Raw genomic sequence first — 230,034 nt, 5'->3', positions numbered from 1 at the left:
TCACCATGGCCATGATTGGCAAGGTCCTGCGGATGCACCACCGCGAGAAGAAGTCGGTGCGCGAGATCGTGAGGGCGACGAGCCTGTCGCGCAACACGGTGAGGAAGTACCTGCGAACGCCGGTGGCGCAGCCACCGAAGTACCGTCGCCGCCCGGCGGCGACGAAGCTGGCGCCGTTCATCGAAACGATCAAGATGGCGCTGCTGGCCGATGCGCGCCGCCCAAGGAAGGAACGGCGAACTGCCAAGGCACTGCTTCAGCAGATCGCCGCGGCGGGCTACGAAGGCGGCTACACGCAACTGACGGACTTCATTCGTACATGGCGCGCCAGCCAGGGCGGCGTTGCAATCGGCAAGGCATTCGTGCCGTTGACCTTCGAGCTGGGCGAGGCGTTCCAGTTCGACTGGAGCGACGAGTCGCTGGTCATCGGGGGCCTGTACCGCAAGCTGCAGGTGTCGCACATGAAGCTGTGCGCGAGCCGCGCGTTCTGGCTGGTGGCGTACCCGAGCCAGGGCCACGAGATGCTGTTCGATGCGCACACGCGCTCCTTCGCGGCGCTCGGCGGTGTGGCGCGTCGCGGCATCTACGACAACATGAAGACCGCCGTGGACAAGGTGCACAAGGGCAAGGGCCGCACCGTCAACGCGCGCTTCGCGGTGATGTGCGCGCATTACCTGTACGACCCGGACTTCTGCAACGTCGCTTCGGGCTGGGAGAAGGGTGTGGTGGAGAAGAACGTCCAGGACAGCCGCCGGCGCATCTGGATCGACGCGCGTGAGCGGCGCTTCGCCAGCTTCGACGAGCTCAACGCCTGGCTGGGGGAACGCTGCCGGGCGCTGTGGGAAGAAGTCCGGCATCCCGAGCACAAGCAGTTCAGCGTTGCCGAAATGCTCGAGCACGAGCGGGTGCAGTTGATGCCGATGCCGGCCGCGTTCGATGGCTACGTCGAGGAGGTGGCCCGGGTGAGCAGCACCTGCTTGGTGTCGGTAGCGCGCAACCGCTACTCGGTGCCATGCGAGTTGGCCGGGCAGATGGTCAGCACGCACCTGTACCCGACGCGCGTGACGGTGGTCGCTGGCGACGGTGTCGTGGCCGAGCATGAGCGTCTGACGGACAAGAGCAAGACGCGCTACGACTGGCAGCACTATGTGCCGCTGGTGCAGAGGAAGCCAGGCGCGTTGCGCAATGGCGCACCGTTCACCGATCTGCCCGAATCATTGCAGCGGTTGCGTCGTGCACTCTTGCGCGAGAGCGGAGGCGACCGGCTGATGGCCCGGGTGCTGGCCTTGGTGCCGACGGCCGGACTGGAGGCGGTGCTGGTGGCCGTAGAGCTGGCGCTGGACGGTGCACCGCCCTCCGGGCGTGTGAGCGTCGAACACGTCATCAACGTACTCGCGCGTTTGAACTCGGCGCCGCGGCCAGAGAACGTCGAGACGTCGCTGCAGGTGCTGACGCCGCCGATCGCCGACACGGCTCGCTACGACCGGCTGCGCGACTTGAACAAGATAAGGGAGGCCGGTCATGCGTGACGTCATCGCCGAACTCAAGACGCTGCGCCTGCACGGCATGGCGGGAACCTGGGCCGATCTGATGGAGCAGGACAACACCGAGCTGGAGCGTTCGCGCTGGCTGGTCGAGCAGATGCTGCGTGCCGAGACGACCGAGCGCGCCACGCGCTCGGTGACCCACCAGATGAACGCGGCGAAGTTCCCTGTGCACCGGGACCTTGCAGGATTCGACTTCGAGGTCTCGGCGGTCGACCGCAAGCTCGTGCTGCAACTGGCCGAAATGGCCTTCACCGACGAGGCGCACAACGTCGTGTTGGTGGGTGGCCCCGGCACGGGCAAGAGCCATCTGGCGACCGCCATCGGCGTGGCGGGCATCACGCAGCATGGCAAGCGTGTGCGCTTCTACTCGACCGTCGACTTGGTGAACGCACTCGAGCAGGAGAAGGCCCAGGGCAAAGCGGGGCGCATTGCGGCGAGCCTGCTGCGCCTGGACGCGGTGGTGCTCGACGAGATGGGATACCTGCCCTTCAGCCAGGCCGGCGGGGCATTGCTGTTCCACCTGCTCTCAAAGCTGTACGAGCACACCAGCGTCGTGGTGACGACCAACCTGGACTTCGCTGAATGGAGCAGTGTGTTCGTGGATCCAAAGATGACGACAGCATTGCTGGACCGGCTCACGCACCACTGCCACATCGTGGAGACGGGCAATGACAGTTACCGGATCACGCACGCCACTGCCAACTCGAAGAAGCGCATCAAAGCTCGTGAGCAGGAGCGAAAGGCGTCGGCTGGAAACGCCGGTTGAGCAACACCGCAGAAGGGGACAAGGCGCTGCGGGCTTCGCCCTTCGCGCCTTCTTCGTGCAAGCGATCAGTCATCAGAAAGGAAACCGGGAAAGGACGAAGACGGTAGAGTTATGCACAGCCGGCATCCACGATGCCGGCTTCCATCCCCGGGTCAAAGTTCAAACGGCAGGGTGGGTCAAAGTTGAACCGGCGCCGACAGTCGACAACAACCATTGCGAGAACCAGATCCGTCCGTGGGCTCTGGGCAGAAAAGCATGGCTGTTCGCCGGCAGCGAACTTGCTGGCCAACGTGCTGCGGTCGTGATGAGTTTGGTGCAGTCGGCCAAGTTGCATGGCCACGATCCGTGGGCCTACCTGAAGGACGTGCTCACGCGGCTGCCGACCCATCTGAACAGCCGCATCGACGAGCTGCTTCCGCATCTCTGGCAGCAGCCCGCAGGCTGATCAGCACATCGCTTAACGGGCTTCGCTAATTGCCGTCAAGGTGGGATGGCTGGCCGCTTACGAGTATCGCACTGTGTTGCAGCCTGAATTTTTTGCGCACTTGCGCTTGCCGACTGACCTGTCGTCGACTACGGCGCAGTCGTCGGCGGGCCCGATCATGGACATCGCGGTGGCGTCTGCTGCGGCAGCTGGGGAGGCACACCGGTTGATGGCAGAGATGCTGGACAACGCGATCGATGCCGAGATCTCGCTGAGTGACGGCTACTGAAGCAGGCGCCGCACGGCACGCAACGGTGCCGTGACTTTCTATGAAATTGAATGCTCCAGTGCGGTGGCACGCGCCGTTGCTTCGGCGCCGCATACCTGCGCTGTGTTGAGCTCAGCTTCGAGCTCCGTGACGCGGTCTTGAGCGGATGCCCTTCCCAAGGCGCGGTGTTTTGCGGCGAGCAAATGCAATTGCAGCGGCAACGAATGAATCACAGCGTCGGAGCAATCGCGACGAAGCGCCTCTTCAAATCGCGCCAAACGAAGGGGATCAACAGCGGCGTCATTGAACACGGAGTGACACCATGCATCAACGAACTGCCGCCCTAATTCGTTCGGGCTAACGAGCAGCATCTTCTCTAAGACAAACGCGAACTCGTCTGCCGTTTGATCAGCGAAATAACACACATGCCGAGTCCAGCAGATGCGGTTGGAGGCTCGCGTCTTGCTCCGAGCCGATTTCGATATAGGAGTACTTTCCCACTGTGCGACCAACGAGTTGCTGAACTCGAAGCAACGCGATCTTGTCGTTGTCGGATAGCGCCGTGCGGATCGTGATGACCTTGTTGTCCAAGTTTTACAAGAATGCCGGTTCGCTTGTTGGCGTCATTCGTTTGATCCTATCGCAGCAAACAGCCACTTTGAGTGTTGAGAATTGATCAAGATAAGGATGGATTGTCGCGCTGCAGAAAAAGCCCCCTTGAGGAGCCTCATCTCTTCAGAATTCGACCATGCTCCAGATAGATCACTTGATTGCACTCCTTGGCAATTAGCTCCGCAGAGTGGGACGCAAGCACCAAAATGCCAGACTTGGCGACCATGCTGCGCATGCGCTCCTCGGCCTTGAGGCTGAACTCCGCATCGCCAACAGACAGCCATTCGTCCATCAGCAAAATGTCGGCATGCATGCTCGTGCAGATGGCGAACGCCAAGCGCATCATCATGCCGGTCGAATAGGTGCGAACCGGCATGTGGACGTATTCGCCCAAGCCGCTGAATTCGCACACTTCGGCGGTGATGCCGTCGATCTCCCTCCGGTTCATGCCCATGGTCAAGCCGCGGAGCATGATGTTTTCAATTCCGGTGGCATCGCGCTCTATACCCATTGACGGATCGATGAGGCTGGCAACGGTGCCGCGGCGTTCGTAGTTGCCAGACGTCGGATCGTAGACACCCGCAAGCAGCCGAAGCAGTGTCGACTTGCCTGCTCCGTTGTGGCCCAGAATTCCTAGCCGATCACCGGCCCTCAGCTCGAGATTAATCTCCGACAGCGCCTGCACGACGGTCACGCCGGTGTCGCGGCCCACGCGCCCTCCCGTCACAGAGGCCGCCAATGTTTTCTTGAACGATGTCGCGCTGGCACCGTAGATAGGGAAGCCGAGGCTGACGCTTTTTAGGGATATGTAGGCCATTGAACAGCTTGCAATCAGAGCCAGAAGGTAACGCGGCGCCGATAGCGCTTAAACAAAATGGACGCCAACACTATGTTCACGCACGTCCAGGCCAACATGCCCAGCCAACTGTGCTGATGGGCCACGCCGCCCATCAAAGGTGTGCGGAGCAAATCCAGCATCTGGGCCAATGGGTTCCAAAGCATGTAGCGTGCGCGGTCAGGCAAGCTCTCTGGCAACCAAAAAACGGGCGTCAAAAACATCAGCATTTGCATCACGCTGGTGACGATTTGTGCAATGTCGCGAAACCGAGTGCAGAGAATTCCCAAGGCGATGCCAACGCAGTGAGCATTGATAAGAAGCAACGCAAATGCGGGCACTACCAGAAGCGCCTGCCAAGACAAGGTCACACCCGCCCAAATTGCAACCGGAACATAAATGATGATGTGGTGAGCAAACTGGATCAGGCTGCGCGCAATAGTCCGCCATACAAACAGGCTGATCGGAAAGTAACCCTGCTTGAGGTAGTTGGCTGCGTTATTGAAGGCTTCGTTTGAATCTGCCACCGTGACCGAAAAGAGGGTCCAGAAAATGATGCCGAGCGCAAGGTGGGGAAAAAACTTCGACAGTTCTGTGCCGAAGAGTGTTGAATACAAGGGCCCCATGCCGCCGATCATGGCCGCCATGCTCAGTGTGAGCCACAACGGCCCCAGTGCCGAACGGCGATAGCGCAGCACGATGTCAAACCACGCCAGCGTCCACCAGATGTCGATGCGTCGAGTCCCCTCCCACCAATCCTTCCACGCGCTTTGCTGTAGGTTGGATTGAATTGGTTTTGACATGCGGAGGATGAGCTGGAAGCAGACTCCGGATTTTAGCCGGCACTCCCATGTCACCAAGCTCTGTGAGCCAATGGATAATCCAGCGGCCTCGCAGTAACGGCCGCGCTGCTGCGGCGTTGCATAACTCCAGTATGTTGGTTTCCCCCGCCCCCGCTCATCTAACCCATCCAAAATACCGTCCCGACATCGACGGTCTGCGTGCCGTCGCGGTGCTGTCCGTCGTGGGCTACCACGCGTTTCCCAAGTGGATCCGCGGTGGCTTCATCGGCGTCGACATCTTCTTCGTGATCTCGGGCTTCCTGATCTCCACGATCATTCTGGGCAGCCTCGCGGGCAAGGGCTTCAGCTACCGCGAGTTCTATGCGCGGCGCATCCGGCGCATCTTCCCGGCGTTGCTGCCGGTGATGGCGCTGACCTTTGCCTTCGGCTGGTACGTGTTGCTGGCGGACGAGTTCAGTCAGCTCGGCAAGCACGTCACCGCCAGCGCGGGCTTCGTGTCCAACCTGGTCTTGTGGGGCGAGGCGGGCTATTTCGACACCGCCGCCGAAGCGAAGCCGTTGCTGCACCTGTGGTCGCTCGCGGTCGAAGAGCAGTTCTACATTGTCTGGCCGCTGCTGCTGGGGCTGGCGTGGCGCTTCAAGGGCGCGCGCGGGCTCATGCTGTGGATGGGCGTGGCGACCGCCTTGTCGTTCTTGTTGAATGTGGCGGGCGTGCATCGGCATGCAGACGCGACCTTCTATTCGCCGCTCTCGCGCCTCTGGGAACTGGCGGCGGGCGGGCTGCTGGCGCACACCGCCATGCGGCGCACCGCAGAAGCCCGGCCGGTGCGTGGCGCGCAGCTGCGCAGCATTGGGGGCGTGGCGCTCATCGGGCTGGGGCTGGCCACCATCCAGCAGAGCAAGGCCTTCCCGGGCTGGTGGGCGATCCTGCCGGTGGTGGGCGCCTACCTGTGTATTTCCGCCGGCATGGGCGCATGGCTCAACCGCGTGGTGCTGGGGTCGCGGCCGTTCGTGTGGGTCGGCCTCATCAGTTACCCGCTGTACCTGTGGCACTGGCCGTTGCTGGCGTTTGCGCGCATCGTCGAGGGCGGCACGCCGCCACTCGCCGTGCGCATCGGTGCCGTGGCGGCGTCGTTTGCCTTGGCCTGGTTGACCTATCGTTTTATCGAGCGGCCGATCCGCCAGAGCGAGGGGCACGGCGCGGTGAAGGTGCTGGCAGTGAGCATGGTGGTGCTGGCGGTCGTGGGCGCCGTCGCGTTCTTCAAGCTTCTGCCGCCGCGCAACAGCGATCCGACCCTGCAGGCCATCGTGTCGGCCGGAAGCGATTGGGATTACCCTGGCGACATGCGCTCGATCGTGAGGGAGGGGCAGGACATCTACCGGCTCGGCCAGGGCAAGGAGCGCGTCCTGCTGCTCGGCGACAGCCATGTCGAGCAATACGCGCCGCGCGCGATGGCGCTTGCACGCACCGAGCCCGACCGGCTGAACGACCTCTTCTTCGCGACGCGGGGCGCCTGCCCGCCGATTCCCAATCTCGTGGAAGAACGCGACCCCGGTTGCGCGGAGCGCGTCGACATCATGCTGCGCTTTGCCCAAAGCCCGGAAATCGACACGGTGGTGCTCGGTGGCTGCTGGGCCTGCTATTTCGACGTGGGCCCGCAACCGCCACCACCGGATGCACCGCCGGTGGCCGACCACTACTATCTGCGCGAAGGCGGCGTGCGGCACATGCTGCGCGGTGGCGACGGCGTGGAGCGCGCCTACCAGGCGCTGGCCACGACGATCCGTTCGCTCAAGGCTGCGGGCAAGAAGGTTTACCTGATCCTCAATGTGCCGGTGGGTCCGGGCTTCGAGCCCAAGACGATGATCACCGGCAGCCGCCTGAAGACCATTTCTGCGACGCGTGCTGGCCCGACTGCCCCCCTGACGGCATCGCAGCAAGCGATTCATGACCGTCTGCAGCGCATCGCCCTGGACAACGGCGCCGTGGTGATCGACCCGATGGCGATGCTGTGCCAGCCTGCAGGGCAATGCACCCGAAGCGATGCGCAGGACGTGCCGATCTACAAGGACGCGTCGCATTTGCGTGCGACCTATGTCAGCCGCTTTGCCAGTTTCCTCGATGCCGCCATCGCGCAGCCCAAACCATGAAACGCCTTTCCCAGTTGTTTCGACTCGCAGGCAAGGCGTTGCGGCTCGGCCCCCAGTTGATGGGCCGTTTGCCGCAGGCATGGCGTGTGTACCGCAAGGCGGGCCGCAAGGGCGTGATGTGGGAACTGCGGCGCCGCGCGCGGCCGGGCAACGACTATCCCGCATGGGTGGCGGCAAATGACACCTTGAGCCCGACCCAGCGCAGCCGCCTCGTCGAGCGTGTCTCAACGATGGCTTCGACACCGCTCATCTCGGTCGTGATGCCGGCCTACAACCCCGACCCGGTGTGGCTGCGTGCGGCGATCGAATCGGTGCGTTCGCAGCTCTATCCGCACTGGGAGCTGTGCATCGCCGACGATGCTTCGCCGTCGCAGGCGGTGCGCGACATGCTGCGTCAGTACAGCGAAACCGATCCACGCATCAAGGTCGTCTTCCGGCCGAAGAACGGGCACATCTCTGCCGCGTCCAACAGCGCACTCGAAGTCGCGAGCGGCGCGTGGATCGCGCTGATGGACCACGACGATCTCCTGGCAGAACACGCGTTGTTGTGCATCGCCGACTGCATCGCCGCGCATCCCGACGTGCAGCTCATCTATTCCGACGAGGACAAGATCGACGAGCAGGGACGCCGGTCCGATCCGTACTTCAAGCCCGACTGGAACATCGATCTCTTCCGGTCGCAGAACATGTTCAGCCACCTCGGCGTGCTGTCGACCGCGCTGGTGCGCGCCGTCGGTGGTTTTCGCCTCGGCATGGAAGGTTCGCAAGACTGGGACCTGGTGCTGCGCTGCGTCGAGCGCATCCGGCCCGAGCAGGTGCAGCATGTGCCGCGCGTGCTCTACCACTGGCGTATTCATGCCGAAAGCACCGCGCGGTCCATGAACGCGAAGCCCTACGCGGCGGTGGCAGGCGAGCGGGCCCTGAATGAACACTACGGTCGGCTGGACGTGGCGGCACGCGCCGAATACGTCGGCTTCGGCTACCGCACGCATTACGAACTCCCTGCGCCGCCGCCGCTGGTGTCGATCATCATCCCGACGCGCAACGCGCTGAAGCTCATGCGGCAGTGCGTCGAGTCAATCGTGGCCAAGACGACCTATCCGAACTACGAAATCATCATCGTGGACAACGCGTCTGACGACGCTGCGGCGCTGGCGTATTTCGAAACGCTGGCCAAGCGACCCGATGTTCGCGTGATGCGCGATGCGCGCGACTTCAACTACTCCGCGCTCAACAACGCAGCCGTGGAAGCGGCCACCGGCGAGCTGATCGCGCTGGTCAACAACGACATCGAGGTCATGACGCCCGAGTGGCTGTCCGAAATGGTGGCGCTCGCCTGCCAGCCCGGCGTGGGCGCCGTCGGCGCGCGGCTGTGGTACCCCGACATGACGGTCCAGCATGCGGGGGTGCTGTTGGGTGTCGGTGGCCTTGCGGTGCATGCCAACAAGGGGCTGCCGAGGGGATTGAACGGCTATGCGGGCCGGGCTGCATTGGTGCAGTCGTTCTCTGCCGTCACGGCTGCCTGCCTGGTCATTCGCAAATCGATCTACCAGGAAGTCGGCGGCCTCGACGAAGTCCACCTCAAGGTCGCGTTCAACGACGTCGACCTGTGCCTGCGGGTGCGCGAAGCGGGTTACCGCAATGTGTGGACTCCCTATGCCGAACTGATCCACCATGAATCCGCGACGCGGGGTGACGACGTTGCGCCTGAAAAACGCGCCCGGTTCGAGCGGGAGACGGCGTATATGCATTCGCGATGGGCCGACCTGCTGCAGCGCGATCCTTCGTACAACCCGAACCTGACGGCGACCAGCGAAGACTTCAGCTACGCGTGTCCGCCGCGCGTCGAAGCGCTGTGAGCGTGCTAGACGTCTCCGTCGCCCTCTGCACGCGCAACGGCGCCCGCTACCTCGCCGCCCAGGTCGCCAGCGTGTGCGACCAGCAACCGGTACCGCGCGAAATCGTGCTGTCCGACGACGGCTCGACCGACAACGGCATGGCCATCGTCCGCGAGGCGCTGGCAAAGCGGGGTGCCGATGCGCCGACCTTGACCGTGCTGCAGAACGCACCACCGCTCGGCGTGACCCGCAACTTCGAGCAGGCGGCGACCGCGTGCCGAAGCGCGCTGATCGCCCTTTGCGACCAGGACGATGTGTGGCACGCAGGCCGGCTCGCCCGCATGGTGGCGCAGTTCGAGGCGCGTCCAGACCTGTTGCTGCTGCACTCCGATGCGCTCCTGGTCGATGGCGACCTGAAGCCGCTCGGATCGACCCTCTTCACCGCGCTTGAAATCAAGCCGGAAGAATTGGCGGCCATTGCGAACGGACGGGCCTTCGAGGCCCTGCAACGCCGCAACCTGGTGACCGGCGCCACCACCGTTTTCAGGCGATCCCTGCTGGCCGCGGCGCTGCCGTTCCCGCCCGAATGGGTCCACGACGAATGGCTGGCCGCGATCGCCAGCGCAACGGGGCGAATGGACGTGCTGCCCGAGCCGCTCATCGACTACCGCCAGCACGCCGCCAACCAGATCGGCGCGCGACGTCCGACGTTTAAGCAAAAGCTCGCGAAGGCATTGGCGCCCCGCGGCACCAAGCACGTGGAGCGATTGCGAAGGGCGGAGGTGCTGTTGCAGCGTCTGCAAGCGCTGGGCGCCGAGGTACCGGCGAAATATGTCGACGCACAACGCGCCAAGGTCGCGCACCAGCGCTTCCGGACCGAGCTGCCGCCCTCGCGCGCCGTGCGCTGGCTGCCCGTGTTGATCGCCGCCGCCCGAGGCCGCTATGCGCGCTTCGACCGCGGCTGGCAATCCGTGATGCAGGACCTGCTCGAGCGCGGCTAACTTTGCGTCGGCAGCTTGCGGTAGCGCCAGAACGTGGCCGACGCCCAGACCCGCAGGAGGCTCGAGAGATGCCAGTAGAGATGCCGCTTGCTGCGGTGGCTGGCGCGTCGCGCGTCGTGCAGCGCCAACAGGTCTTCCGCGACCTGCAGGTTCCAGCCCGCCAGCCTCAGGCGGGCACAGATATCGAAATCTTCCCCGTACATGAAAAAGCGCTCGTCGAACCCCTCGATGCCGCCATACGCCTTGCTGCGAAACAGCATGAAGAGCCCCGGAATCCAGGCCGGCACCGCCGGGCGCACATAGTCGTGGCGTTTGCGGGAGACGATCTCCAGCGGCGTGATGACCGCGCGATGCTGCTCGGGCGCCGCCTTGCCTGGCTCCAGGATGCGGGGCGTCAGCAGGCCGCTTCGGGCGGCGGCTTGGTCGCGCAACGGGCCGAGCACGTCGTTGTCGAAACGGATGTCGGGGTTCAACACCAGGAACCATGGCGTCTTGCAATGCCGGAACGCGCCGTTGTGGTTGGCACCGAAGCCCTTCGCCTCGCTGTTCACGATGCGCTCGACCGGAAATCGCCAGATGTCGCCGGCCAGTGCGTCCGCCTCCGGGATGTTGATCGTCAGCACGACTTTCTCCACGACCGCATGGCTGTATCGGTCGAGCTGTTCGAGCAACGGACGCACGAGCGCCAGCTGGCCGTGGCTCACGATGGAGACGGTGATCGGCTTGGGCTCGAAACTGGAATCGGAGGGGGGCATCGGCATGGTCTAATTTCTCGCGGGAATTCTAGGGTTCCCGCTACACACCCATGATTGCCCTGATCGTCATCAGTTTTCTCGTTTCCGCCTTCTCGGTGCAAATTTTCATGCGCCGGGCGCGGCGGCATGCGCGCCGCTACGGCGCCGACATGCCCCAGCGTTTTCACAAGGGCCACGTGCCGCGCCTCGGTGGTGCGGGCATCCTGCTCGGCATGGGCGTCGGCTGGCTGGCCGCCGGCGTGACCGGCACGGACCCGTTCAACGTCGCGTGGCCGATCAAGCTGTCGGCGCTGACGTTGCTGGCGATCGCGCCGGCCGTCCTCGCGGGCATTGCGGAGGACGTGACGCAAAGCGTGTCGGTGCGCTACCGGCTGGGCCTCACCGTGGGCTCGGCACTGCTGCTGTGCTGGTTGCTCGGGCTCGGCGTGTTCCGCACCGGCTTCCCGATCATCGATGGCGGGTTGCTCGCGATGCCCTATGCCGCGGTGCTGTTCGCGGTGCTCGGCATCGGCGGCCTGCCTCACGCGTTCAACATCATCGACGGCTACAACGGGCTGGCCGGAACGGTGGCGGTGCTGGTGTGCCTGGCCATCTCGCACGTCGCGCTGCAGGTCGGCGACCGCCAGCTCGCCGCGATGATGCTGTGCGTGGTGGGCGCCACGCTCGGCTTCCTGATCTGGAACTACCCGCGCGGCAAGATCTTCGCGGGCGACGGCGGGGCCTACGTTTGGGGCATGGTGATCGCCGTGGCCTGCGTGACGCTGGTGCAACGGCACCCGATCGTCTCGCCGTGGTTCCCGATGCTGCTGCTCATCTACCCGGTCTGGGAAACGCTGTTTTCGATCTACCGCAAGGTGGCGCGCGGGCAGTCGCCGGGCACGGCCGATGCGCTGCACTTTCACCAGCTGATCTTCCGGCGCATCGTGCGCGTGGCCTTCGCCGACGATGAAGCCCGGCAACTGCTCGCACGCAACAACCGCACCTCGCCGTATCTCTGGATCTTTGCCGCGCTGTCGGTGGTGCCGGCCGTTCTTTTCTGGAACAACACCCTCGTGCTGATGCTGTTCTGTCTTCTGTTCGTCACGACCTACGTGGTCGCCTACTTGATGATCGTGCGCTTCAAGGTGCCGCGCTGGCTGCGCCCTTGATGCCGGCGACACCCAAACGACCCTTTTCATTTTTCAGGAGCGCGACACCGCCATGACCGATCCCGTCCTCAACATCCCGCCGCGCGACAAGGCCGAGATCCTGGCCCAGGCGCTGCCGTACATCCGCAAGTTCCACGGCAAGACCATCGTCATCAAGTACGGCGGCAACGCCATGACCGACCCCGCGCTGCAGGCCGATTTCGCCGAAGACGTGGTGCTCTTGAAGCTCGTCGGCATGAACCCGGTGGTGGTGCACGGCGGCGGCCCGCAGATCGAAGCCGCGCTCAACCGGCTCGGCAAGAAGGGCGAGTTCGTCCAGGGCATGCGCGTGACCGACGAAGAGACGATGGAAGTCGTCGAATGGGTGCTGGCCGGACAGGTTCAGCAAGACATCGTCGGCCTCATCAACCAGGCCGGCGGCAAGGCCGTGGGCCTGACCGGGCGCGATGGCGGGCTGATCCGCGCGCAGAAGCTCAAGCTGGCCGACCGCACCGATCCCACCTTGCACCACGACGTGGGGCAGGTCGGCGACATTGTCGCCATCGACCCCAGCGTGGTGAAGGCGCTGCAGGACGACGCGTTCATCCCGGTCATCAGCCCGATCGGCTTCGGCGAGGACAACGAGAGCTACAACATCAACGCCGACGTGGTCGCCGGCAAGCTCGCCACGGTGCTCAAGGCCGAGAAGCTCATGCTGCTCACCAACACGCCGGGCGTGCTCGACAAGGCCGGGAACCTGCTCACCAATCTCAGTGCGCGCGAGATCGACGAACTCTTCGCCGACGGCACGATCTCCGGCGGCATGCTGCCGAAGATCGAGGGTGCGCTCGATGCGGCCAAGAGCGGGGTGAACGCGGTCCACATCATCGACGGCCGCGTGCCGCACGCGATGCTGCTCGAGATCCTCACCGACCAGGCGTACGGCACGATGATCCGCGCGCGCTGAACGCGTGCAAGGGAGGCCGCGGGCGCGGCCAGTTGGCTTGCGCTCACTGCGCTGTGCGAGAATCACATTTGTTTACATCTTTGCTCGCGCGCCCTCATGCCAAACGAAGAGACAGCTGCTGCCGGACCTGACCTCCAAAGCGACGCCACGCCTGCGCCCGTGCGCAAGCGCCCGAAGCCGGGCGAGCGCCGCGTCCAGATCCTGCAGGCGCTGGCCGCCATGCTCGAGCAGCCCGGCGCCGAGCGCGTGACCACGGCGGCGCTGGCCGCGCGGCTCGATGTGAGCGAGGCCGCGCTCTATCGGCACTTCGCCAGCAAGGCGCAGATGTTCGAAGGGCTGATCGACTTCATCGAACAGAGCATCTTTTCGCTGGTCAACCAAATCACCGAACGCGACGCGCCCGGCAAAGAACAGGCGGCCCGCGTCATTGCGATGCTGGTCCAGTTCGCGGAAAAAAACCCCGGCATGACGCGCGTCATGGTCGGCGATGCACTCGTCTACGAAAACGAGCGCCTGCAGCAACGCATGAACCAGTTCTTCGACAAGATCGAAGCCAGCCTGCGGCAAGCGCTGCGTGGCGCTGCCACGGTCGAAGGGTCGGCCACGCCCACGGTGGACGCGCAGGTGCGGGCATCGGCGCTCACGGCCTTTGCGGTCGGGCGCCTCCAGCGCTTTGCGCGCTCGGGCTTCCGGCGCCTGCCTTCAGAGCATCTGGACGCCAGCGTCGCCTTGATGCTTTGACGCGATTCGTGGCGTTCAGGCCGCGACGCTGACGCCGACCTTGCCGCCGGCGGCCACGATCTCTCCCCAGGTCGCGTCGTCCAGCCAGATGCCGTCGCGCTCGCGTGCGACGCGCGCGGCGCGTTCCGGCTCGCCGGCGATCTGCACATGGTCGAAACCGGCGCCCGGTGGGCTCTGTCGCAGCCAGTCGACGAAAGCGGTCGCTTCCGCCGCGAAGCTGGCTTCGGTGCCGAGCTTCGCGGGATCGATGAGGATGGTCAGCATGCCGTTCAACACGCTGCGTGCGGTGTCGGCGGGCCGGTGCCAGGTGCCGCCGCCGCTCAGCGCCCCGCCGAGCAGCTCGCACGCCATCGCCATGCCGTAGCCCTTGTGCTCGCCGAAGGTCATCAGCGCGCCGAACAAGCCATTGGCTTGCGGCACGACCACCACGCCGGGGTCGTTGGTGGGTGCACCTGTCTCGTCGATCAGGTAGCCGTCGGGCACCTGCTCGCCCTTGTTGTGTGCGACCCGCATCTTTCCTTGCGCGACGCGACTGGTCGCGAAGTCGAGCAGGAACGGTTCGGCGCCGGCCAGCGGGACGCCGATGCAGCACGGGTTGGTGCCGAAGCGCCCGTCGCCGCCGCCCCATGGCGCGACCACGGGCCGCGACAGCACGTTCACGAAGTGCATCGAGACCAGGCCTTCGGCCGTCGCCATCTCGGCGAAGTGCCCGATGCGGCCGAGGTGGTGCGCGTTCGACAAGGTCATGATGCAGCTCCCATGCTGTCGGGCGCGCGCGATGCCCAGGTCCATCGCCTCGACGCCGACGATCTGCCCGTAGCCCCGCTGGCCGTCGAGCGCGAGCATCGTGCCAATGTCGACGTTCGCCTTGACCGATGCATTCGGCGTGAGCCCGCCCTCGGCCACCGCATCGACATAGCGCGGCAGCATGCCGACCCCGTGCGAGTCGTGGCCGCTCAGGTTGGCCAGCACGAGGTTCTCAGCGACCTGGTTGGCCTCGGCCGACGAACTGCCGGCGGCCTCGAGGATAGCAGCACATTGCGAGCGCAGCAGCGCCGCCTGAAGAGTTCTGGACATGGAAAAAAGCTCCTGATTTACATCACCGCGCCGACTTGCCATGGCACGAATTCGTTCTGGCCATAGCCATGCTTCTCGCTCTTCGACTGCTCACCGGAAGCCGTCGCCAGCACCAGCTCGAAGATGCGCTGGCCCATCTCCTGGATCGACGCGGTGCCGTCCACGATCTCGCCGCAGTTGATGTCCATGTCCTCTTCCTGCCGCTGCCACAACGCCGAATTGGTCGCGAGCTTGAGCGAAGGCGAGGGCGCGCAGCCGTAAGCCGAGCCGCGTCCCGTGGTGAAGCAGATCACGTTGGCGCCACCCGCCACCTGGCCGGTCGCGCTCACCGGGTCGTAGCCCGGCGTGTCCATGTAGACGAAGCCGTGCGCCGTCACCGGCTCTGCGTATTCGTACACCGCTTCGAGGTTGCTGGTGCCGCCCTTGGCGACCGCGCCCAGCGACTTCTCGAGGATGGTGGTCAGTCCGCCCGCCTTGTTGCCGGGCGAGGGATTGTTGTTCATCTCGCCCTGGTTGATCTCGGTGTAGCGCTCCCACCATTCGATGCGTTTCACCAGCTTCTCGCCCACTTCGCGCTTCACGGCGCGGCGCGTCAGCAGGTGCTCGGCGCCGTACACCTCGGGTGTTTCGCTGAGGATGGCGGTGCCGCCATGGGCGACCAGCAGATCGACCGCCGCACCGAGCGCCGGGTTCGCGCTGATGCCCGAATAGCCGTCCGAGCCGCCGCATTGCAGTCCGATCGTGATGTGCGCCGCGCTGCAGGGCTCGCGCGTCACCGCGTTGGCACGCGGCAGCATCTCGTTGATCAGCGCGATACCCTTCTCCACCGTCTTGCGCGTGCCGCCGGTGTCCTGGATGTTGAAGGTGCGGAAGTTCTCGCCTTCGGCCAGGTGCCCGGTCGCGAGCCAGGCGTTGATCTGGTTGGCCTCGCAGCCCAGCCCGACCACCAGCACGCCGGCGAAGTTGGGGTGCGTCGCGTAGCCGGTGAGCGTGCGTTCGAGGATCTGCATGCCCATGCCCTGCGTGTCCATGCCGCAGCCGGTGCCGTGCGTCAACGCGACGATGCCGTCGACGTTCGGAAAATCCGCGAGCGCGCCCGGGTTCGTCTTGCGCGAAAAGTGATCGGCGATGGCCCGTGCGGCCGTGGCCGAGCAGTTCACGCTGGTCAGCACGCCGATGTAGTTGCGCGTGGCCACGCGACCGTCGGCGCGCCGGATGCCCATGAAGGTCGCCTCGCGTTTCGCGGGCGCCGGCTTCACGTCGGCGCCGTGGGCGTAGTCGCGCTCGAAGTGGCCCTTGTCGGGCCCCATGTCGAGGTTTTGCGTGTGCACGTGCTCGCCCGGTGCAATGGGGCGGCTCGCGAAGCCGATGATCTGGTTGTAGCGGCGCACCGGCTCGCCCGTTGCGATGGCGCGCATCGCAACCTTGTGGCCGGCCGGGATCAGACCGCGCACCGCCACGCCTTCGACGCTGACGCCGCCCACGAGCTGTGCGCGCGCGATCACCACATCGTCGGCTGGATGAAGACGGATAAAAGGATTCATCGTGGTTCTTGTTGGAGGGATTAGAAGAACATGCGCGGCAGCCACAAAACCAGCGATGGCATGTAGGTGATCACCACCAGCGCGACCAGCAAGGGCACCAGCCACGGCAGGATCGCCATCGTCGTGCGCTCGAAGCTCAGGCCGGCGACGCGCGCGAGCACGAACAGCACCATGCCCATCGGCGGATGCAACAGCCCGATCATCAGGTTGAGGACCATCACCAGACCGAAATGGATCGGATCGACGCCGAGTTGCGTGGCGATGGGCAGCAGGATCGGCACCAGGATCGTGATGGCCGCCGTCGGCTCGAGGAAGCAGCCGACGAACAGCATCAACAGGTTGGCCAGCAGCAGGAACACCCAGGCCTCCTTGGTGAAGCCCAGTACCCAGGCCGCGATGTCGGTGGTGACCCCGGTGGCTGTCAGCATCCAGCCGAAGATCGAAGCGGCCGCCACGATGAACAGCACGGTCGAGGTGGTTTCGATGGTGTCGAGGCAGACCTTGACGAACATCTTCCAGGACAGCGTTTTGTACCAGGCGAAACCGAGGATCAGCGCCCACACGCAGGCCGCGATGGCGCCCTCGGTGGGGGTGAACAGACCGGTGGTCATGCCGCCGATGAGCAGCACCGGCGTCATGATCGGCAGCAGTGCCTCGAACTTGAAGAGCTTGTCGAGCACGAACAACGAAGCCAGCCCTGCGAACACCGTGAGCTGCGGCGGCGTGCCGAGCTTGGCGACCAGCAACCAGATCAGCAGCGGCCATCCGACGACCACCGCCAGTTCGCTCAGTGCCTTGAAGAGGCGCGTGCTGGAGAACTTGGTATCGGCGCCCCATTTGTTCTTGTGCGCGAAGTAGGCGACCGTGATCATCATCAGGATGGCCAGCATCACGCCCGGCAGGATGCCCGCCAGGAACAGCGCGCCGACCGACACGTTGGCCATCATTCCGTAGATCACGAACGGCAGGCTCGGCGGAATGATCGGGCCGAGCGTGGCCGACGCCGCTGTCACGCCCACGGCGAACTCGGTCGAGTAGCCGTGCTCTTTCATGGCCTTGATCTCGATCGTGCCGAGACCGGCGGCGTCGGCGATGGCGGTGCCGCTCATGCCCGCGAAGATCACCGAGCCGAGCACGTTCACATGGCCGAGCCCGCCCTTCATCCAGCCCACCAGCGCCAGTGCGAAGTTGTAGATCCGCGTGGTGATGCCGGCGTTGTTCATCAGGTTGCCGGCCAGGATGAAGAAGGGAACGGCCAGCAGCGGAAAGCTGTCGATGCCGCTGACCATCCGGTGAATCACCACGAACGGCGGCAGCGTGCTGTCGGACAGCAGGATGTAGGCCAGCGACGCGCCGGCCATCGCGATCGCGACCGGCACGCCACCCGACATGAAAAGCAGAAAGAAGATTTTCAACATGGAGTGGTCTCAGTGGTCCGACATCGCGGACTCGGGGCGTTCGAGCACGCTGTAGCCGCGCCGCCAGTGGATACGCGCCACCTGCATCGACCGGAAGGCCATCGCGGCAAAGCCAAAGAGGCAAACGCCGTACACGATGTTCATGGGCGCATCGACGATCGTCATGCGCGTGTTGTCGCCGATCTTGCGCATCATCTGCACCGTCATCACGCACGCTCCGACGAAGAATCCGATGCGCACCACGTCGACAGCACGCGACAGCCAGCGACCGACCGTCACTGGCATGTGACGGTAGAAAAAGTCGACCTGGATCTGGTTGTTTTTCGCGACGCCGATCGTGGCGCCGACGAACACCACCCCGATCAGCATGTAGCGCGCCACTTCTTCTGTCCACGAGGCCGAGTCGTTCATCACATAGCGCGTGACGAACTGGTAGAAAACGGTGAGCGCCAACAGCCAGAAAAGCGCGAGCGCGATCCATCCCTCGGCGATGGTGTCCGACAGATCGACCACTTCGTCTTGGGCGTGAAAGTGCCCGTCGTCATCGATGATTTTTTGGTGTTCAGTCACAGCCGAGGCATCACTTGATCGCGAGGATGCGGTCGTAGTCCTGCTGGCGGTAACCGTGATCCGTCGGCTTGGTGTTCTTGAGCACTGCTTCGCGGAATGCGTTCTTGTCGACCACGATCACGTTGTTGCCACGCTTCTTGAACTCCTCGGCGAGGCGCACTTCGGAGGCGATGATGTCGCGGCCGGTCTTCTCGGCGGCTTCCTGCATCACGTCGGTGAACATCTTCTTGTCTTCGGCGCTGAGCTTGGCCCAGAGCTGGCCCGATACCACCGTGAGCAGCGAGTCGACGATGTGGCCGGTGAGCGAGATGTTCTTCTGTACCTCGAAGAACTTCTTGGCTTCGATCGTCGGAAGCGGATTCTCCTGCGCATCGACCGTATTGTTCTGCAGCGCCAGGTACACCTCGGCGAAAGCGATCGGCGTGGCGTTGGCGCCCAGCGCCTTCGGGAAGGCAAGGTAGGCCGGCGCGTCGGGCACGCGGATCTTCAGGCCCTTCATGTCTTCGGGCTTGGTCACCGGGCGCGCTGCGCTCGAGGTGACGTGGCGCGCGCCGTAGTAGGTGAGGGCGGTGATGTGGTTGCCGGTCTTGTCGTCGTAGCCTTTGGCAAGTTCGTTGAACACGTCGCTCTTCGCGTACTTCAGCTGGTGTTCGGCGTCGCGAAAGATGAACGGGAAGTAAGTGATGGCGAGCGGCTGGTAGCTGCGCCCCGCGAAGCTCGCGCCGGTGAGCACCATGTCGACGGTGCCGAGCGTCAGGCCCTGGTTGATGTCGGCTTCCTTGCCGAGGCTCGACGCCGGGAACACCTGGATGTCGTACTTGCCGTTGCTGCGCTTCTTGATCTCTTCGGCCGCCCACACGGAGTACTTGTGGAACGGTTCCGACGTCTCGTAGACGTGCGCCCACTTGAGTTTCGTCTGTGCGTTGGCGATCCCGAAAGTGCCCACTGTGCCGGCGGCAATGGCGCAGACGGCAAGGGTCTTGAGGGCGAGTCGTTTCGTGGTCTTCATCGGTTTGTCTCCGTGGGTGGTTTGAATGGAAGTCGCTGGCGTGTCAGGTCGCTTTGGCGCGGCGCCAGCTCGCGCTGAATCTCTGGTGTGATTTGTCCATGTGCTCGTGCATGGCGACACGCGCGGCGTCCGGGTCGCGCGCCACGATGGCGCTGCGGATCGCGATGTGCTCGGCGATCGCGCGGCGCCACGACACCACGGTCTCGAAGTAGCCGCCCAGCCGGGTGAAGAGCGGGCCGTTGCGCGAGTCCCAGAAGCTTTCGACGGTTTCGACGAGCACGGCGTTGCCGCTCGCTTCGACGATGGCCAGGTGGAACGCGCGGTCGCCCTCGAGCGGCATCACGTTGCGATCGGCCAGCGCCTGCATGGTGTCGATGGCCTGCTGCATCGCGTCGAAATCGCGTCGCTTGCCGTGCGCCGCGGCGAGCGCTGCGGTCTCGCCCTCGACCACGCGGCGTGCGCGGATCAGTTCGAGCGGGCCCCACTCGGTGACGTCGATCGCGGTCGCGTTGCGGGCGCCGCGTTCGAGCACGTAAACGCCCGATCCCGTGCGCACCTCGACCCAGCCTTCGACTTCGAGCGCGATCAGCGCCTCGCGCACCGAGGGCCGGCTCACGCCCAACTGCTTGGCCAGGTCGCGCTCTGCCGGCAGGCGCGCGCCGGTCTCGAACTCGCCCTGCTGGATGAGGGCGCGCAACTGGTCGGCAATCTGGCGGTAGAGGCGCCTGGGCGCGATGGACTGGAGGGGCACGGTGAAAAGGTGGCGCTAGGGGTTGTCCAGAATTGGACAAGTGGTCAGGCCAATTCAGAATACGATTCGCGCCGCGGCACAGCCATCGGGCGAAACCCCAATCAACAGGAGACAGCATGAGACTCAAGGGCAAAACCGTGCTCGTGACGGCGGCCGGACAGGGCATCGGGCATGCCAGCGTGCTTGCCATGGCGGCCGAAGGCGCGCAGGTCTGGGCGACCGATGTGAACGAAAAATTGCTCGCGCGTTTTGACGGCGTGGCCAACGTGCAGACCGCAAAACTCGACGTGCTCGACAAGTCGGCGATCACCGCGCTGTTCGCCAGGCTGCCGACGCTCGATGTGCTCTTCAACTGCGCGGGCGTGGTGCACAACGGCAGCGCGCTCGACGCCACCGACGCCGACCTCGACTTCGCTTTCAACCTCAACGTTCGTGCGCAGTTCTGGACGGTGCAGGCCGTGCTGCCCGGCATGCTGGCCGCAGGCCGCGGCAGCATCATCAACATGGCAAGCGTGTGTTCGAGCATGAAGGGCCTGCCCAACCGCTGCGTGTACGGCACCACCAAGGCGGCGGTGCTCGGTCTCACCAAGAGCGTGGCGGCCGACTACGTCACCCAAGGCATTCGCTGCAATGCGGTGTGCCCCGGAACCGTCGACACGCCGTCGCTCGGCGAGCGCATCAACGCCAACGAAGATCCTGATGCCGCCCGCAAGGCCTTCATCGCGCGCCAGCCGATGGGCCGGCTCGCAGGCGCCGAAGAAATCGCGCCCGTGGTGGTGTTCCTGGCGAGCGACGAGTCGGTCTTCGCGACCGGTCAGGCGTTCACGGTCGACGGCGGGATCATGATATGAACCAGCTCGACTTCAAGGGTCGCCACGCGGTCGTCACGGGCGGCGCCACCGGCCTCGGCTATGGCATCGCCCAGCGTTTGATTGCATCGGGCGGCACGGTGACCGTGTGGGACCGCGACGAGGCCGCGGCGCGCAAGGCGGCAGAGGCGTTGGCCCACGGTACCTCGGCCGTCATGGTCGATGTGTCGGACCACGCATCGGTCACGAACGCCGTCGCCGAAACGCTCACGCTCGCGGGAAAGATCGACGCGCTGGTCAATAGCGCCGGCATCACAGGCCCCAACACGAAGGTGTGGGACTACCCGGTTGACGCCTGGCGACAGGTGATGGACGTCAACCTTACCGGCGTCTTCATCTGCTGCCGTGAAGTGGCGGCACAGATGCGCACGCAGGGCTACGGTCGCATCGTCAACATCGCGTCGGTCGCCGGCAAGGACGGTAACCCGAACGCCAGCGCTTACAGCGCGAGCAAGGCCGGCGTGATCGCGCTGACCAAGTCGCTCGGCAAGGAACTGGCCGACACCAACGTGCGTGTGAACTGCGTGACCCCCGCGGCGGTGAAGACCGCGATCTTCGACCAGATGACGCCGGAACACATCGCCTTCATGCTCTCGAAAATCCCGATGGCGCGGTTCGGCACCGTCGAAGAAGTCGCCGCGATGGTCGGCTGGCTTTGCACCGAAGATTGCTCGTTCTCCACCGGCGCCACGTTCGACCTCTCGGGCGGCCGCTCCACTTATTGATCTCACTGAAAGGCAAACCATGAAACTAGTGCGTTACGGCAACCCCGGCAAAGAAAAGCCGGGCCTCATCGACGCCGACGGCCAACTGCGCGACCTGAGCGCGGTGGTCAAGGACATCGGACCCGAGCAACTCGGCGACGCCGCGCTGGCGAAGCTCGCCAAGCTCAAGACGGACAAGCTGCCGCTCGTCAAGGGCAAGCCGCGCTACGGCTGCCCGGTGAGCCAGACCAGCAAGTTCATCGCCATCGGCCTGAACTACGCAGATCACGCGGCCGAGTCGAACATGCCGATCCCGAAAGAGCCCGTGGTGTTCACCAAAGCGGTGAGCTGCATCCAGGGTCCGAACGATCCGGTCATGCTGCCCAAGAACTCGGTCAAGAGCGACTGGGAAGTCGAACTTGGCATCGTGATCGGCACCCGCGCACGCTACGTCTCACAAAAAGACGCGCTGAGCTTTGTGGCTGGCTACGTCGTCATCAACGACGTGAGCGAGCGCGCGTGGCAGCTCGAGCACGGCCTCACCTGGGACAAGGGCAAGGGCTTCGACACCTTCGGCCCGATCGGCCCGTGGCTCGTGACCCGAGACGAAGTGCCGAATCCGCAGAAGCTCGCGATGTGGCTCGACCTGAACGGCCAGCGGGTGCAGACCGGCAACACGAAGACGATGATCTTCAACGTGGCCAAGCTGGTGAGCTATTGCAGCCAGCTCAACACGCTGATGCCCGGCGACATCATCACCACGGGCACGCCACCGGGCGTCGGCATGGGCATGAAGCCGTCGGCGGTGTTTCTGAAGAAGGGCGACGTCATGACCCTGGGCATCGAGGGCCTCGGAGCGCAGCGACAGGAGGTGGTCGGCTTCAAGGCCTGAGTGCGGTTTGTCGGACGGATTCGCTCCATTGTTTCCGTTTCGCGAACACCGTGGTTCCATTGAGTGCGGGTTTCTACTTAGTTTTGGGCGCAAACTTCGTCTCACGGTCTGACCAACGGACCGCGTCGAACAACCCAAAACTCAAAGGTCCTCCAAATGAACAACGCAACCAAGATCCTCACCGCCGCCACCCTCGCCCTCGCTGCCATGGGTGCTGCCCAAGCTGAAACCTATCACGGCGTGTTGACCGTCAATTCGGTCCAGAGCCGCGCCGAAGTGCACGCCCAGGGCGTCGTCGCCGCCCACGGCGTCAACACCTTCGCCACTGCTTACGGCCAAGGCGTCACCACGGTGGCATCGTCGACCGATCGTTCGATCGTTCGCTCGCAGGCGGTTGCCGCTGCCCACAGCGCGAACCCGTACGCCACCGGGTACGGCCAGGGGGTGACGCAAGTCCGCAGCAGCAACGTCGATCGTGCGGCGGTGCGTGCCGAAGCCCGCGCTAACGCAACGTCGAGTGTCTCGATGTAAATCAGTTCGCGCCGGCTGTCCGGTGTCGAACGAAACGCCGCCTTCGGGCGGCTTTTTCGTGGGCGACGCGGATCAGCGCGGGCGTACGCGCAGCACGCGCCCGTTCGGCGCGTCGGTCAGCAGGTAGAGCGCGCCGTCCGGCCCGCTGCGCACATCGCGCATGCGCTCGTTCAACTCGGTGAACAGGATTTCCTGCGATCCGGGCACACCTTCTTTCATGGGCACGCGGCGCACGCTTTTCTCTTTCAAGGCTGCGACGAAAAGACTGCCTCGCCAAGCCGGAAACAGGGCGCCGTCGTAGTGCGCCATGCCGGCCGGCGCAATGGACGGGGTCCATTCGACCAGCGGTGGCGTGATGCCCGGATAAGTGCGCCAGGGCGTGATGCGCGCGCCGGTGTAGTCGACGCCGCCGGTTGTGATCGGCCACCCGTAGTTGGCGCCCGGCACGACGCGGTTGAGTTCATCGCCGCCCTTCGAACCGTGTTCGTGTGCGTACAGCACCCGCTGCCCCGGCAGGCTGACCATGCCCTGCGGGTTGCGGTGGCCGAGGCTGTAGATCTCGGGCAGGGCGCCGGCCCGACCGACGAACGGGTTGTCGGCCGGCACGCTCCCATCGCGACCGATGCGCACGGTCTTGCCCAGATGGGTGTTCAGCTTTTGCGCATCGATGCGCTCCAGGTTGCCATCGCCGATGCCGATCACCAGCGTGCCATCGTCGAGCAATGCCATGCGCGCGCCGAAATGCTGGTCGTGCGTCTTGGCCGGGCGCGAGCTGAAGATCACTCGCACGTCCTGCAGCGCGCCACGCTCGAAGCGGGCGCGCACCACGCGCAGGTGGTTGGCCGCAGAGTCGCCGTGTGCGAACGACAGATAGACGAGCCGGTTGTCAGCAAAACCAGGGTCGATCAACACATCGAACAACCCCGATTGCCCGCTGGCATACACCGGTGGCACCCCGGTCACCGGCGTCGTGCGCAACTGCATTCGCCCGCCCGCGTCGCGCTCGATCACGCGGAGACGGCCGGCACGTTCGGTGACCAGCAGGCTGCCGTCGGGCAGCGTCGCCAGCGACCACGGGTGTGCCAGCCCCTGGGCGATGGTGTCGATGCGGTAAGCCACCGATGCATCGGCCTGTGCCGAGGCCGGCAGCGCGAGCGCACACAGCGCACAGGCGAGTCCCGCGAAGATCAGTGAGCGCCGTCGCGGCGAATGGGCCTGCATTTGGTATGTTCCACAGTGTTGCGCTCCCTAGTATCGAAGAGGCCTTCGCGAATGACCCTGCTGCACCCGAAAACCCGTTCATGGCGTGCGGTCGCGCTGGCGTTCGCCGCCAGCGCGCTGATCGCGATCGCCTGGGGCTCGCTCGTGCAAACGCAGTTCAACCTGAACGCACTGGTCGCGCTCGGCGTGGAGATGCCGCTCCGACTGAGGCTTCTCACCTCGGCGCAGGATCTGGCGGGATTCGGCCCGGTCTACGCCGGCATCCTGCTGGCTGGCTGGATACCGGCCTTTCTCGTCGCAGCCTGGCTGGCGTACAAGGCGCCGAGGCTGCGCGTCGTGCTCTTCGCGCTGGCGGCCGGCGCCGCGTTGGTGTTGGCGGTTCGCGTCACCGATGCCGTCGCGCCGATGCCGGTGCTCATCGACGCCACGCGAGGTCTCGGCGGTCTGTTGACGATGGCTGCGGGCAGCGCACTGGGCGGCGCGCTGTTCGCGCGCTGGACCCGAAAGTAACCTGCCGGCCCGCAGGTTTTTTTGACGACTTCCGGAATCGCCTGCAAAATAGAACGACCGTTCGTTTTATTTTGCACGCCATGTCCGCCAACCCCGTTCCCGCCAAAAACACCCGCGCGGCCCCCAAAGGGCAGCAGACCAAGGCCGTGATCATCGATGCGGCGCTGAATCTGGCGGCGCAGATCGGACTCGAAGGTTTGTCGATCGGCGCCATCGCCGAAGTCACGCAGATGAGCAAGTCGGGCGTGTTCGCGCATTTCGGCTCGCGGGAAGAACTGCAGATTTCCGTGGTGCGTGAATACCACCTGCGCTTCGAGCAGGAAGTCTTCTATCCGGCCCTGAAGGCCGCGCGTGGATTGCCACGGCTGCGCGCCATGTTCGCCAACTGGATGAAGCGCACCTCGGCCGAAATCGATTCCGGCTGCATCTACATCAGCGGCGCGGTCGAGTTCGACGACCGGCCCGGGCCGGTGCGCGACGCGCTCGCCGACTCAGTCAACATCTGGCTGGCCGCCATGCACCGCGCGGTGCAGCAGGCCCAGACCGAAGGCCATTTGCACGCCGACGCCGACGCCAAGCAGATCTCGTTCGAGATCCACGCACTGATCCTCGCGCTGCACTACGAAGCGCGCTTTCTCCGGGTGCCTGCATCGCTCGAACGGGCCAATCGCGGCTTCGACAACATCCTCGAGCGCTCGGCCATCGCCGGCGCGCCGGGTGCTTCGGTGCGGCGCCTCGCGCCGGTGCGCTGAGCCGCCTTCGCTTCCCTTCCCCCTTCTTTTTCTTCTTTCGACATCCTTCAGGAGCTTCTGGAATGCCTTCCTACACCCCGCCGTTGCGCGACATGCAATTCGTCCTGCACGAAGTCCTTCACGTGGCCGACGAACTCAAGGCGCTGCCCAAACACGCCGACACCGACGCGGACACCATCAACGCGGTGATCGAAGAGGCCGGCAAGTTCGCGGCCAACGTGACCTTCCCGCTCAACATCAGCGGCGACGAAGAAGGCTGCGTGCTCGACAAGTCGACGCACGAAGTGACCACGCCGAAGGGTTTCAAGGACGCGTACGCACAGTTCGTCGAAGGCGGCTGGCCGGCGCTGTCGTGCGACCCGGCCTTCGGCGGCCAGGGCCTGCCGTTCGTGGTGAACCAGTGCCTCTACGAGATGCTCAACAGCGCCAACCAGGCGTGGACGATGTACCCGGGCCTCTCGCACGGCGCCTACGAAGCGCTGGTCGCGCACGGCACCGACGAGCAGAAGAAGACCTACCTGCCGAAGCTCACGAGCGGCGAGTGGACCGGCACGATGTGCCTGACCGAGCCGCACTGCGGCACCGACCTGGGCATGCTGCGCACCAAGGCCGAGCCCACCACAGACGGCAACTACAAGCTCACCGGCAACAAGATCTTCATCTCCGCCGGCGAGCACGACATGACCACCAACATCATTCACCTGGTGTTGGCGCGCCTGCCCGATGCGCCGAAGGGCAGCAAGGGGATCAGCCTGTTCGCGGTGCCCAAGTACATCGTGAAGGCCGACGGTTCGCTCGGCGAACGCAACCCGATCTACTGCGGCGGCCTGGAACACAAGATGGGCATCCACGGCAACGCGACCGCCCAGATCGTGCTCGACGGCGCCGTCGGCTCGCTGGTCGGCCAGCCGCACAAGGGTTTGGCCGCGATGTTCGTGATGATGAACGCGGCGCGCCTGGGCGTCGGCAACCAGTCGCTCGGCCTGACCGAAGTGGCCTACCAGAACGCGTTGATCTACGCGAAGGACCGCATCCAGATGCGTTCGCTCACCGGCCCGAAGGCCAAGGACAAGGACGCCGATCCGATCATCGTGCACCCCGACGTGCGCAAGATGCTGCTCACGGCCAAGGCCTATGCCGAAGGCGGCCGCGCACTGCAGATCTGGTGCACGTTGCTGCTCGACAAGGAACACAACCACCCCGACGAGAAGGTGCGCAAGGACTCGGGCGAACTGGTCGCACTGCTCACGCCGATCGTCAAGGCCTTCATCACCGACAACGGCCACATCGCGACCCACGCCTGCATGCAGGTGTTCGGCGGCCATGGCTTCATCAGGGAATGGGGCATGGAGCAGTTCACGCGCGACAACCGCATCAACATGATCTACGAAGGCACCAACACGATCCAGTCGCTGGACCTGCTGGGCCGCAAGGTGCTGGGCAACAACGGCGCGTCGCTCAAGAAGTTCGGCAAGCTCGTCGGCGCGCTGGTGGCCGAAGAAGGCGTGAACGAGAAGATGAGCGAGTTCATCACGCCGATCGCGGTGCTGGGCGACCAGCTCACCAAGTTCACGACCGAGATCGGCTTCAAGGGCTTCCAGAATCCAGACGAAGTCGGCGCGGCTGCGGTGGACTATCTGCGCGTTGCAGGCCACTTCGTGTTCGGCTATTTGTTCGCACGCATGGCGCAGGTCGCGCTGCGCGAAATCGCCGCCGGCAACACCGATCCGTTCTACCTCGCCAAGCTGCAAACCGCCCGCTTCTACTTCGCCAAGCTGTTCCCCGAGACCGCGACGCTGATGCGCACCGCGCGCGCAGGCAGCAAGGTGCTGATGGACACCAACGAGGCGCTGGCGTGATGAAGGCCGCACTCGCAACCGCGCTGCTGTTGGCGAGCACGACCGCGGCAATGGCGCAGATGTCGCCCGTGGGCCTCTGGCGCAGCGTCGACGACAAGACCGGGGAGGTGAAGGCCGAAATCCGCATCGAGGAAGTCGGCAACGCATTCGCCGGCCGTATCGAGAAGACGCTCAAGAAAGACACCAAGGCCGACGCTGTGTGCGACGAGTGCACCGACGACCGCAAGGGGAAGCCGATCCTCGGCCTCGAGATCATTCGCGGCAACAAGATCCTCGACCCCGAGAACGGCAAGGAATACCGCGCCAGCTTCACGCCGATCGCCGACGGCAAGAAGCTGGAAGTGCGCGGCTACCTCGGGCCGTTCTGGCGCACGCAGGTGTGGAATCGCGCCCAATAAACAGTGGAAGAACCCATGTCCCGATTCAATGTGAAGAAAGTCGCCGTGCTCGGCGCAGGCGTGATGGGCGCGCAGATCGCGGCGCACCTCGTCAACGTGCGCGTACCGGTGGTGCTGTTCGACCTGGCCGCCAAGGACGGGCCGAAGAACGGCATCGTGCTGCGCGCCATCGACAACCTCAAGAAGCAGAAACCCGCGCCGCTCGGTGACGTGGCCGATGCGGCGCTGATCGAAGTCGCCAACTACGAAGACGACCTGGCCCGACTCGGTGAATGCGACCTCGTGATCGAGGCGATCGCCGAGCGCATGGACTGGAAGCTCGATCTCTACCGGAAGATCGCGCCGCATGTGGCGAAGCACGCGATCCTGGCGTCGAACACCTCGGGCCTGTCGATCACGAAGCTCAGCGAAGCACTGCCCGAAGCCATCAAGCCGCGCTTCTGCGGCATTCATTTCTTCAACCCGCCGCGCTACATGAAGCTGGTCGAGCTGATCAACACGCCGACCACGCAGCCGGTCGTGCTCGACCAGCTCGAAGCCTTCGTCACCAGCACGCTCGGCAAGGGCGTGGTGCGCGCGCACGACACGCCCAACTTCATCGCCAACCGCGTCGGCATCGCCGGCATGCTGGCCACGCTCAAGGAAGTCGAGAAGTTTGGCTTGACGCCGGACATCGTCGACGACCTCACGGGCAGGAAACTGGGCCGCGCCAGCTCGGGCACCTTCCGCACCGCCGACGTGGTGGGGCTCGACACCCTGGCGCATGTCGTCAAGACGCTGCAGGACAACCTGGACGCAGAGAGCGATCCGTTCTACGCCAACTTCAACACGCCGCCGGTGCTTGCCAAGTTGCTCGAACTCGGCCACCTCGGCCAGAAGACCAAGGCCGGCTTCTTCAAGAAGGTGGGGCGCGACATCCTGCGCTTCGACCTCGACAAGGGCGACTACGTGCCCTCGGGCGAGAAGGCCGACGAGGTCTATGGCCGCATGCTCAAGAAGCCCGCGGGGCAGCGCCTGAAGCTGCTGCGCGAGAGCGAAGGCGCACAGGGCCAGTTCCTCTGGGCCATCCTGCGCGACAGCTTCCATTACGCCGCGGTGCATCTGGCGACCATCGCCGAGAGCGCGCGCGACGTCGACTTCGCGATGCGCTGGGGCTTCGGCATGACGCAGGGCCCGTTCGAGCTCTGGCAAGAAGCCGGCTGGACACAGGTCGCGACCTGGATCCAGGAAGACATCGACGCGGGCAAGGCATTGAGCACCGTGCCGTTGCCGAAGTGGGTGTTCGACGGCGCCGTGGCCCAGGCTGGCGGCGTGCACACGCCCGACGGTTCGTGGAGCGCATCGCAAGGCCTCTTCGTGCCGCAACGCAAGTTGCCCGTGCACGAGCGCCAGTTGTTTCCCGAAAGCGTGCGCGGTGCCGACGCGCTCGACGCGACGCAGGCCGGCACGACGATCAGCGACGAAGGCGACGTGCGCGTCTGGACGCTCGACGGCGAAACGCTCATCGCCAGCCTTCATTCGAAGATGAACGCGATCAGCCCCGACGTGGCGGAGGCGCTGGGCGCCGCGGTCGAGCTGGCCGAGGCCGACTTCAAGGGCCTCGTCATCTGGTCGCCCGACGACAAGTTCTCGGTCGGTGCCGACCTTCAGGCGATGCTGCCGGCCTTCGTGGTCGCGGGCATCGGCGCGGTGGAAGGCGCCGAAGAAGAGTTGCAGAACGTCATGCTCAAGTTGCGCTACGCGAGCGTGCCGGTGGTCTCCGCCGTCAAGGGCCTGGCGCTCGGTGGTGGTTGCGAAATGGCCGTGTATTCGGCCCGGCGCGTCGCGGCGATGGAAAGCTACATCGGCCTCGTCGAAGTCGGCGTCGGTCTGGTGCCTGGCGCAGGGGGCTTGACCTACATCGCGCGCCGTGCCGCCGAAAACGCCGCCGCCTCGACCGGCAGCGACCTGCTGCCCTTCCTCACCGAAGGCTTCACCGCCGCCGCGATGGCGAAGGTCGGCACCGGCGCGCTCGATTCGAAGAAGCTCGGTTACCTGCTCGATGGCGACGTCATCGTCGCCAACAAGGACGAGGTGTTGTACGTCGCGTTGCAGCAGGCGAAGGCCATGGCCGACGCCGGCTATCGCCCCCCGCTTCGCCGCAGCTTCCGCGTGGCTGGCCGCAGCGGTGCGGCGACCATCAAGGGGCAGCTGGTCAACATGCGCGACGGCGGCTTCATCAGCGCGCACGACTTCCACATTGCCGGCCTCATCGCCGACGTGGTGACGGGCGGCGACATCGATGCCGGCGCGATGGTCACCGAGGAATACCTCATGGCGCTGGAGCGCAAGGCGTTCTGCTCGCTCATCGTGAACCCGATGACGCAGGAGCGAATCATGGGGATGCTGTCAACCGGCCAGCCCGTGCGGAACTGAAGGAAACATCATGAGCAAACAAGTCCAGGACGCCTACATCGTCTCCGCCACGCGCACGCCGATCGGCAAGTCGCATCGCGGGTTCTTTCGCAACTACCGGCCGGACGATCTGCTCGCGACCACGCTGCGCGCTGCACTAGCGGCAGTACCAAACCTCGATCCGAAGGCCATCGAAGACATCATCTGCGGCTGCGCGATTCCCGAATCGCAGCAGGGCCTCAACGTCGCGCGCATCGGCGCGGTGCTCGCGGGGTTGCCCAACAGCATCGGCGGCATCACGGTCAACCGCTTTTGCGCCTCGGGCCTGTCGGCGGTGCAGATGGCGGCCGACCGCATCCGCGTGGGCGAGGCGGACGTGATGATCGCCGCCGGTGTCGAGAGCATGAGCATGGTGCCGATGATGGGCAACGCGCCGTCGCTGTCGCCCTCCATCTTCGAGCGCGAAGGGGATGTGGGCATCGCCTACGGCATGGGCCTCACGGCCGAGAAGGTCGCGCAGCAATGGAAGGTGAGCCGCGAAGCGCAGGACGCGTTCGCGCTCGCGTCGCACCAGAAGGCGCTGGCCGCGCAACAGGCCGGCGAGTTCGCCGACGAGATCACACCGATCGAAGTGACCGATCGCACGCCGAACCTCGAGACCGGCGAATCGATCGCGAAGACGCGCGTCGTGAGCCTCGACGAAGGCGCACGGCCCGACACCAGCCTCGAAGGTCTCGCCCGGCTGCGCACCGTGTTCGCGGCGCGCGGCACCGTCACCGCGGGCAACAGCTCGCAGACCTCGGACGGCGCGGGTGCGTTGATCCTCGCGAGCGAGAAAGCCTGCAAGCAATACGACCTGACGCCGCTCGCGCGCTTCGTCAGTTTTGCCAGCAAGGGCGTGCCGCCGCACATCATGGGCATCGGGCCGATCGAGGCGATTCCGGCCGCGTTGCGCTATGCCGGCCTGAAGCACGAGGACATCGACTGGTTCGAACTGAACGAGGCGTTCGCCGCGCAGTCGCTGGCCGTCATCCACACGCTCGGCCTTGACCCGTCGAAGGTGAATCCGATGGGCGGCGCGATCGCGCTCGGCCATCCGCTCGGCGCGACCGGCGCTATCCGTTCCGCGACAGTGGTTCATGCCCTGCGGCGCAAGAATCTCAAGTACGGCATGGTGACCATGTGCGTCGGCATGGGGCAGGGCGCAGCGGGCATTTTCGAACGGGTTTGAGTCCGCCCTCGGTCACTCGACGCCACGCATCGAACAACAAGGAGACCAGAGTGACAGAGCATCCCTTCGACCAGGCGATCGCGCTCGCGCAGAGCGACATCCGTGCCGGCCAGTTCACCGGCGCGACCAGTCCGCATTACTGGAACATGGTCGGGCCCTTCGGCGGCACCACGGCCGCGGTCGTGCTGCAGTCGGTGCTCGACCATCCGGACCTGCTGGGCCTGCCGATCGCGCTCACCGTCAACTACGCGGCCGCCCTCGTGGCGGGCCCGTTCGAGGTGCTGGCCATCCCGGTGCGCACCAACCGGTCGACGCAACACTGGACGATCCAGATCACGCAGCCCGACGACGGCGGCGCGCCGCAGGTGAACACCACCGCGACCGTCGTCACGGCGGCGCGCCGCGAGACCTGGGGCACCAACGACTTGCCGATGCCGTCGGTGCCCAGGCCGGGCGAGGTCGCGCGCTTCAGCAGCGGACCGGCCGGGGTCGCCTGGATGGGCCAGTACGAGATGCGGCCGGTCAGCGGCGTGATTCCGGGCACATGGGACGGCAGCGGCGACCGGAGCGAGTCGATCGTGTGGTTGCGCGACGCGGTGCCGCGCGCACTCGACTTCGCGTCGCTCGCCTGCCTGAGCGACATGTTCTATCCGCGCATCTGGTTGCGTCGCGCCAAGCATGTGCCCGCGGGCACGGTGTCGATCACGACGTACTTTCATGCCGGCGTGGCGGAACTCGAATCGGTCGGCACTGGTTATCTCCTCGGACGCGCGGTCGGGCAACAGTTCCACAACGGCTTCTTCGACCAGAGCGCGCAGCTCTGGAGCGAAGCTGGCGCGCTGCTCGCGACTTCGAACCAGATCGTCTACTTCAAGGAATGAGCGCCATGCAAAAGACCGCCCTCATTGTCGGTGCCGGTGATGCCACCGGTGGTGCCATCGCACGCCGTTTCGCCCGCGAAGGCTATATCGCCTGCGTCACGCGCCGCAGCCTCGACAAGCTGCAGCCGCTGGTCGCACAGATCGAGGCCGACGGCGGCACGGCCTGCGCTTTCGCCTGCGACGCACGCAAGGAAGAAGAAGTCGTCGCGCTGGTCGAGGAGATCGAAACGACCATCGGGCCGATCGAGGTGATGGTGTTCAACATCGGCGCGAACGTGCCCGAGAGCATCCTCAACGAGACGGCGCGCAAGTACTTCAAGGTGTGGGAGATGGCCTGCTTTTCGGGCTTTCTCAATGGCCGCGAAGTGGCCAAGCGCATGGTGGCGCGCGAAGCACGGAAGGGCACGCACAAGGGCACGATCATCTTCACCGGCGCGACCGCATCGCTGCGCGGTGCCGCGAATTTCGGTGCGTTTTCCGGCGCCAAGATGGCGCTGCGCGCGCTCGCACAGGCGATGGCCCGCGAGCTCGGGCCGCAGGGCATTCACGTCGCGCACGTCGTGGTCGACGGCGCGATCGACACCGAATTCATCCGCAGCAATTTCCCGGAGCGTTACGCGATGAAAGCCGAAGACGGCATCCTGAACCCCGACCACATCGCCGACACTTACTGGATGCTGCACACCCAGCCGCGCGATGCCTGGACCCACGAGCTCGACATCCGCCCCTGGTCCGAAAAATTCTGACGGAGACACACGCATGAGCCAAACCATCGAGTTCTATTTCGACTTCGGCAGCCCCGCCGCCTACCTGGCCGCGACGCAGCTGCCGCACATCGCCGCCGACACCGGCGCCACGCTGGTCTGGAAGCCGATGCTGCTCGGCGGCGTGTTTCAGGCCACGGGCAACCACTCCCCGGCCGAGATCAAGCCGAAGGGGCCGTACATGAACACGGATCTCAAGCGTTTCGCCAGGCGCTATGCGGTGCCCTTCGAACACAACCCGAACTTTCCGGTCAACACGCTGTTGCTGATGCGCGGCGCCACCGGCGTGCAGATGCAGATGCCCGAGCGCTTCGCCGACTACGCCAAGGCGGTGTTCGACGCCATGTGGGTCGATGCGAAAAACATGAACGATGCGGCCACCGTCGGCAGCGTGCTGCAGGCTGCGGGTTTCGATGCTTCTGCCCTCGTCGCGCTGGCCAATGCGCAGGCCACCAAGGACCAGCTCAAGGCGACGACCACCGAAGCCGTCGAACGCGGTGTGTTCGGCGCGCCGACCATGTTCGTCGGCGACGAGATGTTCTGGGGCCAGGACCGTCTCGATTTCGTGCGCGAGGCCCTCGCGGCCTGACTTCTCAAATTTTTTTCCAAGGAATGCCATGAGCGACATCCTCGTCCACACCGAAGCCGGTGTGATGACCCTGACCTTCAACCGTGTCGCGCGCAAGAACTCGATCACCGGGGCGATGTACGACGCGCTCACCGAAGCGCTCGAACAGGCCGCGGGCGATGCCGCCGTGCGCACCGTGCTGATCCAGGGCGATCCGACCATCTTCAGCGCCGGCAACGACATCGGCGACTTCATGGCCGCCGCCGCGGCACCCGCGGCGCCGAGCGAAAGCGAATCGCCCGCCATCCGTTTCCTGCGCGTGATCGCGGCATTTCCGAAGCCAGTCGTCGCGAGTGTGTGCGGCCCGGCCGTCGGCATCGGCACCACGCTGCTGTTCCATTGCGACCTGGTCTATGCCGGCGACAACGCGGCGTTCTCGATGCCCTTCGTCAACCTCGGGCTGGTGCCCGAAGCGGCGTCCAGCATGCTGGCGCCAGCCATGTTCGGCTACCACCGCGCCGCCGAAGCCTTGCTGCTCGGTGAGCCCTTCATGGCAGAAGCCGCGCTCGAAGTCGGCCTGGTCAACCGCGTGGTGCCGCCGATGGAATGCAACGGCATCGCGCAGACGCAGGCGCGCAAGCTCGCCGCGAAACCGCTGTCGGCGCTGATCGAAACCAAACGCCTGATGAAGCTGTCGCACCAGCCGGCCGTGCTGGAGCGCATCGGCGTCGAGAGCGTGAGCTTCGGCAACGCGATGCGCTCGCCGGCCGCCAAGGAAGCCTTCACCGCCTTCATGGAAAAGCGCAAGCCGGACTTCACGACGCACTGACACGGCGGCGCAAGAAGCAAGGATCGCCCGTGACGAAGAAGTCGGGCTTTCAGCCATGAGGTGAGGGCGAACCGCATCACAATGCGGGCGGCAATAAAAATGGCAGGGAGGCCGCATGAAGCAAAAAGCGATCAGGGGAATGGCGCGCGCCGGCATGGTGGCCGGCGTCGTCCTGGGTTCATCCATCGTGTGGGCCGCCGACGAGCCACCGCTCGTTCCGCCGGGCGAAGCTGTCACGCGTGTGCGCTTCGAGCGTGGAAGCTACAAGCCCGGCTACGAAACCTTGCGCGTGGTGCGCCGGGAAAACACGGCAGGCAATGTCGCCGGACAGGTCGCGTTGAGCGTGGGCCTGTCGCTGTTGACCGGCAACGTTTCTTTCGGCGGCCAAGGCTTTTCCAAGGACCAGTTGGCGGGCACGCCGCTCGACGCGTTGCAAGGCGATCCGGTGGCGATCAATCCTGCGATGACCGATCTGGCCGATGCGTTGAGCCCAATCGCCACCACCATCTACCGGCGCCGCGCAGCTGAAGCGCTCGCAACAGCGCGACAAGATGGATCCACGCCGGAAGAGATCGAAGAAGCCGGACACGTCCAGAAAGAAGCCGACGCGCCCTTGCATCCGGGCGCGTGGCATCTGGTCTATGAAAATCTGGCGGGCACCGACGAACTCTACCGCCTGAAGTTCGGCGCCGAACTGGGCCGCCCCGGTTTCATGCGCCCGCCGGCTACCTGTTTCTACGAGTCCGCGCCGGTTGCTTGGACAAGCTGGCAGGCCGATCACTGGCAATTGCTGAGAGATGAGCGAGCGAAGGCCGTGGCGGGTTGCGCAGAGGCGTTGGGCAAGACACCGGAGAAGTTTTGGTGACGGCGCGGTTGCTTGAGATTTCCGCTGTCGGCCAAAAGCAGCCATCGAGACGCCCGATGAAAGGGCGTTTAAAGGCACGAATTGACTAACACACACTATTGCCCCAACTGCGACGCAGAGGTTTCATCGGGGGCCAAGTCGTGCCCAACGTGTTTCGCCGACTTCGGCTCTAACAGCACTTGGAAACCGGGCTCGTCCAGATTGAGACGCGCTTCACCAAGGGGACCCATCTTCTCCGGCGAACCTAAGATAGTTCATGCTGCTCAGTCGATTGCGATTTTTGCCATCCTGGGACCGGTGGGGGGTCTTTTTTTGGTGGCCCTATCCAAATTTCCTGGTGACCTTGCTTTCGCCTTTCACCCTTTCGCAGTCATTGGAGCGTTTGCTATTGGCGGCGGTCCGGCATTAATCGCTGGCTTCCTGTACTGCGTTGCGGCGCTTGGCTTGGTCGTTCTGTTCCCTCAGTTGAAAATTCGCATTCTCGCCGGTGCTGTCATCGGCGTCTTCGCTGGGTATGCGGGTGTTTGGGCATACTTCCACTTGGCGCTTCAAGCCGGTCCAAGCCGTGTGGCACGCATAGACGAAGTGGCAAATCTCTCGTCGTGCGTAGGCCTACTGTGCGGGGCTGTTTCGGCTTGGCTCGTTCCGGTCGGAAGGTTGGGCGCTGGCAGTTTTCCTGCAGATGCATAGCAGGATAGAAGTTGACGACTACCGCGCTGAGTACTGCAGCGTCCGCGAACGGCAGCTTTCGAGCGAAGCGGACTTCTGCTTCGGGCCCAAAGCAGTCGCAGCAAAACCCCGCGCAAAAGTGCCCACGCCCTGCAACTTCCACGGCCTCCCAACGCGCGCCGGCACGTGCTCCGCGTATTTTTGCTCGCCGCCGCCCAGGTGCTAGCTCGGCGTCATGTTCTATTGCGATGCGCACCGTATTCGTCCGGCCGTAGTCGGGATGGCGCAGCACCTTCTGTGTGCGGCTATCTCGTGCTGTTTCCCGGTCCGTTCGATCGCCGCAGGCCTCGCGAGATGCGCGTGTCCAAGGAAGTGTCAAGAGCAACGGCATGGCCGTGCTCGGGCCGCCGATGGCCAGTTTTGCGATTGACGGACGGGCATTGTGTGGATTTTGGAAACACTGCTTGTTCGCCTTGTCCGTTCATCGACATCACGCCGCGCCCTAAAGTGCATCGATCCTCCAATCAAGAAAGCAATCGATGACCCAACGCGATGTCGTTTTTCCGCCTGGGCGCCAGGCCCTCTACGAGCGCAACCGGTATTCGCCGGCGGTTCGCTCGAACGGTTTTCTCTTCGTGTCGGGGCAGGTCGGCAGCCGGCCCGACGGCTCGCCTGAGCCCGATCTGCGGGCGCAGGTGCGGCTGGCGTTCGACAACCTCAACGCGATCCTCTCGGCGGCGGGGTGCACCTTCGGCGACGTGGTGGACGTCACCGTTTTCGTGGTCGATCCCGAGCAAAATTTCGAGACGATCTGGCAGGTGGTGCCCGACTACTGGGGCGACGCGCCGCACCCGACGCTGACCGGTGTCGGCGTGACCTGGCTCTACGGTTTCAAGTTCGAGATCAAGGTGATCGCCAAACTGCCCGAAGTCGGCTCGGCCGGTTAAATCGGCTGCCGCCATCGGGCGCGATCAACGCTCAGTCGCGCACGATCTCGCGCGGCCGGCCCTGCTCGTCGATGGCGACATAGGTGAACGTCGCCTGTGTCACCTTGATGTACTCGCCCTGCGCGCGAAAGCGTTCGGCGAACACCTCGACCGTCACCGTGACCGAGGTGCGCCCGATCTTCACCAGCTTCGAATAGAACGACAGGATGTCGCCGAGCCGCACCGGCTGCTTGAAGATGAATTCGTTGACCGCGACCGTCGCCTGCCGGCCCTTGGCGTAGCGCGCCGGAATCACCGAGCCGGCCAGATCGCACTGCGCCATGACCCAGCCACCGAAGATGTCGCCGTTGGCGTTGCAGTCGGCCGGCATCGGGATCACCTTGAGCACCAGCTCCATGTCGGCGGGCAAACTCTTGAGGGTGGCGGCGGCGAGGGCGGCCGTGCTGCTTGAAGGCGCACTGGAAGAATCGGACATGGGCACAATCTGAGTCAATAACTACAACCACGATTGTCCACCCATGCGCCGCAGCGGCGAAACGCTCCCCTCTCCCTCCGTCACCCCCTCCGGCACCCCCGAGCGCAGCGACCGCTCCGACTGGGCCACGCTGCGCCGCCTTTTTCCGTACCTCTGGGAATACAAGTGGCGCGTGATGGCGGCGCTGGTCTTCATGGTCGGCGCCAAGGTCGCCAACGTCGGCGTGCCGGTGCTCCTGAAGAACCTCGTCGACACGATGACGCCCAAGCCCGACGTGGCGCAGGCGCTGCTCATCGTGCCGATCTCGCTGCTGCTCGCCTATGGCCTGTTGCGCTTTTCGACGGCGCTCTTCGGCGAACTGCGTGAGCTGGTCTTCGCCAAGGCGACGGAAGGTGCGGCGCGCAGCATTTCGCTCGAAGTGTTCCGGCACCTGCATGCGCTGAGCCTGCGCTTTCACCTCGAACGCCAGACCGGCGGCATGACGCGCGACATCGAGCGCGGCACACGCGGCGTGCATTCGCTGATCTCGATGTCGCTCTACAGCATCGTGCCGACGATCATCGAGCTCACGCTGGTGCTGACCATCCTGGGCGTCAAGTTCGATTCGCTCTTCGTGTGGATCACCGGCGTCGCGCTGGTCATCTACATCGGCTTCACCGTGACGGTGACCGAGTGGCGCACGCAGTTCCGCAAGACCATGAACGAACTCGATTCGGTGGCACAGAGCCGCGCGGTCGATTCGCTGCTGAACTACGAAACGGTCAAGTATTTCAACAACGAGGAGTTCGAGGCGAAGCGCTACGACGCGAGCCTCGATCGCTACCGCAAGGCCGCCATCAAGAGCCAGCGCACGCTGAGCCTGCTCAACACCGGGCAGCAGATGCTGATCGCGGTGAGCCTGGTGCTGATGCTGTGGCGCGCGACGGCCGGTGTGGTCGAAGGGCGCATGACGCTCGGCGACCTGGTGATGGTCAACGCCTTCATGATCCAGCTCTACATTCCGCTCAATTTCCTGGGGGTGATTTACCGCGAGATCAAGCAGAGCCTCACCGACCTCGACAAGATGTTCGTGCTGATGGAGAAGGACCGCGAAGTGCGCGACGCACCGGAGGCGCGGCCGCTCGCCGGCACCGACGCCACGATCCGCTTCGAGGACGTGAGCTTCGCCTACGAGCCCGCACGGCCGATCCTCAAGCATGTGAGTTTCGAGATCCCGGCCGGCAAGACGGTCGCGGTGGTCGGGCCGTCGGGCTCGGGCAAGTCGACGCTGGCGCGCCTGCTCTACCGGTTCTACGACGTGCAACAGGGCAGGATCACGATCGGCGGCGAGGACATCCGCGAAGTGACGCAGGCCAGCGTGCGCCAGGCCATCGGCATCGTGCCGCAGGACACGGTGCTCTTCAACGACACGGTGCAATACAACATCGCCTACGGCCGGCCCGACGCCACGCGCGAAGAGGTCGAAGCGGCCGCGAAAGCCGCGCGCATCCACGATTTCATCGCGGCCACGCCCAAAGGCTACGAGACGCCGGTCGGCGAGCGCGGACTGAAGCTCTCGGGCGGCGAAAAGCAACGCGTCGCCATCGCGCGCACCCTGCTCAAGAACCCGCCGATCGTGATCTTCGACGAGGCCACTTCGGCGCTCGATTCGGCCAACGAGCGCGCGATCCAGGGCGAGCTGAAGAGTGCTGCGCAGAACAAGACCACGCTGGTCATCGCGCACCGGCTGTCGACCGTGGTCGATGCGCACGAGATCCTGGTGCTGGAAGCCGGTGTGATCGTCGAGCGCGGCACGCACGCCGAACTGCTCGCCGCGCATGGTCGTTACGCGCAGATGTGGACATTGCAGAAGGTCGAGGCGGCGCCGGTCGTCCTCTAGCAAAATTCCCGGGCCCGACCCGGGCTCATTCGAGGATCGACGACGCATGCCCGAGAAGATTTCCCTGCTGGTGCTCAACACGCTCTCGCGTGAACACCTGGACGTGCTGGCCGAGCGCTACACGCTCACCTATGCACCGACCGCCGCCCAACGCGAGGCGGCCATCACGGCGCACGGCGCCACGTTCCGCGCCGTGCTGACCATCGGCGTGCTCGGCCTCACCGCCGCTGAAATGGACGCGATGCCCGCGCTGGAGCTCGTCTGCTGCATGGGCGCCGGCTACGAAATGGTCGACCTCGAAGCCGCACGCGCGCGCGGCATCGCGCTGGCGAACGGACAGGGCACCAACGACGATTGCGTGGCCGACCACGCATTCGGCCTGGTGATCGCATCGGTGCGCGGCTTCCGCACGCTCGACCGCCTGTGCCGCGAAGGTGTGTGGCGGCTCGAGATTCCGCAGCCGCCCAACGTGTCGGGCAAGCGGCTTGGCATCCTCGGTCTCGGCACCATCGGCCAGAAGATCGCCAAGCGCGCCTCGGGCTTCGACATGGCGGTCGGCTATCACAACCGCAGCGCGAAGGACGGTGTGCCGCATCGCTATTTCGACAGCGTGAAGGCACTCGCCGAGTGGTGCGACATCCTGGTCTGCGCTGCACCGGGCGGCGCGGCGACGAAGCACATCGTCAATGCCGAAGTGCTCGACGCGCTCGGCCCGCAGGGCTTTCTCGTGAACATCGGGCGTGGCAGCGTGGTCGACACCGACGCGCTGGCCGCCGCGCTGCGCAGCGGCGGCATCGCCGGGGCGGGGCTCGACGTGTACGAGAGCGAGCCCAAGCGGCCCGAGCAGCTCATCGACATCGACAACCTCGTCATCACGCCGCATCTTGCGGGCTGGTCGCCGGAGGCCACGGCCGCTTCGTTCGCACGCTTTCTAGACAACGCAGAAGGCCACTTCGCAGGCCGCGGCGTCGTCACGCCGATCTGAGCGCGGCTGCCATTTCGTATCGGTCGGCTCATGTTCAACGAACATAATGCCGACCCATGGAAACCAAGTGGCTCGAAGATTTTGTCAGCCTCGCTGAAACCCGCAGCTTCAGTCGCTCCGCCCAACTCCGGCATGTGACCCAGCCCGCCTTCTCGCGCCGCATCCAGGCGCTCGAAGGTTGGGCGGGCACCGATCTGGTCGACCGCACTTCTTACCCGACGCGTCTCACGCCGGCGGGCCAAACGCTCTACACGCAGGCGATCGAAATGCTGCAGGGCCTTCAGAGCACGCGCGCCATGCTGCGCGGGCACTCGGCGGCAGCCCACGACGTGATCGAGTTCGCGGTGCCGCACACGCTCGCCTTCACGTTCTTCCCGGCCTGGGTCACGAGCCTGCGTGCGGAGTTTGGCCCGCTCAAGAGCCGTCTGATTGCGCTCAACGTGCACGACGCCGTGCTGCGGCTGGTCGAAGGCAGTTGCGATCTGCTCATCGCCTACCAGCATCCTTCGCAACCGCTGCAGCTCGATGCCAACCGCTACGAGATGGTGAGCCTGGGCGAAGAAGTCGTGGCGCCGTGGGTCAGGCCCGATGCCGATGGTGCGCCGCGCTGGCGGCTGCCGGGCAGGCCGGGCCAGCCGCTGCCGTATCTCGGCTACGCGCCGGGTGCTTATCTCGGGCGGATGGTCGACCAGTTGCTCAAGACCTCCAAGACCGCTATTCACCTCGACCGCGTGTACGAAACCGACATGGCCGAAGGCTTGAAGGCCATGGCCCTCGAAGGACACGGCGTCGCGTTCTTGCCGCACAGCGCGGTGCGCAAGGAAGTGAAGGCGCGCAAGCTGGTGAGCGCGTTGCCGCCGGAGATCGATTCGCTCGAAGTGACGATGGAAATCCGCGTCTACCGCGAACTGCCGCCGCCCGCGCCAGCCGGCAAGCCCGCGCGCGCCAAGGCCAGCGAGGCCGCGTCGGCCGAGCCGAAAACGGCGGCCGATGCGCTCTGGGCCTACCTGGTCGCGCAACAGCAGGGCGGGTGATTCATATTGCAGTGCAGCAACTATGACCGTCGCGCATGCCGATGGCCGCATACGGCATTGGTGCCCGGCGAACGCTCGCACTACAGTCGCCGGCGATCATCGCGCGCTGCGGGCACAAAGACTGCTTAGCATCCAGTGATCAACGAATCGTTACGGGTCTGCACCAGGGTGAGGCTTTCACATCGCCAGCAGGTTCGGCAATAGTGCACAGTGCACCGGGTTGGCCCGGGTATTTCCACAACGGTGAATGCCTAGAATTTCGTTGTCTCTCTCTCAGTTATTTTCAGGAGTTTTGAGTATGAAAAAGCAAGTTATCGCGTTGGCGATCGCCATGTTGGCCGTCGGTGTTGCCTCTGCCGAACCGTATGACACGTTGGCCAAAATCAAGTCGTCCGGCGAGGTGACCATGGGCGTGCGCGACTCTTCCGGCGCACTGGCCTACACGATCGGCGACGGCAAGTACGTCGGCTTCCACACCGAAATGGCACGCCGCATCCTGGGCGACATCCAGAAGCAGCTCGGCCTGCCCGCGCTGAAGATCAAGGAACAACTCGTCACGTCGCAAAACCGCGTGCCGCTGGTGCAGAACCACACCGTCGATCTCGAGTGCGGTTCCACCACCAACAACGCGACCCGCCAGAAGGACGTGGCGTTCGCCAGCACCACCTTCGTCGAAGAAGTGCGCATCGCGGTCAAGGCCAATTCGGGTATCGCGTCGATCAAGGACCTGAACAACAAGAACGTCGTGACCACCACCGGCACGACCTCGGTTCAGACCCTGCGCAAGAACGAGCGCGCCACGGGCGTCGACTTCAAGGAAATCATGGGCAAGGACCACGCCGACAGCTTCCTGCTGCTCGAGTCGGGCCGCGCCGATGCGTTCGTGATGGACGGCCAGATCCTGGCCGGCAACATCGCCAAGTCGAAGAACCCGGCCGACTTCAAGATCGTCGGCGAAGCGCTGTCGGTCGAGCCGATCGCCTGCATGCTGCCGAAGGAAGATCCGGCTTTCAAGAAGGCAGTCGACGCCAGCATCGCACGCCAGATCAAGGACGGCTCGCTCGCCAAGCTGTACGACACCTGGTTCATGCAAGCCATTCCGCCGACCAACACCAAGCTGAACCTGGCGGCATCGGAAGCCACCAAGGCTGCCTGGGCATCGCCGAACGACAAGCCAATGGAAGACTACGCGAAGAAGTAATCGCGTGACCGAATGAACACAACGCCCGCCGCTTTCGGCGGGCGTTTGTTTTAAGAAAAACCGTTCCGAAAAAAACCGAGGAGTTCAGATGGGAAACTGGGATTGGCAGGTCTTTCTTGAAGACCCGGGTGGCAAGATCCCGACCTACTGGCAATGGCTGGTATCGGCGTGGGGCTGGACGCTGGCCGTCTCGCTGTCGGCGCTGGTCGTGGCCCTCGTGCTGGGCTCCGTGATCGGCGTGATCCGCACGCTCCCCGACAACCCGTGGCTGGTCCGGCTCGGCAATGCCTGGGTCGAACTGTTCCGCAACGTGCCGTTGCTGGTGCAAATTTTCCTCTGGTATCACGTGATACCGAAGATGTTCCCCGTCATGGCGTCGCTGCCGCCGTTCATCCTGGTGGTGTTCGCGCTCGGCTTCTTCACCTCGTCGCGCATCGCCGAGCAGTTGCGCTCCGGCATCCAGGCGCTGCCCAAGGGCCAGCGTTATGCGGGCATGGCGATGGGCTTCACCACGCCGCAGTACTACCGCTACGTGATCCTGCCGATGGCCTATCGCATCATCATTCCGCCGCTCACCAGCGAGTCGATGAACATCTTCAAGAATTCGTCGGTCGCCTTCGCGGTCTCGATTCCCGAAATGATCCAGTTCGCCATGCAGGCGGGCGAAGAAACCTCGCGCGTGACGGAAATGTATGCCGCCGTCACGGTGCTCTACATCATCTCGGCCATGGTCATCAACCGCATCATGGCGTGGGTCGAAAAGCGCGTCCGCGTGCCAGGCTTCGTCGTGGCCGGCGGAACGGGAGGACATTGACATGATGGGTCTCGATTTTTCCTTCTTCAACTGGGCACTGGTCACCGACTGGCTGCTCAAGGGCTTCTACTTCAGCGTCACGCTGACGATCATCGCCACGCTGGGCGGCATTTTCTTCGGCACGATCCTCGCGCTCATGCGTCTGTCGGGCAAGAAATGGCTCGACGTGCCGGCCGCGATCTACGTCAACGGCATGCGCAGCATTCCGCTGGTGATGGTGATCTTGTGGTTCTTCCTGCTGGTGCCCATCATGATCGGCCGTCCGATCGGCGCGGAGTATTCGGCGGTGATCACCTTCGTCGCGTTCGAAGCCGCTTATTTCAGCGAGATCATGCGGGCCGGCATTCAGTCGATCCCCCGCGGCCAGGTGCATGCGGGCCAGGCGGTCGGGATGACCTACGGCCAGAACATGAAGCTGGTGATCCTGCCGCAGGCGTTCCGCAACATGCTGCCGGTGCTGCTCACGCAGACCATCATCCTGTTTCAGGACACCTCGCTGGTCTATGCCATCGGCGCCTACGACCTGTTCAAGGGCTTCGACTCCGCCGGCAAGAACTTCGGGCGTCCCGAAGAGGCCTACCTGCTGGCCGCCGTCGTTTACTTCGTCCTGTGCTATTCGCTCTCCTGGCTGGTGAAGCGGCTGCACAAGAAGATCGCCATCATTCGCTGACCGGAGAGAAAAAATGTCCGAAAACATGATCCAAATCAAGAACGTTTCCAAGTGGTATGGCCCGGTTCAGGTGCTGAACGAATGCTCCGTCAACATCGCCAAGGGCGATGTGGTGGTGGTGTGCGGCCCGTCGGGTTCCGGCAAGTCCACGCTCATCAAGACCGTGAACGCGCTCGAGCCCTTCCAGAAGGGCGAGATCACCGTCAACGGCATCCCGCTGCACGACCCCAAGACCAATCTGCCCAAGCTGCGCTCGCGCGTGGGCATGGTGTTCCAGCATTTCGAGCTGTTCCCGCACCTGTCGGTGACCGAGAACCTCACGATCGCGCAGATCAAGGTGCTCGGCCGCAGTGCCGAAGAGGCCAAGACGCGTGGCCTCAAGATGCTCGACCGCGTGGGCCTGATGCTGCACAAGGACAAGTTCCCGGGCCAGCTCTCGGGCGGCCAGCAGCAGCGCGTGGCGATCGCCCGTGCGCTCAGCATGGACCCGATCGTGATGCTATTCGACGAACCCACTTCGGCGCTCGACCCAGAAATGGTCGGCGAAGTGCTCGACGTGATGGTGAGCCTGGCCAAGGAAGGCATGACCATGATGGTCGTCACGCACGAGATGGGCTTCGCCCGCAAGGTCGCGAGCCGCGTGATCTTCATCGACGTCGGCGGCAAGATCCTCGAAGACTGCTCGAAGGACGAGTTCTTCAACCATCCGGAGAACCGCCAGCCGCGCACCAAGGATTTCCTCAACAAGATCCTCCAGCACTGAACCGCTGGCGCACATGAAAAAGCCCCGCTGTGCGGGGCTTTTTCGCAGGCGAAGCGCGGGCGGTTACTGCTTGCGTGCCGCCACGGCTTTCTCGGCCTTGGTCACCAGGTCGGCGCCCACGGTCGATTTCCACTTGGTGTAGACGGGGCGCGTGATCTTGACGAACTCTTCGCGCTCGGCGGGCGTGAGTTGCGTGACGGTGACGCCCATGCCTTCGATCTCCTTCAACACCGGCTTGCCGGCTTCGACCAGGCCCTTGCGGGCGATGGCGATTTCCTGCTTGCCGGCGTCGAGGGCGGCCTGCTTCACGACCGCCTGGTCGGCCGGCGTCCACGAGGCCCAGATCTCCTTGTTGACCACGAAGATCAGCGGGTCGGCCACGTAACCCCAGGTCGTCACGAACTTCTGGCCGACGTTCTGCATCTTCAGCACGGTGAACAGGAAGAGCGGATTCTCCTGGCCGTCGACCGCGCCGCTGGCGAGCGCCGGCTGCGCATCGGCCCAGCTCATTTGCGTCGGGTTGGCGCCCATCGCGCTGAACATGTCGGCAAAGATCGGCGAGCCGACCACGCGCAGCTTCATGCCCTTCAGGTCGGCCGGGGTGCGGATCGAACGCTTCGAGTTGGTCAGTTCACGGTAGCCGTTCTCGCCCCAGGCGAGCGGCACCACGCCGGCTTTTTCGAGCGTGGCGAACATGTCCTTGCCGACCTCGCCTTGTGTCAGCGCATCGATGGCCGCGTAGTCGGGCATCAGGAAGGGCATCGAGAAGAGGTTGAGCTGCTTGACCTGCGGCGACCAGTTGATGGTTGATCCCACGGCCATGTCGATCACGCCCTGGCGCAGCGCGCTGAACTCGCGCGTCTGGTCGCCCTGGATCAGCGACACGCCGGGGTACAGCTTGATGTTGATGCGGCCCTGGGTGCGTTCCTTCACGAGGTCGGCCCAGATCTTCCCGGCCTGGCCCCACGGCGTCGGCGGGCCGAGCACCAGCGACATCTTGTATTCGGGCTTGTAGGCCATCTGCGCCGTGGCGGCGACCGAAAAGGTACCCAGCGCCGTGGCGATGGCGGCCACGCTCAGTGAAGCGAGAAGGGTGCGACGGAATTTCATGGTTTGTCTCCTGGAAAAAAAGCTCAGTAGCCGAGTTTGTGGGGAAGCCAGAGGGCCAGCTGGGGCCAGATGATCACCGCGACCATCACGAGGAACATGGAGAACAGCAGCCAGCCGACCCAGCGCACGGTTTCTTCCATGCGCACGTTGGCGATGCGGCACGACACCATCAGGTTGACGGCCAGCGGCGGCGTGAACTGGCCGAGCGCCACCTTCAGTGTGAGGATCACGCCGAACCACACCGGGTCCCATTTGTAGAACTGGACGATCGGCCAGAGCAGCGGCACGAAGATCAGGAAGATCGAGACGCCGTCGAGGAACATGCCGACGGTGATCAGCAGCACGATCAGCAGCGCCAGCACGCCGTATTCACCCAGGCCGGAATTCACGATGGCGTTCGCCACCGGATCGATCACGCCGAGCGTCGAGAGCGAATAGGCAAAGATGCCGGCGAGCGACACCACGATCAGGATCACGGCAGACAGCTCGCCCGATTCGCGCAGGATCACGAACAGATCGCGCACCTTGATCGTCCGGTGCACCACCATGCCGACGAAGAGGCCGTAGAACACCGCCACCACCGCTGCTTCGGTCGGGGTGAACCAGCCCAGCCGCATGCCGCCGAGGATCAGCACCGGTGCGGCAAGACCCCAACTCGCTTCCATCAGGCTGCGCCAGAACGGCGGGCGCGGCATCGTCGATTCGAGTTGACCCATGTTGTGCTGGCGCGAGATCAGCACGGCTGGAACGATGAGCGCCAGGCCGGCCAGGATGCCCGGGATCATGCCGGCGGCGAACAGCGCCGGCACCGACGCCTGTGGCACGAGCACCGAGTACACGATGAACGCCACCGACGGCGGGATCAGGATGTCCGTTGCAGCCGCCGCACCCACCACGGTGGCCGCGAAAGCCGGCGGATAGCCGGCGCGCGACATGGCCAGGATCATCACGCCGCCGACGGCCGCAGCCGTGGCGGGCCCGGAGCCGGAAATGCCGCCCATGAACATGGCCACGCCGATGGTCACCAGCGGCAGCATGCCGGGGCCGCGCCCGACGATCGCGATCGCGAAGTTCACGAGCCGCAATGCGACGCCGGAGCGGTCGAAGATCGAGCCGACCAGCACGAACATCGGGATGGCCAGCAACGGGTATTTGCCGAGGCCGGCGTAGAAGTTCTGCGGCACGGCCAGGAGACCGAACCATTGCGCGTCGCTGTTGGCCAGCGCGATGCACACGGCGCCCGCGAGCCCGAGTGCGGCGCCGATCGGCACGCCGAGCAGCATCAGCGCGAGGAAGGCAATGAAGAGGAGGGTGGCGATCATGCGGCGCCCTTGTCGCGGCCCCGGCGGATGAACAGGCCCACCGCGCGCAGCGCGATCGCGGTCGACACGATCGGCAGCCAGACCGAATACCACCACTGCGGGACGCCGATGCCCGGCGAGGTTTCCTCGAAGCGGTAGTCGTCCCACACCACGCGCACGCTGAGCGCTGCCATCAGGAAGAAGAGCAGCGCCACCAAGGCCGCGCCGAGCTGTGCAAGCCGGCGACGCCGCGCGATCGAGCCCTCGCCCGAGAAATACTCGATCCGGATGTGCCGGTCGCGGGCGACCGCGCCGCAGCCGCCGACCATCGCCAGCAGGATCATCAGAAAGACCGAAAACTCCTCCGTCCAGGCGAAAGACGAATCGGTGAGATAGCGCACCAGCACGTTGGCGAACGTGATGCAGGCCAGCAGGCCCATGATGAGGACGGTGCCCCAGTCTTCGATGGCCAGCGGCACCTTGACGGGCTCGTCGGTGGCCGGGAGGTCGGTGCTCAGGGGGCTCGTGGCATCCAGCAAGGGGCCGGATTCAGGTGGGGAAGACATGCGGGGAGGGTGGCTGTTATTGGAGTGTTTTCGGTCCGCGGCGCAGTTGCGGCGGGCCGGCGGCTCCGAATCGTAACGGCCGTGACTTTTCTTTCCATCCGGACTTTCCCCGCGACGTTGGGCATCCCTTCTTGCCCGCCGACCCCGCGCGATCAGGTGGGCAGGGCGCCCTAACCCGGATCAGGGCGCGATGCGTTCCGCCAGCGCGACCAGCGAACGGTCGGACCCGGCCGGCCCGAGCAGCGAAAGACCGAGCGGCGCGCCGTCGCGTTGCGCGAGCGGCATCGACAGCTGCGGGAAGCCGCTGAGCCCGGCGACGCAGAGCATGCGGATCGCCTTGTCGCGGTAGTCCTCGAGGCTGCTCTCTTCGGCCACGCGCTGCGGTGCGACGTCGGGCATCGTGGGCATCAGCAGCACGCCGTCGGGGCCGAGCAGCGCGGCGAGCTGATCGCGAAACGCCGCGCGAAAAATGCGCGCGCCGTTCACTTGGTCGTCGGTCACGTCGCGCGACCACGCAAAACGCTCCGCCACGCCGGGGCCGAGCGGCGGTGCGTAGCGCTCGATCAGCGGCCCGTCGGTGAGCCAGGCTTCGCGGCCCTGCACGTAGCGAAAGTTCCAGTACATCGCGTCCCAGTCGCCCAGCGCGATGTGCTTGACGCTGCGGGCCTGGCCGAGCGCGGCCTGTACGGTGTCGGCGGCGGGGCCGAGCGCCTGGACGACCGGCGCAGCCAGCATGGCCCACAGGTCTTCCGGCCACAGCAGGCGCACGTCGGCGGGCAGCGGCGCGGGGTCGGCGCCGAGCAGCACGTCGGCCACCCGCGCGAACGTGCCGATGTCGCGCGCGAACCAGCCGCAGGTGTCGAGGCTCGGCGCGAGGTCGAGCACGCCTTCGAGGCCGATGCGTCCATGCGTCGGCCGCAGGCCGTACAGGTTGCAGTGGTTGGCCGGCGCGCGCACCGAGCCGCCGGTGTCGCTGCCGAGCGCGAAGTCGCACAGGCCCGACGACACGGCCGATGCCGAGCCCGACGAACTGCCGCCCGCGATGCGGTCCTTGGCGGCGCCGTTGATCGGCGCGCCGAAGTGTGCGTTGTTGCCGTTCATCGAGAAGGCGAGCTCGTCGGTGACGGTCTTGCCGACGAAGCGCGCGCCGGCGTCGAGCAGTCGCTGCACCGCGGGCGCAGTGCGCGTCTTGATGCCCGACATCGCGAGCAGGAAGGGGCTGCCGCCACCGGTCGGGTAGCCGGCGACGTCGTACAGGTCCTTCACGCCGAAGCTGAGGCCGGCCAGCGGGCCGGTCGAGGCGCACGGCACCGGCGTATCGGGGTAGGGAACGAAAGCGTGGGCGGAGTCTTGCAGGGGCATGGTGCGACAACGTTATCAGGCAGCGATCTACGGCGCCATGCGCAATGACGAGGCTGCACGCTGCAGCCCTGGCCTGCCTTGCCGATGCGCACGCGAGGCGCGATGGGAGAATCGCGGCATGACGCGTTCCGCAGACACCCTCACCCTTCTCCGCCCCGACGACTGGCACCTGCATGTACGCGACGGTGCCGCGCTCGAAGCCGTCGTGCCGCATTCGGCGCGCCAGTTCGGCCGGGCGCTGATCATGCCGAACCTGCGTCCGCCCGTGACCACCGCGCAGCAGGCGCTCGACTACCGCGACCGCATCCTGGCCGCCGTGCCCGCCGGCGTGGCCTTCGAGCCCGTGATGTCGCTCTACCTCACCGACAAGCTGCCGCCCGAAGAGATCGCGCTCGCAGCCCAAGCCGGCGTGAAAGCGCTCAAGCTTTATCCGGCCGGCGCCACCACCCACAGCGACGCCGGCGTGACCGACATCCGCCACACCTACAAGACGCTCGAGGCCATGCAAAAGCACGGCCTGCTGCTGCTGATCCACGGCGAGGTGACCGACCCCGCCATCGACCTGTTCGATCGCGAGGCTGTCTTCGTCGAGCGCGTGATGATTCCGCTGCGTCGCGACTTCCCCGAGCTCAAGATCGTGTTCGAGCACCTCACCACGAAAGAGGGCGCCGAGTACGTGCGCGAGGCTGGCCGGTTCACCGCCGCCACCATCACCGCGCACCACCTGCTGTACAACCGCAACGCGCTCTTCACCGGCGGCATCCGGCCGCACTACTACTGCCTGCCGGTGCTCAAGCGCGAGACCCATCGACTGGCGCTGGTCGACGCCGCCACCAGCGGCAGCGACCGCTTCTTCCTCGGCACCGACAGCGCACCGCACGCCGCGCACCTGAAGGAGCACGCTTTCGGCTGCGCGGGTTGCTACACCGCGCTCACCGCGATCGAGCTCTACGCGCAGGCCTTCGACAACGCCGATGCGCTCGACAAGCTCGAAGGCTTCGCCAGCCTGCACGGCCCCGACTTCTACGGCCTGCCGCGCCACACCGACACCCTCACGCTCAAGCGCGAACCGTGGACGGTGCCCGAAACCGTGCCCTACGGCGACGCCACGCTCAAGCCGCTGTGCGGCGGCGAAACGCTCAACTGGAAACTCGCATGACCCCCACCCTCCGCGTGATGCTCCTCATCGACGCCGATAACGTCTCCTCCGATGTCATCGAGCAGGCCGTGCAGCGCACGCTGACCGAACACGGCGCGGTGCACGTGCGCCGCGCCTATTGCAATGCCGAGACGGCGGTCAAGCAGCAGGCGCTCTTCAAGCGGCTGTCGGTGCGGCCGATGGTCAACATCTCGGCCGGCAAGAACAGCACCGACATCGCGCTCGCGGTCGACGCGGTCGACCTGGTGATCGCCGAGCGGCCCGATGTCGTGGTGCTGGTGTCGTCCGACTCCGACTTCGCGCCGCTCGTGATCCGCCTGCGCGAAAAGGGCTGTCGCGTCTGCGGCATCGGCCAGCAGGGCAAGACCGGCGAAGAAACCGTCGGCGTGTACGACGAGTTCACCGACCTCGCCCACCACGGCGTTCGCGGCGGCGTGACCCCCGCGGCGGCCAGCGCACCCGCCACCGCGGCGGCCCGCAAGACCCGCGCGCGGCCCGCCGCCAAGACCGCTGCTGCCAAGACCGCGCCTGCCGCGAAAAAGACCTCGCGTTCCGCGGCCGCGAAAAAGACCTCGCGTTCCGCGGCCGCGAAAAAGACGGCGCCGAAGCCCAAGCCGCCGTCGGAAGCCGCGGAGTTCATCCTGCAGGCGGTGCCCGCACTGCGCAGCGGCAAGGAGGTCGCGCTCAACGACGCGGCACAGGCGCTGCGTGCGGCCGGCCTGCTCGGCAAGCACGGCAGCTCGCTCAAGCTCTTCGACAAGCTCACCGCCGAGTTCGCCGTGCTGCAGCACCCCGATCGCATCCGGTGGACGGGCGCGCCTGCGGCGTGAGCCCCGCGGCGCCCATCGACTGGGCGCCGCCCTGGATGGCGCCGATCCGTGGGCGCGGCGAGACCGTTTGCGCCGCCGCGCAATGCGCATCCGTCGCGGCCGCTCTGGAAGCGGCGCGCACGCCGAAGGGGCCGCACTTCATTTCGCAAAACGGGTTGCCGGCCGGCACCGCCTACGAAGCGCACATCTTCGACACCGGCACCGTCCCCACACGCGACAACCTGCACGACTTCTTCAACGGGCTCGTGTGGCTGCATTTCCCGCTGAGTAAACGCCGGCTCAACGAACTGCAGGCGGCCGACATCGCGCGCCACGGCGTCGGCCAGCAACGCGGGCCGCTGCGTGATGCGCTCACGCTGTTCGACGAGAACGGCGCCGTGCTCGACGCGCCGCCCGCGCTGTGGGAGGCGCTTGTCGCCCGCGACTGGCACCGGCTTTTTGTGACCGAACGCGCACGCTGGCAAGAGGCGCGCCTGCTGCTCTTCGGCCATGCACTGCTCGAAAAGTTGACCGCGCCACGCAAAGGCCTGACGGCGCATGTGCTCTTCGCACCCGGCGCGTGCCAGTCGATTTACCCTGTCGACGAATGCATCGCCGCGGCGCTCTCGGCGGCGCACCTCGCCACCAAGCCTTTCGTGCCGCTGCCGGTGCTCGGCGTGCCGGGCTGGTGGCCCGACAACACGAGCCCTTCTTTCTATGATGACGCCGACGTTTTTCGACCGCGGCGTCAGCTTGCTTGAAGCGGGGCGCCCGGCCCCCAAATGAACGACAGCCTTCCCACGGAGAAATCAACTTGAAACGCATTCTTCTGTTCGTCCTGACCAACGTCATGGTGGTCGCGGTGCTCGGCATCGTCGCCAGCCTGCTCGGCGTCAACCGGTTCCTGACGGCCAACGGCCTCAACCTCCCGATGCTGCTCGGCTTCGCGCTGGTCATCGGCTTCGGCGGCGCGATCATCTCGCTGCTCATCAGCAAGCCGATGGCCAAATGGACCGCCGGCCTGCGCATGATCGACAACCCGCAAACGCCCGACGAAGCGTGGATCGTCTCGACCGTGCGCGGCTTCGCCGACAAGGCCGGCATCGGCATGCCCGAGGTCGCGATCTTCGAAGGCGAGCCCAACGCGTTCGCCACCGGCGCGTTCAAGAACTCGTCGCTGGTCGCGGTCTCGACCGGCCTCCTGCAGGGGATGACGCGCGAAGAAGTCGAGGCCGTGATCGGCCACGAGGTCGCGCACATCGCCAACGGCGACATGGTCACGATGGCGTTGATCCAGGGCGTGATGAACACCTTCGTGGTGTTCCTGTCGCGCGTGATCGGCTATGCGATCGATTCGTTCCTGCGCCGTGGCGACGACCGCAGTTCGGGCCCGGGCATCGGCTACTACGTCAGCACGATCGTGCTCGACATCGTGCTCGGCTTCGCTGCCGCGATCGTGGTGGCCTGGTTCTCGCGCCAGCGCGAATTCCGGGCCGACGCCGGCGCCGCTGCGCTGATGGGCCGCAAGCAACCCATGATGAATGCACTGGCGCGCCTGGGCGGATTGCCGGCCGGCGAGCTGCCGAAAGCGGTCGAGGCGATGGGCATCACCGGCACGATGGGCAAGCTGTTCGCCACGCACCCACCGATCGAAGAGCGCATCGCTGCGCTGCAAAACGGGCACGCCTGACGGTTCGCCGCCTCAGAAAAAAGCCCCGCAGTGCGTGGCTTTTTTCATGGGCGCTTTCGGCCGCAGGGTCAGGTCGCGGCGCGGGCGCGCGCCAGGGTGCCGGCCACTTCCTTCGGATCCATGCCGTACATGTCGGCGAATTCGGCTTCGCTCTTGCCGCTGGCTTCGAAAGCGCGCAGCAGGGCTTCGCGCTTCGCCGCCTGGCGACCGAGTTCGGCGAGCGCTTCGTCGAGCAGGGCGTTGTTCGCCTCGTCCTGCGAGCGCACGCGCAGGTCGTAGTCTTCACGGCTGAGGCCGGAGGCTTCGATGGCTGCGACCAGGCGCGTGATCACCTGCGGGCGCAGATCGTCGGTGGAGCGGCCTTGGCGGCGCTTGAACACTTCGAGGATCGCGTGGTGCACATGCTCGGGCGCCACGGGTTCGATCGGCTCGCCCTGCAGGTCGCTGCGCGGATGGCCGGCCGCCACGGCTTCGAGGTAGCGCGTGGAGCGCGCATGCAGGCCGAGCGCGACCTTCAGGTCTTCCTTCTTGAAGAGGTCGCCGTGCTGCGCCATCAGGTCCTGGAACACGCCGAGCTTGAGCGGCAGGAAACGCGGGCCGAACATCTTCGGGTACAGGCCGAACAGCTGTTCGAGCACGGGGTGCACCTTGCGCGCCGCGCGGGGGGCGTTGCCCTGCGGCTTCTGGCCGCGCGGCTTGTGGCGCGCGCGTTTGTCTTCGGCGACGGGCGCCGCAGTGGCAGCAGGAGTGAGGGTTTCAGTGTCGGTCATCGATTCGGATTCGGTCATGTCGTCGGGCGGTGCCGGCGCTCAGCGCGGGCGGAACATTTTGAAGAGATTGTCGGGGGTGATTGCAAAGTAGTCGGCGGGGCCGCCGCCGCGCAGGATCGGCTCGGCCGCAGCGGTGTCGTACACGCCGTCTTTGAGCAGATGGCGCGCGATGTGCACGCCGACCACTTCGCCGAGGATGAGCCAGGTCGGCACGGCCACGCCGTCGACGCCTTCGAGCTGCAGCAACTGCGTGAGCTTGCACTCGAACGACACCGGGCTTTCGGCCACGCGCGGCACCGCGATCTTGCGCGACGCAACCGGCGTGAGCCCGGCGAGCGCGAACTCGTCGATCTCGGGTCCGACGGCCGCGCACGACGCGTTCATGCGTTCGGCCAGCGGCCGCGTCGCGAGGTTCCAGCCGAATTCGCCGGTCTCGCGGATGTTGTGCAGGCTGTCTTTCGCGCCGATGCTGGCAAAGCCGATGATCGGCGGCGTGTAGTTGAAGGCGTTGAAGAAGCTGTAGGGCGCGAGGTTCAATACGCCGGCCGCGCTCTTCGACGAGATCCAGCCGATCGGCCGCGGGCCCACCATCGCGTTGAACGGATCGTGCGGCAGGCCGTGGCCGAGCGCGGGTTCGTAGTAGTGGAAGTCGTCTGCCATGGCGTTCTTTCGAAATGCGTTCAGCGGCCGGCCGCCGAGGTGGCGCTGGTGCCGACGGCGCGGCCGATCAGTAGGCGGAAGGGCAGCAGCATCAGCACGCCCACGGCGAGCTTCACGCCGAGATCGCCCAGCGCCCATGTGAGCCACGGGCCGTCCGTGCCGCCGAAAGCGATGCCCCAGAACACGAAGCTGTCGAGCACCGCTGCCACCACGGTGGCCACCAGCGGCGCGCGCCACCAGGTGCCGCGCCGCAGCCGGTCGAAGACCGAGATGTCGAGCCACTGCGATGCGATGAAGGCGAGCCCGGAGGCGATCGCGATGCGCGCCGGCGCGAGCAGCAGCGAGACCGCGACCGCCACCGCGAAGCCGATCCAAGCGACCCGCCGCGCGGGTCCGGGGCCGAAGCGGCGGTTGACCAGGTCGCTCACCAGGAACGCGACCGGGTAGCTGAAGGCGCCCCAGGTGAGCCAGTCGTTGAGCGAGAACTGCACGAGCACGTTCGACGCGATCACCACCGCGGCCATCGCCAGCGTGGCGAGCGCGAACTGGGCACGCGTGGGGCGTGGGAGGTTCGTCATGCGGTGCCGACCTCTTGCGTGACCGCCCGCGCCACGGCTTCGGCCACCTTGATGCCGTCCACGCCCGCCGACAGGATGCCGCCGGCGTAGCTCGCGCCTTCACCGGCCGGATAGAGGCCGCGCACGTTGAGGCTCTGGAAGTCGTCGCCGCGCGTGATGCGGATCGGCGACGAGGTGCGCGTTTCGACGCCGGTCAGCACCGCGTCGTGCAGGTCGAAGCCCTTGATCTTGCGGCCGAAGGCCGGGAAGGCTTCGCGCATCGCCTCGATCGCGTAGGCGGGCAGGGCCTGGTGCAGGTCGGTCGGGGTCACGCCGGGCTTGTACGAAGGCACCACGCTGCCGAGCGCGGTCGATGGCTTGCCGGCCACGAAGTCACCGACCAACTGACCCGGTGCGCAGTAGTCGCCGCCGCCGAGCACGAAAGCGTTGGATTCGAGATCGCGTTGCAACGCGATGCCGGCCAGCGCATCGCCTGTGGCGCCGGCTTCCCATCCCGGGAAGTCCTTCGGGTCGATGCCCACCACGATGCCGGCGTTGGCATTGCGCTCGTTGCGCGAGTACTGGCTCATGCCGTTGGTCACGACGCGGCCCGGCTCGCTCGTGGCCGCGACCACGGTGCCGCCCGGGCACATGCAGAAGCTGTAGACCGAGCGCCCGTTGCTCGCGTGGTGCACCAGCTTGTAGTCGGCCGCGCCGAGCAGCGGATGCCCGGCATGCCGGCCCCAGCGCGCACGGTCGATGAGGCCCTGCGGATGCTCGACCCGAAAGCCGATGGAAAAGGGCTTGGCCTCGATGTGCACGCCGCGTGCATGCAGCATGCCGAAGGTGTCGCGCGAACTGTGGCCGAGCGCCATCACCACGTGGTCGGCGCGCAGCTCGCGCGTGGTGCCGGTCTGCTGGTCGAGCACGGTGAGGCCGCGCAGGTGCCGGCCGTCGGGGCCGTCCTCGATGTGCACGTCGGTCACGCGCTGCTCAAAGCGCACCTCGCCGCCGAGCGCAATGATCTCGGCGCGCATCGTCTCGACCACCTTCACGAGCTTGAAGGTGCCGATGTGCGGATGCGCGACGTAGAGGATCTCGGGCGGCGCACCGGCCTTGACGAACTCTTCCATCACCTTGCGGCCGAGAAAGCGCGGGTCCTTGATCTGGCTCCAGAGCTTGCCGTCCGAGAAGGTGCCGGCGCCGCCTTCGCCGAACTGCACGTTCGACTCCGGGTTCAGCGTGTTCTTGCGCCACAGGCCCCAGGTGTCGCGTGTGCGCTGGCGCACCGTCTTGCCGCGCTCCAGCACGATCGGCTTGAAGCCCATCTGCGCGAGCAGCAGTGCGCAGAAGATGCCGCAGGGGCCGAAGCCGACGACGACCGGACGCAAGGGCATGTCAGCCGGCGCGTGGACCGGTGCGTGCCACGCCATGTCGGGCGTGCGCTGGATGTGCGGGTGGCCGGCGTGCTGCGCGAGCAGGGCCGCTTCACGGGCTGGATCGGCCAGCGTGACGTCGGCGATATAGACGGTGAGCAGGTCGGCCTTGCGCGCATCGAAGCTGCGCTTGAAGACGGTGTGCGTCGCGATGTCGCCCGGCGCCACGCCGAGCGTGGTGGCGATCAGCGCGGCGAGCGCCTCGGGTGGATGGTCGAGGGGGAGTTTGAGTTCGGAAAGGCGGATCATGGCGGCGGCCCGTGGTGATCGGGCAGGTGGCGGTGACGGCCCGCGATGATACCGGCCGCGATCCGCCGGCGCCAGATCAGGCCGGAAGGCCCGGCAGGAACCCTTCGACCGACAGGTAACGCTCCCCGGTGTCGTAGTTGAAGCCCAGCACCACCGCGTCGGGTGCGAGCTCGGGCAACTTCTGCGCGATGGCCGCAAGCGTGGCGCCCGACGAGATGCCGACCAGCATCCCTTCTTCGGCAGCACAGCGCCGCGCCATTTCGCGCGCAGGCTCGGCATCGACCTGGATCACGCCGTCGACGAGCGTCATGTCCATGATCTTCGGCACGAAGCCCGCGCCGATGCCCTGGATCGGATGCGGTGCCGGACTGCCGCCCGACAGCACCGGCGAGGCCACGGGCTCGACCGCGAACACCTTCAGCTTCGGCCACTTCGCCTTCAGCACCTTCGCAACGCCGGTGATGTGGCCGCCGGTGCCCACGCCCGTGATGATCGCGTCGAGGCCGTCGGGAAAATCGGCCGCGATTTCTTCAGCGGTGGTGCGCACATGGACCGCGACGTTCGCCGGGTTGTTGAACTGTTGCGGCATCCACGAATTCGGCGTGCCGGCGACCAGCTCTTCGGCGCGTGCGATGGCGGCCTTCATGCCGCCGGCGCGCGGCGTGAGGTCGAAGCTGGCGCCGTAGGCCAGCATCAGCCGCCGGCGCTCGACCGACATCGAATCGGGCATCACCAGGATGAGCTTGTAGCCCTTGACCGCCGCCACCATCGCCAGGCCGATGCCGGTGTTGCCGGAGGTCGGCTCGATGATCGTGCCGCCGGGTTTCAGCGCGCCCGATTGCTCGGCGTCTTCGACCATCGCGAGCGCGATGCGGTCCTTGATCGAGCCGCCCGGATTGCTGCGTTCGGACTTGATCCACACCTGCTGCGTCGCAGGGCCGAAGAGGCGCTGGAGGCGGATGTGCGGCGTGTTGCCGATGGTAGCGAGGATGTTCTGGGCCTTCATGGACGGGTCTCCTGTGCAGTGCGTGGACGAGCGGACAGCACGCATTGTGGGACCGGTCCGCAAAGCCGTCAGCGCGGGGCGGTCACCGCAGGCAACAGACGTCCTTGCAGCAGCAGGGCCACGGTCTTGAATGCCAGCACGCCGATGATGACGTTGGCTGCTGCGAACAAGGCCGGCGCCAGCCATTCGACGGGCCCTGTGGCGCCGCTTGCCAGGAGGCGCAGTGCCAGCGTAGGCAACGCGGCCACGCCGAAGCTGAAGGCCCAGTACGACGGCACAAAAGGCTGCCTGGCGATCCAGGGCAGCAGGCGCAGGAGCAGCAGCGCCTGGTACAGCCCGTACCCCAGAAGGATCTGCGCGAAGAGGTCGGGCTTGCCGCCATTGACGGCCAGATAGGTCACGCCGCCCACCACCGCGGGTGCGAGCTGGATGCCCAGCACCGGCCGCAAGGCTTCGGGCAAAGGCCCCTGCAGCGCGGCGCGGCTGAGGATCAGCGACTCGATGGCCAGCCACGAGAACAGGCCCGCCCCGAAGAACAACATGCCGAGGCTGGGCCATCCGAAAGCGGCTGCGGCCGCGCCGGCCACGAAGTTTTGCGCCACGGCAGGCAGGTAAATGGCGGGCGTGATGAGTTCGGGCTTGCCGCTGCCTTGCCACATGCGGCCGTAGAGCTGCAGGCCGAGCGCCAGTTGCGCTGTGACGGCGAGGGCGAAGACCGCCAGGGCGAGCGGGTGCGAATGCGGCTCGAGCGCCATCGCCGCCAGCAGGCTGGACACTGGTCCCAGCGCGGCGAAAGACGATTGCACCGGGTGGTTCAGCTCGGCGCGCGCGTCGCTGGCGTGGTGCAGCCACTTGTGCGCATACAGCGCGAGCAGTGCAAGCCACAAGACGATGCCGCTCCAAGTGAGGAGGTCGGCGATGCCGTGCGGCAGATGCCACAGGCGCTCTGCCACGCGCCACGCGTTGCCCAGCGCGAGCACGCCGACGGCGATACTGAAGAAGGAAACTGGTACGGGGGCGCGGTCGAGCGTCATTCAATTCACCTGTCAGATGGGATGAGTCGAATTTAGGCGCGCGTGCTAGTGTTTTGAATGCTGAAAAGTCTCTATAACTTGTTCCAACGTCTCAGATGGATGCCTTGAGTGAACTCGTCAAACGGCTCGATCCGCGCGGCCGCATGGACTTGCGGTGCTTGTTCGGGCAAGGCTGGTCCGCCCCGCACGACGCCGTCGGGCCGTGGCGCGCACCTTTTCATATCCTGCTGCGCGGCCGCTGCGAGCTGTGGTTGCCAGGCAGCGGCATCCTGATCCCGCTCGAAGAGGGCAGCCTGGTCGTCCTGCCGCGCGGCACGGCGCATGTGCTGCGCACGGCCGTGCCGCAAGCGCGCGGCCGTGCCATCCGGCTGCAGCCGGGTGAATTGGTCGACGTCAAGACCAACGTGGCGCGTCAGGAGATCGCGGACACCGACATCCTCTGCGGCGAGTTCGAGTTTCCCGGCCGGCGGCGCAGCCTGTTGCTCGACGCATTGCCCGAGCCGATGGTGATTCCGTTTGCGCATCGACCCGAGGCCGAGTGGCTCGAAGCCCTCGTGCGGCTGATGGCGCACGAGATCGCGCAACACCGCCCGGGCGCGTCGGCGATCGTCGCCGAACTGTCGGGCGCGCTGTTCACGCTGGCGGTGCGCGCGTGCCTCGAGACACGGCCTGAACTGTCTGGCGTGCTCGGCCTCCTGGCCAGCCCCAGACTGGCTGCGGCCTTGCAAGTCATGCTGGCGCAACCGCAGGACCCTTGGACCGTGGCTTCCCTGGCGGCGCGATGCCATCTTTCGCGCGCCACCTTCGCGCGCGAGTTCACGCGGCGGGTCGGCACGGGCCCGCTGGAACTGTTGACCATCCTGCGCATGGAACGCGCATCGCAGTTGCTGGCACAAGGCGGGCAGGACACGGCGTCCGTCGGAGAGGCGGTCGGCTATCGCTCGGAGGCCGCATTCAACCGCGCGTTCACCCGCCACGCCGGGGTGACGCCAGGGCGTTTCAGGCGGGCGTCTGCCGGGCTCGATCCGCCAGCGCCCCACGAGGCGATAATCGCGGCGTGAAGCACGCCAGACCGTCGCTGGTGCAATTCCCGAAAGGGCGCACTGGAGGAACGTCCGGACTGCACAGGACAGCGCAGGAGTTAACGACTCTCCACCGCGAGGTGAGGATCAGAGCAACAGAGACGAGTCGGTGAAGGGGCAACCCCGATCCGGGTGAAACGGGCAATCTCTGCGCGCAGCAACACCAAATAGGCCAGCGCACGGAGCGAGCGGTTCGCCGCGACCTCCTGATCCCGTGGTTCCGCGGATGGCTGGCGGGTAGGTGGCATCGAGCCGTCCGGGCGACCGGCGGCCCAGAGTAATGACGGTCACGTTGGGGGCAACTTCAACGCACAGAATCCGGCTTATCGGCGGGCTTCACACTTTTTTCAGAATCGTTCGTCCGCGAACAGATAGCGCCACTGCCCCGGCGCCAGCCCGGCGAGCGGCACGCGTCCGATGCGGATGCGCTTCATGGCAAGAATTCGCAGGTCCACGCGGTCGCAGATCTCGGCGATCTGCCCCGGCCGCGCGCCCTTGAGGGCGAAGCGCAGGCCGGTCTGGCCCTCGCTCTGCCGGCCGATGCTCACGCGCGCCGGCGAGCGTTCCAGCCGCGCCAGCACCTCGGGGCCGACCAGGCCTTCCACATCGACCATCACCTCGTGTTCGAGGACGCCCGCGTCTTCCTGCAGCTTGCGTTCGATGCGGAATTCCTGCGTGTACGCGATGAGCCCGCTCGCGGCCGGCTCGAGCGGCGTCATGCAGCGTTGCGCCTTCAGGTGTGCCGGCACGAAGCGCTGGCCGGCACGCTCGGGCTCATGGTGGTTGGCCGCAACCAGCAGACGGTGCGCCACGTCGACCGCCATGCCGGCCGGCTTGTGCAGCAGCAGCGTGACGGCGACCAGCGGTTCGGGTTTGGCGCCCGCTGCGATGGCGACCTTCTGGTGATCGTGCACGCGCGATTGCGGCAGCATGGCCTGTACGCCGTCGACGCTCACCGCGCCGTTCTCGATCAGCAGTTCAGCTTCGCGCCGTGATACGCCGGCCAGGGCGGCCACGCGCTTGGCCAGCCGCACGCCTTCGGGAAGATCGTTCATGGCGCAGCCTGTCGCTGGAGTGTCTGGAGTCGTTCGACATGCGCCGCGAGCGAGCGCGCGGCCACCGGCCACATGCGGGGCGGAACATCGTCGTAGGCGAGCGGCAGCCATTCGTCCGCCGTGCCTTCGGGCAGCCGGCGCATCACGCCCGCGATCTTGGCTTCGCGCTTGAGTCGATGTTTTTTCAGATAGGCGATCGCGGTGCGCGCCTCGCCGAGCACGTAGCCGTGCGCGGGCAGGATGAAGGCGACGTCGCCCGCAGCGCAGGCCGCGTCCAGCGCGTCGAGCGAATCGAGGTACGCCGTCATGTCGCCATCGGGCGGGTCGACCACGGTGGTGCTGCCGTTCAGGATGTGGTCGCCCGAGAAGAGCAGGCCGTCTTCTTCCAGCACGAGGCAGAGGTGGTTGGCCGCGTGGCCCGGCGTGTGGATCACGCGCAGCGTGTGCGCGATGTTGTTCCGGAGATCGGTGCCGTCGGCGCCTTTCAGCACGAGGTGTTCCTGGTCGGCCAGCGCGCGGTCGGGCGTGAAGCGCGCGGTCGGCCGCGAGGTCGGCGCGGAGGGCAGGCCGAGGATCGGCGGACGCACCTTGCACAGCGCCGCCAGCGGCGCAGCGCCCGGCGAGTGGTCGGCATGCGAGTGCGTGCACACGATCATGCGGATGTCGCCCTGCGTGGCTTTCCAGAGCCGGCCGATGTGGTCGAAATCGTTCGGACCCGGATCGATCACGACGAAGCCGGTCGCAGCGTCGCCGACGATGTAGCTGTTGGTGCCGGGCCCGGTCATCGCGCTCGGATTGGGCGCCGTCAACCGGCGCACGTTCTTCAGCAATTCCACCGGCTGTTCGCTCTGCCAGTCGAGCGCATGCAGCATCTGGCCGTCGGGGCACACGAGCGCGAGTTCGCCATAGGGCGACTCGTCTTCCATGTAGCGCTGCTCTTCGCCCTTCAGGAAGCCGCCGCGCGGGCAACTGGTCCACAGCGGACCTTCGCCTTCGTCACGCTGCGCGCAGGCACCGAGCACGGCGTCGACGTTGCCGTAGGTGGCCAGGCGCTGCAGCGTGCGCACCGTCGGAAAGATGATGAAGAAGCGGCCTTCGGCGTGACGCGCGAGCGCATCGGCCGGGCGTACCCAGATCGGCTCGAACTGTTCGGTCTCGTCGGCCGAGGGCGTCTGGCCTTCGGGCATGCGGGCCACCAGGAAGGGCACGTCGAAGCGCTTGGGCAGGTCGCGGTCGGTGATCCAGTGCGCGAAGGTGTAGACCTTGTCGGTCGAGAGCAGCAGGCCGCGTGCGGCGCACTGCTCGGCGAAGGCGACCGTCGTGTCGGCGGTGCTGCGGTCCATGTCGGCGATCTCGGCGGCCGTCACGGGCGTGCCGTCGGCATGGTGCGCGAGCAGCACGCCGAGTTCTTCGAAGCTCTCGCGGATCGCCGCGATCGCTTGCGTGAGCTGCACGCGGCTCTGGGTGCGGCGCCGCGTGGCGATGCGGCGTGCCGCGGTGTCGGCCTCGTCGATGCGCCCGCCGGGGAAGACGTAGGCATTGGGCGCGAAGCTGGCGGTCGGCGAGCGGCGCGTCATCAGCACCTCGAGGCCGGCCGGCGTGTCGCGCAGCAGCAGCACGGTCGCCGCGGCGCGGGTGGGCGCCGGCTCGCGGTGCGGATGCAGTTGTTGGGAGGAACGGACCATCCGGCCATTATCGGCAGCCGGGCCGCGCTGCGCCGACGACCCCGGGATGCCCTCCCGATTCAGGATGCGGTGGGCGCGGACGCGAGCGGCAGACGGACCGTGAATTCCGCGCCGCCGCCCCGCGCGCTCGACGCGTCGATGTGGCCGCCGTGCGCGTGCAGGATCGCCTGCGACAGCGCCAATCCGAGTCCGATGCCCGGTACCGTGCCGGCGCGTGCCGCCGAGCCGCGGAAGAAGCGCTCGAACACGTAGGGAAGATCCTGCGTACCGATGCCGGGGCCATGGTCGCGCACGACGATCAGGGCGTTCGCAGCGTCGGCCGCGATGCGCAGCGAGACCTGATCGCCGGGCGCCGAAAACTTGACCGCGTTGTCCAGCAGGTTGCCCAGCACGAGGCTCGCCGGGCCGCGCGCGACCCATGCCGGCCCGGCCAGCGCACTGGCCAGTGCGATGTGCACGCCGCGTTCCTGTGCGGCGCGCGACTGGCGCGCGACGGCCTCGTCGGCCAGCATCGCCAGGGAAGCGTTCTCGGCCGGGCCGCGCTCCTGTCCGGCGTCGATGCGTGCCAGCGTCAGCAGTTCTTCGACGAGCAACGTCAGCCGTTCGACCTCTTCCATGCTGGAGCGCAGCGCCGCGATATACGCGGCCGGCTCGCGGGGCCGCCGCAAGGCCAGCTCGAGCTCGGTGCGCAGGCGCGACAGCGGCGAGCGCAGTTCATGCGATGCATCGGCGGTGAAACGCCGTTGTGCTTCGAAGCCATGCTCGAGGCGGTCGAGCATCTCGTTGAGCGTCCGCACCAGTCGTCCGATTTCGTCGTCGACGCCAGGATGCGGCAGGCGACGGCCCAGGCTGGCATCGCCGATGCGACGCGCCTGGTCGACCACGTCGTCGATCGCCCGGAATGCGCCGCGCGTCAGGAGGAACCCCGCCGTGCCCACGGTGAGCAACAGCGCGACGCCCATGACGACGAACAGCAGGCTGGCCGTGGCGACGACGTGGTTCACATCGTCGAGCGACCCCGCGACCTGTACCGCGCGCACCGCGCCCCGGTGTTCGACCGGCAAGGACACCATGCGCACGGGTTCGTTGCCGAAGCTGTGCAGGGTTTCGAACACGACCTCTCCGGCAGCCAGCCGGCCCGGCAGATCGGGCGACACCGGCAAGCGGGCAGCGCCGAGATTGTGGCTGCGGGCCAGCACCGTGCCGTCGGCCCCGAGAATCTGCAGCAGCCGGTCGAGCCGCTCGAAGGCGGGCGGCGCACCGACGGCCACGGCCTCGTGCACGCTGACCGTCTGGCCGGCGTCGCCTGCCCGTTCCGGCAGCGCCGCGGCTTCGGTTTCGGCCAGCGCCAGCAAGGCGGCATCGAGCTGGCCGTGCACTTCGCGCGACAAGGTCCAGTAGGCCGTCAGCGCCGTCACCGTCAGCACCACGACGATGACGGCCTGGTGCACCAGGGTGAGCCGGGTGCGAAAGCCGATCACGTCCCGCCTTCTGCGGCGCCCACCCTGAAGCCACGGCCACGCACTGTCTGGATCAGCGTGGGCAGGCCGGGGGTGTCGATCTTGCGGCGCAGGTTGCCGACGTGCACGTCGATCAGGTTGTCGATGGCGACCAGGTCGGCCTTCCAGACCTGCTCCGCCAGGCGCGAACGACTGACGACATCGCCGGGCTGGCGCATGAGCACTTCGAGGATCGCGTATTCCTTCCGCGTGAGGGCGATCACCGCGTCTGCACGCGTCACCTTTTGCGCCATCGGGTCGAGCCGCAGATCGTCCATCGCCAGCACCGGAGGACGCATGAGTTCGGAGCGACGAAGCAGTGCGCGTGCCCGCGCCAGGAACTCGTCGAAGGCGAAAGGCTTGGTGAGGTAGTCGTCGGCGCCGGTGTTCAGGCCGGCCACGCGGTCGGCCAGCGCGTCGCGGGCGGTGAGCATCAGGATCGGCGTGTGCACCTTGTGCCGGCGCAATGCGCGGCACAGCGCCAGGCCGTCCTGGCCGGGCAGCATCCAGTCGAGCACCAGCAGGTCGTAGTGCGACGAGAAGACGCGCAGTTCGCCGTCTTCGGCCGAGCCGGCGATGTCGACCAGAAAGCCCTCTTCCTCGAGGCCGCGCGCGAGCAGGCGTGCGGCCTTTGCGTCGTCCTCGACCAGAAGAATCTTCATGTCGGCGAGTCTCGCATCAACGCGCGGCGACAGCCGGACATCGCCTCGATCCTGAAGAAACTTTCAGGCTTTCTTGCGACGTTCTTCAGGCGCGGGTTTCTAAGCTTCGGGGCTCTACAGCGACAGCAAGAAACGAGGAGGAGCCATGCGCGTTCCAAAAACCGGGCTCTCCGCGCTTTGCGCTGCGGCACTGGTCGCCACAGGCGGCGTTTGGTGGTTCATGGCCGGCCGGGCGCACGCAGCCGAAGAAGCCGGCGCGGCGCCGACACCCGTGCTGCAGCACGTCGGCGCACAGCTGCTCGTGCCGGAGGCATCGCCGCTGCGCCGATCGCTGTCGATACGGGCCGCGGACGCGCTGGCGATCGAGGTCCCGCTGTCGCTGCCCGCAGCGGTGGAGGCCGACCCGGCGCGGCTGGTGAAGGTGTCGCCGCCGGCGACCGGCCGCGTCGTCAGCCTCGACAAGGGGCTGGGCGATGCGGTGCGCGCGGGCGACGTGTTGTTCCGCATCGATTCGGCCGACGTGGCGCAGGCGCGCAGCGACGCACAGAAGGCAAGGGCGGCGCTGGCCCTGGCCGCGCAGGCGCTGGAACGGCAGCGTGCGCTCGGCAGCGCCGGCATCGCGGCGAACCGGGAGGTCGAACAGGCCCGCAACGATTTCGAGCAGGCGCAGAGCGAACTGGCGCGCACCGCCGCGCGGCTCGCGCAGTTCGGTGCGGCGCAGGGCGACGACAAGGCGTCGGGCCGCTCGATCGCGGTGCGTTCGCCGGTGGCCGGCCGCGTGATCGACCTCGCTGCGGCGCAAGGCACCTACTGGAACGACATCACGGTGCCGCTGATGACGGTGGCCGACCTGTCGAAGGTGTTCGTCACCGCGAGCGCCGGCGAAGCCGACTTGAAGGCGTTGTTCACCGGCCAGTCGGCGCGCGTGACGCTGGATGCCTTTCCCGGCGAAGCGCTGACTGGGACGGTGCGCTACATCGGCGAGGTGCTCGACCCCGATACGCGGCGCGTCAAGGTGCGCATGGTGTTCGACAACCGCGACGGCCACCTGAAGCCGGGCATGTTCGCGCAGGCGCGTTTCCTGTCGAAGGCGCATCAGGGTCTGCTGTTGCCGATGGATGCGGTGGTGCAGGGCGGGCTGGGCAGCCGCGTCTTCGTCGAGATCTCGCCCTGGCGTTTCGAGCCGCGCGTGGTGCAGCTCGGCCCGAAGGTCGGTGACCTCGTCGAGGTGGTGGCCGGCGTGAAGCCGGGCGAGCGCGTGGTCGTGCGGGACGCGGTGCTGCTGAATGATTGACGCGATCGTCACGGCCTGCCTCGAGCGGCGCGGCATCGTCTGGCTGGTGTTCGCGATGGCCGCCTGCTATGGCGTGTACTGCTGGACGCAGTTGCCGCTCGAGGCCTATCCCGACATCGCCGACACCACCTCGCAGGTGGTCACGCAGGTGCCGGGGCTGGCAGCCGAGGAAGTCGAAAAGCAGATCACGATTCCGCTCGAGCGCGAGATCATGGGCACGCCGGGCATGTACGTGATGCGTTCGAAGAGCACGTTCGGCCTCTCGCTCATCACGGTGGTTTTCCGTGACGGCGCGGAAGACTACTGGTCGCGCCAGCGGCTGCAGGAGCGCATCGGCGGCGTCACGCTCCCCTACGGCGCGCAGCCGGGCCTCGACGCGCTGACCTCGCCCATCGGCGAGATCTACCGCTACACGCTGGAGTCGAAGACGCGCGACCTGCGCGAGCTGTCGGAGCTGCAGCGCTGGAAGGTGATCCCCCGCCTGAAGCAGGTGGCCGGGCTGGCCGACGTGTCGAATTTCGGCGGGCTCACGACCCAGTTCCTGGTCGAGTTCGATCCGGCGAGCCTCAGCAAGTACAACCTGACGCTGAGCCAGGTCACGCAGGCCATCAACGCCAACAACGCCAGCGCGGGCGGCAGCGTGCTCACGCGCGGCCAGCAGGGCCTGGTGGTGCGGGGCGTCGGGCTGATCGGCAGCCTCGACGACCTGGCGCAGATCGTGGTGAGCCAGAAGAACGGCGTGGCGGTGCGGGTGGGGGATCTGGGCGAGGTGAAGCTCGGCCAGAAAGAGCGCCAGGGCGTGCTCGGCAAGGACGACAACGCCGACACCATCGAAGGCATCGCGCTGCTGCTGAAGGGCGAGAACCCGTCGCAGGTGCTGGCCGGCGTGCACGAGGCGGTGCGCGACCTCAACGACGCCATCCTGCCGAAAGACGTGAAGGTGGTTCCCTACCTCGACCGCACCATGCTGGTCCAGTCGACGGTCCACACGGTGGGCAAGACGTCGCTCGAAGGCATGGTGCTGGTGACGCTGGTGCTGCTGCTGTTTCTCGGCAGTCCGCGCGCCGCGCTGATCGTGGCCGTCACGATCCCGATGTCGTTGCTGACGGCCTTCGCCTTCATGCACCAGCTCAAGATTCCGGCCAACCTGCTGTCGCTGGGCGCGATCGATTTCGGCATCGTGGTCGACGCGGCCATCGTGGTGATGGAGAACATCCTGCGGCGTCGCGAGGCCGAACCGGACACACCCCTGACGCCGCGCGACGTGCTGCAAGCGACGCTGCAGGTCACGCGTCCGATCTTCTTCGGCATGGTGGTGATCATCACGGCCTACGCGCCGCTCTTCGCGTTCCAGCGCATCGAATACAAACTCTTCGCGCCGATGGCCTTCGCGATCGGTTTCGCGCTGTTGGGAGCGCTGGCGGTCGGCCTGCTGCTGATTCCGGGGCTCGCCTATCTCGCCTACCGCAAGCCGCGCCGCGTGTTCCACAACGCGGCGCTCGAATGGCTGGGGCGCCGGTACGCCGAACTGCTGGAGCGCATCGTCGGCCGGCGTGCGCTCACGCTCGCGGCCTTCGGACTCGCACTGGTCTGCGTGGCGGGCTTCGGCGCCACCATCGGACGCGACTTCCTGCCCTATCTCGACGAAGGCTCGCTCTGGCTGCAGGTCACGTTGCCGCCGGGCATCTCGCTCGACAAGGCCACGCAAATGTCGAACCAGCTGCGGGATGCCACGCGGGAGTTCGACGAGGTTTCCTATGTGGTCACCCAGCTGGGCCGCAACGACGATGGCACCGACCCGTGGACCGCCTCGCACATCGAGGTCAGCGTCGGTCTGTATCCGCAGGCGCAGTGGAAGTCCGGTGCGACCAAGCAGCAGCTCATCGAACGCATGGCGCGGCGCTACGCGCAGTTGCCGGGCATGCAGATCGGCTTCACGCAGCCGATGATCGACGGCGTGCTGGACAAGCTCGCGGGCGCGCACAGCGACCTGGTGGTCAAGATCTACGGCAACGATTTCAGGGACACGCGACGCATCGCCGGCGAGATCGAGCGTGCGCTGGAGGCCGTGCCCGGCGCGGCGGACGTGATCATCGACCAGGAGCCTCCGCTGCCGCAACTGCGGATCGAGGTCGATCGCGCGGCGGCAGCGCGCTACGGCATCAACGTCGCCGACATCGCCGACCTGATCGGCACCGGCATCGGCGGTGCGCCCGTGGCGCAGTTGTTCCTCGACGAGCGCCGCTACGACATCGCGGTGCGCTTCACGCCGCAAAGTCGCGGCGATCCGGACGCGATCGGCCGGCTGGTGCTGAGCGCGCCGGGCGGCGCCAAGGTCGCGCTGTCGCAGGTCGCGACGATGCGTCTGGACAACGGCGAGAGCACCATCACGCGGGAAATGGGAAAGCGCCACCTGACCGTGCGACTCAACCTGCGCGGACGCGACCTGGCATCGTTCCTCGAAGAGGCGCACCGGAAGATCGAGTCCGGCGTGCGCTACGACCATGCGCACGTCCAGCTCGCCTGGGGTGGCCAGTTCGAGAACCAGCAGCGTGCGCAGGCCCGGCTGCTGTTGATCATGCCGATGGTGATCGTGCTGATGTTCGCACTGCTGTTCGCGCAGTTCCGCAACCTGTGGCAGCCCTCGCTGATCCTGCTGGCGGTGCCGCTCGGCGCGCTCGGCGGGCTGGTCGCGCTGCACCTGCGCGACATGACGCTCAACGTGTCGAGCGCGGTCGGCTTCATCGCGCTGTTCGGCGTGACGGTCATGAACGGAATCATCATGGTCTCGAACCTCAACAGGCTTCGCGTGGAACAGAAGATGCCGCTGCGCGACGCCGTGATCCAGGGCGCACGCGAGCGTTTCCGGCCGGTGCTGATGACCGCGACTGTCGCGGCGCTCGGCCTGTTGCCCGCGGCGCTCGCCCAGGGTCTGGGCAGCGACGTGCAGCGCCCGCTTGCAACGGTGGTGGTGGGCGGGCTGATCACCGCGACCGGCCTCACGCTGGTCTGGTTGCCCGCGCTGTACTACCTGGTCGCACGTTGGCTTGAAACGACGCCCCCACAGGACGCCGCTCCGCAGGCCGACCCGGCCAGCGAAGGAGCCGCATCGTGAGAAACATCGCGGTCGCCCTGGCGGCGGGATGCCTCGTGGCCGGTTGCGCCGTCGGCCCGGATTTCAGTCCCCCTGCGGCGCCCGTCGTCGCGCGGTACACGGCAGCGCCCTCGATTCCGCGCGCCCCGAGTGGCGACGCCATCGCACCGCAGCGCATCGTCGATTCGCCGGATATCCCGGCCGAATGGTGGTCGCTTTTCCGGTCGCCGGCGCTCGATGCGATGGTGCGGCAGGCGCTGGCAGCCAACGCCGATCTCGAGACGGCGCAGGCCTCACTGCGCGTGGCGCAGGAGAACGTCCGGTCGCAGCGTGGCGCGTTCTTTCCGACGGTCGGCGTGCAGTTCAACCCGACCCGGCAATCGGTGGCGCCCGCGCTGTCGAGCCCGCTCGCATCGGGCGGCAATCTCTACAGCCTGCACACCGTGCAACTCGACATCGCCTATTCACCCGATGTGTTCGGCGCCAACCGGCGTCAGCTCGAATCGCTGCAGGCGCTGTCGGAGGTCCAGCGCTTCCAGCTCGAGGCAGCCCAGCTCACGTTGACCACGAACCTCGTCGCCACCGTGATCCAGCAGGCGTCGACGCGCGCCCAGATCGACGCGACGCACGACATGGTCGAACTGGCCGGCGCCCAGCGCACGATGGTGCTGCGGCAGCAGGCGCTCGGCCAGGTGGGCTCGGCCGATGTGGCGGCGCAGGACGCGCTGCTCGCGCAGATCGAGGCGACCTTGCCACCGCTGGAAAAACAGCTCGCGCAGCAGCGCGACCTGCTGGCCGTGCTGATGGGTTCGCTGCCGGCCGATGCGCACGTTCCCGAGATCGGGCTCGATGCACTGCAACTGCCTGCAGAGCTTCCCCTGAGCCTGCCGTCGCGCCTGGTCGACCAGCGGCCCGACGTGCGTGCGGCCGAGGCGCAATGGCATGCAGCGAACGCGCTGATCGGCGTCGCGGTCGCGGCCCGCCTGCCGAGCCTCGAACTGACGGCCAACGCCGGCAGCACGGCACTGCGGCTCGCGCAACTGGCCACCAGCGGCACGGCGTTCTGGGGCGTCGGTGCAAGCCTGGTACAGCCGCTGTTCGATGCCGGCACCTTGCTGCACCGGCAACGCGCCGCCGAGGCCACGCAGGCGCAGGCCGCGGCGCAATACCGCAGCACGGTGCTCGGTGCCTTCCAGAATGTGGCGGACACCCTGGAAGCGATCGAGGCGGATGCCGCGACGCTGGCCGCGCAGACACGCGCCGAGCGGGCCGGCGAGCGCAGCCTGTCGTATGCCCGCGCGCAACGCGATGCGGGCGCGACGGGCGCGCTGGCGGTGCTCGTGGCGCAACAGGCCTGGCGGCAAGCCTCGCTCGCACGCATCCAGGCGCAGGCCGGACGGCTTTCGGACAGCGTGGCGCTGTTCCAGGCGCTCGGTGGTGGCTGGTGGCAACGCGACGGCGCTGCGCTGCGCAACCCCGTCGTCGAACGAAGGGACGCGTCGTGAAACTCCTCCTCGCCGTGCTGTCCTGTGGGCTGGCCTGCGTTGCCTGCACGGCCACCGCCTCGCGCTTCAGTGCGCAAGACGGATGGCATGTCGCTGTGATCACGCGCATCGACCTCGCGCCGCAACTGCCCGATGCGGACGTGCAGGACTGCCGACCCGCGACATCGGCGACCACCGGCACAACCGTCCGCTATGCCGAAGTGGCGTACCACGTCTTCCGGCGTGCGCGGCTGCGTGTCGCGCTGCTTCCTGCGCAGGGCGGCTACGCGGTGGGCGACGAGGTCTACGTCAACGTTCGGGACTGCGCGGTGCCGCTGGCGCACGCTGCGCCGACGCGCTGAAGAACGCCGTCGGCGTCAGCCGACGACGGCCAGCACCTGTCCTTCGTTCACGCTCTCGCCCTCGGCGACCGCGAGGCTCCTGAGCACGCCGGCGACGGGCGATTCGATCGGGATTTCCATCTTCATGGATTCCAGAATCATCACGGACTCGCCTGCGGCAACGCTGTCGCCAATGGCTTTTTCGATCTTCCAGACTTTGCCGGTGACGATGGATTCGAGGTTCGATGGCATGGGGTGTTCCGATGTTCAGAAAGTGAATCGAGAGGGTTGTCTCAGAAGCTCGTCGGCCAGCCGGCCAACGCGTGTTCGCTCATGCCTTCGCTGCGCGTGCCGCGCGCCATCTCGAGCGCGTCGACCAGCACCCTGCGCGTCTGGTCGGGGCGGATCACGTCGTCGATGTAGCCGAGCCCGGCGGCACGCCACGGGGCGCTCGTCGTGTGCAGTTCATCCCGAAGTTGCTCGCGGCGCACGGCCTGTTCGGTCTGCACCTCGGGGCTCGCACGCTCGTCGAGCGGACTGATCACGTTCACCGCCACGTCGCGCGACATGAAGCTGATGTCGGCGCCGGCCCAGGCGAAGACGAAGTCCGCACCCATGCCCGCGCCGGCCAGGTTGCCGTAGGCCATGCCGTAGGACTTGCGCACGACCACGGCCACCTTCGGCACCGTGGCCTGCGCGAGCGCCTCGACGAAGTTGATGATCTTCCCCGGCATGCCGCGCAGCTCGGCCGACTTGCCGACGAAGAAGCCGGGCGTGTCGTGCAGGAACACGAGCGGGATGTTGAAGGAGTCGCACAGCACGATGAAGCTGGTGCACTTGGCGCAGCCGTCGGGCCCCATCGCGCCGGCCGAGAACATCGGGTTGGTCGCGACGATGCCCACCGGGTGCCCGTCGATGCGCGCCAGCGCCGTGATCACGCTGCGGTCGAACAGCGGCTTGAGCTCGAACAAGTGCTGATGGTCGACCAGCGCGCGCACCACGGCGTGCATGTCGTAGGCGCGGCGCGATTGCTCGGACACCAGCGTCATGAGGCTGGCCTGCCGCGCGGCCACGGTGTCGGCCGCTTCGGGTTCGGCGCGCGGCGGCAACTGCTGCGCGTGCGAAGGCAGGAAGCCGAGGAACTCGCGGATCATCGCGAGGCATTCGTCTTCGGTCTCGCCCGCCATGTCGACGAGGCCGGTCACGGTGGCGTGCAGCTTCCAGCCGCCGAGTTCCTCGTTGTCGACCTTCTCGCCGGTCGCGATCTCAAGCACGCGCGGGCCGGAGACGGCCATGCACGAGCCCTTCAGCTGCACCACGAAGTCCGCGAAGGCGGCATGCCAGCTCGGGCTGCCGAAGCATTCGCCGAGGATGGCCGCGGCCATCGGCACCTGCCGGCGGCGCTTCGACATCGTGGTGCCGACGGTCATCGACGAGAGCCCGTCGGACCCCTGGATGTCCGGCAGCCGCGCGCCGCCCGCTTCGCCCAGGTTGACGATCGGGTAGCCCTTGTCGATCGCGAGCTGCACCGCGTTCTTGGACTTCTGCGAGCCGATGCGGCCGCCCGCGCCGGCCAGCACCGTCACGTCGTCGGCCTTCACCAGCACGGGGCGCCGGTCGATGCGCCCGACGCCGACGATCTTGCCGTCGGCCGGCGTGCGCGCTTCCATGCCGGGCACGTCGGAATGCGCGAGCAGGCCGAGCTCGAAATAGCTGTCGGGATCGACCAGCTTCGCGATGCGTTCGCGGGCGTTCAGCGCGCCGCGTTCGCGCGTGCGCTGCAGCTTGGCGGGGCCGCCCATGCCGAGCGCGTGCGCGCGGCGGCGGGCCAGGTCTTCGTTGCGGTCGAGGGTGTCCACGCGGTGTTCCGGTTCAGGCGCGCTGCGGCGTGAGCAACGCCTGCAGCTCGTGCTTCTTGACTTTGCCGGTGGCCGTCATCGGCAGTTCGGCCACGAAGCGGATCTGCGGCAGCTTGTAGCTGGCCATGTTGTCGCGGCACCAGGCGGCGAGCGCGGCTTCGGTGAGCGGGCTGCCTTCGCGGATGCGCACGAAGGCGATCGGGATTTCGCCCTTGTCCGCATCGGCCTGGCCGATCACGCCGGAGCCCAGCACGTCGGGATGCTGGCCGAGCAGCGCTTCGACTTCGGCCGGGAACACGCTCATGCCCTTGACCTTGAGCATCTCCTTCGCGCGCCCGAGGAAGTGCAGGCAGCCGCGGTCGTCGAACACGCCGATGTCGCCGGTGTGGAACCAGCCGCCTTTGAGCGATTCGGCCGTGGCCTCGGGCTTGTTCCAGTACGCCTTGAGCAGCGAGGGGCTGTGCGCGACGATCTCGCCTTCCTGGCCCACGGCCAGCGTCTCGCCCGTCTGGAAGCTGCAGATCTTGATGACGGTGCCCGGCACCGGCAGCCCGACGAACACGGGCTGGCCGCGCAGGTCGAGGTTGTCGTGCTGCTGGCCGGTGGTGAAGGTGTCGCAGGTGTGCGTTTCGGTCATGCCCCACGCGGCCTCGACCATCACCGTGCCGGTGAGCGCCAGCCAGCGCGCGCGGAAGCTCGGGTTGAGCTTCTTCACGAACGACGACACGCGCATGGCTTGCAGCGAATTCAGGTCGTAGTCGCCGAGCTGCGGGTGGTCCATGATTTCGACCGCGTTGTCGACCACCATCGCGGTGCGCGTGATCTGGTAGTGCGCGATGGCGGCCATCGCGCCGACCGGGTCCCAGCGTGCCAGCAGCACGACGGTGCTGCCGGTGAAGATGGGGAAGATCATTCCGGCGTTCTCGCCCGCGATCCAGAACAGCGACATGTAGTTGAGCGTGATCTCGTCGGGCCCGATGTCGTTGGCCACGCTGCAGGTGGTGGCGGCCGTGTAGATCATGTCGCGCTGCGTGTGGACGCAGCCCTTGGGCATGCCGGTGGTGCCGCCCGTGTAGTTGAGCGCGGCCGGCGCATCGAGGTCGGGCGTGAAGACCGGCGGCGTGGCCGATGCGGCCTGCACCGCCGGCATCAGGTCGTGCATGCCCGCGGGCACCGTGCGCGGCACGAGGATGCTCGGAGGCACCGGCAGCGTGGGTTGCGCGGGCAGCGCATCGTGAAAGCTGGTGAAGAAGGTCGTCTTCACGCCGGTCTTCGGCAGCACCTTGTGCGCCATCTCCGCGAGCTGGTCGAGCACCACCAGCACGGTGGCGCCGCTGTCGTTCAGTTCGTAGAGCATTTCCTGCTCCTTGAACAACGGGTTGACCGGCACGTGCACCGCGCCGAGCTTCAGGATCGCGAAGAACACGATGTGGAACTGCGGGCAGTTGCCGAGCATCACCGCCACGCGTTCGCCGTTGCCCACGCCGTGGCTCGCGAGCAATGCGGCGCAGCGGTCGCTCTGCGCATCGAGCTCGGCATAGGTGGTCGTCGCGCCGTAGAAGATCACGGCCGCCTTGTCGGGCTGCTGCGCGGCCCAGCGGCGCAGGTAGTCGCTGAGCGGAATTTCGCCGAACGGATAGACGGCCTCGCGCGGCACGCCGGCCGGCCAGTGGCGCTGCTGCAGGTCGGCGAGCTCGCGAACCCGCGGATCGTCGAGGAAAGAGTCGGTGCGTGTGTTCATGGCAGTCCCAGCTCCTGCAGCAGTTGCCGCTTGAGCTTGTATTTCTCGATCTTGTTGGTGGCGGTGACGGGCAGGGCGTCGACGAAGCGGATGTACAGCGGCTGCATGAAGCGCGGCATCGCGGCGGCGGTGTGCGTGCGCAACGCCGCTTCGTCGAGCGTGGCGCCGGCCATCACCTCGATGAAGACGGCGATGTCGTCTTCGTCGCCGACCTGCGCGGGCATCGGCACGGCGGCCACCGCGCGCACGCCCGGGTGCAGCGCAACGAGCGCTTCCACCTCGAACGACGACACGTTCTCGCCGCGCACGCGAAAGAAGCCGCCCATGCGGTCGACGAAGGCGTAGGTGTCGGGCGCTTCCGCCAGTTGCTTGCAGGCATCGCCGGTGTGGAACCAGCAGTTGCGATGCACCTTCACCGTGACCTCGGGTTTCCTGAAATATTCCAGCAGCAACAGGCCCGGAAAGCGCGGGCGGAACGCCAGCTGGCCGATGGTGCCGGGCGGCACGCGGTTGTCGTCCTCGTCGAGGATCGCGACTTCGAGCACCGGGTTGGCGCGGCCCATGAAGCCCTTCGGCAAGGTCTGGTTGCCGTCGACCACGAGGCGCCCCGAGGCTTCGCAGCTTGCGCGGTACTCGGCCTTCGACGGGCCCTTCCAGAGCTCGGCCGGCGTGCCCATCTCATCGCCCAGTTCGTCGATGGTGCAGGCGAAGCCCGAGCCCGATTCGGTCTGGCCGAAGCCGCAGGTCACGAAGTCCAGGCCGAAGCGCCGCGCCACCGCGTTGTGGCTGGCCGGCAGCGGCTGCATGTGCACCTTGTTGAGCGTGTTGGCACGGTCGCTGGCGCGCGGCTCGGCCTTCATGAGCCACGGGATCATCACGTCGAGCAGGATGCAGCTGCTCGCGCCGCACTCTTCGATGCGGTCCCAGAAGCGCGTCGGGCTGAAGCGGTCCCACAAGCCGACCGTGTTGCCCTGCCACACCGCCCGCGTGACGATCGCGAACGCGCCGCCCACGTGGTAGAGCGGCAGGTCGCAATAGAGCACGTCGTCGGCCGTGGTCGCGGCCCGCGACGGGTACGAGTAGTGGTTCATCCACCGGAACGGTTGCAGCACGCCCTTCGACGGGCCGGTGGTGCCCGAGGTGTAGACGATGTTCGCCACGTCGAACGGGCCGCGCGGCACGTTCGGTACCGGGCCGCGGTGCGTGCGCAGCGCGGCGAAATCCTCGACGCGGAACTGTGCACCGAAGGGCGCGGGTTCGTCGGCGCTGAAGTCGTGGTCGCCCGCGGTCGGCGTGTGGACGATGAGTCGTTCGAGCTTCAGGTCGTCGGCCACTTCGGACAGCACCGCGGAAAACGAGGTGTCGGTGATCAGCGCGAAGGGCGCGGTGTCGTTCAGCTGGTAGGACAGCAGCGGCCCGCGAAAGTTGAAGTTCACCGGCGCGAACACGCCGCCGGCGCGCCAGATCGCGTACATCGCGAGCGTGCTGACCAGCGAGTTGCGCGTGAGCACGCTCACCGGCTGGCCCGCCGGCAGGCCGAGTGCCATGAGCCCGGCGGCGATGCGATCGCTCTCGGCCTTGACCTCGGCGAAGGTCATGCGGATGTGGTCTTCGCCGTAGTGCAGGTAGACCTTGTCGGGCACGCGCGCGGCGCACTCGTCGAGCTTGTCGAGCACCATGTCGCCCTGGGCGACCATGTCGTCGAATGCTTCTTGCGGTGTCATGCGTTGTCCTTCGGAAAGAGCGCCGTCAGAGTTGCTTTCGGGTCGGATCGAGCGCGACGCGCAGCGACTCGCCCAGCGTGTTGAACGCCAGCGCCGTGAAGAGAATCGCGAGGCCCGGCGCATACATCTGCTCCGGCGCGAGTTCCATGTTCTGGTAGGCGCGCGCCAGCATGGCGCCCCAGCTCGCGTCGGGCGGCTGGATGCCGAGCCCGAGAAAGCTCAGGCTCGCCTCGGCCAGCAGCGCGCCCGCCAGCAGCAGCGTGATCTGCACGATCACCGGCTGGATCGTGTTGGGCAGCACGTGACGCCACAGGATGCTGTGCATCGGCGCGCCGAAGCAGCGCGCGGCATCGACGTAGAGCTCCTGCTTCACCACCAGCGTGCGGGCCCGCACGATGCGCGCGAGCTGAGGCGCGAAGACGATGCCCACCGAAATCATCGCGTTGGTGAGCCCGATGCCGAGTGCCCCCGTGACCGCGATCGCCAGCACGATGGCCGGGAACGACAGCAGCGTGTCGATGAGGCGACCTACCAGCTCGTCGAACCAGCCACCCAGGTAGCCGGCGAGCAGGCCGATCGGCACGCCCAGCACGATCGCCACGCTCACGGCCAGCAGGCTCGCATACAGCGTCATCGGCGCGCCGTGGATCATGCGGCTCAGGATGTCGCGGCCCAGGTCGTCGGTGCCCAGCCAGTGCGCACTGGAAATGGGTTGCAGCGTATCGCTGAGGTTCTGCGCGCTTGGCACATACGGCGCGATCCACGTCGCCGACACCGACAGCAGCAGCAGGAGCAACAGGAAGGCCAGGCTGAGCGCGGCGCGGATGTCGCTCTTCAGCCAGCGCAGGAAGCGGGTGGTCCGGGAGGTTTCCATCTACTTCACCCTTGGATCGATGACGCCGTACATCAGGTCGGCGATGAGGTTGATCGTGATGACGATCAGCACCATCACGAACACCACGCCCTGCACCACCGGAAAGTCGCGCGACAACGCGCCCTGCACGATGAGGCCGCCCATGCCCGGAATCGCGAACACGGCCTCGATCACCACGGTGGCCGCCAGCATGCGATTGGCCAGCAGCGTGACGACGGTGAGCAGGTTGACGCCCACGTTCTTCAGCCCGTGCTTCCAGAGGATGCTCATTGGCGACAGGCCCTTGGCGTGCAGCGTGCGCACCTGTTGCGAAGAAAGAATGTCGACCAGCGAACTGCGCAGTTGGCGCGAGACTTCGGCGATGCCGCCGGCGGCGATCGCCAGTGCCGGCAGCAGCGCGTGTTTCAGCGCATCGACCGGTGCCTGGCTCAGCGAAGCCGATCCGGTGGCGGGCAGCCAGTTGAGTTCCAGCGCGAAGAGGGCGATGAGCACCATTGCGAGCCAGAAGTTGGGCACCGCGACGCCGAGCGACGCGATGGTCATCACGAAGCCGTCGATCCAGCTGTTGCGCTTGGCCGCAGCCAGCATGCCGAGCGGGATGCCCACCACCAGCGCGATCAGCAACGCCATGCAGACGATGAGCGCGGTGTTGGGAAGGCAGCGCGCGATCGACGTCGCGACCGATTCGCCCGACATCAGCGACTTCGACAGGTCGAACTGCGCCGCGTGCCAGAGCCAGTTGCCGTATTGCACGAGAAAGGGTTTGTCCAGGCCGTAGAGGGTCCGGATCTCGGCCAGGCGCGCATCGCTCGCGTTGTCGCCCGCCAGCGCGACGGCGATGTCGCCGGGCACCAGCTTGAGCAGGCCGAACACCACGAAGGTGGCGAACAGCAGCACCGGCAGCGCCTGCAGGAGCCGGCGCGCGAGCAGGTTGCGGCGAACGCGGCGCCACAGCTGCCGCAGCGGCTGCCCGGGTGCCGCGGCGGTCGTGCCGGTGCTCGCGCTCGTGCCCATCAGCTCGCGAGCGACACGTTGTTGAACTTCGGCTTGCCGAGCAGGTTGGGCACGTAGCCCTGCACGTTGCCGGCGATCGCGTCGAGCTCGTACTGAAAGGCCAACGGCGCCACCAGCGCGTTCTCCATCACAAGGCGCTGGATCTTCGCGAACACGCCCTTGCGGAACTCGAGGTCTTCTTTCGAACGGCTTTCCTGCAGCAGCGCCGACAGCTCGGGCGAAAACTCGCTGCGCCCGGCGTTGTAGTAGGCGCCCTTGGCATACATGAGTGAGTAGCTCATGCTTGGATCGGGTCGGCCGGTCCAGGCCGACAGCAGCACGTCGAACTTCTTCTCGGTGCCGAAGAACTGGCCGCTGATCTCGGGGATCGTGCCGTTCGTGAACTTCAGGCGCACGCCGATCTTGCCGAGTTGCTCCATCACGATTTCGCCGCGGCGCACCGAATCCTGGTCGGTGTAGCCACCGATCGTCAGGTCGATGCCACCGGAAAGCCCGGCCTCCGCCATCAGCTTTTTGGCCTTTGCAAGGTCGTGCGGGTACAGCGCGGCGACGCTCTTGTCGTATGCCCAATGCGTGCTGGGTAGATTCATGCGCGCGGGCTCGCCGGCGCCCTCGAGCGTGGCCTTGACGAACGTGTCGCGATTCAACGCGAAGTTGATGGCCTGGCGCAGCTTCGGGTTGTCGAGCGGCGCACGCGAGAAATTGAAATAGAGCTGGATGCAGTAAAGCGTCGGTCCCGTCACCAGCTTGAGCGACTTCTCGCGCGCGATGATCGGCTTGTACCGCGCGGCCAGCTGGTAGGCCAGGTCGTTCTGTTTGGACACCACCGAACGCAGGCCGGTGGCCAGCTCCGGAATGATCGAGAACTCGATGCCGTCGAGGTACGGCATGCCAGGGCGCCAGTATTCGGTGTGCCGCGTGACGACCACCTTCGTGTTGTCGGCCCAGCTCACGAACTTCCACGGGCCGGCGCCGACCGGCTTGCGGTTGAACTCGTTGCCCGCGGCCTTCTGCGCGGTCGGCGAGACCATCATTCCCGAGCGGTCCGACAGGATGGCCGGCAGCGCGGCATCGGGCTGGCTCAGCGTGAGCTTGACCTGCGTCGGGTTGACGACGGCGGTGGCGGTGATGCTGGCCAGGTCGGCCTTCAGGTTCGAGGTGGCGTCGCCGCGGTTGCGGTCGAGGTTCCATTTCACGGCTTCGGCGTCGCACGGCGTGCCGTCGTGGAACTTGATGCCCGGCTTGAGGTTCAGCACCATCGTGTTGCCGTCGGGAAAGCTCCACTCGGCCATGCCGGGCTTCGGCTTGAGCGTGGCGTAGTCCCACTCCACCAGCGTGTCGTACAGGGTCCACAGGATCGGGTGGTCGGAGCCCGCACCGCCCGTCGCCGGGTCGAGGCTCGACGGATTTGCCGGGTTGGCGATTTTCAGGATGCCGCCTTTCTTCGGCGCGGGCTGCGCGAAGGCCGGCAGGCCGAGCGTGGCGCCGAACGCCAGGCCGATGAGGCCCAGCGCATCGCGGCGCCGGAACGCGCTGGGGGGAATCGTCGAAACCGTGTCGTCTTGTGCGTGGCTCATGGGGGTCTCCTGGTGTGTGAACGGTGAAATGTCAGACGGTCGCGGTGGCCGACGGCGGCCCGGCTTCCGTCGCGTAGTGGCAGGCCACCCAATGCTGCGGCCGCAGCTCGCGCAGCGCCGGCACTTCGCTCGCGCAGCGCGGGGCGGCGTATGGGCAACGCGTGCGGAACCGGCAGCCCGACGGCGGATCGACCGGGCTCGGGATCTCGCCTTCGAGCGTGATGCGGCGCTGCGTGCGCAGGTGCGACGGCAGCGGGATCGGCTCGGCCGACAGCAGCGCTTCGGTGTACGGGTGCAGCGGCTTCTCGGTCACGCCTTCGTTCGGCCCCAGCTCCATGAAGCGGCCGAGGTAGGTCACCGCGATGCGGTCGCTGATGTGCGAAACCACCGAGAGGTCGTGCGTGATGAACACGTAGGTCAGACCGAACTCGCGCTGCAGGTCGGCGAAGAGATTCAGGATGTCGCCGCGGATCGACACGTCGAGCGCCGCGACCACCTCGTCGCACACGATCAGCTTGGGCCGCAAGGTGAGCACGCGCGCGATGTTGGCGCGCTGCTTCTGGCCGCCTGAGAGCTGGTGCGGATAGCGCTGCGACATCTCTTCGGAAATGCCCACGCGGGCCAGCGCTTCGAGCGCGGCGCGCCGGTTGGCGGCATGGTCTTTGCTGCCGGAAGCCTGCAGCGGTTCCATCGCCGAATCGATGATGCGCAGCCGCGGATTCAGCGCCGAGTGCGGGTCCTGGAACACGATCTGGTAATCGCGCCGGTGCGCCTGCAGTTCGCTGCGCGACAGCTGCTTCGGGTCGACGCCGCCGCGCAGCACCGTCCCTTCAGTGGGCGGCACCAGCGACACCAGCGCACGGCCGAGCGTGGTCTTGCCGGAGCCCGACTCGCCGATGATCCCGAAGGTCTCGCCTGGATGCACGTCGAAGCTCACCCCATCGACGGCCTTCACGGTCTGCGAGCGATCGTGCGTGGGGAACAGCACCCGCAGGTCGCGCACCTCGATGACGGCTTGCGTGCTCATCGCGCGACCGCTCCGCCGAGTTCGAGTTCTTCGGCGCGAATGCAGCGCGCCCAGCGCGGCTGCGCTTCGGCGCCGCTGATTTTCAGCAGGCTTTGTTCGGCCTCGCAGGCGGGCATCGCATGTTCGCAGCGCGCCCGGTAACGGCAACCGGCCGGCATGGCGGAAGGCGACGGCACGCGACCGGGGATCGAACTGAGTCGTGCGTGCCGCTCGGTCAGGCGCGGCAGCGAACGCAAGAGGCCGGAGGTGTACGGGTGGCGCGGGCGGGTCAGCGCGTCGTCGACTGCAGCATCTTCAACCACTTCGCCGGCGTACATCGTCAGCATGCGCGTGCAGGTTTCGGCCACCACGCCGAGGTCGTGCGTGATGAAGAGCATGGCGGTGCCGGTGCGCTCGCTCAGGTCGCGCAGCAGGTCCATGATTTGCGCCTGTACGGTCACGTCGAGCGCAGTGGTGGGCTCGTCGGCGATGAGCAGCTTGGGCTCGCAGATGATGGCCATCGCGATCATCACGCGCTGGCGCATGCCGCCCGACAACTGGTGCGGGTATTCGTCGTAGCGGCGCGCCGGCAGCGGGATGCCGACTTGCGCCAGCGCCTTGATCGCGCGCTCCTTCGCCTCGGCCACGTTGCCGGGGTTGTGCGCGAGCCAGGCTTCGGCGATCTGCGTGCCGACGGTGAACACCGGGTCGAGCGCGCTCATCGGCTCCTGGAAGATCATCGCGATGTCGCGGCCGCGCACGGCGCGCATCTGGCGCTCGGGCAGGCTCGCGAGGTCCTTGCCTTCGAAGTCGATGCGGCCGTGGATGCGCGCCACGTCGGGCGGCAGCAACCGCATGATCGACAGGCCGGTCACCGTCTTGCCACAGCCGCTTTCGCCGACCAGGCCGACGCGCTCGCCGCGGCCGATCTCGAACGCCACCTTGCGCGTCACCGGCAGCTCGCCGAGCGAGGTGCGAAACGCGATCGTCACGTCGCGCAGGGCCAGCAGGGGTTCGTTCATCGCCATGGCCGTCAGGGGCGGTATTGCACGCGCGTGGGTTCGGGGCGCAGCAGGCGCTGCGCGTTTTCGGCGAACTCGCAGAGCAGCGGACGTGTCTGGCGCGGGTCGATGATTTCCTCGACGCCGAACGCCTCGGAGGTGCGAAACGGCGAGCGCACGGCTTCGAGCCGCGCGGTGATTTCGGCGAGCGCCGCGGCCGGATCGGGCGAGGCCGCGATGTCGCTGCGGTAGGCGGCCTCGATGCCGCCTTCGAGCGGGATCGAGCCCCAGTCGCCCGACGGCCACGCATAGCGATAGCGAAAGCGCGTGGCGTTGCTGTGCGCCGCGCCGGCCACGCCGAACACCTTGCGCACGAGAATCGAGCACCACGGCACGGTGGCCTGGTAGATTGCGCTGAGCACGCTGGCGCCATGGCGGATGGTGGCGGCCTGTTCGGCTTCGAGCCCGATGAGGAAGCCCGGGATGTCGACAAAGTGCACCACCGGCAGGTGGAAGGTCTCGGCCATGTCGACGAAGCGCTTCACCTTCTGCGCCGTGTCGGCCGTCCAGGCGCCGCCGTAGTGGTACGGGTCGCTTGCGAAGACCGCGACCGGGTAGCCGTCGAGCCGCGCGAGGCCGGTGATGGCCGAGCGGCCAAAGCGCGAACCCATCTCGAAGAAGCTGCCCTCATCGAGCGTCTTCGCGAGGATCTCTCGCATCTTGTAGACCTTGCGGCGGTCGGTCGGCACGATGTCGATGAGGTGATCGTCACAGCGGTCCACCGGGTCGCTGCACGGTCCGCGCGGCGGCAGTTCGTAGACCGACCCCGGCAGGTAAGAAAGAAAGCGCGCGGCCCGTGCCATCGCATCGGCTTCGCTGTCGGCAATGTCGTCCACCGCGCCGGCTTTCGCATGCAGCTCGGGCGAGCCCAGCTCGTCCTTGGTGTAGGTGTCACCGGTCCGGGTGACGACCGCCGGGCCGGCGATGAACATGTGCGTGGTGCCGCGCACCATCACCGAGTAGTGGCTCGCCACCGCGCGCGCCGAGGCGAAGCCGCCGATCGAGCCGAGCACCAGCGACGCCACCGGCACCGTTTCGAGATTGCGCACCACCCATTCCCAGGCGGGGTTGGCGGGCACGTAGGTGCGACCGAGTTCCTCGACGGTGCGGATCGAGCCGCCGCCGCCGTCGATGAGCCGCACCAGTGGCATGCGCAGCTCGCAGGCCATCTGCTCGGACGCCGACATCTTGCCGCCTGTCGAGCCATCGGCCGCGCCGCCGCGCACGGTGAAATCGTCGGCCGCGACGACCACGGGCCGCGCGTCGATGCGGCCGCTCCCGAAGATGAAGTTGGAGGAGGCGAGGTCGACCAGCTTGCCGTCGGCGTCGTACTGCGCGCGGCCGGTGATGGAGCCGATTTCGCGGAACGAGCCCTCGTCCAGCAGCAGGTCGATGCGCTCACGCACATTGAGCTTGCCCGCAGCGCGCTGGCGTTCGACCTTCTCGGGTGCACCCATGCGCGCCACGAGAGCGCGGCGGTGATTCAGCTCTTCGACACTCGCACGCCAGGACATTGGAAAACCCTTGTGGTTAGCTTTGCGCAATCCATCCCAAAATCGAGGTGAATTGTTAACAAAATAACAAACCCCAATTTACAAGCGAGGTTTGACACTCACAATCGGGTTATCCCCCGTCGCCAAGTTGACATGTCTGCGCTCTTTTCGTCCTCCGTTTCCGCCGACAAGCCTGGGGCCTTGCGCCCGATCCGGCTGACCACCGTCACGCCCGCGGAACAGATCGCGCAACACCTCGGCCAGGCCATCCTCCAGGGGAAATTCGCGCCGGGCGAGCGCATCGGCGAGCAGGCGATCGCCGATCTGTTTTCAGTGAGCCGCGGCCCGGTGCGCGATGCACTGCGCGAACTCGACAAGCAGGGCCTCGTCGAAATCTCGCCGCGGCGTGGGGCCTTTGTCGTGCATCTCGTGCTGAACGATGTCGTCGACATCTTCAACATCCGCGGCACGATGATGGGCCTGGCCGCGCGCTACCTGGCCAGCCGGCCCGATGCGGCGGCGTTCGAGACGCTCGATGCTCGGCTGGACGAGTTGAGGCAGCTCGCCGGCGAGGACGACACCTCGCTCGTCGAGTTCGTCAAGGCCGTGGGCCGCATGGGCACGGGGCTGATCCTGCATTGCGGCAACCGGCAGCTCGCATCGACCTATCGCAACTTGCCGCACGACGCCATCTGGCAGATGCTGTGGGTGCACAGCAAGCCACTCGACTACGAGCGCGCGGCACGGCGCATCGAAAGCCTGCAGGGCTACGAGCGCTTGCTGGCGGCCATTCGCGCCGGCGATGCCGATGCCGCGGAGGCCGGCATGCGGCGCATCGTGAGCGAGTCCTGTCAGGAGGTGATCGCGCACATGCGCCTCACGCGGGCAGAACCCTTCGACGACTTTCGACTTCACGTGGTGTAGCCATGATTTCCAACGCACTGTTGCTTCGCAATGTTCGCCCGGCCGGTGCCGCAGCAGTCGATGTATGGGTGCGAGACGGGCGCATCGCTGCCGTCGGCCCCGCGCTGCCCGCACCGCCTGATACGCCGATCGAAGAGGGTGGCGGCGCGCTGCTGCTGCCCGGTCTCGTCGAAGGTCACACGCACCTGGACAAGACGATGTGGGGCCTCGACTGGTACGCGAATTCCGTCGGCGCGCAACTGACCGATCGCATCGACAACGAACGCGCGTTTCGCCATGCAAGCGGACACGATGCGGGCGCGCAATCGCTCGCGCTGGCCAAAGCGTTTCTCGCGCTCGGCACCACGCGGATTCGCACGCATGTCGACATCGATACGCAGGCCGGCCTGCAACACCTCGAAGGCACCTTGCGCACGCGCGACGCGATGCGCGATGTGCAGGAAATCCAGATCGTCGCGTTTCCGCAGTCTGGCTTGCTGCTGCGCGATGGAACGGCGGCACTGCTCGACGCCGCACTGGCACAGGGCGCCGACGTGCTGGGCGGACTCGACCCGTGCGCGATCGACGGCGATCCGGTGCGCTCGCTCGACGTGCTCTTCGGCATCGCGGAACGCCACGGCAAGCCGCTCGACATCCACTTGCACGAACCCGGCGCGATGGGTGCCTTCTCGCTGGGCCTGATCCTCGACCGGACCGAAGCGCTCGGCATGCAGGGCAAGGTCGCGATCAGCCACGGCTTTTGCCTCGGCGATCTGGCGGCGCTGGAGCGTGACGCGCTGCTCGCACGCATGGCCGCGCTCGGCGTGGTGCTCATCACCAGCGCCCCGCCATCACGCAGCGTGCCGCCGCTCATGGTGTGTCGACAGGCGGGGGTGACCGTGCTCGGCGGCAACGACGGCATCCGCGACACCTGGACGCCCTACGGCAAGCCCGACATGCTGGAGCGCGCCATGCTGATCGGCCTGCGCTACAACCTGCGCCGCGACGACGAGTTGGCCGTGGCGCTGGATTGTGTGACGTATGCAGGCGCCCGCGGGTGCGGCTTCGCTGACTACGGGCTCGTGCCCGGCGACCGCGCCGATCTGGTTCTGGTCGACGCACAAACAAATGCGCACGCGGTCGTGGAGCGACCGGTGCGCAAGTTGGTGATTGCCGCCGGCCGCGTGGTGGCGCGTGCCGGCGTACTGACTTAAGTCAGATTACTTCGGCGTGCCGCCTTGCATCGACGGACGCTTGCCAGGGCGGCGCTCGTCGCGCGTTTCTGCACGCATTTCGCCGGCGACCGCGGCTTTGTCTGCGCCCACTGCGCCGCCTTCGGCCACCATCGGCCGGTCGCCCGAACGTGGTTTCGCGATACCGGCCGGACGACGGTCCTTGCGCATTTCGCCAGCTGCGGTGGCGCGGTCCCCCGCGACGCCCGGGGTGTTCGGTGGCACGGCGACGCCCGGCGGGCTGGATTGGGCATAGACGCCGACGGCGAAGAGACCGGTAAGCAATGCTGCGAGTACTTTGTTCATGATGAGCTCCTGGATGGATGGTGTGGATTCAAGGCGCCAGCCTGACAGGCCGGCGTGACCTCGCAGTAGGACAAGCGCTTTTGCGCACGCCGCCACTCCGCCATTCCAGTACGCGCGTTGTGGGCAGATGGATGTCGGCGCTTGGCGTTGCCCGTGCCATCAGTCCCAGGCCGGTGCGAGGCTCTCCGGGCTCGTGAGGCGCTCGCCGCGATCGAGCGCTGCGACCTGCGCCATTTCCACATCGCTCAATTTCAGCGTCTGGGCCTTCAGGTTGCCGGCGAGGTTTTGGCGTCGGGTCGACGACGGAATCACGGCATAGCCGAGCTGCATGGCCCAGGCCAGCGCGACCTGCGCGGTGGTGGCGCCGTGCGCAGCGGCAATGGCTTCGATCACCGGGTCGTGCAGAACCTTGCCGTACGCGAGCGTCATGTAGGAGGTGATGCGGATGCCCTGCGATTGTGCGAACTCCGCGACCGTGCGGTTCTGCAGGTACGGATGCAGTTCGACCTGGTTGGTGGCAATGGCGTCGGCGCCGACCGCTGCGATGGCTTCCTTCATCAGCGCGACGGTGAAGTTCGACACGCCGATCTGCCGGGTCAGCCCCTGCGCCTTTGCGTCGGCCAGCACGCCCATGAACTCGGCGACCGGCACCGCGTTCTTCGGCGACGGCCAGTGGATCAGCGTGAGGTCGACGTGATCGGTGCGCAGTTTGGCGAGGCTCTCCTTCAGGCTCGGCACCAGCTTGTCCTTCGCGTAGTTCGCGGTCCAGATCTTGGTGGTGATGAAGAGATCGTCGCGCGGCACACCGCTCTCGTCGATGGCCTGGCCGACCTCGGCTTCGTTGCCATAAATTTGCGCGGTGTCGATGAGGCGGTAACCCAGTTCGAGGGCGGTGCTGACCGAGTCGATGACGACCTGGTCCTTGAGGCGGAAGGTGCCGAGGCCGAAGGCGGGGAGGGTGTTCGTGTTCATGGTGTCGTTGTCCTTTGAAAAGTGGTCAGTGGCCGACCGGAATCGCGCCGTCGGTGCGTACGGGAATGCCGTTGCGGTGGTCGAGTTTTCCGCTCCATTGCGTGAGGGCGAGCGAGACCAGCACCACCAACGCGCCGATCCATGGCGTGTGAATCAGGCCGAGGTGGGTGACGATCAGTCCACCGGCCCAGGCCGCACCGGCGATGCCGAGATTGAACGCCGCGATGTTGAGGCCCGAGGCCACGTCGACCGCCTGCGGCGCGAAGCGCTCCGCCTGCTTCACGACGTAGACCTGCAGGCCCGGCACGTTGCCGAAGGCGACCGCGCCCCAGGCCATCACCGTGGCGAGCGCCAGCCACTTGTGCGGCGCGGTGAACTGGAACACCAGCAGCACGGCGGCGAGTAACGCGAAGATGATTTTCAGCGCGGGGATCGGGCCCAGCCGGTCGGCCAGCTTGCCGCCCCAGAGGTTGCCCGCCGCCACCGAGAGGCCGTAGACCAGCATCACCCAGCCGACCGCGCCGGCGCTGAAGCCCGACACGTCGGTGAGGATCGGTACGAGAAAAGTGAACGGGATGAACGAGCCTCCGTAGCCGATCGCCGTCTTGGCATACACCAGCAACAGTCGCGGCTCGGCCAGCACTCTGGCCTGTTGCGCCAGCGATGCGGGCGGTGCGTGGCGGATGTTCTTGGGCACGAAGAGCCAGCTGCCGATGAACGCGATCACGCCCAACGCCGAGACGGCGAGGAAGGTCTCGCGCCAGCCGAAGTGCTGGCCGATGAAGGTGCCGAGCGGCACACCCGTCACCAGCGCCACCGTGAGCCCGGTGAACATGATCGCGATGGCGCTCGCCGCCTTCTCCTTGGGCACCAGGCCGGTCGCGAGGGTCGATCCGATCGAGAAGAACACGCCGTGCGCGAGGCCGGTGAGCACGCGCGCCGCGACCAGCGTCTCGTAGCTCGGCGCTTGCCAGGCCAGCAGGTTGCCGACGGTGAAGAGCGCCATCAGGCCGAGCAGCAGCGCCTTGCGCGGCACGCGGCCGGTGAGCGCCGTCAGCACCGGCGCGCCGATGGCCACGCCCAGCGCGTAGAGGCTGACCAGCAGGCCCGCGGAAGGCAGGCTGATGCCGAGGTCGGCCGCCACAGTGGGCAGCAGGCCGACGATCACGAACTCGGTCGTGCCGATGGCGAAGGCGCTGAGGGTCAGCGCGAGAAGGGCGATGGGCATGGAATGCGCTCCGTGGAAGTTGCCCGGAGTGTCGGCCGATCTTCCTTGCAGAAAAACCCCGTAGTGGGTCAAAGACTGTTGATTCAGAATCAACAGTCATGAAGACCACCCTCGAAGAACTGCAGGCGTTCGCCGCCGTGGTCGGCACCGGCTCCATCACCGCCGCTGCCGACCAGCTGGGCCAGACCGTCTCCGGCGTCAGCCGCGCGCTCGGTCGGCTGGAGAAGAAGCTCGACACGACGCTGCTGCGCCGCACCACCCGCCGCATCGCGCTGACGGAAGAGGGCGCGACCTTTCTCGCGCACACCCGGGCGATCCTCGCGTCGATCGATGACGCCGAAGAGCAGATCGCCGCGCGCCGCCGGCAACCGTCGGGCCTGCTGCGCGTGAACGCCGCCACGCCGTTCATGCTGCATGCCATCGTGCCGCTGGTGCCCGCGTTCCGCCAGGCCTATCCGCAGATCACGCTGGAGCTCGACACCGACGAGCTCAACATCGATCTGCTGGCGCGGCGCACCGACATCGCGATCCGCATCGGCGCACTGCGCGACTCCACGCTGCATGCGCGCCCGCTGTGCACCAGCCGGCTGCGCATCCTCGCGAGCCCGGCGTACCTGGCCGAGCATGGCAAGCCGAAGCGCGTGGCCGACCTGGCGCAGCACGCGCTGCTCGGCTTCAACCAGCCCGAGGCGTTGAATCGCTGGCCGCTGCGCGGCGCGCACGGCGACGAGTGGCACATCGCGCCCTCCATCCGGGCGTCGAGCGGCGAAACGCTGCGGCACCTTGCGTTGCAGGGCGCCGGTTTGGCATGCCTGTCGGACTTCATGACCGGCGCCGATCGGGAACACGGTGATCTGGTGCAGGTGCTGGCAAAGGAAACGGTGGATGGGCGGCAGCCGGTCAACGCCGTCTACTACCGGAATACCCAACTGGCAGGGCGCATCGTGTGTTTCCTGGATTTCCTGGCGAGGCGGCTCGAGAAATCCGCCTGACCCTTGTCACACGCTGACTCTTGCTGGCCCGTGAATCCAGCTGCTGAAGCGCCGCGTATCTGCCTGCATCAAGACTTTGTTTTGCCTGAGTTCACCATGCTCCATTCGACAAATTTGGTTCGCGTTTGCCGCGACAGCGGGCTGTCCGGCTCGGACATTCAAGGCTTGGTCGGCGTGCTGGCTTCGCGACGCACGGCCGGCGGGCAGTGGCCCCGAACGGCAGGCGTCTCGTCCAAGGGTGGCGCCGTGACCTCGATCGTCGAATTCGCACGGACCTTGTTGGCAACTCTGCGCTGACGGCTGAAGTCGGCGGTTGCGACCGTGTTCGGTGCGCGTCGGCCGAGCCGGATGCTTACCATTGCGGACCATGAACCCAGCGGCCGCGCGCGCACCCTACGAAGAACTCCCACGCGGTCCGTTGGACGATGGGCACGTCGAAGCACTGTGGTGTTATCGGTCGGCCAGTTCCCAACCTCAGTGGGTCCTGCCGGACGGTCGTATGGATCTGGTCGCGCATTGCCTTCCAACCGAAGATGGCGCGCTCTCCGGAGTTTGGCTCGCATTGGCCGGGCCCTGCGACGTGCCGGGCACGATGGTTGCGCGCGCCGGACAGATCAGTCTGGGCGTGCGCTTCCGGATCGGCTGGGGTGGTGCCTGTCTCCGCGTCGATCCGGCTGCGTTGCGCAACCGGGTGCTGGTCGGCCGGGAGGTGGTGCGTCAAACCGGCATCGATGCGGATTCGATCCTCAAAGCGCCCACCGTGCCTGACCTCCGCGATGCGCTGGTGGCCGCAGTTCGTGCCGCGAGCGCTCGTGCGCGACCGGGCGCCGGGCACGCACGTGCAATGGCCGCGATCGAAGTCGTGCAGGCGGCCCCGCCCGAGGCGCGCCTGCAATCCGCGCAGGACGGTGTCGCGTCCCGTACGTTGCGACGTGACGTCCTGGCTGCCGCCGGCCTCCCTTTGCGCTGTCTCGCCGGGATTGTGCGTTTTCAGCGTGCCATGAGGCTCTTGAAAGCGGGTGACGTCGACACGCTGGGTGCGCTCGCTTTCGAAGCCGGCTTCTCGGATCAGGCGCACATGACGCGCGAGTTCCGCCGTTTTGGCGGCTTCACGCCGTCGCTCCCGCGGGAAGCGCCGATCGTCGGATAGCGTGACGGGCACGGGTGCGCTGGGTGGCCGGAACTTTCAAGACCTCGACCGCCTGCCGGGAGAAACTCTCCGGACAGAATCGCTGGCCTCATCGCCGAACTCACATCCATGCACATCCAATCGCTCTTTGCCATCACCGCCGGGCACGAACTGCAGGCCCTGATCGGGAGGCACCCGCTCGCGACCCTGGTCAGCGCCTGCGCGTCTGGGCCTGCCGTCGAGCTGCTGCCGCTTGAATTTGCGGCGGGCGGCCCGCGCGGTCGACTGCGCGGACATGTGGCCCGCCACCATCCGCTGGCCACCGGGACGCCGCAAGGGACGGAAATGACCGCCATCTTTCGCGGGCCCGACGCCTATGTTTCCCCTCGCTGGTATGTGAACGGCCAGCGCAGCGGGCGGGTGGCGCCGAGCTGGAACTACGTGGTCGTACAGGCCCGGGGCCGCATCCGCTTCGTCGATTCCGCCGACTGGGTGGTCACTCATCTGGCCGCGCTGACCGCGCAACAGGAGGCGCGGCGCGATCGGCCATGGTCGCTCGCGGAAGCGCCGGGGTCGTTCGTCGACGAGATGGCGGCCCAGTTGATTGGCTTTGAGATCGATCTCAGCGAGCTCGTCGGCAAGCGTTTTCTTTCGCAGCAGCGTACCGAAGCCGATCGGCGCAGCATCGTGGCGCATCTGCAGCGGGAGTCCTCCGGCGCTGCACGAGACCTTGGCGCGCTGATCGCTCCCTGAAGTGGCCGGCCGCGGATAATCCGCGGATGCGAATCCGCTTTACCAAGATGCAAGGCGCCGGCAACGACTTCGTCGTGCTCGACGAAACGCGCGGCTCGCTCGGCCTGAGCGCGGCGCAATACCGGTTTCTCGGCGACCGCCATTTCGGCGTGGGCGCCGACCAGATCCTCACCGTGCGTCCGTCGCCGGCCGACGGCATCGATTTCCAGTACGTGATCCATAACGCCGACGGCGGCGAGGTGGAGCAGTGCGGCAATGGCGCGCGCTGCTTCATGCGCTATGTGCGCGAGCACGGGCTGACCGACAAGGAACAGGTTCGCGTCCAGACGCTGGCCGGCGTGATCGCGCCGCGCATGGGTGCCGACGGTCGCGTCACGGTCGACATGGGCGCGCCGGTGTTCGAGCCCGAGCGCGTGCCGTTCGATACCGCCGGCCTGACGCCGGTGACGGACGAGGGGTCATGGTCCCAGTGGCACCTGGCGCTCGGCACGCGGGCAGAAAGCGCGATCGTTTCTGTCGCGGTGCTGTCGATGGGCAACCCGCATGCGGTGCAGATCGTGGCCGACGCCGAAGCCGCGCCGGTGGCCACGCAGGGCCCGCTGATCGAACACCATCCGCGCTTTCCGCAGCGCGTCAACGCCGGCTTCATGCAAGTGCGGTCCCGCGCGCACATCGCGCTGCGCGTGTACGAACGCGGCGCCGGCGAAACGCTGGCGTGCGGCACGGGCGCCTGCGCCGCGGTGGTTGCCGGCATTCGCCTCGGCCTGCTGGATGCGCGGGTCGACGTGCAGACGCACGGCGGCGTGCTCACCATCGAATGGGCAGGCGAAGGAACCCCTGTGTTCATGACCGGCCCGGCCACTACCGTTTTCGAGGGCCATATCGATGTGCCCGACCTGCCCTGAACCAAGACACACCATGCCCCAAGACATCAACGACGCCATGAACCCGATCACCGAAGACGACATCGCCAACTACCTCGCCAACACGCCCGATTTCTTCGAGCGTCACGCGCAGTTGCTGTCGCAGGTACAGCTCACGAGCCCGCACGGCAACCGCGCCGTGAGCCTGCAGGAGCGCCAGGCCGAGATGCTGCGCGAGAAGATCAAGGCGCTGGAACATCGCCTGATGGACATGGTTCGCCACGGTACCGAGAACGTGGTGACCGCCGACCGCCTGCAGCGCTGGACGAGCGGCCTGCTGACCACGCGCGACCCGCGCGGCCTGCCCTACCAGATCGTCGACCAGTTGGAATCGATCTTTCTCGTGCCGCAAGTCGCGATCAAGGTGTGGGACTGTGAAGCCAGCTACCTCAACGAGGCCTATGCACAGTGGGTGAGCGACGACGTGAAGGCGCTCGCCACCTCGCTGACCTCACCGTACTGCGGCCTCAACTCGGGCTTCGAAGCGGCCAACTGGCTGGGCGACGCGCGCGCCGCGATGTCGATTGCGCTGATCCCGCTGCGCCCCGAGCCCGAGGCACCGGCCTTCGGCCTGCTGATCCTCGCGTCGCCCGATGCCGCGCGTTTCAACGCCGAGATGGGCACCGACTTCCTGGAACGCATTGCCGAACTGGCCTCGGGCGCGCTGTCGCGGCTGCGGCCTTGAGTCGGTCCTTGCGCCGCTGGGCACTGGCGGCGCTGGCGGCCGGTGTCGTGGGGTACGCCGCGATCTGGCTCATGGTGTGGCGCACCGCGGCCGAACGACTCGCGAATCCGCCGCTTCGAAACGCTGATGCGGCGCTGGTGCTGGGCAACCGCGCGTACCTGCACGGTCGCCCCAATCCCTGCCTGACCGGCCGCGTCGACGCGGCATTGGCGCTCGCGCAGGCGGGCCGCGTGCCCCGGCTCGTGTTCTCTGGCGGCGTCGACCGGGAAGACGGACGCATCGAAGCCGAGGTGATGCAGACGCATGCACAGCAGGCCGGCTACACCGGGCCGATGGTGCTGGAGCGCGCTTCCCAGTCGACTCGCCAGAACCTTTCGCTCTCGCTTCCGATGCTGCAGGCCGCGGGCGTGAAGCGCGTGATCGTCGTGTCGGAGCCGTACCACCTATGGCGCGTCGAGCGGCTCGTGCGGGCGAGCGGTTTCGACCGCGCATTCGACGTTCAATACGCGGCTGCGCCATCGTCCTGCTGGACGCGCTGGGGCATGGCGTTCAAGGGTGCGTTGCGCGAGCCGCTGGCCATCATCAACAATGCGGGCCATGGCTACTTGCACTGACAGCGCGCTGGTCGAGAAATACCTCGCGCATGTGCGCGTGGAGCGCCGGCTCGCGGCGCGCACGGTCGACATCTACGCGATCCATTTGCAGGCGCTGCAAGAGAAGGCGACCGAAGCCGGCCTCGCGTTCGACAAGGTGCAGCCCGCGAACGTGCGGCGCTGGATGGCGCAGATGCACGGCGCCGGGCGCGAGCCGCGCGGCATCGCGCTGGTGCTGTCGTGCTGGCGCAGCTTTTTTCGCTGGCTCGGCAATGAAGGCCTGGTGCCCGGCAACCCGGTGCAGGACGTGAAGGCGCCCAAGGCCGGCCGACCGTTGCCGAAGGCGCTGCCGGTCGACGACGCGGTGCAGCTGGCCGAGCACCGCGATGCCGCCGCCGACCCCCGAACCGAAGCACGCGACCGCGCGATCGTCGAGCTGCTTTATGGCTGCGGCCTGCGCGTGAGCGAGCTGACGGGGCTCGACGCGCGTGCCAGCGCCACCGCGCAAGGCTGGGTCGACCTCGACGCGTTGGAGGCCAGCGTGCTCGGCAAGGGCAGCAAGCGGCGCAGCGTGCCGGTCGGCAGCAAGGCCGCTGCGGCGCTGGGCGAATGGCTCGCGTTGCGCGGCACGCACGACGACGTGGCGCTGTTCCTGAACGCGAAAGGCCGGCGCATGTCGGCCCAGGCGGTCTGGAAGCTGTTGCGCGACCGCAGCCTGAAAGCCGGCCTCGCGGCGCCGGTGCATCCGCACATGCTGCGGCACTCGTTCGCGAGCCACGTCCTGCAGTCCAGCAGCGACCTGCGCGCGGTGCAGGAACTGCTGGGCCACGCCAACATCACGACGACGCAGGTCTACACCCGGCTCGATTTCCAGCATCTGGCCAAGACCTACGACGCGTTCCATCCCCGGGCCAAAGTCAAAGACATCAACCAATGAAAACCCTCCGCCTCAAGCCCGGCAAGGAAAAATCCCTGCTGCGACGCCATCCCTGGGTCTTCGAATCCGCCATCGCACGCGGTGGCGCCGATTCCGGCGAAACGGTGCGCGTGGAATCGCACGACGGCGAGTTCCTGGCGTGGGCGGCGTTCAGCCCGACGTCGCAGATTCGTGCGCGTGCATGGAGCTTCGTCGAGCCGCAGCGCATCGACGCGGCGTTTCTCGCGGCGCTCTGCACGCGCGCTGTCGACGCGCGGCGGTATTTCGACCTGCAGAGCGACGGCATCCGCCTCGTGCACGGCGAGGCCGACGGGCTGCCGGGGCTGATCGTCGACCGCTACGGCGACACGCTGGTCGCGCAATTCGGCGCTGCCGGCGTCGAGCGCTGGAAAGACGTGCTGGCCGATGCGCTGCTGGCCGCGACCGGGCTCACGCAGCTCTACGAACGCTCCGATGCGAGCGGGCGCGAGCGCGAAGGGCTGAAGCCGGTCACCGGCTGGCTGCGCGGGGACGGGCCGACCGAGATCGCGATCCGCGAGCACGACTGGCAGCTCACGCTCGACATCGCGACCGGCCACAAGACCGGCTTCTACCTCGACCAGCGCGACAGCCGCAAGCGCTTCGCCGAGATCGCACAGCACCGCCGATTTCGCCGCTTGCTCAACTGCTTTTGCTACACCGGCGGCTTCACGGTCGCGGCGCTCGCGGGGCTCAAGGCGGCCGGCGCGCTCGAAGGCGCGACGCTGACGTCGATCGATTCGTCGCTGCTCGCGCTGGAGCGCGCGAAAGCGCACGTCGCACTCAACGGGTTCGAGAGCGTTGCCTGCGATTTTCTCGATGCGGATGTCAACGCATCTCTGCGCCGCTTCATCGAAGAAGGCCGCACCTTCGACGCGATCGTGCTCGACCCGCCGAAGTTCGCGCCCACGGCAGCGCATGCCGAGCGCGCCGCGCGCGCCTACAAGGACATCAACCGCCTCGCGCTCAAGCTGCTGGAGCCGGGCGGCGTGCTGTTCACGTTCAGCTGCTCGGGCGGCATCGGTGCCGACCTGTTCCACAAGATCGTGGCCGGTGCGGGGCTGGATGCGGGCGTCGACGGCTACATCAGCGAACGGCTCGGCGCCGCGCCCGACCACCCGATGACCATCGAATTTCCCGAAGGAGAGTACTTGAAGGGGCTGGTGGTCGTGCGCAAATAAGGGTTCTTGTTGCGGCCTAAACTTCCGGCCCTTTCCTGTTTTCCTGTTTCCTCTCCCGGAGCTACGTCATGGCCCTCATTCCCGCCACCATCCTCACCGGCTTCCTCGGCTCGGGCAAAACCACGCTGCTCAAGCGCATCCTGACCGAGGCCCACGGCCAGAAGATCGCGGTCATCGAGAACGAGTTCGGCGAAGAAAACATCGACAGCGACATCCTGGTGACCGAAAGCAAGGAGCAGATCGTCCAGATGAGCAACGGCTGCATCTGCTGCACCATCCGGGAGGACCTGCGCGAGGCGCTGCAGATGCTGGCCGCCAAGAAGCGCAAGGGCCTGCTCGACTTCGATCGCGTAGTGATCGAGACCACCGGCCTGGCCGATCCCGGCCCAGTGGCGCAAACCTTCTTCATGGACGACGAGATCGCCGAGAGCTATCTGCTCGACTCGATCCTCACGCTGGTCGACGCCAAGCACGCGCCGCAGCAACTCAACGACCGCCAGGAAGCGCGCCGTCAGGTGGGCTTCGCCGATCAGATTTTCATCAGCAAGAGCGAGCTGGTGTCGGCCGAAGAGACCGACGCGCTCATCCATCGCCTGAAGCACATGAACCCGCGCGCACCGCAGCAGAAGGTGCATTTCGGCGAGGTGCCGCTCACCAGCGTGTTCGACCTGCGTGGCTTCAACCTGAACGCCAAGCTCGACATCGACCCGGACTTCCTGAAGGAAGACGACCACGCCGGCCACGACCATGCGCACGGCGAGCACTGCGACCATCCGTCGCATGCACACGGCGCGGATGGTGAAGGCGGCCACCACCATCACACCGACGACGACGTCAAAAGCTTCGTCTACAAGACCGATCGGGCGTTCGATCCGGCCAAGCTCGAAGACTTCCTCGGCGCCATCGTCAATATCTACGGCCCGCGCATGCTGCGCTACAAGGGTGTGCTCAATATGAAGGGCACCGAGCGCAAGGTGATCTTCCAAGGGGTGCACCAGCTGATGGGCAGCGATCTCGGGCCGGCCTGGGGCGCCGAGGAAGCGCGCGAGAGCCGCATGGTGTTCATCGGCATCGACATGCCGCGCGAAATCCTCGAGCAAGGCCTCGATCAGTGCCTTGTTTGACACGACCGCCCCACAGTCGCCCCATCCTTTCGACTTCTCTATATACAATCGCGCGCCTGTTCCGGCGCCATGCCTTGCCCTCCAAGGGGCGAGATACGGCTTTTGGCGCAGGAAAGCGCGCGTTTTCGGCTGGATTTCAGAGGTATAACCCCTGAGCTGCCGGGGGCGAGCACCCTGACAACGTGGAGCCCGCGAGGTCGATAAACCCGGAGCGGTTCCCATGGGAGGAGATACCCGTGACAGCGCGTTCCAGTTCGTCGAAGGATCCAGCCACCGTGAAGAAACCTGCCGTTCAGGCCAAGCCCGCTTCGAAAGCCGCCGCCAAGGCGCCGGCCGCCAAGAAGGCTGCGCCTGCGGCGAAAAAGGTTTCACCGGCCAAGGCCGTCAAATCCGCCCCCCCGCCCCCTCCTTCCAAATCTCCTGCGATTCCCATGAAAAAAACGGCTGCCGCCACTTCTCCCGCCCCGGCGACACCTACACCGATCACCTCCATCCCCGCGACGCCGGTGCCGGCGCGCGGAGGTCGGGTGTCGCGCCTGTCGCAACTCACCGTGCCGTCGATGCCGCAATCCATCGCGTCGACCGCTGCGAAGTCCAGCTTCACGCAGATCGTGTCGACCGCACTGGTGCCGCCGCCGCACGTGGCCGTCAAGAAAGACCCGAAGCTCGCCAACAACTGGAAGACCAAGACGGCCCAGGAACTGGTCGATGCCGAAGTCATCGCGATGCCCGATTCGGAGTACATGAACGACAAGCAGATGGCGTTCTTTCGCCTGAAGCTGATCGAGCTGAAGCGCGGCATTCTGGAAAACGCCGGTGAAACCACCGAGCACCTGCGCGAAGACACCGTCGTCGTGCCCGATCCGGCCGACCGCGCCACCATCGAAGAAGAGCACGCGCTTGAACTGCGGACGCGCGATCGCGAACGCAAGCTGCTGAAGAAGATCGAGCAATCGATCCAGCGCATCGACGCCGGCGACTACGGCTACTGCGACGAGACCGGCGAGCCGATCGGCGTCGGCCGCCTGCTGGCGCGCCCGACCGCCACGCTGTCGCTCGAAGCGCAGCAACGGCGCGAGCTCAAGCAGAAGATGTTCGGCGACTGATCCCCACCAACCGCCACCTGCCCAGACCCGCCCCTCCCGCACACCCGAATGGCCAAGGAAGAACCCAGTCGTCTGTTTTCCAAGGTGGCGAAGTTCGTCCGCAATCCGCTGAAGGACTGGTCCGAACTCGACGAGCAGGACTCCGACCCGGCTGCGGCGGACAACGGCGGTTACAGCCGTGAAGCGCTCAAGGAAATGATCGAGCGGCGGCAGCGCAACGATTTCGTGCGCCGCCGCGAATTCGACATGCTGCGCAAGCTGCGCCAGCGCGAGGCGGCCGGTGCGCGCGACCCGTCGGCCACGCCATCGTCGTTCAACGTCAGCAGCACGCACGGCAAATCGGACGGCCGCGCACTCACGCTCAAGAAGATCGACGAGATCGAAGAGCAGATGTCGCAGCAGTGGTGGAAAGGGCGCGGGCCCAACGGCGAGGGCGCAGCGCCGGCGGACATGGCGGCCGAACACGTGCGTGCCTACGCCGATACGGCGCCCTACACGGCGCAAGACGCAAAGGCCGCGGAATATGCGGCGATCAGCAGCCTCGGCAGGCTGGATCCTGCCAAGCTGGTCTACGACAGCGCGCTGCAGGAAGCGTCGATCCGCTTTGCCCACGGGGACGACCCCGGTGCCGAAGCCATCTTCCTGCAAGCGCTCGCGCCCGATGGCGCGCAGGCCGACCACGACGAAACCTGGCTCGGGTTGCTCGATTTCTACCGTGCGACAGGCGACTCCGAAAAGTTCGTCGCCGCCAGCACCCGCTACGCGCAGCGCCTCAAGAAGCAGGGCCCGCCATGGCTTTCGTTGCGGGCACTGGCGCGCGACAAGCAGGCCGCGCTCACCGCCGCAGCGCAAGGTGCGTCCGCGCACGGCGCCTCGCCCGAAGGGGTCGACTGGGTGAGCCCGGCCCGGCTGAGCCGCGAGGGATTGGGCGAACTCACGCGCGCATTGGCTGCCGCCGGAGGCCCGACCTGGACGTTGGACTGGCGCGCCCTGACGGGCATCGAGCCCGATGCCGCCGCGCCGCTGAAGAGTCTTTTTGCGCACTGGACTGCGTCGCCCGTGCAGCTTCGTTTCGTCGGGGCGTCGCGCCTGCGGGCGGTGCTCGAAGCAGCCACACCGTCCAATGAACGCAGTGTCGATGCGGACTGGTGGCAACTGCGCATGGAAGCCTTGCGCGTCATGCACGACGCCGACGATTTCGAACTGGCCGCGCTCAATTACTGCATCACCTACGAAGTGTCGCCGCCGCCCTGGGAAGACCCGGTGGGGCTTTATGCGGCCATCGACGCCCCTGGCCCTGGGCCGGCCAAGGTGGCCCTGCCTTCATTCACGCTGGCTGGCGTGGACGACGAGGACGATGCGCCGGTCGAGCCCGGTCACCCGGCGCTGATCGGCGAGCTCGGCGGCGAATCGTCGGCGGTGTGGCGACGACTCGAATCCGAACTGGCAGACGCCGATGCGCCGATAATCTCGTGCTCGGCGCTGGTTCGCATCGATCTCGCCGCCGCCGGCAGCCTGCTGGCCTGGGTGACCGAGCGCGACGGGCGCGGTCATCGCGCCGAGTTCATCGATGCGCACCGCCTGATCGTCGCGTTTTTCGGTGTGGTCGGCATCGCCGACCATGCGGTGATCACCGCTCGCCACGACTGAAAAGTCCGGACATTGCGTCCGGCCGCGCCGGCCTTGCAATCGTGGGAGCACATCCCATATGGCTTCGATGGAACAGTTTCACGGCACCACCATCGTCAGTGTTCGTCGCAAAACCCCCGACGGCGACCAGGTCGCGATCGGGGGCGACGGGCAGGTCACACTCGGCAACATCATCATCAAGGGCACCGCGCGCAAGGTGCGCCGGCTCTATCACGGCAAGGTGATCGCCGGCTTCGCGGGCGCCACCGCCGACGCGTTCACGCTGTTCGAGCGCTTCGAGGCCAAGCTCGAAAAACACCAGGGCAACCTGACCCGCGCCGCGGTCGAGCTCACCAAGGACTGGCGCACCGATCGCGTGCTGCGCAAACTGGAAGCCATGCTGGCCGTGGCCGACGCGACCAGCTCGCTCATCATCACCGGCAACGGCGATGTGCTGGAGCCCGAAAGCGGCGTGATCGCGATCGGGTCCGGCGGTGCGTACGCGCAATCCGCGGCCAAGGCCTTGCTGGACAACACCGATCTGACCGCCGAGCAGATCGTCAAGAAATCGCTGGAGATCGCCGGCGAACTCTGCATTTACACCAACATGAACCACACGGTCGAGACGCTCTGAGCCTGCCCACCATGTCCATGACCCCCCAGGAAATCGTCTCCGAACTCGACAACCACATCGTCGGTCAGCCCGATGCCAAGCGCGCGGTCGCGATCGCGTTGCGCAACCGCTGGCGGCGCCAGCAGGTCGGCGAACCGTTGCGTGGCGAGATCACGCCCAAGAACATTCTGATGATCGGCCCCACGGGCGTCGGCAAGACCGAGATTGCGCGCCGTCTGGCGCGTCTCGCGGATGCGCCGTTCATCAAGGTCGAGGCGACCAAGTTCACCGAGGTCGGCTACGTCGGCAAGGACGTGGATTCGATCATTCGCGACCTGGCCGAAATCGCGGTCAAGCAGACGCGCGAGAGCGAGAGCGTCAAGGTGCGCGTGCGCGCCGAAGACGCCGCCGAGGATCGCATCCTCGACGTGTTGCTCCCGCCCGCCCGCACCACCGACAGCGCCGTCGTCGATACCGGCAACACGACGCGCCAGGCGTTCCGCAAGAAACTGCGGGAACATGCGCTGGACGACAAGGAGATCGAGCTGGACCTGGCCGAGAGCCGCCCCCCGCTCGAGATCATGGGTCCGGCCGGCATGGAAGAAATGACCGAGCAGCTCAAGGGCATGTTCGGCCAGCTGGGCCAGACCCAACGCAAGACGCGCAAGCTCAAGATCGCCGAGGCCATGCGCCTGCTCATCGACGAGGAGGCCGCCAAGCTGGTCAACGAGGAAGAGATCCGCGCCCAGGCCATCGCCAACGCCGAACAGAACGGCATCGTGTTCATCGACGAGATCGACAAGGTGGCGAGCCGGTCGGAGGCGCAGGGCGCGGAGGTCTCGCGCCAGGGCGTGCAGCGCGACCTGCTGCCGTTGGTCGAGGGCACGGCGGTCAGTACCAAATATGGCGTGGTCCGCACCGATCACATCCTGTTCATCGCGAGCGGCGCGTTCCATTTGAGCAAGCCGAGCGACCTGATTCCCGAGCTGCAGGGGCGCTTTCCGATCCGGGTCGAGCTGCAGTCGCTGTCGATCGCCGATTTCGAGAGCATCCTCACGCAGACGCGTGCGTCGCTGGTCAAGCAATACCAGGCGCTGCTGGCCACCGAAGGCGTGACGCTGGACTTCACACCCGACGGCATCACCCGGCTCGCGAGCATCGCCTTCGAGGTGAACGAGCGCACCGAAAACATCGGTGCGCGCCGCTTGTCGACCGTGATGGAGCGCCTGCTCGACGAAGTGAGCTTCGATGCGATGAAGCTGCAAGGCCAGTCGATCCGCATCGACGCAGCCTACGTCGACGGCCGGCTTGCGGCACTAAGTCACGACGAAGACCTCTCTCGTTTCATCCTCTGAGCCCCGCGCGCCGCGACGGCGCTTCACGCATCACATTCATTGCGTGAGCTAAGTACTTCATTTGCAACGAAATTCACCGTTTTCGAGTCTTCGAAAGCGGTGCTAAGTCGTTGATTCCATTACAAAAAATAGCCTCGGTCGCTTCTTGCGCCGGAGTTGTTTCCTGCTACAGTGGAAAAAAGTGCAGTTAAGTGGGAAAAAGTGTCGTCGAGCGCCCGTTCTGGATGCCGGACACGTCCCACAACCGGGGTTCTGTTTTCGTGTTTCAAGGCGCTTCATCGCTCAGTCTGGATGCCAAGGGGAGGCTATCGGTGCCGACCCGGCACCGTGACGTCCTGAGCGCGACCGCCGCCGGCCATCTCACGATCACCAAGCATCCGCACGGCTGTCTCATGGTGTTCCCGCGGCCCGAGTGGGAGAAGTTTCGCGAGCGGATCGCGGCGCTCCCGATGTCGGCCCAATGGTGGAAGCGCGTCTTTCTAGGCAACGCGATGGATGTCGAAATGGACGGCACCGGCCGCGTGCTGGTGTCGCCCGAACTGCGCACCGCCACCGGCATCACCCGCGATGCATTGCTGCTCGGCATGGGCAACCATTTCGAACTCTGGGACAAGGCGACCTACGACGCCAAGGAAGCCGAAGCGACGCAGGGCGACATGCCCGACGTGTTTCAGGACTTCTCGTTCTGAGAGCCAGCGGTGACCCAGCCATGGACCCATACAACCGTCTTGTTGAACGAAGCGGTGGAAGCGCTCTTTCCCGATGCGGCGACGCCGGCGTCGGGCACTTTCGTCGACGCGACCTTCGGACGGGGCGGCCATGCCCGCGAAATCCTCGCGCGGCTGGCCCCGGAGGGCCGGCTCATCGCATTCGACAAGGATGTGGAAGCGGTCGCCGAAGCAGCGCGCATCACCGATGCGCGTTTTTCCATCCGACACCAGGGATTCCGGGAGCTCGGGCAGTTGCCCAGGGCCAGCGTCGCCGGCCTGTTGATGGACCTCGGCATCAGCTCTCCCCAGATCGACAACCCCGCACGGGGTTTTTCTTTTCGTTTCGACGGCCCGCTCGACATGCGCATGGACACCACGCGCGGCGAGAGCGTGGCCGAGTGGCTGGCAACGGCCGAAATCCAGCAGATTGCAGAGGTGATTCGTGACTATGGCGAAGAACGGTTTGCTGTTCAGATTGCAAAGGCGATTGATGCTCGCCGACAAGAACGGGGCCCAATTTCAACCACCACCGAGCTGGCCGAGCTCGTGGCTGGCACGGTCAAAACCCGCGAGCAGGGCCAGAACCCTGCAACGCGCACATTTCAGGCTCTTCGGATTTTCATCAACGCCGAGCTTGAAGAGTTGCAACAGGCGCTAGACGCGAGCCTCGACGTGCTGCAACCCAACGGCCGCCTCGCAGTGATCAGCTTCCATTCGCTGGAAGACCGCATCGTGAAGCAGTTCATCGCCAAACACTCGAAGGAGGTCTACGACCGCCGTGCGCCGTTCGCCGCGCCGACGGTGATGAAGTTGCGCGTGCTCGACCGCATCAAGCCGTCGGCCGCCGAAGTCGCTGGCAACAAGCGCTCGCGCAGCGCGATCCTGCGCGTGGCCGAGCGCACCGCCGCCTGACCGACCGACATGGCGCGCCTCAACCTGCTCCTGCTGATCGCCGTGATTGCCACGGCGCTCTACCTCGTGCACACGCAGTACCAGTCGCGTCAGCTGTTCACCGAATTCGATCGGGTGCAGAACGAGGCGCGCCGCCTGGAGCTCGATGGCGACCGCCTGCAAGTGGAAAAACGCGCACAGGCCACGCCGCTGCGTGTCGAGAAGCTCGCCAAGGAGCAGCTCAAGATGCGCACGACCACGCCGGCCATCACGCAGTACGTGCGGCCCGACGGTTCGGTGATCCCTGCAGTGGTGGCGCCTGCGCCACCGGCTTCGGCCGCGCAGCCTGCGAAGCGGGTGCGTTGAGATGGCGCGCAACAGTCGTAGCGTGCAGTACGCCTCCAGCCCCTTGCTCGCAAGCAAGACGCCGGTCTGGCGCAGCAAGTTCATCGTGGCCGGCATCGCGTTGTGCTTTCTGGTGCTGGCAGCGCGCGCCGCGTATGTGCAGGTGTTCGGCAACGCGTTCTTCCAGCGCCAGGGCGAAGTGCGTTTCACGCGCACGCTCGAGCTGCCCGCCAACCGCGGCCGCATCCTGGACCGCAACGGGCTCATCCTCGCGTCCAGCGTGGTGGCGCCCAGCATCTGGGCGATTCCCGAAGACGTCGAACGCGACGACCCGGAAGTGAAGGCCAAGCTCAAGCAGGTCGCCAAGCTGCTCGAGATGTCGCAGAAGGATTTCGACAAGAAGCTCGAAGACGAAGACAAGACCTTTGTCTGGGTCAAGCGGCAGGTCGACGCCCCCATCGCCAAGCAGATCGCCGACCTCAACATCAAGGGCATCTACCAGCGCAAGGAATACAAGCGCCAGTACCCCGAAGGCGAAGCGGCCGCGCACGTGGTTGGCTTTACCAACGTCGAGGACAGCGGGCAGGAAGGCATCGAGCTGGAGTTCAACAAGGAGCTGGCCGGCAAGGCGGGTTCGCGTCGCGTCATCAAGGACCGGCTCGGCCGCGTGGTCGAAGGCGTCGGCGAAACGATTCCGCCGCTCGACGGCAAGGACATCCAGCTCAGCGTCGACAGCAAGGTGCAGTTCTTCGCCTACCAGAAGCTGCGCGATGCGGTCATCTTGCGCAAAGCCAAGGCGGGCAGCGTCGTGGTGCTCGACTCGATCACCGGCGAGGTGCTGGCGCTCGCCAACTACCCGAGCTACGTGCCCGACAAGCGCCAGAACCTGACCGGTGAACAGCTGCGCAATCGCGCGATGACCGACACCTTCGAGCCCGGTTCGACGATGAAGCCGATCACCGTCGGCATGGCGCTCGAAGCCGGCCGCGTGAAGCCTTCGACCATCATCGACACCAGCCCCGGCCGCTACCAGCTGGGCGGCTTCACGATCAGCGACACCCACAACTACGGTGCGCTGACGGTGGAGGGCGTGATCCAGAAATCGAGCAACGTGGGCGCGCTCAAGATCGCGCAGAAGATGCAGCCGCACGAGATGTGGGACACCTACACCGCGCTCGGCTACGGCCAGAAACCCGTGATCCAGTTCCCCGGCGCCGTGACCGGGCGCCTGCGTCCGTGGAAGACCTGGAAGCCCGTCGAGCAGGCCACGATGGCCTATGGCTACGGCCTCTCGGCATCGCTGTTCCAGATGGCGCATTCGTACACCTCGTTCGCGCACGACGGTTCGGTCATTCCGGTCACCATGCTCAAGAGCGCCGTGCCCGCCGTGGGCGTGCGCGTGTTCTCGGCCGAGAACGCGCACGCGGTGCGAAAAATGCTGCAGATGGCGGCAGCGCCCGGCGGCACCGGACCGCTGGCACAGACTGTGGGCTACTCGGTCGGCGGCAAGTCGGGCACCGCGCACAAGCAGGTCGGCAAGGGTTATGCGAGCAACAAGTACCGCGCGTGGTTCACCGGCATGGCACCGATCGAGAAGACCCGCATCATCGTCGGCGTGATGATCGACGAACCGAGCGACGGCGTGTACTTCGGCGGCCTGGCCGCCGCGCCCGTGTTCAGCGAAGTCGTGCAGCAAACGCTGCGCATGATGAACGTGCCGCCGGACCTCGCGGTCAAGCCGCTGGTCACGACGCAAGGCGTGGACGAAAGCTTCTGATGTCGCAGCCACTCACCACCTTTTCCTCGCCGGCCGAAGCCGCGCACTGGCTGCGTTCGTGCGTCGGCGGCGCGCTGCACGCCGACAGCCGGGCCCTCGAATCGGGCGACGGTTTCATCGCCTGGCCGGGCGCCGCGACCGATGGTCGCCACCACGTCGCATCGGCACTGGCGCAAGGCGCGGTGGCCTGCCTGGTCGAGAGCGAAGGCGTGGAGGCCTTCGGCTTCGACAGCGACGCGATCGCCTGCTATCCCGGACTCAAGGCCGCGACCGGCGAGATCGCCGCGTGGTTCTACGGCAAGCCGTCGGAGCAGCTCGATGTGCTCGCCATCACCGGCACCAACGGCAAGACGTCCACCGCCTGGTGGCTCGCCGAGGCACTCTCCCGATCGGAGCGCATCGCGCAGTCGCCGTGCGGCGTGATCGGCACGCTGGGCATCGGCATGCCGCCGGCGCTGGTCTCCACCGGCCTCACCACGCCCGACCCGGTGATGCTGCAGCGCGAACTGCGCGCCTTCGTGTCGCGCGGGTTCGGCGCCTGCGCGATCGAGGCCTCGTCCATCGGCATCGCCGAGCGGCGGCTCGACGGCACGCGCATCGCGGTGGCCGTGTTCACCAATTTCACGCAGGACCACCTCGACTACCACGGCGACATGGATGCCTACTGGCAGGCCAAGGCGGAACTGTTCCGCTGGCCCGGTCTGCGCGCGGCGGTGGTCAACCTCGACGACGTGCACGGCGCCTCGCTGGTCGGCAACCTGGTCGAATCCGGCGTGGGTTCGCTCGATGTGTGGACCGTGTCGGCGGCCGGTTCGCCGGCGCGCCTGAGGGCCACGGACATCGGCTACGGCGTCGACGGGCTCGAGTTTTCGATCGTCGAGAGCAGCCTGCCGGTCGAGCGTCTCGCGACGCAGCTGATCGGCCAGTACAACGTCGACAATCTGCTCGGCGTCGTGGGCACGATGCGCGCGCTCGGCATCCCGCTCGCCGCCGCCGTGGCCGCCTGCCGGCACCTGAGCAGCGTGCCGGGCCGCATGGAGCGCGTGAGCGTTTCGGGGCAGCCGCTGGCCGTGATCGACTACGCCCACACGCCCGATGCGCTCGACAAGGCGCTGGCCGGGCTGCGGCCGCTGGCCCGGCAACGCGGCGGCGCCCTCTGGTGCGTGTTCGGTTGCGGCGGCGATCGGGACGCCGTCAAGCGCCCGCTGATGGCGGCCGTGGCCGAGAAGCGGGCCGATCGGCTCGTCATCACCAGCGACAACCCGCGCAGCGAAAAGCCGGCAGCCATCGTCAGTCAGATCCTGCTCGGCCTCGCCGCTCCCGATGCGGCGCAGGTCGAGGTCGACCGTGCTCGCGCGATCGCCGACACACTGGCCCAGGCGGCCCCCGAAGACGTGGTGCTGATCGCCGGTCGTGGCCACGAAGCGTGGCAGGAAAGTGCCGGCGAACGCATCGCCTTTTCCGATCGCGCGCATGCAATCGACGCGCTCACGCGCCGGAGTGCCGCATGAGCGCGCCGGCCATGATGACTCTCGGCCAGGCGCATGCCTGGGTGCCCGGCTCGCGGCTGGTCGGCGATGCCGCGACGCCGATCCAGCGTGTGCACACCGATACCCGCACGCTCGCCCCCGGCGATCTGTTCGTTGCGCTCAAGGGCGAGCGCTTCGACGCCAACGCGTTTCTGGCCGATGCCCGGGCCGCCGGCGCGGTGGCCGCCATCGCGCACGGCGGGCTCGAAGCCGCCGGCCTCGCCGGGCTCGAAGTGGCAGATTCGCTGGTCGCCCTCGGCGCCCTCGCCGGCGGCTGGCGCGCGCAGTACGAACTGCCGCTGGTCGCGGTCACCGGCAGCAACGGCAAGACCACCGTCACGCAGATGGTGGCGTCGATCCTGACGACGGCCTCCGCCGATCGCGCGCTGGCGACCGCCGGAAATTTCAACAACGAGATCGGGGTGCCGCTGACCCTGATGCGGCTGCGCGCGCACCACACGCGTGCCGTGGTCGAGCTCGGCATGAACCATCCGGGCGAGATCGCGCGGCTCGGCGCCATCGCGCGGCCGACCATCGCGCTGGTCAACAACGCGCAGCGCGAGCACCTCGAATTCATGGCCACGGTGGAAGCGGTGGCGCGTGAAAACGGCGCCGTGTTCGACGCGCTTCCGGACAACGGCACCGCGGTGTTTCCCGCCGGCGACCCGTTCACCGCCTTGTGGCGTTCGCTCGCACAGGAGACCGCGCAGCGCCGCTGTCTCACGTTCGGCGAAGACGAGGATGCCGACATCGGTCTGGTGTCGGCCGACTGGCGCGACGGCGCGTGGAAGCTGGTCGCCCGCACGCCCGTGGGCCCGCTGTCGTGCACGTTGCGCATTGCCGGCCGCCACAACGTGGTCAACGCGCTGGCCGCCATCGCCTGTGCGCTGCCGACCGGCATTGCGCTCGAGACGATCGCCGAGGGGCTCGACGCTTTCGAGCCCGTCAAGGGCCGCTCCAAAGCCAGCGCCCTGAAGCTGCCCGACGGGCGCGTGTTCACGCTGGTCGACGACACCTACAACGCCAATCCGGATTCGGTGCGCGCCGCGATCGACGTGCTCGCCAGCATGCCGGCGCCGCGCCTGCTGGTGCTCGGCGACATGGGCGAGGTCGGCGACCAGGGCCCGGCTTTCCATGCCGAAGTGGGCGACTGGGCGCGCGAGCGCGGCATCCAACAGGTCTTCGGGCTCGGCGACGAATCCAGGCACAGCGTCGACGCGTCGAATCGCGGTCGGGGCGACACACAGGGCCGGCATTTCGCGGACATCGATGCGCTCAATGCCGCCGTGCTCGATGCCTTGCCGCACACCGCCAGCCTGCTGGTCAAGGGCTCGCGTTTCATGCGCATGGAGCGCGTCGTGCAGGCCGTCGTCGGCCACACCACCCCACACAACGAGGAGGCCGGTCATGCGTGAACCGTGCACACACGCACCATGCTGATGAGCCTGGCCCAATGGTTGCAATCGCTGTCGCCCGAATTCGGGTTCCTGCGCGTCTTCCAGTACCTCACCTTCCGCGCGCTGATGGCCGCAACGACGGCGCTGCTGATCGGCCTCGCGGTCGGCCCGTATGCGATCCGCCGCCTGACCGCGCTCAAGATCGGCCAGCCGATCCGCGGCTACGGCATGGAAACGCACCTGACCAAGAGCGGCACGCCCACCATGGGCGGCGTGCTGGTGCTGTTCTCGATCGCTTTCGCGACCCTGCTTTGGTTCGATCTGTCGAATCGGTTCGTGTGGATCGTGCTCTGGGTCACGCTGGGTTTCGGCGCGATCGGCTGGGTCGACGACTGGCGCAAGGTGGTCCGCAAGGACCCCGAAGGCATGCGCTCGCGCGAGAAGTATTTCTGGCAGTCGGTGGTCGGCCTGGTGGCGGGCTTCTACCTGCTGTTCAGCATCTCCGAGAGCTCGAACTGGCGCGTGATCGAACTGTTCTACGCGTGGGTGCGCTCGGGCTTCGACCTGAGCTTTCCCCCGAAGATCAACCTGCTCGTGCCCTTCTTCAAGGAAGTGAGCTACCCGCTCGGCGGCATCGGCTTCGTCATCCTGACCTACCTCGTGATCGTCGGCTCGAGCAACGCGGTGAACCTCACCGACGGGCTCGACGGCCTGGCGATCATGCCGGTCGTCATGGTCGGCTCGGCGCTGGGCGTGTTCGCCTATGTCACCGGCAGCTCGGTGTACTCGCGCTACCTGCTGTTCCCGCACATTCCGGGCTCGGGCGAACTGCTGGTGTTCTGCTCCGCCATGGCGGGTGCGGGGCTGGCGTTCCTGTGGTTCAACACCCATCCGGCGCAGGTGTTCATGGGCGACGTCGGCGCGCTGGCGCTGGGTGGCGCGCTCGGGACCATCGCGGTCATCGTACGGCAGGAGATCGTCTTCTTCGTGATGGGAGGCATCTTCGTGGTCGAGGCGATCTCGGTGATGGCGCAGGTCCTGTACTTCAAGTACACCAAGAAGCGTTTCGGCGAAGGCCGTCGCATCCTGAAGATGGCGCCCTTGCACCATCACTTCGAGAAGAGCGGATGGCGCGAGACGCAGGTCGTCGTGCGCTTCTGGATCATCACGATGCTGCTGTGCCTGGTAGGTCTGTCGACCCTGAAGCTGCGTTGAACCGATGAAGCATCTGCAAGACCTTCACGTGCTGATCCTGGGCCTGGGTGCCTCGGGCCTGGCCATGGCGCGATGGTGCGCCCGCCACGGTGCGCACGTGACCGTGGCCGACACGCGCGAAGCGCCGCCGCAGCTGGCGACGCTGCAGCACGACGTGCCGGCGGCGGTGTTCGTCGGCGGACCGTTCTCGGCCGCGTTGGTCGACGGTACGGCGGTGCGCGCGGTGTACCGCTCGCCGGGCCTCTCGCCTGCGGCCATCGCACCGGTGGTCGGCGCTGCGAAGGCGACGGGCCTCACGGTGGGCGGCGAGCTGGACCTGTTCGCGTTGGCGTTGCGCGATCTTCGGACAGCCGACGTGCCACCTCCGGTCGCGCCCGTGCCGCAACCGCAGGCGGAGATCGAGATGGCCGAGCAAGCGCCGGTCGTGGAAGCAGCGGTCGAAACCGAGCCACAGCCCGAGGTCGAAGCCGAAATCGAACCTCCCGTCGCGCTCGCTCCAAGCGAACCGGAGGCGCCGCCCGCCGCCCCGGCTGCTGCGAACTCCGTCCACACCGCCGCGCGCGACGCCGCCGCGTTCGTCGCCCGCATCGCCGAACTGTCGGCTGCCCCGGTCGTCCCGGTGCCGGAAGACGACAAGCCGTTGCCGATCGCCGCGCCCGAACCGCTGCCGCCCGAGGGCTACACCCCGGCGGTGCTCGCCATCACCGGCACCAACGGCAAGACCACCGTCACAGCGCTGACGGGCCTGTTGGTCGAATGCGCAGGCAAGACCGTGGCGATCGCCGGCAACATCGGCCCGACGCTGCTCGACACGCTGGCTGCGCACCTCGATACCGACACGTTGCCCGAGGTGTGGGTGCTCGAACTGTCCAGCTTCCAGCTCGACGGCGTGCAGGGTTTCGAGCCGACCGCCGCCACCGCGCTCAACCTGACACAGGACCACCTCGACTGGCACGGCGACATGGCTGCCTATGCCGGCGCCAAGGCGCGGGTGTTCGGCGAGCACGGCCTGATGCTGCTCAACCGCGACGACGCCGGCGTGATGGCGATGCTGCCGCCGCCGGTGCGCGCCAAGCTGCAGCGTCCGCTGATCCGCGAGCACGTCACTTTCGGCGCCGGCATGCCGCTGCGACCGGGCGACTACGGCATCGAACGCGTGAACGGCATGAGCTGGCTGGTGCGTGCGCTGGAAGCCGACGAAACGCAAAAGCGCAAGCGCGGCGCCATCGTGCAAGAAGAAATTTTCCTGCAACGGTTCCTGCCGGCCGATGCGCTGCGCATTCGCGGCCAGCACAACGCGCTGAATGCACTGGCAGCGCTGGCGCTCGCCACGGCGGCGGGCTGCCAGCTCGCGCCGATGCTCTACGGCCTGCGCGACTACCGCGGCGAGCCGCACCGCGTGGCGCCGGTCGCCATCGTCGACGCGGTCGAGTACTTCGACGACAGCAAGGGCACGAACGTCGGCGCCACGGTGGCCGCGCTCGGTGGCCTCGGCGTCGAGCGCCGCGTGGTCGTCATCCTGGGCGGCGAAGGCAAGGGGCAGGACTTCTCGCCGCTGGCTGCGCCGGTGGCCCAGTTCGCCCGCGCCGTGGTGTTGATCGGGCGCGATGCGCCGCTCATCGCCGCTGCGCTCGAAGGCACCGGCGTGTCGTTGCTGAACGCCGGGACATTGCCCGAAGCGGTGTCGCTCGCGGCGGGCCGCGCGCACCCCGGTGACGCCGTTCTGCTGTCCCCGGCGTGCGCCAGTTTCGACATGTTCCGCGACTACGAACACCGCGCCGACGTTTTTTGCGAAGCGGTCCTGGCGCTCGCCGATGCCCCGCGCGTAAACGCTGGAGAAGCTGCATGAACAGCGCCGCCGTCCCGAATTCGCCGGAAGAAAAAAGCAGCCGCTTCGGTGGCTGGTTCGGCCGTGCCAAGCGCGGCATCGATGCGTTGCCCATCCATCTGCCGGTCCACCTCGGCGGCGCCGGAACAACCCAGACCAAGGCCGCACCTGTGCGGGTGCTCGGCTTCGACCAGGCGCTGGTGTGGGTCACGGTCGCGCTGCTGACCTGGGGCCTGGTGATGGTCTATTCGGCATCGATCGCCTTGCCGGACAACCCGCGCTTCGCGCGCCAGGGCTACGGGCCGATGTTCTTCCTGAGTCGGCACGCCATGTCGCTCGTCATCGCGGTCGTTGCCGCGCTCCTGACCTTCCAGGTCCCCATGAAAACCTGGGAGCGCGTGGCGCCCTGGCTTTTCGTCGCGTCACTGCTCCTGCTGGTGGCCGTGCTGATCCCGCACATCGGCATCAACGTGAACGGCGCGCGCCGCTGGCTGCCGATGGGCTTCATGCGCTTCCAGCCGTCGGAGCTCGCGAAGCTCGCGATGGTGCTCTACGCGGCCAGTTACATGGTGCGCAAGATGGAGATCAAAGAGCGCTTTTTCCGGGCCGTGCTGCCGATGGGCATCGCCGTGGTGGTCGTGGGCATGCTGCTGCTGGCCGAGCCCGACATGGGCGCCTTCATGGTCATTGCCGTCATCGCGATGGGCATCCTGTTTCTCGGCGGCGTGAACGCGCGCATGTTCTTCGTGATCGCGATGCTGGTGGTGGCGGCTTTCGCCTCGATCGTGGCGTCGAGTTCGTGGCGGCGCGAGCGCATCTTTGCCTACCTCGATCCGTGGAGCGAGCACAACGCGCTGGGCAAGGGTTATCAGCTTTCGCACTCGCTGATCGCCATCGGGCGCGGCGAGGTCTGGGGTGTCGGGCTCGGCGGCAGCATCGAGAAGCTGCACTGGTTGCCCGAAGCGCACACCGACTTCCTGCTCGCGGTGATCGGCGAAGAATTCGGTCTGGTGGGCGTGCTGCTCGCGATCGGACTGTTCCTGTGGCTGACGCGCCGGATCATGCACATCGGCCGCCAGTCGATCGCGCTCGACCGCGTGTTCTCCGGCCTGGTGGCGCAGGGCATCGGCATCTGGATCGGCTTCCAGACCTTCATCAACATGGGCGTGAACCTCGGCGCGCTGCCGACCAAGGGACTGACCTTGCCGCTCATGAGCTTTGGTGGCTCGGCCATCCTGTTCAACCTGATCGCGCTGGCCATCGTGCTGCGCATCGACTACGAGAACCGCGTGATGATGCGCGGGGGTCGCGTATGACGCGGACCGCCTTGGTCATGGCCGGCGGCACCGGCGGCCACATCTTCCCGGGCCTCGCGGTCGCGGAAGAATTGCGCACGCGTGGCTGGCAGGTGCACTGGCTGGGCGCGCCGGGCAGCATGGAAGAAAAGCTCGTGCCGCCGCGCGGTTTCGCCTTCGAACCCGTTCAGTTCGGCGGCGTGCGCGGCAAGGGTCCGCTCACCTTGCTCATGCTGCCGGGGCGGCTGCTGCGCGCCTTCCTGCAAAGCATCGCGGTGCTGCGCCGCGTCAAGCCCGACGTGGTCGTCGGCCTCGGCGGCTACATCACTTTTCCCGGCGGCATGATGAGCGTGCTGCTCGGCAAGCCGCTCGTGCTGCACGAGCAGAATTCGGTGGCCGGGCTCGCCAACAAGGTGCTCGCCAGCGTGGCGAACCGCGTTTTCACCGCGTTTCCGGATGTGCTGAAGAATGCGACCTGGGTCGGCAATCCGCTGCGTGCGGGGTTCCTGCAGCAGCCGGTGCCGGCTGTGCGCTTCGCCAGTCGCAGCGGCCCGCTCAAACTGCTGGTCGTGGGCGGCAGCCTGGGCGCCAAAGCGCTCAACGCGGTGGTGCCCAAGGCGCTCGCGATGATCGCGCCGGCCGCCCGGCCCAGCGTGGTCCATCAGAGCGGTGCCAAGCAGATCGACGAGCTGCGTGCCAACTACGCCGCGGCAGGCGTCACCGGCGAGCTCACGCCCTTCATCGACGACACGGCCAGCGCGTATGCCGATGCCGACCTGATCGTCGCGCGCGCCGGTGCCAGCACCGTGACCGAAATCGCAGCCGTCGGCGCCGCCGCGCTGTTCGTTCCCTTTCCTTCGGCGGTGGACGACCACCAGACCACCAACGCCCACTTCCTGGTCGACGCGGGCGGCGGCTGGATCGTTCAACAGTCCGAACTCACCCCTGAATTGCTGGCCGACTTGCTACAAAAAACAGAACGCTCCACGCTGGTCGAGCGGGCCATGAAGGCCAAGACGATGCAGAAGACAGAAGCCGTCGGCGAAGTCGTTCGCGCCTGCGAAGAGCTCGCCGCGAAACGGGAGGCCCGCGCATGAAGCACGCCATCCGTCACATTCATTTCGTCGGCGTCGGCGGCGTCGGCATGAGCGGCATCGCCGAAATCCTGCTGAACCTCGGCTACCGCATCTCGGGCTCCGACCTGGCCGACAGCGCGACGCTCAAGCGCCTGGCGAGCCTCGGCATCGCGACCTTCGTCGGCCACGATGCCGCGAACATCGCGGGCGCCGACGCGGTCGTGACGTCGACCGCGGTGCAGGCGGACAACCCGGAAGTGATCGCCGCGCGTGAGAAGAAGATCCCGGTCGTGCCGCGCGCCCTCATGTTGGCCGAACTCATGCGCCTGAAGCAGGGCATCGCGATCGCCGGCACGCACGGCAAGACCACCACCACCAGCCTGGTGGCGAGCGTGCTCGCCGCCGCCGGGCTCGACCCGACCTTCGTGATCGGCGGCCGGCTGAACAGCGCCGGCGCCAACGCGAAGCTGGGCAGCGGCGACTACATCGTGGTGGAGGCCGACGAATCGGACGCCTCGTTCCTGAACCTGCTGCCGGTCATGGCGGTCGTCACGAACATCGACGCCGACCACATGGAGACCTACGGGCACGACTTCGCGAACCTCAAGAAGGCCTTCGTCGATTTCCTGCACCGCATGCCGTTCTACGGCGTGGCGATCCTCTGCACCGACGATGCCGCGGTGCGCGAGATCGTTTCGGAAGTGACTTGCCCGGTCACGAGCTACGGCTTCAACGACGACGCCCAGGTGCGCGCGGTGAACGTGCGCGCGGTCGGCGGCCAGATGCACTTCACGGTGCAGCGCCGCAACGGCATCACCTTGCCCGACCTGGACATCGTGCTGAACCTGCCGGGCGAGCACAACGTGCTGAACGCGCTGTCGGTCATCGCGGTGGCGGTGGAACTCAACGTGCCCGACGAGGCCGTGCAGCGCGGCCTGGCCGATTTCAAGGGCGTGGGCCGGCGCTTCCAGAGCTACGGCGACGTGGCGGTACAGGGCGTGCCGACGACCCATGCCGCCGGCGCTTTCACCGTGATCGACGACTACGGCCACCATCCGGTCGAGATGGCCGCGACCCTCGCCGCGGCGCGCGGTGCGTTCCCGGGCCGCCGGCTGGTGCTGGCGTTCCAGCCGCACCGCTACACACGCACCCGGGATTGCTTCGAGGATTTCGTGAAGGTCATCGGCAACGCCGACGCGGTGCTGCTGGGCGAGGTGTACGCGGCGGGCGAGCAGCCGATCGTGGCGGCCGACGGCCGGTCGCTAGCGCGCGCACTGCGCGTGGCGGGCAAGGTCGAGCCGGTGTTCGTCGACGACATCGCGGCCATGCCGCAAGCCATCCTGGACAACGCCCGCGAAGGCGACGTCGTGATCTGCATGGGCGCGGGCTCGATCGGCGCCGTGCCGGCCAAGGTCGTGGAGCTGGGCACCGTGTCTTCGAAATCAGAGCGCTTCACGCGCGAGGGAAGGGCAGTATGAGCCCGATCGATCCGCATGCCTTGGGCAAGGTTGCCGTGCTGTTCGGCGGCACCTCGGCCGAGCGCGAGATCTCCCACATGTCGGGCACCGGCGTGCTGGCGGCTTTGCAGTCGCGCGGCGTCGATGCGCATGCGTTCGACCCCGCCACGCGCGACCTGGTCGAGCTCAAGCGCGAAGGTTTCGCGCGCTGCTTCGTCGCGCTGCACGGTCGCCATGGTGAAGACGGCACCGTGCAGGGCGCCCTCGAACTGCTCGGCATTCCGTACACCGGCTCGGGCGTGATGGCGTCCAGCGTCGCGATGGACAAGGTCATGACCAAGCGCATCTGGCAAGCCGACGGATTGCCCACGCCGAAGTACGTGCGCCTGGCCTTCGACCAGCAGAGCCGCGAACAGATTCGTGCCGTGCCCGACGTACTGGGCCTGCCGCTGATCGTGAAGCCGCCGCGCGAAGGCTCGTCGATCGGCGTGACCAAGGTCGAAGGCTATTCCCAGATGCAGGACGCGGTGACGCTCTCGGCCAAGTACGACAGCGACGTGCTCTGCGAGGAATTCATCGAGGGCGAGGAAGTGACTTGCGCCGTGCTCGGCCACGGGCTCGACGCGGTGGCGCTGCCGGTGGTGCGCATCGCCGCTCCCGAAGGCGCCTACGATTACCAGAACAAGTACTTCACCGACGACGTGAAGTACCACTGCCCGAGCGGCCTGCCCGAGGCGGAAGAGCGCCACATCCAGCAGATCACGCTGGCCGCCTATCGCACGCTCGGCTGCCGCGGCTGGGGCCGTGCCGACGTGATGATCCGCGCCAGCGACCGCAAGGCGTTCCTGCTCGAGGTCAACACTTCGCCGGGCATGACCAGCCACTCGCTGGTGCCGATGTCGGCGCGCGCCGCGGGCATCCCCTACGAAGACCTGTGCCTGCGCGTGCTCGCGTCGGCCGCGCTCGATTCTCAAGGGAGCCACTGATGGCCGATGCGATCCCTGTGCCCTTCGACGTCCGGCTCATGAACACCATCGCGACGGTCATGTTCGCGCTGGTGGCCGTCATGCTGCTGGCGGCGGGTGCGTGGTGGGTCCTGCGTCAGCCCTTCTTCCCGATCGCCGCGATCAAGGTCGATGGCGAAGTGACCCACAACAACGCGGTCACGCTGCGCGCCAACGTCGCGCCGCAACTGGCCGGCAACTTCTTCACGGTCGATCTCGCCAAGGCGCGCACGGCTTTCGAGTCGGTGCCGTGGGTTCGCAAGGCCGTGGTGCGACGCGAGTTCCCGAACCGCCTGCGCGCCACGCTGACCGAGCAGGTGCCGGTGGCGCACTGGAACGCCGAGGCCGACTCGAAGCTGGTCAACGGTTACGGCGAAGTGTTCGAAGCCAACGTAGCCGAGGTCGACGATTCGCTGCCGCACCTGTCAGGGCCCGGCGACCAGGCGGGTTCGGTGCTCGGCATGTACCGCGTGCTCGAACCGCTCCTGCAGCCGTACGACCTGACCATCGACGAGCTGTCGCTCTCGAGCCGCGGCAGCTGGGTGGCGACGCTCGACACCGGCGCCGTGATCGAACTCGGCCGCGGCCACGGCGAAGAGGTGTCGGCGCGCCTGCAACGCTTCCTGAAAACCGTGACGCAGGTGGCAGGTCAGTACGGCCGCTCGCTCGCCTCTGTCGAAGGCGCGGACCTGCGCCACACCGATGCTTACGCGCTGCGCCTGCGCGGCGTCACCACGGTCGCGCCCGACGCCAAGCCCGCCCCCAAGAAGAAATAAAGAACCGAGGACATTTCCATGCCCAAAGAATACAAAGACCTCGTCGTCGGCCTCGACATCGGCACCGCCAAGGTGATGGTCGTGGTCGCCGAGGTGCTGCCCGGCGGCGAGCTCAAGCTGGCCGGCCTGGGCGTCGCGCCGAGCAACGGCCTCAAGCGCGGCGTGGTGGTCAACATCGACGCCACGGTGCACAGCATCCAGCAGGCGCTGAAAGAGGCCGAGCTGATGGCCGACTGCAAGATCGGCCGCGTCTACACCGGCATCACCGGCAGCCACATCCGCGGCATCAACTCCAGCGGCATGGTCGCGGTGAAAGACAAGGAAGTGACGCCGGCCGACGTGGCCCGCGTGGTCGAGACGGCGCGCGCGATCAACATCTCGAGCGACCAGCGCCTGCTTCTGGTCGAGCCGCAGGAATTCGTGATCGACGGGCAGGACGTGAAGGAGCCGATCGGCATGAGCGGCATGCGCCTCGAAGCCAAGGTGCACATCGTGACCGGCGCACAGAGCGCGGCCGAGAACATCATCAAGTGCGTGCGCCGTTGCGGCCTGGAAGTCGACCAGCTCATGCTGAACCCGCTGGCGTCGAGCCAGGCCGTGCTGACCGACGACGAAAAGGAACTGGGCGTGTGCCTGGTCGACATCGGCGCGGGCACCACCGACGTGGCGATCTTCACCAACGGCGCGATCCGCCACACCGCCGTGATCCCGATCGCGGGCGATCTGATCACCAGCGACATCGCGATGGCGCTGCGCACCCCGACCAAAGACGCGGAAGACATCAAGGTCGAGAACGGCTACGCCAAGCAACTGCTGGCCGACCCCGACACGCAGGTCGAAGTGCCGGGCCTGGGCGACCGCGGTCCGCGCATGCTGAGCAAGCAGGCGCTGGCCGGCGTGATCGAGCCGCGCATCGAAGAAATTTTCCAGCTGGTGCAGCAGGTGATCCGTGAATCGGGCTACGAAGAAGTGCTGTCGTCGGGCATCGTGCTCACGGGCGGCAGTGCGGTCATGCCCGGCATGGTCGAGCTCGGCGAAGACATCTTCCTGAAACCGGTGCGACGCGGCATTCCGAAGTACTCGAGCGCGCTGTCCGACATGGTCGCTCAGCCGCGTGCCGCAACCGTCATGGGCCTGCTCGAAGAAGCGCGATTCGCCCGCATGCGCGGCTTCAAGGTCGCACAGAAAAACGGTTCGGTGAAGACGGCCTTCGGTCGCTTCAAGGACTTCATCGTGGGGAACTTCTGACCATGAGCGCGTACCCACTCTGGCTGGCGCGAGCAGGGCCTCCGCGTCATTTCAACGAGCGATGGCGGCGCACCGGGCCCCCATCCTGATGTTCATCCGGTGACACGCTACAAAAAAATTCATTCCCACACAAACGGCAACTGCAAATTCCAGGAGTTATCAAAATGGCCATCGAAATGATCGAAGTCGAAGAATTCAACCAGGGCACCCAGATCAAGGTGATCGGCGTCGGCGGCGGCGGCGGCAACGCGGTCGCGCACATGATGGAACGCGGCGTGCAAGGCGTTCAGTTCGTCTGCGCCAACACCGACGCGCAGGCACTCACGCGCAGCAATGCGCACAAGATCATCCAGCTGGGCACGAGTGGCCTTGGCGCCGGCAGCAAGCCCGACAAGGGCCGTGAAGCCGCCGAGCTCGCCGTGGACGACATCCGCGAAGCCATCGCCGGTGCGCACATGCTCTTCATCACCGCCGGCATGGGCGGCGGCACCGGCACCGGCGCTGCCCCTGTGATCGCTCGCGTGGCGAAGGAAATGGGCATCCTGACCGTTGGCGTCGTGACCAAGCCATTCGACTGGGAAGGTGGCCGTCGCATGAACAATGCCGACGCCGGCCTGGCCGAACTCGAAGCGAACGTCGACTCGCTGATCGTGGTGCTCAACGAGAAGCTGCTCGACGTGCTGGGTGAAGACATCACCCAGGACGAAGCCTTCGCGCACGCCAACGACGTGCTGAAGAACGCCGTCGGCGGCATTTCGGAAATCATCAACGAGTACGGTGGCGTGAACGTCGACTTCGAAGACGTGCGCACCGTGATGGGCGAGCCGGGCAAGGCCATGATGGGCACCGCCGCTGCGGCCGGCCCGGACCGCGCACGCATCGCTGCCGAGCAGGCTGTCGCCTGCCCATTGCTCGAAGGCATCGACCTGTCGGGTGCCAAGGGCGTGCTGGTGCTGGTGACCGCGTCGAAGGGTTCTTTGAAGCTGAGCGAATCCAAGCTCGCGATGACCACCATCCGCGCCTTCGCTTCGCCGGACGCGCACGTGATCTACGGTGCGGCGTACGACGAGAGCCTCGGCGACGAGATGCGCGTGACGGTGGTGGCAACGGGTCTGTCGCGCGCCGACGCTCGCCGCCAGGCGCCGGAACTCAAGGTGCTGCGCACCGGCACCGACAACGTGGGCTACGCCATGCCTGCCGTCGGTGGCGTGGGCCAGGCCGGCGCGCACGGCCAGCCCAACTACGAAGGCATGGCCGTGCCGAGCGTGTGGCGCACCAACCGCACGATGGCCGCCGCCAAGGTCGACGCGCTGTCGTCGGGCGGCATGGACGACTTCGAAATCCCGGCCTTCCTGCGCCGCCAGGCCGACTGACTGTTGGCCCCCCGGCTTGCCACTTCGTGTGCTTCGCCCCCCCCGGAGGGGGAGGCGCGGCCGCCTTGGGGCGGCCCGGCGGCGCCGCATCTGGGTTCTACGCTGTGACTATTGCGGACATAGCGAGGCGAACGGCACGCCTGCCGCCTCGCGCTCCTAAAATCACGGCCGTGCTGCAACAACGAACGCTCAAATCGATCAGCCGCGCCGTGGGCGTGGGGCTGCACAGCGGCCAGCGCGTGGAACTCACGCTGCGGCCGGCGCCCGTCGACACCGGCATCGTGTTCCGCCGGGTCGACCTGCCCGAGCCCGTCGACATCCGCATGACGGCCGAGGCGGTGACCGACACGCGCCTCGCGTCGACGGTGTCCACCGGCGGCGCCAAGGTGCAGACCATCGAACACCTGATGTCGGCGTGCGCCGGCCTCGGCATCGACAACCTGATCATCGACATCACGGCCGACGAGGTGCCGATCCTCGACGGTTCCGCATCGTCCTTCGTGTTCCTGCTGCAGAGCGCGGGCATCGAATTGCAGAAGGCGGCGCGCAAGTTCATCCGCGTGACGCGCAAGGTCGAGGTGCGCGAAGGCGAGGGCGCCAACGAGAAGTGGGCGAGCCTGGCGCCGTACCACGGCTACAAGCTGGCCTTCGAGATCGACTTCGACCACCGCGTCGTCAACTCGACCGGACAGCGCGTCGAATTCGATCTGGGCAGCGGCTCCTACAGCCGCGACATCGCGCGTGCGCGCACCTTCGGCTTCACCAAGGAAGTCGAGTACATGCGCAGCAAGGGCCTGGCGCTCGGCGGCGGGCTCGACAACGCGATCGTCATGGACGACACCAAGGTGCTCAATGCCGGCGGCCTGCGCTATGACGACGAGTTCGTGAAGCACAAGATCCTCGACGCGATGGGCGACCTGTACGTGGTCGGCCACCCGCTCCTCAGCGCCTACACCGCGTTCCGTTCAGGCCACGGGCTCAACAACAAGCTGCTGCGCGAACTGATGGCGCAAAAAGATGCGTGGGAAATCGTCACCTTCGACGACGTGAAGCGTGCGCCGGCCGGCTTTGCCGAAGTCGCGCGCGCCTGGTAGGCGCTTTTTCCGATGCTGCTGTTTCGCTGGGCCATCCTGCTGATGCTGCTGGTGGCCGGCGTGTCTTTCGCGTTCTACGCCGGCACCGGGCAGGTCAAGTACCGGCGCTTCGGCTGGATCCTGCTCAAGTGGACCTTGCTCGCGGCCTTCGGCTTCTTCGCCGTGCTGATCGCGGAACGCGTCGCCTGAGTCGAGGCTTCTGCGACTAGGCGCCGGCGCCGGAGCGTCAGGCACGGGCGCGGGCGTTCGACACGGCGACCAGGATCGCACCCAGTATCCCGAAGCACGCCAGCAGCCCGAGCGAATTGCGCAGCGCCGCGCCGTAGCCGATCGCCGTCACATCGATGAACGGGTACGGATACGCATGCAGCACTTCGCCGCGCAGCAATGCGTAGACGATGTAGGCCACCGGGTACACGCACCACACGAGCGGTGCCAGCGCGGGCAACCTGCGCCCGGGCAGCACCAGCAGCCAGTGCAGGAAAAACAGGATCGGCATCACGTAGTGCAGCAGCATGTCGGCGAGCCACTGCAGGCCCTGCGGCGACCACACATGACGCAGCAGCAGGTGATAGCCGATGCCCACGACGACCAGGCTGGTGACGGCGCAACCCACCACGCCCGGCCGCGCCGCGAAGCGTCCGGCGGCCGACGACGGCACGACGAGCGGCAGCGTCAGCACCAGCGCGACGAACAGGTTGGTGAGCACGGTGAAGTAGCCGAGAAAGATCACGAAGCCCATCACCGCCGGCTTGCCGTTGGCGGCCGCCATGCCGACCGACAGGTTGAGCTGCAGCAGCAGCGAGAACCAGGCGATGACCGCGAGCAGCGCGCCGGACAGGCGGGCGAGGGGAATGGAGTTGGAGGTGGAAGGGGTCATGAACAGGTGGTCAGCGCGTGCGCCCCGAACGGTAGCTGCCGGTGGCGCCCGGTGCGAGCGCCGTGGCACTGGCGAGTCGCGCCATCGAGCGGCCGACGTGCGCGTGGGTGATGGCGATGCCGAGCGCATCGGCCGCGTCGCTGCCGGGCAGGCCGGGCAGGTTCAGCAAGCGCTTCACCATTTCCTGGACCTGCGCCTTCGCCGCATTGCCGTGACCGGCGACGGCCTGCTTCATCTGCAGCGCGGTGTACTCCGCGACCGACAGGTTGCTGGTGACCAGCGCGGTCACGCACGCGCCGCGCGCCTGGCCGAGCAGCAAGGTCGATTGCGGATTGACGTTGACGAACACGATCTCGACCGCCGACGCGTCGGGCTGGTAGCGCGCCGCCACTTCGTTGATGCCGTCGAACAGCACCTTGAGGCGCGCCGGCAGGTTGCCGGTGCCGAGATGGCGCGTCGTGATGGTGCCGCTGGCCACATAGCGCAGCGCGTGGCCGTCCACGTCGACCACGCCGAAACCGGTGACGTTCAGGCCGGGGTCGATGCCGAGCACACGCATGCGGTTCAGACCCCGAAGTACCAGCGCACCGAATGAAAGAACACCGGCGCCGCAAAGCACAGGGCGTCCACCTTGTCCAGCAGGCCGTTCGCGCCGGTCACACCGCTGCCCTTCGGCCCCCAGTTCGGAATGCCGCGATCGCGCTTGAGCGCCTTCATCACGAAGTGGCCCATCGAGCCCGCGACGCACGCGATGAGCGCCATCGCGAGCGCCTGACCGAAGCCGAACGGTGTGATGAACGACATGGCCGCGCCCACCAAACTGGCGATCGCCATGCCGACCGCCCAGCTGGCCCAGTTGAAGCTTCGGCTCACGTTCGGCGCGAAGGGCTCGCGTGCCAGCCAGCGCTGCAGGCCGCGGCGCGCTTCGGCCGGGGCGAGCGGCTCGTACGTGAAGCGACGCGCGATCAGGTGCTGCACCACCATGCAGGTCTGCACCACAAACACCAGGAAGAACACGAGGAACGCGCTCTTGCCTTCGTAGCCCGGGAACGAGAGCAGCAGCAACGCCGGCACGTGGCTCATGCCGTAGACGCAGACCGTGATGCCCCATTGCAGCTTGGCGTTGCGTTCGAGGAATTGCCCGGTGTCATTCGACAACGCGCTCACCACCGGAATGGCCAGGAACACGTAGACCGGAATGAACACGGTGAAGAGATCGAAGCGCGCGGTGCCGACCAGGATGAACTGAATCGGCAGCACCACAAAGAACGCGAGGATCAGGCTGCGATGATCGCCACGCCGTGTCGGCGAGAGCGTGATGAATTCGCGCAGCGCAAGGAACGCGATGAGCGCGAAAAGCACCGTCGCCACGCCGTCGCCGAGCGCCCAGCCGATCCAGAACACCACCACCATCCACCAGGTGGTGCGCAGCAGGCTGCGGAAATCTTCGAACTCGCGCAACCAGGCTTCGCCGTGTTCGGCGTTGCGGCGTTCGCGCAGGCTGATGATCAGCGTGACGGTGCTGACGATCGTGAGCACGCCGAAAACGAGCACGAAGAGGGCCGCGACTTGCTGGGTCGGCGCAAGGCCGCGCAGGAAATGGTTCATTGCGACGACGGGTGCTTCAAACGCTGCGCAGCGCGATCACCGCGTCGCGGGCGCGGTCGAGGAACGGGCGACGCTCTTCCCCGGGCGCCAACTGAACCGGGGCGCCGAAAGTCACCGAGCACAGGATCGGCACCGGCACCACTTCGCCCTTGGGCATGACGCGCTGGATGTTCTCGATCCACGCGGGCACCAGCACCACGTCGGGGAACAGGGTCGCGAGCGAAAACAGGCCCGACTTGAACTTCTGCGGTTCGGTGGCGAAGCCGCGCGTGCCTTCGGGAAAGATGATGATCGAGTCGCCGCTCTTGAGGGCTTCGATCAACGGCGCGAGCGGATCCGGGCCGGGCGGCTCGCCCTCGGCCGCGGGCGGCGCCGCGCGCTCCACATAGACGGCGTTGAAGACCTCGGTCGTGATCCAGCGCTTGAAGGGCGTGTTGGCCCAGTAGTCGCGCGCCGCGATCGGTCGGGTGATGGTGCGCAGTTCCTCCGGCAGCGCGGCCCAGATCATCACCAGGTCGGCGTGGCTCTGGTGGTTGGCGAAATAGATGCGCTGCTCGGCTTTGGGCGGGCAGCCGTACCAGCGTGCCTGTGCCCCGGTCAACAACCGCACCACCCCCAACAACAACCAACCCGTCAGCTTCGCCAGCATGGGCGCGATGATACGGGGCCGGTGCTGTGCACTCAGGGCAACTCGGCCGACGGCATCCGCGCGACGATGGTCGCGGCGCGGCCGGCGATGTAGGGCGAGCCCGGGCGGCGCTCGAAGAACTTGGGGCTCGGCAACATGACGGCAAGACGCGCCGCCTCGTTCGCGCTCAAACGCGCTGCCGGTTTGTTGAAGTAACGCTGCGCAGCGGCCTCGGCGCCAAACACGCCTTCGCCCCATTCCACGTTGTTGAGGTACAGCTCGAGGATGCGTTCCTTATCGAGCAGCACTTCCAGCATCATGGCGAGCACCAGTTCCTGGCCCTTGCGCAGCAGCGTGCGTTCGCCGGAGAGGAACAGGTTCTTGGCGAGTTGCTGCGTGATGGTCGAGCCGCCGCGCAGCTTGGGCGGGCGTGAGGTCTTGCCGCGCTTCGTCGCTTCGGCGGCGCGCCGTGCGGCAATTTCTTCGGCCCTGGCGTTGCGCTCGCGCGCCTTCTCGATTGCCTCCCATTCCACGCCCTGGTGGTAGAGAAAATCGGCGTCTTCGCTGGCGATCACCGCGCGCTTGAGTGAATCGGCGATCTGGCCGTAAGGCACCCAGCGCTGGCGCCACTCGCCGGGCCCGTTGGTGCGGCCGTGCCGGTCGATCTGCCATGCCTCGGAGCGCTGGAACGCGGTCGATTGCGGATCGACGAACGCCATCGTCGCGATGCGCCCGACGAAGAACAGCTGCAGCGCGCAGGCCGACAGCACAAGGCAAAGCAGCCAGGTGAACAAAGCGCGCATGGGTTGCGTCCTGTGCCGGTCAGCCGACCACGGCGCGCAGTTCGGCCAGCACCTGCGCCGCCGGCGGTCGCACGCCGCGCCAGATCGAGAAGGCTTCCGCCGCCTGCTCGACCAGCATGCCGAGGCCATCGCGCGGCACCGCCTCGTGGGCCCGAGCCCAGTCCATGAAGCCGGCCGCCGCGGGCCCGTACATCATGTCCACGGCCAGTGCGCCCGGCTTCAACACGCTGCCCGCGACCGGCACGCCGCCGCCCGCGAGGCTGGAGGCTGTCGCATTGACGACGATGTCGAAAGCGCCGGTGACCGTGTCGAGCGACTGCGCCTCGATCGTCGCGTGGTGGGCAAGTGCCAGCGCCGCATGGCGCTGCACCAGCGCGATGGCCTTGGCGAGTGTGCGGTTGGCCACCACGATGCGCTTGGCCCCGGCTTCGATGAACGGGCCGAGCACGCCGGACGCACCACCGCCGGCACCGATCAGCAGCACGTCGCGCCCGGCGAGCGGCACGCCGGCGTTGCCCGTGATGTCGTGCACGAGGCCGATGCCGTCGCTGTTGTCGCCGTGGATGCCGTCGTCCTGAAAGCTCAGCACGTTGACGGCTTCCGCCAGCGCGGCGCGTGGCGAGATGTGCTCTGCGAGCGTGGCCGCATCGAACTTGAAAGGCACCGTGACGTTGCAGCCGCGCAGCGTGGCGCCGGGATCCGCACGCAGCGCTGCCAACGTCGCCGCGAAGCCGTCGAGCGGCACCAGCCTGCGCTCGTAGCGCAGCGTCTCGCCCGTCAGCTCGGCGAAGCGCGCATGAATCCAAGGCGAGCGGCTGTGCTCGATCGGGTTGCCCATCACGCAATACAAATCCATGGCGACGTCTTTATTTGGACGAGAGCTCGGTCGTCTCGTCGCGGGTGAACTTGAAGCGCGACGGCAGCGCGATCTGGTCGGTCTCGCGGCGCATCGCATCGCTGAAGCGGCCGAAGTTGCCGATGCTGCGCACGATGGCCTGCGCGCGCCGGTCGAGCAAGGGCACGCCCGAACTCTCGACGATTTCGGCGCTGACGATGTTGCCGTCGAAGTTGACGGTGACCAGCATCGTGAGCTGGCCGTAGAGCTTCTTGCCTGCCGCTTCCGGGAAGTTTTCGGTCCCGCGCACCTCGATGCGCCGACGCAGCGCATCCACGTAGGCGGCATACGCCGCCTCCTTGGTCGCGGGGCTGATGTAGCGCTTTTTCGGGCGCGCGTTCTCTTCGTTGACCCGACGCTCGATCTCGGCCAGCAGGTTGATGAGTTGCTTGCGCTTCTCCTCGCGGGCCGCGTTCTCGGCCGGCGTGCCCTGGTTCCGCGGATCGGGCATCGGCATCGCGGCGAGCTGCTGCTTGACCTGCGCGAGCAGCAGCATCTGCTGCGCCTGCAAGGCCTCGACCTGCTTTTGCGCATCTTCTGTCGCATCGCCGACGGTGCGGAATTCGCTGGGCGGCAGCGGGCTCGTCGCGCGCCCTTTTTCAAGGTCGCCGCCACCCGCCAGCGAGGTCTGCGCGATGGCGGTGGCCTTCTCGGCCTTTTCGTTGGTGCGCGCGTTGACCAGGATCACCTCGAGCGGCGTTTCCTTGAAGACGCGGTTGAAAGCCTCCGGGTCGACGAAGCGGACCGTGAGCAGCGCGGCATGCGCGACGACCGACAGGCCGAGCGCGATCTGCAGGGTGCTGAGGTCCTTGAGGTTCATCCGGCGGCGGGCTCGGGCGAGGCGGCCTCGCTGTCGCTCATGTCGACCGCGATGGCGATCGGACCGGCCACTTCTTCTTCCTCGCCGCCGTCATCGTCGGCCATGGCGTCGGCCGGGACATCGATGCGTTCGATCACCGTGCCGTGCACGTCGAGCGCGATCTCGTCGATCTCGCCCAGCTTCACGCGCACGTGCGCGCCGCGCTCCTGCTGCCCCGCCACCGGGAAGACCAGCGGCAACGAGTCGGCACGCACCAGCGCGCCGTTCTGGATGTCCTTGACCACGGTCGCAGTGAGTTCGGTGATGCCTTGCTGCTGCAAATACTTGAGCGTCCAGAAGCGCTCCATGCCGCCCTGGTAGGCGTTGTAGGTCGCGTAGGCCGCGTCGAATCCGGAGAGGATCGAGAACAGATCGGCATCTTTCGGCTTGAAGGGCGCGGCCAGCGCAGCGGTCTTGCCGTGCCGCGCCGCCGCGATGATCTGCCACTGGTTCACCAGGTCGGTGTAGCGGCGCAGCGGCGAGGTGCTCCACGCGTAGCTCTTCACCCCGAGGCCGGCGTGCGGCAGCGAACGCGTGCCCATGCGCACCTTCACGCCGGGCGCCATGCTGGCCTGGCTGCGGTAGAGGCCGGGCACGCCGAGCTCGCCGAGCCAGGCGCCCCAGCTGCTGTTGGCCAGGATCATCGCTTCCGAGACGATCAGGTCGAGCGGTGCGCCGCGCTGGCGCGTGGTGATCTGCACCGGCTCGTGGCCTTGGGGTTCGCCGTCGTTGCCGGTGAGGCGGAAGTTGTAGTCGGGCCGGTTGAAGTTCTCCGGTTTGCCGCGCACCACCTCGCGCTGCGCCTTCAGGTGCTTCGCCAGGCGGAACAGAAACGACAGCGGCTCGCGCAGTCGCGACGCCGCTTCGTGCGTGTTTTCGCTGGTGAATGCGCCGTCTTCGAGCCAGGGCTGCGTGACCACCGCATCGAGCTGGTCATGGCGCAGGTTGGCGACGATCGGCACGCGCTCGAGCTTCGTCTCGGTGCCGCGCAGTTCGAGCGTCGCTTCGTCGAAGGTGGCGTAGAGCGACACGGCCGGGCAGTCGCGGCCTTCTTGCAGCGTGTAGGCGGCCACGACGTCGTCGGGCAGCATCGTGATCTTGTAGCCCGGCATGTAGACGGTCGACATGCGGGCGCGTGCGACCTGGTCGATCGCGCTGCCCGGCACCAGCGCCAGGCCCGGCGCGGCGATGTGCACGCCCACCAGCACCGTGCCGCTGCCCAGCCCTTGCACCGACAGTGCATCGTCGATTTCAGTGGTCTGCGAATCGTCGATCGAGAACGCCTGCGCGGTGGCGACGGGCAATTCGTCGGCGATGACCGGCGCCTGCAACGCCGGGAAGGTGGTGCCCTTGGGAAAGTTCTCGAAGAGGAAGCGGCGCCAGTGGAACTGGTAGGGCGAATCGATGGCGCCCGCCCGCTCCAGCAGTTCGAGCGGCGGGGTTTGCGACGCACGCGACGCGTCGACCACGGCCTTGTACTCGGGCGCGTTCTTGTCGGGCTTGAAGAGGATCTTGTAGAGCTGCTCGCGGATCGGCGGCGGGCAGACGCCATCGGCCAGCTGCACCGCCCAGTCGGCGATTTGCGCGGTGACGAGCTTCTTCTTCTCGATGGCGGCGAGCGCCTGCTGAACGATCTCGGCCGGCGCTTTCTTGAAGCGGCCCTTGCCGGCGCGCCGGAAGTAGTGCGGCGCCTCGAACAGCGCGAACAGCGCGGCGGCCTGCTGCACGAGCGTCGGCTTGTCGCTGAAATAGTCCGACGCCAGGTCGGCAAAGCCGAACTCGCCGTCCGCCGCGAATTCCCAGGCGAGGTCCAGGTCCATGGTGGCGGCGAGCGTGCGCGCCTCGGCGATCAATTCGGCGGGCGACGGCTTCTCGAAGCGCAACACGATGTTGACGCTCTTGACCTTGACGCGCTTGCCGGTGTCGAGCTCGACCTGTGCCGAGGCTTCGGCTTCCGACAACAGCCGGCCGCCGAGGTATTTCCCGGCTTCTTCAAACAATACAAACATTTGACGATTATCAAGGCGCGCTCCGGCCGCGGCCCCGGCGCCGTTTCAGACTGGGTCGATGAACGCCATCACGTCGTCCAGGTGCGCCCCGGCGAAATCCGACAGCGCGTGGTCGCCGCCTTCCAGCAGCTTGACGCGGCTGCCCGGATAGCGCGCCGACATCTCGCGCCAGTCGAGCACCTCATCGCCCTTGGCGACGATCGCCAGCGCCCGTTCCGGTCGCGTCAGGGTGCCGACCTCGAGCGCACGCAGCTCGGCGATGTACTCGGGCCGGAAATAGAAATGTTCCGATGGATCGTGCCAGCTGGTCTGGTCGCCGATGTGGCGCGCCAGGTCGCGCGCGGGCCGCACCGCCGGATTGAGCAGCACGAGCCGGCAGCGCGTCATGCCCGCCACGTAGGTTGCATAGAAGCCGCCCAGCGACGAGCCGATGACGGCCATCGAGTCGCGCGGCCAGTCCTCGATGCCCTTCATGACCCTGTCCATCGCCTCGCGCGGCGAGGGTGGCAATTGCGGCGCCCACCACTGCACCTTGGGGTGCCGCGTTGCCACCCGCTCGGCCACCAGCCGCGCCTTGGCAGATTGCGGCGAAGAGCGAAATCCGTGCAGGTAGAGCAGGTGGGTGGTGGGCTGGGGTTTCATGCTACTAATTTGATAGCGAATCTCGCAGGCGGGACGGGCGCTGCAGCCGGATTCTCTCAAAAGGAAAAAAGCCCCGCGAACGGGGCTTTTTTGGGGCCTGTGCGATTACGGGAGCGCTCTGGTGACCACCTTCTTGCTGATCTCTACCTGGCGTGAACTACGCGCCCAGAGGTCGAACAGGTCAACCGAGGTGCCGTTGGCGTACTGGGACGGCACGGCGGGGTCGCAATGCAAGTCGTTCTGGCCTTGGCGGGCGCAGTAGATGATGCCCTTGCGCGCCGTGCTCAATACGCTCGTGCCATCGTTGAATCGTGCCCCGGCTACATTGCTGATGGGAGGCGCGCTGCCCTGAGCACTCAAGGAGGTGGGGGCGAGGGCGCCCAGCGGCACAGTCCAGGCGTCGAGGTTTCCTTCGGAGCTGAAGTCGATGAGGTTGGGGTCGGCTTGGCTTGCCTGGCCAAACGTGAACCGGCCGGTGGCACTGCTGCCAGCGACCATCTCCGCGCGCTGCGCGTCGGTCAGTTGCGCGATCTTAAGTTGACGGATTTCATTCAGCGTTTGTGCGCGTGAGATGGTGCGATACGTCTGCACGATCGGCTGAATCGCCGTGTTCACATGGAAGAACTTCACCGACCAGACGCTCTGGTTGGGTATTTCGCTGATCTGAGCTTCCGTGTATTCAGGCTGAACGTAGTAGATGCCCGTTTCCTTGGCGCTGACGGGACCCTGCGTGGCCGGGTTCTGGAACGCGCCGGCGAGCCGCACGATGCTGGTCGACTGCAGATTGGCCGCCCCGGGCAGCCCATTTCTGCTGATCGACAAGAAAGAAAGATTTCCGTCCGGGTAGTAGGTGAGCGGCAGGGCGTCGAACGGCGTCGTGACTTCCACCTTCGAGAAGACAGGATTGGAGTTCAGCAGCTTGTTGTCGATCGAAATGTTGTAGCCGGTGTTGAAGGAGCTGAAGGCAGGGGAGTTGATCCGCTCCCGGTCTTCCGAGTACGGCCGCAGCGTGACGCGGTACGCGTAGTTGTTGCCGGTCAGCTTGAGCACGCCGTCGACGTTGCGCGCAATGATGGTGTCGTTGTCGATGCCACCGAAGCGGTCGGTCGAGCGGTAGCTCAGCACGTACTCGCCGGCGCTGCTGCGCGCGTACTCGACGTTGCCGCGATCGAAAACCACGCCGGTGGCGCCGGAACGGAAGATGCCGGCAAAGGATCCGTTGTTGTTGTTGTCGCGGCCGACGGGAAAACCGTTGCTGAAGAATGTGGCCGGATCGTCGTTCACGAACAGCGTTTTGCAGGCAGGGGCCGCGATGTTGGATGCGGTGCCGGTGGCATTGGTGTTGTCGTCGATGACACCGCTTCCATTGACGCGCGTGGTGAGTGGCAGGGCATAGCAAGCCGTCAGGCGTTGGAACAGGGCTGCCACAGCCGTCGGCGTCGGGAAGTCTGTCGCCAGGGACGCGGTCAGATCCGCTGCCGTTGTCGGGAGAGGTGGCGTGGGTGCGCTGGTGTTGAAGACGATCGACACGGGCGGAGCCCCATCGGCCGTAGGCACCGTTTTCACCGTCACTTCGATATTGGCGGACGTGCCGTTGGGCAGCACGCTGACCGAGATCGAGTCCAGCACCTTGTCTGCGCCCGTGCCGTCGGCGGTGAAGGCTCCGCTCATCACGTCGAGTGCGCCCTGGCCCAGTGCGTCGAGCAGTGGCTTGAGCGCGGCGACGAGTTCGGTGACCTGGGTTTGGATGGTGGTCGCGGTGACGAGGTCAGGCTGCGTTTGGATCGCGCCGGCAAGGCTCGCAGGGTTGCCGTCGGGCGACAGCTGCGCAACGACGATCGTGGTGAGCGGTGTGACGTTCGTGATGCCGCTGGCTGCGCTGGCCGTGGTGCTGTATAGGCTCTGGTCATCGCGCGTGGCGCGGATGACGAGCGGGGCTTTGGTCGTGGCAGGCAAGGTGCAACTGAAGGTGCCGTCCGCATTCGTCGGCGTGGTGCAGACAGTCGCGCCGGTCTGGTCGGTCACGGTCACGGTGGCGCCGGCGAAAGCGGCGCCTGTGGCGACGACACCGTCCAGCTTGGCCAGCGTGGCGCCCGTGTCGGTGTTGCCACTTCCCGCAGTGGTGTCCGTTCCGGCAGCCGGTGCCGTGCTGCCCGTCGCTGGCGGCAGGAAGAATCCGCCGCTTCCGCCGCCACCCCCGCCGCCGCATGCGGCAAGCGATGCCAGCAAAGCGGTGGCGAGGCCGGATTTGAGGGTCAGGTGCGTGTGCTTCATCGGTTTTCCCCGTTTCGTTATCTACTAAAAGTTACAAAAAATAGGCTGACGGGCGCGAGTTTGAAGATGCAAGGCGGCCTGCGCATCCCACAAAGCGGGGAGTTCGAGAATGTTTCTTACTGTTTCTGGGACGTATGCTCTGCGGCATGAACACCAAGCAACTCGGGGAGAGCGCCGCAGAGAAGTGGGGGGTGTTCGTCGTCGAGGACGATCCGCGCGCACGCAGTTTTTTCGAAGCGGGTGTGCGCGGCTGCAATCGTTTGCGCTGGCTCGGCAGTGCCAGCCGGATGCGCGAGGCGATCGGCTGGTTGCAGACCACACGCGACGCGCCGGACGTGCTGCTGGTCGACCTCGGTCTGCCGGATGGCAGCGGTCTCGATGTGATCCGTGCGGCGGTCGCCCGTTTTCCGGCCTGCGATCCGCTGGTCGTGTCCGTCTTCGGCGACGAGGACAACGTGCTCGCCAGCATCGAGGCCGGTGCGGTCGGCTACCTCCACAAGGACGCGGCGCCGGAAGACATTTCGCAAACCATCATCGACATGAAGGGCGGCGCGTCGCCGATCTCGCCCATGATTGCCCGCCGCGTGCTCGAGAAGTACCGCAGCCTGCACTCGGCGGCCCATGCGTCGCCGCAAGCAGAGGTGGCCCGCGCGCTGACGCCTGCGACCACGCCGCCCGCAGGTCGCGCCTTGCTATCTGGACGGGAGCATGAGGTGCTGACGCTGATTGCGCGTGGCTTTTCCTATGCCGAGATCGCGCGGCTCAAGAACCTCAGCGTGCACACCGTGCAGACGCACATCAAGAACCTGTACGGCAAGCTCGCGGTGCATTCCAAGAACGAGGCGGTGTACGAGGCGACGCGGCTCGGGCTGCTGCCGCATCTGCACTGAGGGTGTGGCCCGGTGATGCGCAGGCACGAACTTCGTCGCGCGCTGGGCCGCCTGTGTGCGGCGGCACTGCTGCTGCTTGCGGCGCAGGGGGCGCTGGCCGCCAGCGAACCCGAAGCCATGGCCTTGCATGCCGCTACCGTGACCACGCGCGTGGATGGCGTCACTCGCGGCGCGTCGCTGCAGCTGCCCTATCACTGGGATCGCCAGCATGCAGGCCGTCCCGGCACAGCGCACTTCGAGCTGCCTTTCGTGCTGAGTCAGCCGCCTTCGGCGCCTTGGGGCCTGTTCATCCCGCGTGCCGGCAGCGCCTTCGAGGTCAGCCTGAACGGCAGCCTGCTTCAGGTGTTCGGCGACCTTTCGACAGAGGGCGGCGCCGACTATGGCAAGGCGCCGATCTACGTGCCGCTGCCAAAAGACCTGCTGAAGCCGGGCCTCAACACGCTGCAGATCGACCTGCGCGCGGACAGCGGCCGCCGTGCCGGTTTGTCGACGGTCACGGTCGGTCCTGCGACGTTGGTGCGTCACCGGCTCTACGAATCGGCCTACGCGTGGCGCTTTACGGGATCGGTGTTGCTGACGGCCTTCAGCCTCTTCGTGGGGGTGACCGCGTTCGCGCTCTGGCTCACGCAGGTCGATGCCAGCGTGCCGGCCCGGCCGCGCCGCGAGCATCTCTATCTGTGGGCGGCGATCGCGGAGTTCTGCTGGGCGATGCGCGTGGCCGATGGCGCGATCAGGAACCCGCCGCTGCCGTGGGTCGAATGGGGAACCCTCATGACCGCCTGCTATTCCGGCTGGGCCGGCGCGGTGGTCATGTTCTGCCAGCACCTGGCGGGGTGGCACGGACGACCCGGCATGCGCTGGCTCGAGCGCGCCGCACTCGGGGTGTTCACGATTCCCGTGGTCGTCTGTTACTTCGCGCTTTCGCGCGCGCGCCCGGACTGGCTCACGATCTGGCTTGCGATCGAGGTCGTCGCGGTGGTGGCGTACGTGTCGTTCTTCGTCGCGGCGACCGTTCGGCGGCCCAGCTTGCCGCGCGTGCTGGTCGCGCTGGTGGCGGTGCTCACCGTGGCTGCGGCTGGTCGCGACTGGGCGGTGATCCGGCTGTCGGATGCCTACGGCAGCACGACGTGGGTGCGCTACACGTCGACGCTCTTCGGCTTGGCGCTGCTCGGACTGGTCATCAGCCGTTTTCGCGAGGCGAGCGCCAAAGCGCGCGACCTGCTGCAGACGCTCGCCTCGCGGGTCGCCGACCGCGAGCACGAGCTGGCCCTCGTTTACGAGCGCCTCGAACAGGGCGCACGCGAACAGGCGCGAACGCAGGAGCGCGAGCGCATCCTGCGCGACATGCACGACGGGGTCGGTTCGCACATCAGCGCCGCCATCCGCCAACTGCAATCCGGCCAGGGCAGCGATGCCGAGGTGCTGCGCACACTGCGCGATTCGCTCGACCAGCTCAAGCTCTCGATCGATTCGATTCACCTGCCGCCCGGAGACGTCGGCGCGCTGCTTGCCGGGCTGCGCTACCGAATGACGCCGCGCTTCGCGGCCGCCGGCCTTTCGCTCGAATGGGCCGTCGACGAGCTGGCCCCCGTCGCCAACCTCGACGGTGCGGCGATGCGGCAATTGCAGTTCCTGCTGTTTGAGGCGATTTCCAATGTGCTGCAACATGCCCAGGCCAGCGTGCTGCGCATTGAAGCGGCGAAGCACGGGCTTGTGCTGCGCCTGTGTGTGATCGACAACGGACGGGGATTCGACGCCGAGCGCTTGGCGCCGCGCGCGCTCAGCGAGCGCGCGCGGGCGATTGGCGCGCGGCTGCGCATGCAAAGCCGGCCAGGCCGGACGGTCGCAATGGTCGAGTTCGGGCTGTGAGATCGCGAGGGCGCGGATAATCCCGCCCCATGTCAGCCGTGTTCAACCAGCCCTCGTTCGCGCGACGCATTGCGCCCGTGTTCCAGGGCTTCGACGGCTTCCTGGCCTTTGCGGTGTTCCTGCTCGTCTGCGCGGGCCTGCTCACGATGTATTCGTCGGGCTACGACCACGGCTCCCGCTTCATGGACCACGGCCGCAACATGCTGCTGGCCGGCTTCATCATGTTCGTGGTGGCGCAGATCCCGCCGCAGCGGCTCATGAGTTTTGCGGTGCCGCTCTACACCGTGGGTGTGGCGTTGCTGATCGCGGTGGCGATCTTCGGGCTGACGAAAAAGGGCGCAAAGCGCTGGCTCAACGTCGGGTTCGTGATCCAGCCCAGCGAAATTCTCAAGATCGCGATGCCGTTGATGCTCGCCTGGTGGTTCCAGCGGCGAGAAGGGCAGCTGCGGCCGCTCGACTTCGCGGTGGCGACCATCCTGCTGGTGGTGCCCGTCGGGCTCATCATGAAACAACCCGACCTTGGTACCGCGCTGCTGGTGCTGTCGGCGGGGCTCTCGGTGATCTTTTTCGCCGGCCTCTCCTGGAAGCTCATCGTGCCGCCCGTGCTCATCGGACTGGTCGCAGTGGCACTCATCGTGGGCTACGAATCGACGCTGTGTGCCGATGGCTTCGATTGGCGCATCCTGCATGAGTACCAGAAGCAGCGCGTCTGCACGTTGCTCGACCCGAGCAAGGATCCGCTCGGCAAGGGCTTCCACATCATCCAGGGGATGATCGCCATTGGCTCGGGCGGCGTCGGCGGCAAGGGCTTCATGCAGGGGACGCAGACGCACCTGGAGTTCATTCCCGAGCGCACGACAGACTTCATCTTCGCGGCCTATTCGGAAGAGTTCGGCCTGGCTGGCAACCTTTTCCTGATCGCGTCCTTCATCTTTCTGATTTTTCGTGGCCTCGCGATCGCTTCCGATGCGCCGACGCTGTTCTCGCGGCTGCTCGCCGGGGCCATCACGCTGATCTTTTTCACCTACGCCTTCGTCAACATGGGCATGGTGAGCGGCATCCTGCCGGTGGTGGGCGTGCCGCTGCCCTTTATCAGCTACGGCGGCACCGCCATGGTCACGCTCGGGCTGGGGCTCGGGATTTTGATGTCGATTTCCAGGGCCAAAAGATTGATGCAGAGCTGAATTCGCGGCCGCTCCCTAGAATGGCTCGATGATCTCTCGCGAACCCACCATCGAGCGCCTCGCCACGGCGCAATCGCTGCTTCTCACGCCGTTTGGCCTCGACGAGTCGCACCTGTCGAAGGCGCTCGGCGAGATCACCCGCTACGGGGTGGACGATGCGGATCTCTACTTCCAGTACACGCGCAGCGAAGGCTGGAGCCTGGAAGAAGGTATCGTCAAGACCGGCAGCTTCAGCATCGACCAAGGCGTCGGCGTTCGGGCGGTGAGCGGCGAAAAAACCGCGTTCGCCTATTCGGACGATATCTCCGAAGCCTCGCTGCTCGACGCAGCCCGGACGGTGCGGTCGATTTCGTCAGCCGGGCGCACCGCGCGCGCGAAGACGGCGACCAAGAAGATCGCCGGCAGCCGCTCGCTCTACAACGGCGTCGACCCGATCTCCACGCTCGACAGCACCGCCAAGGTCGCGCTGCTCGGCAAGGTCGAGAAGCTCGCCCGCTCGCGCGACCCGCGCGTGGCGCAGGTGATGGCCGGGTTGGCCAGCGAGTACGACGTGGTGCTGGTGGCGCGCGCCGACGGCACGCTGGCCGCCGACGTCCGACCGCTGGTGCGCTTGTCGGTCACGGTCATCGCTGAACAGAACGGCCGTCGCGAAGTCGGCTCAGGCGGTGGCGGCGGACGCTTCGGCCTGGCTTACTTCGACGACGAACACATTGCCGAATACGTTGACCAGGCCGTCAAGGCCGCATTGACGAACCTCGAAGCGCGTCCTGCGCCGGCCGGCGAAATGACGGTCGTGCTCGGTCCGGGCTGGCCCGGCATCCTGCTGCACGAGGCGATCGGCCACGGTCTCGAAGGCGATTTCAACCGCAAGGGGTCGAGCGCCTTCTCGGGCCGCATCGGCGAACGCGTGGCGGCCAAGGGTGTCACGGTGCTCGACGACGGCACCATCGCCGACCGCCGTGGGTCGCTCAACGTCGATGACGAAGGCAACGCGAGCCAGCGCAACGTGTTGATCGAGGACGGCATCCTCAAGGGTTACATCCAGGATTCGATGAACGCCCGCCTGACGGGCGTGAAGCCCACCGGCAACGGCCGCCGCGAAAGCTACGCGCACGTGCCGATGCCACGCATGACCAATACCTACATGCTGGGCGGCGACAAGAACCCCGAAGAAATCGTCGCGAGCATGAAGAAGGGCCTCTACGCCACCAACTTCGGCGGCGGGCAGGTCGACATCACGAGCGGCAAGTTCGTGTTCTCGGCGAGCGAGGCCTACTGGGTCGAGAACGGCAAGATCCAGTACCCGGTCAAGGGCGCGACGATCGTGGGCAACGGCCCGGACGCGCTGACGCGCGTGACCATGATCGGCGACGACATGGCGCTCGATTCGGGCGTGGGCACCTGCGGCAAGGAAGGCCAGAGTGTGCCGGTCGGCGTCGGCCAGCCCACCCTGCGCATCGACGGTCTCACGGTCGGCGGCACCGCCTGAAAAACCCGGCGCGCAAAACCCTGTGCTACATTGGCCACCCATGTTGCGCGCAGCTTTCTATTTTTCGTACTTTTGGTTCCGGACTTCCGGCGGCCCAGAGGCGAGCGCGTAAAGCAAACGTACACCCCTCCCAGACCGCCGGCGCTCACGCCCCGGCGGTTTTTTTATGCCCTTTTGATTGTTGATCCAGGAGTCACACGATGAGCCAGAACACCGCCCCCACCAGCGACAGCTGGTATGCGAGCGTCGAGAAAACCAGCCAGACCGACGACGAACGCATCAAGGACATCAACGTGCTGCCCCCTCCCGAACACCTGATCCGTTTCTTCCCGATCCGCGGGACGCCGGTCGAAACGCTGATCACCGGCACGCGCCGTGCCATCCACGACATCATGGCCGGCACGGACGACCGGCTGCTGGTGGTCATGGGCCCATGCTCGATCCACGACCCCGCTGCCGCACTCGACTACGCGCGCCGGCTCAAGGTGCTGCGCGACAAGCACGCCGAGTCACTCGAGATCGTGATGCGCGTCTACTTCGAGAAGCCGCGCACCACGGTGGGCTGGAAGGGGTTGATCAACGACCCCTACCTCGACGAAAGCTACCGCATCGACGAGGGTCTGCGCATCGCGCGCCAGCTTCTGATCGACATCAATCGGATCGGCTTGCCCGCCGGCAGCGAATTCCTCGACGTGATCTCCCCGCAGTACATCGGCGACCTCATCAGCTGGGGCGCGATCGGTGCGCGCACCACCGAAAGCCAGGTGCATCGCGAATTGGCGTCGGGCCTGTCGGCGCCGATCGGTTTCAAGAACGGCACCGACGGCAACATCCGCATCGCGACCGACGCCATCCAGGCGGCGGCGCGCGGGCATCACTTCCTGTCGGTCCATAAGAACGGCCAGGTCGCGATCGTGCAGACCAACGGCAACCCGGACTGCCACGTGATCCTGCGTGGCGGCAAGGCACCGAACTACGACGCGGCCAGTGTCGCGGCCGCCTGCGCCGACCTCTCTTCGGCCAAGTTGCCGCCGACCCTGATGGTCGACTGCAGCCACGCCAACAGCGCGAAGCAGCACCAAAAGCAGATCGACGTGGCGAAGGACATCGCCGGACAGATCGCGGGCGGCAGCACAAGCGTGTTCGGTGTGATGGTGGAAAGCCATTTGCAGGCCGGCGCGCAGAAATTCACGCCAGGCAAGGAGCTGATCGCCGATCTGGAATACGGCAAGAGCATCACCGACGCCTGCATCGGCTGGGACGACTCGGTCGCCATGCTCGACACGCTGTCGCACGCCGTGAAGCAGCGCCGGGGTTAAGCGCCTATCACATCAAAACGGCGAGATCGGGCCAGTGGTGACGCATGGCAGCCGCTTCGTCGCTGGCGCCGGGCATCAACGAGAAATCGCTGAAGTCGAAGCCCGGACCGACCATGCAGGCGGCGAGCGTGAAGTCGCCGGCGGTGTGGCTCACGATCGGCCGCGCCGCCTGCCACTGACCGGCCGGCACCACGTGTTGCGGGCGCGTGCCGTGCACGTCGACAGGGCCGAGCCGCACATGGGCCGGCGCAGTTCGGAGGCCCGCGTCGCAGGTCCACAGCGCCAGCGGCACGCCTTCCAGATGGACCCAGACCTCGTCGGACAGAACACGATGCCAGCGCGAGTGCTGCTGCGCCTCGAGAAGGAAATAGATCGATGTGAGCGCGCTGCGCAGTGACCTGCCGTCGGCCGGCGAAACGCTGGCGGTCGAGCGGAATACTTCGCTGTACCAGCCGCCTTCCGGGTGCGGCTTGAGCTGGAGCGTATCGATCAGCTGGTGCGCTCGCGTCGAATTCATGGGGTTTGTGCCTGCAATGCCGCCAGCAGCTTGTCGTGCACGCCGCCGAAACCGCCGTTGCTCATGCAGACGATGTGATCGCCGGCTCGCGCGGCTGCAACGATCTGCGCGACGAGCGGATCGATCGACCCGGCGACTTGCGCGCGCTCTCCCATGGGCTTCAACGCGGCGGCGGCGTCCCAATCGAGTCCGGCGGTGTGGCAGAACGCCAGGTCGGCCGCCTCCAGGCTCCACGGCAATTGCGCTGCCATCGTGCCGAGCTTCATCGTGTTGCTGCGCGGCTCGAAGGCCGCGAGCATGCGCTCACTTTGCTTGCCCTGGCCGTCGAGCTGGCGGCGCAGGCCGTCGAGCGTCGTGCGGATCGCCGTCGGGTGGTGGGCGAAGTCGTCGTAGACGGTGATCTCGCCGCCGGGGCGCGCCACGGTGCCGCGCAGTTCCATGCGACGACGCACATTCCGAAAGGTACCGAGCGCCGCGGCGGCCTCGGCGGGCGCCACGCCCACATGGTCGGCTGCGGCGATGGCGGCCAGCGCATTCATCTGGTTGTGCAGCCCGGAGAGCTTCCAGTCGACACGGCCGACGCGCTCGCCACGGTACAGCACGTCGAACGCGCCGTGCTCACCCTTGGCTTGCCAGTCGGTGTCGGGGCTACCCGCGCCGAATCGCGCGACCTCGCTCCAGCAGCCTTGGGCCAGCACGCGCCGCAGGCTGTCCTCGGTCGCATTGACCACGATGCGACCGGTGGCGGGCACGGTGCGCACGAGGTGATGGAACTGCCGCTCGATGGCGGCGAGATCGTCGAAGATGTCGGCGTGGTCGAACTCGAGGTTGTTCAGCACCGCGGTGCGAGGCCGGTAGTGGACGAACTTGCTGCGCTTGTCGAAGAAGGCGGTGTCGTACTCATCGGCTTCGATCACGAACGGCGCTGAGCCGCCGCCGGGCCGGGCCGACACGCCGAAGTCCAGCGGCACGCCGCCGACCAGGAAGCCAGGCGCCTTGCCCGCCATTTCCAGGATCCACGCGAGCATCGACGTGGTCGTGGTCTTGCCGTGCGTGCCCGCGACCGCCAGCACATGGCGACCTTGCAGGACATGTTCTGCCAGCCACTGCGGCCCGCTGGTGTAGGGCGCACCCGCATCGAGGATGGCTTCCATCAGCGGAAACTTGGGCGTGCCGTCCGCGAGGCGGGCGCGTGACACCACGTTGCCGACCACGAACATGTCCGGCTTCAGGGCGAGCTGGTCGGCCGAAAAGCCTTCGATCAGTTTGATGTCGAGTGCGCGCAGCTGATCGCTCATCGGCGGATAGACGCCGGCGTCGCAGCCGGTCACGCGGTGGCCGGCTGCGCGGGCGAGGGCGGCGACACCGCCCATGAATGTGCCGCAGATGCCGAGGATATGAATGTGCATCGGCCGATTTTAGGGATGCGCCCTGCATGCACTTCTGCGGAATGCGGTCTGCGGGCAGAATGATCCGATGGACACGCCCAAGCGCGAAATCGCAGCGACCGCCGCCCGTCTCGTCGTCGAGGAAGGGCTCGAATACGGCCCCGCCAAGCGCCGGGCGGTGCGCGATCTCGGCCTGTCTTCGCGCAGCGGGCTTCCCAACAACGACGAGGTGGAAGCCGAGGTTCGGGACTACATCGCGCTGTTCTGTGCGGACACCCAGCCCAAAGAGTTGCACGCGTTGCGCTCGCTAGCACTCGAATGGATGCAGCGCATGGCGGCGTTTCGGCCCCATCTCGGCGGCGCTGTCTGGCATGGTACGGCGACGCGGCTGTCGGACATCTACATCCAGATGTTCTGCGATGACTCGAAGTCCGCGGAGATCGCGCTCATTGATCACCATGTTGACTACGAGCCGCGCATGGTGAACGGCTTTCACGGCGAACAGGTCGAAGCGCTCAGCGTGCATGCCCACAGTCGGATGCTGGGCGAAGAGATCGGGGTGCATCTGCTCGTCTACGATCTGGATGATTTGCGCGGAGCGCTGAAACCCGATGCGCAGGGTCGAACCCCGAGGGGCGACCTGGCCGCCCTGCGTCGCCTGATCGAAAAGGATTCTGAATGACGGATACAGTGAGCCGCCGGCGTTGGCTTTACGGCGGCGTTGCCATGGTGGCGGTGGGCGCAGGGCTGGGCGGTGCGTGGTGGCGCGAGCACCAGACCCACAGCGCTGCCGGCGAGCGGATGGACGACGCATTCTGGAGCCGAACTTTCACCCGTCCCGACGGTGGCGAAGTGCGGATGGCCGATCTGAAAGGCAAACCGATGCTTCTCAATTTCTGGGCCACCTGGTGCCCGCCTTGCATCGAAGAGCTGCCGATGATCGATCGCTTTTACAAGGATCACGCGTCCAACGGCTGGCAAGTTGTCGGATTGGCCATCGATCAGCCGACGGCGGTCCGAAAATTCCTTGAAAAGCTGCCTGTGACCTTTCCGGTCGGTCTGGCCGGCCTGGAAGGGACCGATCTGGTGAAGCAGCTGGGCAATACCGCGGGCGGGCTGCCGTTCACGTTGGTGTTGAGCGCCGATGGCGCCATCGCGGCGCGTAAAATGGGCAAGGTCGAACCCGCCGACCTTGAGGCTTGGCGCCGTGCAGAAGTTCACGGTTAGAATCCGCCCCCACGCGAAGGCGTTGGCGTCGATACGCTGAAATAAGCCAACGTTCAGGCGAGTTAATCCCGAATGACCGGCAAAGCCGGCGAACACGGCAATTGGAGCCCCATGGATCTACGCAAACTCAAGACACTGATCGACCTGGTGTCTGAATCGAACATTTCCGAACTCGAGATCACCGAAGCCGAGGGCAAGGTCCGGATCGTCAAGGGCGGTGAGGCCGCTCCGGTTCAGTACGTGCAAACGCTCGCGCCGCAGGCCGCAGGGCCAGCGCCCGCCACGGCACCGCTGGCAGCAGCGCCTGCGGCGGCTCCGGCCGACGCGGTCGCCACCGGGCACGCCGTCAAGTCGCCGATGGTCGGCACCTTCTACCGTTCGTCGAGCCCAGGCGCACCCTCGTTCGTCGAAGTGGGCAGCAAAGTCAACGAAGGCGACACCATCTGCATCATCGAGGCCATGAAGATCCTCAACGAGATCGAGGCCGACAAGTCCGGCACGGTCACGCAGATCCTCGGCGAAAACGGGCAAGCGGTCGAATACGGCCAGACGCTGTTCATCATCGAGTGACCATGTTCAAGAAGATCCTGGTCGCCAATCGCGGCGAAATCGCCTTGCGGATCCAGCGTGCCTGCAGCGAGATGGGCATCAAGGCCGTCATGGTTTATTCCGAAGCCGATCGCGACGCCAAGTACGTCAAGCTGGCCCAGGAGGCCGTGTGCATCGGGCCTGCGGCATCGGGCCAAAGCTATCTCAACATGCCGGCGATCATTTCGGCGGCAGAAGTGACCGACGCCGAAGCGATCCACCCCGGCTACGGTTTCCTGAGCGAGAACGCCAACTTCGCGGAGCGCGTCGAGCAAAGCGGATTCCAGTTCATCGGCCCGACGCCGGAAAACATCCGCACGATGGGCGACAAGGTCGCGGCCAAGCAGGCCATGATCAAGGCAGGCGTGCCTTGCGTGCCGGGCTCCGAAGGCGAACTGTCCGACGATGCGACCACCAACAAGCGCATTGCGCGCGCCATCGGCTACCCGGTCATCATCAAGGCGGCTGGCGGCGGTGGCGGCCGGGGCATGCGCGTGGTGCACACCGAAGCCGCGCTGATCAACGCGATCCAGATGACCAAGGCGGAGGCGGGCGCCGCCTTCAACAATCCAGCGGTCTACATGGAGAAGTTTCTCCAGAATCCGCGCCACATCGAAATCCAGATCCTGGCCGACAAGCACAAGAACGCCGTTTACTTGGGCGAGCGCGATTGCTCCATGCAGCGCCGTCACCAGAAGGTGATCGAGGAATCGCCGGCCCCCGGCATCCCGCGCAAGCTGATCGAGAAGATCGGCGAGCGCTGCGCGGCCGCGTGCAAGAAGATCGGCTACCGCGGCGCGGGCACCTTTGAGTTTCTTTACGAAAACGGCGAGTTCTATTTCATCGAGATGAACACGCGCGTGCAGGTGGAGCATCCGGTGACGGAATTCACCACAGGCATCGACATCGTCAAGACGCAGATCATGGTGGCCGCGGGCGAGAAGCTGCCGTTCACGCAGCGCCAGATCCAGATGCGTGGTCATTCGTTCGAATGCCGCATCAACGCCGAAGACGCGTGGAAGTTCACGCCGTCGCCTGGCCGCATCACGATGTGGCATCCGCCGGGTGGTCCGGGCGTGCGCGTGGACTCGCATGTCTACACGAACTACTTCGTGCCACCGAACTACGACTCGATGATCGGCAAGATCATCACGTTCGGCGACACGCGTGAGCAGGCCATGGCGCGCATGCGCACGGCCCTGAACGAGACGGTCATCGAAGGCATCAGCACCAACATCCCGCTGCACCGCGAATTGATGGTCGACGCCAAGTTCATGGCCGGCGGCACCAACATCCACTACCTCGAAGAGTGGCTCGCCGCTCACAAGCGGTGACCGGACGCGCGCGTGTTTGAGCTGCGGCTGCTGGTTCCCGAGCAAAGCGTCGAGGCGGTGAGCGACGCGCTCGACGCGCTCGATGCGCTGAGCGTATCGGTGGAGGACGCCGATGCGCAGACCGATGCCGAGCAGGCGCTGTTCGGCGAGCCGGGCATGCCACCACCGAAAGAGGGCTGGCAGCGTTCGCGCGTGATCGCGCTGTTCGACTCCGAAGCGTTGGCCAACGATGCGGCCACGGTGCTGGCCGTGCAGGATTTCTTCGAAGGCTGCCAGCTGCTGGGCGTGGCCGTGGTGCCCGACCAGGACTGGGTGCGCCTCACGCAATCGCAGTTCGCGCCGGTCGAGATCACCTCCGACTTCTGGATCGTTCCGACGTGGCACGAACCGCCTGCCCAAGCGCGCCGCGTGATCCGGCTCGATCCGGGTCTGGCCTTCGGCACGGGCACGCACCCCACCACGCGCATGTGCCTGCGCTGGATCGCGAAGCGCGGCGAATTCGCGGGCCAGCGCGTGCTCGACTATGGCTGCGGCTCCGGCATCCTCGCGATCGGCGCGGCGAAGTACGGTGCCGCCGAGATCGATGCGGTCGACATCGACGAAGCCGCCGTGAGCTCGACGCGGCTCAACGCGGAAGCGAACGGCGTCACGCTGAACGCCGCGTTGCCGGATGCCGCACTGGGCCACTACCAGACCGTGCTGGCCAACATCCTGGCCACGCCGCTGAAGGTGCTGGCGCCGTTGCTGTGTGCGCATGTGGCGCCGGGCGGCGCGCTGGTGCTGGCCGGCATTCTCGAGCGCCAGGCCGACGAACTGAAACTCGCCTACGCGCCCTACGTTCAGCTCGAAGTGAGCGATACCGAGGATGGCTGGATCCTCATGACCGCGCGCGCCTGAGCTCACGGCGCGTGGGTGTCGACCCTACAATTCGCGCCACATGAGCCTCGTCACCCGCTGCCCTGCCTGCGCGACCACTTTCAAGGTGGTGCGGGACCAGCTTCGCATTTCGGATGGCTGGGTGCGTTGCGGGCGTTGCAGCCATGTGTTCGACGCGACGCTCGACCTGCGTGACTTGTCCGACACCGAAGCCACACCGCCAGCGGCCCCGGCGCCCGACGATGCGGATTTTTTCGACGACGATCCGGCGCGCGATGACGCACCGGCTGCCTTCGCAGAGCCGGCCGCGCCGGTCGACCTGCCCGCACCGCCTTCGTTTCCGGTACTCCCCGATTTGTCCAGCCCGGCCGGCGGCCTCGTGGCCGACGAGCCCTGGCCGACGCCGGTGATTGCCACTGTTCCAGATCGCGATACCGTTGCGCCGCATCCCGTGTTGTCGGTGGCCGAGCTCGCGCCCTCGCTCGAGCTCGATACGGTCAGCCAGGGGCAATTTCAAAAGGCACTGCGCCGCGCACGGGTCAAAGCCGCCAAGATTGCACGCGCGCGCGACAAATCGACGGCTGCGCCGGCCGTCGAGCCATCGGAAGAGTCGACCGCGGCCCCCGTCGTTCAGACCGCGAGCGAGTCCGAGCCGCCGCCGTTGCCGCCGACCGTCGTGCCATCGTTTTTGCGCGCTGCCTCGTCGAGCGAGTTCTGGCAGAGCGCGCGAGGGCGCATGGTCGTGGTGGCTGGCATCGTGGTGGCGGGATTGCTGCTGGCGCTGCAGGTCGTGCATCGCGAGCGCGACAGCTTGCTGGCAGGCCGGCCCGGTTTGCGCCCCGTGCTGCAGAGCCTGTGCGCGGTCACCGGCTGCGAACTGGCCGCGCTGCGGCGTATCAATGACATCACGATCGATGGCGCCACCTTCGCGCGCGAAAAGGTCGGTGATGGCTACCAGTTCAGCTTCACGCTGCGCAGCGCAGCGACGGTGCCGCTGGCCATGCCGGCCATCGAACTGTCGTTGCTCAACACGCAAGAGCAAGCCGTGGTGCGCCGCGTGCTCCTGCCCACAGATTTCGGTGCGCCGGCCGAATTGGCGGCTCGGGGCGAGCGCGCTGCGTCGCTCCGGTTGATCCTGACGGGCGCTGAAGCCGCGGCATTGCCGCCGATCGCGGGATTCAACGTTCTTGCGTTCTATCCCTGACCCTGCGCCAGCAAGCAGGTCATCCTTCTTTTTTCCACCACACGGTTCACCCATGGCAGCAGTGATTTGCGGTTCTCTCGCGTTCGACACCATCATGACTTTCGAAGGACGGTTCGCCGACCAGATCCTTCCCGACCAGTTGCATATCCTGAACGTGTCGTTTCTCGTGCCGGCGCTGCGCCGTGACTTCGGCGGCTGTGCGGGCAACATCGCCTACAGCCTCAACGCGCTGGGCGGCACGGCATTGCCGATGGCCACGGTGGGCAGCGACGGCGCCGATTACGTCGCCCGGTTCAAGGACCTGGGCATCGGGACGGAGTTTGTGCGCGAGCTGGCCGATACCTACACCGCGCAATGCTTCATCACGACCGATCTGGCCAACAACCAGATCACCGCATTCCATCCCGGCGCGATGCAGCAGGCGCATCTCAACACCATCTCGGCGCGCAGCGACATTCGCATCGGCATCATTTCGCCCGACGGCCGCGACGCGATGCTGCAGCATGCCGAGCAGTTCAAGCACGCGGGCATTCCGTTCGTGTTCGATCCGGGGCAGGGGCTGCCGATGTTCAACGGCGACGAACTCGCCCAGTTCATCGAGCAGGCCGACTGGGTCACGGTGAACGACTACGAAGGCAAGATGCTCAGCGAACGCACTGGCTGGAACGAAGCCGACATTTCGCGCCGTGTGCGCGGGCTGGTCGTGACGCTCGGGAGCGAAGGGTGCGACGTGTGGGTCGAAGGCGAAAAAACGCATGTGCCGGCCGTGAAACCTGAAGCCGTCGTCGACCCGACCGGGTGCGGCGATGCATGGCGGGGCGCGCTCCTGTTTGGGCTGGAACAAGAGTGGGATCTCGCGCGCTGTGCCGCGCTCGGCAACCGCATCGGTGCGCTCAAGGTCGCGCAGCGCGGTCCGCAGAATTACCAGATTGATCTGAAAGCCATCGGGCTGTAGTCCGCACGAGGCAAAAAAGCCCGACACCGTGAGGTGCCGGGCTTTTTGCCTTCAAGGCCGCTGAGCGACTCAGGGCTTGCTGGCCGTCGGAAACGGCCAAGCTGCCTGCGGGTTCAGCGTCGTCTGCGCCGCAGGGGCGGGCGCTACGGCAGCCTTTGCGGGAGCTTTTGCTGCCTTCTTGGCAGCAGGCTTTGCGGCAGGCTTGGCAGCGGGCTTTTTCGCTGCTTTCTTGGCAGCGGGCTTTTTGGCCGCGGCCTTCTTCGCAGGCGCCTTCTTGGCAGGGGCCTTTTTAGCGGCGGCCTTTTTAGCAGGCGCCTTCTTGGCTGCAGCCTTCTTCGCAGGCGCCTTCTTGGCTGCAGCCTTCTTCGCAGGCGCCTTCTTGGCAACGGCCTTCTTCGCAGGCGCCTTCTTCGCTACGACCTTCTTTGCCGGCGCCTTTTTGGCAGCGGCCTTTTTAGCCGGGGCCTTCTTGGCGGCTACCTTCTTCGCCGGAGCCTTCTTCGCGGCTGCCTTTTTGGCGGGAGCCTTCTTGGCGGCTACGACCTTCTTTGCCGGAGCCTTCTTTGCAGCGGCTTTCTTAGCCGGCGCTTTCTTTGCAGTTGCCATTTCTATTTCTCCTTGATCAAGTTGAAAAATCAACCTCTTGAAGCACTCCCCGTCCGCTTGTGAACGGGGAGCGATTCATGGTGTTGGATCAAGCCCAGCACCATGAACACCTGCGCTCCCATCCGTGTCGCACTCTTCGGTGCGATCGGCGGCGGGAGCAATTCTTGAATTCATCTGTTTTTGTCTGAAAGATTCAATCCCAGGAGAGCGCACCACCCGACTGATATTCGATCACGCGGGTCTCGAAGAAATTGCGCTCTTTCTTCAGGTCAATCATTTCGCTCATCCAAGGGAACGGATTTTCTTCGTTCGGGAAAAGCGTTTCGAGGCCGATCTGCTGTGCACGCCGGTTGGCGATGTAACGCAGGTAGCCCTTGAACATGGAGGCGTTCATGCCGAGCACGCCACGTGGCATCGTGTCTTCGGCGTACTTGTATTCGAGCTCGACGGCTTCGAGGAACAGGGCCTTGATCTCGGCCTTGAACTCGGTCGTCCAGAGACCGGGGTTTTCCAGCTTCAACTGGTTGATGAGGTCGATGCCGAAATTGCAGTGCATCGACTCGTCGCGCAGGATGTACTGGTACTGCTCGGCAGCGCCGGTCATCTTGTTCTGGCGACCCAGCGCGAGAATTTGCGTGAAGCCGACATAGAAGAACAAGCCTTCCATCAGGCAGGCAAAAACGATGAGCGACTTGAGCAAGGTCTGGTCGGTCTCGTGCGTGCCGGTCTTGAAGTGCGGATCGCTGATCGCGTCGATGAACGGAATCAGAAACTGATCCTTCTCGCGGATCGACGGCACTTCGTTGTACGCGTTGAAGATCTCGCTCTCGTCCAGACCGAGCGACTCGACGATGTACTGGTACGCGTGCGTATGGATGGCTTCTTCGAACGCCTGGCGCAGCAGGAACTGACGGCACTCCGGCGCCGTGATGTGGCGGTAGGTCCCGAGCACGATGTTGTTCGCGGCCAGCGAGTCGGCGGTCACGAAGAAGCCGAGGTTGCGCTTGACGATGCGACGCTCGTCTTCGGTCAGGCCGTTCGGGTCTTTCCACAACGCGATGTCACGCGTCATGTTCACTTCCTGCGGCATCCAGTGATTGGCACACGTGGCAAGGTATTTTTCCCAAGCCCACTTGTACTTGAACGGCACCAGCTGGTTCACATCGGTCTGGCCGTTGATGATGCGTTTGTCGGCCGCATTGACGCGGCGTGCAACGGTGGGCGTTGCTTGTGCGGTGGCTTGCGCAAATGCCTGGGCCTGCTCGCGGACCGGCGCAACCGCGCCGTCATCGAGCCGACGTGGCAGTGAAACAGAAGCGGGGGAGGCGGGCGCAATTTGCGAAGTCGGAGCCACCATCGAGCGACTCGCTGGCGAGTTGCTTTTCGGTGAGTGCTGCAATCCTTGTTGCATTTCCTTTGGCAAGGAGGGCTTGACTTCTTCGTCCCAGGTCAACATAGAAAAATCCAATGCTCAATTATGTGAGCAACGATGTGAGTTGCAAAGTGCTCGTTCACATCGCGCTCCAGTTATCTGGTTCTTATGTTGCTCACATGCATCGCGCTGAGTTGTCAGGCGATGCCGCAAACATCATTGGCATGCTTCGCACGTCGGGTCGTCGACACCGCAGAACGCGATGTCGGTCGCAGGCATCGCGCTCAGTTGCGCTTGTGCTGCGAGTGCCGCGGCTTCGAGCGCATTCATCTTCGCGCCGTCGACGTTGTGGCTGTTGCTGCCACCCGATGCGACGGCGTTGAGCCGGCCCGATTGCACCGTTGATTTTTCGGCGTGCGTCGCGCTCTGCGTGCGCAGGTAGTACGTCGTCTTCAGGCCGCGCAACCACGCGAGCTTGTAGGTGTCGTCGAGCTTCTTGCCCGATGCGCCGGCCATGTAGATGTTGAGCGACTGCGCCTGGTCGATCCACTTCTGGCGACGCGATGCGGCTTCGACCAGCCACGTCGTCTCGACCTCGAAGGCGGTGGCGTAGAGCGCCTTGATGTCTTGCGGCACGCGGTCGATCGGGCGCAGCGAGCCGTCGAAGTGCTTCAGGTCCATGACCATCACGTCGTCCCACAGGCCCAGGCGCTTCAGGTCGCGCACCAGGTAGTGGTTGATGACGGTGAACTCGCCTGACAGGTTCGACTTGACCGACAGGTTGCCAAAGCACGGTTCGATCGATGCATCGACGCCGATGATGTTCGAGATGGTCGCGGTCGGTGCGATGGCGGTGCAGTTCGAATTGCGCATGCCGTCGGCCTTGATCTTCTGGCGCAGCGCGTCCCAGTCGAGCGTGGACGAGCGGTCGACTTCGACGTAGCCGCCGCGTGCCTTCTCCAGCAGGTCGAGCGTGTCGATTGGCAGGATGCCCTTGTCCCACAGCGAACCCTTGTAGCTCGAGTACTTGCCGCGCTCCTTGGCCAGGTCGGTCGATGCCCAGTAGGCGTGGTAGCAGATCGCTTCCATCGATTCGTCGGCGAACTGCACGGCTTCCTGCGAGGCGTAGGGAATGCGCAGTTCGTACAGCGCGTCCTGGAAGCCCATCAGGCCGAGACCGACCGGGCGGTGGCGCAGGTTGGAATCGCGCGCCTTCTTCACGGCGTAGTAGTTGATGTCGATCACGTTGTCGAGCATGCGCATTGCGGTCGAGATCGTCTTCTTGAGCTTGACCTGGTCGACCTTGCCGTCCTTCAGATGCTGCAGCAGGTTGACCGAGCCGAGGTTGCAGACAGCGGTTTCGGTGTCGCTGGTGTTCAGCGTGATCTCGGTGCACAGGTTCGACGAGTGCACGACGCCGGCGTGCTGCTGCGGCGAGCGCACGTTGCAGGCGTCCTTGAACGTGATCCACGGATGGCCGGTCTCGAACAGCATCGTGAGCATCTTGCGCCACAGGTCGCTGGCGGGGATGGTGCGGGCCGGCTTGATCTCGCCACGTGCGGCCTTCTCTTCGTAGGCAACGTAGGCCTTCTCGAAATCGGCGCCGAACAGGTCGTGCAGGTCGGGCACGTTGTTGGGCGAGAACAGCGTCCAGGTGCCCTTTTCCATCACGCGACGCATGAACAGGTCGGGAATCCAGTTGGCCGTGTTCATGTCGTGCGTGCGACGGCGGTCGTCGCCGGTGTTCTTGCGCAGCTCCAGGAACTCCTCGATGTCGAGGTGCCACGTTTCCAGATACGTGCAGACCGCGCCCTTGCGCTTGCCGCCCTGGTTCACGGCGACGGCCGTGTCGTTGACGACCTTGAGGAACGGAACGACGCCTTGCGATTCGCCGTTGGTGCCCTTGATGTGGGACCCGAGTGCGCGTACGCGCGTCCAGTCGTTGCCCAGGCCGCCGGCGAACTTCGACAGCAGCGCGTTTTCCTTGATCGACTCGTAGATGCCGTCCAGGTCGTCGGGCACGGTCGTGAGGTAGCAGCTCGACAGCTGCGAGCGCAGCGTGCCGGCGTTGAACAGCGTGGGCGTCGACGACATGAAGTCGAACGACGAAAGCACTTCGTAGAACTCGATGGCGCGCGCTTCGCGGTCGATCTCGCCGAGCGACAGGCCCATCGCCACGCGCATGAAGAAAGCCTGCGGCAGTTCGATGCGCGTCTTGCGCACGTGCAGGAAGTAGCGGTCGTACAGCGTCTGCAAGCCGAGGTAGTCGAATTGCAGGTCGCGTTCGGCCTTCAGGGCGGCGCCGAGGCGTGGCAGGTCGTACTGCAGCAGCTTCTCGTCGAGCAGATCGTTGTCGACGCCCTTCTTGATGAACTGCGGGAAGTAATCGACATACGCTTGCGAGCGCTCGGCCGGCATCACTTCGCGGCCGATGATCTCCTTGAAGATCGTGTGCAGCAGCAGGCGCGCGGTCGCGAAGGTGTAGTCGGGATCTTTCTCGATGAGCGTGCGGGCCGCCAGGATCGATGCCTTGTAGACCTCGTCGAGCGGCACGCCGTCGTACAGGTTGCGCATCGTCTCGGCCTGGATCGGCGCCGCGGTGATCGTGTCGCCCAGACCTTCGCAGGCGGATTCGATCAGGCCCTTGAGCTCGTTCAGGTCGAGTGCCACGCGTTCGCCGTTGTCGAGAACGTGCAGCGTCGGCGCGGCGGGCGCGTCCTGCGCACCCTGCTTGGCGCGCTCTTGCGTGCGGCGCTCGCGGTACAGCACGTACGCACGCGCGATTTCGTGGTGACCGCCGCGCATCAGGCCGAGTTCGACCGAGTCCTGCACGTCTTCGATGTGGAAGGTGCCGCCGCCCGGACGCGAGCGCTGCATCGCGCGCACCACGGCCTGCGTCAGGCCGTCGACCGTCTCGCGCACGCTGGCCGATGCCGCGCCCTGGGTGCCATGCACGGCCAGGAAGGCTTTCATCATCGCGATGGCGATCTTGTTCGGCTCGAAGGGCACGACAGCGCCGTTGCGGCGAATGATCTGATAGTGCGCGAGCGCGTCGCCGGCGGGTGAACCTGCAACGTCGCGGGCAGGCGTGCCCGTGGATGACGACGTCGGCGCAGGACGGGAGGTGGACGGTGTGGTCTGGGCTGTTTGCATTCGGTCCTCGGTTGGCAATTCTGGTGAGGCGTCTGACGGCGAGGGGCGACTTGAAGTCGGCGATCGTGTCGGTGTTGACGCTGGCGCAGCGCACACTATATCTAGGGTGTGGAGGGGCCACAACCCACTATATGTAGTGTTTTTCACGGAAATCAATCATCGTGGACGCAGCACGTTTTCGTGCTTTCGCGCTGGCGGCGGCGTCGCTGCTGGACGAGTGTCGCCCGAGCCAATGACGACGGGCGTTGCGACGGCATTTGGGCCTGCGGGCCGCATGGTTGCTGCGCATCGCTTGACGGCCGCCATGGGCGGCATCGCGGGTCGAATCGCGCATCGATTGCGCCGTGCCGATTGAAAATCTTCAGCGCGCTGTCGTGTCTTCGGGAAACGCCGTGGCCGACCACCCCAATCCATCGCGCAATCGACGCCACATGAACCCCGGCCCCGGATCCTGCTTGCGGCCCGGCGCGATGTGTTCGTGCCCGGCCACGAAGGCGATCGGGTAGTGCTGCGCGATCGCGGGGCACAGGCCGAGGAGCGTTTCGTACTGCGCGTCTTCGAACGATTCGCCCTCGAGGCCTTCGAGCTCGATGCCGATCGAATCGTCGTTGCAATTGGTGCGGCCGCGCCACGTAGAGGGTCCCGCATGCCAGGCGCGCTTGTCGGCACTGACAAACTGCCACAGCTCGCCGTTGCGCCGCACATAGAAATGCGACGACACCGTCAAGCCGCGAATGCTTTCGAAGTAAGGATGGGCGTCCCAGTCGAGCCGGTTGGTGAAGAGCTGCTGGACTTCATCGCCGCCGTACTGCCCTGGCGGCAGGCTGATCGAATGCATCACCAGCAGGTCGATGCAGGCGCCCGCCGGCCTCGGGCCGAAATTCGGCGAGGGCCACTGCTTCGCGAAGCGGTACCACCCCTCGGACCACAGCGCCGTGCCGGATGCAGCCGCCATCGCGCTCACTCGTCGGTGTCGGCGCCGTTCGGCGTCGCGATGCCGAGGCGCGCGATGCGGTAACGGATCTGCCGAAGGCTCAGGCCCAGCCGCGTGGCAGCGGCCGTGCGGTTGAAGCCGCTCTCGTGCAGCGCGCGCACGAGGATCTCGCGCTCCTGCTGGTCCAGATAGGTTTGCAGGTCGGACGGCACCGCCGGCGGTGCGGGCGATTCGCGGGGCGTTGGCGTTGGCGCTGCGGTCACGGCAGCGACGCTGTCGATCGGCTCGGCCGGAACGACTGGCATCGACTGCAGTTCCTGATGGCCGCTGCCCATGAAGTCGAGGTGCAGTTCGTCGCCGTCGTTGAGCGCGACCGCACGGTGCAGCAAGTTCTCGAGTTCGCGCACATTGCCGTCGAGCGGGTGGCGCGCGAGCTGCTGGAGCACCTCGGGCGACAAGGTCGGCACCGGCATGCCGGCATCTTTCGCGATGCGTTCGAGCAGCGCGGCGCAGAGCGCCGGCAGGTCCTCGCGCCGATCGCGCAGCGCCGGCACCGCGATCTCGATCACGTTGAGCCGATAGAACAGGTCTTGCCGGAAACGGCTCGCCTGCACTTCGGCGTGCAGATCCTTGTGCGTCGCGCTCACGATGCGCACGTCGACCGCGTCTTCCTGCGTCGAGCCGATGGGCCGCACATTGCGCTCCTGGATGGCGCGCAGCAACTTCGACTGCATGGCGATCGGCAGGTCGCCGATCTCGTCGAGAAACAGCGTGCCGCCACGCGCCGCCTGGAAGTAGCCGTCGCGGTCTTGCGACGAGCCGGTGTAGGAGCCTTTGCGTGCGCCGAAGAATTCGGCTTCGAGCAGGTTTTCCGGGATGGCCCCGCAATTGACGGCGACGAAGGGGCCGTCGCTGCGCTGGCTGCACGCGTGCACGGCACGCGCGACCAGTTCCTTGCCGGTGCCGGATTCGCCGCGCACCAGCACGGGCGCCATGCCGCGCGCGACCTTGGCGATGCGCGACTTGACCAGCCGCATCGGCTCGGAGGCGCCGACCAGCCGGTCCAGCGCGGTGATGCCGCTGGCCGCGATCGGCGCGCCGACCTTGCCGTTGTCGACCACCGGCTTCACTGCCCGGGCCGCACTGGCCTGGTCTTGCACGGCCGAAGAAACGACGGCACGAAATTGCTTCAGGTCCACGGGCTTGGTGAGGTAGTCGAACGCGCCGGCCTTCAGGGCCTCGACGGCGTTCTCGGCCGAACCGTACGCCGTCATCACCACGCAGCGTTCGCCGCGCTGTTCGTGTTGCACGCGCTGCAGGATTTCCATGCCGAGGCCGTCGGGCAAGCGCATGTCGGTGATCACCGCGTCGAAGCGTCCCGCGGCCAGATGCTCGAAGGCTTCGCCAACGCTACCCGCCGCTTCGACGTGGTAGCCCTCGCGCAGCAGCGTCAGTTCGTACAGCGTGCGCAGGTCGGGCTCATCGTCCACCACGAGGATGCGGGGCGGGTGCGTCGACGTCGGGTTGGGTGTGCTCACGGGCCTATTGTGTCAGTCGCGTTTCGGCGGAGGCGAAGGCCACGAAAAACTCGTTGCCTTCGGGGCCGTTGGCCGCGAGCGCACGGCGCTCGTAGCCGATGGTGGCGCCGTGACGCTCGCACAGCTCACGGCACAGGAAAAGACCGAGTCCGCTCGACCGGCTTTCGGAAGAGAAGAAGGGCTCGAACAAGTGCCGCTGCACTGCGGCTTCGAGTGGCGCGCCGTCGCTCCAGACCTGGAGGTGACAACAGTCGGCTTCGTCGACCCGTGTGCTGACCTGGATCGAGCCGTCGCGCTCGCCGGCGTAGCGTGCCGCGTTGTCGAGCAAGTTCACCAGAATGCGGCGCAGATGCTCGGCATCGAAGCGCACATCGCGTCCATCGGTCGAGAGTTGCAGCAACACGCCCTGCTGGCGCGTTTGTCGAACCCATTCTTCGGTGAGCGTCCGCACCGCGGCGTCAAGCGCGACCATTTCGCCGAGCGGCAGCAACCGTTGCTGCCGTGCGCGCGCCACGTCGAGCACGTCGTCGACGATGCGCGCGAGGCGCTGCGCGTTGTGCTGCACCATGCTCGTCAGCTTGCGGTGGGCCGGGTCGACCAGGTCTTCGGCGAGCAGGCCGCTCGCTTGCGTGATGGCGGCCAGCGGATTGCGGATCTCATGCGCCACCGCGGCCGACATGCGGCCCATCGCGGCCAGCTTTTCGGTGCGGATGCGCGCCTCGAGCTCCCGCAGGTCCTGCAGGAACATCACGCACAGGCTTTCGATGCCGTGCTCGTTGGCGGGCGTGAGGCGGGTGCGAACCCGCACCTCGCGCGCTGCCCCTTGCGTCTGAGCCACCGGCATCTCGCACGATTGCGAAGAGCGGCGCACGAAGGTCTGCTCGGCCAGTTCGGCGAGCGCCTGCCAGGCCGGTTGCGCTGCGAGCACGAAGGGCATCGGCCGATCGGCCAGGCCGGTGCCCAGGATCGCGTCGGCCGCCGGATTGGCCGCATGCACGCGCCCGTCGCGGTCGATCACCAGCACGCCTTCGGTCAGGGTTTCGATGACCAGGTCGTTCACCTGCGCGTGCATTTGCGCGGTGCTGCGGTTGCGCAGCGCGAGTGCCTCTTCGCGCGCGAGCCGTCGCGCCAGCTCGTGGGCCAGCAGTGCCACGACGAAAAGGCCGGTGCCGGTGAGCGCAGCCTGCACGAAGCGGGTGGACGAATCGCCAGGTTGTTGCCACCAGGCCCAACCGGCGTCGGCCAGCAGGAGCAGCGTGACCATCGCCGTGGTGCCGAGTCCGACCGACACGGTTCCCAACACTGCGCCCATCAGCACCGGAAGGGCGAACAGCGGCGTGAAATTCACGCTGCCCGCCTGCAGCAATTGCAGCAGCGTGAACGTGGCCAGGTCGATGCCGATGGTGGCCAGCCACGCGCCGCCGATGCCGCGGATCGGCGGATGAAAGCGGGCGAAACGCGAGCCCATCAGCGTCGCGGCGAGGTAGACGAACGCGAGTGCGATCGCCGCGCTCCGCACCGGCTGGCCGATGGCGAGCGTCACCAGCTGCAGCAGCAACAACACGGCCGCGACGAAGCAGCGCGCCGTCATGAAACCTCGCCACAGGCGTTCGAGTGCCGAGCCGCTGTGGCCCGGCGCGGCGATGCTGTCGAGCGTGCCCCAATCGGTGGCGGGCTCGCCGCGCGACCAGAGCAGAGGTGTCATGCGTTCAGGTGACGCGATCGGCGGCTTGCCGATGCGCGCTGCTGCAGTACACGGCGCCGGGACCGCCGATGGCATCGACGGCCGGCAAATGGATGCCGCAGTGCGCGCACCGCACCATGTCTTGTGGTTTGCCGGGCGCCGATCGGGCGGGTGGGGCGGCCGCCTTGCGCTGTCTTTCCTCGGCGCGCTGACGCTTGCGGAAGATCCAGATCGCGACGAAGAGCACGGCGAACACCAGCAGGTATTTCATGACGCACGCCCCAGCACCACTTCGAGCACGAAGCGCGAACCCACGTACGCCAGCACCAGCAGCGCGGCGCCCGCATACAGAACACGGCGCGCGGTGCGCCCGCGCCAACCGAAGCGCGAGCGGCCGATCAGCAGCACGGCAAAACACAGCCAGGCCATGAGCGAGAACACCATCTTGTGGTCCCACTTCAAGGTTTTGCCATAGAGCGTTTCGCCGAAGAGCCAGCCGGCCAGCAGTGTGGCCGACAACAGGACGAAGCCTGCGGTGACGAAACGGAAAGTCAGGCGTTCGAGCGTGAGCAAGGGCACGCCGGCCTCGGGATCGGCGGCCAGACGGATCTGCTTTTCGGCCCGCGTAATGAGCCACGCGTGGACGACCGCTGCGCCAAACAAGCCATAAGAAGCGATGCCAAGGGCAAGATGCAACGGCAGCCAGGGCGATGCGCTCACATGCAGCGGCGAGCCCGGAAACACAACGGCCAGCAGCACGGCCGCGGCGCCGAGCACCGCCAGCGCGCGGCGCACGGTGAGCTGCGGGTACATCCGGCTTTCGATCGCATAGACCGTGAGCACCAGCCACGCAGTCACGGAAATGGCGGGCGCGAAACCGAAACGCGGATTGCCGCTGGCCAGGCTCCATGCGAGGGTGAAGGCATGCAGCAGCCAGGCGAGTCCGAGCAGCGATTGCGTCGCTTGCCGTCCCAGGCGCGGTGCGGCGGCGGCAGTCACGCCGTAGGCTGCGGCGGTCGCGATGCCCAGCGCCACGCCGAGCGGGGAGGGGCTCGCTAAAATCATGGGTCCGAGTTTAGCGTCGCCGTTGCAGCGCGCTCGCGCTTCAAGGCACCTCTATGGCCACCGCCCTCACCGAAAAATTCTCCCGTCTCGTCAAGCAGATGAGCGGCCAAGCGCGCATCACCGAAGCCAACGTGCAGGACATGCTGCGCGAAGTGCGCATGGCACTGCTCGAGGCCGACGTGGCCCTGCCCGTCGTGCGCGATTTCATTGCCCGCGTCAAGGACAAGGCGCTCGGCCAGGAAGTGCTCGGCTCGCTCAAGCCGGGCCAGGCGCTCGTCGGCATCGTCAGTCGCGAACTGACCGCCACCATCGGCGACGGCATTTCCGACATCAACCTCGTGGCGCAGCCGCCCGCCGTGATCCTGATGGCCGGCCTGCAAGGCGCCGGCAAGACCACGACCACGGCGAAGCTGGCCAAGCACCTGATCGAGAAGCGCAAGAAGAAGGTGCTCACCGTGTCTGGCGACGTGTATCGCCCGGCCGCCATTGAACAGCTCAAGACCGTGACCAAACAGGCCGGCGCCGAGTGGTTCCCGAGCACGCCCGACCAGAAGCCGCTCGACATCGCTCGCGCCGCGCTCGACCACGCCAAGCGTCATTTCTTCGACGTGCTGCTGGTCGACACCGCTGGCCGCCTCGCGATCGACGAAGTGCTGATGACCGAAATCAAGGAACTGCACAGCGCGCTGAACCCGGTCGAAACGCTGTTCGTGGTCGACGCGATGCAGGGCCAGGACGCGATCAACACCGCCAAGGCCTTCAAGGACGCGCTGCCGCTCACCGGCATCATCCTGACCAAGACCGACGGCGATTCGCGCGGCGGCGCGGCGCTGTCGGTGCGGCAGATCACGGGCGTGCCGATCAAGTTCGCCGGCACCAGCGAGAAGATCGACGGACTCGAGGTGTTCGATGCCGAACGCCACGCCGGCCGCATCCTCGGCATGGGCGACATCGTCGCGCTGGTCGAACAGGTGACGGCGGGCGTCGACGTGGCGTCGGCGCAGAAGCTGGCGGCCAAGCTCAAGAGCGGCTCGGGCTTCGACCTGAACGACTTTCTGGGCCAGATCCAGCAGATGAAGCAAATGGGCGGGCTCTCCAGCATCATGGACAAGCTTCCGCAGCAGATGGCCGCCAAGACCACCGAAGCCGACATGACCCGCGCCGAGCGCGACATCCGTCGCAAGGAAGGGATCATCCAGAGCATGACGCCGCAGGAGCGCCGCAAGCCAGAACTGCTCAAGGCCACGCGCAAGCGCCGCATCGCTGCCGGAGCCGGTGTTCAGGTCCAGGAAGTGAACCGCCTGCTCAACGAGTTCGATCAGATGCAGACCATGATGAAGAAGATGAAGGGCGGCGGCCTCATGAAGATGATGAAGAAGATGGGCGGCATGAAAGGCATGCCGGGCATGGGTGGACCGGGCGGGCCGAAGTTGCCGTTCTGAGCCTGTCGCCGCGTTCGCCAGCCCCATGGAAAAAGCCCGCCGAAGCGGGCTTTTTCACGCGTGCCGGAGCGGCAGGTGTCAGGCCGCGGCGAGCACCGGGCGCGCCAGGCGCACCGCATGCATCCAGGCGCGACGCAGCACCGCCGGCGAGCGCGACTCTTCCGGGATCAGCAACCAGCCGCGGTCACGCAGCGCGGTGCCGAAGCCGATCTGGCTGGTGAGCACCGTCAGCGGGATGGCCAGCAACAGCGGCAGGCCGACGGGCATGAGCCACACCAGGGCGCTCGGATCGATCATCGAGATGCCGACGGCGAGCGCGGCAATGATGATCGTCATCGGTGCCAGCTGGCTGATGGCGATGTTCCACGGCACCGCATTGGCTTCGCGCGGAGGCGACTTCCAGTCGAGCTTCAGGCCGGTGAGGGCGATCACGACAAACAGCGCGTGGGCCAGCATGCGCACCGGCGCTTGCACGATCGCCAAGGCGCTTTCGAGCGCCGTGCTCTTCAGCAGGCCCCACAGGCCGCCGTACTGGCGCTGCTCACCGCGCATCATCACGGCGACGACGCCCAGGATGCGTGGCAGGAACAGGAGGCACAAGGTCCAGAGCCACAAGCCGACCAGCTCCATCGGCAGCACGTTCCAGTTGGCGACCAGGCTGGAGCCCGAGAGCCACAGTGCGGTGCCGAGCGTCAGGAACGCGAGCCACAGCGGCGCCGACACATAGGCCATGGTGCCGGTCACGAACATCGCGCGGTGCACCGGATGAATGCCGGGCTCGGCCATCAGGCGGGCGTTCTGCAGGTTGCCCTGGCACCAGCGACGATCGCGCTGCAGTTCCGCCAGCAGATCCGGCGGTTGCTGTTCATAGCTGCCGACCAGGTCAGCACACAGCCACACGTGGTAGCCGGCACGGCGCATCAGCGCAGCCTCGACGAAGTCGTGCGACATGATGCCGCCCGACATGCCGCCGGTGCCCCGGATCGGGGCCAGCGCGCAATGTTCCATGAAGGGCTGCACCCGGATGATGGCGTTGTGGCCCCAGTAATGCGATTCGCCCAGTTGCCAGAACTGCATGCCCAACGTGAACAGGCGGCCCGTCACGCGAGAAGCGAATTGCTGTGCGCGGGCATGCAGCGTGACGTGGCCGATGGCTTGCGTCGCGGTCTGGATGATGCCGGCGGTGGGGTTGGCTTCCATCAGCTTGACCATCGAGGTCAGGCAATCGCCGCTCATGACCGAGTCGGCATCGAGCACCACCATGTAGCGGTAGTCCTTGCCCCAGCGCCGGCAGAAGTCGGCGACGTTGCCGGCCTTGCGATGTGAGCGGCGGGTGCGCAGACGGTAGTACACCTCGACCTGCGGCTGGTTCGGGCTGGTGGCCAGCGCAGCGCGCAGGTCTTCCCAGGCAGCGCGCTCGGCAGCGGCGGTTTCGGGGTTGTAGCTGTCGGACAGCACGAACACGTCGAACTGCTTGGCGTGGCCGGTGGACGCGACCGATTCGCACGTTGCACGCAGGCCGGCGAACACCGTGGCCACGTCTTCGTTGCAGATCGGCATGATGATCGCGGTGCGGGCTTCAGGGTTCATCACATGACCGGCGACTTGCTTCACCGACAGTGAGTGCTTGTCACCGCGCACCGAAACGTAGAAGCCCATCAGGGCGGTCACGAAACCGGTCACGACCCATCCGGACAACAGGCCGTACAGGCCGATCTGGCCGTATTCGAGCCAGACGTTGTCGTAGTCGGGTTGCACGCTGGCGAACAGCGTGGACGCAATGACCGTGCTCAGCAGCGTGAGCAGCATGAATGCCAGACGGCGTTGCTTGGCGGCGCGTTGCCACGGTTGTTCGTCGGTCAGCGTCCGGGCGCCGGCCCGCGAGGCCTTGCGCACGCCGCCGGCACCGAGTTTCACCAGGGTGGCAGTCCCGAGGCTGTTCCAGAAACCACGCCACGGGCGCGGCGCCATCGAACCGCGGTTGACCGGCGGTGCCGTGACCGCATTCGGGTGGCGTTCCTCACGCAGCGTGCTGCGGGTGGACGGCACGACGGCCGTCACCTGGTCGAGGGCGGGAAAATGGGAAAAGTCGTTTGGCTTCATGTGTTTCTTACCAACGTTGCTTGTCCAGGGAGACGGTGTCGCCAATTGCCGGAAAGCGCTTGATCACGCAATCCGGGGTGGCGCCGGAGGCGGCGTCGAGTGCGCCGAGCGAATGACCCGCGGCACGGGGCCGTGAGAGGGAAAACTGCTTTTGACGCAGGCCGTCGCGCTGCGGGCGCAGTGCGAAAGAGGGGCTCGTGAGTGCTGTCATGCCTTTACAGGGGCAAACCCTGTGCCAGGCTGGAAAAATCGTTGCGTGACAACGACTTGCGGTGTTTTCAGTCTGATTTTTCAGAGTTCGGGCGCCGCAACCGCCTCAAACCCCCCTGTTTTGTCGCCGAATCCCGACAGGTCAGGCAACCCCTCGGAAAATAGTCAACAAAATCAACGTCTTGCCTGCGTCGCTAGTCAGCGACAGGCTCGCCAGCGGGTGGCGGGCCGTCGGCCTTGAAATGCCCGGGCGTGAGCTCGTGCTTTTGCAGCAGCCGGTAGAACTCGGTCCGGTTGCGATCCGCCAGGCGCGCCGCGTCGGCCACGTTGCCGTCCGTCAGTTTCAGCAAACCGACCAGGTAATCGCGCTCGAAACGCTGCTTGGCGTCGGCATAGGTCTGCACCTCGACGCTCGGCACGCGCAAGGCGCGCTGCACCAGCGACAACGGGATCAACGGCGAGCTGGAGAGCGCGCACACCTGTTCGACCACGTTGAAAAGCTGGCGCACATTGCCTGGCCAGGACGCCGTGGCCAGCGCCTTCAGCGCCTCGGGCGCGAATCCGGAGAGCCGCTTGCCGTACTTGGTCGACAGCCGCTGCAGGAAGTGATTGGACAGCAGAGGGATGTCTTCGCGGCGCGCGCTCAGCGGCGGCAGCGTGAGCGTCACCACGTTGAGCCGGTAATAGAGGTCTTCACGGAACTGCCCGGCCGCCATGGCCACGTCGAGATCGCGGTGCGTGGCGGAAATGATCCGCACGTCGACCTCGATCGACTGGCTGGCGCCGAGCGGGCGCACCGCGCGCTCCTGCAGCACGCGCAGCAACTTGACCTGCAGGGCGGGCGGCATGTCACCGATTTCATCGAGCAGCAGCGTGCCGCCGTCGGCCTGCTGGAACAGGCCCTTGTGGTTCGCGTGCGCGTCGGTGAAGGCGCCCTTCATGTGGCCGAACAATTCAGACTCGAGCAACGCTTCGGGAATGGCGCCGCAATTGACGGCCACGAAGGGCTTGGCGGCGCGCGCACTGGCGCGGTGGATGGCGCGCGCGAGCAGTTCCTTGCCGGCGCCGCTGTCGCCGCGCAACAGCACGCTGGCGTCCGATTGCGCGATCATTCGCGCCTCCGCCAGCACTTCGGCCATGCGATTGCTGCGGCTCACGATTTCGGCGCGCCAGCTTTCGTCGCCGACCTTGCCCGCCACGGTCGGCGGCGCGCCGAGCGCGAGCGCCTGCGCGATCTTGTCGAGCAGCTCGCGGCCGTCGTAGGGCTTGGTGAGGTAAGTGAACACACCGCGTGCGGTCGCTTCGACGGCGTCGGGAATCGTGCCGTGCGCGGTCAGCAGGATGACCGGGAGCGTCGGATGGCGCTTGCGGATTTCGTCGAACAGCGCGAGGCCGTCGCGGCCCGGCAAGCGCACGTCGCTCAGCACGAGTTGCGGGTGCTCGATTTCCAGTTGGGTCAACGCCGATTCCGCCGAAGTGACCGCGGTGACCTGGTAGTTCGACGAGGCCAGCCGCATCGACAACAGGCGCAGCATGTCCGGGTCGTCGTCGACCACCAGCAGTTTGGCGCCGGTCGGCTTGGCGGGCGTCGCTTCACTCATGGCTCAGGGCGCAGGCTTCGCGCCGTTGCTGGCCGGGGCCGCAGCGGCACCATTGGCAGGACGCGCGAAGCTGCGCTCGATGGCGCGCAGCGCTTCGATGCGGTCATTCAGCTGGTCGATGCGCCGCTGCGCATCGCGCAATTGCGCCACCTGCCGGTCGCGGTCGTCTTCGATGCGGCGCTGTTCCAGGTAGCGTGCCGCCAGCATGCGAGCCAGCGGATGCAGCGGCCTCGCCTCGGCGCTCGTGTTGGCGGCCACCCGTTGCAGCAGTCCGACGGCACGGGCCAGATCGGCCGGCACACGGGTCTGCGCAAGGGCCAGCGCCGTTTGCATCTGGGCGGTCGGCACGTCGCCGGGCTCGCCCAGGCGCGCCAGTTCCGCATTGAGCTCGTTGCCGTTCAGGCTGCGCACCTTCTCGCTGTACGACAGCATGGCCGACACCGGCCCCTGGGTGATGAGCGTGAAGAGCGACGCAGGTTGCGTGGCCGGTGCAGCCGGTTCCACTTCGACCGGCGCCAGGGTCGGCGGCGGGGCGGGCGGCAGCGTGGCCTGGACGGAGGGCTTCGGTGCGGCGACGCAGCCTGCGAGCCAGAGCGGGGTGGCCACGGCCAAGGCGATGGCAGACCTGCGGACGATCGGAGAGAACATGTTTCGGAAGTGGGACGCGTGGGCGTTGGATTTACACGGTGCGCGGCAGCTCGATGCGGAAACGAGCACCTGGTCCGTCGGGCAGCAGCGTGACGCGGCCACCATGGGCTGCAATGTACTCCTGCACGATGGAAAGTCCGATGCCCGTGCCCTTGACCGCGTGATCAGGTTGGCGTTCGCCGCGAAAGAAGGGTTCGAACACGCGGTCGCGGTCGCTTTCGGCCACGCCCGGCCCGTCGTCGGCGATGTCGATCAGGGCCGTTTCCGGCGTGCCCGAAACGTCGATCGAGATTTTTCCGCCGCGCGCCGCAAAGCGGATCGCGTTCGACAGCAGGTTGGCAATCGCGGTGCCGAGCTTGACCGGGTCGACCTGCACGCTCAGCGGGTCGCCGCTGGCGCGCACCGTCAGGCCCTGGCCTTGCCACTGGAGCCGCTGGGCATCGATCTGCTCTTCGATCAGCGGCAGCAACGCCGTTCGCTGGCGGTGCAGTTCACGCGCCTCGAAGGCGGCCGCGTTGAAACGCAACAGCGCCTCGATCTGCCCCTGCAAGGCGATCGTGTTCTGGTTCAGGATCTGCGCGACCTCGCGCTGGGCCGGATTCAAGGCGCCCGTCACGCCGTCTTCCAGCAGCGACACGCCTTCGCGCAAGGCCGCCAGCGGCGTCTTGAGTTCATGCGACACATGCCGCAAGAAGCGCGCCTTGTCGGCGTCCAGTTCTGTCAGACGAAGCCGCAACCATTCGAGCTGCTGCGAGACACGTCGCACGTCGGCCGGACCGCGAATGTCGATCGGTTCGTCGAGCCGGTTCTCGCCCAGCCCGACGATCGCTTTCTGCAGCCGCTTGAAGGGCCGCGCCAGCCACACGCCGAACGCCAGCGCCAGCGACACCGCCAGCACGCTCGCCGCGATCACCTGCCGCATCACGCGATTGCGGGCGTTCTCGATGCGTTGCGCCAGTGCGTTGTTCTGCGTCTCGATCAGGAACTGCGCCTGCTGCGCGATGGTGGTGTTGAGCGCGTCGAGTTCGCGGAACTGCATCGCCATCGCGCTTTCACGCGACAGCGCGCTGTCGGCCGGTCCGATCATCAGGCCGCCGATCACCTCCAGCTGCTGGCGCCAGGCGTCGGCGGAGGCGGGCGCAAGATCGCTCTGCACCAGCTTGTCGAGCGTGGCGCTCGCATCGCGCGCCGCGTCGCTGAACCGCTTGCGCAGCACCGTATCGTTCAACACCAGCGACTGGCGACCGGCGCGCTCCATGGCGGCGCTGCGTTCGGCCAGCGACTGGGCGGCGCCCGACAGCGTGAGCGCGCGCGCTGCCGCATCGCGGCTCTGCGTCATGAGCGCGTCGTACTGAAACACCGAGCGCAGCGCCACACCGACCAGCAGCGCGGTGATCAGCAGAAAGGCGAACAGCAACAGTTGCTGGAACGAACCGCGCGCCGACACGCGCTCGTAGGGCAGCTTCGCCATCAGGCCGGCATCGCGGCGAGTGCCGCTTCCTGCGTCTCGCGCGTGATCACCTCACCGCGCAGCGTGTACGCCAGCGAGCGCGTGATGCGCAGGTCGGTCATCTGGCCGACCAGGCGAGCGTCGCCCTCGAAGTTGACCACGCGGTTGCAGGCGGTGCGGCCCATCAGCTCGTTCGCGTCCTTGCCCGCACTTTTGCGTGAGGCCCCTTCGACCAGCACGCGCTGCGTGCTGCCGACCAGCGCATCGCCGAAACGGCGCACGTTGCCGTCGATCACGCGCTGCAGCGTCTGCAGGCGCGCGAGCTTCACCGCGTGCGGCGTGTCGTCGTGCAGTGCGGCGGCCGGCGTGCCGGGACGCGGGCTGAAGATGAAGCTGAAGCTGTTGTCGAATGCGCAGTCGTCGATGAGCTTCATCATCTTGGCGAAGTCTTCGTCGGTTTCGCCGGGGAAGCCGACGATGAAGTCGCTGCTGAGCGCGAGGTCGGGGCGAATCGCGCGGAGCTTGCGCACCGTGCTCTTGTATTCCATGGCGGTGTAGCCGCGCTTCATCGCCATCAGGATGCGGTCGCTGCCGTGCTGCACCGGCAGGTGCAGGTGGCTCACGAGTTGCGGCACCTTGGCATAGGCCTCGATCAAGCGCGGCGTGAACTCGTTCGGATGGCTGGTCGTGTAGCGGATGCGCTCGATGCCGGGAATCTCGGCGACGTATTCGATCAACAGCGCAAAGTCGGCAATCTCACTCGTGCCGCCCATCGTGCCGCGGTACGCGTTCACGTTCTGGCCCAGCAGCGTGACCTCGCGCACGCCCTGGTCGGCGAGGCCCGCGATTTCCACCAGCACGTCGTCGAGCGGCCTGTTCACCTCTTCGCCGCGGGTGTAGGGCACCACGCAGTAGCTGCAGTACTTGGAGCAGCCTTCCATGATCGAGACGAAAGCGGTCGCGCCCTCGACACGTGCCGGCGGCAGGTGGTCGAACTTCTCGATCTCGGGGAAGCTGATGTCGACTTGCGGCCGGTTGAGGCGCTCACGCGCGTTCAGCATCTCGGGCAGGCGGTGCAGCGTTTGCGGGCCGAACACGATGTCGACGTAGGGCGCGCGCGCGATGATCGCCTCGCCTTCCTGGCTGGCGACGCAGCCGCCGACGCCGATCTTCACGCCCTTGGCCTTCAGGTGCTTCACCCGGCCCAGGTCGCTGAACACCTTCTCCTGTGCCTTCTCACGCACCGAGCAGGTGTTGAAGAGGATCAGGTCGGCTTCGTCGACGTTCTGCGTCGGCTCGTAGCCCTGCGCGGCATTCAGCACGTCGGCCATCTTGTCCGAGTCGTACTCGTTCATCTGGCAGCCGAAGGTTTTGATAAAGACTTTTTTGCTCATGGCGTTCACCTGGGGGAAAGCCTGCTCGCTGTGATGGACAGCGGATTCCGCAGGCGGGACGGGCGCGGCGGCCCGAATTGGCACGGGAGCGAGACGGCAGTGCGCCGCATCGCATGGGCTGTGTGGACGTCTATTCGCCGTACTTGGGCAATTGATCGAACGGTGTCTTGCCGTCGTCGCGCGGTCGGCCGTCCGACGAGGCGAAAGGCCAGAAATTGAACATCGGCCGCTCGGCCGATGCGCGCTCCGCATTGGCTTCGGCGGGCGTCAGCACCCAGACCTGCGACACCAGGCCGGCCGGGTCGCGCGTGTAGTTGACCAACAGGTTCTGGCCGACGACGGCCGCCGGCATCACGAGCATGTTCTGTGCGCTGCGAATGCGCCCGCCGGGCGCGAAGCGCTCGGGCTGGCCATCGAGCTGGATCTCGGGCGGATTCGTCACCATGAAGCGGCCACGCAGCGTGCCGATGGGAAAGTTGCGGCCGCCGGCTTCGGATTCGAACTGCGTCTGGGGAATGCCCTGCGCCTGGGCGCCGGACGAGACCAGCGCCGAAAGCGGCGCCAGTGCGGCACAGACTGCCATGAAAAGAAGAGCGTGAGGCTTGTTGTTGCAGCGGTTCATGGGGTTCATCCAGAGGCTGTGGGAAACAGCGATTTTAGCCGGCCGATCTCGCGGGCCCTTGGCGCTGGCCCTCCGGCTGAAACCCTGTATGGACGTCGACACGCCAGCCCTGCTCCAATAGCGGAAGTAAGAAGATGTTGCTCAGGCTTCCCCGGAAAATAACCACATGAAGAAAACCGCTGTCCGTGCCCTCATCTGCGTGTTGATCGTCGCCACGGCCGCTGCCGCATGGCGCCGCGGCCCTCGCCTTCGTGCTCAGCGCGTGGCTGTTCGTCACCATCCCGAAAGGCTTCTTTCCCGAAGAAGACATCGGCCAGATCCAGATCACGACCGAAGCGGCCGAAGACATCTCCTTCACCGCGATGAGGGTGCTGCAAGACCGCGTCGCAGAGACGCTGGGCAAAGACCCGAGCGTGGCCTACGTGAACTCCTTCGTCGGCGTCGGCAGGCCCACGGCCACGCAGAATTCGGGGCGGCTTTTCGCGGTGTTGAAGCCGCGCAGAGAGCGGCCGAAGATGGCGCAGGTGCTGGGGTCGCTGCGCAAGCGTTTCCGGGATATTCCGGGGGTCGCGGTCTACATGCAGCCGGTGCAGAACCTGCGCCTGGGCGGGCGGCAAAGCAAGGCGCGCTTCCAGTACACGCTGCAGAGCGTGAGCGCCGGCGAGATGAGCCAGTGGTCCGAGAAGCTCATGGCGCGCATGCGTGTGTTGAGTTGCAATAGGTTGTTCCCGCAGAGGCGGGAGGCTGGAGGCTTGTAGCCCAGGGCCGAGTGCGGCCGCCGGGTGTTGTAGTAGCTCAGGAAGGCTGGCAGCCATGCAGTGCGCTCCGCGCTGTTGGTCCAGACGCGTCAATAGGCCCACTCGCGCAGACACGTCTGGATGAATCGCTCGGCCTTGCCATTGGTCTGTGGGCGGCAAGGCTTGGTGAAGGTGTGCTTGTTACCCAGGGCCTGGCAGGTCTTGGCAAACAGCTGCGATCGGTAGGCCGAGCCGTTGTCTGTGATCAGGCGTTTGATCTTCACGCCCAGCGCCTCGTAGTGCGCCACCGCCGCCAGAATGAAGTTCACGGCCGAATCCTTGCGCGCGTTGGCATGCATCTGCACGAAGCTCACGCGCGAGTGGTCGTCGACGGCCACATGAGCAAACTCCCAGCCGGCGCCTCGCGTGGCATCGCGCCGGTCGCCCGTCACACGGTGGCTGGGCTGCACGATGCGCCCGAGCTTCTTGGCGTTGGAGCAGACGACTGACCGTGGACACGCTCCGCCCGACAATGGAGGCGATGCGGCGCATGGGCATGTGCGAGCGGCGCAACTGTTCGATGCGCTCGTGCCGTGCGACGTCCAAGTTTGTGCGCTTTCTGGCCGGGCAAGAGCTGCGATCGTGCAGGCCCTGCACGCCGCCCTACCGGAAACGCTTGAGCCACTTGCGCGCGGTGCGCGGGCTGATGCCTGCCGCCTCGACGGCAGGCATCAGCCCAATTCCTGCGATGCGTTCGACAAGCAACTTGCGACCTTCCAATGTCAATCTGGCATTTTTATGGCTGTTCATCTGGTGGGATTCCGCTGTGACTCTGAAGCGTGGTAACTCCAGTTTCCCAGACCCATTCGGGTAAACAACCTATTGAGACATCACAGCAAGAAGCTAAGCGGTGCGTGTCGCCGCCAGGTTCAATCCCTGCATCCACTGCTCGACGCCGTCGCCGAAGCGGGCTTGCCCGGCAAGCAGCGTGAACGAGTGGTCCAGTTCGGGCATGAACTCGTAACGCACGCGCGAAAGGAAGTCCGCGCCGCGCAGCTCTTTCAGCTGATCGTGTCGTTTGTCCGAGCCCCCGAGGCTGGCCGAGTAGACGAGGTAGACCGACACAGCGCGCGACAGCAGCACTTCCATGCTGCGGCTGAAATCGCTCGCCTTCACCGGAACTTCGGGCTCGTTGGTCTCAAGCATGTTGTCGCCCGGCGCCTTCGCGCCCAGCAGTCGTTTGATCCAATGGCTGCCCTGTGCCCAGGGGCTGCGACGGAAGCGCTGGAAGCGGCGCGCGACGTTCGACCAGACGCCCGCGAAGCGGTAGGCGTCGAACATCAGCAGGCCTGCGACGCGCGCATCCTGCAGGGCAAAGCGCAGGCCGTGCCCGGCGCCCGAACACAGGCCGATGACGGCGATTCGGCTGACGCCGCCGCTCGACTGCAGAAGGTCCACCGCAGCCTTCAGATCGTTCTGGGCCTGCAGGTCGAACGGCATGCCGCTCGACGGCGACGGACTCTCACCGACGCCTGACAAATCAAAGCGCAGGCTGCTCACGCCCTGGCGGGCGAGCCGGCGCGCCAGCTTGACCTGCACACGTCGCGGCCCGATGTGCGTGTGGATACCGAAATTGAACATGAGGCAACCCACGGGCTCGCTCGGCATCCCCACGCCCGGCCGGGTCAACATCCCGAACAAGCCGGACGACGGACCGAACTGGACGGGCGTTTCTTCAAACTGTTTCATGGAGCAGGGTCGACAGACGTCGGATCACTTCGGATGGGACGATCGCGCTGTTCGCGAGCGGGTCGGATGTCCAGACGATAGGGTGGACGAGCGTCTCCAGCGCGACGCGGCGCACGCCTGCGCTCTGGGCCTTGCACCAGCCGGCCACGTTCGTGTCGTCGGGGCTGGCAAAAACAGTCGCGGGCACGGAGGCGGGCACCGCGAGGTCGCTGCTGCGCAAGCGGGCGATCTGGTCGGCCAGCTCGGCACTGATACCGAATCCCATCGACTCTGTGAGCGGGCTGGTGGCAAGCTCGGGCTTTGCCACGTACCAGGACGGGCTGCGCGCATAGAACGCCAGGTCGAGCGTGGCAGCTTGCGTCACGCGCAGTTCCTTCACATAGGTGGCTCCGTCCACGATCGGGTCCCACAGCACCAGCCGCTTCAGCTCGCGTGCGGCACCGGCCGACCGGAGGGCCAACGTCGCGCCGAGCCGTGAAGCGAACCAGCTCACGCAAGCCGCGGAGGTCATGCGGACAAGCTCGCCATGCGCCTGCAGGATGTCCTGCTCCCAGCCTGACATTTCACCGTCCGTGTCGGCGCCTGGCGAATCGCCGGCGCCATGAAAGTCGAAACGCAACACCGCGATACCCTGGCGGCAAAGTCGTTCGGCGAGCACGCGGTACAGCCGGTGGATGCGTGTCGCCTCGTGTCCGAAGGGATAGCACATGAGCACCGCGGCGCGCTGCGCATTGACTTTTTCGGCCGGATGGAAAAGTCCGACAAGGCGCCGTTCGGGGGGGCCAAATATGATGGGTTTCATGGAGTCCGATCTGAAAATTCCAAAAGTGCAATGGAGGCAATGGCCGATGGTCCGACATAGAGCGACTGCAGGGAAACCGTCGCGGCATCAGCGCCACCGAAGCGTACGAACGCCTGTGGGGCGGCCTTGAGCCCCGTCGGCACGGTACGGGTGTCCACGGCCAGGCCGAGCCCCAGTGCTTTGACGCACGCTTCCTTTCGCGTCCAGCCCGTCAGGAATGACCGGAGCCGGTCATCCGGCGCTTCGCGTTCGAGCGCCGCACGCTCGGCGTCGGTGAAATGGGCCGCGGCCAGGTCGGACAGGCCGTCGAGCGGCCGCAAGACTTCCAGGTCCACACCGATCGGGCGATCGCCGATGGCCAACAGCCCCAGATGATGACTGTGGCTCAGGTTGAAGTGCACGGCCGTCGATCCGGCAAGGTGGGGCTTGCCGAGCGCGCCGATGTCGAATTGCAGTTCCGAGGACGGCCGACCGAGGTGCAGACCCAGCAAGTAACGTGTGGCGCCATGCGCTGCCTCGTAGCGCGCGCGATCTCGATCGAAAACGAATCTTGCCGCGCGCGTTCTTTCGGTTTCGTCGAGCGAGTCTCGCCACTGCAACGCTGCGTCCTGGTCGAGGTGGACCAGCCACGCCGTGCAACCCACGGGTGTCTCCAGGCGACGGATCGACGCGTGCACCGGCCGGGTCAATTTTTTCGACCGAAGCGCGTCAGCATCCGGACGAGAGCAGACGGTGTGCGCGATTCGCCGCCGCTTTGCGTAGCGGTGTCTGCTGTAGCGTGAACGGGTGTCGCTGCCGGCGCCATGGCAAGTTGGCCGAGACTTTCGAACACGTAGCGCGCCGCCTCCACCCGGAAGCCGACCGCCTGCTCCGCCTGCTGCATCACGCGCATCGCCAGCAACGAGTCGCCACCCAGGTCGAAGAAGTTGTCCGTCGGGCGGATGTCGTTGACGTCGATGTTCAGGGCACTGGCCCAGACCTGTGCCAGCCGCGCCTGCTCTGGCGGCAGCAAGGCCATGGGGCGCGCTTCGCGGGCGACCGCTGCGGCGACGACTTCCTCGTCGTGTTCGCTGTCCGATCGGGCGGCGAGCCTGGCCAGCACCCGGGCGCTCGACGAGTCGTCGGGCGCGAGCAGCACGTTCAGGGGATGGTCCGGCGCAGCGACGAGGGCGTTCAACAACTCCACGTAGCGCTGCTTGAAGGCAGCACCGGTCTCGGGCAGGTAGATGTCGGAGTTGTAGGTGACGGCGCCGACGAGGCCTTCGGTTTTCTCGACGAACCACAGGCCGATATCGTCGGTCGCGCCGCTTTGCCGCGTGTGGATCTGCTGGTGCTTGAGGCCGCCGAAATCGGTCGGCCGTCCGCGCGCATCCTCGAATGAAAAGAGCCCCTGGTAGAGGCCGACGCCCTGCGCGCGTGCCGCGAATTCCGGCTCGGCCACGAGGCGCTCGAACGGGATGAGCTGGTAGCTCATGTGGTCGAGCAAGGTCTTCTTGACGTAGCGCATGAACTGGCCGGCGTCTATCGAGCGGTCGATCTCGAACGACAGCGGCAGCACGTTGTTGAAGAAGCCCATCACGGACTCGAGTTCGAGCTGCTCCCGGCCTCTCACCGGCGCCGCGATCACGAGCGAATCGGTGTCGATGGCGCTGCCGAGCATGAGCACGTACGCTCCGAGCGCGAACATGTTGAGCGTCACGTCGTGCTGCGTCGCTGCGGTGCGGAATCGCTCCGTGGTGGCCTTGTCGAAATTCATCCACAGGGTTTCGCCGTGGCCGCTCATGCCGGACTTGCGCGGGAGGTCGGTGCGCGGTGCACGCGGCACCGGCGTGTTGGCGAAACGTGCCTTCCAGTACTTGAGCTGTTCGCCGGCTTCGGGGCCCGCGAGCCATTCCTGGTACCACTGCGCATAGTCGCCGGTACCGACCGACAGCTCGGGCAGCACCGGCGTTTCGCCGCGGACCAGGGCGCCGTAGAGCGCGGCCAGCTCGGTCTGAAAAAGATCGTAGGACCAGCCGTCCCAGATCAGGTGATGCGCCACGAAAACGAAGGCGTGGTCGGTCGGCGACATCCGGTAGAGCGCCGCATGGAACAGCGGGGCCCGATGAATGTCGATGGGCCGATCGATGGCCTGGCGAAGCGACGTGGCCAGTTCGATCTCGCGTTCGGACGCAGGCACGCCCGACAGGTCGATGAGCGGAAACGGAAAGTCGACGGACGGGTGAATGATCTGGCACGGCTCGCCGGTGGCCGGGTCGTTGCCCATCGTGGTCCGCAGCGCCGACTGGCGCCGCACGATCTCACGAAACGCCTGCTCGAATCTGGCCGTGTCCATCGGCCCGGCGAAGCGGTGCGTCGCGGGCTGGTTGTACACGGAGCGGCCGGGGTGCAGCTCTTCGATGAAGCGGATGCGTTGCTGCATCGGCGTTTGCGGCGCGCTCCTGCGGTTCGGCAGCGCCACGATGGGCTGGCGTCGCGGTGCGCCGGCGTTCTCGATGGCGTCGATCGCCAGCGCGAGCGCCTCGGCGGTGGGCGCCTCGAACAAAACGCGCATCGGCACCGGTACATCGAATTTCCGGCTCAGCAGCGTCGCCAGCCGTGCCGCCAAGAGCGAGTGGCCGCCCAGCGCGAAGAAGTCGTCGTGGATGCCGAGGCTGGGGAGGCGAAGCACTTTTTCCATCGTCTCGAGCACGATGCGCTCGCGCTCGGTGCGCGCGGCAACGCGCGCGAGCCCGCTGGCGGCGAGCGCCTCCGGTTTGGGCAGCGCCTTGCGGTCGACCTTGCCGTTCGGTAGCAGCGGAATGGCCTCCAGCGGCACGAAATGCTGCGGCAGCATGTACTGCGGCAGGCTCGTGGCCAGTTGGCGCTTGACGGCGTCCAGGTCGAGCGAAGCGCCCGGCGCGAGCATGAGATAGGCCACCAGGCGAACGTCGCCCGGCACGTCCTCGCGGGTGATGACGACGCTGCGCGTGACGCCCGGCGCTTCGTTGCAGCGCGCCTCGATCTCGCCCAGCTCGATGCGGTAGCCGCGCACCTTCACCTGCGAGTCGAGCCGGCCCATGTGTTCGAGCAAGCCGTGGTTGCGCCAGCGCCCGCGATCGCCGGTGCGGTAGAGACGCGACGGCGCTCCGTCGACATCGATCGTGACGAAGCGGTCGGCCGTGAGCTCGGGGCGATCGAGGTAGCCGAGCGTCACGCCGGCGCCGCCGATGCAGATTTCGCCCGGCACGCCGACCGGCATCTGCTGCAGGTGCGCGTCGAGGATCCAGACGGTGGTGTTGTCGATCGGCTGGCCAATCGAGATGCCAGCGCTGCCGATGAGGGTCGGCTCGACACGCCACCGGGTGGACCAGATCGTGGTCTCGGTCGGGCCGTACATGTTCCAGACCTCGCCGGCGACGCGCAGCAGATCGTGCGCGAGGTCGGGCGGAAGGCTTTCGCCGCCCACCAGCACCTTGAACTTCGCCTGGCCTTTCCAGCCGCTGTCGAGCAACAGCCGCCACAGGCCGGGCGTACCCTGCATCAGGGTGGCGCCCGTCAGCGAGATCAGCGTGGCGAGGTCGCCGCCGTTCAGCGTGGCTTCGCGCGGGGCGATGATGACTTCGGCGCCGACGGTCAGGGGCAGCAGCAGTTCGAGCACCGCGATGTCGAACGACAGCGTGGTCACCGCGACCAGCTTGTCGCTCGCCGCGATGCCCGGTTGCCGCTGCATGCTCTGCAGAAAATTCGCCACCGGGCGGTGCGGCACGACGACGCCCTTGGGCTTGCCGGTCGAGCCCGAGGTGTAGATCACGTAGGCCGGATCGTCCGCCAGCGGATCGAGCGGGCCGGGGGCGAGCGCTTCGCCCGACGCCTGCAGCCAGCTGGTTTCGGCGTCCAGTTCGAAGACGCGCACCGCCGCGTCGTCACGCCAGCGGCGCGGCGCCGCGGCCACGTCGGAGCGCGTCAGCAGCAGTGCCAGTGCGGCGTCCTGCGCGTAGTAGTCGAGGCGGGCCTGCGGGAAGTCCGGGTCGAGCGGCACATAGGCCGCGCCCGACTTGAGCACGGCCAGCAGCGCCACGACCATGTCGTTGTCGCGCGGCAGGCACAGGCCCACGCGCTGGCCCCGGCCCACGCCGCGTTCGCGCAGCGCGCGCGCCAGCCGGTTGGAGCGGGCGTCGAGTTCGCCGTAGCAGAGGCCGCTGCCGGCGTACCGGATGGCGGCATTCGAAGGACTGTCGATGGCCTGCGCGCAGAACGCCGCGTGCATCAGCGGCGCACCGAGGAGCGGCGTCGCGGCCGGCTGCAGCGCGCGCAGCGCGGCTTGCTCGTCGGGCGGCATCACCGCAAGCTGGCCCACCGCCTGGACGGGCGACGCGACCGCGCTGCGCAGCAGCTGCTCGTAGACCTTGAGCCAGCGCGAAATCGTAACGGCGTCGAACAGGTCGGTGTTGTACTGGACCTCGACCTGCATGCCGAGCGCCACCGGCACGATGTTCACGAACAGCTCGAAGTTTTCGCAAGCGCGCGGCACGCTGCCCAGCACCGCCTCGATGTCGGGAAAGCTGCCCTGGTTGGGCGCCGCATCGCGGTCGACATTGAACATCACGCTCACGAGCGACAGGCGGCTCGGGTCGCGCGTCACCGGCAATTTGCGCAGCAGCGTGCCGTAGGTGAGGTTCTGGTGCTCGAACGCGTCCAGCAGCAGCACGGCCGACTGGCGCAGCAACGCGTCGAACGGCAGCGCCGCATCGACCGCGACGCGCAGCGGCAGCAGATTGACGCAATGGCCGACCAGCGCGGGCATGTTGCTCGCCATCTGCCCGGCCGCGGCGATGCCGATCACGAGATCGTCTTGGGCCGTCAGCCGGTGCAGCATGGCGGCAAAGCCGCTGAACAGCGCCGCATAGAGGCTCGCGCCCTGCGCGGCGCCGGTCTTGCGCAGCGCGTCGACCAGGCTGCGGTCGAGCACATGATCGATGCGCGCCGACGAAAACGTGCGAACGGTCGGGCGTGCGCGGTCGAGCGGCAGTTCCAGCACCGGCAGGCTGCTTCCCGAAAAGCGCGAGAGCCAGTAGTCGACGTGCGCCTGCATGGTCGCGCCGTTGGCTTCCTGCTGCTCCCAGGCCACGTAGTCGGCGTAGCTCGGTGCGGCGTCGAGCGCGGGGCCCGCGCCGATCTGTTCTGCATAGAGCTGGCCGAGGTCATCGGCGACGACGCCCCACGACCATCCGTCGCAAATGGCGTGGTGCGCCGTCATGAGCAGGTGGAATTCCACCGGCGACAACTGGTAGAGCGCCGCGCGGAACAGCGGCCCGACCTCGAGCGCGAACGGCTCGCGCACCGACGCCGCTTCTTCGGCCGCCAACGCGCGTTTCTGCGCCTTTGCATCGAGCGGGCGCAGGTCGCGTTCCATCAGTTGCAGTGGGACGGGTTCTCCGATCAGCAACTGGGTGCCGTCGGCAGAAAACGTCGACCGCAAGGCGGGATGTCGCAGCACCAGTGCGTCGAATGCCGCTGCGAGCGCGGCGGTGTCGAGATCGCCGTGCAGCCGGAGCGTGAGCGATTCGTTGTACGAGAGCGAAGCCTGCGGGCCGAGCTGGTCGGCCAGCCAGACTTCCCGCTGGGCTTCGGTGCTGGGCACCGTCAACTCGATGGCGCCGGCAGCGAAGGGGTCGAAGTCGAGATCGCTGTCGGAAGGCTCTTTCACGTTGATCGGGCTCATGCTTGCAACTTCACGAATTTGCCGTTGGCCGTCGGGTCCGGCACGAACCACGCAGGCGTGCCATCGCGATCGCGACCGAGTCGGGCATTGGGAACAGGGGGATGCGCCGCATCGAACGACCGCGCCGAGGGGGCCGAGCCCGGCAGGAATTCCGACTGCTGCATTTCGGCAACCGATTCCTTGAACGCGGATTTGATGGTCGCGATGTCGTCGTGCGTGTGCGCCGTGGTGAGGAAGCACGGGAAGTTGTCCAGGATGTGCACGCCGCGGCTGCGCATCATCGCGAACAGCAGGTCCTGCAGCGGATGGTCTTCGAGCCAGCTCACGCGCCAGAGCGACGAGAAGTAGCGGATTTCGAGGGGCGCGCCGACTTCACGGCAGAACGCGGTGAGCTCGTCGGCGAGCGCCGCCGTGTGCAGGTTGAGCTGCGTCTGCAAGCCTTCGCCGGCTTCTTTCAGGTGGATCAGCGAGGCCTTGCAGGCCGCCAGCGCCAGCGGATGCCGCACGAAAGTGCCGGCGAAGTAGGTGACGCCCACGGTCGGCATCGACGAATCGCCGTATTGCCAGGCGCCGCCGTCGAGCGCATCCATGTACTCGCGCTTGCCGGCCACCACGCCGACCGGGAAGCCGCCGCCGATCACCTTGCCGTAGCAGGCCAGGTCGGCGCGGATGCCATAGACCGCCTGGGCGCCGCCCAGATGCGAGCGGAAGCCGGTGATCACCTCGTCAAAGATCAGGCAGGTGTCCGACTTTTCGGTGATGGCGCGCACTTCGCGCAGGAACTCGCGCGGCTGGAAATCGGGCCGACGGCTCTGCACCGGCTCGACCAGCACGGCGGCGATGTCGTTGGCATTGGCTCGGATGAATTCCAGCGCTTCCGGCGTGCCGTAGTCGAGCACGCGCACGTCGCCGAACATGCCCTGCAGAACGCCGGGTGCCGCGGAAAGTCCCTTGGCATTGCGGCCCGCGCGGACGAGCACCTCGTCGAAGGTGCCGTGGTAGGAGCCGGCGAAGAGCACCACCGTGTTGCGGCCGGTGACCGTGCGCGCGATGCGGATGGCCGCCATGACCGACTCGGAACCTGTATTGCACAGCGCCGCGCGGTCGAAGCCGGTGAGTTCGCAGATCAGCTGCGTCACCTCGGCCGACAACGGATGTTGCGGGCCGATTTCGTAGCCCAGGTCGAGCTGCCGGTGGACGGCTTCGTTGACGAAGTCGGGTTGCCAGCCGAACAGGTTCATTCCGAAGCCGTTCAGCACGTCGACGTACTCGTTGCCGTCGATGTCCCACAGCCGCGAGCCCTTGGAGCGCTCGACCACCACCTGATAAGTGATTTCCTTGGTCGCAGGGCGAAAGCCGTTGACCACGCGCGGATCGGCCATGTGCGGCCGGTTGACCTCTGTGAAGGTCTTGCTCTTTTGCGTGCGCTCGTTGTAGCGGCGCATGAACGCGGCGAGCCGCGCGCGCTGCCGCTCGCTCGGCTCCTTGCTCTGCGTGTGGATCCGTGCGATCGCGCCGAACGCCTTCTTGACGTCGTAGGTGATGCGGACGGGGGCGTCGGTCGGCTCGCTGTCGGTCGTCGGCACCTGAACGGGCTCGGCGGCGAGGGCCGGCGCGGCCATTGCGACGGGCGACTCCGCAGAAGTCGCGACCGCAGGCACACCCGCAAGCAATGCCAGTTGCTGCTGCATCAACTGCATCTGCTGGGCGATCAACTGGTGCATCAGCGGCTGGCCGTCGATCGATGCGGTCGGCATGAACTGCGGCATCGCGAGGGCCATGCTGCGCGGCGCCACGACAGCTTGCGCAGCGGCAGGCACTGCAGCCGGCATCGCCACGGCGACGGCCACGGGCGCCGCTTCGGGCGGCAGCGTGGCATCGAGGAAGCCGGCCAGCGAGTCGAAGGTTCGGTAGCTCTCCATCAGTTGACGAAAGCTCAGGTTCACCTTGAAGTGCTTCTTCACCTGGCCGGCGGCCTGCGTCAGCGTGAGGGAGTCCAGCCCCAGTTCGACGAACAGCACGGCACCATCGGCCTGGGCCATGTCCACGCCGGAAATGTCTTCGAAGATGGCGCGCAGGCGCGACGACAGCGCAGCGTGGCGCGCAGGGGCAGTGGACGCGTGCGGCATTGCAGCAGTCATGGGCGGCTCCGGTATGAGGGGCAAAGAGAGGGGTGGGGTGGCCGGCGCGGCGACGTCAACCCAGAAGCGCTTGCGCTCGAAGGGATAGGTCGGCAGCGACAGGCGCGATTTCCGGGTGCGTGCGTCGAGCTTCGCGGGATCGATGGCCACGCCGTCGATCCACAGCCGGCCGACGGCCAGGCGCCATGCGGCGCACTCGCCGTCCGGTTGATCGGTCAGCAAGGCCACGGCGCGGATCGGTGTCGCCCCGGACGGCTGCTGGCGCACCAGCGTCGTGAGCGTGTTGCGCGGGCCCACCTCGATGAAGAGGGCGTGCGGCACATCGGCGAGCGCAGCGCGGACCGCGGGAGAAAAGCGCACCGTCTCGCGAAGATGGCGCGACCAGTACCGCGGGTCGGTCGCTTCGTCCGGCGTCAGCAACCGGCCGGTCAAGGTCGAATAGATCGGGATCGCAGGCGGCGACAGGCGCACGGCGCGCACCCGCTGCTCGAACGGTGCCACGGCCGCGTCCATCATGGCGGAGTGGAAAGCGTGCGACGTTTGCAGGCGTCGGGTCGTGACGCCCTCTGCGTCGAGCACGACACGAAGCGCTTCGACGTCGGCCGACGGACCCGCGACGACGCACGCTTTGGGACCGTTCTCGGCCGCGAGCGAAAGCGTGTCGGGCAAGCGCGCCAGCACGTCGGCGGCGGGCAGGCGCACCGCGAGCATGTCGCCAGCCGGCTGGGCCTGCATCAACAAGCCGCGATGCGCGACGAGCCGGGCCGCATCGTCGAGTCGCATCACGCCGGCGACCACGGCAGCGGCGAACTCGCCCACGCTGTGGCCGATGAGCGCGACCGGCACGAGGCCGAGCGACAGCAGCTGGCGCGCGAGCGCGTACTCGAGCGCGAACGTGGCCGGCTGCGTCACCGAGGTCGGCGCCAGAGCAAGGGGGTCGGACGACTGCAGGCACGCGCGCAGATCGAAGTCGAGCACGCCGTCGAAAGCGCGCAGGCAGTCGTCGAACGCAGCGCGAAACACGGTGTCGCCTTCGTAGAGGCCCTGGCCCATGCGCGCGTACTGCGCGCCTTGGCCGGTGAACAGCAACACGGGCTGTGGCTGGAAGGCCGCTGCACCACCGCTGGCCCGCTGGGGCGAATCGGTGCTGCGGAGCGCAGCGACGGCTTGCGCTGCATCGCCCGCCACGACGCAGGCGCGGTTCGAGAACACCTTGCGGCCGACGCGCAACGTGTGCGCGACATCGGCCAATTCGAGCTGCGGATGCGCTTCGAGATGGTCGGCGAGCCGCTGCACCGCGGCGCTCAGCGCCGCGGGCGTACGGGCTGACAGTTGCAGCAGTTGCGGCAACGCCGAATGCTCGGGCGGCAGCGCGGGCGGCGCCTCTTCCACGATCACGTGCGCATTGGTGCCGCCGACACCGAAAGCGCTCACACCGGCACGACGCGGTTGGACGCTGCGCGGCCAGGCCGCGAGGCTGTGCTGCACATGGAACGGCGTGGCGGCGAAATCGATCGACGGGTTGGGGGCGTCGAAATGCAGCGAAGGCGGCAACGTCTCGTTGTGCAGCGCCAGGACCGTCTTGATGAGGCCGCCCGCGCCCGCCGCGGTGACCATGTGGCCCACGTTGCTCTTCAACGAGCCGATGGCGCAGAAGCCGAGGTCGCTCGTGTGGCGCGCATACGCCTGGCGCAGGCCTTCGATCTCGACCGGGTCGCCCATCGGCGTGGCCGTGCCGTGCGCCTCGACATAGGAAATGCTGCGCGCATCCACGCCGGCCGAGGCGAGCGCGGCGGACACCACGGCCGCCTGCCCCTTGATGCTCGGAGCCGTGAAGCTGGCCTTGGCGCCGCCGTCGTTGTTGATCGCCGCACCGCGCAGCACGGCGTAGACGGTGTCGCCGTCGGCCACGGCATCGGACAGGCGCTTGAGCAGCACCACCGCGGCGCCGTCGCTGAACACCGTGCCCTGCGCGCCGGCGCTGAAGCTGCGCGTTTTGCCGTCGGGCGACAGCATCGAGCCTTCTTCGTAGAGGTAGCCGCTGCGTGGCGGGCAGGTCACCGAAGCGCCGCCCGCGAGCGCCATGTCGCACTGACGAGTGCGAAGGGCGTAGAAGGCCTGCGCGATGGCGACCAGCGAGGTCGAGCAGGCGGTGTGCACCGAGACGGCCGGGCCGGTCAGGTTCAGCTTGTTCGCCACCCGGGTCGCGATGTAGTCCTTCTCGTTCGCCAGCATCACCTGGAATTCGCCGACCGCTTCGACGAGGTCGGGCCGGCTGCTCACGTGGCGCTGGAAATACGTGGCGTTGTACATGCCGGCGTAGATGCCGACCGGCTCGGTGCACCGGTCGGGCGCGTGGCCGGCGCGCTCCATGCACTCCCAGCAGAGCTCCAGGAAGATCCGGTGCTGCGGATCCATGAGTTCCGCTTCTTTCGGGTTGATGCCGAAGAAGGCGGCGTCGAACAGGTCGACGTCTTCGAGCACGCCGCGCGCCCGCACATACGCCGGGTTGCTGCGCAAGGCGGCACTCACGCTCGCATCGAGCGTGGCGTCGGTGAAGACGCTGATGGTGTCGCGACCGGCGACGAGGTTGTCCCAGAACTGCTCGAGGTCTGCAGCGCCCGGAAAGCGGCCAGCCATGCCGATCACTGCAATGGCCTCTTCTGCGTTGCGATCGCTCCGTGTCGGGCTCGCGCGCGGCGGCGTGGCTTCCTGCGGACCCGCCATCTCGGCCGCGATCGCCATCGGCGTCGGGTCGCTGAAGAACAGGTTGGCCGACAGGGTGTGCGACATGCCTTGCTGCAATTGCGTGAGCACTTTCAGCACGAGCAACGAATTGCCGCCCAAGTCGAAAAAGTTGTCGCGGCGACCGATGCGGTCCAGGCCCAACGCGCCGGCAAAGGCCTGGCACACCCGCACTTCCAGCGGATCGCGCGCGGCCTCGAAGTCTTCGGCCATCTCGGGTCGGGCGCGGGTCGGTTCGGGCAGGGCGCGGCGGTCGAGCTTGCCGTTGAGGGTGATCGGCAGCGCGTCGAGCCACACCTGCGCGGCCGGCACCATCACGTCCGGCAGGCTGGCGGCGATGTGCGCGCGCAGATCGTTCCACGGCACCGGCTTGTCGCGCGCCACCAGGTAGGCCACGAGGCGCGGCGCTTCGCCGTGGTCGGTGCGCGCCACCACGGCGCTGGTCAATATGCCCGGGTGCGCGTTCAGCACGCTCTCGATCTCGCCGGTTTCGATGCGATGGCCGCGAATCTTCACCTGGCCGTCGACGCGTCCGATGAAGTCGATGGTGCCGTCGGGCAACCAGCGCGCGTGGTCGCCGGTGCGGTAGAGCCGGTCGCCGGGGCGGCCGAACGGGTCGGGCACGAAGCGCTCCGCCGTGAGCTCGGGCTGGCGCAGATAGCCGCGCGCCAGTCCGCGCCCGCCGATGCAGAGTTCGCCGACCAGGCCGATCGGCAGCAACTGCAGCGTGGGCGACAGCACATGCAGCGTGGTGTCGGTGAGGGGGCGTCCGATGGGCACCGACCGGGCGCTGGCGGGCAGGTCGCGCGGAATGCGGTAGGTCGCCGCGAAGGTCGTGCACTCGGTCGGGCCGTAGCCGTTGATCAGGGTGAGACCGGGCAACGCCGCGAGCGCGCGGCGCACGTGCGCAACCGACAGTGCTTCGCCACCGGTGAGCAGTTGACGCAGGCCGGCAAGGTGCTGGGCGTCGTCGTCGACGACGGCGTTGAACAGCGCGGCCGTGAGCCAGGCGGTCTTGACGCCGTGCCGTTCGATGGTGCGGGCCAGCCCGGCGCCGGTCGGCATGTGCTCGTCATGCACGACGCAGCACCCGCCGTTGAGCAACGGACCCCAGATTTCGAGCGTGGAGGCATCGAACCCGAGCGGCGCGGCGTGCAGCACCGGTTCGTCGGACCGGAGGTCGACATAGGCGGCATCGAGCACCAGCCGGAGGATCGAGCGATGGCAGATTTCGATGCCCTTGGGCGTGCCGGTCGAGCCCGACGTGTACATCACGTAGGCGCGCGCCTCGCTGTCTACCGTCACGGATTTCAGCGGCGGCAGCGCGCGGGCGTCGGGCGGGGCGTCGTCGATCCACAACGCGGCCATCTCGCCGGGCAACGCGTCGGCGTGCAGGCGTTGGCTGACCACGAGGGTCACGCCCGCGTCGCCGAGCATGAACTTCAGGCGGTCGGCCGGAAAATTCGCCTGCACCGGCACGTAGGCGGCACCGGTTTTCAGGATGCCGAGGAGCGCGACCACTGCCATGGGCGAGCGCTCGAGCATGACCCCGACGGCGTCGCCAGGCATCACGCCGAGCGCCTGCAACTGCCGCGCCATCCGGTCGGCACGCGCATCGAGTTCGGCATAGCGCCACGCGGCCGTGCCCGCCTCTCCCGCGATGCCGGTCAACGCCGGGCGGGCCGAATGCAGCGCGGCCTGCTCGGCAAAGCGCCCGTGGACCGTGAGCGACGCGTCGCGTTGCGGTATCGGTCGATTCCACGTTTCGCACATGCGTCGACGCTCGTCGGGCAGGACACCGGGGATCGAATCGACCGGCGCAGCAAGGTCCAAAAGCAAGTTGGCAGTGGTGGCGGAGAGGATCGCGAGCAGTTGCCGCGCCGATTCGGCATCCAGCCGGTCGGCGGGACCGCTCAGCCACGCATGCGACGCATCGACGCCCAGCCACAGTGCGAGCGGATCGCGGTCGGCCTCCGGCGTCGTGCCGCCCCAGCCGATGGCCGTGTCGGGCAGTTCGCCATTGCGCCGGGCCGCATCGACCTGCGACAGCCAATCGCGGCACAGGCCGCGAGGCACCAGCGGGCCGTTGCCAAACCAGCTTTGCTGCAGCCAGAGAAAGGCGGCGACCCAAGGGGTGGCGGCTTGCCAGCCCTCGGCAGCGATCTGACCACGCGACGCCGCGACCCACCCGACATCCAGCGCCAATTGCTCATTCAGGCGGATCCCGGCGGCACAGGGAGTCGATGCCGCGGGCGACAGCAAGTCGAGCAAGGACAGCGGAGATGCAAGGGCTGGCGGGCGCAACGTCATGGCCGTTGCTGCAAGCAGGCAGGCAGGGAAGGCAGAAAAATCTGCGGTGTGTGCGGGCAGTACGTAACCTGAAGGATGTGGCGCAACATAATGTTTCTACCCGTTGTAAGTAGTGCCAAAGCATTTACTTTGCAGCAGGCTCAAAGACTGCGCAACTTTCCATTGGTAGAACGCAATGTCGTGGAGCGCTAACTCGAAGGGGCTATGTCTTCCGGACAACCTGACCTCGAAGATGCAACTGGTTGCCATTGTCGGATTGACAACTGCACCGAAAAATTTGGTCTTCCGCTATTCTGCGCTTTTTTTAACGATTTGTGAGTACTAAAAGCTGACATGCCTTGGCGCCGAGAGGGTCAACCTGGCGGAGTGGGCTGGAACGGGAGGAATCCGCGCTCGGTCAGTCGACTTTTTCCTCCAGCGGGCTGCCGTTCAGGTGACCTGCATCGCCCCATCCCACCAACCCGAAGCCGCCAGGCGTCCACAGCAGGCGGTTGATCGTCGCGTTGCCGAGGTTCCAGGTGCGCGGCGCCTGCAATGCCTGGCGCGTGGCCGCCCGGTACAGCACGTCCAGGATGCCGCCGTGGGCGACCAGCACCACCAGTTGGCCGGCGTGGCGCGCCGCCAGTTCGGTGACCGCAAGGGTGATCCGGTCGCTAAACACCCGCAGGCTTTCGCCGCCTTCGGGGGCGAAGGCCGGATCGCGGGTGCGCCACAAGCGGGCCTGCTCGGGCAGCGTGGCATCGATTTCTGCGAAGCGCATGCCCTCGAAAAGGCCGAAGGCGCGCTCGCGCAACCGCGGTTCCGGCTGCACCGCGAGGCCGCGGGGTCCGGCGATCTGCGCGGCGGTTTCCCAGGCGCGCGCGAGGTCGCTCGCGTAAATGACGTCGATGTCCTCGTCGGCGAGCGCGGCACCGACGCGGCGCGCCTGCCACTGGCCCGTCGCGTTGAGCCCGATGTCGAGCTGCCCCTGAATGCGCGTGTCGGCGTTCCAGGCGGTTTCGCCATGACGCACGGCGATCAGGCGGGTGGCCTCCATCGACTTACTTTTGTCGAGACAGCGGGATGTTGACCCGACGCTCGCCATCCGGCGGATTCGGGAAGCCCTGCAGCGCAGCGTCGAACATCACCGGCAGGATGTCGGCGCTGCGGTTGTAGGGGCCGTCGTTGCGGGCGCGGGTTTCGTAGACGACCCGGCCGGAAGCCAGGTCGCGCAGCACGAGGCTCACTTCGCGCTCGTACCAGGGGTTCGAGGCCGGCGGAAAGTCGAGCCCGTACCCGCCGCCGAAATAGCCATCGCCCCCCCAGGGCGACGCGTGGCGAAATCCCGGGCCCCATGCGCGGGGGCCGTACAGGCCCGGTCCGTACAGCCACGGATCCGCCCAGGGCGAAAGCGCCAGCGTCACGCGGGCGCCGATCTGGGCGCTGTAGCGGGCACCGCTGTCGTCGCGCCGCAGCCCGACCCTGGCGAGCGCCGCACCAGCCATCGTTTCGAGCGACTGTTGCGCCGCCTCGTCGACCTGTTGCGACGGCAGGCGCTCGAAGCGGTAGGTGGCGTCGGGCGGCACAGCGGCCAGCTTCGAAAAGCTGCGCACGTCGCTGTCGACCACCCAGGTGGCGCAGCCGCTCAGGGTTGCAATGAGGAGAAGGGCTGTCAGTACACGCTGCATGAGGATCGAGGTCTGAATCGTTCGAAGAGTCCCGTCTCAGAGCTGCACGATGCGCAGCGCCGACGAGGCGCTTGCCGACGGCAAATCGGGCGCGTCGAAGGCCTTGTCGCCCTCGTCGTCCGCCACGCCGGTCGCCTTGAGACCCTTGAAGTCGTGGCGCGTTCCGTCGAGCAGGTGCGAAGGCACCACGTTCTGCAGCGCGGTGAACATGTTCTCGATCCGGCCGGGGTATTTCTTGTCCCATTCGCGCAGCAGCTCGCCGACTTGCTGGCGCTGCAGATTGTCCTGGCTGCCGCACAGCGTGCAGGGAATGATCGGGAATTCGCGGTGCGCTGCCCAGCGCACGAGGTCTTTCTCGGCCACGTACGCGAGCGGACGGATCACGATGTGCTGCCCGTCGTCGCTCACGAGCTTGGGCGGCATGCTCTTCAACTTGCCGGCGAAGAACATGTTGAGGAAGAAGGTCTGCAGCATGTCGTCGCGGTGGTGGCCCAGCGCCACCTTGGTCGCGCCGAGTTCGTCGGCCACGCGATAGAGGATGCCGCGGCGAAGGCGCGAGCACAGGCCGCAGGTCGTCTTGCCTTCGGGAATCACGCGCTTGACGATGCTGTAGGTGTCCTGGTTCTCGATGTGGAAGGCCACGCCGAGTTCGCTCAGGTACTTCGGCAGCACTTCTTCCGGGAAACCGGGCTGCTTCTGGTCGAGGTTGACCGCGACCAGGTCGAAATGGACGGGCGCCCGCGCCTTCAGCTTCAGCAGGATGTCGAGCATCGCGTAGCTGTCCTTGCTTCTTAGAACACTGCCTTTGTAAACATCACAGAGCTTGCTGCGCGGTCCTATGGCGGAACGGTTCGAGTTCGGCCCGCAATCTTTACGACCAACGAGACGCGAATGTTTACGGCTCATCCGACCACGGCAGGCCACAGTGCCAGGTGGGCAGCTCCACCGAGGTGGGTTGGTAGAAAATAAGGGCATGGACAACGTCACGACTTTCCCACAGGTGCCGCATGCGGCCAAACCGGGCTCAACTCCCTTCCCACATCCTACTCAGGCGGCGGACGGCCCATCCCGCTCAGCGATGGCGGTGCAGAACAAAATCTACAAGCTTGCGGGGAAGGCGGTGCATGACTTCTCGATGATTTCGGAAGGTGACGTCGTAATGGCGTGCATGTCGGGTGGGGCCGACAGCTACACGATGCTTGACGCTCTACTGCATCTACAGCGGAAAGCTCCAATTCACTTTTCGATCGTGGCCGTCAATCTTGATCAGAAACAGCCAGGCTTTCCGGAAGAAGTCTTACCTAACTATTTGTCGAGCATTGGAGTCGACTTCCGAATCGTACAACAGGACACCTATAGCATTGTCAAACAAAAAGTTGCTCCAGGAAAAACGACGTGCTCACTTTGTTCTCGATTGCGGCGGGGAATCCTGTACAACACCGCCGTGGAACTGGGAGCTACCAAGATTGCGCTAGGCCATCATCGAGATGACATTTTAGAGACACTCTTGCTGAATCTATTTTTTGGCGGTTCTTTAAAAACAATGCCACCAAAATTGAAGTCTGATGATGGCAGAAATGTAGTCATCCGACCTCTTGCTTATTGCAAAGAGAAAGACATTAAGCGTCATGCGAACGCAAAGATGTACCCAATTATCCCGTGCACTCTTTGCGGATCTCAGCCCAATCTGCAGCGACAAGCGATGAAAGAGCTGCTAAAGAGCTGGGAGATTGAGAATCCTCAGAGAATTCGTAGCATGTTTACTGCATTGACCAACGTGGTGCCTTCACATTTGATGGATCGAAAGCTTTTCGATTTTCAGAACTTCGATCGCTTTGATGCAGTCAACCAAGGCGACATTCTTTTTGATTCCGACGATGCTATTTCTGAGTTTCAACGTGTAGTGGCAATCGACTAGAAAGGCGAATTTCGCTTTGGTTTTGCTCTTGTAGCATAGTGTGTTTGACTTTGAACGTTGGACGGAATCGGCGTTAAAAGCAGTTCCTTGCCCTGAGTTAAGAAGCTTACGTTGTGTGCTAATTGCCGATGGCGATGCATTAATGCGTGGTATTTCTCTTCTAATTCTTTGAATTCCTGCTTCAGTCTGGTGTACTGATCTTCAGCTCTCGTCTGATCCTGCAAACCTGCATTTATCGTTCTTGCTGCAGTTGCATCAAAGGCCGATTTTATAACTGCATGCTTTGTGAGTGCTTGGCGAGACCAAACTTTGTCAATGGGTAAGCTCTCGCTGAACGCGAATGCTGCGCGGAGCGATTCCCAGCTAAATTGTTTCTCGGCCGGCCATGTATTTGCAAGCGCTGCAAATCTTGCTGCCTCTGAAGCCTTAATTTTTGGTTGGCCCATTTACCCTTACCTACTATCCTTGCGCTCGGATGTAAGCGCTGCGATCACTGACACTCATTGAGGTGCTTGCTTTCTTAAAAGTTATTAAGGCACCTTTAGGCGCTGTGGGATCTTCCTCAAATGCAAAAATCTCGTTGGCTCGATCGAGCGCCTCTTGCGCATGAGTGATTTGATTTGCAATTGTGATCCGACGAGGATTTTTTATAAGCTTCATTTTCCCGGCGGAAATGATCTCTTCCGACATGGCTTTAATGCTTGCTATTCTTGTGAGTTTGATAGCGTCTCCCTTTATCCATACTTGACCTCCGCAGCGAAGGCAGTCACCTAGTTGTTCGCATGGATTAATTGACCAATCAGATTTGCATCCGCCGAGTTCTGTCATGTGCTTTGGGGATGCGGTGCGAAATAGGAAATCCCGTCGATCAATAATGGGGATTCGTCTTTCAGCGATTGCCATCGCCGGTCCGGCTACGTGAAGAGTTTTAACGCCACGCAAGGCGTCAATTAGGCCTCGAAGCTTTTGTTGCCTAGACCTATCGTCGTAGTAGTCACTTTGCCGGCCACTGCTTCGCCCCGAAATTTGGTCTAGAAAGATGAGTGGAACACCAGCTAGGAGCCCCTCAGTCTGATGCCATTTGCGGGCGTCCTCCACGGAAAAGGTGGGGTATGCGCCATCAAGCAAACTGACGTCTAAGGCCTTGAACAGCATGGCTGGTCCTTGACCAGTGGGCCGAAGCCAGCGCGCCATCATGTCGGGCGTAAAAAGCATAGGCTTCCACCAAAGCAACTGCTTTCTCTTCGGATCCACATTTTTCGAATTCGCGCTCTCATAGAACACCATCAGTGCATCGCAAAGTTTGAGATCCCGCTCTTTTGAAGCGTACGGCCAATGTGGAAAATTGCTGAGCTTGAAGTCATTTAACAAACACTCAAGCACATCTTCAGTCTTAAGCCAGGCACGAACGGAAGTTCCAAACTGATAGATTTTCTTCAAAAGCGCTTTCTTTGTCTTCGACTTTGTCCCCATCATGCGCTCTAGAGCTCCCGGCGTTATGCGCTTTCGCATGTCGATTCCAAATGGAAGCGCAACGACTAATCCAGCACTCTTGCAGAACTCAACTGCTGTACCAATTTGCAGAGTAGGCTGACCAACGTAATCAGTGGAGTATTCGCTCAAATCACCCGGCTCATCCACAAATTTGTGTATAGAAATTCCTCTCAGTACACCTGGGATCTGATCGAGATACGCGGCATCGTGAAGGTTTAAGGCTGCGCGAGCACATTCAAAAGTGATAAAAGGATGGGCGAACGTTTTTCTTAGGTGTGCCGGTATAAAAAGCCGGTCAATGTCTTTAAAATCGTGGAAGTGCGAACAATAAAACGAAAAGGCTTCATGTGCCTCTTTCGTCAGCTTAAAAACTCTCAAGTGACACTGTTCGGCCAACTCGACGAGAATGTCTGGGATCTTAAGATCTTGATCTTCGTCAATTTTTGGACGAGACAGTCGTAACCTTGATTCACCTGTGTCGTTACGATAGACACAGTCCCTCCGTAGTAACGCGAGTTCTATGCTGCGCATTGATGCAGCGGTAAACCCCAACGCGATGGAGGCGGCGATAAAGCGAACTAAATCTCCTGCCTGTTCGTCAGCGAAGGCGAGTTGATAAGCTAAGCCAACGCATGCGACCACCTCGTCCGATACGGTACCTACCGGTGGAATGTCCATGCGCTGATTTTGGGCGATTCGTAGATCGTTGAGTCGCGGCGGGGAAACTATGGGCGATTTGTATTCAAATCGAGCTGAAAGCAAGTTGAAACCGTCGTAAGGGAATCTGAACGACTTTGAGCTGTATCCGCCTTGCAGCATTCCGGCGATTAATTCCAGCTCTTTTCCGATGTCGTACTGCTTCTGCAGGGTGTACCGTGATTGTTGGAGGAGCGAAGTTGCTATAGCGAATGTCAGGTGATTGAACAACGCAGGATCATTGTTCAACTGTTGAATGCGAAGAGCCTTTTCGAGAAACGATAGCGCGGTGACAATTTCTTTAGGTATAGTACGACGATGCGACTTTCGCAAACACAACACGTTCAACAGCGCTTTGCTAAAATGAAGAAATTTTCCGTCTTCAATGCAGTGAGTTCCATCTTTTGATTCGCGATTCTGAATGTTTTCGCTCAATGACAAATTGGCATAGTAATTTGCTTCAAACTTGATAAACCAAACACGGGCCGTCACTTGACCTAAGGGCACGTACTTGTCTGCTGCCGCAAAATAAGGGGACTGACGCCGGTAGGCAGGCGCATGTTCGCTGTTGATGCCCTCTCGCCCACCTGGTTCGTACCGCTCGACGAAGTCATCAAATTTGCACTTGGCCAAGGTGCTGCCCTCCGATGTCTGCAATGACTTGCTTGACTGCCTCGATTAGGTGATCGTCGCGGGTGACGACCGCGTCATCGAGGTGTAGTGCAGCGCGGTCGAGTCTTAAGCTTTCAAGGTGGTCTAGCGCTTCTTGGTGTGGTCCATCGGCGAAAGCTTCAAACTTGTAGCAGCCGTAACAGCCGACATTCATCAGACCCTTGCAAGGCTGAACGGCGCATGCGCCCAAGTCTTCGTCGGAGAGACCTGGTGCTCCAATGAGGTGTTCTTCGTCGGGATGAGTAGCCCCCGCTCGGTCAACGATTCGCCCCTTAAAAAACCTGACAAGCGCATTGTGTGAGTTGGCCATCTTCGTCTCGAAGCTTCGCTGGACATCCTTGGAGACATTAACGTACCTTCTGACTGACCCTGAAGACGTTTGATAAGCACATCGTTGCAGAACTGATAAGGGTGCTCCTAAGAGACCTAAATGGGTCAGCATCGTGTGCTTGAACCGCCGACAAAAAAGGATCACATTTTCGAGATCCGGAATTCCCGCGATAATTCTTGCTCTTGTTTCGTTCACAATTAAATTAATTCTTAAAGGACTTTTGCTAATTACGTAATTCCCAAGAAAATCTTTGGTCAAGCAAAAAATTCTGTCCTCGGGCATCAACTCGCGGCCGGCTACAGTAGATACGAAGTTCAGATGCTCCGTCAAAGGGACCCACGCTCTCGACGCAAGCGTTTCCGTTATTAAATAACTGAGTGCCGGCGTGCCTTTTTGCTTGACTGCCGGCACATGTATCAAAACCTCAAGTATTTCGCCATGCTCGTCCTGAATGATCTCGAAATGTTTTACGCGCAAAAGAGCAAGTTGCGACGGCCTTAGTCCTTCTGCTGAGATCAGCGTCCATAAAAGTTGGTCTTGGGAACTAAATTCCTTTGCAGCGTAAAGCTCACCGATGCGTTCGGAGATCTGCCGAGATTGAGCAATCGTCAGTGGGCGTTCGTCAGGCTTCTGATTCTGAATTTGCTGCGTCGATGGACGTTTGGGCGGGGAGGCTGAGTCCAAGTGTCGAGCGAGTCCTCGGTGCAGTCCTTCAACATTTTGTTTGCACCAGAAACTAAGAAACGTCCTTATCAGCCCAACCTGCGATGGGTTACAGGCTTCTGTGTACCAAAGGTACATTCCTAAAGTGATTGTTTCGATTTTTGTCGCTCCGAGCGCTTCGCAACACAGGCGGAAAAATAGATGAGCCTCCTTTTCCCATCTAGAAACTACAGAGGATTTGTACCGGCGATCCAAGGCCGTAATCATCACATACGAAAAACTCTCGAATGTCTTCGAAGTTAAAAAGAGCCGGAAGCGATTCAACTTAATGTTTACAGTTCCACCGTCGCCATCGATTTTCATGCAGTCAAGGTTGACTGGTATGGAAGTTGTATGCTCGATCGGTTTTATTTGAACGGGACAAACGAAAGAGCGATACGAAAATACCGTTGGAAAATCGTCGGCAGACCGAAAAAAGAGCTGAACGGCATCCGCGGGAAAAGTCCGTTTAGGTTTTGTTTCCACGAATTTCATCTTCCCGTGTTTTCTTGAATTTCGCCGTCTGAGCTCTTACGTGTCTACCGGTGTAATGCGCCACCTGCGGTGAGCCAGGCGTGAAGCGACCGATGTCCGTTACCAACTGCTCAATTTCCGCACCGTCGCGACCTCGCTCCTGTGCGCCATCAGCGAGCTCAGTAAGACCCGTGTGTCGCAATGAATGGGGGTGTACCGAAGATCTAATCGCAGAATGAACCGTCAGCTTCTTAACAACACGATTGATGTTGCGCTGGGATGTTTCCTTTCCAATGTGTTCAGGATCGCCTTCGTGATTGACGAAGAGGTAAGCGGTTTCGACGCCGTCGATGCGAAGATCAACGGCATCCCGCCTCGGTCCAAGAATGTAATTTTGCAGATCCTTGAAGAGCTCGTTGCTGATTGGCACGTCCCCGTTGCGGGTCTTAATAGCTGGTTCGTATTTTCGGCAGTCCTCAGCAGATTGAGGGTCGCGGATCGTCGTCATGTACGGGGATGGAAGCAACTCTGAAGGTTCGCAGACCTGTTCAGTTTTAATTTTTAGTAGCTCACCGGCACGGAACGATGTTTCTCTTAAAGTTCTTATGATGAGAGAATCCCGCTGAGCGCTTACAGAATTGGTAAATAAGGGGTGGTTGTCGAGCAATAGCTCCATTGCCTGAACTTCAACGGAATTGAGCGAGAGAACTTCCGAATGTTTGGGGACTGGAACAAGCTTGTTCTGCAGTTCAGTCTCTAGTGATCTTTTAAGTTCCGAGATGTAGGGGTAGAAATGCAGATCTTGAACATTGGCGGGCTTGCGACCATGATTGAGGAGGTGCGTCAAAAACCTCTTTGCAGTACGAATTCGGCCATTTAAACAGGCCGCGCTCACTGTCTCATGAGATGAATAAATGTCCAACGCCACCCCATTTTTCAATGCGTCTAGCGTCCTTGACAAAAAGCCTGCCTTGAAACTGCAAGAGTTTGCGAAATCATCAATCTCACTCGATGACATGGGTGGCTCTGATTGGAGCGCGCGTTGCAGACTGTCTTTCCAACCTTTGTCTTTGAGGCTCTGAATAAGGCGCCATTGTCTGAAAACAGCAAGTTCGTCTCCGGCTTTGTCTTGCGTACCAACTGCCTTAGTCCCGAGTACGACATCGATGTAATTTTGCTCGAGCTCGCAAGGGAGACCAGTTTCTCGATCAACGAGGTATACGCGACGAACAGCATGGCGAGCAGTCGCATCGATGCACGGATCACTGATGCGCTTGATCTGAGTTACAAGGTAGGTGTTGGTCATTTCAGCAGTTCGTCTTTGCTGAAATCTTGTCACCGATGTTGACGCTGCGGCAGTGTTCCACAGTCAACCTGTAACAACGGGAAGATTAAGTCCTAGATCGAAACGGATTTAATAGAAACCCGTTCGGGTTTATCAGTGCACTGCGAGGGTGCGGGTCACCGTTTTTCGAAAGATTACCCAACACCGGCTTGTCCAGCCCTGTGGTTGCGGGGCCATTGTGGGAATTCTGTTCTCGAAGATCACAATTTCGCCCTATTAACTTCTCACGGCTTCAATATAAAGCGGCGTCATTCGTAAAAATCGCCTACATTTACTTGAATCTGTCGCAAAAGTTACGTTTGCTTTCGTCAACCCCTGTTTGAGGCAAACGATAGGCCGCGATGCTCCCATGATTCGGTTCCAGCGGACCGATTCCAAACAAAGCCTAGCTGCGCCGGCCACTTTGAACGCCTGCCGGGAGCTGCTACGCGAAGGTGTAGTTCAATTTTGGAGGCCATCCAGCGGGGCCGTACAGGGTTCGTCCGGCTCACTCGTCGCGTTGTATGGGTGCGTTGCCATCATGGCCACCGCTCTCCCACATCCAGAGCGTGACTGATGCCCAAGACAGTGATGGGTGTTCCAAACATCCGGACTGTCCTCGCGGGCGAACGGCTTCGGTGTCGATGCACAAATTCACCAAGCATCAGCGATCTTGGCAATGGTGCCGACGTGGAAGCGACGAACGACCAGCTTCTCGCATCCCCTGATCGGACTTCATCTTTCGATGCAGGATGCCCTTGCGCAGGGATCCACAGGCGACTCGCTCGTCAATCCTTCAAAAGCCGCGCAACGTGCACTCCTAACGCAACGGCAAGTTTCTCGAGGTTGTCCAAAGAAATGTTCCGACTTTCCCGCTCAACGTGAGCGATGAAGGTTCGATGCAGTCCCGACTCGTGGGCGAGAGCTTCCTGAGACCACTGCCTTTTCTGCCTAAGGTGCACTAGGTTGACCGCCAACAGCGCGCGTGCTGACTTGGCGGAAACATGAGGGGGATCGTCGACAGCCACAAAGCCGAGTCTGTTGGCTTGCCGCTTTTACGTCAGCCGCGTTTAAGTCACAATGGCGGGTCGGCGCCTCTAAGTTTGCTGTACAAGCACTTTGCCCTGTACCGCAACTTGCGTCGACGCAACTCTATGTTCTCGACGCCATCATCCAGAGCCACCGTCGCCGAAGGCGAGCAGCTTCAGTTCGCGATCTCACACATTGGCGTCAAGGAGCCGGTGTTCCTCTGCACTTGGTCTCCTAACGGTCAAGTCGGCGCCGACGAAACCGGCGCATTTCTTTGCAGCAAGGATGAGCTCAGTCGCTTTCTGCTGGCCCAGAATGTTCCGAAACTGGTCGCACTACAAGTTCTCGTGCCTTCTGGACCTTTGAGCTGGTCGCTGCGGACTGCACGGACCGTTGCGCATCGCTCCGCTCTAGGTTCCGATTCCGTCGACCTAGTGTTCAGCGACGATCTGGAGCTTTTCGACAGCTGGTCAGAACGACTGCCAAGTTCAATCGTGTTGATTCCGCTTTGGAGCGCGCCGTCAATCGATGCTCAGCTCGGGTGAGAACGCATCAAAAACACGTCGAAGCGGTGGGCACTGAATAATCAAAGAGGACAAACCTATGACGCTCCCCTACGAAAGACGTCGTGCGCTCGAATGGGCAGGTGAAGCTCTTCGTGCCATTCGCGCCGAGAGCAAAGACATTGAGCAGTGGGGCGGGCCAGTCCCAGAAAAGCTCCGGATTCTTGCGACGCGAATCCTTCGACACTACCCAACGCCACAGGAGATCAATGCAGCAACCGCGATGGAAGACGTGCCTGTAAGCGGCTGGATCGCAAACGACCATGACAAACCCCGCCGGTTCGATTGACGAGCCAATACCTATCGCTAGTCTTCAAACCTTTCCGGTAGGGCCAGCTCGCCACTGCTCCCGACGACGTCGACAAAACTAATCGGTGAAAGAAAAACATGACATCTGACCAGCTCAAGGTCGAGTACCCATACATGTTCGCAGGCCCCAACATTGGCTTGGACATGTATGACGGGTGGACGCAAATCCTTGCGCAAGCGTGTGGAGAGATCGACGCGATTTTGGGGGAGAACAAGCGTCGTTTTCACTTTTCACAAATTAAGGAAAAGTACGGAAGTGCGAGGTACTACTACAACTCCGAATCTCTGGGCAGTGAAGAACTACAGCGAATTCAGACCTTGCTCGACCAGGCAGAGTTGGCAACGGAAACCGCTTGCATGCTTTGTGGACGCCCGGCCACCATTGAAAAGCATGGCGGATGGTTTCTGTGCCTCTGCACCGCGCATGCAGACGAACACCGCGACCGAATCAGTGCTCGGCGGTCGGGACTTGGAGTTTAAGCAAGCGAAGGCGATGACCGCTGCCACACCCAAGAAGCTGCAACGTCGATACAAACACACCGGTAGCCTGGTGCCCGATTTTGTATTCGCTGAGTGGTACGACAGCGAAACCGAGACCCTCACAATCTCGGCGCAAGATTTCGACAGCATTGCGGTTGCCGAACTCGTGATTCACAACGACTACGGGGTCGTTGCCCACGAGGATGAGACAAGGCAAAGCGTGCGCCCGTCGGCGTTTGTGATTGTTGAAATCTCAGGTATTCGATTCCGCGCCTTTGTTGTGCGACAACGTCGGTATGGAACACGGGGCGGCGAACATGTGATGGTGAGGTTAAGCATCATGTGAACGTCGCATGATTTGCCGGCTCGCTGAAGGCGGCACTGCCCAGTGAAGCGCCGATGAGCAATGACCGCCTAACCAACCGGCTCTTCGCGAAGCTCCGCCGCCGTCCACACAGAGCTTCCTATAAGTCCTTTGAGGAACGTACCCGTCCGATGCTCGACGCAAAGGGATGACCAAGGCCCACAGGCATTTGTGATGATCGAAGGCGCCCCGCACACGATGCATGATTGTCGGAGTGTCACTTCCCCACGCAGCACGACTTCTTGAATCTCCACTGCGGAAGGATCAAACGAATCGGCCGGCGCACAAACTATCCGAGTGACTTGATCCGGCCGATGCGCGTGTATCACGTGCCGCGCATGACCGCACATCTGGTAAGAAAGGCTCGGCGCACCGAACTTCTCGCGAATCCTTGCCCAAGCGAAGTCCCGCTTGTCATCGCCGAGGCTTATGTCGATCTGCTCGCACATCTGCGCGAATGTGGGCATCCATCCGCGAAAGAACACATACGCTCGCCGCCTATCTGACCCCACGAGCGGGAACATGTATTGGAAGCGCGCGAGGAAGCTTCCAAGCTGAGAAGCCTCATTCCACGCGGCTGAAGTCGGCTGGTTCATGGCTCCAGAGGCTTTGAGTCAAAGAACATAATTTTCGGTGCGGTTCAATGCGCAAGCAAATTCTTGAGAGCAGTCGGCAAGACTCGGTCATCAAACTTCGGAGCGCAGGATCAAAGCGAGTACCGACGTGACCCAGCCTGGTTCGAGGTCAAGCTGGCAACAGTTACGTTTAGTGGGGTCTCATGAAGAAAAGTCCAACCTTGAAAGTCGAGAATTCTGCCGAGGGGCGTCTCAAGCGGAAGGATGCGGTGGACTTTGCTCGCGCTTCGCTCGGTCTATCTGGTTTCAAAATAACTTCAGAACACGAAGCTCGCGCCCGACGCTTTATCGATGGCGAAATAAGCTTGGAAGAGTTTTTGGGTGCAGCTGACAAGTCGTGACTGATCGCTGAAGACTAGCTGTTCCCTTCACCATCAAAATCGTCAGGGACGAAGTTTGCTGTCCATTGGCATGGCAACGTAGACCAACCTCAGGCTCGCGACCGCTTTGGCGAGGCCAAGCAGAGAGCGATGCACTACTCAACGTCAGTGCGTTCCATGCACGTGTTTCCTGGCTGACCGGATGAAATAATTCACTTATGGGTCAACATTTCCGCACCAACGCCTCGCTGCCTGCCGTCAGAGGCGGGTTGCTGGCGCTGCTGGCGGCGGCGCTGTTTGGCGTCAGCACACCATTGGTTCAGCATTTCGGCAAGGGCATGGGCGCGTTAACAACCGCATGCGTGCTCTACGCCGGCGCGGCCGCCGCAGGCGCAATTTCGCGTCAGCGCACTCAGAAGGAGGCGCACCTGCTCCGCAGTGATCTTCCGCGCCTGTTCCTCATGGCGGCTTTCGGTGCCATCATCGGTCCCGTCGCGCTCGCGTGGGGCCTGCAGCACACGAGCGGCGCCAGCGCGTCGTTGATGCTGACGCTGGAGGCCTTTTTTACCGCCGTTCTGGCGCGACTGATGTACCGCGAGATGATGGGAAGGCGGGTCTGGGTCGCCATGTTTTTGCTACTCGCCGGAGGAGTGGCATTGGTGATTGATCTGGGCCTGAGCGGCGGCGTCCAGATTTGGGGTCTGATGGCCGTATTTTTGGCGACCGCCGCCTGGGGGACAGACAACACGCTGTCGCGCGCCCTGGCCGAGCGCGACCCAAGCCAGGTAGTTCTCGGCAAGGCGTTGATTGGCGCAGTCGCAACAGCCTTGCTAGCGTGGGCATTCGGTGAGCGACTTCCCACTTTGAGTGCAGCGATCATTTTGCTGCTCGTCGGTGCGACCGGCTACGGGCTGAGCCTGCGATTCTATCTATTGGCCCAACGCGCCTTCGGTGCAGCGCGCACGGGATCGGTGTTCGCTTGTGCGCCATTCATCGGCGCCGCCTTTGCCATCGCACTCGGCGACCGCAGCGGCTCCTGGATCATGCTTGCCGGAGGTGCGCTGATGCTTATCGGGGTCGCGTTGCACCTTGAAGAGTCGCATGGTCATGAACACCGGCACGGAGCGCTGGACCACGAGCATGCGCACACGCACGACGACGGGCATCACGATCACGTGCATGCCGATTTTGAAAGTGACTCGCACAGCCATCGGCATGTGCATACGCCGCTTCTTCACAAGCACGCGCACGTGCCGGACGCGCACCATCGCCACGAACATTGACGCTCCGTGGTTTAGGCAAGCTAAATTCCGGACGAAAATCGCTTGACCTTGTCACTGTGTCAACGTCCATAATTCGAAAGATGTCGCTGTTTCGTTCCCTGCTGCTCTGGGCTCTCATGCTCGCAGTGCCCTTTCAGGGTTATGCAGCCGCGACCATGCAATTCTGCGCAGCAGGCGAAACATCGGCAACGGCAGCAACGTTTTTAGAGCCAGCCCTGCCGCACGAACACGTGAAACCGAAGTCGCACGCGCACGACGGTGGACATGTGGATTCGGCCTCGGGTATCGAAGCCACTCCGCACCATCACGAAGGTGCCTCCCTGGACACGGATTCGGGCCACAAGTGCGGCACCTGCGGTGCCTGCCACTCCGTCGCTCTCATTGGCGACCCGCCCGTGGTGGCGTCACCTGCTTTGCCCCCTGCCGCCTTGGCAGAACCTTTTTCTGCAGTGGCGTCATTGACGCCGCGCGTCCTCGACAAACCTCCTCGCGCCTAAAGCGTTCGTGTGCCAGTGACTTGACGTCACCGGGTAGCGGCGAACGCACATGCATCGCATGCGTCATGCCCTTTTTCGGGCAGCACTGACGCACTCCGTTCATGAACTCGCGAGGACTCCATGTTCCATTCATCGTCGGCCCGTCGGCTGGCAACTTTTCGCTTTTTTGCCGCCGCGGCCGTGGCAGCCGCGGCAACATTCAATGCCCTCAGCGCGTTGGCTCAGCCCGCATCGGCGAACCCCAGCGCGCCGACTGCGTCGACGCCGCCCGTCCTGACCTACAAGTCCGTGCTCGAGGGCTTTCAGCCCTTCGCTGACGAAAAACCCATCCCCTGGAAGGAGGCCAACGAGACGGTTTACCGCCGCGGCGGCTGGCAGGCTTATGCCAAGGAGGCCTCTGGCGCAGGGGCGGCCAAGACTGAATCTCCGAAGGACGGTGCCGCGGCGCCCGCTTCGCCGCCAAGTCACTCGGTGGGCATGCCTGGAATGCCTGGCATGTCGGGTGCGTCCGCGAAGAAGGACAAGCGATGAGGCGCGCCTTGCGTTTGACCGCCATCGCCTTCGCGGCCGCGTTTCTGGCTGGCTGTGCCTCTGTCGGCATCGAGGACGCCCTGAAGGACACGAACACCAACGCCCAGCAGTTCACCGGCGGCAAGCTCGAACTCAGCCGCACCCAGGAGCAACGTGACCGCCGGGCGGCACTGTCCCAGGAATTGCTCGCCAAGCCACTTTCGCAAAGCGACGCGGTCCAGCTCGCACTGGCCAACAGCCCGTCCGTCCAAGCCCTGATTGCCCAGAGCTGGGGCGACATCGCCGCGGCCAACCAGACCAGTCGTTTGCCCAATCCGATTTTCACGTTCGAGCGCATGCGCCTGAACAGCGAACTGGAGTTCGGACGGCTGCTGTCCTTCGGCCTCGTGGACCTGATCCTGCTACCGCAGCGCCTGTCGATTTCGAAAGGCCAGGCCAATCAGGCCAAGGTTCAGCTGACCGGGGTCGTTGTCGACCAGGTTACGCAGGTCAAGCAGGCCTGGGTCCGCGCGGTTGCTGCCAAACAGTCGCTGCAGTATGCCGAGCAGGTCAACAAGTCGGCCCAGGCAAGCGCCGAACTCGCGCGCCGGATGCAGCTCATCGGCAACTTCAGCAAGCTTCAGCGTGCACGCCAACAGGTGTTCTACGCCGACGCGACCACACAACTCGCCATGGCGCAGCACGCCACCACCGCTGCGTGCGAGGAGTTGATTCGCATCTTGGGCTTGAACGACGAACAAGCCGCCAAGTTGGCCTTGCCCGAACGTCTCCCGGATCTGCCCAAGACGCCTCGCGAAGCGAAGGAAGTCGCGGCCACCGCAACAGAGCAACGCCTCGATGTCCAACTTGCTCGCGCTCAGCTGGACGTGGCAGGGCGGTCGCAAGGCCTCAACCTGCTGTCGACTTTTACCGACGTGGAAGTGGGTGGGCGTCGCGACACGGTCTTCGACAACGCGGCGGGCACCAAGAGCACACGACGCGGCTTCGAGCTCGACATCCGGCTGCCGCTCTTCGACTGGGGTTCTGCCCAGCGCGACGCGCTGAACGCGCAGTCGTTGGTCGCGGCCAACCGTTACGACGCCGCCGTGCGAGGCGCCTCCTCGCAGCTGCGAGAGGGTTACTCGGCTTACCGCACGGCTTACGACATCTCACGGCACTACCGCGACGAGATCGTGCCCTTGCGTCAGGCGATGGCCGACGAAAACGTGCTTCGCTACAACGGCATGCTGATCGGCGTCTTCGAGCTGCTTGCCGAAGCACGCGACCAGATCTCCAGCGTGACCAACGCGATCAACGCACAGCAGCAGTTCTGGCTGGCCGACGCCGCGCTCGCGGCTTCGGTGATGGGCAAGCCCACCTCCATGGGCAACTCCATGTCCATGTCAGGTCGCGAAGGCGCCTCCGCTGGCGCAGGCCACTGAACCCAACCGATTCGAATGACATGACAAACAGACGCAATTTTCTGAGCGGTGCGGGTGCCATCACTGGCGCCATTGCCGCAGCCAGCGTGAGCAAGGTGGCAATGGCCGCCTTGCCCGAGCCGGTGTTCCAGACGACCCCTGACACCATGGCGCCGCTGGTGCCATCCAGTGGGCGCCCTTACAACCCCGTGGTCACGCTCAACGGCTGGACGTTGCCCTGGCGCATGAACAACGGCGTCAAAGAGTTCCACCTCGTGGCCGAGCCGGTGGTGCGCGAGATGGCCCCCGGCTTCAAGGCCAACCTCTGGGGGTACAACGGCCAGTCGCCTGGGCCGACCATCGAAGTGGTGGAAGGCGATCGCGTGCGGATCTTCGTGACCAACAAGCTGCCTGAGCACACGAGCGTGCACTGGCATGGGCAGCGCCTGCCCAACGGCATGGACGGCGTCGTGGGGTTGAACCAGCCGCCGATCCGCCCGGGCAAGACGTTCGTCTACGAGTTCGTGGCGCGACGCCCCGGCACATTCATGTACCACCCCCATGCCGACGAGATGACGCAGATGGCGATGGGAATGATGGGCTTCTGGGTGACGCATCCGAAGGCAGACCATCCGCTGATCGACAAGGTCGACCGGGACTTCGTCTTCCTGCTGAACGCGTACGACGTAGAGCCCGGCAGCGCGACGCCCAAGATCATGACGATGCTGGACTTCAACCTGTGGTCCTGGAACAGCCGGATCTTCCCGGGCATCGATTCGCTCAACGTGGGCCTGAACGACAAGGTGCGCATCCGCGTGGGCAATCTGACGATGACGAACCACCCGATGCACCTGCACGGCCATGAGTTCGAAGTCACGGGAACCGATGGCGGCCCGACACCGAAGAGTGCGCGCTGGCCCGAAGTGACAACGGATGTGGCCGTTGGCCAGATGCGCCAGTTCGAGTTCCTCGCCAACGAAGAAGGCGACTGGGCCTTTCACTGCCACAAGAGTCATCACACGATGAATGCGATGGGCCATGACGTGCCCACCATGATCGGCCTGGACCACAAGGACGTGGCCAAACAGATTTCCAACCTTGTGCCTGACTACATGGTCATGGGCGAGCGCGGCATGGCGGACATGGCCGAGATGGAAATGCCGATTCCCGACAACACCGCGCGAATGATGACGGGCGAAGGGCCGTTTGGCTCGGTCGAGATGGGCGGCATGTTCAGCGTGGTTAAGGTGCGCAAAAACCAGAAGGCTGGCGACTACTCCAATCCCGGCTGGTTCAAACACCCCAAAGGCACCGTTGCGTATGAGCTAGATGGCCCGCTGCCGGTAACGCCGCGCCAGCAAGGTGCCGGCGCGGCCGCGATGCCCGCTCAGAACATGCCCGCCAAGAGCATCGAAGTTCAGATCCGCAAGCCCGTCAACGGCCATTCCGGCCACTGACTTTTTTCACTCCCCTCGAACCTCCCAGCCTCTCAAAGGAAAACCATGAACCACGCCTTCCGCAATACCGCCCTCGCCGCATTGCTCGCTCTGGCCGCAGCCAGCGCGTCAGCCTCGGGTACCCACGCCGGTGGTCACGATGCCAGTGACGCGATTGGCAAGCCCGGAGTGGCTTCCCAGTCGACACGCACGATCAACGTCGACATGGCCGACAGCATGCGCTTCACGCCGGCCGACATCAGCGTCAAGCAGGGCGAGACCGTGCGCTTCGTCATCAAGAATTCCGGCCAAATCAAGCATGAGCTCGTGCTCGGCACGCAGAGGGAGCTCAAGGAGCACTACGAAGTCATGAAGAAGAACCCGGAGATGGAACACGCCGACGCGAACATGCTCACGCTGGCACCCGGCAAGAGCGGGGAAATCGTTTGGCAGTTCACGAAGGCCGGCAAGGTCGACTTCGCTTGCCTGCAACCCGGTCACTACGACGCAGGGATGAAGGGTGCCGTGAACGTCTCAACTGTGTCTGGCAAGGCTGTCAACAAGTAAACACAACGTTCGGGTGTGCGGTCCTGCTGCCGCGCCCCGTCAACCCAACAACCAATCGATGCTCAAGGAACTCTCAATGCAAAACATTCGTCTCGCACTCGTTGCATCCGCAGCCGCGATGCTTTTCTCCGCCATGGCTGCTGCCCAATCGGCCCCGCCCTCTCAGACCACAGTGCAAGGAACGTCCACTGCCGCTGCAACGTCCGAACTGTCCGATGGAGAAATCCGGAAGGTCGACAAGGATGGCAAAAAGCTGACCATCAAGCACGGACCCCTTAAGAACCTCGACATGCCGGGCATGACGATGGTGTTCAGCGTCAAGGACGATGCAGTGCTGGACCAGGTTCAGTCCGGCGAGAAGGTTCGCTTCCTCGCGGAAAAGGTCGACGGAAAGATCACCGTCACCAAGATCGAAGCAGCCCGTTGACGCGCTTCCGAGCAACGCATTTGCGGATGTTTTATTCAACCCACCGCCGGATCTTCCGGCACTTAACCAAAGGAGACATCCATGTCACATGAAACCTACGCAGCTTGCATCGAGGCATGCAACGCATGCGCCATCGCGTGCAACAACTGCTTTTCAAGCTGCCTCAAAGAAGAGGACGTCAAGATGATGGCCAAGTGCATCGCGATGGATGCAGATTGCGCTGCCATCTGCCAGCTCGCCGCCGGCGTCATGGCCCGCGACAGCGTCCACGCAAAGGCTGTATGCGCCTTGTGCGCCGAGATCTGCAAAGCCTGCGGCGACGAGTGCGCCCAGCACAAGGCCGCGCATTGCCAAGCTTGCGCAAAGGCCTGCCACGCCTGCGCTGCCGCATGCCTTGCAATGACGCACTGAAGTTCAATCCACTCACCAAGGACAACGTTATGAAAAACTCTTTTCGCACACTCACTTCGTCGCTGTGTTTCTCTGCAGCGATCGTGCTTTCTTCCGTCGGTGTTGCGCAAGCGCAGCCAGCACCTGCTTCGGCGCCCATGTCGAAGGATCACATGCAGCACTCGGGCGCCGGCTCGGCCGACATGAAGCAATCCATGATGGCCGGCATGGACGGGATGCAGAAGATGCAGATGTCAGGTGACACCGACAAGGACTTCGCCATGATGATGAAGCTGCACCACCAGCAAGCCGTGGAGATGGCGCAGATGGAATTGGCGCACGGCAAGTCGCCTGAGATGAAGGCGATGTCAAAGAAAATCATCGCCGCACAGAAAAAAGAAATTGCCGAGTTCGACCGCTGGCTTGCGAAGCAAAAGTAAACCTGCTGCCGGCGTAGCGGCCAAGTACGGGGTGGCATTTCGCGCATCTCGATCCATCAAGGAAAGAAGAGATGAACGATCAAGAACTTGAGCGCTCCGGCGTGCTGGCCGCCGTCGACACACACCATCAAGCGGGTGAATCGGCACGACGCTCTGGAGCCGACGCCGCGGGTTCGTCGGGTGCCCTGAAGGATCCTGTCTGCGGAATGAACGTGACGGCGGCTTCGCTGCATTCGACGCAGTACGAAGGCGGTCCAGTCTATTTCTGCAGTGCCGGCTGCAAGGCCAAGTTCGCCTTGAATCCTTCCAAGTTCATGGGCGAAGCCAACATCGGTGGAGCGGAAAGCAAAGCCACGCCCCCTTTTCAAGAGCCGGTAGTCGTCGGGGGAGACGCGATCTACACATGCCCCATGCATCCTGAGATTCGTCAGAGCCACCCGGGCAACTGCCCGAAATGCGGCATGACGCTGGAGCCTGAAACGCCGACGCTGGACGAAGGCGACAACCCGGAGCTGGTCGACTTCACCCGTCGATTCGTCTGGACGCTCCCGCTGACCATCGTCGTGACCGTGCTGGCCATGGCGGGCCACCGCCTGCAGTGGTTTGAGATGGCCACACAGAGCTGGATCGAATTCGCGCTCAGCGTGCCGATCGTGCTGTGGGCGGGTTGGCCGTTCTTCGTGCGAGCGGTCCAGTCCGTCGTGAATCGCAGCCCGAACATGTGGACCCTCATCGGCCTCGGCACGTCTGCGGCGTTCCTCTACAGCGTCGTGGCCACGGTGGCGCCGGGCGTGTTTCCGGCGGCCTTCGTGTCGATGGGCCGCGTCGCCGTCTACTTCGAAGCGGCGGCCGTCATCATTTCCCTGACGCTGCTCGGCCAGATACTCGAACTCAAGGCGCGCTCCCAGACCTCTGCCGCCATCAAGTCCCTGCTCGGCCTTGCGCCCAAAACCGCACGGCGCATCGACGCCGCTGGCGCTGAAGAAGACATCCCGCTCACGCACGTCCATGTCGGCGACACCCTGCGTGTGCGGCCCGGCGAGAAGGTTCCGGTCGACGGCGTGGTGATCGAAGGGTCAAGCGCCGTGGACGAATCGATGCTCACCGGCGAACCGTTGCCGATCACCAAGCGAGTCGGCGACAAGCTGATCGGCGCGACGCTCAACACCAACGGCGCGCTTGTGATGCGCTCCGAGCATGTCGGCTCGCAGACCGTGCTGTCCAGCATCGTCCAGATGGTTTTGCAGGCGCAGCGGTCTCGGGCGCCGATGCAGCGAATGGCGGATCAGGTCGCGCGCTACTTCGTCGTGACCGTCATCAGCATCGCGCTCCTGACCTTCGTCGTCTGGGGCCTGGTCGGGCCGGAACCGAGCTGGGTCTACGGCCTGATCAACGCGGTCGCGGTGCTCATCATCGCCTGCCCCTGCGCTCTGGGGTTGGCCACGCCGATGTCGATCATGGTGGCGACCGGCAAAGCCGCGACGCAGGGCGTGCTGTTTAGAGATGCCGCAGCGATCGAGAACTTCAGAAAGGTCGACACGCTCATCGTCGACAAGACCGGCACGCTGACTGAAGGCAAGCCGACGTTCGAGCGATCGGTCGCGGCGCCGGGCTTCACCGAAGCAGATGTGTTGCGACTCGCTGCGAGCCTCGACCAGGGCAGCGAGCATCCGTTGGCCGACGCCATCGTGCGTGCAGCGAAGTCGCAAAAGCTGGATCTGCAGAAGGCGGACGGATTCGAATCGGCCAGTGGCATCGGGGTGAGCGGCAGCGTGGGCGGCAAGAAACTGGCCCTCGGCAACACGGCGTTGATGACGCAGTTGGGCGTGCCGGTCGAGGGCTTGGCGGCGCAGGCCGAATCGTTGCGCGTCGGCGGCGCCAGCGTGATGTTCCTGGCGGTCGATGGCAAGGCTGCGGGCTTGCTGGCCGTGTCCGACCCGATCAAGGCAACGACTGTCGAAGCACTGGCAGCGCTCAAGGCGTCCGGCCTGCGCGTGATCATGGCGACCGGTGACGGTTTGACCACCGCCAAAGCAGTTGCGGCCCGGCTCGGCATCGACGAAGTTCATGGCGAGGTCAAGCCCGCCGACAAGCTGGCACTCGTCGACAAGCTACAACGCGAGGGCCGCATCGTCGCGATGGCAGGCGACGGCATCAACGACGCGCCGGCGCTGGCCAAGGCCGACGTCGGTGTTGCCATGGGCACCGGCACCGATGTGGCGATGAACAGCGCGCAGGTGACGCTGGTGAAGGGCGACTTGCGTGGCATCGCGCAGGCTCGCGTGATTTCCGACGAGACAATTGCCAACATGAAGCAGAACCTGGCATTTGCGTTCGTCTACAACGCGCTCGGCGTACCGCTGGCAGCCGGCGTGCTGTTCCCGTTCACCGGATGGCTTTTGTCTCCGATGATCGCGGCGCTTGCGATGAGTTTGAGTTCGGCTTCGGTCATCTTCAATGCCTTGCGGCTCAGACAGGTCGCGCATGTCAACGCCCCGGCGCCTGTGACTTCTCCAGTTAGGGCGGTCTGACGCTACACTGCGCCAAACATGCGTCGCCTCCGGCCTCTTCGTCACTGCATCATCACGTTCTTCGTGATGCTGTCGGTGCTGTTTTCGCAGATGGCACTTGCAAGCTATGTCTGCCCCGGCATGAACAACGCCGAAGCGATGGCGCAGGCGATGGCCGAGGGAACGCCGTGCGAAGGCATGGACACCGCGCAACCCGTGCTTTGCCACCAGCATGCGGCCGACGCATCCCAGTCTTTCGAGAAAGTGAAGGCGGCCACGCCATCTCTTCCTGCCCTTGTGCAGGTCTTGGTGGTTCCACCGCTGCTGCTCGCTGACGTCCAGGGCTTGCCTCTGCAGAGTGCGCTCGAGCCGCGGCCTCCTCCCGATCCCATCTTCCTCTCGACACGCAGACTCCGCGTCTGAAATCTCCGCCGACCTGACCGGTGCTGGTGCGACCTGTTCGTTCGCCAGCGACTTTTTCGTTCGTCTGCGGAGTTTCTATGTCCCTTCCATTTTTGCGCGCGGCCGTGCTGCTCGCCGCATCGCTACCTCTCATGGCGGCAGCAGCCGAGCCGCTGTCGCTCGATAGAGCGTTGCAACTGGCTGTCGAACGCTCAGAGGCATCGCGTGCGGCACGCGCCGGCGTGCTGAGTGCCACCGAGGCAGCGCGAATGGCAGGCCAACTGCCTGATCCGGTACTTCGCATCGGGGTCGACAACCTTCCTTTCACCGGTCCGGACCGCTTCAGCACAACGCGCGATTCCATGACGATGAAGCGCATCGGCATCAGCCAGGAATGGCTGTCTGCCGACAAACGCGCGGCACGTGAGGCAGCAGCCAATGCGACTACCGCACGGGAGGCGGCAATGGCAGGGGTCTCGATCGCCGCGACACGGCTGCAGACGGCGCTCGCGTACGCGGATGCCTTCTATGCAGGCGAGTTGCTGACGCTCACCACGTTAATGGAACACCACGCCCATGAGGAACTTGAAGCATCGCGTGCACGGCTGTCGTCTGCCGCGGGCAGCAGCCAGGAAGTGCTTTCGCTGACCGGCGCGAGAGGCAGCTCCGATGACGAGTCCGCCGACGCAAGGCAGCAGCAGAATGCCGCGCGGCTCGCACTACAGCGCTGGGTAGGCGTGCTACCGGAAGCGCTGGCTCCGATACCCGCAGAGCCGCCACCCAGCGAAGAAGCCTACGTCGCGAGACACCCGTCGGTCGTCGCCATGCAGCGTGAGTTGGAGGTTGCGACGCAAGCGGCTGCGGTGGCGGGCACCAATCGCACACCGAATTGGACATGGGAAGTCGCCTACGGTCAGCGCACGGGGTACTCGGACATGGTGTCGTTCGGCGTGAGCATCCCACTCCAAGTATCTCCAGGCGAACGTCAGGACCGGGAGACGGCGTCCAAGCTCGCGTTGGCGGACAAAGCGGACGGGGAACTGGCCGAGGCCAGGCGCATTGCGACGTCCGAATACCTGACCCTGCGCAGCGACGCTGCACGCCTGCAGGAGCGCATCGAGCGTTACCGCGCGAATTTGGTGATTCCTGCCAGACAGCGAACGGCTGCTTCGACCGCAGGCTACCGCTCCAACCAGGCAACGCTCGCAACGCTTTTCGAGGCACGCCATGCAGAAGTCGAAGTGCAGCGCAAGCTGCTCACGCTGCAACGCGACCTCGCCCGGTCGCAAATTCAATTGGCCTTGCGTCCGCTGACCGCCGAGGTGGCACCATGAAAAAATCCAGTTCCATTACGTGGTCGGTTCTCGGTGTCGTGGTGCTCGCAGCAGTCGGCGCGGGCGCCTTCTACGCAGGCCGCAGCACTGGCCATGGTCACGAAGGCGCCATGCCCTCCGCGATGGCACCTGCGGCATCGGAAGGACGCAAGGTTCTCTACTGGCACGACCCGATGGTGCCCGGCCCGCGCTTCGACAAGCCCGGAAAGTCGCCGTTCATGGACATGCAGCTCGTCCCCATGTACGCGGACGGCGACGCGGGCGCAGCAAGCGGCGGCGTCAGCGTCAGCCCATCGGTGCAACAGAACTTGGGGATCCGGCTCGCCAAGGTGCGCCGCGCTGACGTCTCCTCGTCGTTCGACGCCATCGGCGCAGTGCAGTTCGACGAGCGCCTGAGCGTGTCCGTCCAGAGCCGTGTCGCCGGATTCGTGGAGCGACTGTCGGTGCGTGCGCCAATGGAACGCGTGCGCAAGGGACAGGCTCTGGCAACACTCTTCGCGCCTGAATGGCTGGGGCCGCAGAATGAGCTGCTCGCCTTGCGGCGCGCGGGCGTCTCACCGGACCTAGTTGCCGCGGCTCGAGAGCGGATGCAGGCGATGTCCATTCCCGCCGAACTCATTCGCCAGAGCGAGAAGGCCGGAACAGCGCAAGCCCGCTACGTGCTCAGCGCGCCAGCCAGCGGCGTCGTGGCCGAACTCGGCGTGCGCGAAGGCGTGGCCGTTACGCCCGGCATGACGCTCTTCAGGATCGCCGGCCTCGAAAAGGTGTGGGCGGTGGCGGAGATCCCGGAGGCGCAGGCCGTGCGCCTGAAGCCAGGCCAGAAAGTGAAAGCCGTCCTGCAGGCCGACGCATCGCAGTCGTTCGAAGGCGAGCTGAAGGAGATCCTGCCCGAGGTCAGCACCACGACGCGCACCCTGAAGGCTCGCTTCGAAGTCGACAACGCCAAGGGCCTATTGACTCCCGGCATGCTGCTGCGACTGCAGGTCGCGGGCGCCAGCAGCACGCGCCTGGTCGTGGCGTCCGAGGCCGCGATCCGCACGGGCAAGCGAGCCGTCGTCATCGTGCGCAAGGACACGGGTGCGTTCGAGCCGAGGGACGTGTCGCTGGGTGCGGACCTGGGCGATAACATTGAGGTGCTTCAAGGACTGTCCGACGGCGATCAGGTGGTCGCCAGCGGGCAGTTTCTCATCGATTCAGAGGCGCGCCTGCGCTCCGTTCTGGGCGGCATGGCGTCGCCTGCCGCAGCCACTCCAAGTGCGCCGAGTTCCAGCGCTTCAACGTCCTCGGCACCTTCACCTTCAACTCCAGTGACGCCAGCCCCTGCAACGCACCGCGCGGAAGGCAAGGTCGAGAGCGTCGATCAAGACGGCATCACGATTTCGCACGGACCGGTCGCTACGCTCAAATGGCCCGCGATGACGATGGGCTTTGCAAAGCCGAAGCCGGCCGCGTTTCCGGACATCAAGCCCGGTGACCGCATTCGCTTCGAGTTTAAGGAAGGCGGGCCGACGGGCTACGAGCTCGAGTCGGTGGAGCGCCAGCAACCGGCAGCTCAAAAATGATCGCTGCGCTCATTCGATGGTCCGTCGGCAACCGATTTTTGGTGCTGATCGCGACGCTGTTTCTGGTTGCTGCTGGTATCTGGTCAGTGGCGCACACGCCGCTCGATGCGCTGCCGGATCTGTCGGACACCCAGGTCATCATTCGAACCCCATACCCGGGCAAGGCGCCCCAGGTGGTCGAAGACTTGGTCACCTACCCGCTGACCACGACCATGCTCAGCGTCCCCGGTGCAAAGACGGTCCGCGGCTACTCATTCTTCGGCGATTCGTTTGTCTACGTGCTGTTCGACGACAAGACCGATCCGTACTGGGCACGCTCGCGCGTAGTCGAATACCTCAACCAGGTGCAAAGCAGACTGCCCGCGGGCGCCAACGCTTCGCTGGGGCCGGACGCCACCGGGGTGGGATGGGTCTATGAGTACGCGCTGGTCGACCGCACGGGCCAACGAGACCTCGGGCAACTACGCGCGCTGAACGACTGGTTTCTGAAGTTCGAGCTAAAGACGGTCCCCGACGTCGCCGAGGTGGCCAGCATCGGCGGCATGGTTCGGCAGTACCAGGTGGTGCTCGATCCCGACCGCATGCGCGCACTGGGCATCACGCAGGCCACGGTTGTCGATGCCTTGCGCAATGCCAACCAGGCCAGCGGTGGCTCGGTGGTCGAACTGGCCGAAGCCGAGTACATGGTGCGCTCGCGAGGCTTTCTTCAGTCGCTGGAGGATTTCCGCTCCATCCCGCTTGCGCTGACTGGCGCCACACCGGTCCTGTTGCGCGATGTGGCGACGGTCCAGATCGGACCGGAAATGCGCCGCGGCATTGCCGAGCTGGATGGCGAAGGCGAGGTTGCCGGTGGCGTGGTGATCATGCGCTCCGGCAAAAACGCGCGCACCACCATCCAGGCCGTCAAGGACAAGCTGGCCACTTTGAAGTCCAGCCTGCCGGCAGGCGTCGAGATCGTGCCGACCTACGACCGTTCCTTGCTGATCGATCGCGCGGTTGACAACCTGCGCTTCAAGCTGATGGAGGAATTCATCGTGGTCGCGGTGGTCTGCGCCATCTTTTTGTTCCATCTGCGCTCGGCGCTGGTGGCGGTAGTCGCACTGCCCGTCGGGGTGCTGGCCGCCTTCATCGTCATGCACTGGCAAGGCGTCAATGCCAACATCATGTCGCTCGGGGGCATCGCAATCGCCATCGGCGCCATGGTGGACGGCGCCATCGTGATGGTGGAGAACGTGCACAAGCATCTGGAGGCTTTCGAGACACATCGCGACAGGCAGCCGACCGTTGCGGAGCGATGGCAGTTGGTCACCGAGGCCTCTGTCGAAGTCGGACCGGCGCTGTTCTTCTCGCTGTTGGTCATCACGCTGTCTTTCGTGCCGGTGTTCTCGCTGGAGGCGCAGGAGGGCCGGCTGTTCGCACCGCTCGCCTTCACCAAGACCTACGCCATGGCCGCGGCCGCGGGCCTGTCGGTCACGCTGATTCCGGTGCTGATGGGCTACCTCGTCCGAGGCCGAATTCCGCACGAGGCGGCCAACCCGGTCAATCGCTTTCTGATGGCGGTCTACCGGCCTGCGCTCGAACTGGTGCTGCGGTTTCCGAAGGCGACGCTGGTCCTTGCAGCCCTGCTTCTTGCACTGACCGTCTTGCCGGTGATGCGCCTGGGCGGGGAGTTCATGCCGCCGCTGGACGAAGGCGACCTGCTGTACATGCCGTCCGCGCTCCCCGGGCTCTCGGTTTCCAAAGCGGGCGAGTTGCTGCAGCAGACTGATCGACTCATCAAGACGGTGCCCGAAGTAGCGCGCGTCTTCGGCAAGGCCGGTCGTGCCGACACCGCTACCGATCCTGCTCCGCTGGAGATGTTCGAGACCACGATCCAGTTCAAGCCGAAGGACCAGTGGCGCGCGGGCATGACGCCGGACAAGCTGGTCGAAGAGTTGGACCGGGCTGTGAAGGTGCCGGGCCTTTCGAACGTCTGGGTGCCTCCCATTCGCAACCGGATCGACATGCTGGCCACAGGCATCAAGAGCCCGGTGGGCGTGAAGGTCTCAGGTGCGGATCTCGCCACGATTGACTCGCTGACGACGCAGATTGAGTCGGCCGTCAAAGGCGTGCCTGGCGTGCCGTCGGCGCTGGCAGAGCGACTCACCGGCGGTCGCTACATCGACGTCGATGTGGACCGCGCGGCCGCAGCGCGCTACGGCCTGTCGGTGTCGGATGTGCAGGCGGTGGTGTCAACGGCGATCGGTGGCGACAACGTCGGCGAGGTCATCCAGGGCCGCGAGCGCTACCCCATCAATGTGCGCTACCCGCGGGAGATCCGCGACTCGCTTGAGGGACTGCGCGATCTACCGTTTGTGACGACAAAGGGTGCAACGGTGTTCCTGCGCGACGTGGCGAAGATCAGCATCGCCGACGGGCCGCCGATGCTGCGCAGCGAGAACGCGAGGCTGTCAGGCTGGGTGTATGTCGATGTCCGCGGCCGCGACCTTCGCTCTGCCGTCAACGACATGCAGGCTGCGGTCGCCAGGTCCGTCAAAACACCAGCAGGTTATGCGGTGTCATGGTCGGGCCAGTTCGAATACCTCGAACGAGCGACCGAGCGATTGAAGCTGGTCGTGCCCGTGACACTGGCCGTCATCTTCGTGCTGCTGTACTTGCTCTTCAAGTCCTTCAGCGATGCGGCGTTGGTCATGGCGGCGGTGCCGTTCTCGCTCATCGGCGGTTTTTGGCTGGTCTGGATGCTGGGCCATTCCATCTCGGTCGCAACGGCGGTGGGCTTCATTGCCCTGGCCGGTGTCGCCGCAGAGTTCGGCGTCGTGATGCTCGTGTATCTGAAGAATGCTTTGCACCGTCGCCTCGACGCTGGTGAACCTATGAACGACGAAACGCTGCTGGCTGCGATCCGTGAAGGCGCTGTCCTGCGCGTACGGCCCAAGGCGATGACAGTAGCAGTCGTCATGGCGGGCCTACTGCCGATCTTGTGGGGCACCGGTACCGGTTCTGAAGTCATGACGCGCATTGCCGCGCCGATGGTCGGCGGCATGGTGACTGCACCTTTGCTCAGCATGCTGGTCGTGCCGGCGGCTTGGTACTTATTGAATCGAAGAATGCGCGCCGATACAGCACCCCGTCCAACGCAATCGGCATCAGAGAGTCTTTAAACCGTCCTTTCTTCCAAATGCTTTTCAGCCCGGAGTTATGCAATGAAAAACCAGTTCCTTTTTGCCACCGCGCTCGTCGTTGCCTCCTCAGCGGTCATTGCACAGAAGCCGATGGATGGCATGTCGATGCCCGCCGGGTCGTCGCAAAAATCGACGAAACAGGTAGTTCAGTTGACCGACGCGGTCGTCCAGCGCATCGACACGGCCCACGGAGAGATTGTTCTCAAGCACGGGGACATTCCGAACCTGGGTATGCCGGCGATGACCATGGCGTTCGAAGCGGACGCAGCCACGCTCAGAAGAGTGAAAGCCGGAAAGAAGGTGCGCTTTCATGCGGAGATCGTGGACGGCAAGCCAACCTTGACGCACATCGAAGCTGCACCTTGATCTTTGGCCTGCACCGAAGATCGTGCTGTTCGCAATCACATTGAGGCTGACAGACAGAGATGCGCTTTTGTGGTTTAAGCACCGGGCCGGGCACTGAACGGAACGGAGTTCGAGGTAGTGGCAGCCATCGAGCGCCTTCCCCTAGTCGAACATCAAGGGCGCTCGCTCCCTACGCAACGGCACCGGAGCATTCAGACAACCACCGCCTTCCGCATGTCTTCGGTCATGACCACCAACGCGAGACATGCCGCGAGCGCTAGAAGCGCTGAGAACCACAGCGATCCGACGCCCCAACGTTCGACTGCGAGTCCGAAAAGGAACGGCGCAGCAGCCTGCACCACCCGCGCTGGAACCATCAAAAAGCCCTGACGTTGCCCGTAACCTTTGGCACCAAAGATCAGCAGTGGCAAAGTTCCGATGGCAATGGTCAAGATGCCGTTGCCCAGCCCGTGGAGCACGGCAAAGGCCGCTGCCGCCGAGGTGCCAAACGCGCCCAAGAAAAGCGCTCCGAGCGGATGCGCCAGCGTGGCCAAGCGCGCCGAAAGAAGCGGATGCGCCCGCTTCAGGAAAGCAAACTCGATCAGCCGCCCAGCCACTTGAGCAGGCCCGACCAGCGCAGCGATGCCCACCGCGACAGTCAATGTGGCACCTGTTGCCAGCAACAGCTCCGGCAAGTGGGCCGCCATGGCCGTGCTGTTGAACCACGTTACCGCAAAGACGAAGGCCATCAAGAAGGCGGCGCGGCGCTGTTGAGCGGGCGAGAGGCCGGCACCGCCCTCATGCGCGGGCGCATCGGCCTTTGACGCTGGACCCGCCCGTGCGGCGCGTGGCACCAGCGCATTGAGCGGCAGGCCGATCGCCAAGTGCATCGCAGCCCAAGCCAGGCAGGCGCCACGCCAGCCCACCGCGCCCTCGAGATACGTCGACAGCGGCCACCCCACCGTGCTCGCGAAACCCGCGAACAGCGTGATGCCCGTGATGGCGCGACGCGCATCCACTCCATGCAGCCGCACCACGGTCGCGAAAGCCGCTTCGTAAAGACCACTGCCCATGGCGAGGCCCATCACCGCCCACGCGCCGAAGACATGGATTGGCGTGTGAGACTGGCTGAGCGCAGCGAGTCCAAGGGCGAATACCAGGTTGCTCGCGATGAGCACAGGCCGCCCACCAAACCGGTCGATGAGCCTGCCCGCGTAAGGACCGACCGCCGCAGCGACAAGCAGCGCCGCCGAAAACGCTCCGAAGATCGTGGAGGTCGACGTGCCAACGTCTCTGCCGATAGCGCCCGCCAAGACGGCGGGGAGGTAGTACGACGAAGCCCACGCCAGCGTCTGGGCAACGCCCAGCATCACTGTGGTGGTGGTTCGACTCTGCAAGGGCTCGATCAGATGCTGCGAAGGTTCACTCGCTTGGACAACGCCTCGGCGCTCTCACGCCGCTCGCTGTACCGGTCGACCAGGTAGTCGGCACAGTCGCGCGTAAGCAGCGTGAACTTCACCAGCTCTTCCATTACGTCGACCACGCGCTCGTAGTACGGCGATGGCTTCATGCGCCCGTCCTCCTCGAACTCCATGAAGGCCTTGGCGACCGACGACTGGTTGGGGATTGTGATCATGCGCATCCATCGGCCGAGCACCCGCAGCTGGTTCACCGCGTTGAAGGACTGCGAGCCACCCGACACCTGCATCACCGCCAACGTCTTCCCTTGCGTCGGCCGCACTGAACCGATGGCCAACGGGATCCAGTCGATCTGCGCTTTCATGATGCCGGTCATGGCCCCGTGGCGCTCGGGTGAGCACCACACCATGCCTTCCGACCACTTCGCCAGATCGCGCAGCTGTTGCACCTTCGGATGCTCCTCGGGCGCGGCATCGGGAAGCGGCAAACCGCTCGGATCGAAGATGTGCGTCTCGGCGCCGAACGCCTGCAGCAGGCGCGCCGCCTCTTCGGTCACGAGGCGGCTGTACGAACGCTCGCGCAGCGACCCGTAGAGCAGCAGGATCCGCGGCGCATGCGTGGCTCGCATTGCGGGCAGCAGCCGTTGCATGTCGGGCTGCTGGAATAGCGCCCCATCGACGTTGGGAAGATCAAGGCTTGACGACACTTTGGCCCTTCGCGTCGACGACAGCTTCGCCGTCTTCCTTGGCAAAAGCGCCTTGCTGCGGCCGCGGCAGGATCTCCAGCACCGCCTCGGACGGGCGGCACAAGCGCGTGGCGAGCGGCGTCACGACGATCGGTCGGTTGATCAGGATCGGGTGTTGCAGCATGAAGTCGATCAGCTGCGCGTCGGTCCACTTCGGGTCGGCAAGGCCCAGCTCGTCGTAGGGCGTACCTTTCTGACGCAGCACATCGCGCACAGGCACGTCCATCGCGGCGATCAACGCCTGAAGGGTGGCTCGGTCGGGCGGGTTCTTGAGGTACTCGATGACGGTCGGCTCTTCACCCGAATTGCGGATGAGCGCCAGCACGTTGCGCGATGTGCCGCAGGCCGGGTTGTGATAGATCGTGATGTCAGACATGGTCGAAACGAAAGAAGTGAGAGATGAAGTGAACACTCCGCCCTCAGGCAACGCTGAGTCGAAGCGCCAGCGCAGCGAGCGTGACGAACAGCACCGGCACGGTCAGCACAACACCGACCTTGAAGTAGTAACCCCAGGCGATCGTCGTGCCTTTCTTGGCGAGGACGTGCAGCCAGAGCAGCGTGGCGAGGCTGCCGATCGGCGTGATCTTCGGGCCGAGGTCGCAACCGATCACGTTGGCATAGATCATCGCGTCCTTGACGATGCCGCTGGCATTCGAGGCGTCGATCGACAACGCGCCGATCAGCACTGTCGGCATGTTGTTCATCACCGACGACAGGATCGCAGTGAGGAAGCCGGTGCCCATCGCCGCACCCCAAATGCCGCTCTGCGCGAAGACGTTGAGCAGTGTCGCGATGTGATCGGTCAGGCCGGCGTTGCGCAAGCCGTAGACCACCAGGTACATGCCCAGCGAGAAGACGACGATCTGCCATGGCGCGCCGCGCAATACCTTCTTCGTGCTGATCACCGAACCCCGAGCTGCGACACCGAGCAGGATCACTGCGCCTACTGCGGCCACGGCGCTCACCGGCACGCCCAACGGCTCCAGCCCGAAGAAGCCGACAAGCAGCAGGACCAGCACCACCCATCCCGCGCGGAAGGTCGCGGGGTCGCGGATCGCGTCGCCGGGCGTCTTGAGTTGGCTCACGTCGTAGGTGGCCGGAATGCTGCGGCGGAAGTACAGCATCAGCACCAGGAGGCTGGAGAGCACCGCGGCGATGTTCACCGGCACCATCACCGACGCGTATTCGTTGAAGCCGATCTTGAAAAAATCGGCCGAGACGATGTTGACCAGATTGGACACGATCAAGGGCAGGCTCGCCGTATCCGCAATGAAGCCGGCGGCCATCACGAAGGCCAGCGTCGCGGCCGGCGTGAAGCCGAGCGCGATCAGCATCGCCATCACGATGGGCGTGAGGATGAGCGCCGCACCGTCGTTGGCGAACAGCGCCGACACGGCGGCACCCAGCAGCACGATGAAGGCGAACAGCAAGCGCCCTCGGCCACCGCCCCAACGCGCCACGTGTAGCGCAGCCCACTCGAAGAAGCCGGCTTCGTCGAGCAGCAGGCTGATGATGATGACGGCCACGAAAGTCGCTGTCGCGTTCCAGACGATGCCCCAGACCACGGCGATGTCGGCCAAGTGAACAACGCCCAGGAGCAAAGCGATTACCGCGCCGAGCGATGCACTCCAGCCGATACCCAGGCCGCGCGGCTGCCAGATGACCAGAACGAGCGTGAAGATGAAGATGAGGATGGCGGTCAGCATGGGCGCTTAGGAATGAGTCGTTGGTCGATGGGCCTGCCCTGCAGCCTGCTGTAGGGCGAAGACAGCAAGAGGCTTGGCGCTCAGATGGCTTCGAGTGCCACGCGCAGCTGCGCGTCGCTCAGCGCGTCGAACGGCACCTCGGCAAGCTTCTGCATGCGCTCGCCGATGGCTTGGCGCGTGGACTCGAAAGCGGCCATCTTCTCGGTATCGGTGGGGCCGACGTTGGAAGGGTCCGGATAACCCCAGTGGATCTTGACTGGCGAACCCGGCCAGTAGGGACAGGTCTCCTGGGCCGCGTTGTCGCACACCGTGATTACCACTCGCATCGTCGGCGCGGAGTCTCCGGTGAACTCATCCCAACTTTTGCTGCGATAGCCGGAGGTGTCGATGCCCGCGCGTTTCAGCACCTCAATTGCCATCGGGTTGATGCGACCGCTCGGGCTGCTGCCAGCGCTGAATGCGTGGACGTCTGCGCCCACTTCCTTCGCCCAATGATTGAGCATGCCCTCCGACAGCACACTGCGCGCGGAGTTGTGGGTGCAGAGAATCAGAATGTTTGTCGCCATCTCAGCGCGTGCCGATGTCGCGCACTTCGCGCTGGATGGCCAAGGTTTCGAGCTTTGCCAAGGGCAGAGACAGAAGGAATTCGATGCGACGTTTGAGGGTCACCGCGGTGTCCATGAACGCGCGTTTTTTTGCTTCGTCCGACCCGTCCACTGCGGCCGGATCGGCCACGCCCCAGTGAGCCGTGATCGGCTGGCCGGGCCACACCGGACAGACTTCATTGGCCGCGTTGTCGCAGACGGTGATGACGAAGTCCATCGGCGGGGCACCAACGGCCGAATACTCGCCCCAACTCTTGCTCCGGAAGCCTGTGTCCTTGAAGTGCAGTTGCCGCAGTGTGGCGAGTGCCAGCGGGTGCACATCGCCCTTGGGCTGGCTACCGGCGGAGTAGGCATTGAAGCGCTCGGCACCAAGCTGATTCAGCATGCCTTCGGCCAGGATGGAGCGGGCGGAATTGCCGGTGCAAATGAAGAGCACGTTGAGTTTTTTATCGGACATGACGGTTCTCGTGGGCGGACGTGGCAAGGGAAAAGATGAGACACCGACGTCAACCGGCATCGACTTCAACAATCGCAGGCGACGGTGCTCTCCAGGGCGCATGCCTCGCCTTGGCAACAGTTGTCGGTGAGGTAGGCGAGAAGGCCGTTCATCTGGTCGAACGCCGCTCGGTAGATGAGGTTGCGACCTTGGCGTTCCTGCGAAGCCAAGCCGGCATTGGTGAGTTCCTTGAGGTGGAACGAGAGGCTGGTTGCAGGAAGCGCCAGCGCGTCGCTCAACGCGCCTGGTGTCAGGCCATCCGACCCCGCGATCACGAGAGCGCGAAACACGCGCAGGCGGCTTTGCTGGGCGAGTGCGGCCAAAGCTTTAACGACGTTGTCTTCTTCCATCATCCAATTATTATTGAATAACTGGATCGAAGCAACCGGCGAAGTTTTGCTGAGGAGAAACAAGGGCTGCTCGAAGAGGATCGTCATCGTCGGCCTCTTCACGTGTTGCCCGGCAACTGCCTTTCAGCTGTCTGTTGTCAGTGCGGCATCGATTTCCAGGGCCGTGCTGCGTGCAGAGCGCATGACGCCGATCAGCGTCGCCGAAGCAGACCCCGTCCACTCCCCGTAGCCCACGCACCAGAGCCGAGGTTGGCTCAACGAGCGCGTGCCGTCGACTGCGACGCGCCCGTCTGTTCTCACCACGCCCAGCGATGTCAAATGGTCCAAGGCCGGCCGAAAGCCGGTGCACCAGACCACCGCATCGATCTGCTCCTCGACACCGTTCGGCCAAACCACGCAGGTTTCGGTCATGTGTGCGAATGGCCGCACTGTGTGAAGCACTCCGCGCTCTCGCGCGTCCTTGACCGGAGGAACCATCACGATGTCGCCCAACCCACCCGACATCTCGACTGGCCTGCCTTCTTGCTGCGCACGCAGTCGTTCCGTGGCGCGTTCGAAGAGAACACGCCCGTCAACCTCATCGAGCAGGAATGTGGGCTCCTGTTGAGTAACCCACTGTGCTTTGGCGACGGAAGACAGTTCCGCGTAGATCTGCGCCCCGGAGTTGCCGCCGCCAACCACGAGGACCTTCTGCCCCACGAAAGCGGTTGGCCCGTCGTACAAGGCGGAGTGGACCTGCACGCCTCGAAACTCCGCCGACCCTGGGTATGCCGCGATGTATGGATTGGACCAAGTGCCCGTTGCGCTAACGACCGCTGAGGCCGACCAGTCGCTCTTGTCTGTGTGGATCTCGAGACGTCGATCACGCTCGGTCACCGAAGTCACGCGCACGGGGCGCCGCACGTCCAACTGGTAGCGTCGCTCGTAGGCGTCAAGGTATGTCACGACATCGGTCGCACCGGGCGTCCCTTCGCCCTGATAGGGCATCGGCCATCCCGCGATCGAACTCCATCCAGCGGGGGAGAACAGCCGCAGCGACGGCCATCCGTGCTGCCAGGCACCGCCGGCGCCCGCCTCAGCGTCGAGCAGCACCACGCTTCGCTTTGTTCGCCTTAGAAAATACGCGACGGACAGCCCGGCCTGACCAGCACCAATGATGGCGACATCAACATGATTCACTGCGATGGGTTCTCCGTTCGAGGCATCGAGCTCAAACGCTGAAGAGTAAACGCGTCAAACGCGTCCTGCCTCCGCCTGAACAAGCCGTGGCGCATCGGCCACCATGTCTGCGTCATCGACTGCTTTGACCTTGAAGCGCTACATCTTTTCCCAAAGCGTTTTGCGGCTGATGCCAAGCAGTTCCGCCGTGCCGGAGTCACTTCCGCCTGCGCGCTCCAGTGCTCGCTGGATGTGCCGCCGCTCTGCCTCTTCGACCATCGCCTGAAGCGGCACGAAAGGGTCCTCTCCATCGTCGGCTTCGGTTTGCTCCGCGCGATGCGCCAGACTGCCGGCCGGCAGGTCAACCACACCCTCGTCGCTGAGCACCACGGCCTGTTCCAGGTATGAGCGAAGCTGGCTGCTCCGAACTTTAAAGGGACTAGCAGTTCGAGCAGCCGCTCTGGCGACGTCGAATGGGTGACACTTAGGCCGCGCTCACCCAGATCGAAGTCCAGACGCTGGACCTCCGTCACGCCCTGCAGCGCCATTCGCACGAGACGCTCTTCCGAGGGGCAGTCCATCTTTGGGACATTGAAAACAGTGAGCTTCAAGATCTCTCCTACCAAGTCAGTCTTCGCCTGATTGGAAGCCATGAAGTCGGCTCAAGGTCAACGCCTCCCGTGCAACTCAGCCGTGCCGCAACTGGCGAGCCCTGTAGGCATTCATCACGAAGCCAAAGAGTGCAATCGCCAAAACGACGACTTGCGCAGTGACCGTCTCAGCTGACGGGTACACCCCCAGCAAATCGATGCGTGGCGCCATGATCGGGGTAGCACTGAGCCAACCCGCCTCCTGCAGGCCGGCCATGCCCTTGCCCGCAAGGACGACCGCCAACACGGCAACCATGATCGAGCTGATGCTGAAGAACTTTCCTATCGGCATCCGGGCGCTGGTCTTGAGCAGCACCCAGGTGAGTATCGCCAGCAGTGCGACGCCCACGCCGAGCCCGCCAAGCAAGGCGTTTCCGTTCCCATCGGCCGACAGCGCCGAGTAGAAAAGCACGGTCTCGAACACCTCACGGTAGACCGCGATGAACGACAGGCCGAACAAGGCCCAAGCTGATCGCTTCGACATGGCTGATGAGAGCTTTTCCTTGAGGTAGGCCTGCCAGCGGCCTGCAGCGCTCTTCTGATGCATCCACAACCCGACGCTGAGCAAGACGAGGGCTGCAAAGAGCGAAGAGAGCCCTTCAGTCACTTCACGGCTCGCGCCGCTGATGTTCACGAAGTACGTCGCAATGCCCCAGGTGAGCCCGCCAACGGCCAGGGCTGCAATCCAGCCGCCATGCACGTAGCGCAGGACGTCGGGACGATCGGCCTTCTTCAGGAAGGCGATCATGCCGACCACGATGAGCAAGGCTTCAAGGCCCTCGCGAAGCAGGATGGTGAGCGAGCCCAGGAAAGTGGTGAGCGGCTCGGCGGCTTGGCCACCCAGCTCTTTCTCCACCTCGGCAAAGAGGTAATCGAGCTTTTGCGCAGCGGCCTCTGTCTGGGCCAGCGTGTCGTTGGTGATCGCTGAGCGATAGGCCAGCATGCCGTTTTCGACCTCGGTGAGGAGCGCCTTGTTGCGCGCGCCCAGCGAGGGCTCCAAGGGCTCGAAACCGTCCAGATAGGCCGAGAGCGCCAAACGCGTTGCTGACGGCTTGTCGCCCTTGCGGATCGCTGCAAGGCTTTCGTCTAAGCGCGTGCGAGACAGCGTCAGGCCGCCGGCGTTTGCAGCCGCCGAAGCTGCTTCGGGCTGACTGCGCAGGAATGCGGTGATGTCGCGAGCGGCCTCAGAGGCGATCTTGCCGGCAGCCGCCGCCTCGGTGGTCGTGGTCACGGCAGCCAGATCTGGGAATGCTTTCCGTGCAGCAGGATCTTGCTTCCACAGTTGCTCGCCACGCTCACGCATGCTGCTGTCGTAAGACAGCGTTCCGGCAAAGAACGCCAGCGCCCATCGATCCTCGTCAGGCAGCGTGGCGAAACTCGGCATCGACGTACCGGCCACGCCTTGAGAAGCGACCTGGTAGAGGGCCATGAGGCTTCGCGAGCGCGCGCGTTCACGGTCGGTGAAGGCGATCGGGGGTGGGTCCAGCCGCGCAGCCAGGGGGCCATCACCAGCACCCGCGGCGCCGTGACAGGAGGCGCATTGGGCCTGGAACAGGGATGCGCCACGCTTCAGATCAGGCAGCCCTTTGGGTGCGACAGGGATGGGGTAGGCCGCAATCAGGAGCGCTTCAGCTTCATGCGCAAGTCGAGCCACGTCGGCTTCATCGGCCTTGTTGGTGACTGCCTCCTGCAGCTTGGTGGCCGCGGCAACCACGGCGTCTTTCGAAGCGTGCGTCGGCAGGCTGCGCGCCTGGTTCACTGCGTTGGCCGTGAAGTCGCGCATCTCGGCGTACTCGGATTCGCTGACGACAGCGCCCTTCGCGACGGCACCCCCGTAGTCCACGGCGACATAGTCCAGCAACTGCCAGAGCTGGCGAGGACCCTCGTCAGTACCTCGCGATGCCGTCTGAGCTACTGCAACGCCCCAAACACACATCCACACCGAGAACACCCACAGCAAGCGCTTCATCTTCAACCTGAATAAGAACGACAAGGATTTTCGTTCAACCACTAAGAGGAACTGCTTCCTCGAATGGCACTGCATCGTCACGATGCAGTGCAGCCAGCCGTCAGGCTTGCGTTTTTGCCTTCATGAGCCGGAGGCCGTTGGCGACCACGAGCAAGGTGGCCCCCATGTCAGCAAAGACGGCCATCCACATGGTGGCCGTGCCAAAAACGGCGAGCACCATAAACACCGCCTTGATGCCCAAGGCGAGGGAGATGTTCTGCATCAGGACCGTGTGGGTTCGCCGGGACAGGCGGATCGTCTCAGGGATGCGTCGCAGGTCGTCGTTCATGACAACGACGTCGGCCGCCTCCATGGCGATGTCCGTACCCATGCCACCCATTGCGAACCCGATGTCGGATTGAGCAAGCGCGGGGGCATCGTTAATGCCGTCGCCCGTCATGCCTGTCATGCCGTGCTGTTTCTTCATCCCTTCGATCTGGGCGAGCTTGTCCTCCGGCAGCAGATTGCCGAGCACCTGATCGATGCCCGCTTGCGCGGCGATCGTCTTGGCGGTGGCGACGTTGTCGCCGGTGAGCATCACAGGAACGACGCCCAGCGCCTTCAGTTCGGCAACGGCTTGCTTCGACGATTCCTTAATCGTGTCCGCCACAGCAAAGATCGCGAGGACGCCGTCTTCATCGGCCAGCAGCGTGACGGTGCGGCCTTGTTCCTCATGCTTCCTCAGCTCCGATTCGAGTTCTGTGGAAAGCTGGCCTCGTTCTTGGACAAGGCGAAGGTTGCCAAGGGCGTATTTCCGCCCACCGATCATGCCTTCCGTGCCACGGCCTGGCAGCGCTGTAAACGAAGCAACATCGCTCTTTGGCAACCCCAGCCCTTGGGCGATCGCCTTGGAAACGGGGTGGTCGGATCGATCGGCCAAGCTCATGCCGATGCGCCCGATCGGACCCGCATCGTCCCCGCTGCGAAGAGATCTCCACTCCACCAGCTGAGGCTTGCCTTCGGTGATCGTGCCCGTCTTGTCGAGCGCCAGCGCCTTCAGATTGCGAGCTTCTTCCAGGTACGTTCCGCCCTTGATGAGGATGCCTCGGCGTGCGGCAGAGGCGAGCGCGCTGACGACTGTGACGGGGGTCGAGATGACCAGCGCACAGGGGCATGCCACCACCAGGAGAACCAAGGCCTTGTAGATCGCGTCCAGCCAGGCGAAGCCAAAGAGCAAAGGGCTTAGCACGGCAACCGCCAACGCCAACGCGAAGACGGCGGGCGTGTAGATCGCGGCAAAGCGATCCACGAAACGCTGTGTGGGAGCGCGCGTGCCTTGCGCCTCCTCAACGGCATGGATGATCCGGGCCAAGGTTGTATTGGAGGCGGCAGCGGTCACACGGAACTGCAGCTCTGCCGTCTCGTTGATGGTGCCGGCGTAGACCGGATCGCCAACCGTGCGGTCGACCGGCAAGCTCTCCCCGGTCACGGGGGCCTGGTTCACTGCGCTGCGCCCTTCGGTGACGATGCCGTCCAACGGCACCCGCTCACCGGGGCGAATCCGCACAACGGCCTCCAGGGGGACGCTCTTCGATTGGACCGCCTTCCAGGTCCGGTCCGCCTGCAGCACATCGGCTTCTTCGGGCGCAAGTGCGATCAACCCCTTGATGGCGTTTCGCGCTCGATCCGCAGCACGCCCTTCGATCAGTTCAGCGATCGCGTACAGGGCCATCACCATCGCAGCCTCTGGCCACTGACCGATGAAAAACGCACCGGTGACAGCGACGCTCATCAGGGCATTGATGTTCAGACGACCGCGAACAAGGGCCTTCATGCCTTTTGTGTACGTCTCAACGCCAGAGAGCCAGATGGCCAGCACCGCGACCACCAGGCCGGCGTACTTCAACGCAGGGGCGTCGCCTGATAAAAAGTGGAACGCTTCAGCACCGATGGCCAAAACCAGAGCCGCTGCGAGGCGCTTTACGCCGGCGCCATGTTCATGATCATGGTCATCCTCGCCTTCAGCTTCTGCCTCTGCTTTGACGTCAACCGGGGTTGGTTCGTAGCCGGCCTTCCGGATGGCCGCGACAGCTGCTGCGATGGCGTCCTCAGGGGCTTGGATCGCCACCGTGCGCGCGCCGAGCTGGAAGTTCAGGCTGCGGATGCCTTCGACCTTGTCCAGCGCTCGGCGAATGTCGCTTTCCTCAACGGCGCAGTCCATGGCTGGGATGCGAAAAACGCTCGCATCGGCGGGAATCGCTGCGACCGGCACGGCCGACTTTGCCGCTGGCGCACAGCAAGGTTCTGCAGAACAGCAGGCATCCGACGCTGAGGCGGACATCGATGCGTTCTCAAGACCAGCACTCTTGTCCAGGGCAGGAGCCGGATCTACTGTCGACGTGGAGCAGGAGGCCGAACCACAACAGTCTTCGGCGGCAGGGATGGCGACGGCGCCAGGATGGGCATTTGACATGAAACCATTGGAAACCCTGAAGTGGGTTTAGAGTCAAGACTTTCTTGGAGGCCAAAATGAAAATCGGCGAGTTGGCCAAGGCCACAGGAACGAGCGTTGAGAACATCCGTTTCTACGAGCGGGAAGCTTTGCTGCCCTCTCCGATGCGAGCTGACAACAACTACCGGTCCTACGGGAACGAGCACATTGAGCGCCTTGTCTTCATCCGGCATTGCCGGTCGCTCGACATGGCGCTTGGTGAGATCCGCTCTCTGCTGCGCTTCAAGGAAACGCCGCAGGAAAATTGCGAGGGCGTCAACGAGTTGCTCGATGAGCACATCGGGCACGTGGCCGAGCGCATCCGAGAATTGAAATTGCTCGAAAAGCAATTGAAAACGCTCCGTGCCCAATGCGCCGAATCAAGCGCGGCGGGCTGCTGCGGCATCCTGAAAGAGCTCTCGACCGAGGTAGCAGGGTCGAGCGAGAACTCGGTGCGCAAACACGTCCACGGAACGCACTGATTACTGCCGGCTTGGGTGCCCTAGGTTGAAGAACGCAGAGCCCCTGCCGCATTGACTCTGAACCGGTCCTCGGCAGAGCCAGGGCCACAACATGGAGGCGCGGTTTTGGCTCAGGCGCTGCCACGTAGCCCCATTGAGCACGTCAGGAACGCATGTCCCTTCTCTCTCTTCGCTCCGCTCTCGAAACCCGGCAGGTTCTCATTTATTTCGCCGCGGTGGTCCTTGCCGGCATCTTGGCGTGGCAATGGCCTGCTTCGGCAGTGATGGCACTGGCCATCGATCCCTTGCTGGCCTTCATGCTGTTCGTGACGTTCCTGCAGGTGCCGCTGACAGAGTTGCGTCGTGCTTGGTCGAACATGCGCTTCCTCGGCGCGCTGCTGCTGGCTAACTTCGTGGCTGTACCGTTGCTGGTCGCCGTGTTGTTGCCTTGGATGCCGCAAGACCCGCTGCTGCGGGTCGGCGTGCTGCTGGTGTTGCTGACACCATGCATCGACTACGTCGTGACCTTCGCCCATCTTGGGCAAGCAGATGCCAAGCCGCTGCTGGCATCCACTCCGCTACTGCTGGCGGCACAGATGGTCCTGTTGCCCGTTTTCCTTGGTTTTTTCATGGGGAACGCCGCCGCTCTCTTGGTCCAGTGGGAGCCTTTTGTGCATGCATTCATCTGGCTGATCGCGGTGCCTTTGTCACTGGCGGCCGTGTTCCAGGCCTGGGCGGTCCGATGGACCGCTGGGGAGCATGCCGTCGGTTGGCTCGGGCTGTTCCCCGTCCCCGCAATGGCCGCAGTTCTTTTCGTTGTCGTGGCGGCCGTCGCGCCGCAGCTTCGCTTGGCACTGGACGCTGTGCGCGCAGTCGCTCCGGTCTATGTCGCGTTCGCCATCGCAGCCCCGATGCTCGGGTGGGGTGTCGCCCGCCTGTGTCGCTTGCCAGCCGATCAAGGAAGGGCCATTGCCTTCAGTTCGGCGACCCGCAACTCCCTGGTGGTGTTGCCCTTGGGACTGGCCATCCCCGGTGCGTTGCCCTGGGTGCCTGCCGTGATCGTGACCCAGACGTTGGTGGAACTCGTCAGCGAGCTGGTGTACGTCAAAGTAGCGCCGAGGTTGGGGACAAAGGCAGGGCGTTTAGCCTGCGTCACTCCACGCAAGCACGGAGGCCTTGAGAGCGCTGCTCATCGGGCAGGAATGCGGGCTCCTATTGGGTAATCCACTGTGCTTTGGCGACGGAAGACAGTTCCGCGTAGATCTGCGCCCCGGAGTTGCCGCCGCCAACCACGAGGACCTTCTGCCTCACGAAAGCAGCTGGCCCGTCGTACAGGGCGGAGTGGACCTGCGCGCCTCGAAACTTCGCCGACCGTGGGTATGCGGCGATGTATGGACCAAGTGCCCGTTGCGCTGACGACCGCTGAGGCCGACCACTCGCCCTCGTCCGTGTGGATCTCGAGACTTTGATCACCCTCGGTCACTGAAGTCACGCGCACGGGGCGCCGCACGTCCAACTGGTAATTCATGTGTACGCCGCCCTGCGGGACCTGCAGAGTAACTTCGGATGGAAATCAATAAGAGGTCGGCTGAGGGTGCGGGACGGCTTTACCTAGACCACGTTCATCATCTTCCAGGCTGCGGTGGACGGCCTAGGGCATTGCCATGGCAACTCGCTCAATGTAGAGGGACGGACGACCTGAAGCAGAACCAGCAAGAGCTTCTTGATGAAGTCGTTACATTGCCGGCAGGTGCCGCTGCTCGCCAACTATGGTCAGGGTTTTGGCGCCACGGGTCATTGCTACATACAGATCCTTCGCGTCCAGAGTATCTGCATCGAGGATGACCGCATGGTCGTACTCCAGCCCCTTCACCAGCAGCGTTGTGCCGATGAGCTTTCGGTGGCTGATCGGCCTCCCCGTGTGCCTCAAGTCGCGTTGATATAAGTTTCCTGCTTCTGTCAGCGTCGCCCCTCCACCGTCAACGTGAATCTTCAGCACGTTGAGGAATCGATACAGCAGATCGCGACGATAGGCAGACGTTTCAGGGTTGGCCTTCAAGGCCAAGAAGAAGGCTTTGAGTTGAGCACTGGTCGGCTCCTTTAGGTAAGCATTCGCGGCATGCATGACCAAAGGGTACTTGGTCCCTTTGCGCTGCTTCGCGACCTCGCCTCTCTTCGTGCCAGCGGTCAAGATGTCGCCTACGCCAGTGAAGCACTTCTTGGCAAACTCCAGCACCAGCAGAAAGCCCAGTTGCGTTGTCTTAGCTGCAACAAGTTTCTTGATGAACGAATGAAGGTCTTTGCCTTCAACCTCTTCGATGGAAGAGAACCGCCCACCCATGGTTTTTGCCAAGAGATGGGTCTTGTTCTTGGACTGCTGATCGCCGCCATGAAGAGCAATCACACTCTCGTTATGCGCAAGCAAACCAATGAGCGAGGAATACTGCTTTGCCGACAAGAATTCAGGGGTCGTGTGAGCACGTTTTACACATGCAGGCAAGGCGTTCAGAAGATCGATCTTTTGACCCTGTTCTAAAGTCTCCCTTGCGTTCTTGAGCCAAGCTCCAAGGTTAGGATCGCCGGCGGTTTTCCAGCGCCATGGCGTCTCTAGCTGACCGAGGCACATGAAGGTCGGGTAGACACTCACGGCCCAATCGACAGGCTTGCCTTCGTCACCCCCAAAGTCAAAGATGGCCTGCATAGGATCGCCCAGAATTCGGCACGGCATGAGTTCAGCGAAAGCACAGACAAGGGAGTGTTGCAGATCGGAGCAGTCCTGGTACTCGTCTACATAGACACCGCCATAGGTGGCAGCGACAACGCGGCGAACGAACTGCTTACCCAGCAACTCAGAACAGCACTCGTAGAGCTTGTTCCACTGCTTGCTGGTTGGGTGCTCCGCCTTCCACCCAGAAGTCTTCGGGTAGGCAAGACAAAGCCGAAGTGACCAGCTCGCAATCGTGTCGATCTGGTACTTGGAAGCAGGCACACCAAGAACATTCATCTTGGTCTTGATTGAGTTCACACCCGCGAAGGTGTGGGTCAAGATTAGCTGCCGTTTGGTAGCGGCTTTCACTGCCATGGCGATGAGATGCGTCTTGCCGTAGCCGGCAGGCGCTATCACATACCCCTTGGTAGTGAAGTCGCTGAGCTTGAGAGCCAGTTCCTCAGACATGCGCAGCCCAAGTCCAAAGCGCCTCCAGTTCGACGGCCAAATTCTTCTTTAGAAAAGCGGCGTCGTTAAACGCAGGGCTCACGACCTTGAACCACTGATCGCCCCGCGTGGTGTCCTTGAACCAACCGGCCTTCTTCGCGGCGGACCCAATAGCGGTTCGCAGCTTTGGACTCTCAGGCCACTTCTCAAGGTCTGGATCAAGTGCTTCCTGAACTCTGGAGCGCACTTGGTCACAAACCGGGTAACTCAGCTCATTCTGCGCAAGCTTCAAGCTGCCCACGACGCTCACCCAAGGCAGATCTTGGAATGCTCGCTCCTCCAGGGAGTACTTGTCGCTCCACACATGCACGGGGATACCAACCTTCGCGAGTTCCGCTTCATCAGCGGTTGAAAACTGATCTTCAGCGTCTGCATCCGCAAGCACTGAAACGTCGTATCCGAGCGACTTGAACGCCTTCGCTAAATCCTTGATCTTGCTGGCCCCCCTCGCGTCCAAAAGGGCAACGCCGTGATAAGAAAATGGATCCTTTCCTTTGCCGACTTGGTGATCGTCAAAACCTCGCACGAACCCAACTTCGGTAGCGCCCTCACAGACCACAACCTTCTTCGCCAAGAACGCTTCGGTGCTGGATCGAATCTTTCCCTGCACCTCAAGCTGTTCTAGACCGTCCCTGGCTGCGGAAGTGATCTGCACGACCCCTCCCGTACTGTGCACGACGTACAGCTCTTTTACGGTGAGTTCCCGCAGGACCGTTGGTGAGTGCGTGGTTAGGAAGTATTGACCTCTCTGGTCCTCACGGACGTGCTTGATCAGGCGGGTGATTCGATGCGGCTCCAAGCCGAACTCCACCTCGTCAAACAATGTGATGTGGCCTTCTTCCAAACCCATCTTCTGAATGCCACACAGCAGCATTCGCCGCGATCCAAGACCTAGCTGACGAAGAGGAATGTCACCGTCATGGAGGGCCAACCCACCCACTTTTAGGTTGATGGAAGCCAGGTCAAGGTGAGCCTTGTAAGCGTCTGATACCGGCACACCTAACAGCTTCGCGATGTCTTGAGACTTCTCAGCCGCTGCATCGAAATTCTTGAGGGTGACAGGCCGGTCCGCATCCAAAGAGGCTCTGGCCGTGCGAGAGGCCGTTGCCAGCAGATCGTTCAGGCTCTGGGCCTCAGTGAGCTTCGCCAACGCCGTGCCTGTAGCCCATGAAAGCTGTTTCTCGCTGTAGGCACCGATGAGGCCGACACTGACCTTGTTTCTATCGCCTTGCTTGAACGGAACACCGCCAGGATGGCGATCACAAACAACCATCCACTTGGGCTCAAGGTCTTTGTCAACCTTCAGCCGCACCGTCAGGACACTCTCAAGGTGATCTTCAGGTTCGTCAGTCAGCGTAAGGGCGGCAGTATTCCAGCCACGGAGGTACTGGCCGTACTTGTCCAAGGCGCAGAAGGCTTCGGTCAATGCTCCAATAGTGATTTCTATGACGATGGAGTCGGCTACCTTGCACTGGTAGAAATCCGCGTCGCCTAGGGTCAGGTTCCACTGGGGGTAGAAGGCATACCTGATGGCCTCAAGGATGGTGGATTTAGAAGAGTCCCCTTTTCCAATCAGGCAAAAGATGTCTGCGCTGGGAAGGCTCCAGTCAAGCTCTTTCACGCCTCGAAAGTTCTTAATTTCTATTTTTCTGATCTTCACCGAGCAAGGTCCTCTAGAACATCACTTATGCACTGGGCTACTGCCGTCGATGCGCTCCCAAGACAGCATGAAATGTCTTTTCGCGCTCGTCTCCCCATCATAGATACATCTCGTCACGTTGCCGTTAACGGGCGATAGAAGGTTCAGAGAACTTCCTGCCCCACTGTCGTGAGGCAGCTGATGCCAGCGACGTAAGGCGCGGCAGACTAGTCGGCGCCAGCTGAATGTCCGAAGTGCGGCCGCGAGCGTGCACTGATGCAGGACCATCGGCTGACAGCAATCGCTGCGAAGCGGTCCTTTGCTTCACCGCGAATCCGAACTTAAGCCAACACCCTCGGCACATCCGCCCACCGCGTCGTGTACTCCGGCGTCTTCAACGACTGCTTCATCGTCCAGGTCCGCTGCCCGTTCGATTTCCCCGTGCTAGCCAGTGCAATCGATCCCCGCCCATACCGTTCGTTGAGCCGGTCCATCGTCTCCATGAGCGCACTGCGATCCGGTGGCCCTTCATCGAGTGCCAGCTCGTGCTGCTCCACCGAGGCATCCTGCAGGTCGAGCAGCATCACGCCGGCCTTGGCGTAGTTGAAGCCGGGCCTGAAGATGGCCTTGGCCCCGTGAACCGCCGCCTGTACCAAGGCCGCCGTATCAGAAGTTGGTCTTCGCAGCGGAACAGTCACTGAGCGCGAATACTGCTTGTCGTCGCGCCGGAAGGGACTGGTGCGGATGAAGCACAGCACCTGGCCGGCACGGCTGTCTTGCTTACGCAGCTTCTCCGCAGCGCGGCTGGCGAACTGGCTGACCGCTTCGATGAGGTCGGCCAGCTGGGTCACCGGCTGCCCGAAGCTTCGAGTGCTGGCGATTTCCTTCTTGGCCGGTGCTTCGTCCTCGAAGCCGACGCACTGCTGGCCCTGCAGTTCTCGCACCGTGCGCTCCAGTACCACCGACCAGCGCCCTCGCACCATGGCCGGATCGAGCCGCACAACATCCAGCACGCTCTTGAGCCCGGCTTCCTGCAACTGCGCACCGATGCGTCTTCCAATGCCCCAGACCTCGCCCAGCGCCGTGGCAGCAAACACGGCCTCCAGATCGCTGGGCGGGAGTGCGCTGAGGTTGCACACGCGGGCAAACTCAATCGGGTAGCTGCCGGGCTTGCGGTCGGCGGTCTTGGCCACGTGGTTGGCCAGCTTGGCGAGGGTCTTGGTGGCGCCGATGCCGATGCCCGTGGGGATGCCGGTCCACTGCAGGATGCGCTCGCGCACCCGGTGGCTGCGTGCCACCAGATCACCGCGCATGGTGCTCATGTCGATGAAGGATTCATCGATGCTGTAGATCTCCTGGCCCGGCCCGAGACCGGCGGCGATCGCCATCATCCGGTTGCTCATGTCGCCGTAGAGCGTGAAGTTGGCACTCAGGGCGACCACCCCCGCGTCGGGCAAGGACTGGCGGATCTGGAACCAGGGCGCCCCCATCGCAATGCCGAGTGCCTTGGCTTCATTGCTGCGGGCGATGGCGCAACCATCGTTGTTGCTCAGGACGATGACCGGTCGGCCCTGCAGGCTTGGGCGAAACACGCGCTCGCAGCTCACATAGAAGTTGTTGCCGTCGATCAGCACGTACATGGCGTATCCGTGGACCTGCTATTTCACGAACCGCTTGATGGCGGCGGTGACGACGCCGCAGATGTCAGCTGTTGGCCTTCCTTGAAGGTGATCTCGGGGAAAGTGGGATTGGCTGTGGTGAGCTTGATGCGGCCGCTGCGCTTGTACAGGTACTTGACTGTGAAGTCGCCATCGACCTGGGCCACGACGATGTGACGGTGCATCGGGGTGATGGCCCGATTCACCACCAGCAGGTCGCCGTCGCCGATGCCGGCTTCGACCATCGACTGGCCGCTGACCTGCCAGTAGAAGGTGGCCAGCGGATGGGTGATCAGCAGGTCGTTGAGGTCTTGGCGCCGAATGGCGAAGTCGTCTGCAGGAGATGGAAATCCGGCGCGCAGCTTGCCTTCGACCACAGGCAACGGGAGCACCACAGGCTCCACTGCGACCTCGGCGGCAAAAGGCGGAATACTGTACATGCATCCAGTATATAGCTAGGATGACGCCATGAACGACACCACCGCTGAAATCTGGATCGCGGCCTGTGCGCACCGGCTGCAGCAGCACTGGCGCACGGTCGATCCGGACGTACTGGAGGAGTTGGCGACGGACCTGTCGAACGACTCACACCTTCTTGCGCTTTCGCCCGCCCAGGCTGCCGCTGAATGGCTGCAGCCCGTAGCATGTGGTCCATGTGCACCCGCTACATCTCCCCTGAGACACGAGAAATAGAAGCGTTTTGGCACATCGGCGCACGCACCCCCAACAACCCTTTCCCGAGCCCGCGTAGCCTCTTTCCGCTGGCGACTGGGCCGTTCCTGCGCAACGCTGCCGACGACGGCTCGCGCGAGCTGGCATGGGGCCAGTGGGGAATGATTCCGCCCGAGAGCAATACACGCATCCCGATGACCCGGCCGCGCGGTCCGGGCGAAAAGCCCAAGAGGC

Annotated in this window: 206 protein-coding genes, 1 other RNA gene and 4 pseudogenes (1 of these 211 running past the window's edge); 114 read left to right on the top strand and 97 right to left on the bottom strand. The window is 65.2% G+C overall.

Annotated elements, in window-relative coordinates:
* Positions 1-5 precede the first annotated feature (5 nt).
* From istA to AX767_RS07440, 4 genes and pseudogenes are all read left to right on the top strand, one after another.
* Complete coding sequence (gene istA / locus AX767_RS07455) at positions 6-1,529, top strand: IS21 family transposase (protein ID WP_068633399.1); 1,524 nt, start codon at positions 6-8, stop codon at positions 1,527-1,529.
* Entirely contained in the window at positions 1,522-2,313 is a 792-nt protein-coding gene (istB, locus tag AX767_RS07450; RefSeq protein WP_068629574.1) for an IS21-like element helper ATPase IstB, read from the top strand. Before istA ends, istB begins: the two co-directional genes overlap by 8 nt.
* A 199-nt stretch (positions 2,314-2,512) precedes the next feature.
* Positions 2,513-2,758, top strand: a pseudogene (locus tag AX767_RS07445) (transposase domain-containing protein); the annotation flags it as partial.
* A gap of 100 nt (positions 2,759-2,858) precedes the next feature.
* The gene (locus AX767_RS07440) at positions 2,859-3,026 is read left to right on the top strand and encodes a hypothetical protein (RefSeq protein WP_156480986.1); all 168 of its coding nucleotides are present in this window, start codon (positions 2,859-2,861) and stop codon (positions 3,024-3,026) included.
* Positions 3,027-3,064: 38 nt separating this feature from the next.
* Here the strand turns inward: AX767_RS07440 and AX767_RS21310 are convergent, their stop codons facing one another.
* The 3 genes from AX767_RS21310 to AX767_RS07420 form a co-directional block, all read right to left on the bottom strand.
* The gene (locus tag AX767_RS21310; protein ID WP_156480985.1) at positions 3,065-3,430 is read right to left on the bottom strand and encodes a hypothetical protein; all 366 of its coding nucleotides are present in this window, start codon (positions 3,428-3,430) and stop codon (positions 3,065-3,067) included.
* Positions 3,431-3,732: 302 nt separating this feature from the next.
* The gene (locus tag AX767_RS07425; RefSeq protein ID WP_068630030.1) at positions 3,733-4,434 is read right to left on the bottom strand and encodes an ABC transporter ATP-binding protein; all 702 of its coding nucleotides are present in this window, start codon (positions 4,432-4,434) and stop codon (positions 3,733-3,735) included.
* A gap of 14 nt (positions 4,435-4,448) precedes the next feature.
* Positions 4,449-5,255 carry an ABC transporter permease gene (locus tag AX767_RS07420; protein ID WP_068630028.1) on the bottom strand — a complete coding sequence of 269 codons (807 nt, stop codon included), beginning with the start codon at positions 5,253-5,255 and terminating at the stop codon, positions 4,449-4,451.
* A gap of 131 nt (positions 5,256-5,386) precedes the next feature.
* Between AX767_RS07420 and AX767_RS07415 the strand changes: the two genes are divergently transcribed.
* From AX767_RS07415 to AX767_RS07405, 3 genes are read left to right on the top strand one after another with little or no spacing between them, the layout of a single operon-like run.
* Positions 5,387-7,405 (top strand): acyltransferase family protein, encoded by a 2,019-nt coding sequence (locus tag AX767_RS07415; protein ID WP_068630026.1) that lies wholly within the window; start codon positions 5,387-5,389, stop codon positions 7,403-7,405.
* Positions 7,402-9,264, top strand: a complete 1,863-nt coding sequence (locus AX767_RS07410; RefSeq protein ID WP_068630024.1) for a glycosyltransferase family 2 protein — start codon at positions 7,402-7,404, stop codon at positions 9,262-9,264. The genes AX767_RS07415 and AX767_RS07410 overlap by 4 nt, the downstream gene beginning before the upstream one ends.
* A gap of 2 nt (positions 9,265-9,266) precedes the next feature.
* Positions 9,267-10,244 (top strand): glycosyltransferase, encoded by a 978-nt coding sequence (locus AX767_RS07405; protein WP_237288592.1) that lies wholly within the window; start codon positions 9,267-9,269, stop codon positions 10,242-10,244.
* Here AX767_RS07405 and AX767_RS07400 read toward each other — a convergent pair.
* On the bottom strand, positions 10,241-11,005 hold the full coding sequence (locus AX767_RS07400; RefSeq protein ID WP_068630020.1) for a glycosyltransferase: 765 nt from the start codon (positions 11,003-11,005) through the stop codon (positions 10,241-10,243). The two genes, AX767_RS07405 and AX767_RS07400, sit on opposite strands and share 4 nt — an antisense overlap.
* 44 nt (positions 11,006-11,049) lie before the next feature.
* Between AX767_RS07400 and AX767_RS07395 the strand changes: the two genes are divergently transcribed.
* The 3 genes from AX767_RS07395 (at position 11,050) to slmA (ending at position 13,834) form a co-directional block, all read left to right on the top strand.
* Positions 11,050-12,147, top strand: a complete 1,098-nt coding sequence (locus tag AX767_RS07395) for a glycosyltransferase family 4 protein (protein WP_068630018.1) — start codon at positions 11,050-11,052, stop codon at positions 12,145-12,147.
* A 52-nt stretch (positions 12,148-12,199) separates the two neighbouring features.
* Positions 12,200-13,093, top strand: coding sequence for an acetylglutamate kinase (gene argB, locus AX767_RS07390; protein WP_068630016.1), 894 nt, complete (start codon positions 12,200-12,202; stop codon positions 13,091-13,093).
* A 96-nt stretch (positions 13,094-13,189) separates the two neighbouring features.
* Positions 13,190-13,834, top strand: coding sequence for a nucleoid occlusion factor SlmA (gene slmA / locus AX767_RS07385; RefSeq protein ID WP_068630015.1), 645 nt, complete (start codon positions 13,190-13,192; stop codon positions 13,832-13,834).
* A 15-nt stretch (positions 13,835-13,849) separates the two neighbouring features.
* Here the strand turns inward: slmA and AX767_RS07380 are convergent, their stop codons facing one another.
* The 6 genes from AX767_RS07380 to AX767_RS07355 are packed head-to-tail and all read right to left on the bottom strand — an operon-like array spanning position 13,850 to position 20,203.
* The gene (locus AX767_RS07380) at positions 13,850-14,911 is read right to left on the bottom strand and encodes a malate/lactate/ureidoglycolate dehydrogenase (protein ID WP_068630013.1); all 1,062 of its coding nucleotides are present in this window, start codon (positions 14,909-14,911) and stop codon (positions 13,850-13,852) included.
* Between the two features lie 17 nt (positions 14,912-14,928).
* Positions 14,929-16,455, bottom strand: a complete 1,527-nt coding sequence (locus tag AX767_RS07375) for a UxaA family hydrolase (RefSeq protein ID WP_068630012.1) — start codon at positions 16,453-16,455, stop codon at positions 14,929-14,931.
* A gap of 20 nt (positions 16,456-16,475) precedes the next feature.
* Positions 16,476-17,873 carry a TRAP transporter large permease gene (locus AX767_RS07370; RefSeq protein WP_068630010.1) on the bottom strand — a complete coding sequence of 466 codons (1,398 nt, stop codon included), beginning with the start codon at positions 17,871-17,873 and terminating at the stop codon, positions 16,476-16,478.
* A 9-nt stretch (positions 17,874-17,882) separates the two neighbouring features.
* Positions 17,883-18,443 carry a TRAP transporter small permease gene (locus AX767_RS07365; RefSeq protein WP_068630008.1) on the bottom strand — a complete coding sequence of 187 codons (561 nt, stop codon included), beginning with the start codon at positions 18,441-18,443 and terminating at the stop codon, positions 17,883-17,885.
* 10 nt (positions 18,444-18,453) lie between these two features.
* Positions 18,454-19,452: a sialic acid TRAP transporter substrate-binding protein SiaP gene (locus AX767_RS07360; protein WP_068630006.1), complete on the bottom strand. Its 999-nt coding sequence runs from the start codon at positions 19,450-19,452 to the stop codon at positions 18,454-18,456.
* A 43-nt stretch (positions 19,453-19,495) separates the two neighbouring features.
* Entirely contained in the window at positions 19,496-20,203 is a 708-nt protein-coding gene (locus AX767_RS07355; protein ID WP_068630004.1) for a FadR/GntR family transcriptional regulator, read from the bottom strand.
* Between the two features lie 116 nt (positions 20,204-20,319).
* Here AX767_RS07355 and AX767_RS07350 point away from each other — a divergent pair, with 116 nt between their 5' ends.
* From AX767_RS07350 to AX767_RS07335, 4 genes are all read left to right on the top strand, one after another.
* Positions 20,320-21,054 (top strand): SDR family oxidoreductase, encoded by a 735-nt coding sequence (locus tag AX767_RS07350; RefSeq protein ID WP_068630003.1) that lies wholly within the window; start codon positions 20,320-20,322, stop codon positions 21,052-21,054.
* Positions 21,051-21,797, top strand: a complete 747-nt coding sequence (locus AX767_RS07345) for an SDR family NAD(P)-dependent oxidoreductase (RefSeq protein WP_068630002.1) — start codon at positions 21,051-21,053, stop codon at positions 21,795-21,797. The genes AX767_RS07350 and AX767_RS07345 overlap by 4 nt, the downstream gene beginning before the upstream one ends.
* A gap of 19 nt (positions 21,798-21,816) precedes the next feature.
* Positions 21,817-22,668 (top strand): fumarylacetoacetate hydrolase family protein, encoded by an 852-nt coding sequence (locus AX767_RS07340; RefSeq protein WP_068630001.1) that lies wholly within the window; start codon positions 21,817-21,819, stop codon positions 22,666-22,668.
* Positions 22,669-22,824: 156 nt separating this feature from the next.
* Positions 22,825-23,199, top strand: a complete 375-nt coding sequence (locus AX767_RS07335; RefSeq protein WP_068630000.1) for a hypothetical protein — start codon at positions 22,825-22,827, stop codon at positions 23,197-23,199.
* Positions 23,200-23,271: 72 nt separating this feature from the next.
* Here the strand turns inward: AX767_RS07335 and AX767_RS07330 are convergent, their stop codons facing one another.
* Positions 23,272-24,420 (bottom strand): PQQ-dependent sugar dehydrogenase, encoded by a 1,149-nt coding sequence (locus AX767_RS07330; protein WP_068629999.1) that lies wholly within the window; start codon positions 24,418-24,420, stop codon positions 23,272-23,274.
* 51 nt (positions 24,421-24,471) lie between these two features.
* On the opposite strand from AX767_RS07330, the gene AX767_RS07325 reads away from it, so the two are divergent.
* The 12 genes from AX767_RS07325 (at position 24,472) to AX767_RS07270 (ending at position 37,087) form a co-directional block, all read left to right on the top strand.
* Positions 24,472-24,930 (top strand): hypothetical protein, encoded by a 459-nt coding sequence (locus AX767_RS07325; protein ID WP_068629998.1) that lies wholly within the window; start codon positions 24,472-24,474, stop codon positions 24,928-24,930.
* Between the two features lie 80 nt (positions 24,931-25,010).
* Positions 25,011-25,682, top strand: coding sequence for a TetR/AcrR family transcriptional regulator (locus AX767_RS07320; RefSeq protein WP_068629997.1), 672 nt, complete (start codon positions 25,011-25,013; stop codon positions 25,680-25,682).
* Between the two features lie 62 nt (positions 25,683-25,744).
* Positions 25,745-27,541 (top strand): acyl-CoA dehydrogenase C-terminal domain-containing protein, encoded by a 1,797-nt coding sequence (locus AX767_RS07315; RefSeq protein WP_068629995.1) that lies wholly within the window; start codon positions 25,745-25,747, stop codon positions 27,539-27,541.
* Positions 27,541-27,939, top strand: a complete 399-nt coding sequence (locus AX767_RS07310; RefSeq protein ID WP_068629992.1) for a DUF2147 domain-containing protein — start codon at positions 27,541-27,543, stop codon at positions 27,937-27,939. Before AX767_RS07315 ends, AX767_RS07310 begins: the two co-directional genes overlap by 1 nt.
* A gap of 15 nt (positions 27,940-27,954) precedes the next feature.
* A complete protein-coding gene (locus AX767_RS07305) occupies positions 27,955-30,354 on the top strand; it encodes a 3-hydroxyacyl-CoA dehydrogenase/enoyl-CoA hydratase family protein (protein WP_068629990.1) in 2,400 nt (799 codons plus the stop codon).
* Between the two features lie 10 nt (positions 30,355-30,364).
* Entirely contained in the window at positions 30,365-31,564 is a 1,200-nt protein-coding gene (locus tag AX767_RS07300; protein ID WP_068629988.1) for an acetyl-CoA C-acyltransferase, read from the top strand.
* A 50-nt stretch (positions 31,565-31,614) separates the two neighbouring features.
* Positions 31,615-32,445 (top strand): acyl-CoA thioesterase, encoded by an 831-nt coding sequence (locus tag AX767_RS07295; RefSeq protein ID WP_068629986.1) that lies wholly within the window; start codon positions 31,615-31,617, stop codon positions 32,443-32,445.
* Entirely contained in the window at positions 32,442-33,191 is a 750-nt protein-coding gene (locus AX767_RS07290; RefSeq protein WP_068629984.1) for an SDR family oxidoreductase, read from the top strand. The genes AX767_RS07295 and AX767_RS07290 overlap by 4 nt, the downstream gene beginning before the upstream one ends.
* Before the next feature lie 13 nt (positions 33,192-33,204).
* On the top strand, positions 33,205-33,798 hold the full coding sequence (locus AX767_RS07285) for a 2-hydroxychromene-2-carboxylate isomerase (protein ID WP_068629982.1): 594 nt from the start codon (positions 33,205-33,207) through the stop codon (positions 33,796-33,798).
* Positions 33,799-33,826: 28 nt separating this feature from the next.
* Positions 33,827-34,606 (top strand): enoyl-CoA hydratase, encoded by a 780-nt coding sequence (locus tag AX767_RS07280; RefSeq protein ID WP_068629980.1) that lies wholly within the window; start codon positions 33,827-33,829, stop codon positions 34,604-34,606.
* Positions 34,607-34,721: 115 nt separating this feature from the next.
* Entirely contained in the window at positions 34,722-35,471 is a 750-nt protein-coding gene (locus tag AX767_RS07275) for a hypothetical protein (RefSeq protein WP_210392573.1), read from the top strand.
* 1,208 nt (positions 35,472-36,679) lie between these two features.
* Positions 36,680-37,087 (top strand): RidA family protein, encoded by a 408-nt coding sequence (locus tag AX767_RS07270; protein WP_068629978.1) that lies wholly within the window; start codon positions 36,680-36,682, stop codon positions 37,085-37,087.
* 31 nt (positions 37,088-37,118) lie between these two features.
* On the opposite strand, the gene AX767_RS07265 is transcribed toward AX767_RS07270, so the two are convergent.
* The gene (locus AX767_RS07265) at positions 37,119-37,562 is read right to left on the bottom strand and encodes an acyl-CoA thioesterase (RefSeq protein ID WP_068629975.1); all 444 of its coding nucleotides are present in this window, start codon (positions 37,560-37,562) and stop codon (positions 37,119-37,121) included.
* A gap of 43 nt (positions 37,563-37,605) precedes the next feature.
* Between AX767_RS07265 and AX767_RS07260 the strand changes: the two genes are divergently transcribed.
* The 7 genes from AX767_RS07260 to AX767_RS07230 all read left to right on the top strand — a co-directional run bounded on the left by AX767_RS07260 (position 37,606) and on the right by AX767_RS07230 (position 44,908).
* Positions 37,606-39,441 carry an ABCB family ABC transporter ATP-binding protein/permease gene (locus AX767_RS07260; protein WP_068629974.1) on the top strand — a complete coding sequence of 612 codons (1,836 nt, stop codon included), beginning with the start codon at positions 37,606-37,608 and terminating at the stop codon, positions 39,439-39,441.
* 46 nt (positions 39,442-39,487) lie between these two features.
* Entirely contained in the window at positions 39,488-40,426 is a 939-nt protein-coding gene (locus tag AX767_RS07255) for a 2-hydroxyacid dehydrogenase (protein ID WP_068629971.1), read from the top strand.
* 56 nt (positions 40,427-40,482) lie between these two features.
* Positions 40,483-41,460 carry a LysR substrate-binding domain-containing protein gene (locus AX767_RS07250; RefSeq protein WP_068629969.1) on the top strand — a complete coding sequence of 326 codons (978 nt, stop codon included), beginning with the start codon at positions 40,483-40,485 and terminating at the stop codon, positions 41,458-41,460.
* A 298-nt stretch (positions 41,461-41,758) separates the two neighbouring features.
* Positions 41,759-42,661: a transporter substrate-binding domain-containing protein gene (locus tag AX767_RS07245; RefSeq protein WP_068629967.1), complete on the top strand. Its 903-nt coding sequence runs from the start codon at positions 41,759-41,761 to the stop codon at positions 42,659-42,661.
* A gap of 88 nt (positions 42,662-42,749) precedes the next feature.
* A complete protein-coding gene (locus AX767_RS07240; protein ID WP_068629965.1) occupies positions 42,750-43,475 on the top strand; it encodes an amino acid ABC transporter permease in 726 nt (241 codons plus the stop codon).
* A 1-nt stretch (position 43,476) separates the two neighbouring features.
* Entirely contained in the window at positions 43,477-44,145 is a 669-nt protein-coding gene (locus tag AX767_RS07235; RefSeq protein WP_210392572.1) for an amino acid ABC transporter permease, read from the top strand.
* Between the two features lie 25 nt (positions 44,146-44,170).
* The gene (locus AX767_RS07230; protein ID WP_068633444.1) at positions 44,171-44,908 is read left to right on the top strand and encodes an amino acid ABC transporter ATP-binding protein; all 738 of its coding nucleotides are present in this window, start codon (positions 44,171-44,173) and stop codon (positions 44,906-44,908) included.
* 63 nt (positions 44,909-44,971) lie between these two features.
* On the opposite strand, the gene AX767_RS07225 is transcribed toward AX767_RS07230, so the two are convergent.
* The 4 genes from AX767_RS07225 to AX767_RS07210 all read right to left on the bottom strand — a co-directional run bounded on the left by AX767_RS07225 (position 44,972) and on the right by AX767_RS07210 (position 49,247).
* Complete coding sequence (locus AX767_RS07225; RefSeq protein ID WP_068629963.1) at positions 44,972-46,018, bottom strand: DctP family TRAP transporter solute-binding subunit; 1,047 nt, start codon at positions 46,016-46,018, stop codon at positions 44,972-44,974.
* Positions 46,019-46,041: 23 nt separating this feature from the next.
* The gene (locus AX767_RS07220; protein ID WP_068629962.1) at positions 46,042-47,340 is read right to left on the bottom strand and encodes a TRAP transporter large permease; all 1,299 of its coding nucleotides are present in this window, start codon (positions 47,338-47,340) and stop codon (positions 46,042-46,044) included.
* The gene (locus AX767_RS07215; protein WP_068629960.1) at positions 47,337-47,885 is read right to left on the bottom strand and encodes a TRAP transporter small permease; all 549 of its coding nucleotides are present in this window, start codon (positions 47,883-47,885) and stop codon (positions 47,337-47,339) included. The genes AX767_RS07220 and AX767_RS07215 overlap by 4 nt, the downstream gene beginning before the upstream one ends.
* A gap of 180 nt (positions 47,886-48,065) precedes the next feature.
* Positions 48,066-49,247 carry an amidase gene (locus AX767_RS07210; RefSeq protein WP_068629958.1) on the bottom strand — a complete coding sequence of 394 codons (1,182 nt, stop codon included), beginning with the start codon at positions 49,245-49,247 and terminating at the stop codon, positions 48,066-48,068.
* Positions 49,248-49,365: 118 nt separating this feature from the next.
* Here AX767_RS07210 and pyrC point away from each other — a divergent pair, with 118 nt between their 5' ends.
* From pyrC to htpX, 4 genes are read left to right on the top strand one after another with little or no spacing between them, the layout of a single operon-like run.
* Positions 49,366-50,406, top strand: a complete 1,041-nt coding sequence (gene pyrC / locus AX767_RS07205; protein WP_068629956.1) for a dihydroorotase — start codon at positions 49,366-49,368, stop codon at positions 50,404-50,406.
* Positions 50,403-51,236, top strand: a complete 834-nt coding sequence (locus AX767_RS07200; protein WP_068629953.1) for an NYN domain-containing protein — start codon at positions 50,403-50,405, stop codon at positions 51,234-51,236. The genes pyrC and AX767_RS07200 overlap by 4 nt, the downstream gene beginning before the upstream one ends.
* A 35-nt stretch (positions 51,237-51,271) precedes the next feature.
* Positions 51,272-51,976 (top strand): DUF3025 domain-containing protein, encoded by a 705-nt coding sequence (locus AX767_RS07195; RefSeq protein ID WP_068633442.1) that lies wholly within the window; start codon positions 51,272-51,274, stop codon positions 51,974-51,976.
* A gap of 53 nt (positions 51,977-52,029) precedes the next feature.
* Positions 52,030-52,905, top strand: a complete 876-nt coding sequence (htpX, locus tag AX767_RS07190; RefSeq protein WP_068629951.1) for a protease HtpX — start codon at positions 52,030-52,032, stop codon at positions 52,903-52,905.
* Between the two features lie 68 nt (positions 52,906-52,973).
* On the opposite strand, the gene AX767_RS07185 is transcribed toward htpX, so the two are convergent.
* From AX767_RS07185 to tehA, 6 genes are all read right to left on the bottom strand, one after another.
* A complete protein-coding gene (locus tag AX767_RS07185) occupies positions 52,974-53,693 on the bottom strand; it encodes a ProQ/FINO family protein (RefSeq protein ID WP_237288591.1) in 720 nt (239 codons plus the stop codon).
* Positions 53,694-53,714: 21 nt separating this feature from the next.
* Complete coding sequence (locus AX767_RS07180; protein ID WP_068629949.1) at positions 53,715-54,335, bottom strand: flavin reductase family protein; 621 nt, start codon at positions 54,333-54,335, stop codon at positions 53,715-53,717.
* 20 nt (positions 54,336-54,355) lie between these two features.
* Positions 54,356-54,913: a VUT family protein gene (locus tag AX767_RS07175; protein ID WP_068629947.1), complete on the bottom strand. Its 558-nt coding sequence runs from the start codon at positions 54,911-54,913 to the stop codon at positions 54,356-54,358.
* Positions 54,910-56,577: an NAD(P)/FAD-dependent oxidoreductase gene (locus AX767_RS07170; protein WP_068629945.1), complete on the bottom strand. Its 1,668-nt coding sequence runs from the start codon at positions 56,575-56,577 to the stop codon at positions 54,910-54,912. The genes AX767_RS07175 and AX767_RS07170 overlap by 4 nt, the downstream gene beginning before the upstream one ends.
* A gap of 76 nt (positions 56,578-56,653) precedes the next feature.
* The gene (cysK, locus tag AX767_RS07165) at positions 56,654-57,583 is read right to left on the bottom strand and encodes a cysteine synthase A (protein WP_068629943.1); all 930 of its coding nucleotides are present in this window, start codon (positions 57,581-57,583) and stop codon (positions 56,654-56,656) included.
* Positions 57,584-57,651: 68 nt separating this feature from the next.
* The gene (gene tehA, locus AX767_RS07160) at positions 57,652-58,617 is read right to left on the bottom strand and encodes a dicarboxylate transporter/tellurite-resistance protein TehA (RefSeq protein ID WP_068629941.1); all 966 of its coding nucleotides are present in this window, start codon (positions 58,615-58,617) and stop codon (positions 57,652-57,654) included.
* A 104-nt stretch (positions 58,618-58,721) separates the two neighbouring features.
* On the opposite strand from tehA, the gene AX767_RS07155 reads away from it, so the two are divergent.
* Entirely contained in the window at positions 58,722-59,678 is a 957-nt protein-coding gene (locus tag AX767_RS07155) for an AraC family transcriptional regulator (RefSeq protein WP_168164813.1), read from the top strand.
* An RNA gene (gene rnpB, locus AX767_RS07150) (RNase P RNA component class A) lies at positions 59,677-60,041 on the top strand. The genes AX767_RS07155 and rnpB overlap by 2 nt, the downstream gene beginning before the upstream one ends.
* A gap of 5 nt (positions 60,042-60,046) precedes the next feature.
* Here rnpB and AX767_RS07145 read toward each other — a convergent pair.
* Genes AX767_RS07145 through AX767_RS07130 form a run of 4 tightly spaced genes read right to left on the bottom strand, consistent with a single transcriptional unit; the run spans position 60,047 to position 64,600 of the window.
* Positions 60,047-60,754, bottom strand: a complete 708-nt coding sequence (locus AX767_RS07145) for an RNA pseudouridine synthase (RefSeq protein WP_068629937.1) — start codon at positions 60,752-60,754, stop codon at positions 60,047-60,049.
* A complete protein-coding gene (locus tag AX767_RS07140) occupies positions 60,751-62,439 on the bottom strand; it encodes an MBL fold metallo-hydrolase (RefSeq protein ID WP_068629935.1) in 1,689 nt (562 codons plus the stop codon). Before AX767_RS07140 ends, AX767_RS07145 begins: the two co-directional genes overlap by 4 nt.
* Before the next feature lie 59 nt (positions 62,440-62,498).
* The gene (locus tag AX767_RS07135) at positions 62,499-63,920 is read right to left on the bottom strand and encodes a sensor histidine kinase (RefSeq protein ID WP_068629933.1); all 1,422 of its coding nucleotides are present in this window, start codon (positions 63,918-63,920) and stop codon (positions 62,499-62,501) included.
* The gene (locus tag AX767_RS07130; protein WP_068629931.1) at positions 63,917-64,600 is read right to left on the bottom strand and encodes a response regulator transcription factor; all 684 of its coding nucleotides are present in this window, start codon (positions 64,598-64,600) and stop codon (positions 63,917-63,919) included. Before AX767_RS07130 ends, AX767_RS07135 begins: the two co-directional genes overlap by 4 nt.
* Before the next feature lie 145 nt (positions 64,601-64,745).
* On the opposite strand from AX767_RS07130, the gene AX767_RS07125 reads away from it, so the two are divergent.
* Genes AX767_RS07125 through AX767_RS07110 form a run of 4 tightly spaced genes read left to right on the top strand, consistent with a single transcriptional unit; the run spans position 64,746 to position 70,834 of the window.
* Positions 64,746-65,894 carry an efflux RND transporter periplasmic adaptor subunit gene (locus tag AX767_RS07125; protein ID WP_068629929.1) on the top strand — a complete coding sequence of 383 codons (1,149 nt, stop codon included), beginning with the start codon at positions 64,746-64,748 and terminating at the stop codon, positions 65,892-65,894.
* Positions 65,887-69,009, top strand: coding sequence for an efflux RND transporter permease subunit (locus AX767_RS07120; protein ID WP_068629928.1), 3,123 nt, complete (start codon positions 65,887-65,889; stop codon positions 69,007-69,009). The genes AX767_RS07125 and AX767_RS07120 overlap by 8 nt, the downstream gene beginning before the upstream one ends.
* Positions 69,006-70,493 carry an efflux transporter outer membrane subunit gene (locus AX767_RS07115; RefSeq protein WP_237288590.1) on the top strand — a complete coding sequence of 496 codons (1,488 nt, stop codon included), beginning with the start codon at positions 69,006-69,008 and terminating at the stop codon, positions 70,491-70,493. The genes AX767_RS07120 and AX767_RS07115 overlap by 4 nt, the downstream gene beginning before the upstream one ends.
* Complete coding sequence (locus AX767_RS07110; RefSeq protein WP_068629926.1) at positions 70,490-70,834, top strand: hypothetical protein; 345 nt, start codon at positions 70,490-70,492, stop codon at positions 70,832-70,834. The genes AX767_RS07115 and AX767_RS07110 overlap by 4 nt, the downstream gene beginning before the upstream one ends.
* A 15-nt stretch (positions 70,835-70,849) precedes the next feature.
* Here the strand turns inward: AX767_RS07110 and AX767_RS07105 are convergent, their stop codons facing one another.
* The 10 genes from AX767_RS07105 to AX767_RS07060 are packed head-to-tail and all read right to left on the bottom strand — an operon-like array spanning position 70,850 to position 83,183.
* On the bottom strand, positions 70,850-71,065 hold the full coding sequence (locus AX767_RS07105; protein WP_068629924.1) for an acetyl-CoA carboxylase biotin carboxyl carrier protein subunit: 216 nt from the start codon (positions 71,063-71,065) through the stop codon (positions 70,850-70,852).
* A gap of 41 nt (positions 71,066-71,106) precedes the next feature.
* The gene (locus AX767_RS07100) at positions 71,107-72,672 is read right to left on the bottom strand and encodes an acyl-CoA carboxylase subunit beta (RefSeq protein WP_210392570.1); all 1,566 of its coding nucleotides are present in this window, start codon (positions 72,670-72,672) and stop codon (positions 71,107-71,109) included.
* A 13-nt stretch (positions 72,673-72,685) separates the two neighbouring features.
* Positions 72,686-74,413 (bottom strand): AMP-binding protein, encoded by a 1,728-nt coding sequence (locus tag AX767_RS07095; RefSeq protein ID WP_068629921.1) that lies wholly within the window; start codon positions 74,411-74,413, stop codon positions 72,686-72,688.
* Entirely contained in the window at positions 74,410-76,137 is a 1,728-nt protein-coding gene (locus AX767_RS07090) for an AMP-binding protein (RefSeq protein WP_068629919.1), read from the bottom strand. Before AX767_RS07090 ends, AX767_RS07095 begins: the two co-directional genes overlap by 4 nt.
* Positions 76,138-76,162: 25 nt before the next feature.
* Positions 76,163-77,011: an ABC transporter permease gene (locus tag AX767_RS07085; RefSeq protein ID WP_068629917.1), complete on the bottom strand. Its 849-nt coding sequence runs from the start codon at positions 77,009-77,011 to the stop codon at positions 76,163-76,165.
* Positions 77,012-78,025 (bottom strand): ABC transporter permease, encoded by a 1,014-nt coding sequence (locus tag AX767_RS07080; protein ID WP_082754897.1) that lies wholly within the window; start codon positions 78,023-78,025, stop codon positions 77,012-77,014.
* Positions 78,025-79,602, bottom strand: a complete 1,578-nt coding sequence (locus AX767_RS07075; RefSeq protein WP_068629915.1) for an ABC transporter substrate-binding protein — start codon at positions 79,600-79,602, stop codon at positions 78,025-78,027. The genes AX767_RS07080 and AX767_RS07075 overlap by 1 nt, the downstream gene beginning before the upstream one ends.
* Positions 79,603-79,633: 31 nt before the next feature.
* Positions 79,634-80,629, bottom strand: coding sequence for an ABC transporter ATP-binding protein (locus AX767_RS07070; protein ID WP_068629912.1), 996 nt, complete (start codon positions 80,627-80,629; stop codon positions 79,634-79,636).
* On the bottom strand, positions 80,626-81,630 hold the full coding sequence (locus AX767_RS07065) for an ABC transporter ATP-binding protein (protein WP_237288588.1): 1,005 nt from the start codon (positions 81,628-81,630) through the stop codon (positions 80,626-80,628). The genes AX767_RS07070 and AX767_RS07065 overlap by 4 nt, the downstream gene beginning before the upstream one ends.
* 11 nt (positions 81,631-81,641) lie before the next feature.
* Positions 81,642-83,183 carry an acyl-CoA carboxylase subunit beta gene (locus tag AX767_RS07060; RefSeq protein WP_068629908.1) on the bottom strand — a complete coding sequence of 514 codons (1,542 nt, stop codon included), beginning with the start codon at positions 83,181-83,183 and terminating at the stop codon, positions 81,642-81,644.
* A gap of 132 nt (positions 83,184-83,315) precedes the next feature.
* Here AX767_RS07060 and AX767_RS07055 point away from each other — a divergent pair, with 132 nt between their 5' ends.
* Together AX767_RS07055 and AX767_RS07050 are read left to right on the top strand one after the other, a co-directional pair.
* Positions 83,316-84,086 carry a GntR family transcriptional regulator gene (locus tag AX767_RS07055; RefSeq protein ID WP_082754895.1) on the top strand — a complete coding sequence of 257 codons (771 nt, stop codon included), beginning with the start codon at positions 83,316-83,318 and terminating at the stop codon, positions 84,084-84,086.
* A 2-nt stretch (positions 84,087-84,088) separates the two neighbouring features.
* Positions 84,089-85,279, top strand: a complete 1,191-nt coding sequence (locus AX767_RS07050) for an amidohydrolase family protein (RefSeq protein WP_068629904.1) — start codon at positions 84,089-84,091, stop codon at positions 85,277-85,279.
* Positions 85,280-85,285: 6 nt separating this feature from the next.
* On the opposite strand, the gene AX767_RS07045 is transcribed toward AX767_RS07050, so the two are convergent.
* From AX767_RS07045 to AX767_RS07035, 3 genes are all read right to left on the bottom strand, one after another.
* Positions 85,286-85,603 (bottom strand): hypothetical protein, encoded by a 318-nt coding sequence (locus tag AX767_RS07045; protein WP_068629902.1) that lies wholly within the window; start codon positions 85,601-85,603, stop codon positions 85,286-85,288.
* 159 nt (positions 85,604-85,762) lie between these two features.
* On the bottom strand, positions 85,763-86,575 hold the full coding sequence (gene dkgB, locus AX767_RS07040) for a 2,5-didehydrogluconate reductase DkgB (RefSeq protein ID WP_068629900.1): 813 nt from the start codon (positions 86,573-86,575) through the stop codon (positions 85,763-85,765).
* 25 nt (positions 86,576-86,600) lie between these two features.
* Positions 86,601-87,803 carry an MFS transporter gene (locus AX767_RS07035; protein ID WP_068629898.1) on the bottom strand — a complete coding sequence of 401 codons (1,203 nt, stop codon included), beginning with the start codon at positions 87,801-87,803 and terminating at the stop codon, positions 86,601-86,603.
* 98 nt (positions 87,804-87,901) lie between these two features.
* On the opposite strand from AX767_RS07035, the gene AX767_RS07030 reads away from it, so the two are divergent.
* The 31 genes from AX767_RS07030 (at position 87,902) to AX767_RS21540 (ending at position 120,045) form a co-directional block, all read left to right on the top strand.
* On the top strand, positions 87,902-88,795 hold the full coding sequence (locus AX767_RS07030) for a LysR substrate-binding domain-containing protein (protein ID WP_068629896.1): 894 nt from the start codon (positions 87,902-87,904) through the stop codon (positions 88,793-88,795).
* Positions 88,796-88,825: 30 nt separating this feature from the next.
* Complete coding sequence (locus AX767_RS21550) at positions 88,826-89,092, top strand: hypothetical protein (RefSeq protein WP_168164812.1); 267 nt, start codon at positions 88,826-88,828, stop codon at positions 89,090-89,092.
* Positions 89,093-89,162: 70 nt separating this feature from the next.
* Positions 89,163-89,945 carry a helix-turn-helix domain-containing protein gene (locus AX767_RS07020; RefSeq protein WP_082754893.1) on the top strand — a complete coding sequence of 261 codons (783 nt, stop codon included), beginning with the start codon at positions 89,163-89,165 and terminating at the stop codon, positions 89,943-89,945.
* A gap of 108 nt (positions 89,946-90,053) precedes the next feature.
* Entirely contained in the window at positions 90,054-90,677 is a 624-nt protein-coding gene (locus AX767_RS07015) for an FMN-binding negative transcriptional regulator (RefSeq protein ID WP_068629890.1), read from the top strand.
* A 26-nt stretch (positions 90,678-90,703) separates the two neighbouring features.
* Positions 90,704-91,582, top strand: coding sequence for a diaminopimelate epimerase (gene dapF / locus AX767_RS07010; protein WP_068629888.1), 879 nt, complete (start codon positions 90,704-90,706; stop codon positions 91,580-91,582).
* A 13-nt stretch (positions 91,583-91,595) separates the two neighbouring features.
* The gene (locus AX767_RS07005) at positions 91,596-92,285 is read left to right on the top strand and encodes a DUF484 family protein (protein ID WP_068629886.1); all 690 of its coding nucleotides are present in this window, start codon (positions 91,596-91,598) and stop codon (positions 92,283-92,285) included.
* A gap of 8 nt (positions 92,286-92,293) precedes the next feature.
* Positions 92,294-92,899 carry a YdcF family protein gene (locus AX767_RS07000; RefSeq protein WP_068629884.1) on the top strand — a complete coding sequence of 202 codons (606 nt, stop codon included), beginning with the start codon at positions 92,294-92,296 and terminating at the stop codon, positions 92,897-92,899.
* Positions 92,883-93,815 (top strand): tyrosine recombinase XerC, encoded by a 933-nt coding sequence (locus AX767_RS06995; RefSeq protein WP_068629882.1) that lies wholly within the window; start codon positions 92,883-92,885, stop codon positions 93,813-93,815. The genes AX767_RS07000 and AX767_RS06995 overlap by 17 nt, the downstream gene beginning before the upstream one ends.
* Complete coding sequence (locus tag AX767_RS06990) at positions 93,812-95,014, top strand: class I SAM-dependent rRNA methyltransferase (protein WP_068629880.1); 1,203 nt, start codon at positions 93,812-93,814, stop codon at positions 95,012-95,014. Before AX767_RS06995 ends, AX767_RS06990 begins: the two co-directional genes overlap by 4 nt.
* A gap of 68 nt (positions 95,015-95,082) precedes the next feature.
* A complete protein-coding gene (locus AX767_RS06985) occupies positions 95,083-96,138 on the top strand; it encodes a CobW family GTP-binding protein (RefSeq protein ID WP_068629878.1) in 1,056 nt (351 codons plus the stop codon).
* Between the two features lie 275 nt (positions 96,139-96,413).
* Complete coding sequence (gene dksA / locus AX767_RS06980) at positions 96,414-97,244, top strand: RNA polymerase-binding protein DksA (RefSeq protein ID WP_237288586.1); 831 nt, start codon at positions 96,414-96,416, stop codon at positions 97,242-97,244.
* 48 nt (positions 97,245-97,292) lie between these two features.
* Entirely contained in the window at positions 97,293-98,894 is a 1,602-nt protein-coding gene (locus AX767_RS06975) for an STAS domain-containing protein (protein ID WP_068629875.1), read from the top strand.
* A 67-nt stretch (positions 98,895-98,961) separates the two neighbouring features.
* Positions 98,962-99,507 carry an ATP-dependent protease subunit HslV gene (hslV, locus tag AX767_RS06970; RefSeq protein ID WP_068629873.1) on the top strand — a complete coding sequence of 182 codons (546 nt, stop codon included), beginning with the start codon at positions 98,962-98,964 and terminating at the stop codon, positions 99,505-99,507.
* Positions 99,508-99,518: 11 nt separating this feature from the next.
* On the top strand, positions 99,519-100,841 hold the full coding sequence (hslU, locus tag AX767_RS06965; protein ID WP_068629871.1) for an ATP-dependent protease ATPase subunit HslU: 1,323 nt from the start codon (positions 99,519-99,521) through the stop codon (positions 100,839-100,841).
* Positions 100,842-101,101: 260 nt separating this feature from the next.
* Complete coding sequence (gene mraZ, locus AX767_RS06960; protein WP_068629869.1) at positions 101,102-101,530, top strand: division/cell wall cluster transcriptional repressor MraZ; 429 nt, start codon at positions 101,102-101,104, stop codon at positions 101,528-101,530.
* A gap of 9 nt (positions 101,531-101,539) precedes the next feature.
* Positions 101,540-102,463, top strand: coding sequence for a 16S rRNA (cytosine(1402)-N(4))-methyltransferase RsmH (gene rsmH, locus AX767_RS06955; RefSeq protein ID WP_068629867.1), 924 nt, complete (start codon positions 101,540-101,542; stop codon positions 102,461-102,463).
* A 9-nt stretch (positions 102,464-102,472) separates the two neighbouring features.
* Positions 102,473-102,808 (top strand): cell division protein FtsL, encoded by a 336-nt coding sequence (ftsL, locus tag AX767_RS06950; protein WP_068629865.1) that lies wholly within the window; start codon positions 102,473-102,475, stop codon positions 102,806-102,808.
* Between the two features lies 1 nt (position 102,809).
* The gene (locus tag AX767_RS06945) at positions 102,810-104,564 is read left to right on the top strand and encodes a peptidoglycan D,D-transpeptidase FtsI family protein (RefSeq protein ID WP_068629863.1); all 1,755 of its coding nucleotides are present in this window, start codon (positions 102,810-102,812) and stop codon (positions 104,562-104,564) included.
* A complete protein-coding gene (locus AX767_RS06940; RefSeq protein WP_068629861.1) occupies positions 104,564-106,075 on the top strand; it encodes a UDP-N-acetylmuramoyl-L-alanyl-D-glutamate--2,6-diaminopimelate ligase in 1,512 nt (503 codons plus the stop codon). Before AX767_RS06945 ends, AX767_RS06940 begins: the two co-directional genes overlap by 1 nt.
* A complete protein-coding gene (locus tag AX767_RS06935; protein WP_068629859.1) occupies positions 106,072-107,508 on the top strand; it encodes a UDP-N-acetylmuramoyl-tripeptide--D-alanyl-D-alanine ligase in 1,437 nt (478 codons plus the stop codon). The genes AX767_RS06940 and AX767_RS06935 overlap by 4 nt, the downstream gene beginning before the upstream one ends.
* A gap of 18 nt (positions 107,509-107,526) precedes the next feature.
* A complete protein-coding gene (gene mraY / locus AX767_RS06930; protein ID WP_068629858.1) occupies positions 107,527-108,705 on the top strand; it encodes a phospho-N-acetylmuramoyl-pentapeptide-transferase in 1,179 nt (392 codons plus the stop codon).
* A 4-nt stretch (positions 108,706-108,709) separates the two neighbouring features.
* Positions 108,710-110,554 (top strand): UDP-N-acetylmuramoyl-L-alanine--D-glutamate ligase, encoded by a 1,845-nt coding sequence (gene murD, locus AX767_RS06925; RefSeq protein WP_068629856.1) that lies wholly within the window; start codon positions 108,710-108,712, stop codon positions 110,552-110,554.
* The gene (ftsW, locus tag AX767_RS06920) at positions 110,551-111,849 is read left to right on the top strand and encodes a putative lipid II flippase FtsW (RefSeq protein WP_068629854.1); all 1,299 of its coding nucleotides are present in this window, start codon (positions 110,551-110,553) and stop codon (positions 111,847-111,849) included. Before murD ends, ftsW begins: the two co-directional genes overlap by 4 nt.
* On the top strand, positions 111,846-112,925 hold the full coding sequence (murG, locus tag AX767_RS06915) for an undecaprenyldiphospho-muramoylpentapeptide beta-N-acetylglucosaminyltransferase (protein WP_068629852.1): 1,080 nt from the start codon (positions 111,846-111,848) through the stop codon (positions 112,923-112,925). Before ftsW ends, murG begins: the two co-directional genes overlap by 4 nt.
* Positions 112,922-114,382 (top strand): UDP-N-acetylmuramate--L-alanine ligase, encoded by a 1,461-nt coding sequence (gene murC, locus AX767_RS06910; RefSeq protein ID WP_068629850.1) that lies wholly within the window; start codon positions 112,922-112,924, stop codon positions 114,380-114,382. The genes murG and murC overlap by 4 nt, the downstream gene beginning before the upstream one ends.
* Entirely contained in the window at positions 114,379-115,347 is a 969-nt protein-coding gene (locus AX767_RS06905; RefSeq protein WP_068629848.1) for a D-alanine--D-alanine ligase, read from the top strand. Before murC ends, AX767_RS06905 begins: the two co-directional genes overlap by 4 nt.
* A complete protein-coding gene (locus AX767_RS06900) occupies positions 115,347-116,141 on the top strand; it encodes a cell division protein FtsQ/DivIB (protein ID WP_068629847.1) in 795 nt (264 codons plus the stop codon). The genes AX767_RS06905 and AX767_RS06900 overlap by 1 nt, the downstream gene beginning before the upstream one ends.
* Positions 116,142-116,159: 18 nt before the next feature.
* Entirely contained in the window at positions 116,160-117,389 is a 1,230-nt protein-coding gene (gene ftsA / locus AX767_RS06895) for a cell division protein FtsA (protein WP_068629845.1), read from the top strand.
* Between the two features lie 164 nt (positions 117,390-117,553).
* The gene (ftsZ, locus tag AX767_RS06890) at positions 117,554-118,762 is read left to right on the top strand and encodes a cell division protein FtsZ (protein ID WP_068629843.1); all 1,209 of its coding nucleotides are present in this window, start codon (positions 117,554-117,556) and stop codon (positions 118,760-118,762) included.
* A 170-nt stretch (positions 118,763-118,932) separates the two neighbouring features.
* Positions 118,933-119,856, top strand: a complete 924-nt coding sequence (gene lpxC, locus AX767_RS06885; protein ID WP_210392568.1) for a UDP-3-O-acyl-N-acetylglucosamine deacetylase — start codon at positions 118,933-118,935, stop codon at positions 119,854-119,856.
* A gap of 12 nt (positions 119,857-119,868) precedes the next feature.
* Complete coding sequence (locus AX767_RS21540; protein ID WP_168164810.1) at positions 119,869-120,045, top strand: hypothetical protein; 177 nt, start codon at positions 119,869-119,871, stop codon at positions 120,043-120,045.
* 37 nt (positions 120,046-120,082) lie between these two features.
* Here AX767_RS21540 and AX767_RS06880 read toward each other — a convergent pair whose 3' ends face one another.
* From AX767_RS06880 to AX767_RS06835, 10 genes are all read right to left on the bottom strand, one after another.
* On the bottom strand, positions 120,083-120,736 hold the full coding sequence (locus AX767_RS06880; RefSeq protein WP_068629839.1) for a Pr6Pr family membrane protein: 654 nt from the start codon (positions 120,734-120,736) through the stop codon (positions 120,083-120,085).
* A gap of 10 nt (positions 120,737-120,746) precedes the next feature.
* Positions 120,747-121,295 carry a crossover junction endodeoxyribonuclease RuvC gene (gene ruvC, locus AX767_RS06875; protein WP_068629836.1) on the bottom strand — a complete coding sequence of 183 codons (549 nt, stop codon included), beginning with the start codon at positions 121,293-121,295 and terminating at the stop codon, positions 120,747-120,749.
* Positions 121,296-121,300: 5 nt separating this feature from the next.
* Positions 121,301-122,344, bottom strand: a complete 1,044-nt coding sequence (locus AX767_RS06870; protein WP_068629834.1) for a phosphatidate cytidylyltransferase — start codon at positions 122,342-122,344, stop codon at positions 121,301-121,303.
* Positions 122,345-122,360: 16 nt separating this feature from the next.
* On the bottom strand, positions 122,361-122,993 hold the full coding sequence (locus AX767_RS06865; RefSeq protein ID WP_068629832.1) for a lysophospholipid acyltransferase family protein: 633 nt from the start codon (positions 122,991-122,993) through the stop codon (positions 122,361-122,363).
* 32 nt (positions 122,994-123,025) lie between these two features.
* The gene (locus AX767_RS06860) at positions 123,026-123,775 is read right to left on the bottom strand and encodes a transglycosylase domain-containing protein (protein WP_068629830.1); all 750 of its coding nucleotides are present in this window, start codon (positions 123,773-123,775) and stop codon (positions 123,026-123,028) included.
* Between the two features lie 19 nt (positions 123,776-123,794).
* On the bottom strand, positions 123,795-124,631 hold the full coding sequence (aroE, locus tag AX767_RS06855) for a shikimate dehydrogenase (RefSeq protein ID WP_068629828.1): 837 nt from the start codon (positions 124,629-124,631) through the stop codon (positions 123,795-123,797).
* A 10-nt stretch (positions 124,632-124,641) separates the two neighbouring features.
* On the bottom strand, positions 124,642-125,490 hold the full coding sequence (locus AX767_RS06850) for an energy transducer TonB (RefSeq protein ID WP_068629826.1): 849 nt from the start codon (positions 125,488-125,490) through the stop codon (positions 124,642-124,644).
* Complete coding sequence (locus AX767_RS06845) at positions 125,487-127,538, bottom strand: ribonuclease catalytic domain-containing protein (RefSeq protein WP_068629825.1); 2,052 nt, start codon at positions 127,536-127,538, stop codon at positions 125,487-125,489. Before AX767_RS06845 ends, AX767_RS06850 begins: the two co-directional genes overlap by 4 nt.
* Before the next feature lie 45 nt (positions 127,539-127,583).
* Positions 127,584-128,180, bottom strand: coding sequence for a YqiA/YcfP family alpha/beta fold hydrolase (locus AX767_RS06840; RefSeq protein WP_068629823.1), 597 nt, complete (start codon positions 128,178-128,180; stop codon positions 127,584-127,586).
* A gap of 105 nt (positions 128,181-128,285) precedes the next feature.
* On the bottom strand, positions 128,286-130,211 hold the full coding sequence (locus AX767_RS06835; protein ID WP_156480983.1) for a carboxypeptidase regulatory-like domain-containing protein: 1,926 nt from the start codon (positions 130,209-130,211) through the stop codon (positions 128,286-128,288).
* 377 nt (positions 130,212-130,588) lie between these two features.
* Here AX767_RS06835 and AX767_RS06830 point away from each other — a divergent pair, with 377 nt between their 5' ends.
* The 5 genes from AX767_RS06830 (at position 130,589) to AX767_RS06810 (ending at position 137,205) form a co-directional block, all read left to right on the top strand.
* A complete protein-coding gene (locus AX767_RS06830; protein ID WP_068629818.1) occupies positions 130,589-131,344 on the top strand; it encodes a response regulator transcription factor in 756 nt (251 codons plus the stop codon).
* 15 nt (positions 131,345-131,359) lie between these two features.
* A complete protein-coding gene (locus AX767_RS06825) occupies positions 131,360-133,213 on the top strand; it encodes a sensor histidine kinase (protein ID WP_068629816.1) in 1,854 nt (617 codons plus the stop codon).
* Between the two features lie 29 nt (positions 133,214-133,242).
* Entirely contained in the window at positions 133,243-134,397 is a 1,155-nt protein-coding gene (rodA, locus tag AX767_RS06820) for a rod shape-determining protein RodA (RefSeq protein WP_068629815.1), read from the top strand.
* A 28-nt stretch (positions 134,398-134,425) separates the two neighbouring features.
* On the top strand, positions 134,426-135,886 hold the full coding sequence (tldD, locus tag AX767_RS06815) for a metalloprotease TldD (RefSeq protein ID WP_068629813.1): 1,461 nt from the start codon (positions 134,426-134,428) through the stop codon (positions 135,884-135,886).
* 200 nt (positions 135,887-136,086) lie between these two features.
* Positions 136,087-137,205 (top strand): 3-deoxy-7-phosphoheptulonate synthase, encoded by a 1,119-nt coding sequence (locus AX767_RS06810; RefSeq protein WP_068629810.1) that lies wholly within the window; start codon positions 136,087-136,089, stop codon positions 137,203-137,205.
* Between the two features lie 7 nt (positions 137,206-137,212).
* Here AX767_RS06810 and AX767_RS06805 read toward each other — a convergent pair whose 3' ends face one another.
* Positions 137,213-137,722, bottom strand: a complete 510-nt coding sequence (locus tag AX767_RS06805; protein WP_068629808.1) for a cupin domain-containing protein — start codon at positions 137,720-137,722, stop codon at positions 137,213-137,215.
* Positions 137,719-139,131, bottom strand: a complete 1,413-nt coding sequence (gene mpl, locus AX767_RS06800) for a UDP-N-acetylmuramate:L-alanyl-gamma-D-glutamyl-meso-diaminopimelate ligase (RefSeq protein ID WP_068629805.1) — start codon at positions 139,129-139,131, stop codon at positions 137,719-137,721. Before mpl ends, AX767_RS06805 begins: the two co-directional genes overlap by 4 nt.
* 67 nt (positions 139,132-139,198) lie before the next feature.
* Between mpl and AX767_RS06795 the strand changes: the two genes are divergently transcribed.
* The 7 genes from AX767_RS06795 to AX767_RS06765 all read left to right on the top strand — a co-directional run bounded on the left by AX767_RS06795 (position 139,199) and on the right by AX767_RS06765 (position 145,294).
* Entirely contained in the window at positions 139,199-139,792 is a 594-nt protein-coding gene (locus AX767_RS06795; RefSeq protein WP_068629803.1) for a hypothetical protein, read from the top strand.
* Positions 139,789-140,337, top strand: a complete 549-nt coding sequence (locus tag AX767_RS06790; protein WP_068629802.1) for a TlpA family protein disulfide reductase — start codon at positions 139,789-139,791, stop codon at positions 140,335-140,337. Before AX767_RS06795 ends, AX767_RS06790 begins: the two co-directional genes overlap by 4 nt.
* 111 nt (positions 140,338-140,448) lie before the next feature.
* Positions 140,449-140,907, top strand: a complete 459-nt coding sequence (gene accB, locus AX767_RS06785) for an acetyl-CoA carboxylase biotin carboxyl carrier protein (RefSeq protein WP_068633430.1) — start codon at positions 140,449-140,451, stop codon at positions 140,905-140,907.
* 2 nt (positions 140,908-140,909) lie between these two features.
* Positions 140,910-142,259 carry an acetyl-CoA carboxylase biotin carboxylase subunit gene (gene accC, locus AX767_RS06780; RefSeq protein WP_068629799.1) on the top strand — a complete coding sequence of 450 codons (1,350 nt, stop codon included), beginning with the start codon at positions 140,910-140,912 and terminating at the stop codon, positions 142,257-142,259.
* A 12-nt stretch (positions 142,260-142,271) separates the two neighbouring features.
* On the top strand, positions 142,272-143,156 hold the full coding sequence (gene prmA, locus AX767_RS06775; RefSeq protein ID WP_068629797.1) for a 50S ribosomal protein L11 methyltransferase: 885 nt from the start codon (positions 142,272-142,274) through the stop codon (positions 143,154-143,156).
* Positions 143,157-143,196: 40 nt separating this feature from the next.
* Positions 143,197-144,339, top strand: coding sequence for a zinc-ribbon and DUF3426 domain-containing protein (locus AX767_RS06770; protein ID WP_068629795.1), 1,143 nt, complete (start codon positions 143,197-143,199; stop codon positions 144,337-144,339).
* Between the two features lie 52 nt (positions 144,340-144,391).
* A complete protein-coding gene (locus tag AX767_RS06765) occupies positions 144,392-145,294 on the top strand; it encodes a carbohydrate kinase family protein (RefSeq protein WP_068629791.1) in 903 nt (300 codons plus the stop codon).
* A gap of 69 nt (positions 145,295-145,363) precedes the next feature.
* Here the strand turns inward: AX767_RS06765 and AX767_RS20975 are convergent, their stop codons facing one another.
* From AX767_RS20975 to AX767_RS06725, 8 genes are all read right to left on the bottom strand, one after another.
* Positions 145,364-145,900, bottom strand: a complete 537-nt coding sequence (locus tag AX767_RS20975; protein ID WP_082754891.1) for a histone H1-like DNA-binding protein — start codon at positions 145,898-145,900, stop codon at positions 145,364-145,366.
* A 193-nt stretch (positions 145,901-146,093) separates the two neighbouring features.
* Positions 146,094-147,356, bottom strand: a complete 1,263-nt coding sequence (locus tag AX767_RS06755; RefSeq protein ID WP_068629787.1) for a ribonucleotide-diphosphate reductase subunit beta — start codon at positions 147,354-147,356, stop codon at positions 146,094-146,096.
* A 132-nt stretch (positions 147,357-147,488) separates the two neighbouring features.
* Positions 147,489-150,425: a ribonucleoside-diphosphate reductase subunit alpha gene (locus tag AX767_RS06750; protein ID WP_068629785.1), complete on the bottom strand. Its 2,937-nt coding sequence runs from the start codon at positions 150,423-150,425 to the stop codon at positions 147,489-147,491.
* Positions 150,426-150,786: 361 nt separating this feature from the next.
* On the bottom strand, positions 150,787-151,380 hold the full coding sequence (gene ampD / locus AX767_RS06745; protein WP_068633428.1) for a 1,6-anhydro-N-acetylmuramyl-L-alanine amidase AmpD: 594 nt from the start codon (positions 151,378-151,380) through the stop codon (positions 150,787-150,789).
* Positions 151,381-151,385: 5 nt separating this feature from the next.
* Positions 151,386-152,897, bottom strand: coding sequence for a sigma-54-dependent transcriptional regulator (locus AX767_RS06740; protein WP_068629783.1), 1,512 nt, complete (start codon positions 152,895-152,897; stop codon positions 151,386-151,388).
* Between the two features lie 4 nt (positions 152,898-152,901).
* Positions 152,902-154,602 carry a two-component system sensor histidine kinase NtrB gene (locus AX767_RS06735; protein WP_068629781.1) on the bottom strand — a complete coding sequence of 567 codons (1,701 nt, stop codon included), beginning with the start codon at positions 154,600-154,602 and terminating at the stop codon, positions 152,902-152,904.
* Positions 154,603-154,606: 4 nt separating this feature from the next.
* Positions 154,607-154,852, bottom strand: a complete 246-nt coding sequence (locus tag AX767_RS06730) for a PP0621 family protein (RefSeq protein ID WP_068629780.1) — start codon at positions 154,850-154,852, stop codon at positions 154,607-154,609.
* On the bottom strand, positions 154,849-155,646 hold the full coding sequence (locus AX767_RS06725) for a cytochrome C assembly family protein (RefSeq protein ID WP_068629778.1): 798 nt from the start codon (positions 155,644-155,646) through the stop codon (positions 154,849-154,851). The genes AX767_RS06730 and AX767_RS06725 overlap by 4 nt, the downstream gene beginning before the upstream one ends.
* A 53-nt stretch (positions 155,647-155,699) precedes the next feature.
* Here AX767_RS06725 and ffh point away from each other — a divergent pair, with 53 nt between their 5' ends.
* On the top strand, positions 155,700-157,088 hold the full coding sequence (gene ffh, locus AX767_RS06720) for a signal recognition particle protein (RefSeq protein ID WP_068629775.1): 1,389 nt from the start codon (positions 155,700-155,702) through the stop codon (positions 157,086-157,088).
* A 78-nt stretch (positions 157,089-157,166) separates the two neighbouring features.
* On the opposite strand, the gene mdoH is transcribed toward ffh, so the two are convergent.
* The 7 genes from mdoH to AX767_RS06685 all read right to left on the bottom strand — a co-directional run bounded on the left by mdoH (position 157,167) and on the right by AX767_RS06685 (position 165,077).
* Complete coding sequence (gene mdoH, locus AX767_RS06715; RefSeq protein ID WP_068629773.1) at positions 157,167-159,191, bottom strand: glucans biosynthesis glucosyltransferase MdoH; 2,025 nt, start codon at positions 159,189-159,191, stop codon at positions 157,167-157,169.
* Between the two features lie 7 nt (positions 159,192-159,198).
* Positions 159,199-159,402: a hypothetical protein gene (locus AX767_RS06710; RefSeq protein ID WP_068629771.1), complete on the bottom strand. Its 204-nt coding sequence runs from the start codon at positions 159,400-159,402 to the stop codon at positions 159,199-159,201.
* 193 nt (positions 159,403-159,595) lie between these two features.
* Positions 159,596-161,002 (bottom strand): sigma 54-interacting transcriptional regulator, encoded by a 1,407-nt coding sequence (locus AX767_RS06705; protein WP_068629769.1) that lies wholly within the window; start codon positions 161,000-161,002, stop codon positions 159,596-159,598.
* Positions 161,003-161,005: 3 nt separating this feature from the next.
* Positions 161,006-161,608 (bottom strand): hypothetical protein, encoded by a 603-nt coding sequence (locus AX767_RS06700; protein WP_237288583.1) that lies wholly within the window; start codon positions 161,606-161,608, stop codon positions 161,006-161,008.
* A gap of 73 nt (positions 161,609-161,681) precedes the next feature.
* Entirely contained in the window at positions 161,682-163,121 is a 1,440-nt protein-coding gene (locus AX767_RS06695) for a sensor histidine kinase (protein ID WP_068629766.1), read from the bottom strand.
* Entirely contained in the window at positions 163,121-164,494 is a 1,374-nt protein-coding gene (gene miaB, locus AX767_RS06690) for a tRNA (N6-isopentenyl adenosine(37)-C2)-methylthiotransferase MiaB (RefSeq protein ID WP_068629764.1), read from the bottom strand. Before miaB ends, AX767_RS06695 begins: the two co-directional genes overlap by 1 nt.
* Positions 164,495-164,624: 130 nt before the next feature.
* Complete coding sequence (locus tag AX767_RS06685) at positions 164,625-165,077, bottom strand: hypothetical protein (protein WP_237288581.1); 453 nt, start codon at positions 165,075-165,077, stop codon at positions 164,625-164,627.
* A gap of 275 nt (positions 165,078-165,352) precedes the next feature.
* Here AX767_RS06685 and AX767_RS20970 point away from each other — a divergent pair.
* Positions 165,353-165,820 (top strand): annotated as a pseudogene (locus tag AX767_RS20970) (efflux RND transporter permease subunit); the annotation flags it as partial.
* Here AX767_RS20970 and AX767_RS06675 read toward each other — a convergent pair.
* The 9 genes and pseudogenes from AX767_RS06675 to ttcA (AX767_RS06635) all read right to left on the bottom strand — a co-directional run.
* Positions 165,820-166,663: pseudogene (locus tag AX767_RS06675) on the bottom strand (integrase core domain-containing protein); the annotation flags it as partial. The pseudogenes AX767_RS20970 and AX767_RS06675 sit on opposite strands and share 1 nt — an antisense overlap.
* A gap of 93 nt (positions 166,664-166,756) precedes the next feature.
* Positions 166,757-167,602 (bottom strand): alpha/beta fold hydrolase, encoded by an 846-nt coding sequence (locus tag AX767_RS06670; RefSeq protein WP_068629757.1) that lies wholly within the window; start codon positions 167,600-167,602, stop codon positions 166,757-166,759.
* Positions 167,589-168,404, bottom strand: coding sequence for a serine aminopeptidase domain-containing protein (locus tag AX767_RS06665; RefSeq protein ID WP_068629755.1), 816 nt, complete (start codon positions 168,402-168,404; stop codon positions 167,589-167,591). The genes AX767_RS06670 and AX767_RS06665 overlap by 14 nt, the downstream gene beginning before the upstream one ends.
* The gene (locus AX767_RS06660; RefSeq protein WP_168164808.1) at positions 168,401-169,048 is read right to left on the bottom strand and encodes a 4'-phosphopantetheinyl transferase family protein; all 648 of its coding nucleotides are present in this window, start codon (positions 169,046-169,048) and stop codon (positions 168,401-168,403) included. Before AX767_RS06660 ends, AX767_RS06665 begins: the two co-directional genes overlap by 4 nt.
* A 41-nt stretch (positions 169,049-169,089) precedes the next feature.
* Entirely contained in the window at positions 169,090-174,108 is a 5,019-nt protein-coding gene (locus tag AX767_RS06655; RefSeq protein ID WP_068629751.1) for a non-ribosomal peptide synthetase, read from the bottom strand.
* The gene (locus AX767_RS06650) at positions 174,105-181,304 is read right to left on the bottom strand and encodes a type I polyketide synthase (protein WP_068629748.1); all 7,200 of its coding nucleotides are present in this window, start codon (positions 181,302-181,304) and stop codon (positions 174,105-174,107) included. The genes AX767_RS06655 and AX767_RS06650 overlap by 4 nt, the downstream gene beginning before the upstream one ends.
* A gap of 397 nt (positions 181,305-181,701) precedes the next feature.
* Positions 181,702-182,340 (bottom strand): histidine phosphatase family protein, encoded by a 639-nt coding sequence (locus tag AX767_RS06645; RefSeq protein WP_068629746.1) that lies wholly within the window; start codon positions 182,338-182,340, stop codon positions 181,702-181,704.
* A 4-nt stretch (positions 182,341-182,344) separates the two neighbouring features.
* The gene (locus tag AX767_RS06640) at positions 182,345-182,971 is read right to left on the bottom strand and encodes a DUF4136 domain-containing protein (protein ID WP_068629743.1); all 627 of its coding nucleotides are present in this window, start codon (positions 182,969-182,971) and stop codon (positions 182,345-182,347) included.
* A 36-nt stretch (positions 182,972-183,007) separates the two neighbouring features.
* Positions 183,008-183,877, bottom strand: coding sequence for a tRNA 2-thiocytidine(32) synthetase TtcA (gene ttcA / locus AX767_RS06635; protein WP_082754889.1), 870 nt, complete (start codon positions 183,875-183,877; stop codon positions 183,008-183,010).
* Between the two features lie 67 nt (positions 183,878-183,944).
* Between ttcA (AX767_RS06635) and ttcA (AX767_RS06630) the strand changes: the two genes are divergently transcribed.
* A complete protein-coding gene (gene ttcA / locus AX767_RS06630) occupies positions 183,945-184,889 on the top strand; it encodes a tRNA 2-thiocytidine(32) synthetase TtcA (RefSeq protein WP_082754887.1) in 945 nt (314 codons plus the stop codon).
* On the opposite strand, the gene AX767_RS21305 is transcribed toward ttcA (AX767_RS06630), so the two are convergent.
* The 5 genes from AX767_RS21305 to AX767_RS20960 form a co-directional block, all read right to left on the bottom strand.
* Complete coding sequence (locus AX767_RS21305; RefSeq protein WP_156480982.1) at positions 184,886-185,335, bottom strand: hypothetical protein; 450 nt, start codon at positions 185,333-185,335, stop codon at positions 184,886-184,888. The two genes, ttcA (AX767_RS06630) and AX767_RS21305, sit on opposite strands and share 4 nt — an antisense overlap.
* 13 nt (positions 185,336-185,348) lie before the next feature.
* A complete protein-coding gene (locus AX767_RS21300) occupies positions 185,349-187,712 on the bottom strand; it encodes a hypothetical protein (RefSeq protein ID WP_156480981.1) in 2,364 nt (787 codons plus the stop codon).
* Positions 187,693-189,279 (bottom strand): hypothetical protein, encoded by a 1,587-nt coding sequence (locus AX767_RS21295; RefSeq protein ID WP_156480980.1) that lies wholly within the window; start codon positions 189,277-189,279, stop codon positions 187,693-187,695. The genes AX767_RS21300 and AX767_RS21295 overlap by 20 nt, the downstream gene beginning before the upstream one ends.
* Entirely contained in the window at positions 189,254-190,564 is a 1,311-nt protein-coding gene (locus tag AX767_RS20965) for a site-specific integrase (RefSeq protein ID WP_082754885.1), read from the bottom strand. Before AX767_RS20965 ends, AX767_RS21295 begins: the two co-directional genes overlap by 26 nt.
* A gap of 806 nt (positions 190,565-191,370) precedes the next feature.
* Positions 191,371-191,544, bottom strand: coding sequence for a helix-turn-helix domain-containing protein (locus AX767_RS20960; RefSeq protein ID WP_335338855.1), 174 nt, complete (start codon positions 191,542-191,544; stop codon positions 191,371-191,373).
* 42 nt (positions 191,545-191,586) lie between these two features.
* Here AX767_RS20960 and AX767_RS06610 point away from each other — a divergent pair, with 42 nt between their 5' ends.
* The 19 genes from AX767_RS06610 (at position 191,587) to AX767_RS06530 (ending at position 210,609) form a co-directional block, all read left to right on the top strand.
* Positions 191,587-192,156 (top strand): hypothetical protein, encoded by a 570-nt coding sequence (locus AX767_RS06610; RefSeq protein ID WP_156480979.1) that lies wholly within the window; start codon positions 191,587-191,589, stop codon positions 192,154-192,156.
* A gap of 58 nt (positions 192,157-192,214) precedes the next feature.
* Positions 192,215-192,463, top strand: a complete 249-nt coding sequence (locus tag AX767_RS21290) for a BPSL0761 family protein (RefSeq protein ID WP_156480978.1) — start codon at positions 192,215-192,217, stop codon at positions 192,461-192,463.
* Between the two features lie 444 nt (positions 192,464-192,907).
* Complete coding sequence (locus AX767_RS06605; RefSeq protein ID WP_068629732.1) at positions 192,908-193,309, top strand: hypothetical protein; 402 nt, start codon at positions 192,908-192,910, stop codon at positions 193,307-193,309.
* Positions 193,310-194,123: 814 nt separating this feature from the next.
* Positions 194,124-194,303, top strand: a complete 180-nt coding sequence (locus tag AX767_RS20955) for an antitoxin VbhA family protein (RefSeq protein ID WP_237288579.1) — start codon at positions 194,124-194,126, stop codon at positions 194,301-194,303.
* A gap of 197 nt (positions 194,304-194,500) precedes the next feature.
* Positions 194,501-195,565: a DMT family transporter gene (locus AX767_RS06595; protein WP_068629728.1), complete on the top strand. Its 1,065-nt coding sequence runs from the start codon at positions 194,501-194,503 to the stop codon at positions 195,563-195,565.
* Between the two features lie 80 nt (positions 195,566-195,645).
* Positions 195,646-196,062: a hypothetical protein gene (locus AX767_RS20950; RefSeq protein ID WP_156480977.1), complete on the top strand. Its 417-nt coding sequence runs from the start codon at positions 195,646-195,648 to the stop codon at positions 196,060-196,062.
* Between the two features lie 120 nt (positions 196,063-196,182).
* On the top strand, positions 196,183-196,593 hold the full coding sequence (locus tag AX767_RS06590; protein WP_237288577.1) for a hypothetical protein: 411 nt from the start codon (positions 196,183-196,185) through the stop codon (positions 196,591-196,593).
* Positions 196,590-198,014, top strand: coding sequence for a TolC family protein (locus AX767_RS06585; protein ID WP_068629726.1), 1,425 nt, complete (start codon positions 196,590-196,592; stop codon positions 198,012-198,014). Before AX767_RS06590 ends, AX767_RS06585 begins: the two co-directional genes overlap by 4 nt.
* 20 nt (positions 198,015-198,034) lie before the next feature.
* Positions 198,035-199,450 carry a multicopper oxidase family protein gene (locus AX767_RS06580; protein WP_068629724.1) on the top strand — a complete coding sequence of 472 codons (1,416 nt, stop codon included), beginning with the start codon at positions 198,035-198,037 and terminating at the stop codon, positions 199,448-199,450.
* Between the two features lie 45 nt (positions 199,451-199,495).
* Entirely contained in the window at positions 199,496-199,996 is a 501-nt protein-coding gene (locus AX767_RS06575; protein WP_068629722.1) for a cupredoxin domain-containing protein, read from the top strand.
* Positions 199,997-200,072: 76 nt separating this feature from the next.
* On the top strand, positions 200,073-200,423 hold the full coding sequence (locus AX767_RS06570) for a copper-binding protein (RefSeq protein WP_068633424.1): 351 nt from the start codon (positions 200,073-200,075) through the stop codon (positions 200,421-200,423).
* A gap of 81 nt (positions 200,424-200,504) precedes the next feature.
* Positions 200,505-200,834: a four-helix bundle copper-binding protein gene (locus AX767_RS20945; RefSeq protein ID WP_082754879.1), complete on the top strand. Its 330-nt coding sequence runs from the start codon at positions 200,505-200,507 to the stop codon at positions 200,832-200,834.
* A complete protein-coding gene (locus tag AX767_RS21870; protein ID WP_237288575.1) occupies positions 200,813-201,253 on the top strand; it encodes a DUF305 domain-containing protein in 441 nt (146 codons plus the stop codon). Before AX767_RS20945 ends, AX767_RS21870 begins: the two co-directional genes overlap by 22 nt.
* Before the next feature lie 206 nt (positions 201,254-201,459).
* Positions 201,460-203,784 (top strand): heavy metal translocating P-type ATPase, encoded by a 2,325-nt coding sequence (locus tag AX767_RS06555; RefSeq protein WP_068633419.1) that lies wholly within the window; start codon positions 201,460-201,462, stop codon positions 203,782-203,784.
* An 18-nt stretch (positions 203,785-203,802) separates the two neighbouring features.
* A complete protein-coding gene (locus tag AX767_RS06550) occupies positions 203,803-204,186 on the top strand; it encodes a hypothetical protein (RefSeq protein ID WP_068629718.1) in 384 nt (127 codons plus the stop codon).
* A gap of 77 nt (positions 204,187-204,263) precedes the next feature.
* Positions 204,264-205,499, top strand: a complete 1,236-nt coding sequence (locus tag AX767_RS06545) for a TolC family protein (RefSeq protein ID WP_068629717.1) — start codon at positions 204,264-204,266, stop codon at positions 205,497-205,499.
* The gene (locus AX767_RS06540; RefSeq protein WP_068629715.1) at positions 205,496-207,061 is read left to right on the top strand and encodes an efflux RND transporter periplasmic adaptor subunit; all 1,566 of its coding nucleotides are present in this window, start codon (positions 205,496-205,498) and stop codon (positions 207,059-207,061) included. The genes AX767_RS06545 and AX767_RS06540 overlap by 4 nt, the downstream gene beginning before the upstream one ends.
* Positions 207,058-210,222 (top strand): efflux RND transporter permease subunit, encoded by a 3,165-nt coding sequence (locus tag AX767_RS06535; protein ID WP_068629713.1) that lies wholly within the window; start codon positions 207,058-207,060, stop codon positions 210,220-210,222. Before AX767_RS06540 ends, AX767_RS06535 begins: the two co-directional genes overlap by 4 nt.
* 42 nt (positions 210,223-210,264) lie before the next feature.
* Positions 210,265-210,609, top strand: a complete 345-nt coding sequence (locus AX767_RS06530) for a copper-binding protein (protein WP_068629711.1) — start codon at positions 210,265-210,267, stop codon at positions 210,607-210,609.
* 191 nt (positions 210,610-210,800) lie between these two features.
* Here AX767_RS06530 and AX767_RS06525 read toward each other — a convergent pair whose 3' ends face one another.
* The 12 genes and pseudogenes from AX767_RS06525 to AX767_RS06475 all read right to left on the bottom strand — a co-directional run bounded on the left by AX767_RS06525 (position 210,801) and on the right by AX767_RS06475 (position 222,006).
* Positions 210,801-211,958 carry an MFS transporter gene (locus AX767_RS06525; RefSeq protein WP_068633417.1) on the bottom strand — a complete coding sequence of 386 codons (1,158 nt, stop codon included), beginning with the start codon at positions 211,956-211,958 and terminating at the stop codon, positions 210,801-210,803.
* A gap of 35 nt (positions 211,959-211,993) precedes the next feature.
* Entirely contained in the window at positions 211,994-212,656 is a 663-nt protein-coding gene (gene arsH, locus AX767_RS06520) for an arsenical resistance protein ArsH (RefSeq protein WP_068629709.1), read from the bottom strand.
* A 40-nt stretch (positions 212,657-212,696) separates the two neighbouring features.
* Positions 212,697-213,128, bottom strand: coding sequence for an arsenate reductase (glutaredoxin) (arsC, locus tag AX767_RS06515; protein ID WP_068629707.1), 432 nt, complete (start codon positions 213,126-213,128; stop codon positions 212,697-212,699).
* Between the two features lie 43 nt (positions 213,129-213,171).
* A complete protein-coding gene (locus AX767_RS06510; protein ID WP_068629705.1) occupies positions 213,172-214,458 on the bottom strand; it encodes an arsenic transporter in 1,287 nt (428 codons plus the stop codon).
* 80 nt (positions 214,459-214,538) lie between these two features.
* The gene (locus tag AX767_RS06505; RefSeq protein WP_068629703.1) at positions 214,539-215,024 is read right to left on the bottom strand and encodes an arsenate reductase ArsC; all 486 of its coding nucleotides are present in this window, start codon (positions 215,022-215,024) and stop codon (positions 214,539-214,541) included.
* A gap of 1 nt (position 215,025) precedes the next feature.
* Positions 215,026-215,520 carry an arsenate reductase ArsC gene (locus tag AX767_RS06500; RefSeq protein ID WP_068629701.1) on the bottom strand — a complete coding sequence of 165 codons (495 nt, stop codon included), beginning with the start codon at positions 215,518-215,520 and terminating at the stop codon, positions 215,026-215,028.
* Positions 215,521-215,585: 65 nt separating this feature from the next.
* Positions 215,586-215,909, bottom strand: a complete 324-nt coding sequence (locus AX767_RS06495) for an ArsR/SmtB family transcription factor (protein WP_068633415.1) — start codon at positions 215,907-215,909, stop codon at positions 215,586-215,588.
* 123 nt (positions 215,910-216,032) lie between these two features.
* Positions 216,033-217,088: an ArsO family NAD(P)H-dependent flavin-containing monooxygenase gene (locus tag AX767_RS06490; protein WP_210392566.1), complete on the bottom strand. Its 1,056-nt coding sequence runs from the start codon at positions 217,086-217,088 to the stop codon at positions 216,033-216,035.
* A 138-nt stretch (positions 217,089-217,226) separates the two neighbouring features.
* A complete protein-coding gene (locus AX767_RS06485; protein ID WP_068629697.1) occupies positions 217,227-217,457 on the bottom strand; it encodes a helix-turn-helix domain-containing protein in 231 nt (76 codons plus the stop codon).
* Between the two features lie 98 nt (positions 217,458-217,555).
* Positions 217,556-217,615, bottom strand: a pseudogene (locus AX767_RS21865) (hypothetical protein); the annotation flags it as partial.
* 139 nt (positions 217,616-217,754) lie between these two features.
* Entirely contained in the window at positions 217,755-219,686 is a 1,932-nt protein-coding gene (locus tag AX767_RS06480) for a cytochrome c/FTR1 family iron permease (protein WP_068629694.1), read from the bottom strand.
* Between the two features lie 100 nt (positions 219,687-219,786).
* A complete protein-coding gene (locus AX767_RS06475; protein WP_082754871.1) occupies positions 219,787-222,006 on the bottom strand; it encodes a heavy metal translocating P-type ATPase in 2,220 nt (739 codons plus the stop codon).
* Between the two features lie 188 nt (positions 222,007-222,194).
* Between AX767_RS06475 and cadR the strand changes: the two genes are divergently transcribed.
* Positions 222,195-222,638 (top strand): Cd(II)/Pb(II)-responsive transcriptional regulator, encoded by a 444-nt coding sequence (gene cadR / locus AX767_RS06470; protein WP_068629689.1) that lies wholly within the window; start codon positions 222,195-222,197, stop codon positions 222,636-222,638.
* A gap of 152 nt (positions 222,639-222,790) precedes the next feature.
* Positions 222,791-223,840, top strand: a complete 1,050-nt coding sequence (locus tag AX767_RS06465; RefSeq protein ID WP_082754869.1) for an arsenic resistance protein — start codon at positions 222,791-222,793, stop codon at positions 223,838-223,840.
* On the opposite strand, the gene AX767_RS22250 is transcribed toward AX767_RS06465, so the two are convergent.
* The 5 genes from AX767_RS22250 to AX767_RS06445 all read right to left on the bottom strand — a co-directional run bounded on the left by AX767_RS22250 (position 223,830) and on the right by AX767_RS06445 (position 229,568).
* Positions 223,830-224,090, bottom strand: coding sequence for a hypothetical protein (locus AX767_RS22250; protein ID WP_210392564.1), 261 nt, complete (start codon positions 224,088-224,090; stop codon positions 223,830-223,832). The two genes, AX767_RS06465 and AX767_RS22250, sit on opposite strands and share 11 nt — an antisense overlap.
* Positions 224,091-224,352: 262 nt before the next feature.
* Positions 224,353-225,792, bottom strand: coding sequence for a UvrD-helicase domain-containing protein (locus tag AX767_RS06460; protein ID WP_068629687.1), 1,440 nt, complete (start codon positions 225,790-225,792; stop codon positions 224,353-224,355).
* Positions 225,785-227,491, bottom strand: coding sequence for an ATP-dependent nuclease (locus AX767_RS06455; RefSeq protein ID WP_068629685.1), 1,707 nt, complete (start codon positions 227,489-227,491; stop codon positions 225,785-225,787). Before AX767_RS06455 ends, AX767_RS06460 begins: the two co-directional genes overlap by 8 nt.
* A gap of 320 nt (positions 227,492-227,811) precedes the next feature.
* The gene (locus AX767_RS06450; RefSeq protein WP_068629683.1) at positions 227,812-229,110 is read right to left on the bottom strand and encodes a Y-family DNA polymerase; all 1,299 of its coding nucleotides are present in this window, start codon (positions 229,108-229,110) and stop codon (positions 227,812-227,814) included.
* A gap of 23 nt (positions 229,111-229,133) precedes the next feature.
* Positions 229,134-229,568 (bottom strand): LexA family protein, encoded by a 435-nt coding sequence (locus AX767_RS06445; protein WP_237288573.1) that lies wholly within the window; start codon positions 229,566-229,568, stop codon positions 229,134-229,136.
* A gap of 28 nt (positions 229,569-229,596) precedes the next feature.
* Between AX767_RS06445 and AX767_RS21535 the strand changes: the two genes are divergently transcribed.
* A complete protein-coding gene (locus AX767_RS21535) occupies positions 229,597-229,821 on the top strand; it encodes a hypothetical protein (protein ID WP_082754867.1) in 225 nt (74 codons plus the stop codon).
* Positions 229,782-230,034, top strand: partial view of an SOS response-associated peptidase gene (locus AX767_RS06440; protein ID WP_068629681.1) — the 5' end (the start) only. Its footprint extends 473 nt past the window's final position; only the first 253 of its 726 coding nucleotides appear in the window; its start codon is at positions 229,782-229,784; its stop codon lies beyond the right edge, outside the window. The genes AX767_RS21535 and AX767_RS06440 overlap by 40 nt, the downstream gene beginning before the upstream one ends.

The organism is Variovorax sp. PAMC 28711 (assembly GCF_001577265.1).
Lineage (GTDB): Bacteria > Pseudomonadota > Gammaproteobacteria > Burkholderiales > Burkholderiaceae_C > Variovorax.
Note: the sequence above shows the minus strand (reverse complement) of the source record. Positions and strands in the feature narration are given on the sequence as shown.

Coding starts and splice junctions, on each gene's coding strand:
- istA (WP_068633399.1), top strand. CDS start 6: ATGGCCATGATTGGCAAGGTCCTGCGGATGCACCACCGCGAGAAGAAG.
- istB (WP_068629574.1), top strand. CDS start 1,522: ATGCGTGACGTCATCGCCGAACTCAAGACGCTGCGCCTGCACGGCATG.
- AX767_RS07425 (WP_068630030.1), bottom strand. CDS start 4,434: ATGGCCTACATATCCCTAAAAAGCGTCAGCCTCGGCTTCCCTATCTAC.
- AX767_RS07420 (WP_068630028.1), bottom strand. CDS start 5,255: ATGTCAAAACCAATTCAATCCAACCTACAGCAAAGCGCGTGGAAGGAT.
- AX767_RS07415 (WP_068630026.1), top strand. CDS start 5,387: ATGTTGGTTTCCCCCGCCCCCGCTCATCTAACCCATCCAAAATACCGT.
- AX767_RS07410 (WP_068630024.1), top strand. CDS start 7,402: ATGAAACGCCTTTCCCAGTTGTTTCGACTCGCAGGCAAGGCGTTGCGG.
- AX767_RS07400 (WP_068630020.1), bottom strand. CDS start 11,005: ATGCCGATGCCCCCCTCCGATTCCAGTTTCGAGCCCAAGCCGATCACC.
- AX767_RS07395 (WP_068630018.1), top strand. CDS start 11,050: ATGATTGCCCTGATCGTCATCAGTTTTCTCGTTTCCGCCTTCTCGGTG.
- argB (WP_068630016.1), top strand. CDS start 12,200: ATGACCGATCCCGTCCTCAACATCCCGCCGCGCGACAAGGCCGAGATC.
- slmA (WP_068630015.1), top strand. CDS start 13,190: ATGCCAAACGAAGAGACAGCTGCTGCCGGACCTGACCTCCAAAGCGAC.
- AX767_RS07380 (WP_068630013.1), bottom strand. CDS start 14,911: ATGTCCAGAACTCTTCAGGCGGCGCTGCTGCGCTCGCAATGTGCTGCT.
- AX767_RS07375 (WP_068630012.1), bottom strand. CDS start 16,455: ATGAATCCTTTTATCCGTCTTCATCCAGCCGACGATGTGGTGATCGCG.
- AX767_RS07370 (WP_068630010.1), bottom strand. CDS start 17,873: ATGTTGAAAATCTTCTTTCTGCTTTTCATGTCGGGTGGCGTGCCGGTC.
- AX767_RS07360 (WP_068630006.1), bottom strand. CDS start 19,452: ATGAAGACCACGAAACGACTCGCCCTCAAGACCCTTGCCGTCTGCGCC.
- AX767_RS07350 (WP_068630003.1), top strand. CDS start 20,320: ATGAGACTCAAGGGCAAAACCGTGCTCGTGACGGCGGCCGGACAGGGC.
- AX767_RS07345 (WP_068630002.1), top strand. CDS start 21,051: ATGAACCAGCTCGACTTCAAGGGTCGCCACGCGGTCGTCACGGGCGGC.
- AX767_RS07340 (WP_068630001.1), top strand. CDS start 21,817: ATGAAACTAGTGCGTTACGGCAACCCCGGCAAAGAAAAGCCGGGCCTC.
- AX767_RS07335 (WP_068630000.1), top strand. CDS start 22,825: ATGAACAACGCAACCAAGATCCTCACCGCCGCCACCCTCGCCCTCGCT.
- AX767_RS07330 (WP_068629999.1), bottom strand. CDS start 24,420: ATGCAGGCCCATTCGCCGCGACGGCGCTCACTGATCTTCGCGGGACTC.
- AX767_RS07325 (WP_068629998.1), top strand. CDS start 24,472: ATGACCCTGCTGCACCCGAAAACCCGTTCATGGCGTGCGGTCGCGCTG.
- AX767_RS07320 (WP_068629997.1), top strand. CDS start 25,011: ATGTCCGCCAACCCCGTTCCCGCCAAAAACACCCGCGCGGCCCCCAAA.
- AX767_RS07315 (WP_068629995.1), top strand. CDS start 25,745: ATGCCTTCCTACACCCCGCCGTTGCGCGACATGCAATTCGTCCTGCAC.
- AX767_RS07310 (WP_068629992.1), top strand. CDS start 27,541: ATGAAGGCCGCACTCGCAACCGCGCTGCTGTTGGCGAGCACGACCGCG.
- AX767_RS07305 (WP_068629990.1), top strand. CDS start 27,955: ATGTCCCGATTCAATGTGAAGAAAGTCGCCGTGCTCGGCGCAGGCGTG.
- AX767_RS07300 (WP_068629988.1), top strand. CDS start 30,365: ATGAGCAAACAAGTCCAGGACGCCTACATCGTCTCCGCCACGCGCACG.
- AX767_RS07290 (WP_068629984.1), top strand. CDS start 32,442: ATGAGCGCCATGCAAAAGACCGCCCTCATTGTCGGTGCCGGTGATGCC.
- AX767_RS07285 (WP_068629982.1), top strand. CDS start 33,205: ATGAGCCAAACCATCGAGTTCTATTTCGACTTCGGCAGCCCCGCCGCC.
- AX767_RS07280 (WP_068629980.1), top strand. CDS start 33,827: ATGAGCGACATCCTCGTCCACACCGAAGCCGGTGTGATGACCCTGACC.
- AX767_RS07275 (WP_210392573.1), top strand. CDS start 34,722: ATGAAGCAAAAAGCGATCAGGGGAATGGCGCGCGCCGGCATGGTGGCC.
- AX767_RS07270 (WP_068629978.1), top strand. CDS start 36,680: ATGACCCAACGCGATGTCGTTTTTCCGCCTGGGCGCCAGGCCCTCTAC.
- AX767_RS07265 (WP_068629975.1), bottom strand. CDS start 37,562: ATGTCCGATTCTTCCAGTGCGCCTTCAAGCAGCACGGCCGCCCTCGCC.
- AX767_RS07260 (WP_068629974.1), top strand. CDS start 37,606: ATGCGCCGCAGCGGCGAAACGCTCCCCTCTCCCTCCGTCACCCCCTCC.
- AX767_RS07255 (WP_068629971.1), top strand. CDS start 39,488: ATGCCCGAGAAGATTTCCCTGCTGGTGCTCAACACGCTCTCGCGTGAA.
- AX767_RS07250 (WP_068629969.1), top strand. CDS start 40,483: ATGGAAACCAAGTGGCTCGAAGATTTTGTCAGCCTCGCTGAAACCCGC.
- AX767_RS07245 (WP_068629967.1), top strand. CDS start 41,759: ATGAAAAAGCAAGTTATCGCGTTGGCGATCGCCATGTTGGCCGTCGGT.
- AX767_RS07240 (WP_068629965.1), top strand. CDS start 42,750: ATGGGAAACTGGGATTGGCAGGTCTTTCTTGAAGACCCGGGTGGCAAG.
- AX767_RS07235 (WP_210392572.1), top strand. CDS start 43,477: ATGATGGGTCTCGATTTTTCCTTCTTCAACTGGGCACTGGTCACCGAC.
- AX767_RS07230 (WP_068633444.1), top strand. CDS start 44,171: ATGATCCAAATCAAGAACGTTTCCAAGTGGTATGGCCCGGTTCAGGTG.
- AX767_RS07225 (WP_068629963.1), bottom strand. CDS start 46,018: ATGAAATTCCGTCGCACCCTTCTCGCTTCACTGAGCGTGGCCGCCATC.
- AX767_RS07220 (WP_068629962.1), bottom strand. CDS start 47,340: ATGATCGCCACCCTCCTCTTCATTGCCTTCCTCGCGCTGATGCTGCTC.
- AX767_RS07215 (WP_068629960.1), bottom strand. CDS start 47,885: ATGTCTTCCCCACCTGAATCCGGCCCCTTGCTGGATGCCACGAGCCCC.
- AX767_RS07210 (WP_068629958.1), bottom strand. CDS start 49,247: ATGCCCCTGCAAGACTCCGCCCACGCTTTCGTTCCCTACCCCGATACG.
- pyrC (WP_068629956.1), top strand. CDS start 49,366: ATGACGCGTTCCGCAGACACCCTCACCCTTCTCCGCCCCGACGACTGG.
- AX767_RS07200 (WP_068629953.1), top strand. CDS start 50,403: ATGACCCCCACCCTCCGCGTGATGCTCCTCATCGACGCCGATAACGTC.
- AX767_RS07195 (WP_068633442.1), top strand. CDS start 51,272: ATGGCGCCGATCCGTGGGCGCGGCGAGACCGTTTGCGCCGCCGCGCAA.
- AX767_RS07185 (WP_237288591.1), bottom strand. CDS start 53,693: ATGACCGAATCCGAATCGATGACCGACACTGAAACCCTCACTCCTGCT.
- AX767_RS07180 (WP_068629949.1), bottom strand. CDS start 54,335: ATGGCAGACGACTTCCACTACTACGAACCCGCGCTCGGCCACGGCCTG.
- AX767_RS07175 (WP_068629947.1), bottom strand. CDS start 54,913: ATGACGAACCTCCCACGCCCCACGCGTGCCCAGTTCGCGCTCGCCACG.
- AX767_RS07170 (WP_068629945.1), bottom strand. CDS start 56,577: ATGATCCGCCTTTCCGAACTCAAACTCCCCCTCGACCATCCACCCGAG.
- cysK (WP_068629943.1), bottom strand. CDS start 57,583: ATGAAGGCCCAGAACATCCTCGCTACCATCGGCAACACGCCGCACATC.
- tehA (WP_068629941.1), bottom strand. CDS start 58,617: ATGACGCTCGACCGCGCCCCCGTACCAGTTTCCTTCTTCAGTATCGCC.
- AX767_RS07145 (WP_068629937.1), bottom strand. CDS start 60,754: ATGAACGATCTTCCCGAAGGCGTGCGGCTGGCCAAGCGCGTGGCCGCC.
- AX767_RS07140 (WP_068629935.1), bottom strand. CDS start 62,439: ATGGTCCGTTCCTCCCAACAACTGCATCCGCACCGCGAGCCGGCGCCC.
- AX767_RS07130 (WP_068629931.1), bottom strand. CDS start 64,600: ATGAAGATTCTTCTGGTCGAGGACGACGCAAAGGCCGCACGCCTGCTC.
- AX767_RS07125 (WP_068629929.1), top strand. CDS start 64,746: ATGCGCGTTCCAAAAACCGGGCTCTCCGCGCTTTGCGCTGCGGCACTG.
- AX767_RS07120 (WP_068629928.1), top strand. CDS start 65,887: ATGATTGACGCGATCGTCACGGCCTGCCTCGAGCGGCGCGGCATCGTC.
- AX767_RS07105 (WP_068629924.1), bottom strand. CDS start 71,065: ATGCCATCGAACCTCGAATCCATCGTCACCGGCAAAGTCTGGAAGATC.
- AX767_RS07095 (WP_068629921.1), bottom strand. CDS start 74,413: ATGAACACACGCACCGACTCTTTCCTCGACGATCCGCGGGTTCGCGAG.
- AX767_RS07090 (WP_068629919.1), bottom strand. CDS start 76,137: ATGACACCGCAAGAAGCATTCGACGACATGGTCGCCCAGGGCGACATG.
- AX767_RS07085 (WP_068629917.1), bottom strand. CDS start 77,011: ATGGAAACCTCCCGGACCACCCGCTTCCTGCGCTGGCTGAAGAGCGAC.
- AX767_RS07080 (WP_082754897.1), bottom strand. CDS start 78,025: ATGGGCACGAGCGCGAGCACCGGCACGACCGCCGCGGCACCCGGGCAG.
- AX767_RS07075 (WP_068629915.1), bottom strand. CDS start 79,602: ATGAGCCACGCACAAGACGACACGGTTTCGACGATTCCCCCCAGCGCG.
- AX767_RS07070 (WP_068629912.1), bottom strand. CDS start 80,629: ATGAGCACGCAAGCCGTCATCGAGGTGCGCGACCTGCGGGTGCTGTTC.
- AX767_RS07065 (WP_237288588.1), bottom strand. CDS start 81,630: ATGAACGAACCCCTGCTGGCCCTGCGCGACGTGACGATCGCGTTTCGC.
- AX767_RS07060 (WP_068629908.1), bottom strand. CDS start 83,183: ATGTCCTGGCGTGCGAGTGTCGAAGAGCTGAATCACCGCCGCGCTCTC.
- AX767_RS07055 (WP_082754895.1), top strand. CDS start 83,316: ATGTCTGCGCTCTTTTCGTCCTCCGTTTCCGCCGACAAGCCTGGGGCC.
- AX767_RS07050 (WP_068629904.1), top strand. CDS start 84,089: ATGATTTCCAACGCACTGTTGCTTCGCAATGTTCGCCCGGCCGGTGCC.
- AX767_RS07045 (WP_068629902.1), bottom strand. CDS start 85,603: ATGAACAAAGTACTCGCAGCATTGCTTACCGGTCTCTTCGCCGTCGGC.
- dkgB (WP_068629900.1), bottom strand. CDS start 86,575: ATGAACACGAACACCCTCCCCGCCTTCGGCCTCGGCACCTTCCGCCTC.
- AX767_RS07035 (WP_068629898.1), bottom strand. CDS start 87,803: ATGCCCATCGCCCTTCTCGCGCTGACCCTCAGCGCCTTCGCCATCGGC.
- AX767_RS07030 (WP_068629896.1), top strand. CDS start 87,902: ATGAAGACCACCCTCGAAGAACTGCAGGCGTTCGCCGCCGTGGTCGGC.
- AX767_RS07020 (WP_082754893.1), top strand. CDS start 89,163: ATGAACCCAGCGGCCGCGCGCGCACCCTACGAAGAACTCCCACGCGGT.
- AX767_RS07015 (WP_068629890.1), top strand. CDS start 90,054: ATGCACATCCAATCGCTCTTTGCCATCACCGCCGGGCACGAACTGCAG.
- dapF (WP_068629888.1), top strand. CDS start 90,704: ATGCGAATCCGCTTTACCAAGATGCAAGGCGCCGGCAACGACTTCGTC.
- AX767_RS07005 (WP_068629886.1), top strand. CDS start 91,596: ATGCCCCAAGACATCAACGACGCCATGAACCCGATCACCGAAGACGAC.
- AX767_RS06995 (WP_068629882.1), top strand. CDS start 92,883: ATGGCTACTTGCACTGACAGCGCGCTGGTCGAGAAATACCTCGCGCAT.
- AX767_RS06990 (WP_068629880.1), top strand. CDS start 93,812: ATGAAAACCCTCCGCCTCAAGCCCGGCAAGGAAAAATCCCTGCTGCGA.
- AX767_RS06985 (WP_068629878.1), top strand. CDS start 95,083: ATGGCCCTCATTCCCGCCACCATCCTCACCGGCTTCCTCGGCTCGGGC.
- AX767_RS06975 (WP_068629875.1), top strand. CDS start 97,293: ATGGCCAAGGAAGAACCCAGTCGTCTGTTTTCCAAGGTGGCGAAGTTC.
- hslV (WP_068629873.1), top strand. CDS start 98,962: ATGGAACAGTTTCACGGCACCACCATCGTCAGTGTTCGTCGCAAAACC.
- hslU (WP_068629871.1), top strand. CDS start 99,519: ATGTCCATGACCCCCCAGGAAATCGTCTCCGAACTCGACAACCACATC.
- ftsL (WP_068629865.1), top strand. CDS start 102,473: ATGGCGCGCCTCAACCTGCTCCTGCTGATCGCCGTGATTGCCACGGCG.
- AX767_RS06945 (WP_068629863.1), top strand. CDS start 102,810: ATGGCGCGCAACAGTCGTAGCGTGCAGTACGCCTCCAGCCCCTTGCTC.
- AX767_RS06940 (WP_068629861.1), top strand. CDS start 104,564: ATGTCGCAGCCACTCACCACCTTTTCCTCGCCGGCCGAAGCCGCGCAC.
- AX767_RS06935 (WP_068629859.1), top strand. CDS start 106,072: ATGAGCGCGCCGGCCATGATGACTCTCGGCCAGGCGCATGCCTGGGTG.
- mraY (WP_068629858.1), top strand. CDS start 107,527: ATGCTGATGAGCCTGGCCCAATGGTTGCAATCGCTGTCGCCCGAATTC.
- murD (WP_068629856.1), top strand. CDS start 108,710: ATGAAGCATCTGCAAGACCTTCACGTGCTGATCCTGGGCCTGGGTGCC.
- ftsW (WP_068629854.1), top strand. CDS start 110,551: ATGAACAGCGCCGCCGTCCCGAATTCGCCGGAAGAAAAAAGCAGCCGC.
- murG (WP_068629852.1), top strand. CDS start 111,846: ATGACGCGGACCGCCTTGGTCATGGCCGGCGGCACCGGCGGCCACATC.
- murC (WP_068629850.1), top strand. CDS start 112,922: ATGAAGCACGCCATCCGTCACATTCATTTCGTCGGCGTCGGCGGCGTC.
- AX767_RS06905 (WP_068629848.1), top strand. CDS start 114,379: ATGAGCCCGATCGATCCGCATGCCTTGGGCAAGGTTGCCGTGCTGTTC.
- AX767_RS06900 (WP_068629847.1), top strand. CDS start 115,347: ATGGCCGATGCGATCCCTGTGCCCTTCGACGTCCGGCTCATGAACACC.
- ftsA (WP_068629845.1), top strand. CDS start 116,160: ATGCCCAAAGAATACAAAGACCTCGTCGTCGGCCTCGACATCGGCACC.
- ftsZ (WP_068629843.1), top strand. CDS start 117,554: ATGGCCATCGAAATGATCGAAGTCGAAGAATTCAACCAGGGCACCCAG.
- AX767_RS21540 (WP_168164810.1), top strand. CDS start 119,869: ATGCTGCTGTTTCGCTGGGCCATCCTGCTGATGCTGCTGGTGGCCGGC.
- AX767_RS06880 (WP_068629839.1), bottom strand. CDS start 120,736: ATGACCCCTTCCACCTCCAACTCCATTCCCCTCGCCCGCCTGTCCGGC.
- ruvC (WP_068629836.1), bottom strand. CDS start 121,295: ATGCGTGTGCTCGGCATCGACCCCGGCCTGAACGTCACCGGTTTCGGC.
- AX767_RS06870 (WP_068629834.1), bottom strand. CDS start 122,344: ATGAACCATTTCCTGCGCGGCCTTGCGCCGACCCAGCAAGTCGCGGCC.
- AX767_RS06865 (WP_068629832.1), bottom strand. CDS start 122,993: ATGCTGGCGAAGCTGACGGGTTGGTTGTTGTTGGGGGTGGTGCGGTTG.
- AX767_RS06860 (WP_068629830.1), bottom strand. CDS start 123,775: ATGCGCGCTTTGTTCACCTGGCTGCTTTGCCTTGTGCTGTCGGCCTGC.
- aroE (WP_068629828.1), bottom strand. CDS start 124,631: ATGGATTTGTATTGCGTGATGGGCAACCCGATCGAGCACAGCCGCTCG.
- AX767_RS06850 (WP_068629826.1), bottom strand. CDS start 125,490: ATGAACCTCAAGGACCTCAGCACCCTGCAGATCGCGCTCGGCCTGTCG.
- AX767_RS06845 (WP_068629825.1), bottom strand. CDS start 127,538: ATGTTTGTATTGTTTGAAGAAGCCGGGAAATACCTCGGCGGCCGGCTG.
- AX767_RS06840 (WP_068629823.1), bottom strand. CDS start 128,180: ATGAAACCCCAGCCCACCACCCACCTGCTCTACCTGCACGGATTTCGC.
- AX767_RS06830 (WP_068629818.1), top strand. CDS start 130,589: ATGCTCTGCGGCATGAACACCAAGCAACTCGGGGAGAGCGCCGCAGAG.
- AX767_RS06825 (WP_068629816.1), top strand. CDS start 131,360: ATGCGCAGGCACGAACTTCGTCGCGCGCTGGGCCGCCTGTGTGCGGCG.
- rodA (WP_068629815.1), top strand. CDS start 133,243: ATGTCAGCCGTGTTCAACCAGCCCTCGTTCGCGCGACGCATTGCGCCC.
- tldD (WP_068629813.1), top strand. CDS start 134,426: ATGATCTCTCGCGAACCCACCATCGAGCGCCTCGCCACGGCGCAATCG.
- AX767_RS06810 (WP_068629810.1), top strand. CDS start 136,087: ATGAGCCAGAACACCGCCCCCACCAGCGACAGCTGGTATGCGAGCGTC.
- AX767_RS06805 (WP_068629808.1), bottom strand. CDS start 137,722: ATGAATTCGACGCGAGCGCACCAGCTGATCGATACGCTCCAGCTCAAG.
- mpl (WP_068629805.1), bottom strand. CDS start 139,131: ATGCACATTCATATCCTCGGCATCTGCGGCACATTCATGGGCGGTGTC.
- AX767_RS06795 (WP_068629803.1), top strand. CDS start 139,199: ATGGACACGCCCAAGCGCGAAATCGCAGCGACCGCCGCCCGTCTCGTC.
- AX767_RS06790 (WP_068629802.1), top strand. CDS start 139,789: ATGACGGATACAGTGAGCCGCCGGCGTTGGCTTTACGGCGGCGTTGCC.
- accB (WP_068633430.1), top strand. CDS start 140,449: ATGGATCTACGCAAACTCAAGACACTGATCGACCTGGTGTCTGAATCG.
- accC (WP_068629799.1), top strand. CDS start 140,910: ATGTTCAAGAAGATCCTGGTCGCCAATCGCGGCGAAATCGCCTTGCGG.
- AX767_RS06770 (WP_068629795.1), top strand. CDS start 143,197: ATGAGCCTCGTCACCCGCTGCCCTGCCTGCGCGACCACTTTCAAGGTG.
- AX767_RS06765 (WP_068629791.1), top strand. CDS start 144,392: ATGGCAGCAGTGATTTGCGGTTCTCTCGCGTTCGACACCATCATGACT.
- AX767_RS20975 (WP_082754891.1), bottom strand. CDS start 145,900: ATGGCAACTGCAAAGAAAGCGCCGGCTAAGAAAGCCGCTGCAAAGAAG.
- AX767_RS06755 (WP_068629787.1), bottom strand. CDS start 147,356: ATGTTGACCTGGGACGAAGAAGTCAAGCCCTCCTTGCCAAAGGAAATG.
- AX767_RS06750 (WP_068629785.1), bottom strand. CDS start 150,425: ATGCAAACAGCCCAGACCACACCGTCCACCTCCCGTCCTGCGCCGACG.
- ampD (WP_068633428.1), bottom strand. CDS start 151,380: ATGGCGGCTGCATCCGGCACGGCGCTGTGGTCCGAGGGGTGGTACCGC.
- AX767_RS06735 (WP_068629781.1), bottom strand. CDS start 154,602: ATGACACCTCTGCTCTGGTCGCGCGGCGAGCCCGCCACCGATTGGGGC.
- AX767_RS06730 (WP_068629780.1), bottom strand. CDS start 154,852: ATGAAATACCTGCTGGTGTTCGCCGTGCTCTTCGTCGCGATCTGGATC.
- AX767_RS06725 (WP_068629778.1), bottom strand. CDS start 155,646: ATGATTTTAGCGAGCCCCTCCCCGCTCGGCGTGGCGCTGGGCATCGCG.
- ffh (WP_068629775.1), top strand. CDS start 155,700: ATGGCCACCGCCCTCACCGAAAAATTCTCCCGTCTCGTCAAGCAGATG.
- mdoH (WP_068629773.1), bottom strand. CDS start 159,191: ATGAAGCCAAACGACTTTTCCCATTTTCCCGCCCTCGACCAGGTGACG.
- AX767_RS06710 (WP_068629771.1), bottom strand. CDS start 159,402: ATGACAGCACTCACGAGCCCCTCTTTCGCACTGCGCCCGCAGCGCGAC.
- AX767_RS06705 (WP_068629769.1), bottom strand. CDS start 161,002: ATGAGTGAAGCGACGCCCGCCAAGCCGACCGGCGCCAAACTGCTGGTG.
- AX767_RS06695 (WP_068629766.1), bottom strand. CDS start 163,121: ATGGCGAAGCTGCCCTACGAGCGCGTGTCGGCGCGCGGTTCGTTCCAG.
- miaB (WP_068629764.1), bottom strand. CDS start 164,494: ATGAGCAAAAAAGTCTTTATCAAAACCTTCGGCTGCCAGATGAACGAG.
- AX767_RS06685 (WP_237288581.1), bottom strand. CDS start 165,077: ATGGCAGTCTGTGCCGCACTGGCGCCGCTTTCGGCGCTGGTCTCGTCC.
- AX767_RS06670 (WP_068629757.1), bottom strand. CDS start 167,602: ATGAAACAGTTTGAAGAAACGCCCGTCCAGTTCGGTCCGTCGTCCGGC.
- AX767_RS06665 (WP_068629755.1), bottom strand. CDS start 168,404: ATGAAACCCATCATATTTGGCCCCCCCGAACGGCGCCTTGTCGGACTT.
- AX767_RS06655 (WP_068629751.1), bottom strand. CDS start 174,108: ATGAGCCCGATCAACGTGAAAGAGCCTTCCGACAGCGATCTCGACTTC.
- AX767_RS06650 (WP_068629748.1), bottom strand. CDS start 181,304: ATGACGTTGCGCCCGCCAGCCCTTGCATCTCCGCTGTCCTTGCTCGAC.
- AX767_RS06645 (WP_068629746.1), bottom strand. CDS start 182,340: ATGGAGGCCACCCGCCTGATCGCCGTGCGTCATGGCGAAACCGCCTGG.
- AX767_RS06640 (WP_068629743.1), bottom strand. CDS start 182,971: ATGCAGCGTGTACTGACAGCCCTTCTCCTCATTGCAACCCTGAGCGGC.
- ttcA (WP_082754889.1), bottom strand. CDS start 183,877: ATGAGCCGTAAACATTCGCGTCTCGTTGGTCGTAAAGATTGCGGGCCG.
- ttcA (WP_082754887.1), top strand. CDS start 183,945: ATGGACAACGTCACGACTTTCCCACAGGTGCCGCATGCGGCCAAACCG.
- AX767_RS21305 (WP_156480982.1), bottom strand. CDS start 185,335: ATGGGCCAACCAAAAATTAAGGCTTCAGAGGCAGCAAGATTTGCAGCG.
- AX767_RS21295 (WP_156480980.1), bottom strand. CDS start 189,279: ATGAAATTCGTGGAAACAAAACCTAAACGGACTTTTCCCGCGGATGCC.
- AX767_RS20965 (WP_082754885.1), bottom strand. CDS start 190,564: ATGACCAACACCTACCTTGTAACTCAGATCAAGCGCATCAGTGATCCG.
- AX767_RS06610 (WP_156480979.1), top strand. CDS start 191,587: ATGAGGGGGATCGTCGACAGCCACAAAGCCGAGTCTGTTGGCTTGCCG.
- AX767_RS21290 (WP_156480978.1), top strand. CDS start 192,215: ATGACGCTCCCCTACGAAAGACGTCGTGCGCTCGAATGGGCAGGTGAA.
- AX767_RS06605 (WP_068629732.1), top strand. CDS start 192,908: ATGCAGACGAACACCGCGACCGAATCAGTGCTCGGCGGTCGGGACTTG.
- AX767_RS06595 (WP_068629728.1), top strand. CDS start 194,501: ATGGGTCAACATTTCCGCACCAACGCCTCGCTGCCTGCCGTCAGAGGC.
- AX767_RS20950 (WP_156480977.1), top strand. CDS start 195,646: ATGTCGCTGTTTCGTTCCCTGCTGCTCTGGGCTCTCATGCTCGCAGTG.
- AX767_RS06590 (WP_237288577.1), top strand. CDS start 196,183: ATGTTCCATTCATCGTCGGCCCGTCGGCTGGCAACTTTTCGCTTTTTT.
- AX767_RS06585 (WP_068629726.1), top strand. CDS start 196,590: ATGAGGCGCGCCTTGCGTTTGACCGCCATCGCCTTCGCGGCCGCGTTT.
- AX767_RS06580 (WP_068629724.1), top strand. CDS start 198,035: ATGACAAACAGACGCAATTTTCTGAGCGGTGCGGGTGCCATCACTGGC.
- AX767_RS06575 (WP_068629722.1), top strand. CDS start 199,496: ATGAACCACGCCTTCCGCAATACCGCCCTCGCCGCATTGCTCGCTCTG.
- AX767_RS06570 (WP_068633424.1), top strand. CDS start 200,073: ATGCAAAACATTCGTCTCGCACTCGTTGCATCCGCAGCCGCGATGCTT.
- AX767_RS20945 (WP_082754879.1), top strand. CDS start 200,505: ATGTCACATGAAACCTACGCAGCTTGCATCGAGGCATGCAACGCATGC.
- AX767_RS21870 (WP_237288575.1), top strand. CDS start 200,813: ATGCCTTGCAATGACGCACTGAAGTTCAATCCACTCACCAAGGACAAC.
- AX767_RS06555 (WP_068633419.1), top strand. CDS start 201,460: ATGAACGTGACGGCGGCTTCGCTGCATTCGACGCAGTACGAAGGCGGT.
- AX767_RS06550 (WP_068629718.1), top strand. CDS start 203,803: ATGCGTCGCCTCCGGCCTCTTCGTCACTGCATCATCACGTTCTTCGTG.
- AX767_RS06545 (WP_068629717.1), top strand. CDS start 204,264: ATGTCCCTTCCATTTTTGCGCGCGGCCGTGCTGCTCGCCGCATCGCTA.
- AX767_RS06540 (WP_068629715.1), top strand. CDS start 205,496: ATGAAAAAATCCAGTTCCATTACGTGGTCGGTTCTCGGTGTCGTGGTG.
- AX767_RS06535 (WP_068629713.1), top strand. CDS start 207,058: ATGATCGCTGCGCTCATTCGATGGTCCGTCGGCAACCGATTTTTGGTG.
- AX767_RS06530 (WP_068629711.1), top strand. CDS start 210,265: ATGAAAAACCAGTTCCTTTTTGCCACCGCGCTCGTCGTTGCCTCCTCA.
- AX767_RS06525 (WP_068633417.1), bottom strand. CDS start 211,958: ATGCTGGGCGTTGCCCAGACGCTGGCGTGGGCTTCGTCGTACTACCTC.
- arsH (WP_068629709.1), bottom strand. CDS start 212,656: ATGCAACGGCTGCTGCCCGCAATGCGAGCCACGCATGCGCCGCGGATC.
- arsC (WP_068629707.1), bottom strand. CDS start 213,128: ATGTCTGACATCACGATCTATCACAACCCGGCCTGCGGCACATCGCGC.
- AX767_RS06510 (WP_068629705.1), bottom strand. CDS start 214,458: ATGCTGACCGCCATCCTCATCTTCATCTTCACGCTCGTTCTGGTCATC.
- AX767_RS06505 (WP_068629703.1), bottom strand. CDS start 215,024: ATGGCGACAAACATTCTGATTCTCTGCACCCACAACTCCGCGCGCAGT.
- AX767_RS06500 (WP_068629701.1), bottom strand. CDS start 215,520: ATGTCCGATAAAAAACTCAACGTGCTCTTCATTTGCACCGGCAATTCC.
- AX767_RS06495 (WP_068633415.1), bottom strand. CDS start 215,909: ATGGAAGAAGACAACGTCGTTAAAGCTTTGGCCGCACTCGCCCAGCAA.
- AX767_RS06480 (WP_068629694.1), bottom strand. CDS start 219,686: ATGAAGCGCTTGCTGTGGGTGTTCTCGGTGTGGATGTGTGTTTGGGGC.
- AX767_RS06475 (WP_082754871.1), bottom strand. CDS start 222,006: ATGTCCGCCTCAGCGTCGGATGCCTGCTGTTCTGCAGAACCTTGCTGT.
- cadR (WP_068629689.1), top strand. CDS start 222,195: ATGAAAATCGGCGAGTTGGCCAAGGCCACAGGAACGAGCGTTGAGAAC.
- AX767_RS06465 (WP_082754869.1), top strand. CDS start 222,791: ATGTCCCTTCTCTCTCTTCGCTCCGCTCTCGAAACCCGGCAGGTTCTC.
- AX767_RS06460 (WP_068629687.1), bottom strand. CDS start 225,792: ATGTCTGAGGAACTGGCTCTCAAGCTCAGCGACTTCACTACCAAGGGG.
- AX767_RS06450 (WP_068629683.1), bottom strand. CDS start 229,110: ATGTACGTGCTGATCGACGGCAACAACTTCTATGTGAGCTGCGAGCGC.
- AX767_RS06445 (WP_237288573.1), bottom strand. CDS start 229,568: ATGTACAGTATTCCGCCTTTTGCCGCCGAGGTCGCAGTGGAGCCTGTG.
- AX767_RS21535 (WP_082754867.1), top strand. CDS start 229,597: ATGAACGACACCACCGCTGAAATCTGGATCGCGGCCTGTGCGCACCGG.